The organism is Dongia sp. P2_B8, assembly GCF_056404715.1.
In genome coordinates, this window is record NZ_JBFUDM010000006.1 from 1 (window position 1) to 230,686 (window position 230,686).

The window sequence follows — 230,686 nt, forward strand, 5'->3', positions numbered from 1 at the left end:
TGCTTCAGCTCATCGCGCGAGAAGATGATCAGCCGCTTCGGCTTCCAATCCTGCAAAACCCGCCGGATGAACGCCTTGCCGAACGAGCCAGTCCCACCCGTCACCAGGATCGATTTCCCGTTCAGATCGGGAAGTGCCGTCTCAAACATGTTCAAATGCCCCAATGACATCGGGCCGGGTTTTGGCTCGGCCAGAAATTATTATGATAAATCAAAAGCTTGCCGGCAGGCAGATTGGCCGCTCGGACGCCCTGGATCGCTGCACGGGGTTAACAGCAGCCAAGTCGCCCTGTCAACCTGCCGTTGCGAGGGCCGGCGGACAGCTTTCTTGCGGACAGCAGCCGCCTTTCAGCCGGCAAAGCGGATCAAAAGCCCCCTGGTCAACCACCGCCAAAGACAGGCTCCAGCAGCCCCTTATGGCCGGTCTTGACGGCAAACAGGCTGCCGGCAAGCGGCGCCTTGGCCAGAGCGGCAGCGTCGAGGCCGACAGTCGCCGTGGTGATGTAAAGCGTATCCAATGCATCGCCGACAAAGGCGCAAGAGGTCACCAGCGGCACCGGCAGTTTGACTTCAAGGTCGAGCTTCCCGTTGGGCAGGAAGCGGCTGACCCGCCAGCCTTCCCAATGGCAGATCCAGACACCACCTTCCGCATCCACCGTCATGCCGTCCGGCATGCCCTGCTCCTCGGAGAATTCAGTGAACAGTCGCTGGTTGGCGAGGGCACCGGTCTTGGTATCGAGGTCATAGGCATAGACTTTGCGCACCATCGTGTCGGAAAAATAGAAGATGCGACCGTCCGGACTGAAGCCCGGGCCATTGCCGCAGGCAAAGCCGCGATCATGAATCTCGCTCTTGCCGTCGGCGGTCATGCTGTAGATGCCGCCGATCGGGTCGGTCTCCTTATTGTCGGACGTGCACAGCCAGAGGCGCCCCTGGCGGTCGACCTTGCCGTCATTGAACATGGTGAGTTCGCCGCGGTCGTTTGGATTGACCCATTTGGTCAATTTGCGCGCTGCCACATCGACCTTGAACGTCCCCTCGCGTCCGGTCAGAACAAAGCCTTCCTTAGCGCGGACCAGGGTGCCCATCGGCACATCGAGCTGCAGATGCCAGACATCGGCGGCCTTGGTCGCCGGATCATAGATATGCAGCGCCGGCCCCTTGAGATCGAGCCAATAGACCTTCTTGTCAACCGGGTGCCACAGCACCGACTCCCCCAGGATTGCAGGGGTTTTAACGACACAGGTCGGTTCTGGCAGTTGGGCGGACATCGCGGCTCCTTGAGTGACGGCTGGAGGGGAAGATTGTCCCCATCCCAGCGTCCTTGGCAAGCACGCTCCGCGGCGATCGCCGGTGATCGCCCAGCAAAAGAAAGCCCCGCCCACCGGTCAATCGAGTCCGGCGGGCGGGGCGACAGTGGAACAGTTGGAGGTCAATGGTATCGGGGCAGACGACGGGATCAGCTCGCGGCGCGCAGCGCCTCATATTGATGATAGAGCTCCCGACGCGGCTGCTGGCCGCGGCGGACAGTGCGGGCAGCACCATCATCGGGCACCGGCATCGCCACTTCGCCGGAGAGCATGCGTTCAAGCTCGCGGCGTGCCCGCGCCAGGCGCGAGCGCACGGTGCCGATCGGACAGCCGCAAATCTGCGCGGCCTCCTCGTAGGACAGATCCTGACCAACCACCAACAGCAGGACTTCGCGCTGATCGGCATTGAGGCCGTCGATGGCCCGGAACAATTCCTTCAGCACCAGGCTGTGCTCCTGGCTGGGCGCAACGCTTGCCAGATTGGGCAGGAGATCGTCATCGACCTCAACCAGGCGCGAGCGCTGACCGGCACGAATGTTGTTGATGTGGATATTGCGCATGATGGTGAACAGCCAGGCTTTGAGATTCGTGCCCATGGCATAGAGGTCTTCCTTACGCAGGGCGCGCAGGACGGTGTCGTTCACCAGATCGTCCGCCGACTGGCGATTGCGGGTCAGCATGACCGCAAAAGCCTTCATGGCCGGCAGCAATGCGACGAGTTGGTTTTGGAAAGTATCGGCCATCGGTTGTCCTTTCGGTCGATTCAGTCGGATCCCAAATGCGTCAGTATTGGGTACGTCGGGTTCAGCGCAGCGAGGCGCTCCAACCAAGATGGGGATGGATGGGTGACATGCCGAGCGACAAGGCGGGGCACAAACTGTGACCGAAAAACCCGCTTTTAGGAATAAACGGCCATTCTGGGACTATTCCGTGACCTTGCCATCGCGCTTGGCGAATTCCTGGCGGATGAGGTCGACCAGGGCCTGATCCGGCTCATCATCGCAGGCGGCAAACAGGGTCTTGATCTGCCGTTCAAGCCAGATGTCAAAGGCGGGAGCTGTTGTCATCGGCAGAACCTTGCGCGAATCTGAAGCGATTGCAGGATCTTGGCGTATATCGGCCAAACTGATGCCCTCGTCATTGGCGGCGCCATCCCTCGGTCCGGTCGTACCCGGGCCAGTCGTTCCCGGGCCAGTCGGTTTACGTGACATGTCTCAGGGATGCTCCTCGCCGCCCGTGAAATTGTCCCCATCATGTCGCTAACGCCCGCCGAGGATGGCTAGTTCCGCGATAGATAAGAGAAAACCGGGCTCACCCTGGATATCCGGCCCTGGAGGCCACGCCGCCTCAGCGCATGAACTGCCGCAATACCTGCTGCACCAGCGCATGATCGAGGTCGGGACGGCTCTCCAGGATGAAGCCGATCGCGCCAGCCCCCAGCATGGCACCCAGCGGATCAGCCTTGACCGCGGCACTCGCGGCGTCCGAGGCGAGTGCTGCCAAGGCCGGAATGCCGCCGGCTGCGTCGCTGTGCGCGGCCCTTGCTGCACCAGCCCGCCTGCTGCTGCTTTGTGCCGCCAGTGCCAGGATGAGGGCCACCATCAGCAGGACCAGCGCCACCAGCCCGAGAGCCTGCGGCTGCGTCATCCAATCAAGGAGCCAATAGTAAAGTGCTGCCGCTGCGAAGCCGATCGCAGCCAGGACCAAACAGGCACACACTGCCAGCAAGATCACCTGGCGCACAATCCGGTCGGTCAGGCGATCGAGTGATGCCAACATCTATCTGGTCCCGCTGTTGAGATCGCCCATTTGAAATCGCCCTGTTGATATCTCTGTTTGATATCTCTGGGCGTCAACGCTGCGTGATTTTGCCCAGCATGATGCCGACGCCAAAGGCCAGCAGCAGGCTGGTAAGCGGCCGTGCCGTCACCTGCTCTTCCAGCACACCGACGCCGGCTTCCACGCGCGCCCGGCCACTGTCGACGACATCGTTGAACTGCGCTGTGCCCTTCTTGGCCAGCAGCTTTGCGATGTTGGCAACGTCTTCCTTGAGTGTGCCAAGGTCGTTCTTGAGCACGTCGAATTCTTTGTCCAAGCTGCGATCAGCCATGGTTGCGGTTCCTTCCTTCATGATTTCTTCTCCTGTGATGTCAGACATAAGTAGCGACAAGCGAGACCAGGAACAGCACCAGGAAGATCAAAAACAGGATCTTGGCGATGCCCGTGGCGGCCTGCGAAATGCCACCAAAACCAAAGACGCCGGCAATAATGGCGACCACGAGAAAGATGACTGCCCAATAGAGCATATTGTTTCATTCCTTCTGCCGATTGACCTGGATCAACGCGCACCAAGCATGTGGCGGGGACGTCTTGCTGGCGGCACGAATGCTGCGCCATCCCCGGTTTGACTTGGCCCGGGATGACTTGGCCCGGTATGACTAGCCCCGCGCACCGCAATGCCTGCGCCATACAACAGGGAGAAGCATGGCATCGACGTCACGACAACGCGGGGCCGTCACTGGTGGCCGCGTAACCGAAGCCGTGATCACCTGGGGTCGTTTTGGTGAGCGCATTGGATCTGATGCGCTCACCATAACAGTCACCATTTGGGGGAATGGTCACTGCGGGTGATCGTGGGGGCGCTTCGGTCACGGCCTGGCCACGCTAGACAAACCCACCATGCGCGATTTAGTTCCGCGCTGGTTTGCGGCCAATTTCTTCTGCCCGTTCAAGCTCTTCGCCTTCCGGGCTGTCGACCGCGCGCTTGGCCTCATTGGCCTGGCGCTCGGTGCGGCCGGGATTCTGCGCGGATTGCTGAGCACCCTGATTGTAGTGGCGGGCGGCTGTCTTGTTGCCCTCGCCCTCGTTACTCTGGCCGCCCTGCTGGCGCTGCTTGCCGCCGGAACCCTGGTTCTGCTGGCCCTGATTCTGTTGCTTGGGATCGGCAATCGTATGGCCCTGCTCATGCTTTTCGCCCGGTACTTCGACCGGCGTGCTGCCGGGTTCGGTTTTGCTGTCTTTATTGCTGGTCATGATGAACCTCCTTAAGTGGAAAAGGCATTAAACGCTGGAAAGGGCGTTCAGCATCGTCAGGGCGCGACGACGCGGTTCTCCCAATCGGTCACTTCCTTGTTCGCATCCTCGACACTGATGCCGTAGAGCTTCTGGATGCGACCGACCAATTGGTCGCGCTGGCCCTGGATCTGGGTCAAATCGTCATCGGTGAGCTTGCCCCATTGCTCCTTGACCTTGCCCTTGAACACGATCCAATTGCCTTCGATCTGGTTCCAGGCGGAACCGGCTTCCGTGTTGATTTCTGTGGCCGTGCTGTTCTCGGCCATTGCCAGGGGGGCTGCGGCCAGCAACAAGGCGCACCCACCCATCACCGCAAATATCTTGCGCATGTTTTGTCTCCTTCACATGTCGGAGCCCCGGACCAAAGGCGGGGCGTCTTCAAGCGCCAATCAGCTGGCGCCGATTGCCAAGCGCCGATTGCCAAGCATTGGGCCGCCGGCGCTAGTTGCGCTTGCTGTAACTGTGCTCAAAGTTCTTGAGCTGCGCCTCGACCTCGTCCTTGGCAATGCCATAGCGTTGCTGGAGCTTGCCGGCGAGCTGTTCGCGCTTGCCGCTGATCGTCGACAGATCGTCGTCGGTCAACTTGCCCCACTGCTCTTTCACCTTGCCCTTGGCCTGGTTCCAATTGCCTTCGATGATGTCCCAGTTCATGGCGTTCTCCTCAGATGATCTTAACCACTGAGAGACAAACGGGAACACGCGCAGAAGGTTCCTGCGCGTGTTGGCTTTATCCGGCTATGTATTTGATTTTCGGAGACTATCCGACCTGTTAGCGAACTGGGTTAACCACCCTGCATACGCGGCAGGAGGAAGACTTCGCTATCGGGCTTCAGCGGCTCCAACCAGCCTTCGCGGTAGATGAGCCCGTCGATCGAGACGGAAACACCGCGTTTGATCTGGGTTTGCAGGCCCGGATAGGTTTCCCCTAACCGGGCCAGCAATTCCTGAACGTTCCTGGCTTCGACCTCCACGGAGATCTTGCCACCGGTATGTGGCTTCAACGATCCCCAAAGGATGACGGTGGCCATGAACTTACCTCCGTGTGCTGTCCTCAGGCCGCCTTCTTGGCCTTGGCAGCCTTGGCGTCTTCCATGCCCTTCAAGACACGCGGCGGCGAGAGCGGCAGCTGCGTGAAGCGGACACCGGTCGCAGCCGCCACGGCGTTGGCGATGGCAGCCAGCGGCGGCACGATCGAGGTTTCGCCGACACCCCGCACCCCGTAGGGGTGGCCTGGATTCGGAATCTCGAGGATCATCGTGTCGATCATCGGCAGATCCGAGCAGACCGGGATGCGGTAGTCGAGGAAGCCGGCGTTCTGCAGACGCCCGTCCTTGCCATAGATGTATTCCTCGTTCAAAGCCCAGCCGATGCCCTGGACGGCGCCGCCCTGGAACTGGCCTTCGACGTAAGAAGGATGCACCGCCTTGCCGGCATCCTGGATGACCGTATAGCGCACGATCTTCGAGGCACCGGTTTCCGGGTCGATCTCGACATCGCAAATATGCGTGGCGAAGCTGACACCGGCACCGTCGGCCGAATATTCATGGTGGCCGGCGATCGGACCGCCGGTGCCCGGCGAGGCTGCGGCGATTTCCTTCAACGAAAGCGGCGGGAAACTGCCGGCATTGGGGCCGGCGGGCTTGGCATAGCCCTTCTCCCAGGTGACCGCGTCTTCAGGGATCCCCCAGGTCGCTGCCGCGCGGGCGCACAGCTTCTTGATGGCATCGCGGGCGGCAAGGATGCAGGCCATGCCGGTCGCAAACGTGGTGCGGCTGCCGTCGGTGACGTCGTTATGACCCAAGGAACTGGTATCGGCGATGATCGCCCGCACCTGCTCATAGGGGATGCCGAGTTCCTCGGCGGTCATCATGCACATTGAGGCACGCGAACCGCCAATATCCGGCGAGCCCACCGACAAGGTGATGGTGCCATCAATCGGAATGTTGAGGCTGACGCAGGACTGGCCACCGAAATTGAACCAGAAGCCAGCCGCCATGCCACGGCCCTGGTTGGGGCCAAGCGGTGCCTTGAAATGGGCGTGATTCTTGGCGGCTTCCAAGGTCGGCCCAAGGCCGATCGGACCGTAGACCGGGCCATAGGACGATTTGGTGCCTTCCCGCGCCGCATTCTTGATGCGGAAGTCGATGGGCGCCATGCCGAGCTTATGGGCCAGTTCCTCGACCACACTCTCGACCGCGAAATTCGCCATCGGTGCGCCAGGCGCACGATAGGAAATCGTCTTCGGCCGATTACAGAGAACGTCATAGCCAATGGCGCGGACGTTATCGAGATGGAACTGGGCAAAGGCGCTCATCGCGCCGAACTCCGCCGGCGAACAGCCCGCGAACGGGCCACCCTGATAGCGGAAGGTGCCATCGGCCGCCGTGATCAAGCCATCCTTGGTCACGCCGATCTTGATATCCATCGACGTGCTGGAGGTGGGGCCGGATGCCTTGAAGACCTCGTCGCGGGTCATCACGACCTTCACCGGACGGTTGGCCTTGCGCGAGAGTGCCAGCGCCACCGGCTCGATGAAGACGGTCGTCTTGCCACCGAAACCGCCGCCGATTTCCGACTGCGTCACCCGCAGGCGCGAGATGTCGATGCCAAGGATGCGCGCACAAACGTCACGCACCATGTAATGGCCCTGGGTGCAGCACCACAGTTCGGCACTGCCATCTGGCGACATGCTGGCCAGCGCCGCATGGGGTTCGATATAGCCCTGGTGGGTGGCTTCGGTCTTGAAGCTCCGCTCGACGATGATGTCAGCCTTTTTGAAACCTTCCTCGACATCGCCATGACCGAATTCAAAGCGGCGGGCGATGTTGGAGGGCTTCTGCGGCTTCGGATCGACGCCGTCGGTGAACATCTTGCGGTTCAGCACCGGGGCGTTCGGCTTCATCGCCTCATCGACATCGGTGACGTGTGGCAGAATTTCGTAATCGATCTTGATCAGCTTCAGGGCCTGGCGCGCGATGGCTGCCGTGGTGGCAGCGACCGCGGCCACGGCATGCCCTTCATAGAGCGCCTTTTCGCGCGCCATGATGTTGTACATCGTGTCATAGAGCGCCGAATCGCCGTCGGTATGATCCGGGAAATCCTCGCGGGTGATGACCGCCTTCACGCCGGCGAGCTTCTCCGCCTTGCTGGTGTCGATGCTCTTGATCTTGGCATGAGCATGGGGCGAACGCAGGATGCGGCCCACGAGCTGGCCCGGCGCGGTGGCATCGGCACCGAACTTGGCGCGGCCGGTCACCTTGTCGATGCCGTCCGGGCGCAATGGCCGCGTGCCGACGGTGTCGAACTTACGTTTTGAATCGGGTGCGTTGTCGAGCGGCATGATCAGGCCCCCTTACGATTGGTTTTGCGCATGTCTTTGGCGGCATCCTGGACGGCGCGCACGATCTTGTCGTAGCCGGTGCAGCGGCATAGATTGCCGGCAAGGCCAAAGCGGATTTCCGTTTCCGACGGGTCCGGGTTCTTGTCGAGCAGCGATTTCGCCGCGATCAGGAACCCCGGCGTGCAGACACCACACTGCAGGGCAGCATGTTCGATGAACTTCTTCTGCAGCGGGTGCAGCTCTTCGCCATGCGCCATGCCTTCGATGGTGCCGATATTGTGGCCCTCGATTTCGGCACCGAGCACCAGGCAGGAGCAGGTCAGGCGGCCATCGACGGTCACCGAACAGGCGCCGCAGTCGCCGGTGCTGCAGCCTTCCTTGGCACCCGTGAGGCCAAGACGGTTCCTGAGCACGTCGAGCAAAGTCTCATCCGCCTCGCAAATGAATTCAACCGGGTCGCCATTGATCTTGGCGTTGACTGTAATGCCAGACATTTACTTACCTCCAGCGCGCTTGCGCGCGATAACTGCGGCGCGGCGCGCGAGCACGCCAGCAACCTTGATGCGGAAATCGCGCGTACCGCGCTTGTCGTCGATCGGGCTGCAGGCAGCCGAGCAGGCCGCTGCCAGCGCATCCAACGCCGCCTTGTCCATCTTCGTGCCGATGAGCGCCTTGGCGGCGGCCGGCACCAGCCGCACGGTCGGCGCCACGGCACCCAGAGCGACACGTGCCTTGGTGACGACACCCTTGCCGTCCAGCGTCAGGCTGACGCCGACGCCGACCACGGCGATGTCCATTTCCGTGCGCGGAATGAAACGCAGATAGGCATCGCCCGATTTCGGCGGGCGCTTGGGCAGCACGATGCTTTCGATGATCTCGCCCTTCTTCAGGGACGTCTTGCCGGGCGAAACCGGGATTTCTTCGACGGCGACGGTGCGCTTGCCCTTGGGGCCGACGATGACGGCCTTCGCAGCTGCAGCGACCAGGGCCGGAACACTGTCGGCGGCCGGCGAGGCATTGCACAGATTGCCGGTCATGGTGCAGCGGCCCTGGACCTGCTTCGAGCCAATGAGATTGGCGGCTTCCACCACCCCCGGCCAAGCCTTCTTCAGCGCGGCATTCTCGCCAAGCTCGGCGCCTGAGACAGCGGCACCGATCTTGAAGCCGGTCGCGGTCTTCTGGATCGTTTTGCCGCCGTTGATGCTTTTGATGTCGACGATCAGATCCGGTTCGATGAACCCGGTGCGGAGGCGGACCAGCAGGTCGGTGCCGCCGGCGAGGATAAAGGCCTGGCCTTTTTCCTTAGCCAGCATTTGCGCCGCTGCCTTGAGGGTTGTCGGACGCTCGTATCTCATTCCTGGCTTCCTTTGGCTTGGAGGGCTGTTCGATTTACTCCGGCGGCACCCCTTTGCACAATACCCCTGCTGGTGGATAAGGCATCGGAAAGCCCCCTTGGCGGCCCAGGATATGTCGTAGAAATCAGCTGTTTTCGGCACTAAGTCGCTGGTACAGCCCTAACACTTTGGATAATCTCAAAAATGCGCTGCAGCGTGCATTTGGGGCGGTAATGGGCGGAATGATCGTTCTGGTGATGGGCGTCAGCGGCGCTGGCAAGAGCACCATCGGCCAAGCACTGGCCGATGCGCTGGGCGCCGACTTTCTGGAAGCTGATACGTTTCATTCCGATGCCAATATCGCCAAGATGAGCAGCGGAACCCCCCTCACCGATTCGGACCGCTGGCCTTGGCTGGATGCCATCGGTACTGCCCTTGACCAAGCGGTCATGAAGGGCGGGAGGGTCGTTCTGGCCTGCTCCGCCTTGAAGCAGGCCTATCGCGACCGGCTGCTGAAGGATGGCGGCCGCGCAGGATTTACAGTCTTTCTGAAAGGCGATAGCGCCCTTATTGCCAGCCGGCTGTCCGGCCGCAGCGGCCATTATATGCCGCCTGCCCTGCTCCCCAGCCAATTCGCGGCCCTGGAACCCCCAGAGGACGCGATCGTGGTCGATATCGACCAGCCGCCGGAGACGATCCTGCGGCAGATCCTGGCCTCGATCCCCGTCTAAATTCAGCTTTTTCCGCCGCCATCCGCCGGTCCGACTGCCGTTGTGAAGCTCTTCACAGCGACCGTGAACCTGCCGCGCCATCTTCATGCTGAGGCCAGACCCGGGCTCGTTTAGCCAGATCGGCCTCTGGATTTCCGATCAAAACAGCAGGACGGCAACGGCAACATCATATTCAACCGCAGGAGAGCGAGATGGCGACCGAGGGGACGACGACAGGGATGAATGGTGGAGCGCAGGCACTAAGTGCCCCCCCGATTCCCACCGCGCCACCCTTCTCGCCGCCGGTAGCCCATGACGACCTCGACCGGACGATAGACGGTATTGCCACCGGCAACGTGCTCACCAGCGTCGGCACGAATTCGCCCGACCAGGGCAAGGACATCGCCGGCACAAACGGCCTCACTGTTGAGAGCGCTTCCGGCAATACGCTCGTGCCAGTCAATCCGACCGCCGTGCTGCAGGGTGTCTTTGGCCAGCTCACGCTCGCCGCCAATGGCGACTACACATATGTGCTCAATCCGGATTTGACGGCGTCCGTCTTCGGACAGCACGACATATTCAGCTACACCCTGGTCGATCCGACCGGCCAGTCGCAATCGGCGGAGCTGCGCATTCTGATTGCCCCGGATTCGATGGCGACGTTCAACAGTGCCACTGGGACTTTCCAGGGCACCGCAGCGGATGAGTCGATCAGTCAGGCCAATCTCGCCTCAGGTGACGCGCCAGTCACAATCAATGGCGGCGGCGGTGCAGATTTTCTGATCGGTGGCCTTGGCAATGATGTGCTGATCGGCGGTGCCGGCGACGATGTCCTCAGGTCCAATCTCGGCGGTGCCGACAAAATGTCCGGTGGGCTCGGCAATGACAGCCTGATCGCCCTCGGCGCATTCAGCGAAATGGAAGGCGGCGCCGGCGCCGATACGCTCGAGGACCGAACCTCCGGCACGGCCGCCGTCAGCTACCGCAACGCCGCGGCCGGAATCGTTGCCGACCTCACCAACCCCTCGTCCAATGTCGGCGATGCGGCCGGCGACACATATGTCGGCGTTTTCAATCTGATCGGCTCGGCTTTCAACGATTTCCTGACCGGCGACAAGAACGACAACACGCTGGACGGCCTGGCAGGCGCCGATGTTCTGGATGGTGGCGACGGCAACGACAAATTGCTGGGCGGCGCCGGCAACGACACGCTCCTCGGCGGCAAGGACAATGATTCGCTGCAGGGTGGCGCCGGGGCAGACATATTGCGCGGCGATGACGGGATCGACCGCGCCGACTATCGCAACGCGACGGCGGCCGTCACCATCAATCTGCTCGATACGACGAAGAACAAGGGCGACGCGGCAGGCGACGTCTATATCTCGATCGAGCGTATCGACGGCAGCGATTTTGCCGACCAGATCTTCGGCAGTAACGGCGATGACATTTTGAGCGGCCGCGGCGGCAAAAACCTGCTGGACGGCGGCGCCGGCAACGACGAGCTGAACGGTGGCAACGACGCCGAAATCCTGCGCGGCGGCGCCGGCGATGACGACATCGAGGGTGAAGGCGGCGACGACAAGATGTTTGGCGGCGACGGTAACGATGAGATCTCGGGCGAAGGTGGCGCCGAGACATTCCATGGCGATGCAGGTGACGACACCCTGGAAGGTGGCAGCAACAACGATTCGATGTTCGGCGATGTGGGCGATGACAAGATCGATGGCGACGCCGGCGACGACCTGCTGGACGGTGGTGCCGGCGCCGATATCCTGACCGGCGGTGAGGACAATGATCGCCTGTTTGGCGGCCTCGACATCGACGATCTTGATGGCGGCCAAGGCAACGACATTCTGGAAGGTGGTGCCGGTGGCGACCGGTTGACCGGCAATGTCGGTACCGATTTCGCGAGCTACGCCAATGCCACGGCTGGCACCACTGCCAACCTCGGGAATCCCCTGGTCAACACCGGCGATGCCCTGGGCGACAGCTATGTCACGATCGAAGGCCTGATCGGCAGCAGGTTCGACGATGTCCTTCAGGGCGACACTGAGAAGAACGAGCTGCAAGGTGGTGCCGGCAACGATTTCCTGGACGGTGACGGCAATAACGATGTGTTGCTGGGTGGCGCCGGCACCGACCAGCTGTTCGGTGGGCTCGGCAATGACCAGCTCGAGGGCGGCGCCGGCAGGGACCAGCTGAATGGCGGCGACAATAATGACGCCGCCAGCTATCGCAATGCCGCAGCCGGCGTGACCGTGAACCTGGCGGCGCCGAACCTCAACACCGGCGACGCCACCGGCGACACCTATGTCAGCATCGAAACCCTCCTTGGCAGCACCTTTGCCGACAAGCTGACCGGCGATGCCCTCGGCAATCTGATCATCGGCGCCGGTGGTAACGATACGCTGGATGGCGGCGATGGCGACGATATCGTCATCGGTGGCAGCGGCAACGATATCCTGAAAGGCGGCAAGGGTGACGACCAGATGGGCGGGATCCTCGATTTCGGTACCGACACCATGTTCGGCGGCGACGGCAATGACCAACTCTTCGCCAATGGCAACGACAAAGATATCCTGCATGGCGAGGCCGGCGACGACGAACTGCGGGGCGATTCTGGCGACGACATTCTGGACGGCGGCGCCGGAGATGACGAACTGACGGGCAGAGCCGGAATTGATCTGCTGTCAGGCGGCACCGGCAACGATCTTCTGGATGGCAAAGACGCCAACATCGCCGACGAATTGGAAGGTGGTGCCGGTGCCGACACCATGGTTGGTGACATAGCTGATTTCGTGACCTATCGCACCGCCCTCCCCGGCCTCATCGTCAATATGCTCGACACATCCCTGAACACCGGCGACGCAGTCGGCGACACTTATGGCACCGTCGACCGGTTGATCGGCAGCAAGTTTGCCGACTCCCTCACCGGTGACACCGACAACAACGAATTGCGCGGCGACCTCGGTGACGACAGTCTCTTCGGCGGCAAAGGCCAGGACACATTGCTGGGTGGCGCCGGCAAGGACAAACTGGACGGCGGCGAGAACAATGATTTCGCCAGCTATGCCCTCTCCACCGTCGGCCTCACGGTAAACCTTGAAAATTCCAAGCTCAATAGCGGTGAGGCTATCGGCGATACCTACACCAGCATCGAAGGCCTGATCGGCTCGAGATTCAATGACAAGCTGACCGGTGATTTCAGCGACAATTCGATCCAGTCCGGCCTTGGCGACGATACTGTGAATGGTGGCGACGGGATCGATATCATCGACGGTAATGACGGCAACGACACGCTCAAAGGCGATGGCGGCAACGATACGATGCTGGGCGGCACCGGCAATGACAAGCTGTTCGGCGGCCTTGGCATCGACACCCTGAACGGCAATGACAATGACGACCAGCTGTTTGGGGAAGACGATGACGACAAATTGTTCGGCGACAGCGGCAATGATATTCTCGAGGGCGGGCTCGGCAACGACACACTGGATGGGGGTAGCGACAACGATATATTACGCGGTGGTGCCGGCAACGATGTCCTCGATGGCGGCGCCGGCGATGATGAGCTGGAAGGTGGCGCGGGCGCTGACAAGCTGACTGGCAGCGCCAACGACTTTGCCAGCTACCGAAATGCGGCACTGGGCGTCACCGTCGACCTGATATTTTCCGTCCTAAATAGCAACGATGCTGCCGGCGACACCTATGTCGGCATCGCCAATGTGCTGGGCAGCGCCTTTGCCGATACGCTCAAGGGCAGCGATGCCGACAACAGGCTGGAAGGCGGTGCCGGCAACGACCTGCTCTTCGGCAATGGCGGTATCGACACGCTGATCGGTGGTCTCGGCAACGATACGCTGATCGGCGGCACGTTTGCCGACGTCCTCATCGGCGGCGCAGGCGCCGACACTCTCCTCGGTGGCGACGATATCGATGCAGCGAGCTACGGCACGGCGACGGCCGCGGTCATTGTCAACCTGATATCGCCCAACCTCAATACCGGCGACGCCAAGGGCGACCTCTTCGACAGTATTGAGCAGTTCATCGGCAGCAATTTCAACGATACGTTCTCCGGTAACGGCGGCGACAACCATTTCTCGGGCAATGCCGGCAATGACGCGCTGAAGGGCGGCGACGGCAATGATACGCTGGAAGGCGATGATGGCAACGACATCTTGGATGGCGGCGCCGGTTTCGACACCCTCAATGGCGGCGACGGCAACGATACATTGAATGGTGGCCTCAATGCCGACACGCTGCATGGAAATGACGGCAACGACACGCTGAACGGAAATGAGGAAACGGATTTTCTCTTCGGCGACGACGGCAACGACATATTGCGGGGCGGCGTCGGCCAGGACACGCTGGATGGCGGGGCAAACAACGACCAATTGTTCGGCGAAGCGGACGGCGACATCCTGTCCGGCGGCGCCGGTAATGACACCCTCGACGGCAGCATCGGTCTCGACATCCTCAACGGCGGTGCCGGCGATGACAAGCTGACCGGCGGGGCCGACGGTGATGTGTTCGAATTCAACATGGACGATCTCGGCCGGGACACCATCATCGATTTCAAGATCGGCGAAGACAGCTTGAGATTCACGGATCTATTGAACGATACGGCGAACGATCTCCAGGATCTTCTGGGCGAGCAGTTTACCGCCTTGACCTCCGGCGCCGGCAACTCGACGCTGACCTTGAGCTGGCACGACGGCGAGAGCAGCCTGGTCATCACCGGCTGGAAAGGTGGCGCTGTCAGCGATCTGGAAACACTCAGCTACGTGTTGGGCGACAAGTTGCTGGTCGAGAACTGACCGTGCCGGTGCCCGTCAGTTCGCTTTCTTCTGCCGTCCATAGACCAGCAGCATGCCGATGATCACGGCACCATAAATAAGCTGACGGCCGGCTTCATCGATCTGCATGACCGAGAGGATCGACTGCAGCAGGGTAATGAGGATGACGCCGGCGATGGTCCCGATATAGGAGCCGCGCCCCCCTAAGATGTTGGTACCGCCCAGCACCACCGCCGCCACGGCCGGCAGCAGATAGGGATCGCCCATGCTCTGATAGGCCTTGGTCGAATAGCCGGCGAGCAGCACGCCGGCAAAGGCCGACAATCCGCCCGAAGCCATGAAGGCCAGCATGATCACCCGCTGGGTCGGCAGGCCGGAAAGATAGGCAGCACGTTCCTTGTTGCCGATGGCATAGACCGTGCGGCCGAACGTCGTCCGGCCGAGCAGGAAGATGGCCGCAGCGCCCACGGCGATCCAGACGAAGAGCGCGTTGGGGATATTGAGAATGCTGCGCCCCGTGGCCAGGAAATGCATCATCTCGGTGGAATGGTCCTGCGGCGCAAAGCCACCCGTGCGCAGGACCATCAGCCCCTGCGCCACCGCGTTCATGCCCAGCGTGAAGATCATCGAAGGCACGCGCAGATAGGCGACGCCAAAGCCGCTGATCAACCCCATGACCATGCCGCACAGGATACCAAAGGGAATGGCCATCGCCTCGCCCATCGGTCCCCAGCCGGCAGCAGCCGTCGACATCATGCCGCCCACCGTCACCACCCATGGCACCGAAAGATCGATCTGGCCGAGGAGCACCACCAGCATCATGCCGGTGGCGATGAGGCCGAGGAACGACGCCACCTGCAATTGCTGCAGCAGATATTCCGGCGAGAGAAAGCTCGACGAATAGAGGCTGCCCACCAGCAGCAGCACGATGATGCAGCCGAAGGCTGCCAGCACCGGCTTGTCGAGACGCTTGAAGAAGGATGGCAGGGTCGTGGTCATGGTGCTTTAGCCGAACAGATCTAAGCGGTTCTTGATGCGCAGCAGCCGGAGCGATCCCAAGGTCACGGCGCCCAGCAGAATGACACCCTGGAACAAAGGCTGCCACAGCGGATCGAGGTCGAAGACGAAGAGGAGATCACCGATGGTCCGCAGCACAAAGGCACCGAAAATGGCGCCCACGGCACTGCCTGCCCCGCCGAACAGCGAGACACCGCCGATCACCACCGCAGCAATCGCGTTCAAGGTGTAGGAGCCGCCGATCGTGGCCGAGGCTTCGCCGGAATAGGTGATGAAGGTCAGCATCAAGCCACCGCAGGCCGACAACAGCCCAGAGACGGTATAGGCCGCCATGCGCGCCCGGTCGATATTGACGCCGGACATATAGGCCGCCGGTTCCGAGGAGCCGATCGCATAGATGGCGCGGCCGATTTCGGAGCGGCGGAGCGGGACCCAGATCACCAGCACGATGCCCAGCAGCACGACCAGGCTGGTCGGGATGCCAAAGGGCCATTGTTCGGTGAGAGCATCGGCGAGATCCGAATTGACGTCGCCGCCCGGTACCGGGCGCAGCCACAGGGCGATGCCATAGAACATGGCGCCGGTCGCCAGCGTGGTGACGATCGGCTGCAGGCGGCCATAGATGACGATGATGCCGTTGATGGCGCCGCAGGCAAGGCCCGCAGCCAGGACGGCGAGTACGCCAAAACTCGTCTCGAGCGCCGAGCCCACCACCAGCTGCGAGGCCAGGCAATTGGCCAGTACGAACACCATGCCGACGGAAAGATCGATGCCGGCGGTCAGTACCACCAGGGTCTGCGCCATGGCAACGAGCGCCAGCAGCACACCCTTGTTCGCCGCGGTGGTCACCACCATGCCGCTGAAGCCGGCACTGTGGTTGCCGGTATAGATGCCGAACATGATGATGAACACGAGGACGGCGAGGAGCGTGCCCTTGTTCTCAGCCAGCCAATAGCGAAAATCACCCAATTTGCCGTTCCCCCGGTTCATGGATGCTGAAGGCGCTGCTGACCAGCGCGTGCTCGGTGATCTCGGCCCCCTGGAGCTCGCGTACGACAGCCCCATCATACATCACCAGGACCCGGTCGCAGCAGCCGATCAGCTCGTCATAATCGGTCGAATAGAACAGGATCGTGGCGCCATCGTCGGCGAGCTTGCGCAGCAACTGGTAGATTTCCTGCTTGGTGCCGACATCGATGCCACGGGTGGGATCATTGAGCAGGATGATGCGCGGAGCGATCATCAGCCATTTGGCAATCACCACCTTCTGCTGGTTACCACCCGATAGCGCGCCCACGGGGATGTCGAGATTGGCAGCCTTGATGGCCAGCAGCTTCACCATCATGTCGACGGCATTCTGCTCGCGGTCGCGGTCGATGATGCCGAAGCGCGCCAGGGAATCGAGCGCCGGCAATGTGAGATTGTCACGCACCGACATGGGCAGCATCAGGCCTTCCGTCTTGCGGTCCTCCGGGATCAGCGCCATGGCCGATGGCGCCGCCTTGGCCGTGCGCGGCCCGCGCGCTTGCCTTACCACCCCATGCACGGCAACGTCGCCCGATACTCCGCGCAACACGCCGAAGAGCGCCAGCAGCAATTCGCGCTGCCCCTGCCCGTCAAGACCGCCAAGGCCCACGATCTCGCCCGGCCGCGCTGCAAAAGAGATGTCGTTGAGCCGGTGACTCCAGCTCAGATTCGCCACTTCCAGCGCCGGTGCTTTCAAGGTCTGGGTGCCTTGCTTGGCCGCATCCGGTTTGGGCGGGAAGACATGGCTGTATTCGCGGCCGATCATCAGCTCGACCACTTCGTTGCGGGTCTTGGTGCCGGCCTGATAGCTCGCGACATGGCGCCCGTTGCGGAACACCGAGCAATCGTCGGCGAGTTCGTCGATTTCCTGCATCCGGTGCGAGATATAGAGGAGCGCCAAGCCTTCATTGCGCAGGCGTTTGAGGACCTCGAACACCTTGGCGACATCGCCTGAGGTGAGCGCCGACGTGGCTTCATCCAGGATGAGAATGCGAGGCTTTCGCGCCAAGGCCTTGGCGATTTCGACCATCTGCCGGCGCGACAAGGGCAGGTCTTTGACCGGGGCCAGCGGGTGGATATCCTCGGCCCCTGCCCGCGCCAAAGCCTCTTCAGCAAAGCGGCGCTGCGCCTTGCGATCGATGAGGCCGAAACGCCGCGGCGGATTGCTGATGGCGATATTGTCGGCCACCGACAGATCCGGGATCAGCGACAGTTCCTGGAAGATGCAGGCGATGCCCGCGGCATTGGCGGCTTTGGGCGTCGGGAACAGAACCTTGCCGCCATCGAGCGCCATGTCGCCGGCATCCGCCTGCACGACGCCCGACATGATCTTGATCAGGGTCGATTTGCCAGCGCCGTTTTCACCCAGCACCGCATGGATACGACCGGTTTCGACACGCAGATGCGCCTCTTCGAGCGCGCGGACGCCGCCATAGCTTTTGGCGACCCCCTGCATTTCGAACAATGGCATGCGAACGTCCATCAGAGCTTTTCCCGGAAAGCCGCGCCGCTACCTTCGCTGAAGGTAGCGGCGCGTGTCATGTGGTTATCCGTCAGAGCCGAAGATTATTGATCGGTTTCCGACTGGCCCATGATTTCCTGGGCGGTAAAGTTGATGCCGCAGGTCGGGAAGGAATTGCCGACGAAGAAGTTGTCGGACTGGTCCTTGTAGAAGTTCTCGCCGTCCTTGAAGTCCGGGTCGTTGACCTTTGCCAAGGGCAGCTTCACGGATTGCGGGACGACTTCGCCTTCAAGGGCCGCGATCGCGGTCTTGATAGCAACAGCCACCTGCGCCGGGCCGGTACCGCCGGAGGCGCATTTCAGCCCTTCGCCGGCATGTTCCGCACAGAGCTTGCGGAAGCCGTTTTCAGTTTCGCCGCCGACCGGCACGAAGGGATGGCCGGCATCCATGAGCGCCCGGACCGTCCCGGTCGAGCCGCCCTGGACAGTGACGCCGACAAAGCTTTTATGCACGGCGACCGCGTCCGCGGTCACCTTCTGCGCAGTGCCGTCATCCCATTTGCCAACGACTTCGACAGTTTCCCAGGGCTTGCCGGAGGCAGCCAGTGTTTCCTTGATGCCGTCATGGCGGTCACGGTCGACCGAGGTGCCCTCGACGCCGCGCACTTCCAGCACCTTGCCGCCGCCGGGAATATTGTCGATGAGCCATTGCGCCCAATAGACGCCAAGGCCCTTTTGATCGACGTTCACGTTGATGGCTTCGTCGGTATCGAGCGTGTTGTCGAAGGCGACCAGCACGATCCCGGCTTTCTTCGCCCGCTTGATCACGGGCGTGAATGCCGCCGGGTTCTGGGCATTGACGACGATGGCGTCATAGCCGGAGGCAATGAAGTTATCGACGGCCGCGAGCTGTGCTGCGAGATCTTCACCGGTCGAGACGACCTTGAATTCCTTCAGCTTCGCCTTGACGTCCGGCTGTTCGGCATAGGCCTTGGCCGTCTTGATCATCTGGATGCGCCAGGTATTGCCGATGAAACCATTGGCAAGCGCGATCCGATACGGACCTTCCTTCTTGGGGAACTTGAAATATTTGGTGTCGGCCGACCAGGGTGCGAAGCATTCCGGCTCGGCGCCTGGACCGGAAACAACTTCCTGGGCCAGCGTGGCGGTCGCAAAAGACGTGGCAATGGCAGTGGCTGCCAGCAGCTTCAGCACGGGCCGAAGGCTGGACCGCCGGATTTTCGGCGTGAACATGGTGATCCTCCCAATGGTCATTCTTTGTTTTGAATTCCCAACCCCGGGCGGATGGTGGCGATCAAGTCGCCGAATTTTCCTGGTCCGCCGCGGCAATTCATGGATAAGGCTAAATGACAGCGCTGTCAATTAGGCCATTTGCCTGCTAAATAGGCAAAGGGGTAGTTTGCCGGGCCGTGAGGACGGACCGAGTCGGCACCTGACCCGCAACCGTCCCGCCCCGCAATTCGGGGAATGGCTTTATTTGGGAGGTTACCATTCGTAGGAAGCGCAGCACGCTCGCCGATGTCGCCAGCTTGGCCGGCGTCAGTGCCGTCACCGTCTCCCGGGCATTGCGACGCCCGGACATGGTGTCGGCCAAACTCCATGACCGCATCCAGGCAGCCGTTCGCGAACTGGCTTATGTGCCGGACGTCGCGGCGAGCCGCCTCGCCTCCAATCGCACGCATACGATCGGCGTCATCGTCTCCTCGCTCACCAACGGCGTGTTCGCCGACTACATCAATGCGCTCCACGACACGCTGCTGCCGGCGGGCTATCAGGTGCTGATCCTCTCCACCCGCTATTCGGAGGAGGAAGAGGAGAAGGCTATTGCGACGCTCCTCGGCCAGCATCCTGAAGCGATCATCATCGTCGGCGTCGATCAATCGGCCCATGCGCGCCATCTGCTGGAACGCTCCGGCGTGCCGATCGTTCAGACCTTCCAACTGACCGACAATCCCATCGACATCAATGTCGGGCTGGACCAGCGGCAGGCAGCATTCGAAGCCACCCGTGCCTTGCTCCAGCAAGGTCACAGCAAGATCGGTGTCATCGCCTCGCGCCTCGATGCGCGTGCGCGTGCGCGTCTCGATGGCTATGAGCGCGCCATGCGCGAGGCTGGCCGCTATGATGAAAAATGGGTGGCGACGACGCCGCTCCAGACCGCCGTCATTGCGGGCGGCGAATTGCTGGGAAAGATGATCGAGCGCGGAGAGCAGCCTGAAGCCGTGTTCTGCTGCGACGATCTACTGGCACTTGGTGTGCTGTTCGAATGCCAGCGCCGCAACATTGCCGTGCCGGATGAAATGTCGATCATCGGCTTCAACAATCTGGAATTCGCCGCCTGCGCGCACCCGTCGCTGGCCACCGTGGTGACGCCACGCTATGAAATGGGGCGTCTCTCGGCCGATATCGTGCGCAAGATCATCGAAACCGGCGAGCGGCCGGCACAGAACCGCATCGATGTGGGTTTCTCGCTGGAACTGCGCGGCAGCGTCAGGAAGCGCAGCTAGAAGCCGTCCAGAAGTCGCCTAGAATCCGATGGTCAGATTGATGTTGGCAAACTTCGCGGCGTCATCCTGGCCTTCAAATTCCTGGGTGCGGTAGGTGAAGCCGGCATCGAGCTTGATCGCATTCGACCAAAACAAAGCGACGCCGCCGGTGATGTCGCCGACGAAGATCTCCTTGTCGACGGAGCGGCTGTCACGAAATGTGTTGCCGTCGAGAAATATATTCCGCGCGACCGCACGGCCCTGCGTGCCGGCATAGATGTAAAAGCCGAACGGGTCTTCGAGATAGTCACTGTTGAAATAGCTGGTGCCGGAGAGCGAAGGCCGAATGCGGTTGGGACCGTAATCGGCCTCGAGATTGCGGCCGAAGCGCAGCATGCCGCCCACTTCGGCATAGGTCATGACATTGCCGAGGGTGACGCCCGCTTCCGGAATGGCATCGACCGCGAAGCCGCCGACCAAGGGCTGGATGAAACGATATTTCCGCTCGTAGCTCAGCATCAGGCCGGGCTCATTGTGGATCTGATGGTCCCAGCCATTGGCGGAATCGACGCCGATGAACTGGTGCCAGTCATTCTGTGCCGGCCTGGCCTGTGCGGCGGGGCCGACGATGCCGATCAGCAATTCGAGATTGTCGAGCCGCCGGCGATCGGTGTCCTGCACCCAGCCGATGCCGCCATAGGTCCATCCCGCATAGGGCCGGTCGTCGGGATCGGGGTCCTCGACACTGGTATCTTCGGGAGTGAAGATGCTCTGCCCGAAGATGACCTGGTAGCGCCGCGAGACTTCGGCGCCCGTATCGAACAGGCCGATATTGGCGAGCCCGTCAAAGGGTGCCGCCCAGCCGCTCTCCGCTGCGACATCGGGGCCGAGATAGGCGAATTCAAAACCCTGCGTGTAAGCCTGGTCGTCGTCGAAATAGATCGAATCGTTTTCCTCGGTCAGCGTTACGCGCCCATAGTCATCGGCGAGCGCAGCGTGGCCCATGAAGAGCGCCGCCGTCACAGCCACAGGGCGCAGCAAGCGGAAGGAAAATTGATGCATGTTCTCTCGACGGATTGATCGGACTGAGGGGAAGCTCACACCTAAACCTTCAGGTGACGCAAAAGTTCCGGCAGCTTGTCAGCATTCTGTCAGATAGCCTGAACGATCCGAAATTGGCAATTCACATCAATGTGTTGTGCCGCCCTAGGCATGCGGCGAAGACGCCAGTGGGGCGGCCGGCAGGATATTCTTGGGCTTCTTGGCGAAACGCCGGACCACGACATAGAAGGCCGGTGTGAACATGAGGCCGAAGAACGTAACGCCGATCATGCCATAGAATACGGCCGTTCCCAGCGATTGGCGCATTTCGGCGCCGGCACCCTTGGCCAGCACCAGGGGCAACACGCCCAGGATGAAGGCAAAGGAGGTCATGAGGATGGGGCGCAAGCGGGATTGGGCCGCTTGCGTCGCTGCCGCAAAGCGATCGATGCCCTCATCCTCGGCCTGCTTGGCGAACTCGACGATCAGAATGGCGTTCTTGGCGGCGAGACCGATGAGCACGACAAAGCCGACCTGTGCCAGGATATTGACCTCGATATGTCGGAACAGCAGGCCACTCACCGCCGCCAGCAGGCACATCGGCACGATGAGCACGACCGAGAGCGGCAACGACCAGCTTTCATATTGTGCCGCCAGCACCAGGAACACGAACACCACGGCAGCGCCGAAGACCAGCAGCCCGGTATTGCCGGCAAGCTTCTGCTGATAGGCAAGCTCAGTCCATTCGAAGCCGAACCCGTCGGGCAAATTCGCAGCTGCCAATTTTTCCATCTCCTCCAGCCCGTAGCTGGCCGAATAACCGGGTGCAGTGCTGCCCTGGATTTCGACCGCCGGATAGAGATTGTAGCGTGGGACGCGGTAAGGCCCCGTCATGTCGTTGAAGGCGGCCACGGAACCCAACGGTACCATGTCGCCTGCAGCATTGCGGGTCTTCAGATTGGCAATGTCATGGAGACTCTGCCGGAAGGATCCGTCAGCCTGCGCAGTCACCCGGTAGGTACGACCGAGATAGTTGAACTCGTTGACGAAGCTGGACCCGACATAGACTTCCAGCGTCTTGAAAACGTCGTCCGCCGAGACGCCCAGCATCTCTGCCCGGGCGCGGTCGATATCGGCATAGATCTTCGGCGTCTTGGTGTTGAACAGCGAAAAGACACCCATAAGACCCGGCGTCTGATTGGCCGGCCCGATGATGCTGTGCATGGCGTCTTCCAACGCCTGCAGGCCACGGCCACGGCGATCCTGCACCATCATCTTGAACCCACCGGCATTGCCGATGCCGCGTACGGGCGGCGGAGCGATGACGATGATAAAGGCGCCCTGCACCGCGCCCAGGTTCTTCTGCAGCCTTTGCGTCATGACATCGGCACTGAGGCCTCTGGCGGCGCGTTCCGCGAACGGCAGCATTGGCACGAAGATAGCGCCGGCATTGGGCGCGTTGGTGAACGTGGCGCCATCGAAGCCAGCGAACTGCACGGCATGTGCGACGCCCTCGGTCTCCTGAATGATTTTCGCGGCCTGCCGCACCACCGCATCGGTACGCGCCAGCGACGATCCCGGCGGCAATTGGAGGACGGTGATGAGATAGCCCTGGTCCTGTTGCGGGATGAAACCGGTCGGCGCCCGGTTGAACTGCCAGCCGGTCAAGGCGATAAGGCCGGCATAAACCACCAGCATCAGGATCGAGAGTCGCACCAATCGACGAGTGAGGTTGCCGTACCCGCCCGACAAGCGATCGAAGACCGCGTTGAAGCCGCCGAAAAAGCCGCGGACACCTCGGGTGAGAATATTGCCGCTCGGTGGATGATGGTCATGCGGCTTGAACAGTACAGCGCACAGCGCTGGGCTGAGGGTCAGCGACACGAAGCAGGAAATGAGTGTCGCAGCGGCGATGGTGACCGCGAACTGCCGAAAGAACTGGCCTGAGATACCGGTGATGAAGGCGGCCGGCACGAACACAGCGGTCAGCACAAGGGCGATGGCGACAAGCGCGCCACCCACCTCGTCCATCGTACGCTTGGTCGCCTCCCGGGGCTTGAGGCCGAGGCGCAGATTGCGTTCCACATTCTCGACCACGACGATGGCATCGTCGACGACGATACCGACCGCCAGCACCAGCCCGAACAAAGAAAGATTGTTCAACGAATAGCCGAGAGCGGCGAGCACGCTGAACGTGCCGACCAATGAAACCGGAATGGCCATGATCGGGATGAGCGAGGCGCGCCAGCTCTGCAGGAAGAGGATGACGACGATCACGACGAGGATGACCGCTTCATAAATCGTCTTGATCACCTCATGCACCGATTCGGCGATGAATTCGGTGGGGTTGTAGACGATGCTGTGCTTGAGGCCGACCGGGAAGCTCTTGGAGAGTTCCGTCATTGTCTTCAGCACGGTTTCCGCGGTCGCCAGCGCGTTCGAACCGGGCCGCTGGAAGATCAGCAAGGCAACCGCCTGGCGGTCGTCGAGATAGCTGTTCGTGCTGTAATCCAACGCCCCGATTTCCACGCTGCCCAGATCACGCACGCGCGTGATGCTGCCATTGGGTTCGGCCTTCACGACGATATTGCCGAACTGGCGCGCATCGGTGAGCCGTCCCAGCGTTTCGATATTGAGCTGGAAGGCACCAGGTGTCGGCACCGGCGGCTGGTTGAGGACGCCGGCAGCCACCTGCACATTCTGCGCCTGCAGAGCGCTGACCACTTCACTGGCGGTGAGGTTGCGCGCCGCGATCTTTTCCGGGTCGAGCCAGACACGCATCGAATAGTCACGCGCGCCGAAAATGCGCACGTCGCCCACGCCGTCCAGGCGGGCCAGGACGTCCTTGATCTGCAGGGTGGCGTAGTTCGACATGTAAAGCTGATCGCGCGATTCGTCCGGCGAGGTGAGATGGATCACCATCATCAGATCCGGCGAGTTCTTGCGCACCGTGACGCCGATGCGGCGCACCTCTTCCGGCAGGCGCGGTTCCGCCGCCGAGACGCGGTTCTGCACCAGCACCTGGGCGATATCGAGATTGGTGCCGAGCTTGAAGGTCGCTGTCACCACCAGATTGCCGTCGCCGGTGGCCTGCGACGTCAAATACAGCATGTTCTCGACGCCGTTGATTTCCTGCTCAAGCGGCGTCGCCACCGTGTTGCTGACCACTTCGGCCGAGGCGCCGGGATAGCTCGCCCGGATCTCGATCGTGGGCGGGGCGATTTCCGGATACTGCGCGACCGGCAGGGTGAAATAGGCGGCGGCACCCACCAGGGTGATGAACACCGAAAGAACCGTCGCGAAGATCGGCCGGTCGATGAAAAAATGTGAGAAGCGCATGTGCTGGGCGCCGTCAGTTCGCGGTCACGGCTTCGATTTTGCCTGGCGTCGGTGCGACCTTGGCACCTGGTCGCGCCCGCAATAGCCCATCGATGATGATCGTGTCATCACCGGTCAGCCCTTCGCGCACGACACGCAGCCCGTCGATCAACGGACCCGGCCGGATGACACGCGGCTCAACCACACCATCATCCTTTACCACCATGACGATCTTCTGCGATTGATCGGACAGGATGGCGCCATCGGGGATGAGCACCGCATCGTAAGGATCGGATCCCGGGATACGGATGCGGCCGAACTGGCCTGGCGTGATCAGCAGGTCATGATTGGGGAAGGTGGCACGGGCGCGGATCGTGCCCGTCGTCCGATCGACCTGGTTGTTGACGAAATCCAGCGTACCTTGCAGCGGCCAATCCTTCTCGTCCGTCAGATGGGCAGAAACCTTCAGCCCCGTGTCGCGGGTCGAGGCCAGCTTGCCCGCGGCCGCGGCGCGCTGATAGGCAAGGTAATCTGCCTCGCTCATATCAAAGACCAAATGGATGGGATCCAGCGACACGATCGATGTCAGCCGCGCCCCACTACTGCTTGCGTCGCCCTGAATAAGATTGCCAACGCTGACTTCATGCGTGCCGATGCGGCCCGACATCGGTGCGGTCACCCGCGTAAAGCTGAGATTGAGCTTGTCGGACGCGATGGCCGCGGTTGCGACTTCCGCATCCGAAGATGCGCTCAGCATTTCCTGCAGGCGTTGATCCAGCGTGCTCTGCGAGACAAAATCGTCTTTCTTGAGCTTGCCGGCACGTGCCAGCTGCTGCTTGGCGAGATCAACCCGCGCCTTGGCGGAATTCAGCGCCGCTTGCGACGAGGTCAATGAAATCTCAAAAGGCCGCGGGTCGATCACGAACAGCAGATCGCCCTCCTTGACCATCTGGCCATCGGTGAAATGGATCGATTCAAGATAGCCACTGACCCGTGCCCTGATGTCGACCTCGTCCACCGCGGCGAACTGCCCGGTGAATTCGTCCCATTCCACGATTTCCTTGACCAAGGGCTTGGCGGTCGTCACGGGCAAGGGTGCCGCAGGTGCAGCCGCCGCGGTCTGGACCGCGGCGCCCTCGTAATGCCGGAAGTACCAATAGCCGCCACCAAAGACGACGGCACCGATCAACAGAGTGGTGAGAAGCCAGCGCGGATTGCGGGGCGGATGCGGCGGTATCGGCGGCAACGCCTCCGGCGTCATGGTTGGATTTGGCCCACCCGTCGGATCCGACATACTTCCCCCACATCCACGCCTGATCCGCCATCTTCTCAGGCAAGCATCGAGGGAGTCAATCCGACCTTGGGCCTGGGAGCCAGCATCCTTTTGTGACAAGCGTCGGCGTTCGACCCATCGGTCGCCGCCCCATCATCCACAAAATATTTAGGGTGTTTTCCCCGCTTAAAACTTGCCGAGATAGTCGAGCTTGCCGATCGCAACACCGTTATGGCGGAGAATGTCGTAGGCCGTGGTGATATGAAAAAAGAAGTTCGGCAGCGCGAAGCCTAAAAGATAGGCAGTGCCGGTGAAGTCAACCGCGCGCGGTCCCAAATTGAGGGTGATGGTACGGTCCTCTGCACCGGAGAGTTGCCCTTCCGTGACGCCCCGCAGAAACTCCACCGTCCTGGCGATGCGCGCGCGCAAATCCGGGAACGTGATCTCGGTATCGGCAAAGCTTGGATTCTCGATGCCGGCGAGGCGCGCGGCACAACCTTTGGCCGTGTCCGAGGCGCGCTGGATCTGCTGTCCCAGCGTATACATATCCGGTGCGAGCCGCGCATTCACAAAGACCGAGAGATCGATTTTCTTCTCGGCGGCATGGGCTTCAGCCTTGTCGAGCACGGCCGTGAGATTGTCGAAGGCACGGATGAGAACGGGGATCGAGGCCTGGTAGACGGTGATGGGCATGAAAAAGGCTCGCCAATAAGTTAGGATTCGTAGGATCAGGCCATTATTGGAGAGGATCGGGCATGATCTCCGCCGGGGCCGCCCTATATCTTGATCACCACACGGCCGAGTGAGGGGAAAGCCTCGATATGGTGATGCGCCTCGACGAATTCGTCGAACGTGAAGCTGCGGTCGATGATCGGCTGTAGCATACCTTTGGCCGTCATCCGGTTGATCTCTTCCAGGGCGGCCTTGACTGCCGCATCGTCGGCCTTGATGCCAAGTTCGGCATGGCCGGTGAAATCCAGCAAAGAGAAGCGATGAAATTGCAGATGTTTGCGGAACGCCGTCCAGGCCGGAAAGGCCGCTTCGTTGCCGCCATCGAGTCCGTAGAGGATGAGCTTGCCGCACGGCGCCGTGACATCACCCAGCATCGCCATCTGATGCCCGCCGCAGCCGTCGACCACGACCTCGACGCCCTTGGTATGGGTGAAATTCCCGACCGCGAGGCTGAGATCCTGCTCTTCCGTCAACACGACCTTGTCGGCACCCAGCCGGAGCAGGGCGTCATGGGGTTCGGCATTGCGCGTCGCCGCCACCACGTGGGCGCCAAGCGCCTTGGCCATCTGTACCATGGCACCACCCATGCAGCGCGCCGCCTCCGTCACCAGAACGGTCTGGCCGGATTTCAGCCGGGCAAGATTGGCGAGGGCAAAATAGGCGCTGAGCGCCGGGGTATAGTGGATCGCGGCCTCGACCGCCGTGAACTGATTGGAAGCCGGATAGCGCGTCAGCGCCTCGCGCGGCATGAGGATATGATCACCATAGGCCGGGTAGCGGTTCGGCGTATGCGCCTTGAAGCTCGCGACCTTGGCACCTATCTCGAGATCAAGGACACCTTCGCCAACGCCCTCTACCTCGCCCGCCATTTCCGACCCGATACCCGCCGGCAGATTTGCCTGCTCCGACGCCAGATTCTGACGCCACAGGACGTCTTCCCAACTGACGCCGATAGCCTCAACGCGCACAAGGACTTCACCGGCACCCGGTTTGGGGGTCGGCACCTCTTCACATTGCAGGACATCTGCCCCACCAAAACGGTGGAAGCGGATCATTCGGGACATTGCTACCTCGGCCTATCGCGCATCGCACACTATGACGCAGTTCATATCTAATGCCGACAGAGAGCCATAACTATTCACCGCGGTCGATAGTCGTCATGCCCCAAGCTGATACAGGAACTGACAAGACAGTTGGAATAAGCCCCGTATCCGGGCATTATTTTGCAGTGCAACGACGGATAGGCTGATGAACAGAAACGATTTGCGGCGCGTCGACTTCAATCTGCTGATCGTGTTCGAGACGCTGATGCATGAGCGCAGCGTCACCAAGACGGCTGAGAAGTTGTTCCTGGGGCAGCCGGCCATCAGTGCCGCCCTGGTGCGCCTGCGCGCCCTGTTCAATGACGAACTGTTCGTGCGCACTGGCCGTACCATGGAACCCACCACGCGGGCGCTGGAGATTTTCAGCTTTCTGACGCCGGCCCTCGATTCCATCTCGACGGCACTCAGCACCTCGCAGGCCTTCGACCCGGCGACCGCCACCAACGTGTTCCGCGTCGGCCTCTCGGATGATGTCGAATTCAGCCTGCTGCCCCTATTGCTGCGGCGCCTGCGCACTGAGGCGCCAGGCGTCATCCTGGTCGTCCGGCGCGTCAATTACCTGCTGGCACCAGGCATGCTGGCATCCGGCGAAATTTCGGTGGCGGTCAGCTACCTGGATGATTTGCCGGCCAACGCCAAAAAGAAGGCCGTGCGGCGCATCCGGGCCAAGATGCTGCGCGCCGACACGGCGCCCGGCAAGCTGACCCTGGATGAATATTGCGCACGACCCCACGCCATCGTCTCCTTCGCCGGTGACCTTAATGGCTATGTGGACAATGAGCTGGCCAAGATCGGCCGCAGCCGCAAGGTGGTCCTGGCGGTGCCGCAATTCAACGGTCTGGGCTCCCTGCTCGCCGGCACCGACATCCTCACCACCGTGCCGGATTACACGGCGCAATATCTGGCGGCGAGCGGTGGATTGCGCATTGAGGAACATCCGCTGAACCTGCCGCCTGGCACCCTCTCCATGGCTTGGCGCGGCGCCCAAGACAATGATCCGGCAGAGAAATGGCTGCGTTCGCGCATCACCATGTTTGTCGGCGACGAGGATATATCGGCAGAAGGTTAAGTTTTCCTCGTCCTATCATCGGCAGTGATAATCATCTTCACGCCGTTCTATTCGCCCCTGGCGCAGTCCTTGCGCATGTTCCCTCAATCTCAGAATCAGTGAATCAGATTGTTGGAGCCGGGTATGAATTTCCCCTCGAAGCTTGGGTATATTGCTGTGGGCATGATTGCATTGCTGGCGCTCAACGCCTGCGACAAGCCCCAGGCAGCACAGCAGGAACGGCCGCCGACCAAGGTCAGCGTCGCCGAGGTCATCCAGCACCCGGTCAATGAATGGGACGAGCTCACCGGCCGCCTGGAAGCCCCCCAATCGGTGGTGATTCGCGCCCGGGTCTCCGGCTACATCGACAAGATCACCTTTGAAGAAGGCGCCATCGTGAAAAAGGGCGATTTGCTGGTGCAGATCGACCCGCGGCCCTTCTCGGCCGAAGTCAAAAGGCTGGAGGCGCAATTGGCCCGCGCCCGCGCCACTGCCAAGCGTGCGGACAGCGAAGCCAAGCGTGGCGAAGCGCTCCGTGCCGGCAAGATCATCGGTGGCGAAGAAGCGGACGCCCGCGAAAGCACCGCGGCGGAAGCCAAGGCGGCCGTTGCCGCTACCCAGGCGCAGCTCGACATTGCCTATCTCAATCTCAGCTTCACGGAAGTCCGCGCGCCCATTGATGGCCGCGTCAGCCGCGCCGAACTGACCGAAGGCAACCTGGTGCAGGCCGATGAAAGCCGCCTCACCAGTGTCGTCTCGACCGACAAGGTCTATGCCTATTTCGACATCGATGAAGGCGTCTATCTGAAATATGAGGCCTTGACCCGGACAGGAGACCTCGGTGCCGCAGCACCGGTTTATCTCGGCCTCTCCAACGAGGAAGGCCATCCCCATCAGGGCCAGATGGATTTCGTCGACAACCAGGTCAATCCCAAGACCGGTACCATCCGCGGCCGCGCCGTTTTCGACAATAAGGATGGCGCCTTTACGCCTGGCCTCTACGTCCGCGTGAAGCTGGTCGGCAGCGCCAATTACGACGCAGCCCTTATCAGCGACGCCGCCATCGGCACGGATCTTGGTAAAAAGTTCGTCCTGGTGCTCGACAAGGACAGCAAGGTCGCCTACCGCGCGATCGAATTGGGGCCGAAGCTCAACGGCCTGCGCATTGTGCGGTCCGGCCTCAACAAGGGTGAGAAGATCGTCGTCAACGGCCTGCAGCGCGTGCGTTCCGGCATGCCGGTCGACGCCCAACTGGTCCCCATGGCCGATGACGAAACCCTGGCCAGCTTTACCACCGCCGCCGGTGACAATCAGGTTGCCGCGAAACAGGCTGCCGAGCCTGCCGCGAACTGAGGATCGACGTCATGAATTTCTCACAATTCTTCATCCAGCGGCCGATCTTTGCGGCAGTGCTGTCGCTGATCATCCTGATCGGCGGCGGTATCTCGCTGTTCCAATTGCCGATCAGCGAATATCCCGAGGTCGTCCCCCCCACCGTCGTCGTGCGCGCCAACTTCCCCGGCGCCAACCCGAAGGTCATCGGCGAGACGGTGGCGGCCCCGCTCGAACAGGCGATCAACGGCGTCGAGAACATGCTCTATATGTCCTCGCAATCGACCTCCGACGGCAAGATGACCCTCACGGTGACACTGGCGCTGGGCACCGATCTCGACACAGCCCAGGTGCAGGTGCAGAACCGCGTCAACCGCACCCTGCCCAAGCTGCCGGAAGAAGTGCAGCGCCTGGGGATCACGGTCGACAAGGCCTCACCCGACCTCACCATGGTGGTGCATCTGACCTCGCCGGATGAACGCTATGACATGCTGTATCTCTCGAACTACGCCCTTCTCAACGTGAAGGACGAGCTCGCCCGCCTTGATGGTGTGGGTGATGTGCAGCTGTTCGGTCTTGGCGATTATTCGCTGCGCGTCTGGCTTGATCCCAACAAGGTGGCATCGCGCGGCCTCACGGCGACCGATGTCGTGCAGGCGATCCGCGAACAGAACCGCCAGGTGGCGGCCGGTGCCTTGGGCGCCCCGCCCTCGCCCGGCGAGAATTCCTTTCAGCTTTCGATCAACACCCAAGGCCGCCTGATCACGGAAGAAGAATTCCAGAACGTCATTGTCCATGTCGGCGACAATGGCGAGATCACCCGTCTCCGCGACATCGCGCGCGTCGAGCTGGGCTCCAGCCAGTACGCGCTCCGCTCGCTCCTGAACAACCAGCCGGCCGTGGCAATTCCGATCTTCCAACGCCCGGGCTCCAACGCCATCGCCATTTCCGACCTGGTCCGGGCGAAGATGGCCGAGCTGAAGCAGAACTTCCCCGAGGGCATCGACTATTCCATCGTCTATGATCCGACCGTGTTCGTGCGCGGGTCGATCGAAGCGGTGGTCCACACGCTTCTTGAAGCCATCGCCCTGGTCGTGCTCGTCGTCGTGCTGTTCCTGCAGACTTGGCGCGCCTCGATCATCCCGCTGGTAGCCGTTCCGGTCTCCCTGATCGGCACTTTCGCGGTGATGCATTTCTTCGGCTTCTCGCTGAATGCCTTGTCGCTCTTCGGCCTGGTGCTGGCGATCGGCATCGTGGTCGACGACGCCATCGTCGTCGTCGAGAACGTGGAACGCAACATCGAGCTTGGCCTGAAACCGGTCGATGCCACCAAGCGCGCCATGCGCGAGGTGACCGGACCGATCGTCGCCACAGCCCTGGTGCTGTGCGCCGTGTTCGTGCCGACGGCCTTCATTTCCGGCCTGACCGGCCAGTTCTACCGCCAGTTCGCGCTCACCATCGCCATTTCGACGGTGATCTCGGCCTTCAACTCGCTGACCTTGTCGCCGGCACTGGCGGCCTTCCTGCTCAAGGGTCATGACGAGCCCAAGGATGGCTTCTCCCGCCTGCTCGATGCGATCTTCGGGCGCTGGCTGTTCAAGCCGTTCAACCGTGTCTTCGTGAAGGCGAGCCACGGCTATGTCGGCACCGTGCGGCGCGTGTTGCGTGGGTCGGCAGTGGCACTCTTCGTCTATGTCGGTCTGGTGGCACTGGGTTGGACCGGCTTTGCCAGCACACCGACCGGTTTTGTGCCGCCGCAGGACAAGCAATATCTGGTGGCCTTCGCACAGCTGCCGGACGCGGCAACGCTCGATCGCACCGAAGACGTGATCAAGAAGATGTCGGACATCGCCATGAAGAACCCGGCGGTGGAGAATACCGTTTCTTTCCCAGGCCTCTCGATCAACGGCTTCACCAACAGCCCCAATAGCGGCATCGTCTTCGTGCCCTTGAAGCCGTTCGAGGAACGCAAGGACCCGAGCCAATCGGCCGGTGCCGTCGCCGGTGCCTTGAATGCCCAGTTTGCGGGCATCCAGGACGCCTTCATCGCGATCTTCCCACCACCCCCGGTGCAGGGTCTGGGCACGATCGGCGGTTTCCGCCTGCAGATCGAGGATCGCGGTCAGCTCGGCTATGAGGAGCTCTACAAGCAGACGCAGAACATCCTGGCCAAAAGCCAGCAGGTGCCGGAGCTTGCCGGTCTGTTCTCGAGCTACCAGATCAACGTGCCCCAGGTGGACGCCGATATCGACCGCGAGAAGGCGAAGACCCATGGTGTCGCCATCAGCGATATCTTCGACACGCTGCAGGCCTATCTCGGCTCGCTCTATGTCAACGACTTCAACCGCTTTGGCCGCACGTTCCAGGTCAATGTCCAGGCCGACCAGCAATACCGGCTGGAGCCGGAGCAGATCGGCCAGTTGAAAGTACGTAACGACCAGGGCGAGATGGTGCCGCTCTCCACCTTTGTGAAGGTGAAGGACAGTGCCGGCCCGGACCGGGTCAGCCATTACAACGGCTTTGCCACGGCGGAGATCAATGGCGGTGCGGCGCCCGGCTATTCGTCCGGCCAGGCCCAGGCGGCCATCGAAAAGCTGCTCGCCCAGGAACTGCCCAACGGCATGACCTATGAGTGGACGGAGATCACCTACCAGCAGATCCTGGCGGGCAACACGGCACTCTTTGTTTTCCCGTTGTGCGTTCTGCTAGCCTTCCTGGTACTGGCGGCACAGTATGAAAGCTGGGGTTTGCCGCTGGCGGTCATCCTGATCGTGCCGATGACACTGCTCTCCGCCATCACGGGCGTTATCCTGACCGGCGGCGACAACAACATCTTTACCCAGATCGGGTTGATCGTGCTGGTGGGCCTAGCCTGCAAGAACGCGATTCTGATCGTCGAGTTCGCCAAGGACAAGCAGCTGGAAGGCATGGACCGGGTTGCAGCCGTGCTGGAAGCCTGCCGTTTGCGCCTGCGACCGATCCTCATGACGTCCTTCGCGTTCGTCATGGGCGTCGTGCCGCTGGTGACCTCGACGGGTGCAGGTGCCGAGATGCGGCATGCCATGGGTGTGGCGGTGTTCTCCGGCATGCTTGGCGTCACCTTCTTCGGCTTGCTGCTGACACCGGTCTTCTACGTGCTGATCAAGGCCATCTCTGAGCGCCGCCGCAAGACACCGGCCGCCGTGGCGCAGCCAGCGGAGTGACGAAAGGCGCCCTCATGGGCGGAGAATTATCCGCCCATGACGGCGCGTGCATCGCGGTCAAGCTGCTGCAGCAGACCATGAACGCGCCGCTTGACCTGGTGGAAATCAGCAATGCTGGTCCGCGCCGGTTCCGTGACTTGGCCGATTGCCGACATCGATTCCATGGCGGCACTGACGGACGGATAGGACTTTCCTGCGACCGCCCCCAGCATCGCAGCGCCGAGGAGCACAGGCTCGGTCGTGACCGGTAGGGCCACCGACAGGCCCGTGGTGTCCGCCATGATCTGCCGGACCAAGGCAGAGCGGCTGGCGCCACCGCTCATCACCATCATCGCCGCCGTGATGGATTGGCGGCGCATGGCATCAACGACGTCGGCCAACCCATAAGCGAGGCCGCACAGACCCGCCACGAACAAGGTTTCGAGGCTAGCCTGGTCATGATCGAGGTTGAGCCCCGCCAGCACCGCGCGGGCGTCAGGATCGGCGTAAGGTGAGCGGTTGCCGAGAAATTCCGGCAGGACATGAACGTGGCGTGCGAGCAAGGCGGCATCGGCGAGATTGCCGGCCCGCGCCACAATCCGCTGCTCCAGGAAATCGAGGAGGCCCAGACCATCCGCGGCCGCCGTGGCTTCGGCCGCCGGACAGGCCGGATGGCCGCGCACGAGATGATCGATGCCGGCACCCGCGGCCGACTGCCCGCCCTCATTGACCCACAGGCCCGGCACCATGGCGGAGAAATATGGCCCCCAGATGCCCGGCACGAAGCGCGCTTCCGCGGTCGAGGCCATGATGCAGGCCGAGGTCCCCATGATATAGGCGAGGCGCTCCTGGATATTGACGCCGCCCTCGCCCGCGAGGCGGCCGCCGATGGTGCCGACGCCGCCGGCATGGGCGTCGATCAGTGCCGCACCGACAGGCGTGCCGAGCGGCAGGCCGAACTCGGCCGCGGCCGTTGCTGCGAGACCTTGCCCGACAGGCATGCCCGGCTCGACGATCTCGCGGCCGATGCGGGCGTAATTGTCCTCGCAGAGTTCCGGCAAGTCGATCCGTTGAAAATAATCGTCGCTCCAGCGCTGTTCATGGGCGAGATAGGTCCATTTGCAGGTCACCGTGCAGATGGAGCGCGCCGGGCTACCCGTCGCCCGGAAAGTGAGATAGTCGGCCAGATCGAAGAAATGCCCGGCGGCGTGGAAACTCGCCGGCAGATGCTTCTTCAACCACAGCAGCTTGGGCGTCTGCATTTCCGGTGAGATGACGCCACCCACATAGCGCAGCACATCATGGCCGCTCTCGCTGATCCAGCGCGCCTCGGCCGTCGCTCGGTGATCCATCCACACGATGACGTTGCGCACCGCATCTCCCGACGGGCTGACCGTCAAGGGTTGCGCTGATTTGTCGAGCACCACCAGGGAACAAGTGGCGTCAAAGCCGATCCCCCTGATGGCTTCGGGCTTCAGCTTGGCGGCCTGCATCGCCGACCGTACGCTGGCCACACAAGCGCGCCAGATATCCTCCGCCGATTGCTCGACGATATCGCCGGCTTCATGCCAGATCGCAATGGGATGCCGCGCGGTTGCGAGAAGCGTACCGCGCTCGTCGAAAATGCCGGCGCGAGCGCTGCCCGTGCCGACATCGATACCGATAAACCCCTGCTGCATGCGCCCGCCGTCCTTAGGATCGGCGGCAGCTTACCAGCAAGTATATCCGCCGTCAGCGAGAACAATGCTGCCGGTCATCAGGCTGGCGGCATCCGAGGCCAGGAACAGGACGACCGAGGCGATCTCCTCCACCTCGCCCAGGCGCGCCATCGGCGTGCCACCGATCCAGGCGTCGTACATGGCCGGGTTCGACTTCACGAAGGCATTGAGCGGCGTGTTGATATAGGTCGGCGCCACGGCGTTGACGCGGACGCCGCGGGTACCCCATTCCGCCGCCAGCGACTTGGTCAGATGGTGCACCGCCGCCTTCGAGGCATTGTAATAGCTCTGTTCCTGCGGCTTGTTGACGATGAAGCCGGACATCGAGCCGATATTGACGATGGCACCGGATTTGGCCTTCAGCATGTGATTGCCGAACGCACGGCAGCACCAGAAGGTGCCGTTGAGGTTGACATCGATGACATTGAGCCAATGCTCGTCGGCCACCGCCTCGGCCGGGGTCTCGCTACGCGCAATGCCGGCATTGTTCACTAGGATGTCGATCTTGCCATGGCGCACCACGACGTCGTCGGCGACCTTGTTCACCTGGGCGGTATCGGTGACGTCCAGCGCCACCACTTCGACCGCATAGCCCTTGGCCTTCATCTCGGCCTGGCCCTCGGCCGCCACCTTGGCATCGTGATCGGCGATGATCACCTTCGCACCGGCTTCGGCCAGCGCCTCGACACAGGCAAGGCCGATGGCGCGGCCACCGCCGGTCACCAAGGCGACACGGTCGTTAAGCTTGAACTTGTTCAAATACATGCTGCTTCTCTCTCATACACACGAAAGCCGTCCGGCCCAAAGCGCCGGTCAGCTCATCCAATTTCCGCCGTCGACATTGAGTGTCTGGGCGACGATATAATCTGCATCGGCCGAAGCCAGGAACACGGCCGCACCGGTATGATCTTCCGGCGTTCCCATCCGGCCCAACGGCACGGCTTCCCCGACCAGCCGCTTCTTTTCTCCCAGGGGTCGTTTTTCATATTTGGCGAACAGCGCATCGACCTCGGCCCACATTGGCGTGTCGACCACGCCGGGCGCGATGCCGTTCACATTGATCTTGTGCTTGATGAGGTCGAGTCCGGCCGATTGCGTAAGGCTGATCACCGATGCCTTGGTCGCGCAATAGACCGAGACCAGCGCTTCACCGCGCCGGCCCGCCTGGCTTGCCATATTGATGATCTTGCCGCCGCGATTTTGGGCGATCATCTGCCTGGCCACCGACTGCAGGGTGAAGAACAGGCCCTTCACGTTGACGGCAAACTGGATATCCCAGCTCTTTTCCGTCACCTCGACAATCGGGGCCATGTCGAAGACCGCTGCATTGTTGACCAGGATGTCGATGCCGCCGGCCTTGGCGACGACCTCGCCGACCATGGCCTTGATCGAGTCCGGCTTGGTGACGTCGAGCGAGACGGCAAAGGCCTTCCCGCCCAGACGCTTCGCAAGGGCCTCGCCCTCCACCATGGCCAGATCGGCGATGGCAACCGTGGCACCTTCGGCAACATAGCGTTCGACGATCGCCGCCCCGATGCCCCGGGCACCGCCCGTGACGACGGCGACTTTGCCCGCCAGTTTCATGGTCGAATAGCCTTTCCGTCATCGCCGAAGCGGTGCAGGCGCGCCGCATCCGGGGCAAGACTGATATTTTCGCCGACCTGCACATGCATTTCGCCGGAGCAGCGTGCGGTCAATGTGCCCACCTCCGGCACGTCGACATAGAGAAACGTATCGCTGCCCAGATGTTCGGCCACCGCAACGCGGCCGGTCCAGCCCTGGCCGCCGCGGTTGACGAGAACATGCTCCGGCCGGATGCCGATGGTGGTGGCTCCCTGCTCCTGCGCCAGCTTGCCGGTGATGAGGTTCATCTTCGGCGAACCGATGAAGCCGGCAACGAACAGATTGTTGGGGCGTTCATAGAGCTCGAGGGGCGAACCATACTGCTCGATTTTGCCGGCATTCAGCACCACGATCTGGTCGGCCATGGTCATGGCTTCCACCTGATCATGGGTCACATAGATGGCGGTCGTCGCCAATTGCCGCTGCAGCCTGGTCACTTCGAGACGCATCTGCACGCGCAGGGCAGCGTCGAGGTTGGAGAGCGGTTCGTCGAACAGAAAGGCCTTGGGCTCGCGGACGATGGCGCGACCGATGGCGACACGCTGCCGCTGCCCACCGGAAAGTTCGCGCGGCTTGCGCTCCAGATAGTTGGTGAGATTGAGGATGCCCGCCGCACTCTCGACCTTCTTGTCGATCTCAGCCTTCGGCAGCCCAGCCATTTTGAGGCCGAAAGCGATGTTGCCCCGCACACTCATATGCGGATAGAGCGCATAGGATTGGAACACCATGGAGAGGCCGCGCTTGGCCGGGGGCACACCCACGACATTCACGCCGTCGATGAGGATGCGGCCGTCGCTCACATCTTCGAGCCCCGCGATCATGCGCAGCAAGGTCGTCTTGCCGCAGCCCGAGGGCCCCACGAAGACCACGAACGAGCCATCCGCGATCTCCAGATTGGCGCCCTGGATGATTTCATGCGCGCCGAAGGATTTTCGCACGCCGTCGAGGGTGATGCTGCCCATGCTGTGATACCCCTGTTTGCGTGGTTACTTGACCGCCCCGAAGGTCAGGCCGCGGACGAGTTGCCGTTGACTGAACCAGCCGAGAACGAGGATGGGTGCGATGGCCAAGGTCGATGCCGCCGACAATTTGGCCCAGAACAACCCTTCCGGACTGGAATAGGAGGCGATGAAGGTCGTCAGCGGTGCTGCTTCCGAGGTGGTGAGGTTGAGCGTCCAGAAAGCTTCGTTCCAGGCCAGGATGAAGTTAAGGAGCAAGGTCGAGGCGATCCCCGGCACCGCCATCGGCGTCAGCACATAGATGAGCTCCTTGACCGTGGTGGCGCCGTCCATGCGCGCCGCTTCCAATATGTCCTTGGGGATTTCCTTGAAATAGCTGAACAGCATCCAAATCACGATCGGCAGGTTGCCGAGGCACAGGATGAAAATGAGGCCGCTCCGGCTATCCAGCAGGCCGAAATCGCGGAAAATAAGATAGACCGGCACCAGCACACCGACCGAGGGCATCATCTTGGTGGAGAGCATCCACAGCAGGATATCCTTGGTGCGATGACTTGGTGCGAAGGCCATCGACCAGGCCGCCGGAATGGCGATCAGCATCGCAATCAGGGTCGATCCGCCGGCGATGATGATCGAGTTCATCGCATGGTGCAGATAGTCGCTACGCTCCTGCACGGTGACATAGTTTTCCGTGGTCCAATCGAAAAACAGGAAGCTGGGCGGAATGGAAAAGGCGTCGAGCTCGGTCTTGAAACTTGTCAGCACCATCCACAGGATCGGGAAGAAGATGATGAAGCCGACGACCCAGGCCGCGGCGGTATTGAAGATCTTTCGTTGCGTCGTGACTTGCTGTGCCATGGCTCAGGCCTCCAGATTCCGGCCGACGATACGAACCAGGAAGAAGGCGACGATATTGGCAATGACGACGGCAATGAGCCCCCCGGCCGAGGCGCCGCCGACATCGTATTGCAGCAGCGCCTTGGAATAGATCAGGAAAGCCAGGTTGGTCGTCTGCGTGCCCGGGCCGCCGCCGGTCGTGACAAAGATCTCGGCAAAGACGGTCAGCAGGAAAATGGTTTCGATGAGGATCACCACCGTCACCGGTCGTGCCAGATGCGGCAGCGTGATGTAGAAGAAGATCGAGAAGCTGCCGGCACCATCCATGACGGCCGCCTCTTTCTGCTCCTCATCGAGAGATTGCAGCGCGGTGAGCAGAATGAGCGCCGCAAAGGGCAGCCACTGCCAGGCGACAATGAGGATGATGGAAAAGAGCGGCATGTCGGTGAACCAGTCGATCGGCGTCATGCCGATGAGACCCGCCAGCCAGGCAAACAGCCCGGACACCGGATGCATCAGCAAATTCTTCCAGACCAGCGCACTCACCGTCGGCATGACGAAGAAGGGGGCGATCACCATCAAGCGCACGATGCCTTGGCCGAACATCGGCTGGTCGAGCAGCAGGGCTACCAGCACACCAAGCACAACAGTAATGCCAAGGACCGACCCCACCAGAATGAGCGTGTTCTTCACGGAAGCCAGGAAAGCGGGCTCGGTCAGGAAATAGTAATAGTTCTCGAACCAGACAAAGGTCTCCATGCCTGGATTCAAGAGATTGTAATTGAGGGTCGAGAAATAGACCGTCATCGCCAACGGGACGATCATCCAGAACAGCAGCAACGCCACTGCCGGCGTAAGCAGGACGCGGCCGACGACTTTAGTTTGTTGTGTGGCCATCATATCCTCCGGCCCATCGGCCTTGGGAAGCGCGTTCCGGGAAGGAAGGCGGCCATCGGAACCATTTTGGGGGCGCCGATGGCCGAGTTACCGGGACATTCGTCACTCAGAAGATTGCGCGATCGGGAGAGATCACACATCGCCACCAAGGGGTGGAACTGGAACCGGGGAAAGTTCTAGCCCACCCGCCGATGGGTATTGCCTACTTAATATAGCCGGCGCGGGTCATTTCACGCTCGACCGCGGCTTGTGCAGCGGCCAAGGCGTCGTCCACGGACATATTGCCCGAGAGTGCTGCCGAGAATTGCTGACCCACTGTCGTGCCGAGCCCCTGGAATTCCGGGATGGCGGCGTATTGGACGCCGACATAGGGCACCGGCTTCACTGTCGGATGATCGGGATCCGCCGAGTTAATGGAATCGATCGTCGGCTTGGCGAAGGGGGCGGCCTTCAGATATTCCGGGTTGCTGTAGAGCGAGGTACGGGTGCCCGGCGGCACGTTGGCCCAGCCTTCCTTGGCGGCGACGAGTTCGGTGTAGCCCTTGCTGGTTGCCCAGGCGACGAACTTCTCGGCCGCTTCCACCTTCTGCGAGCCGGCCGGGATGGCAAGGCTCCACGCCCACAGCCAGTTGGCGTTCTTGCCGAGGCCCTTGTTGGGGGCGAGAGCAAAGCCGACCTTGTCGGCGACCTTGGAATCCTTCGGGTTGGTCACGAACGAGGCCGCCACCGTCGCATCGATCCACATGCCGCATTTGCCGGCATTGAAGAGCGCGAGATTTTCATTGAACCCATTCGAGCTGGCGCCCGGAGGGCCGGCATCTTTCATGAGGTTCACATAGGTGGTGAGCGTGTCTTTCCATTCGGGGCTATCGAACTGCGGGTGCCACTTCTCGTCGAACCAGCGGGCACCGAAGGAATTCGACATGGCGGTCAGGAACGCCATGTTCTCGCCCCAGCCGGCCTTGCCGCGCAGGCAGATGCCATAAGTCTCTGTCGACTTGTCGGTCATCTTCTTCGCCGCATCGATGATGAAGTCCCAGGTCGGCTGTTCCGGCATCTTCAAGCCGGCCTTCTCCATGAGGTCGGTGCGGTACATGACCATGGAGCTTTCGCCGTAGAAGGGGGCGGCGTAGAGCTTGCCGTCGACCGAAAGGGCGGCGCGGATCTTGGGTAGCAGATCGTCGACGTCGTAATCAGCACCGAGATTGTCGAGCGGTACCAACCATTCCTTGCCGGCCCAGATCGGCACTTCATAGGTGCCGATGGTGAGCACGTCGAACTGCCCGCCTTTGGTCGCGATGTCGGTCGTCACCTTCTGGCGGAGGACATTCTCTTCCAGCGTCACCCATTTCACGGAAATGTCGGGATTGGCCTTGGTGAATTCGTCGGTCAGACCCTGCATGCGGATCATGTCGCCATTGTTGACCGTGGCGATGGTGAGGGTGGTGTCGGCAAAGGCAGTGCTGGTGGCCAGCAGCGACGCAGCACCCAAAAGGGCGCCCATCATGATCTTGTTCATTATTTATCCTCCCAGATACTATCGTGAGCATATGCTCCGATATTGGGCATATGCTCACGCCAACTCGTGCCGCTGTCAATGGCGAATCGTTTTTGCGACGCAACAAGGCGGCGCCGGTCAACGGGTCAGCAAAGCTGCCAGAGATGGCCGGGAATATTAGAGAATGAGGAGCTGTTTGGCCGTCGCCTCATCGGTGATGAGGCCGTTGAGAATGCACCCTTTGAGCGCCGCCTTGATGGCTGCAACCTTGGCTAGGCCCGAGGCTGCGCCCACGGTCAGGGTTTCCGCGGGAATGCGATGCGGCACCGAAGTAACGCGGGTATTGCTGCCGCCCTCAATGACATGGCCTGCTGCATCGAAGGCCCAAGCCGTCACCTCGCCGATGGCACCAAGGCGCATCAATTCGAGGAGTTCCTCCCGCGAGAGAAATCCGTCGATATGGAGCTGCGCACCCTGGTCGAGCTGGCCGATGCCGACCAGCCGCAGATCGGCATTCTCAGCGATGGTCCGCACCCGCGTCACCGCGGCAATGCGCAGCAGCTGGTCGCGCTCGGTCTCGGATGACACAAAGACCGGCAGCGGCATCGGATAGTGTCGTGCCTTGGTGAGATCTGCCAATCGCGCCACGGTGTCGAAGAAGCTCGCCGACCCGTCGGGCGAGATGTTGCCGACCAGCGAGACCACCTGATGATTGGGGCAATCCATGGGAGCGATCTGCTCGACAGCGGCACGCATGACGCGACCGGTGCCGATGGCGATGATGGTTGGCTTCTCGGCCCGCAGGGTCTGTTCAAGCAAGGCTGCCGCACGCTCAGCAAGGCCCGCCACATTGTTGGGCAGCGCCGGATCGGTCGGCGCCACCTCGCAATAACGCAGGCCGTACATGTCTTTCAGACGCTTGGCGAGTTCCATGCAGGCAGCGATGGGATGTTCAAGGCGGAAGGTAATCAGTCTTTCCGACAGGCACAGCGATACCAGACGTTGTGCGGTCGCCCGCGAGACACTGAGCCGCTTGGCGATTTCATCCTGCGTATGGCCGGCAATGTAATAGAGCCATCCGGCGCGGGCGGCATCGTCAAGGCGCGATTTCTCGCTGTCGGAGACGGCCATATTCCTAGCCGGCCGGATGATGAACAAGACCAAGGGCGCGTTCGAGGTCCGGCATCTGGTCGAAGACGCGGTCGGCACCAGCGGCCTGCAACAGGCCGTGCCCATCGCGACCGGCATAATGACTGCCACCCACAAATCCCCAGACCGTCATGCCGGCAGCCTTTCCTGCTTCTACACCGCTGATACTGTCTTCAATCACCAGGCTACGCCCAGGGTCTGCCCGCATGCTGCCGGCTGCCAGCAGAAAGAGATCCGGCGCCGGCTTGCCATGGCTGACCATGCTGGCGGTGAACACACGGCCCTCGAAGTAGGGGGAAAGCCCGGCGAGATTCAAGGAGAAATTCACCCGGTCGAGGTCGCTCGACGACGCCAGACAGAAGCTGCCGCGCAGATTCTGCAGCAAGGTCTCGACGTGGGGGGTGGCAAGCAGGCTCAGTGCAAAGGCATCGCGTATCTGATGGCGAAGTTCCGCAACAAAGGCCCCCGGCATCTGCCGCCCCAACCTCGTCTCGTAATAGAGCCCGACCTCGGCCAGGCTGCGCCCAAGGAACCGCTGCAGCACCTCCGCGAGGTCGAGTGCTATCCCATGACGCTGGAACTGGTCCCGCAGCACCGTGCAGCTCAACATTTCGCTGTCGATCAACACCCCGTCGCAGTCGAAAATGATGAGGTCGAAATCTGCCATCGCGAAAGAGGACCTGAAGGTGGGCGTCGGTCGCGATTAGATCATATACTCACTAGGCGAGCAATCGCTCGACATAGTAATGTCAGGGCGCCAGTGGGAGCGTGCGCAGCTCGCGGGCCGATCGGGCCGCCGCGAGGGCAATCCTCAAGGTCGCCAAACCGTCGGCGAGAGAAGCCAATGGCTGATCGCCCGTACGCCGGCAGGTGAGAAGATCCTCGATCTCGGCCAGATAGAGGTCGTTGATGGCAAAGCCCTGCGGCACGGTCTCGACCTTGGTGTCACCGCCGAGGCCATACACCGTGAGTGTCGCCATACCGATATCGAGCTCGATTGTGCCGCCGGCACCGTCGATGGTGAGGCAACGCCGCGGGATCCGCCGAAAAAGATCTAGATGGATGCTCGAGATAATATCAACTCCGTCGTGACGGTGCTGCAGGATGATCTCGGCGACATCCTCGACATCGATCTCCAGCTCGCTGAGCTTGGCCGTCACTGCCGTCACGGCGCTTGGCATGCCGATCAGGCTGCGGACCAGATCGATCTCATGGCTGAGCTCCAGCAGCGCACCGCCGCCCGTCACTTTCTGTGCGCTGACACTCTTGCGATAGTCCGCGTCAGGCCGCCATCCCGGCAGATACTGTCCGACCTCGGCACGGATATTGTAGATCCGCCCGATAGCACCGGTTGATATGAGGCGCTGCATCTCCATGACCAGCGGGTGATAGCGGAGGCAATAACCGACCAGGACGGTCACGGATTTTTGCTGGCTTAGCGCCAGAAGCTGATCGCAGGCATCGATCGAGGCAGAAAGCGGCTTTTCGATCAGCGTTGCAATCCCGTGCTCGATCATCTGCTGCGCCTGCGCCGCATGGGCAGGCGCCGGGGTGGCAATGATCGCTAGGTCGGCGGGATGTGCGAGGGCTGCGCCGAGATCGGTGTAATGCTCCGTGACCAGCGACTTGACCGCTGCCGGGACACCCGAACCATTTGGGCGCGTGACCACCGCGATCGTCGCCTTGGGAAACAGATGGCGCAGATTGCGAATGTGCCGCGTGGCGATACTGCCGTTCCCCGTGACGATGGCCCGCATGCTGTCTAACCTCGGTATCCGGCGTTTGTCTCGATAAGCGATCGCACGAATGTCTCGAACCTGGCTGATGCCGTGCGGTCCGCCTCGACCATGGAATGCCGGCTGAAGCGCGCCAGTCTTTCCTGTTGCGTGCCTTTGGGATTGAGCCGGCCGGCCACCGCATCTTCCAACAAGGCATCGAATTCGGCGATCGAGCGCGGAAAATAGCAGACCCGCGCATCGTCCGGCTTGTCCGGATGCAGCAAGCTGGCCGACGCGTCACGGTCGGCATCGCTCCAGAACGGGACCACGACGGCACACTCGGCCAGCAAGCCTTCAAGCACGGCCAGCGTATTGAAGCCGATAACAAGGCGCGATCGGGTGGCGAGTTCGGGAATGGGCACATCGGCTACGATCTCGATGCCCAGCGCCGCAAGGTTGGGCAGAATGGCGTGGATGTAATCGTCCTCGTTGCTCTTTTTCATCTTGATGACAAAGCGCAAGCGCTCTGACGCTGGCAGGGACAGCTGGCGTTCCGCGGCCTTGGCCAGCACCAGCAACACGTCACGGAAGTTCGCCGCGGCATATTGCAGCTGGCGCGGATCGCCATAGGCCATCAGCGTCACCAGCTTGCGCTCGGCCAGCGGCGGCATGGGGTAGTCGCGCCAGGCATCGTAGCGCGGCCAGCCGGTCGCCTGCACCACGGCGTCGCGCATCGCCGGCTGCCCCTTCATGAAACTGACGCAGGTCTCGGACGCCATCGCGCACCCGGCGCCATTGAAATAGAAATTGCCGCTCTGATAATTGTTGGCGACGAAGTCCCGCCCGCGGCCGATGCCGTAGCTTTCGCGCGAGAGGGCGATAAAGGGAATGCCGAGCTTCTTGCAACCGAGCCGCAAGGCTTCATCCTGCCAGTAATCGGTATTGGCGGCAGCGACGGCATCTATCTTGTGGACGGCGCCGGCGGCTTTCAGGAAGGCCACGGCGAACGTCTCTAGATCGTCCCGCAAGAATGCCAGATCATGGTTGATGTCATGCCACAGATGCGCCTGACGCCGCCAACGCGGGGGCACCCAGCGGGTCTGCGGAGTCTTGACCGCGACGACATGGAGGCAAGGCAAATTGAGATGGCTGCGCTTTTTGAGCTCGGCGATGTCCTTGGCGAACAAGGCCCGCTCCAGGCACAGGATCGTTGGACGACCGGCCTGGTAGTCACCCCAGGAGATGCGCCCGGCCAGCCTGCGCCCGGCCCGCGCAAACCCGCCCGTCGCCCGGTCGAAGAGCACGCGCGCATCGTAGGGCAGGTCCTGCATCGTCATGGAAAGCGATTTCCTGCTCATCAAACGGCCACGGGCACCAGGGTCGCGAGGGCGCGGGCCAAATCTAGATCGTCCGGCGTATCGATGTCGATGCCGGCCCGCCACTCCATCGGCCAGAAGATATGGCCTGGGCCATAGAAGGTCTGGGCCGCCTGCAAGGCCGCGACATCGGCAATCCAAATGGCGCCCGACGGACAGAAGACCGGCGCAAGATCCTGCGATCTCTTCGTCATGGCTTCGGGAAAGAGTGCGCGCGGCTTGCCGTCCGGACCGATCTCGATCGCCCACCAGGGCGTCGTCGGACCGTAATCCGTGCAACTGAGCTGGAACTTGCTGCCGCTCGCGGCAAAGCTCCTGACACTGCTGCGCACATGATCGGCGGTACGCAACGGGCAGGTGGGCAGCAGCTGCGTTACCGTTTTGGCCGGCCGGCCGCGCCAGGCCGCATATTGTCCGAGGGTCGCGATCGTCGCCAGGGAAACCGGCGAATGATCATCGCCGGCCGTCTGCCGCAGGAAGGGTGCGATGGCGCCGAATTTGGTGGCGACCTCGGCAATCTCCGGATCGTCGGTGCTGATCAGCACATGCTCGAAGCAGCCGCTCTTGACGGCTGCCTCGATGCTCCAGGCAATCAGCGGCTTGCCGTGGAAGTCGACGATGTTCTTCCGCGGGATGCGGCGCGACCCACCGCGGGCCGGGATGATGGCAACATGATCTGATATCGACATCTCGCTCACTTGCCGGCCGCCCTTCCCCGCTCGATGATTTCGGTGACCGCCAGCGTGCGCTTGAGGTTGAACCGGCGCTCCTTCGTTACGACGCCCTGGCAGAATTGGCGCAAGGCCGTGCGGAACGCCGTGAAGGAATCGGCGAAGGTCAGCGTCGCATGGCCGCTCTCGCCAAAGACCGTGAGCGCAATGGGTCCGGACAAATTGCCCAGCGCCACGAATTCCGCGCTGACACCATCCGCCCAGCTGGCATTCAACATGGTGCGGTCTTGGCAGCGCGTGGCCGCCATCTCGGCCGGCGCGGTTTCCACGCCCATGATCTGCAAGGCCGGCTCGATGACATGGACGGCATATGTCTCCCAATATTTCGGCGTGACGCCGATGATGTGACGCACGGTGCCGATCCGCGCCGCCTCCGCCGGCGAGAGCGCCATCTCGGCCGCCCATACCACCGCCGTGCCGGTGAAGATCTGCCCGGTATAGCGTTCCTCGGCCAGAATCCTGTCGGCGCCGGCCCGGCTCAGGGCCAACGGTTTGTCGATATAGACCGGCAGACCCGCCTGCAGGAAGGGGATGGCGAAGCCGGCATGATTCTCGGCATCGTCGCGCGCCAGCAGCAGCCCGTCGACTTCACCAATCATCTCGGCCGGCGCCGAGACCACATGGGGGATCAGGCTGGCAGCCGCAATGCGCTGGGACTCGGACCGGTCCTGCGTCCAGATATGCGTGACGATCGCCTCGTTCAGCCGATCTTCCGGAAAGCGCCGCTGCGCCAGATAAGCTGGGATGCCGGGATAGGGACAGTCCGCCATGAGGGCGGCATTGTAGCCGTTGCAGATCGCAGCCCACGAATAAGGATGCCCGTTCCCCGGGCTGCTGCCGATGATGCCCAGTCTGAGCGGTGACGTGAGGGAAGAAATCCGATCTGTCATCGTCACCGCGATCCGCGCGCTTTCGTGATGGGGCGCTGCCAGCAACCTATTGCTAACAGTGGCAAATTCCTGCCAAAATGAATTCTGATAATCCAGTCGGATCAGAGCCATTCAGATCAGAGTTTGTCAATGCGGATCGTTGCCCCGGCCGAAACATCGTCGACCCCTGCCGGTACACCGGCAAAATCCCGCGCCAGCACGCCGGCAAAATTCGTGCTGGGCACGGTCCAGCTGGGCCTTGCCTATGGCAAGCTGCGCAAATTCGCCTTCCCCTCAGCCTCGGAGGCGACCGCCATCTTGCACAAGGCCGCAGAGATCGGCGTCCATGATTTCGATACCGCACGCAATTACGGCGTTGCCGAGATACGCCTCGGCGATGCGCTGACCAGCGCGCCTGATCCCGCGCGCATCATCGTCACCAAGCTCGACCCCCTCTTCCATGTGCCTGCGGATGCGCCGGAATGGGCGGTGCGCGAGGCCGTGAAGGCCAGCGTCTACGCCTCCTGCCGCGCGCTCTGCACAAGGCATCTGCCGGTCCTGATGCTGCATATCGCCGACAACCGCTTTGCCTGGAACGGTGCTGCCTGGCGCTGCCTTCTTGAGATGCGCGAACAGGGCATCATCGGCAGGCTGGGGGCGTCACTGCAGAATCCCGAGGAGGCCTTGAAGCTGATCGGCGACCCGGATATCGAGCATCTGCAGGTGCCGACGAATATTCTGGACACGCGCTGGCAGCGCCTCGGCATTCCAGCCATGCTCGCCGACCGGCCCGACATCCTCATCCATGCCCGCAGCGTCTTTCTGCAAGGCGTCCTGCTGGGCGATGATCCCGCCAGCTGGCCGCCCAAGGCAGGCGAGCCCGCAAAGACGTTGATTGCGTGGCTGCAGCAGATGGCGCGCGAACTGGGGCAAGCCAGCGTCGCCCAATTGGCCGTCAACTATCTGCGCTCCCTGGGCTGGGTGCACGGTCTGGTGATCGGCGTCGAGAACGAAGATCAGATGATCAGCAATTTCCGCCTGTTCGAGACGCCGCTGCTAAGTGCAGAAGCCGTGGCGCGGATCGAAACCACGCGCCCGCCTGTCGAAGATTGGATGCTCGATCCCTCGAAATGGTGATGGACTGAAGAGCGTTCAGGCTTTCTTCAGCATCCATTCATGCTGCGGATCGTTCTTGAAGATCCAGCGGCGCTTCGGTCCCGCCATGACATTGAGATAATAGAGATCATAGCCGTGCGCAGCGCCGACCGGGTGATAGCCGCGCGGCACCATCACGCAATCGCCATCCTCCACCGCCATCGTCTCGTCGATGGTGCGGTCGTCAGTATAGACCCGCTGGAAGGCAAAGCCCTGCGGCGGGTTGAGCCGGTGGTAATAGGTTTCCTCAAGGAAAGTTTCCTCCGGCACCGCATCGCGGTCATGCTTGTGCGGCGGATAAGACGACCAATGGCCGCCGGGTGTTACCACCTCGACGACCAGCAGTGACTCCGCCGGCTCCGTATCGGGCAATATGTTGCGCACGAAGCGCGTATTCGTCCCCTGTCCGCGCTGTTCCTCGCCGACATCCGAGGGTGCAATCAGCCGCACGGGGAATTTTTGCGTGCCGGGCGCCGAGCAGATGGCGAATTCGAGATCGGTCTCCGCTGTCAATTCCATCTTGGTATCCGCCGGCGCATAGACCGACGCCGCATTGCCCTCGAACACGCTCTTGCGCGTGCCGATCTTCTCAAACAGCTGGTCCGGCGCCTTGACGGTTGCCGTGCCGGACAGGATGACGAGGCAGCTCTCGCGGTCCTTGAAATGCCATTTGGCCGTCTCGCCCGCTTTGCGGCGATAGGCGGCAAAGCCGACATGCTTCCATCCGGCACTCTCCGGCGTCACCGACAAGGTGCAGCCGGTCATGTCCGGGGCGTGGCGTTTGACCAACAGATTGGGCATGTATCTCTCCTAGGCGAGGCCGGCCGCAGCAGCAAAGCGCTTCAGATTGGCAGCCCCCATGGTGGCATATTTAAGCGGATTTGCCTTCTCCGGATCCTGTTCTGCTTCCACCACCAGCCAGCCCTGATAACCCGGCAGTTGCTTCAGCACGGCCGCAAAATCAACCCCGCCATCGCCAGGCACGGTGAAGCAGCCATCGACCACGGCACCGAGGAAGCTCTTATCCTTGGTGCGCACGTCGGCAAGCACATCGAGGCGCACATCCTTGCAATGCACATGGTGGATGCGTGCGGCATATTTCTTGGCGAGCGCCACCGGATCGGCCCCGGCAAAGGTTGCGTGCCCCGTATCCAGCAGCAGATCAACCTCCGGCCCCGTCGCCGCCATGAAGGCGTGAATATCGTCGGCGCTCTGCACGATCGTCCCCATATGATGGTGATAGACGAGGCGCAACCCCTCCGCCTTGACGCCCTTGGCCACCTCGGTCATGCGCCGGCCGAACTCCGCCCATTGCCCCGCGGCAAGAATCGGCCGTTGCGACACTGGCTTGTCGAGATCGCCATGAATGGCGTTCGATGTCTCGGCAATAATCAGCACGTTTGACCCCATCGCCTTCAGGAGATCGAGATGGGCACGGATATGCTTCAATTCTTCTTTGGCATCACGCAGCAGCAGCTCGCAGGAATACCAGCCGGACACCAAGTCGAGGCCGGAGGGCGCCAGCACTTGCTTGAGGAGCGCGGCCTCGCGTGGGAATTTGTGGCCAAGCTCGATACCTTCGAAACCGGCCTGGCGGGCCTCCTTGAGGCAGGTTTCCAGCGGCGTGGCGCCGCCCAGCGTGCGCAGATCGTCATTCGACCAGGCGATAGGATTGGTGCCGAAACGGACGGCCATGGTGATCAGTCTCCGATGATTTGGCGTTTTGTCGCTTTGACGTAATTCTGTCGTGCCGCCCGCACCTTGGGGCGGGCGGAAACTTCCGGCACCGGCACATCCCACCAGGCACCGCCGGCCTGCGTCGTGATGAGCGGGTCGGTCTCGATGACGATAACGGCGGTACGATCCGCCTTGCGCGCACGCCCCATCGCGGCTTCCAAGTCGGCGGTGGTGGCGACGGTCTCGCTCGCGGCCCCCAGGCTCGCCGCATGTTGCGCGAAGTCGATCGCCGGCAATGTCTCGTGCCGCGTATCGCACAGCAGATTGTTGAAACTTTCACCACCCGTCGCCCGCTGCAGCCGGTTGATGCAGCCATAGCCGCGATTGTCGAGCACGACGATGATGAGCTTCTGCCCCAGCATGATTGAGGTGGCGATCTCAGAGTTCATCATGAGATAGGAGCCATCGCCGACCATGACAATGACCTCGCGCGCCGGCTGCGCCATCTTCACGCCAACGGCACCGGCGATCTCGTACCCCATGCAGGAAAAGCCATATTCCAGATGATATCCGCCGGCCGCACCTGACTGCCACAGCTTGTGCAACTCACCCGGCAGGCCACCCGAAGCGCCGACCACGATGTCGCTGGGTCGCCCCGCGCGCTGGACAGCGCCGATCACTTGGCCATCGCTCGGTTTCAATTTCTTATTTGTGGGCGCGGCAACAGCTTCGGCATGTTCCGCAAGCCAGACCTTGTGCAAGGACCGCGCCCGTTTTTGCCATACGCCAGGCGTTGCCCAATCGCTTAAGCCCCGATCGAGGGCGGCAAGTCCCGCCTTGGCATCGGCCACCAGCGACAGCGCGCCATGCTTCGCTGCATCGAAGGGCTGCGTGTTGAGCCCGATGATGATGCGACCCTTCTGCTTGAAGAGCGCCCGCGATCCCGTTGTGAAATCCTGCAACCTGGTACCGACCGCCAAGATCACATCTGCGTCGGCTGCCAGTGCATTCGCGGCACTCGACCCGGTGACGCCGATGGCCCCCATGTTCATCCGGTGATCGATACCGATGGCCGACTTGCCAGCCTGGGTCTCTGCGAGCGGAATGCCGTGACGATCGGCAAATTTGGCAAGGACGCTTTCCGCTTCTGAATAAAGGACACCGCCGCCCACCACCAGCAGCGGTTTCTTGGCACCCATCAAGGCTGCCAGTGCCGCCGCGAGCTCGTCGCGATCCGGCTCCGGCCGCCGCGTCTGCCACAGCTTGGGGGCAAAGAACGTCTCGGGATAGTCATAGGCTTCCGCCTGCACATCCTGGCAGAGTGCCAGTGTGACAGGCCCGCATTCCGCCGGGTCGGTTAGCACCGACATGGCGCGGGGGAGGGCTGACAGAATCTGCTCCGGCCGCGTGATGCGGTCGAAATAGCGCGAGACGGGGCGGAAACAATCATTGGCTGACACGGTCCCGTCGCCCCAATCCTCGACCTGCTGCAGGACCGGATCTGGACGGCGGTTGGCAAAGACGTCGCCGGGCAGGAACAGGACCGGCAGCCGGTTGACATGGGCAAGGGCCGCCGCGGTCACCATATTGGTGGCACCCGGCCCGATCGACGTCGTGCAGGCCATCACCTGGCGCCGCCGGGCCGCCTTGGCGAAGGCGATGGCCGCATGCGCCATCCCCTGTTCGTTATGGGCCCGGTATGTCGGCAGATGGCCGCGCTGCTGATAGAGCGCCTCGCCGAAGCCCGACACATTGCCATGGCCGAAGATGGCCCAGATGCCGGCAAAGAGCGGCACCTCTTTCCCGGCACGCAGAGTGCGCTGCGCAGCCAGATAGCGCGCCAGCGCTTGCGCCATCGTCAGGCGGATGGTCTTTGTCATCGTTTCCTGCCCAGTCCTTGTCGGTGCCTCTTGCTGAGGCACCTTGCTTTATTGTCTCACACGACGCCCAATCTCGATTGTGCGCCATCTCTCTCACTTGTCATCCTCCGCGAAGGCGGAGGATCCACGAGTTTCTCACCACCCCCCCCTCACGCCGCGCGTGAATGCTGCGCCAGCGCACGGCCCCAGGCCTGGATCAGCCGCGCAAAACGGTCGGCCATATCGGTGATGGCCGCCGTATCGTCGATCCTGCCGGCAAGCCAGGCTTCTGCGGCATCGGCGAAGATCGTCCGGCCAACGGCGAAACCTTTGACGATGGGCTCACTGGCTGCAAGGGCAAAACCTTCATTGAGCGCCTCTTCGCTCGCCTCCAGTCCCAGCAGCACGACACCCCGGCAGTGTGGATCACGCCGGCGAATCACCTCGCCGATATTGTGCCAGGCGGTCTTGGTCGCGTGCGGCTCCAGCTTCCACCAATCCGGCCGCAGGCCAAGATCATAAAGGCGGGAAATGATACCGGCGACCGTGTCGTCGCCAAGGACACCGTTCTTGCCGGCGATGATCTCGACCAGCAATTCCCGCCCCGCGGTGGTGGCAGCATCCTGGAGGATCAGCAGCCGCTCTTCCTGTTCGGCGCGGAGTTCGGCCGAATCGTCCGGATGATAGAAGCACAGGCATTTGATGGTGTGGCTCAACGGCCATTCGGCGAAATGACTGCCGAGATCATGGGTCTCGAACCGCAAGGGGCGCGAGCCCGGCTTTTCCACCGGCCGTCCCAGCCAGAATCCGTGATCGGCAGCGCGGAACAAAGCCTCGCGGCCGTAACTGCCGTCGATCAGCATGCCGAAACCCGGCCGGCCAGCCGCGACCTTGGCTGCGGCCTGCACGGCCAGCACCTTAAAATCGGAAATCCGGTGGCGGGGTGCGCCGACCCGGTCGGCAATCACCTCGAACTGGGCACGATGGTCGATGGCAAAGGCCATCAGGCTCGGCCATTCGCTTCGCCGCGTGGTCGCCCAATGCAGATGATTGAGCTTGGGATCATGGCGCAAGGACCGATAGGTGCTGCCGTTTTCCAGGAAGAATTGCAACTCCGGCCAGGTCGGTATTTCCGGCGAACAGAGCAGGCGCGACACGGTGAGCGCGCCGCTGGCATTGGCCCAGGTGGCGCTGGTGGCATGCGGCTCGTCGCGCAGCCAACCGCGCAGGAAACCGGACATGAAGGCGTCGCCCGCCCCCAGCACGTTATAGACCTCGATCGGGAAACCGGCACCGACGATCCCGTCTTCGACCTTCTCTGGAATGGCGCCAGGGAAGACGACGCAGCCCATCGGTCCGCGCTTCAAGACGATCGTGCCCGCGCTCAGCGTGCGAATGCGCCGCAGGGCAGCCAGTTCATCCTCGCAACCGCTGGCGATGCGGATTTCCTCCAGCGTGCCGACGATGAGATCGCACAGCGGCAAGATCTTCTGCAAACGCTCGGTCACCGCCGCCGACGACACATAGCGCGATTCACCGGCGCCGTGCCCGGCCAGGCCCCAGAGATTCGGCCGGTAATCGATATCGAACACCACCTTGCCGCCGTTGGCACGGGCAAGCTCGATGGCCTTGTTCTGCGCCGCGGCGGTATTCTCGCGCGAGAAATGCGTGCCCGTCACCACGATGGCCCGCGCCCGCTTGATCAGCGCCGGGTCGATGTCGGCTGGCTCCAACGCCATGTCGGCGCAATTCTCACGGTAGAAGATGAGCGGGAAACTGTCGCTGTCACGGACGCCCAATATGACCAGAGCCGTGAGGCGGGCCGGATCGGTCTTGATTCCGGCGACCTCGACTCCCTCCCGCGCCGATTGTTCGCGGATGAAGCGTCCCATATGCTCATCGCCCACCCGGGTGATGAGGGCGGATTTGAGACCAAGCCTCGCGGTCCCGATGGCGATGTTGGTGGGGCAGCCGCCGACGGATTTGGCCAGTGTCGCCATGTCCTCGAGCCGGCCGCCGATCTGCTGGCCGTAAAGATCCACCGAGGAACGGCCGATGGTGATGACGTCGAGATCTTTCGTCTTATGATCCGTTGTCATCCATGCCCTCCAAATGCCAGCCCTGTACGGGCTGGAACGCGCATTTTTTGCGCCTCAGCCTTACTTGCGATAATGAAACACCTGTTCTATGTTGTGTCAATAACGGAATGTTTATTCCCTTTCTCGAATTGAGGAGACTTGCGAATGATTAGCGTTGGCGTGCTTGGTGCCGGGCGAATCGGACAGATTCATGCCCGCAATGTAGCGGCGCATCCCAAGGCCCGGCTGGTGGCAGTGACCGACGTCAGTGCCGACGCTGCCAACGGATTGGCCGCTGCAACCGGCGCCAAGGTTTTCGACAGCAACGAGGCTGTCATCGCCGACAATTCGGTGGGCGCCGTCCTCATCTGCACGCCGACCGACACCCATGCCGATCTCATCGAACTGGCGATCAAGGCGGGCAAGGCCGTGTTCTGCGAAAAACCGGTCGACCTGTCGGCTGCCCGGGTGCGGCAATGTCTCGATGTCGTGACTGCCGCCGGCGGCAAACTGATGATCGGCTTCAATCGCCGCTTCGATCCCAATTTCAATGCCCTCAAGCAGCGCCTACTGGAAGGTGAGATCGGGGCACCCGAGATCGTCAGCATCATCTCCAAGGATCCCTCGCCGCCGCCGGTTTCCTATATCGCCCGCTCGGGCGGCATCTTCCGCGACATGATGATCCACGACCTCGACCTCGCCCGCTATCTGCTGGGCGAGGAGCCGGTCGAGGTCTCGGCGATGGCGGCTGCCCTGGTCGATCCGGCAATTGGTGTCGCGGGCGATTTCGACAGTGCCGTGGTCAATCTCAAGACCGCAAGCGGCAAGCTGTGCCAGATCTCCAATTCGCGTCGCGCCACCTTCGGCTATGACCAGCGCATCGAGGTGCACGGTGCCTTGGGGATGCTGCGCGCCCATAACGTGCCGCTCACTACCGTGGAAAAGGCCGGCGCCCATGGCTTCACCACGGAACCGGCTCTGCCCTTCTTCCTGGAACGCTATGCCGCCGCCTACCGGGCGGAGATCGACACGTTCATCCAGGGCGTCCTGACGGGGGCCATGCTGCAGCCGACCGGCCTTGATGGGCTGAAGGCGCTGGAGCTTGCCGATGCTGCAACAGAGTCAGCAAAATCAGGCAAAACTGTGCGTCTCGCCTGAGGTATCGGCTGGCCTAGCTGGCGTCGCGGCGCTCACCCACCGCGACCGCCAGCGTCATGGCAAGGCAGGTCGTGGCGGACATCGCGCGGAAGGCTGCGTAATCCGTCTCGACGATCTCGAACAGCACCTTGGACAAGGGCGCCAAGGGACTGAATGGTGAATCGGTCATGGCGATCACCGGCACCTGCCGCTCCTGCAGCGTGGCGGCGAGGCCGATCGTCACCGGCGTATAGGGCGTGAAGCTGATGGCGATCGCCGCATCTCGCGGCCCGGCAAAGGCCGCCTCCTCGTTCCCGAGGCTCGCGATGTTGGTGATGAGGCCCGTGCGGATGTGCAGCTTCGAGAAGGCATAGGCGAGGTAAGAGGCGATCGGATAGGCGCGGCGCTGCCCGATGAGATAGATCGTCTCGGCCTTGGCCAGCAGATCCGCCGCCTGGTCGATCAGCGTCGGATCCATGGTCTTGTGGAGGCGCTGCAGCGAGGCCGCGGCGGCGCCGACGAACCCGTCCAGCAAGGCGCCCGACCCGCTCCTTGGATCATGGCTTTGCCGCAATGCAGCAAGGCGCTCCTGATAATTCGGCCAGCGATCCTTGAGGCGCGAGCGGAACACGTCCTGCAGATCTGAAAAACCGGCATAGCCCAGCGTCTTGGCAAACCGCACCAGGGTCGATGGCTGGACCGCCGCCTTGGCCGCGATCTCCGTCGTGGTGCCAAAGGCGATTTCATCGGGATGCGTCAGGGCGTATTCCGCCACCTGCACCAGGCGCTTTGGCATGCTCTCGCGCCGGGCCAGCGTCAGCGTGCGCAGTGCCTCAAAATCCTGCGGCAAATGCGCCGCGGCTCCCGTCGCCGATTCCGCCATCCCAACCCCGCCAGTTCACGACCCGAAGAAATGCCTGGGCACCATAGAGCGTGAAATCAGTATTGACATAGTCTGCAAAAAATGGAACATCCATTCCATAAGAAAAGAAAAATAAACTAAACATTCCTGATCGGGCGACAGCCAGGCGGGATGTGACTTGGGAGGATATTCCGGATGGGCGCGCCTGCCACGTCGCTGTGGCCCTGTCGCGCCGACCCACCCTCCCGCCACAGTTTCAAACTTGCAGCGCATCGCTTCTGCGCTGTGTCGGCACATCAAAAGAAGCATCTCGCGGGAGGAAACGCACAATGAAGACCCTTCTTAAATCAACCCTGGTTGCCGTCGCCGCTCTGTTTGCGGTCGGTGTCGCGGCCGGGCCGGCTGCGGCCGAGGGCGAACGTTTCGTGTTCGTCAGCCATGCACCGGATTCGGATTCCTGGTGGAACACCATCAAGACGGCGCTGAAGAACGCCGAGAGCGACATGAAGGTTAAGGTCGAGTACCGCAACCCGCCCTCTGGCGATCTTGCCGACATGGCGCGCATCATCCAGCAGGCCGCTGCCTCGAACCCCAACGGCATCATCACCACGATCGCCGATTTCGACGTGCTGCAAGGACCGATCAAGGACGCCATCGCCAAGGGCATCCCGGTGATCACGGTCAATTCGGGCACCATCAAGCAAAGCGAAGAACTGGGCGCCCTGCTCCATGTCGGCCAGCCAGAATATGATGCCGGCTTCGGTGCCGGCAAGCGCGCCAAGGCCGCCGGTGTCAAATCCTTCCTGTGCGTCAACCACTACATCACCAACCCGGCCTCGGTCGAACGCTGCCAGGGTTATGCTGATGCCCTGGGTGTGCCGCTCGGCGACCAGATGCTGGATTCCGGCATGGACCCGACCGACGTCTATAACAAGGTGAAGGCCTATCTCACCAAACACCCCGATACCAACGGCATCCTGGCTCTGGGGCCGAACTCGGCGGAACCCACCATCAAGTTGCTGAAGGATGGCGGCAGCGCCAGCAAATACAACTTCATCACCTTCGATCTGTCGCCCGACATCGCCCAGGCGATCAAGGACGGGATGATCGAATCCGCCATCGACCAGCAGCCCTATCTGCAGGGCTACCTGCCGGTGGTGTTCCTCACTCTCTATAGCCGCTATGGCATCATGCCCGGCAACAGCGTCAATTCCGGCCCCGGCTTTGTCACCAAGGACAATGTCGCCACGGTCGAGAAGCTCGCCGGCGAATATCGCTAATCATCTCAACCTGTCCAACTGGGTCCGGGAGCAACGCTCCCGGACCTCACTTCTTTTGATTAAGACGAGTTAGCCATGACGGAGTTGTCCATGAACGCTGAAGCAAAGGCCGACGAGAGGGTCGGGCGGGAATCGCGCCTGCGCCATTTGCTGTCGAAGCCGGAATTCGGCGCGCTGGCCGGCACCGTGCTGGTGTTCCTGTTCTTCGGCCTGACCGCGCAAGGCTCCGGCATGTTTGCAGCCGACGGTATCCTGAACTGGACCACCGTCTCGGCGCAGCTGATGATCCTGGCGGTAGGTGCCGCCCTCCTGATGATTTCCGGCGAGTTCGACCTGTCCCTTGGCTCCATGATCGGCTTTGCCGGCATGATGATCGCCATTCCCACCATCTATTTCGGCGTACCCATCTGGCTGTCCGTGGTCCTCGCCTTCGCCGGGGCCTTTGGTATCGGGTTCCTCAATGGCCTCATCGTGGTCCGGACCGGCCTGCCATCCTTCATCGTGACGCTGGCGTCCCTGTTCATCCTGCGCGGCCTTACCATCGCGCTCTCCATTCTGTTCGCCAACCGCACCATCGTCGGCGGCGTGCGCGAAGCGGCCGAAGGTACCTTTGTCGGTTGGCTGTTTGGCGCCAAGGTCGGCAACGGTTTCTTTGTCTTCCTGGCGGATCACGACATCATCAGCAAGCTGCCCAATGGCGCGCCCTCAGTGCCCGGCATTCCCATGGTCGTGGTCTGGGCATTGGTCATCGCCATCCTGGCCGGCATCATCCTGTCGCGCACCCACTACGGCAATTGGATCTTTGCCAGTGGCGGTGATGCGAAGGCCGCGCGCAATGTCGGCGTGCCCGTGAATGCCGTGAAGATCTCGATGTTCATGCTGACCGCCTTCTGCGCCACCGTCTATGCCGCCTGCCAGGTGTTCGAGTTCGGCTCGGCCGCCGCCGACCGTGGCCTTCTCAAAGAGTTCGAGGCAATCATCGCGGCCGTCATCGGCGGGTGCCTGCTGACTGGCGGATACGGGTCGGTGATCGGGGCGTGTCTCGGCGCCCTCATCTTCGGCGTGGTCCAGATCGGCATCCTGTTCACCGGCATCAACAACGATTGGTTCCGTGTCTTCCTCGGCGTCATGCTGCTGATTGCCGTGCTGTTCAACAATTTCGTCCGCCGCCGCGTTACAGGGGAGCGCTGACATGTCCCAAACAACCGCCCCCCTCATCGAAGTCCGCGACCTGATCAAAACCTTCGGCCCGGTCATTGCGCTCAACGGCGTCTCGCTCTCGGTCAATGCCGGTGAAGTGCTGTGCCTGCTGGGCGATAACGGCGCCGGCAAGTCGACCTTGATCAAGACATTGTCCGGTGTCCACAAACCCAGCCAGGGCGATTTCCTGGTCGATGGCGAGAAAGTCAATTTCGACAGTCCGCGCGATGCCTTGAATGCCGGCATCGCCACGGTCTATCAGGATCTCGCCATGATCCCCCTGATGTCGATCACGCGCAATTTCTTCATGGGCCGCGAGCCTTTGAAGCGCGTCGGCCCGATGAAATTCATGGATATGGGTTTTGCCGACAAGGTGGCGCGCGAGGAAATGGTGCGCATCGGCATCGATATCCGCAACCCACAGCAGGCGGTGGGGACGCTGTCCGGCGGCGAGCGGCAATGCGTCGCGATCGCGCGCGCCGTCTATTTCGGCGCCAAGGTGCTGATCCTCGACGAACCTACCTCGGCACTGGGTGTCCGGCAGACCTCCATGGTCCTGAAATACATCTTCCAGGTCCGCCAGAAGGGCCTCGGCGTCATCTTCATCACCCACAATGTGCGCCACGCCCATGCCGTCGGCGACCGTTTCACGGTCCTCAACCGCGGCAAGACGCTGGGCACCTATGCCAAGAGCGAGATCGAACTCGACGATCTCCAAAACCTCATGGCCGGCGGGCGCGAACTGCAGGATTTGTCGGCGGCACTCGGCGGCACCGTATAAGTTTTCTTTCGGGAACCTTCATGAACACCATCGGTATCGGTCTTATCGGCACAGGCTTCATGGGCAAGTGCCATGCCTTGGCCTGGCATGCGGTCAAGGGCACCTTCGGCGATGTGCCGCAGCCGACGCTCGAAATCCTCTGCGATCTCGATCCCGAGATGGCCAGGCAACGCGCTGCGCAGTTCGGCTTTGCCCGTGCAACAGCCCATTGGCGGGACGTGATCGCAGACCCGAAGGTCGATGTGGTCTCAATCACCTCGCCTAATTCGGATCATCGTGAGATGGCGCTGGCGGCGCTCGCCGCCGGCAAGCATGTCTGGTGCGAAAAGCCGATGGCACTGACCCTGGCCGACGCCGAGGCGATGGCAGCGGCGGCGGCATCAGCCAAAGGCCGTACGCTGCTTGGCTATAACTATGCGCAAAATCCCGCGATCGGCCATGCCAAGCGCCTCATCGAGGGTGGCGAGATCGGCCGCGTGCTGCATTTCCGCGGCAAGGTCGACGAGGATTACATGGCCGACGGCGACCTGCCCTGGTCCTGGCGCTGCCGGCTGGAAACCGCTGGCCTGGGTGTCCTTGGCGACATCATGTGCCATCTCGTTTCGATCGCCCTCCATCTCGTCGGCCCGATCGAGTCCGTCTCTGCCGATATCGACACGGCTTATAGAACCCGTCCGGTGCCGAACGAGCCCGGCAAGGTGGGCGATGTCGAGAATGAGGATATCGCCCAGGCCCTGGTGCGCTTCAAATCGGGCTTCACCGGGGTTCTGTCCGCAAGCCGCGTTGCCTGGGGCCGCAAGAACCATCTCGCCTGGGAAGTGCATGGCAGCCGCGGCAATCTCATCTGCGACCAGGAACGGATGAACGAGCTGCAGCTGTTCACCGCTGACGGGGTTGAGGCCACGCGCGGCTTCCGCACCATCCTCACCGGCCCGCTGCATCAACCCTATGATCGCTTTTGCCCGGCACCGGGACACGGTCTCGGCTTCAACGATCTGAAGGTGATGGAAGCGGCGCATTTCCTGCGCGTGATCACCGCCCAGGGTGAGCCGGGGGGCGAAACGCCGCTCATCGATTTTGCCCGCGGGCTCTATATCGAGCGTGTCATCCATGGCATCGCGGCGTCGGCGGCCAGCAGGAATTGGGTCAAGATCGCAGGTTAAAAATCTGGCTGACCATACCTGCGATCATCGCTTCCGTTCGCGCCAGGCATCCATGGCCTGATAGGCCCAATAGGTCAGCTGCACGGCAGCACGGCCGAACGGGCCGCCATTCCAATCGAGCCCGAAGGGGGCGAAGAGCCGGTAGCGATCGCTCTCGCCGGTGATGGCCTGAGCGATCACCCGGCCACCGATCGCGGTCGTGTTCATGCCGTGGCCGCCAAAGCCCGTGCAGTACCACAGCCCCTCTGCCTGCCGGCCGATCTGTGGCATCAGATGGCGGGCATAGGACATGAGGCCCGACCAGGCCGCATCGATTTTAACATCGTTCAGCTGCGGATAAGTGCCAACCATCTGCCGCCGCAGCACAGACGCGAGGTCCAGCGGATCCTGGGTGCGCGTCGTGATACGGCCACCCCATAGCAACCGGCCACCCTCGACAATCCGGTAATAATCGCCAGCGCGGCGATCGTCGGCGATCGCAGCTTTCGTGCGAATGCTTTGCGGCAACAGATCGCCCAAAGGTTCCGTCAACAGCACATAGGTCGCGATGGGCAGATAGCTGCGCACCAATTGGGATGCCACGCCATCGGTATAGCCACCGCCGGCAAAGACCACATGCTGCGCGGCGATCTTGCCGGCGGCGGTGGTCACGACATGTCCGGCGCTTTGACGGGCTACGGCAATCGCCGCGGTATCTTCGAAAATCTCGCCGCCCAGGCGCTGGACCTCCGCCGCCACGGCACGGGCATAGTTCAATGGATGGAAATGGAAGCCGTCGGGTTCATAGAGACCTTGGTAATAGACTTCGGAGGCCAGCATTTCGCGTACCTGCGCCCGGTCGCGGAACTCAAGCTTCTCGCCAAAGCGCGCATTCATCTCGGCCTGGTGCTTTTTCAGCTCGTCGGCGCCGTCATGGCGCAGGACGCGCAGGATGCCCGGCGTCACGTCGGCACCGGAAATGCCAAGGGCCGCGATATTCTCGCGCACCATCTCGACACCCTCCATCGAGAGGCGATAGAGACTGTCGGCATCTGCCGGGCTGCAGCGACGCTGGATGTTTTCAAGGCCCGTCGAATAGCCGGCGACGACGAAGCCGCCATTGCGCCCGGAGGCACCCCAGGCAATTCGGTGCCGTTCAACAAGTGCAACCTTGCGGCCACGCCGCGCCAGTTCCAGCGCCGTGGTGAGGCCGGCGAGACCGCCGCCGATGATGCAAACATCAACGGCCACGTCGCGCGACAAGGCCGGATAGGGCGTATCGTTGCTGACGGTGCGCCGGTAATAAGTATCGATATAGGAAGTGGTCATGATCTCTCGTGCCAGAATTTCTGTCAGGATGCCGTAACACCCAGGCTATATCAGGGCGTCGTCACGCCACGGCTATATCAGGGCGTCGTCACGCCCAGGCGATGGGCACGATAGCCGCCCGTGAGGATGTCGCGCCACCAGGTTTCGTGCTCCAGATACCATTCAACGGTGCGCGCCAGTCCCGCGTCGAAATCGACCTCGCCGCGCCAGCCGAGCTCGCGCTCCGCCTTGGCGGGATCGATCGCATAACGGAAATCATGGCCCGGCCGGTCGGTGACATAGGCGATACGGTCGGCGTAATGGCCCGACGTCAGCGGGCGCAACCGGTCGAGCTCCCGGCAGATCGCCTTGACCACATCGATGTTGCGCCGCTCATTATGGCCGCCGATATTGTATTTCTCTCCCACGCGCCCTTTTTCGGCAACAGCCATCAGCGCGCTGACATGGTCCTCGACAAACAGCCAGTCACGGATGTTTTCACCCTTGCCATAGACCGGCAGGCTCTCACCGGAAAGTGCCCGGATGATGCAATGGGGAATGAGTTTTTCGGGAAACTGATAGGGGCCATAATTGTTCGAGCAATTGCTGATCAAAACCGGCAGGCCATAGGTCTTGTACCAGGCCAGGGCCAGATGGTCGGAAGCTGCCTTGCTGGCCGAGTAAGGTGAATTCGGCCGATAGGCTGTTTCCTCGGTAAAGAAACCCTCCGCCTTCAGCGAACCATAGACCTCGTCCGTCGACACATGGACGAAGCGGAAATTGTCCGCAGCAGCACCCGTGAGTCCGCGCCAGAAGCCAAGCGCCGCGGAGAGCAGGCGCTGCGTGCCGATCACATTCGTCTGCAGAAAGACTTCCGGCCCGTCGATGGATCGGTCGACATGGGATTCCGCGGCAAGATGGAAGACAATCTCCGGCTGGAACGCCGCGAACAGCTGCCGCAGGGCATCAGCGTCGCAGATATCTGTTTCCGACAGTCGGTAATTGCCGGCAGTACTCACACTCTCGAGTGAATTGAGATTGGCGGCGTAGGTGAGCTTGTCGACATTGAGGACATGATGGCCGGCAGGACCGGCCAAATGACGGCACAGCGCCGAGCCGATGAAACCCGCCCCGCCGGTGACCAGAATGCGTTTCTTGTTCATGCTGATATTCTTTGCCCCATGGTCTTCCAGCGGTCCCCAATCACATCATCAGGGCGGGGAGAATCTCCCGCAAGGCCTGATCCCACGGTCGTGGCTGCGTCGCAAAGCGCCTTTCGTAAAGCGCCGTATCCAGCACCGAATAAGCCGGCCGCCGCGCCGGCAAATTGAGATCGCCGGCAGAAATGGGCGTCAGGGTGATGGCGCTCCGGTCATGGGCATTGACGGCATCGATCACGATCCGGGCGACGTCGTGCCAGCTGGCGATACCGCTATTGGCAAAGTTGACGACGCCACTGCCGTCCGGATGCCGCGCAAGGGCGCGCGCCGCGACCTGCAGCACCACCTGCGCCAGATCGCCGGCAAAGGTCGGGCGGCCGATCTGGTCATTGACCACCTTCACGGCCTGGTTCTTGCGCCCCGCCGCGATGATCTTCTGCGGAAAGCTGGCACCGGCCAGGCCAAAGACCCAGGACGTCCGGACGATCGCTGCCGCCGGCATGATGGTCATGACCCCTTCATCCGCCGCGGCCTTCGACCGGCCATAGGCATTGATCGGTAAGAGCGGGTCGGATTCGAGATAGGGTGCGCCCTTGCCGCCGTCGAAAACATAGTCGCTCGACACATGGATGAAGGGGATCCGGCTCTCCTGGCAATAGGCCGCCAGCAGCATGGGCAACGCCGTGTTGAGTGCCGCCGCCGCATATGGCTGCTGCTCAGCGAGATCGACCGCGGAGAAGGCCGCCGCATTGATCACGATGTCGGGGCGATGGTGGGCAAGGGTTTCCCGCAACGCCTGCGGATCCTGCGATGGCAGGTCAGCACGGCCCAGGAATGTCAAGCTGAGACCGGTCATGGCCGCCTCAGCTGGCGGCACGGCGGCAGCCAGGGCCTGCGCCCCCAGCAGAGCCTGTGCCAATTGTCCCGACTTGCCGATGATGATGACCCGCGCGGTCATTGATCGCTCTTCACGCCTGCCGATGATGCCCCCGCATCACATAGCATCTTTCAGGGCTGCCACGGAACGCCGATCCGACCGGCCCGACATTGGCACGCCGGCACATAACACGCCGGCATATGACACGCCGGGGGATCGCCGCGACAGATATATAGTGGGGCAACTGCGGCAGCCTGCGCGCAATGCGCCTGGCAAAGCTTGGCGTCCCCAACGGGAGTCGAACCCGTGTCTTCACCGTGAAAGGGTGGTGTCCTAGGCCTCTAGACGATGGGGACGTATGGAGGCGGTTGCGGGGGCCTTTTAGCCGCTGAAGGCCGGGAATGCAACAGGGGGAATGGCCCGCCCCGCACATTAGGGCCACATTATCTGCTGCCCCCTTTGCGCCAAACCGCCCTATCTGCATAATGCGCCGCCCGGGCCAGCCGGCTGGGCGTCGGAAATCCGGCTTACGGCCCATCATTTTCCATCTTTTTCAATATATTAGAGGTCAACATGTCACTGAAGCGTCTGGGCGATCCGTCGGTCATCTCTGATGCCGTCATCCACAACAATATCGTCTATCTGGCCGGCCAGGTGGCGGAAGACCCGGTGTCGGCCTCGGTTTACGAGCAGACCAAGAATATCCTGGGCCAGATCGATGCCCTGCTGAAGGAAGCCGGCACCGACAAGACCAAGATCATCAAGACCAACATCTGGCTCTCGGACATTTCGACCTTCCAGGACATGAACAAGGCCTGGAAGGAATGGGTCGTGAAGGGCGAAGCCCCGGCCCGCGCCACCGTCGAAGCCAAGCTCGCCGACCCGAAATGGAAGGTCGAGATCATGATGACCGCCGCGATCTAAGCTGCGGTTCGCCGTTTGCAGCAACGCCCGCACCTTCACCGGTGCGGGCGTTTTGTTTTTGGACGAGAGAGTCGGGCCCAAGGCCCATCAGACGGCTGTGATCAAATGGCTCGGGTCGGCGAGATCATCCAGACTGTTGATGGTCCCCGTGCCGACACCGGCGAGGGTCAGTTGATCGCCATCGTTGAAGGTGATGACCACATCCTTCCCGAGCCCATGATCGACCGTGCTTTTCACCGTCGCCAGCAGATCGGCAAGATCGGTGTCGCCGTCGCCGTCACTGTCGAACAGATCGAGGAAGTCCAAGAAATCGGTCGTGCGATCGAAATCCTTGATAACGTCGCGCCCCTGAAGACCGCCGGTCAGGGCAAAGATGTCGGAACCGGTGCCGCCGGTCATCGTGTCATTGCCGAGCCCGCCGAACAGGAAATCGTCGCCAGCACCACCGATCAGAATATCGTTGCCGCTTTCACCGACCAGCTGATCGATACCGCCACCGCCATCCAGGGTATTGTTGAGATTGTTGCCGAGGATGGTGTTGGCAAGATCGTTGCCGGTGCCCTTCAGCGCTGACCCCTGCAACAGCACGTCCTCGACATTGAGGAGATCCTTCAGCGAGAAATCGACCGTCGTCACCACGCGGTCCACGCCGTCGTTGAAAGCCTCCACGATCACATCGCCTTTATTGTCGACAAAATAGGTGTCGCTACCGTCATTGCCCGTCATCTTGTCGGCGCCACTCCCGCCATTGAGAATGTCGTCGCCAAAGCCGCCTGCCAGGCTGTCGTTGCCCGCATTGCCGTTCAATGTGTCGTTGCCATCCTTGCCGTCGATGATGTTGGCGGCGGCGTTGCCGGTGAGTACGTTTTCTTCATTCGTGCCCGTCAGCAGCTTCGCCGTCGCACCGGTCAGCGTGGCATTCTCGACATGCAGATAGTTGACATTGTTGAGGTCGATGTCGATCGAGCTTGTCAATGAATCGATGCCCTGATCGGCACCCTCGATGATGGCATCCAGCTTGCTGTCGATGACATAGAAATCGCCCGCAAACCCGCCGACCATGAGATCGGCGCCGGTGCCCCCATCGAGAATATCGTTCTGGTCGCCGCCGATCAGCACGTCGTTGCCGGTGCCGCCACTGATCCTGTAGGAGGTGCCGCCTTGACCCCTGATGGAATTGTCGGCCGCATTGCCGACAAGTTCAACAATACCGCTGGCAGTCGTCGTAAACTCGAGATCCTCGACATTTGCCGCCAGCGTGTACTTGCCGGTGAAGCCGGCGATGGTCGCGACGATCTTGTCATGGTTTCCCTGGTTGACAAGTTCCGTCACGATATCCTTGGCATCGTCGACGACGTAGAGATCGACACCCTTGCCACCCGACATGTGATCGGCGCCTGCCAATCCGTTCAGCCGGTTGTCGAGATCATTGCCGATGATGATATTGGCGAGCTCGTTGCCGAGGCCGACGACAGCCTTGTCGCCGGTCAGCGTCAGATTCTCGATATTGCTGCTCAGCGTGAAGTTGGCTGACGACTTGACCAGATCGATACCGCGCGCGGCGCCCTCGATAACGAAGTCATCCTGATCATCGACAAGATAGATATCGTTGCCGAACCCGCCCAACATCGTATCGGCACCGGCGCCGCCATCGATGATATTGGCCTTGTCATTGCCATAGATGAGATTGGCACTGGCATTGCCCGTTGCCTTGACGGCGCTGCCGGTGATTTCCAGATTCTCAATTCCGCTATAGTCCAGCAGCGAGACATCGAACGAGGCAATGATATCGTCGATATCGCCGGGGTTCTTGCTGATTTCCTCGACGATGTCGCCCTTATTGTCGAGCACATAGGTATCGCTGCCCGACCCGCCGATCAGTTTGTCGATTCCGCCCTTGCCATCGAGATAATCATCGCCATTCCCGCCCGACAGCACGTTTTTGCCGCTATTGCCGATGAACCCGTTATCCAGATCGTCGCCAAACAGATCGAAATTCCGGCTGCCGGTCAGCGTGATATTCTCCACCTCGGTCTTGAACAGATCGATGAGAATGCCCGTGACGATCTTGTTGAACATATTCAGGTCCAGGACGACCGTGTCACTGCCGCCGCCACCGGTTTCCTTGATGACGTCCTGGAGGCTGTTGACGAAATAGGTGTCGTTGCCAGCGCCACCCTCCATCACATCATTGCCCAAGCCACCGTCGATGATGTTGTTGCCCTCGTCGCCGGTAATGTCGTTATCCGCCGCATTGCCGGTGGCGTTGTGATTGCCGCCGCCGAACAAAGTGAGATTTTCCAGATTGGCGCCGAGCTTGTAGTCGATACCCTGGGCCAGCACCGTATCCTCGGTGCCTTCAAGCAATCCGGCCTTCTCGGTGACGATATCCAGCTTGTCGTCGACAAAATAGGCATCGTTCCCCTTGCCGCCGATCAGCGTGTCGGCACCGCCTTTGCCATCGAGGAAATTATCGGAATCGCTGCCGGTAATGACGTTCTTGCCTGCATTGCCGTTGCCGAACGCAGCCCCGTCCTTCAGCACCAGGTTTTCGACATTGTCGGCAAGTGTATAGGCGAGCGTGCTTGAGATGACGGTATCTATGCCGCCCTTACTATCCTCAATCACCGTGTCAGCCGTCTTGTCGACGAAGTAGGTGTCATTGCCGAGGCCACCCTTCATCGTATCGACGCCCTCGGCGCCATCGATGATATTGGCGGCGTTGTTGCCTTCGATGAAATTGTTGGCGCTGTTACCGGTCGCCTTGATGGCGCTCCCGGTGATGGTCAGATTCTCGATGCCGACGAAATTCGCCAGCGACACCTCGAAGCTGGCAACAATCTTGTCACCGCTATCCGTATTCGTCCCTTCGTCGACAGTGTCGAACTTGTCGATGATGTAGGTATCGTTGCCGGCGCCGCCACGCAAAATGTCCGCGCCGGCGCCACCGTCGATGATATCGTCGCCGCCAAGACCTTCGATGAAGTTTTTCCCGGCATTGCCGGTAAGTTTATTGGCGACACTCGAACCGACGATCTCGGCGGCCCGCGTACCCGTTAGAACCAAATTTTCGAGGTTGAGTGATTCGGACAGTGTGAAGCCGAAGCTCTCGACCGCATTTGCATTGATGATGACGGTGTCGTTGCCGCCGTTGAAGGCTTCGACGATTACGTCGTCGGCATCGTCGAGGAAATAGGTGTCGTCGCCATCGCCGCCGGTCATGCCGTCGGCGCCGAGGCCGCCGTTCAGGATGTCATTACCCTGGCCGCCGAACAGGCCGTCGATGCCGGCGCCGCCATTCAGCTTGTCGTCGCCGCCATTGCCGAAAATCGTGTCATCGAGACCCGTGCCGGTGAGAGTGTCGTTGCCGGCGCCACCGTTAAGGAATTTACCGAAGGGCATTTCATCTATCTCCTGGACGTTGCTTGAGGTCGAAACAAAAGATCGATGTGATCTGCATGTTTCTTCTGAAGAGGAGATAGCCGGCACTGGATCCGGGGGCTGTGAACGGCTTCACAGATCAGGAAAGGTCGCGGAAAAACCCCGGCAGGAGCGCGCCTTCGGTGCGCGGGTACCTGGTTAAAATATTAAAATACCTAAGAAATATTCGCTCTAGGCGCTCAATTCGCTGCGCCGTTCCTCTAGCTCCAGCCAGCGCAGTTCCGCCGTTTCCAGATCGGCCTGCTTCTGGGCCAGCAGGGCACTGGCCTTTTCAAACTTGGCCGGGTCGCGGGCATAGAGATTGGGATCGGCCAAGGCTGCCTCGATGGTCTTCACCTCGGCTTCCAAGGTCGTCATGCGGTCGGCCACTTGGTCGAGCGCCCGCTGGTCCTTCGACGACCAGCGCGGCGTCTCCGCCGTCACCGCTACCCGAGGTGCCGCCGCTTTTGCTACCGGTTTCGCCTGCACCGCATGGCGCTCGGCATCCTTGCGCTGGTCGAGATAGTCGGAATAGCCGCCGGGATATTCCTCGACCACGCCATCGCCTTCGACAGCGACGATCGAGGTGGCGAGCCGGTCGAGGAAATCGCGGTCATGGCTCACCACGATCACGGTCCCGTCGAAATCACCCAGCACATCCTGCAGCAGATCCAGCGTATCCATGTCGAGATCGTTGGTCGGCTCATCGAGGATGATGAGATTGGCGGGCTGGGCGAACAGTTTGGCGAGCAGCAACCGTGCTCGCTCGCCGCCCGACAAGGCGCGTACCGGCATGGTCGCCTGCTTCTCGTCGAACAGGAAGTCGCGCAGGTAAGCCACCACATGGCGCGAGCGGCCTTGCGCCACGATGGAATCGCCGCCCCCTGACGCCAGCGTTTGCCACAAGGTCTTGTCGAGATCGAAGCTTTCCCGCCGCTGGTCGAGATAAAGCGGCGTCACATTGGTGCCGAGCTTCAACTTGCCGCCATCGGGGGCGAGGTTGCCGGTGAGTATCTTGATGAGCGTCGTCTTGCCGGCACCATTTGGGCCGATAACGCCGATACGGTCGCCGCGCTGAATGCGCGTCGAGAAGCTGTTGACGATGGGCCGCACCGTACCGTCCGGCCGCGTGAAGGTCTTCGAGATCTTCTCGGCCTCGATCACCACCTGGCCGCCCTGCACCGCCTCGCCCAGTTCCAGCTTGGCGCGGCCAATGGCACGCAAGGCCTCGGCACGCTCCTTGCGCAAGGCCATCAGTCCACGGCGGCGGCCTTCATTGCGCGATCGCCGTGCGGTGACGCCGCGCGCCATCCAATATTCTTCCTGCTCGATCTTCTTTTCCAGCCGCCGCGATTCTGCCGCCTCTTGTGCTGCGATATTGCCGGACCATTCCTCGAAACCGGCGAAATTGCCGTCCATCTCGAACATGCGGCCGCGGTCCAGCCACAGCACGCGCTTGGAAAGAGCATTCAAGAATGTTCGGTCATGGCTGATCATCAGGATGCCGCCGGGAAAGGCCGCCAGCTCCTGTTCCAGCCATTCGATCGTGGGAAGATCGAGATGGTTGGTGGGCTCGTCCAGCAACAGGATTTCCGGCTCTGCCACCAAGGCGCGCGCCATGGCAGCCCTTCGCCCCTCGCCACCCGACAGGGTCGCAATATCGCGCGCCGGGTCGAGGTCGAGATGATCCAGCACCCGGGCGATGCGGTAATCGTCTTCATCCGCCCCGGGCAGGGCCGCAGTCACGAATTTCGCGACGCTGCCACCGGCCGAGAGCTCCGGGCTTTGTGACAAATAGCCGATGCGCGTCCCCGGCTGCAGGAAGCGGGTACCGCCATCGAGGTCGATCGTCCCCGCCAAGGCCTTGAGAATGGTCGATTTACCCGACCCATTGGCGCCAACCAGCGCCACCCGCTCGCCTTTTCCCAGGGTGAGCGTGATGCCGGAAAAGAGCGGCTTGCCGCCAAAAGTGATGGCGGCGTCACGCAAGGCGATAAGGGGCGGTGCGGGGGGCATTTCTGGCCAATTCAAAAGGTCACGACAATAGAGGGCTGACCTACTTGATGCCGCGTTCCTTGGCAATCCTGTCATAGGCGGCGTTGAGGGTGGCCACCTTCTCATTGGCCAGCGCCACGAACTCGGCGGGCAGGCCCTGGGCCATCAATTTGTCGGGGTGGTTTTCCCGCATCAGGCGCCGCCAGCTGGTGCGGATCTCCTCGTCGGTCTGCTCGCGCCGCACGCCGAGAATGGTATAGGGGTCGGCGTGATCGGGCCCGACATTGACCTCGCGCATCCGGACGAAATCGGCATCCGAAAAGCCGAAAATCCGGGCCACATCGTGAATGAAGGCGATTTCCGCCTCATGCACCTCGCCATCGGCCCGGGCGATGTGAAAGAGACCGTCGATCAATTCCTCAAGCACCGGGTGGCGTTCGTCGAACATGCTGGCCAATTGCCGTGCATAGGCATCGAATCCAGCGACATCGCGCTTTGCCTGGTCGAACACCCGCGCCACATTGTTGATCTCGTCGGCCGGAATCTTGAAGACCTGCTTGAAGGCCGCGACCTCGGCCCGGCTGACCGTGCCGTCGGCCTTGGCCATCTTGGCGCCCAAGGCAATGACCGCGATGGTGAAGGCGATCTCGCGCGTCGCCCGCCGGTCATCGGGTGTTGCCGGCAGCGCCTCTTCTTCCAGCTGCTTGTCGATGGCATGGCCGGCCAACGCGCCCAAGAGCGCGCCCAAAGGCCCGCCCAGCGCGAAGAAGCCAGCCGCTCCGCCGATGATTTTTCCCCAAACGCTCATGGTGTCAGAAGGTGCCCGCCTGCGATGACAAGGCCTAAACCATAACCAGCCCCCGCCACGATTGCCAGCTTCGGCGCAGCCATCACCGCGACGGATCAGCGCAGAAGGCCGCCCTGTTTTTATTTCCCTCCCCCCTTGAGGGGGAGGGCCAGGGAGGGGGGTATCTCACCACCATTTGGTAACCGCGAGACTGAAATGAACCAACACCCCCCTCCCGCGCTGCCGCGCGACCTCCCCCTCAAGGGGGGAGGTAAATTTATTCAAAGGCGCTAGCCGGTATTCTCCTCCCCCAAAATAAACGCCGCCCCCTTCTCTGCCACCATCATGGCCGGGGCATTCGTGTTGGCCGAGGGGATGGTGGGGAAGATCGAGGCATCAATGACACGCAGGCCGCTCACGCCATGAACGCGGAGCCGTAGGTCAACCACGGAATCCTGCGCGCCCGGCCCCATGCGGCAGGTGCCGGAAGGATGAAAGATCGAGTAGGCCGATTCCCGCACATAGGCGGCGAGCTCATCCACCGATTGCGTCGCTGGGCCTGGCTTGGTCTCGCTGCGGATGATCCCGCCCAGCGCCTTTGTGGTGGCATAGCGGCGCATCAATTGTGCCGCTTCCACGATCTCCGCCATGTCTTCCGCCGTGCTCAGCAGATTGGGCTGGATTTCCGGCGCCACATGGGCATCCGCCGCCCGCAGACGCAGAAAGCCACGGCTTGATGGCCGGCATGGCGAGGCACTCAAGGAGAAGGAAGGGGTGGACCGAACCTTGATGAGTGCGCGGCTGTCAGGTGATGCTTTTTCATAGGCGAGCGGGCAGAAATAAAGCTGGATGTTGGGCCGCGCCCGGTCCTTGGACGAACGGACGAAACCGCCTGCCTGGTTGAGGCTCATCGACAACGGTCCGCGCCGCAGCAGCGCATATTGCGCCCCGGCCTTGATGCGCCCGATCCAATTCCCCAACTCGCTGTTGAGCGTCGGCACCCGTGCCTCGAAGAAATGATCATAGCAGATATGATCCTGCAGGTTGCGGCCGACCGCGGGGGCATCGTGCTTGACCTCGATCCCGAGTGCCCGCAATTCCTCCGCAGGCCCGATGCCGGAGAGCAGCAACAGCTGCGGCGACCCGATGGCGCCAGCGCTCAAGATCACCTCGCGCCTGGCACGGATCTCCACCTCGGCACCCTCGCGGCGACAACGCAACCCCACGACACGGCTGCCCTCGATCGTCAGCTTCAGCACATGGGCACCGGTCAGCACGGTGAGATTAGATCGCTTCAGCGCCGGCCGCAGATAGGCCTTGGCCGAGGAATGGCGCTGGCCGCTCTTGGTGTTGATCTGGTAGTGGCCGACACCTTCTGCCTGGGCACCGTTGAGATCAGAGAGATGCCGGAAGCCCAGTTCTTCCGACGCCCTGAAGAAGGTCTCGCAGATCGGATGCGCATCGCGCCCCATCTGCGTCACATGCATCGGGCCGCCAGCGCCATGGAGGTCGCTGTTGCCCAGATCATGATCTTCCATCGCGCGGTAGAAGGGCAGCACGTCGGACCAGCCCCAGCCCTTGTTGCCGGCGGCTTCCCAATCGTTGAAATCTGCGGCCTGCCCGCGCGCAAAGACCATGGCGTTGATCGAACCAGACCCGCCCAGCACCTTGCCGCGCGGGTAATAGATCACGCGGTCATTCAGCGACGGCACCGGCGCGCTGTCGAACATCCAATTGACCCGTGGGTCGAAAAAGGTACGCGCATAGCCCACCGGCACATCGATATCAAAGCGCCGGTCGCTTGGCCCCGCCTCGATCAGCAATACCTTGTGGCGGCCATCCGCCGTCAGCCGGTTGGCGAGGACACAGCCGGCCGACCCGCCGCCGATGATGATGAAATCCGTTTCCATGAGAGCTCCGCATGCAAGCCGCCTATTTAGACCGCGCCCAGGGACGCTCGGCTATGAATATTCGGCATTGGCGCGGTTCTTTTTTGGCAAATCGTCAACGCTGCACTGCCACAATCCATGGCGCAGATTGACAGTCGATACTGCTCTCAGCTTCTAATGGGTAAGCCATAACCCCTACCCCCTGGGCATCATGAAAATCGCTGGTCTCAAGACATTCGTCGTCGGCAATCCGCCGCCCTCTTTCGGTGGCCAATATTTCATCTTCGTGAAGCTGGTCACCGATGACGGGATCGAAGGTGTGGGCGAAGTCTATGGCACCGCCTTCGGGCCGAAGGTGATGGTGGCGGCGATCGAGGATATCTATCAGCGCTATGTCGAGGGCATGGACCCGTTCCATATCGAGAAGCTGTGGCGGCTGGTCTATGGCTCCGGCTACACGCTGCGCCCCGACGTCACCGCGATGAGCGTCTTGTCCGCGATCGAAATCGCGTTGTGGGACATCAAGGGCAAGGCAACGGGGAAGCCGGTCTATGAACTCCTGGGCGGCAAGGTGCATGAGCGCCTGCGCTCCTACACCTATATCTATCCCGATACCGCGAAGGGCCAGGACAGCAGCATCTATTGGAATGCGGAAGCCTCGGCGGAACGTGCCGCACATTATGTGAAGATGGGCTTCACCGGCATCAAATTCGATCCGGCCGCCCCCTATTCGCCTTTCGATCCACGTCAGCCCTCGCTGGAATCCATGGATCTCTGCGAGAAGTTCTGCCGGCTCATCCGCGAGGCTGTGGGCTCGAAGGCCGATCTTCTTTTCGGCACCCACGGACAGTTCACCACGGCAGGCGCCATCCGTTTTGCCCAGCGGCTGGAGAAATACCAGCCGCTCTGGTTCGAGGAACCGACCCCGCCGGAAAAGCCCGAGGACATGGCACTCGTTGCCCGCGGCACCACCATTCCCATCGCCACCGGCGAGCGGCTGGTGACCAAATACGAATTCGCGCGCGTGCTGGAAAACCGCGCGGCCTCGATCCTGCAGATGCAGGTCGGGCGCGTGGGCGGCCTTTTGGAAGCCAAGAAGATCACCAGCATGGCGGAAAGCTATTACGCCCAGATCGCCCCGCATCTTTACGCCGGACCGGTCATCGGCATGGCCAACGTGCATCTTGCCGCCTGCAGCCCGAATTTCCTGATCCTGGAAAGCATCGAAACCTGGGGCGGTTTCCATGGGAAAATCATCAAGAAGCCGGTGCAGTGGGAGGCAGGCTATGTCATCCCGCCGACCGAGCCGGGATTGGGCGTCGAACTCGATGAGGACGTGGCCCGCGCCCACCCTTATACTGGCAGCAATCTGCATCTGGAGATGACCAACAAGGTTATCCAATAGAAACCAACCGGGGAGGCATCATGCGTTACGGGTTCATCGGTCTCGGCCATATCGGCACGCACCTTGCCGCCTGTTTGCAGCGCGGCGGCTTCCCCCTCATCGTCCACGATCTGCGGCGCGAATCGGCCAAGCCCCTCCTCGACCTCGGTGCCACATGGGCCGATTGCCCGCGTAGTGTGGCCGAACAGGTGGATACCGTCATCACCTGCCTGCCCAGCCCCGGCGCCACGCAGGAAGTCCTGGCCGACAAGGACGGCATCCTCTCCGGCATGGAAGAAGGTTCCCATTGGATCGAGATGGGGACGTTGGGTCGCGACGAAATCCTGCGCTTTTCCGAGCTCGCCGCCCAACAAGGTGTCCGCACGATGGAATCGCCGGTGACCGGCGGCGTGCATTTGGCGGCAGCCGGCGACGTCACCATCCTTGCCGGCGGCGACAAGGATCTGTTCGACACCCACCAGCCCGCCTTGAAGGCCATGGGCAGTAAGATCTTCCATATGGGCCCGTTGGGCTCGGCGGCGGTGATCAAGGTGATCACCAATATGCTGGCCTTCATCCATCTGAAAGCCGTCGGCGAGGCTCTGATGCTGGCCAAGCGCGGCGGCCTGGATCTGGCACAAGCCTATCACGCCATCGCGGCCAGTTCCGGCAATTCCTTCGTTCATGAAACCGAAGGCCAGCTCATCCTGAACGGCAGCTACGATATCGGCTTTTCGATGGATCTCGCCTTGAAGGATCTTGGCTTTGCCCTCGGTTTCGGCCGTGAATTCGGCGTACCCCTGGACCTTGCCTCGATCACCAACCAGACCTATGTCCAGGCCAAGGCGGTCTATGGCGGCAAGGCGGAATCGCCGATGATCGTGAAGCTGCTGGAAGACGCCTTGAAGACCGAACTCCGCGCACCCGGATTCCCGGCGAAGCTTCTCTAAAGCAACAGCTTCTCAATCCGCCGCGCCTCGTTTTGCAGGGCCTGCAGCAAGGCAGGCTTGCGGGTCGCACTGATCCGTTGCGATGGACCATGCACGCTTAACGTTGCCTGGATGCGGTACATGGAATCCTGGATCGGAACGGCGATCGCCACCGTATCCGGCGTGAACTCATCTTCCTCTGTCGCATAGCCCTGGGCGCGGATCCGAGTGAGATCCTTCTCCAGCCGCTTCAAATCGCTGATCGTGCGGCTGGTCATCTTGGTGAGGTTGAGCGTCTCGAAAATCGCCGCCCGCACATCGATGGTCGAGAAGGCGAGAAAGCACTTGCCCGAGGCTGTGCCATGCATGGGGAGGTCACGCCCTTTGAGGGCGGTCGCCTTCAGCACGACATTGCCCTTCATGCTTTCGGCCACAATCATCGAGGTGATCGAGGGGACCAGCAGGTTGACCATCTCCCCGGTCTGCTGGCAGAGACGGATGAGCGAGGGGCGCGCGAGGGTGATGACGTCGAGCCTGGCCTCGACCTTGCGGCCAAGCTGCAGGAGCCGGGTCCCCAGCCGGTAACGGCCGCGAGGCTCCACCTGCTCGGCCAGGCGCAAGGCGACCAGGGTCTGGAGCAGGGTCAGGGTGGTCACCGGATGAAGGCCGGTGCTGTCGGCGACAGCTTGTAAAGACAACCCTTCGATGGGACCCTGGAAAAGGGCCTCCAATATGGCATCTGCCCGTCCCACGGACTGGATTTTGACCCGTTTCATGACCTCTTTATTCTACAATGTAGAATAAATGTCACTTCTCCTTTGTGGCCGGGGGTGGACCATGCTCTCCTCGGCCCCTCACCTTTTCCAGCCGGAGATATCCATGCCCCTCCACTTCACCCGCGACGAATTTGCCGCCCGCCGCAAGGTCACCCTGGCCGCCCTGGCATCGCGCGGCCTCGACGGCATCCTGATCTTCCGGCAGGAGAGCATGTTCTACCTCACCGGCTACGACACCTTCGGCTACGTGTTCTTCCAATGCTATTACCTGGGCGCCGACGGGCGGCAGTTCCTGCTGACCCGCGCACCGGATCTCCGGCAGGCGCAGCTTACCTCCGACATCGCCGATATCCGCATCTGGGTCGATGGACCGGAGGCAAGCCCCGCGACCGAGCTCAGGAACATGCTGAAAGACTGGGGTCTTGCGGGCAAGAAGCTCGGCGTCGAATGGGAATCCTACGGCCTCACGGCGCGCAATGGCATGCGGTTGCAGGCGGCCTTCGACGGCTTTGCGACCCTGGTCGATGCCAGCGATCTCATCTCGCAGCAACGGCTGGTGAAGTCGGCAAGCGAGATCGCCTATGTCGAGAAGGCGGCACATCTCGCCGACCTCGCCCTCGATGAAGCGCACCGCCTGACCGCGCCGGGCGTGTCGGAGGCGGAGATCCTCGCCGCCATGCAAAGCATCATCATCCGCAACGATGGCGACGATCCGGCCAACGAATTCATCATCGGCTCCGGCCCCGAGGCGCTGCTGTGCCGCTATCACTCCGGGCGCCGCGTGCTCGATGCCGACGACCAGCTGACTCTCGAATTCGCCGGCGTGTTCCGGCACTACCACTCCGCACTCATGCGCACGATCCCGGTGGGCAAGGTGCCGCCGCGCCAGGTTGAGATGCACAAGGTCGCGGTGGATGCGCTGGAGGCCAGCAAGGCTGCGCTGAAGCCCGGCCGGCCGGTTGGCGAGGCGTTCGATGCCCATGCCCGCGTGCTCGACGCGGCTGGCTACGAGAAGCACCGCATGAACGCGACTGGCTATAGCCTCGGCACCACCTATGCGCCTAACTGGATGGATTGGCCGATGCTCTATCACGGCAATCCGGTGCTGGCGGCACCCAACCAAGTGTTCTTCATCCATCTCATCATTTTCGATTCGGAGCGGGGTCTCGCCATGACGTCAGGGCAGACGGTGGTGGTGACGGAGACGGGCTGCCGCGTGCTATCAAAGCGATCGACGGAGTTGGTAACTCGGTAGTTTTTTTGTGTCATGGTCCGCGAAGGCGGACCATCCACGAGTTTCTCTCAGGCTGAAGGAAGAAACTCGTGGATCCCCCGCCTTCGCGGGGGATGACAAAATGAGGAATAGGCAAAGAGTGTTATGAACACCTGGCAATTCTGGATCGATCGCGGCGGCACCTTCACCGACATCGTGGCGAAGGCACCGGATGGCAAACTCATCACCCATAAGCTGCTCTCCGAAAATCCGGAACGCTACCGCGATGCCGCCATGGCCGGCATCCGCGCCATATTGAGCCTTGGCGCCGACGATGCGCTGCCGGTGAGTGTGGGCGCCATCAAGATGGGGACGACGGTGGCCACCAACGCGCTCCTTGAGCGCAAGGGCGAAGCGGTGGTGCTGGCGGTTACGAAAGGCTTCAAGGACGCGCTCCGCATCGCCTATCAGAACCGGCCCAAGATCTTTGCGCGCAAGATCGAGTTGCCCGAACTGCTGCACCGGGATGTGATCGAGATCGACGAACGCGTCGACACGCATGGCGCGGTGCTGGCGCCACTCGATCTTGCCAAGGCGCGCACCGACTTCCAGGCGTCCTATGACAAAGGCTACCGCGCCATCGCCATCCTGCTGATGCATGGGTTCCGCTATCAGGCCCATGAAGCGGCTCTGCGCGATCTGGCGCGCGAGATCGGCTTCACCCAGATCTCGGTTAGCCACGAGGTTTCGCCGCTGATGAAGCTGGTGAGCCGGGGCGATACCACGGTGGTCGATGCCTATCTCTCACCGATCCTGCGGCGCTATGTCGACCAAGTGGCGCGCGAGATCGGCAACAAGAGCACACGCCTCATGTTCATGCAGTCGAATGGCGGCCTGACCGATGCGGGCAATTTCCAGGGCAAGGACAGCATCCTCTCTGGGCCGGCGGGCGGCATCGTGGGCGCGGTCGAAACCGCGCGGCAGGCGGGGTTCGACAAGATCATCGGCTTCGACATGGGTGGCACGTCGACCGACGTCTCCCACTATAACGGCCAGTTCGAGCGGACCTATGAGGCGCAGGTGGCCGGTGTCCGCATGCGCGCACCCATGATGCTGATCCATACGGTGGCGGCAGGCGGTGGATCGATCCTGCATTTCGACGGGAGCCGCTTTCGCGTCGGCCCCGATTCCGCCGGCGCCAATCCTGGCCCCGCGAGCTATCGCCGCAATGGGCCGCTCGCCGTCACCGATTGCAATGTGATGATGGGGAGGCTCAATCCGGACTTCTTCCCGAAAGTGTTCGGACCGAAGGGCGACGCACCACTCGACCGCGACATCGTGGTGGCGAAATTCACCGCCCTCGCCGATGAAATTTCCAAAGCGATTGGCAAGGAGCGCCGGGCGGAAGATGTCGCCGAAGGCTTCCTCGACATCGCCATCGCCAACATGGCCAATGCGATCAAGGAAATCTCGATCCAGCGTGGCTATGATGTCAGCAAATATGCGTTGGCCTGTTTCGGCGGCGCCGGCGGGCAGCATGCCTGCCGGGTGGCGGACGCGCTGGGCATGACGCGCATCTTCCTGCATCCGCTGGCCGGCGTGCTTTCCGCTTATGGCATGGGATTGGCCGACATGCGCGCCATCCGCCACAAGACGATCGAGGCGCCGCTGGATCAGGAGATGACCGCAGCACTCGCCAAAGAACTCGATGTCATGCTGGACACGGCCAGCAAGGAGATCGCGGCCCAGGGTATCGCTGCCGACAAGATCCAGATCCTGCGCCAGGTGCATCTCAAATATGCCGGCACCGACGCCTCGCTCATCACCGATTTCGGGACGGCGGCGGAGATCCAGGCCGGCTTCGAGGAATCGCATCGCCAGCGCTATGGCTTCATCGTGCCGCACAAGAAGCTGATCGTCGATTCGATCTCGGTCGAGGCCATCGGCAAGACCGAGCAGGTCGAGGATCCGCTGCTGCCGGCGAGTGACAGGGAAGCCGAGCCGCTGGCCAACGTGCCGTTCTGGGCGCAAGGCAAGCAGCTGACAGCACCCGTCTATGATCGCGCGGCCTTACGCCCCGGCCAACAGATCGACGGACCGGCCATCATCCTGGAGCCGATCTCGACCAATGTCGTCGAGCCCGGCTGGCGCGCCATCCTCAACGATCGCGGCCATCTCGTCATGGAGCGCTACATCGTCGCGGTGCGGACCCATGCCGTCGGCACCTCGGTCGATCCGGTGATGCTGGAGATCTTCAACAATCTGTTCATGTCGATCGCCGAACAGATGGGTTCGACCTTGGAAAAGACCAGCCATTCGGTGAACATCAAGGAACGCCTCGATTTCTCCTGCGCGCTTTTCGACGGGCAAGGCCATCTCATCGCCAACGCGCCACATATGCCGGTGCATCTGGGATCAATGGGCGAGAGTGTCGAGAGCGTCATCCGCGCCCACAAGACAGCGACCGGCACCGACATGCGACCAGGTGACGTCTATGTGCTGAACGCGCCCTACAATGGCGGCACGCATCTGCCCGACATCACGGTGGTGACGCCCGTGTTCGACGAGACCGGGAAGAACATCATCTTCTACGTGGCCTCCCGCGGCCATCATGCCGATATCGGTGGCCTGACGCCGGGCTCCATGCCACCCTATAGCCGCACGGTCGAGGAGGAAGGTGTCCTCATCGACAATGTGAAACTGGTCGATCGCGGCATCCTGCTGGAAGCCGAGATGCGCCGGCTGCTGGCGTCCGGCAAATATCCGGCACGCAACCCGGACCAGAATATCGCCGATCTCGGTGCCCAGATCGCCGCCAATGAAAAGGGCGTGCAGGAGCTCCACCGCATGGTGGGGCAGTTCACGCTGCCCGTGGTGCAAGCCTATATGGGGCATGTGAAGGCCAATGCCGCCGAGCAGGTGCGCCGTGTGCTCGATCGCCTGTCCGATGGCAGCTTTGCCTATGACATGGATGATGGCGCGGTGATCAAGGTTTCGGTCACAGTCGATCGTGCGGCGCGCCGCGCGAAGATCGACTTCACCGGCACCTCGGCGCAGTTGCCGACCAATTTCAATGCCCCTTCGGCGGTTGCGAAGGCAGCCGTGCTCTATGTCTTCCGCACGCTCATCGATGACGAGATCCCGATGAACCAAGGCTGCCTGGAGCCGCTCGACATCGTCATCCCGGACGGGTCGATGCTGAAGCCCAAATATCCGGCGGCGGTGGTCGCCGGCAATGTCGAGACCTCGCAATGCATCACCGATGCGCTCTATGGCGCCATGGGTGTCATGGCGGCGGCGCAGGGCACGATGAACAATTTCACCTTCGGCAATGACCGCCATCAATATTACGAGACCATCGCAGGCGGGTCCGGTGCCGGACCGGATTTCGATGGGACCGATGCCGTCCAAACCCATATGACCAATTCGCGCCTCACGGATCCCGAGGTGCTGGAATTCCGCTTTCCGGTACTCCTTGAGGATTTCCACATCCGCCGGGGGAGTGGCGGCAAAGGCCAGCATCGTGGCGGCGACGGGGTGGTGCGCCGGGTGCGGTTCCTGGAACAGATGACCGCCGGCATGCTGTCCGGCCACCGCGTGGTGGCGCCCTATGGCTTGAAGGGTGGCGGTGAAGGCCAATTGGGGCGCAATTCGGTCATCCGCACGGATGGTAGGGTCGAGTTGCTGAAAGGCACCGATGGCGCCGAAATGTCACCGGGCGATGTCTTTCTTGTCGAGACGCCGGGCGGTGGGGGCTATGGTAGGGTTTAGATAGTTAGTCGGCGATCCGAAGGCCCCTCACCCCAACCCCTCTCCCCAGAGGGGCGAGGGGCTACGCAGCAAACTCGCTCGGAACTCCCTCGCCCCGCTTGCGGGGAGAGGGTCGGGGTGAGGGGTCGCCAGAATAGCCGCTGAACCGACCGCGATGTTAGGAACCGACCCATGAGTGCTGCCCTGCCTGCCCGACCGCAACGCAACCTCAATGTGCCGGGGCTGGTCGAAGCCTTGCAGGCCATCCTGCAGCCCGACCAGGTCAGCACCAATGCCGGCATCCGCGAGCGCCACGGGCATGACGAATCCTATCACGAGGCACATGCGCCCGATGTCGTGGTGTTCCCGCACACGACCGAGGAAGTCTCCGCCATCGCCAAGGTCGCAGCCGAATATGGCGCGCCGGTCATTCCCTTCGGTGTCGGCACGTCGCTGGAAGGCCATGTCGCGGCCCTGGACGGTGGCATCAGCATCGATATGGGCCGCATGAACAAGGTGCTCGAGGTCAATTCCGACGATCTCGACGTCAAGGTCCAGGCTGGCGTCACCAGGAAGCAACTCAACGCCTATATCAAGGATCAGGGCCTGTTCTTCCCGATCGATCCAGGCGCCGACGCCACCATCGGCGGCATGACGGCGACGCGGGCGTCTGGCACCAATGCGGTGCGCTATGGCACCATGCGCGAGAATGTGCTCGGCCTCACCGTGGTGCTGGCCGATGGCCGCATCATCCAGACCGGTGGCCGGTCGCGGAAGTCGGCAGCGGGCTATGATCTCACCCGGTTGTTCGTGGGTTCCGAAGGCACGCTCGGCATCATCACCGAGATTCGCCTGCGTCTTTACGGCGTCCCGGAAGCGATGGCGGCAGCGGTCGCCAACTTCCCCGATATCGGATCGGCGGTGAACACGGTCATCCGCATCATCCAGAGCGGTATCCCGGTGGCGCGCATCGAGCTCCTCGATGAGGTGCAGATCGACGCCATCAACAAATATTCGAAGCTCGACTTCCCGGTGCGGCCGACCCTGTTCTTTGAATTTCACGGCACCGAGGCCGGTGTCGCCGAACAATCGGCCATGGCCAAGGAGATCGGTGCCGATTTCGGCATGAGCGATTTCAGCTGGACCTCGAAAGCCGAGGACCGCAGCAAGATGTGGCAGGCGCGGCACGATGCCTTCTACGCCGGTCTCGCCCTTCGCCCCGGCGCCAAAGGCTGGCCGACCGACGTCTGCGTGCCGATCTCGCGCCTCGCCGATTGCATCCTGGAAACCAAGGCCGATGTCGCCGCCTCCGGCCTGCTGACACCGCTCGTGGGCCATGTCGGCGACGGCAATTTTCATCTCTGTATCATCCTCAACCCGGATGACCCGGAAGAAGCAGCACGCGCCCAGGCGCTGACCGACCGGTTGGCGCACCGTGCGATCAGCATGGGCGGCACCTGCACCGGTGAACACGGTATCGGGTTCGGCAAGATCGGGTTCCTGGAAGCTGAGCATGGCTCGGCGGTCGCGGTGATGCGCCAGCTGAAGGCGACGCTGGATCCCGATAACCGGATGAACCCGGGGAAGATTTTCCGGGCGTAGGTTTAGAGAGGCCCATCATCCCCGGGCTCACTTTTTGAATCGAGATTGGCCGGGGATCAAGTGCGGCTGGACTCAGCTCTTCAGTTACAAACTGATGCCCGGGTCAAGCCCGGGCATGACGGAGAGCGGGCGGTCTTCTCCAACTCGCCTCCCCCCTTGAGGGGGAGGTCGCGCGGAACGCGCGGGCGGGGGGTGTGGTGCGTTTCAGTCGCCGCTCCATCGAGTAGGCGGATAGATACCCCCCTCCCTGACCCTCCCCCTCAAGGGGGGAGGGGATGTGATTTAGTGGGCAATATCAGGAAGACTATGCCCGAGCGAACTCATCTCCCTCTCCCCTTGCGGGAGAGGGTCGGGGTGAGGGGGTGGATAGAGCGGTCTCGTTGAAAGATCCCCCTCACCCGCTCGCTTTGCTCGCCACCCTCTCCCGCGAGGGGAGAGGGTTCAAACACGCGGAGTGAGAGTCGAGCCTTATTTAGATCGCCCTGGTCGCTTGACTTCTATGCCAACATCCATGGCCTCGCATCGACTAAAATCTACGGGACCTTTAGGTCCAGCAGCAGATTCTCGACGTCAGATGATGGCGTGCCGTTTTGGATACGGGAATCATAAAACGCTTGTAGCAAAGGAAACAGCCAGTCTGCGAAGAGCTGCCTCTTGCTGACACTCTCAACTTTACATTTCAAGTATCTGAGCTGTGGTGCGGCTGTAAACGCCAGCATGTCAGTAATCGCACCCCTTAGATCCGCAGCCGAAAACTTGTCGACAGATGTAAGCCTGTCGACAGCGATAAAATGGAAAGCGCCGCGCATTTCAGCGGTCAGCTTGATCGCGAAGTTGGAATAGACGGCGCTTGGCGATTGATAGAGCATGTTAATTGCTCGACGCGGACTGGATGGACTCTCGGGCAGGAGTTCCGAGAAGAATTTCTGCGTCTGCTCAATTTGATCTGATGACGTTCCGCGATCCACGAAAGTCAGTAGGACGTTCTGCTCTTCAGAATCGTAACCGCCGATGGGAGCGGCATTGATACGGATCGACAGATTTTCGATCGGAAGGAGTTCATGCACTGCCGCGTCCAAGACATCGAGCAATGCACGATCCGGATATGAAGAAAAATTATTAACCCCAATCAAGATTGGGCCAGTCCATTTCACGGCACCCGCAGCAGCCAGCGGGTTGTCGTTCTCAAGCGCCTCGCGATAACAATCGAGGGCCTTGGCCAATATCGGATTCAATGATTCCGCCTGCCCAGAACTAACGCTCGCCAAAAGGATGGCGCCTGATACAGGCGCTATCCAGAGCCAGTGCAGGAACATTAGATCGCCCGCGTCGCCTGTTCCAACCACGCGAGATCAGCACCCGACAGCTGCGGCGCCAGTGCATCGCGCACCCGCACGTGATAGGCGTTGAGCCAGGCTATTTCATCTTCGGTGAGCAAGCTCTTCTCGATCGCGTTCAAATCGATCGGCGCGAGGGTCAGCGTTTCGAATTCGAGCATGTCGGGGAAGGTTTTGCTTTCCTGCACCACGACCAAATTCTCGATGCGGATGCCGAATTCGCCTTCCTTGTAATAGCCGGGCTCGTTCGAGATGATCATGCCGGGTTCCAGGGCCGTGCGGTTCGGCACCTTGGAGATGCGTTGCGGACCTTCATGGACCGAGAGATACGAGCCGACACCGTGACCGGTGCCATGATCGTAATCGAGCCCCACTTCCCAAAGCGGCCGGCGTGCCAGTGCATCGAGCGCTGAGCCCGTGGTGCCGCGCGGGAAGCGTGCAGTGCCGAGCGCGATATGGCCCTTGAGGACGCGGGTGAAGCAATCCTTCATCTCCTGCGTGGGTTGGCCGACCGCCACCGTGCGCGTGATGTCGGTGGTGCCGTCGAGATATTGCCCGCCGGAATCGATGAGGTAGAGCGAATTCACTGGGATCTCGCGCTGCGTTTCCGGCATCGCATGATAGTGGCAGATGGCGCCATTGGGGCCGGCCGCCGAAATGCTGTCGAAGGAGAGGTTGCGGAAATATTCGTTGGGATGGCGGAAGCTTGCCAGCTTGTCGGAGGCCTCGATCTCCTTCAAGCCACCCTTGGGGGCGGCATTGCTGAGCCAGGCGAGATAGCGGGCGACGGCGGCGCCGTCGCGGGTATGGGCGTTGCGCGAGCCCTGCACTTCCGTCTCGTTCTTCGCGGCCTTGGGCAGCGCGCAGATGCATTCGGCGACCGTGACCTTGGCGCCGGATTTGGCCAAGCGGTCATAGACCCACTCAGAGGCGGTCGCGGCGTCGATGGCGACGGAGGCTTGGCTGGCCCCCAGAGAGGTAAGCCCGTCAGCGAAGGAATCCGGTGCCGCCACCGCAACCTCATTGCCGAGATGCGCCAAGGTCTGCGGCGTCAGCTTGCGGCGGTCCATGAAGAGATCGACGCGGGCATCGTCATGGAGAATGGCAAAGCCCAGCGCAAACGGGGTGCGCGGCACGTCGGCACCGCGGATGTTGAGAAGCCAGCAGAGAGAGTCGGGGCCGGAGATCACAGAGGCCGCCTTCCCCTCCGCCTTCAGCTTGGCGGCAAGTGCCCTGCGCTTGTCGGCTGTCCCTTGGCCGGCGAATTTGAGGTCGTGGGGCAGGACCGGCGAAATCGGGTCCGCCGGCCGGCCGGCCCAGATCTCATCCACCGGGTTGCTGTCGACGGCGACCAGTTCGGCGCCGGCGCGGGCGGCGGCACTGCGGAAGCGCTGTGCGGCATCCGGGGTGAAGAGTTTCGGGTCGAAACCGATCTTCTGGCCCTTCTTGAGTTCGGCAGCGATATAGGCGTCCGCCGGCTCGGCGATCAGGTGACGATATATATAGAGAGTGGGATCGACCTGATCCTTCACCTGGATGGTGTAGCGGCCGTCGACGAAGATCGCAGCCTTATCGGCCAGCACCACGGCCATGCCGGCCGAGCCGGTAAAGCCGCTCACATAATTGAGGCGCTCGGCGTTCTTGGGAACATATTCCCCTTGATGATCGTCGGCCCGGCCAATGATGAAGCCGGCAAGCCCCCGGCGGGCCAAAGCCGCCCGGAGCAGGGACAGGCGCGCTGCAATGGGCGGGGTCTGGATCTGGGGTTCGCGGGAATCGCGATCGCGGCGGAATGCCTGGAGCTGGGCAATGAGGGCGGGACTGGGGTTTTCGGCCACCAGATCGATCCAGGCGTCGGGCCGTTCGCCGGCAGGTGCGGCGCCGATCCCCGGCAAAAGTTCAGTAAGCGTGTTTAGATTTACGTGGGATTGGTGTTTTTTAAGGAGCCCAATCAGGGCCTCATCCCCTTGATAAGTCTCACGGCAGGCGGAATCGGGCGAGGTGACCATCATAATCTCCAAATTAACCATACCAATTGTGACCGCTAAGTCACTATCCTGTCTTAATTAGTTCTTAGTGATATGCATCACACTGCCATCTTGACCGTTTTGCATGCGCCAGACGCAATGCTGCGCCGCCGCGAAAGCACTACTAAACGGGTCGTGTTAAGACTACATATCTGCTGTCCGCGAAACAAAGCGATGGCAACGGTGCCATCTGAATTTAGAGCCGGATTGGAAGGTTACTATGAATCGGATCGTGATCAATCAGAACGTGACGTCGCACGGGGCGCAAATGCCCGCCGTCGCTTCTCGTGAAATTGGTTTTGCCGCGTTTGCACGCTTCGGCAAGGCCCTCACCGACACGGCGCGCCGCATCTATGCGCGCACCCAGTTGGAAAACGAACTCTATGCGCTCGATGACCGGTCGCTGAACGACATCGGCGTCAGCCGTGGTTCGATCCCGGCCCTGGCCCGTGATGCCCTGCCGGCTGGCGAAGAAGGCGATCTGTTCGCCGAATTCAGCCGCCTGGTGGTCAACGGCCTTATCCGTCCGGCGATCGATTGGAACCGCCGCCGCAAGGCGCGCGCGACCCTCTCGGCGCTTGACGATCGTTTGCTGGCTGACATCGGTCTCGCCCGTTATGAGATCGACGCCCATGTGGCCCGTCTCTCCGGCGCCATCAACGGCCCACTCCCCGCGGCTGTTGCGGCAATGGAAGAAGATTTCACCGCCCCGCTGAAGGCCTGGTCGGCTGCACGCGCGACGGCGAAGGAATTGTCGCGCCTGACCGACCGTCAGCTGCTCGACATCGGCGTCATCCGTGGCGACATCGGCGACCTCGCCAGCGATTTGGCTGAGCGTGGCCTTGCTGCCAACACCAATATGCAGGCTTCCGCCCCGAAGGCTGCGTAACGACTAGACCAAGTTTCCCCTAAGTAGTGCGCCGAAACGGCGGTCCGGGTAACCGGGCCGCCGTTTTGCGTTTGGGCTATTTCTTCGCCCGGGTTTTGCGCTTCAGCACCAGCACCGACCAATCGTTCTGGCGCAGGCGGAAGTCGAGCTCGAGGCCGACGGCTTCATGGGCCGCCAGCACATCCTTCTCCTGCGTCTTCAGAAGACCGGAGAGTATGGCGCGGCCATTGCGAGCGAGGCACTTCGAGAGATCCGGCGCCAGCGAGATCAGCGGATTGGCCAGGATGTTGGCCGTCACCAGATCATAGGGCCCGCCGTTGCGGATCGCAGCCGCCCGGTAGCCATCCGAGGTCACGATCTTGACGGCCTTTTTGAGGCCGTTGATGGCGGCATTCTCGCGCGCGACGCGGACTGCGTCCTTGTCATTGTCGCCGGCCAGCACCGGCACGTCGAAGAGATGATGCGTGGCAAAGGCCAGAATGCCGGTACCGGTACCGATATCGAGCGGCTTCTTCACCTTCGTGGTCTTGGCAAGACGGAGCAGCGCCTTGACGCAGCCGCTGGTCGTCTCGTGCCGCCCGGTGCCGAACGCCATGCCGGCATCGATCTCCAGCGGAATGGTACCCTTGGGTGCGCGCCCACGATCATGCTCGCCATGGACATAGAACGGCCCCATGCGCAGGGGGGCAAGACCCTTGCGGCTTTCGGCGAGCCAATCCTTGTCTGGCACCGGGCCGATGGTGGCCGCGAGTTTGCCGAACGGTTTCAGCGCCGCCTTGACCGCGGCGGCAGCGGGCTTCTCCTGGCCGATCACCTCGATATGCCAGCCCTTGCCGCCATCGGTTTCGAAACTGACCAGCGCCTCGCCGAACGACTCCAGTGCCTCTTCCAAGGCCAGGCGCCAGGATGGTTCCGGCTTGAAGTCGAAATCGACATTGACCGCGTAGAGCTTGACCTTGGTTTTCATACTCAATCCCCTAGAAAATTCGTCATGCCCGGGCTTGACCCGGGCATCAGGTCCGACCGGGCCCTGTTCATCAGTTTCTAACTGATCCCTGGGTCAAGCCCGGGGACGACGTGAGTAAAAAATCTCATCCAGCCTTCTCGGCCGGGACGACGAAGCCGGCCATGACTTTCTTGACGCCGGCTTTGTCGAAGGCGATTTCGAGCTTGTCGCCGTCGGCGGTCAAGACCTTGCCATAGCCGAATTTCTGATGGAACACGCGCTTGCCGGACGGATAGCTGCCGCTGGATGACGGTAGGGTCTCGGCATCGAGATCGATCGTGGGTGGCTTCGGGCGTGCTGCGAAAGAACGGCCGTTTCCTGCCCAGGCATTGGCATTGCCGCCATAGGTCATGCTGCCGAAACCGCTCTGCCGGGGTGCCGAAAAGCCGGCATGATCCTGCCGGTCGATATTGGCGCTCGGCAATTCGGCAAGGAAACGCGAGGGCAGCGCATTCTGCCATTGGTTATGAATGCGCCGGCTGCCGGCATAGGCGACGATGGCAAGCTTGCGCGCCCGGGTGAGGCCGACATAGGCGAGGCGCCGCTCTTCTTCCAGGCCCTTGATGCCGTTCTCGTCCAGCGCACGGGGATGCGGGAACAGTCCCTCCTCCCAGCCCGGCAGAAATACGACATCGAATTCCAGGCCCTTGGCACCATGGAGCGTCATGATGGAGAGCTGGTCGCGCGGTCCCGCTTCCGAATTTTCCATCACCAGCGAGACGTGATCGAGGAAACCTTCGAGGCTTTCGAAATCCTCGAGCGCCCGCACCAATTCTTTCAGGTTTTCAAGACGTCCCGGCGCTTCGATGGATTTGTCCTGTTGCCACATGGCGGTGTAGCCGCTCTCATCCAAGACGATCTGGGCGAGTTCCGCATGCGGCGTCACCTCGGCCATCTGCCGCCAGCGGGCAAGATCGTTCATGAAACTGGTGAGCGCGCGGCGGGCCGCCGGCTTCAACTCGTCGGTGCCGATGATCTGGCGCGCCACCTCCGGGACCGAGAGCGACTGCACGCGGGAGATTTCATTGAGCTGCTTCAGCGTCGTGTCGCCGAGACCGCGTCGCGGCGTGTTGACGATGCGCTCGAACGCCAGGCCATCGTCCGGCTGATGGATGAGGCGAAGATAGGCCAAGGCATCGCGGATCTCGAGCCGCTCATAGAAGCGCGGGCCGCCGATAACCCGGTAGGGAATGCCCAGCGTGATGAAGCGCTCTTCGAATTCGCGGGTCTGGAAACCGGCACGTACCAGGATGGCGATATCCTTCAGCTCGGTGCCGCGGCGCTGCAGTGTCTCGACCTCATCACCGATCTGCCGCGCCTCCTCGGTGCCGTCCCAAGCACCGATGATGCGGACCTTCTCGCCTTCGCTCTCCTCGGTCCAGAGCGTCTTCCCCAGACGCCCTTCATTATGGGCGATGAGGCCGGAGGCTGCGGCCAGGATATGCGGCGTCGAGCGGTAGTTCTGCTCAAGACGGATGACCTTGGCGCCGGGGAAATCCTTTTCGAATTTCAGGATGTTCTCGACCTCGGCCCCGCGCCAGCCATAGACCGACTGATCATCATCGCCGACACAGCAAATGTTCTTGTGCGCCTGGGCAAGTGCGCGCAGCCACAGATACTGCGCCACATTGGTGTCCTGATATTCATCGACCAGGATGTAGCGAAACTGCTGCTGATAGCGCTCCAGCTGATCGGGCGCGGTCCGGAAGATGGTGAGGTTGTGGAGCAGCAGGTCGCCGAAATCGCAGGCGTTCAAGGTGAGGAGCCGCTGCTGATAGGCGTGATAGAGATCGAGGATGCGCCCAGACGCCACCTCGGCCAATTCCGCGCGGCTGACCTTGTCGGGTGTGAGGCCACGATCCTTCCAGCGTTCAATGAGCCCCAGCACCACCCGCGACGGCCAGCGCTGGGAATCAAGCCCCTCGGCTTCAATGAGCTGCTTCACCAGGCGCAGCTGATCATCCGTGCTGACGATGGTGAAATTGGGCTTCAAGCCCACCAGTTCCGCCTGGCTACGCAGGATGCGTGCAGCCAGCGAGTGAAAGGTGCCGAGCCACCAGCCTTCGACCGGCCGGCCGATGAGATGGCCGATCCGTTCCTTCATCTCGTTGGCGGCCTTGTTGGTGAAGGTCACGGCAAGAAGCTGCGACGGCCAAGCCAAGCCAGTGGTGAGAATGTGGGCAAGACGCGTGGTGAGGACACGGGTCTTACCCGTGCCCGCACCGGCCAGCACCAGCACAGGCCCATCCAGCGCCAGCACGGCCTCGGTCTGCCGATCGTTAAGGCCGCCCAGATAGGGCGCCTGCAAAACGGAGATATCGCTCGAATCAGTCATGCGTCCTTATAGCATTCCAGCGGCAATGTAAGAGCCCCGGAAGCGTATCCTGCAGCGTGTCCCCTGGCTTGACAGATGGGAACCGGATCGGCCCAATGCCGCCCGAAAGATTGGGAGAATTTCAGGATCATGACCAAGACGATCGAGCGTATTTCACTGGGGCAGATGAGCCCGGGCACGGAACGCTTCCTTACCGTCCACCGCTATGGCCAGAAGGGGGCGAGACCCAAGGCCTATCTGCAGGCTTCGCTGCATTCGGATGAAATTCCCGGCATGATGGCGGCGCATCATCTCCTCCGGCTGCTGGACGAGGCAGATGCGCGCGGCGAGATCAAGGGCGAGATCCTGGTTGTCCCGGTCGCCAATCCGATCGGCCTCGGCCAGATCGTCAATGGCAGCCATAGCGGCCGCTATGAATTGCGCGGCGGCGGCAATTTCAACCGCCAATGGCCTGACCTTTACGACGGACTCCTGGATGTGGTGCGCCCGAAGCTGGGTCCGGACAAGAGCGCCAATGTGAAGGCGATCCGCGCCGCCCTTGCCGCCAAGATCAACCAGATGGCGCCGGACACGGAGCTTGCCCGCCTCAAGGTGGAACTGGCGCGCCTCGCTTACGATTCCGACATGGTGCTGGACCTCCATTGCGACGACGAAGCCTTGATGCATGTCTACATGCAGCCGGTGCACTGGCCGACCTTCGGCGATCTCGCCGCCGAAACCGGTTCTTATGCCAGCCTGCTATGCAGCGATTCCAAGGCCAACAGCTTCGACGAGACTTTCTCGCTGCCCTGGACCAAGCTCCACGACGCTATCGGCGACATGTTTCCGATTCCGCCGGCTTGTTTCGCGACCACGGTCGAATTCCGCGGCCAGGCCGATGTGTTCGACGAATTGGGCGCCCAGGATGGCAAGGCGCTCTATCGTTTCCTGCAGCGCCATGGTGCTCTGGCAGGCGATCCCGGCCAGCCGCCGGCAGCAAAATGCGAGGGCACGGACCTGGAAGCGACCGACATCGCGCGCGCACCCAAGGCCGGCATCATCGCCTACCGGGCGGCACTGGGTGCCCATGTGAAGAAGGGCGACCTTATCGGCGAGATCATCGACCCCCTCGCCGACAATCCGGCGAAGTCCCGCACCGAAATCCGCGCCAGCACCGATGGCCTTATCCTGTCACGCTGCCTGAAGAAGCTGGTGGCCCCCGGCGACGGCGTCGCCATGATCGTCGGCACGAGCAAGCTCTCCCACCGCAAGCCAGGGGCACTGCTGGGGGATTAGAGGAGCAACGAATTCGACCCGCCCGGACAAACTCTCCCCCCTCTCCCCCTCTCCCCTCGCGGGAGAGGATTGGGGTGAGGGGGTGGAACGACGGGACTCGCTGAGAGATCCCCCTCACCGCTCGCTGGCGCTCGCCGCCTCTCCCGCGAGGGGAGAGGCTAAGTTCTCTTGTGCAATACTCCGCTTTGAACGATCGATTGCCCCCTCCCCCACGTTGGGGGGAGGGTTTCTTACCCAGCGATCTTCGCCGCAACCGCCCACCAATCTGGATACTGTGCCTTCACCTGCTGCCGTGCGGCTTCCGCCGTTGCGGCGGTTTCGAACACGCCGAAGCAGGTGGCGCCGCTGCCGGACAAGCGTGACAGCAGGCAGTCTTTCGTCGCGGCGATGGCCGAGAGCACGTCGGCCACGATTGGCGCCACGATGATCGCCGGTGCGGTGAGGTCGTTCTTGCGCGTCATCAGGAACGCGGCGAGATCTTGCGCGGATGCAGGCGGCTCATGCCAACGCGCGACCGGTGAGAAATCGCCGCGCCGTGCCTTGAACACGGCCGGCGTCGGCGTTTCGACGAGCGGATTGACCAGCAGTAGATGGGCTGGCGGCAAGGCACCAGCCAGTTGGATGTCCTCGCCGATGCCGCCCACGAAACTGGAACGGCCGTCGAGACAGACCGGCACATCGGCGCCCAATTTTTCAGCCAGCGCATAGAGTACCGCGCGGTCGGGTTTTACCTGCCAAAGCCCGATGAGGCTTTGCAAGGTCGCCGCCGCATCCGCCGAACCGCCGCCGATGCCGGACGCGATCGGCAAGTTTTTCTGCAGGCGAATGGCAGCGCCCTGTTTGACGCCCGTGAGATCGCGCAAACCAAGTGCTGCGCGCATGACAAGATTGTTCGGACCGGCATCAAGGCCCGCCCCGAACGGCCCATCGATGGCGAGCGTCACATCAGCCGCCGCCGTTACCGCGATGTCATCACCGGTTTCGGCAAAGACGATCAGCGAATCCAGCAGATGATAGCCATCGGCCCGCTTGCCGGTGACATGGAGATAGAGATTGACCTTGGCCCTGGCTAACATCGGCTTGGCCAGCATGGTTTTGTTGAGCATGATATCAGCAGACGCGAAGGATCAGCCGCCGGACGGCGCACTCGTTTCCGCCTTGGCAGCACCGAGGCCGGTCTTCAGCTTTTCCTGGATGATGCTGATCTGGTCTTCCTCCGGCTTGAAGGAGAGCGAGCGGTGCCATTGGAAACGCGCCTCGGCCTTGCGGCCGACGCGCCAATAGGCGTCACCCAGATGGTCGTTCAACACCGGATCGGTCGGCTGCAATTCGACGGCGCGTTCGAGATAGGTGACGGCCTTGTCGAACTGGCCCAGCTGGAAATAAGCCCAACCCAGGCTGTCGACGATGAAGCCTTCCTCCGGCCGCTGCTCGACGGCGTTGTTGAGCATCTTCAGGGCCTGGTCGAGATTCTCGCGGCGCTCGACCCAGGTATAGGCGAGATAATTGAGGACGTAGGGCTGGTCGGGTGAAAGCTCCAGCGCCTTCTTGAAATCCGGTTCGGCCTTGTCCCACTGCTTGCTGCGCTCGTAGGCGACACCGCGTGAATAGAACAGGGTCCAATCGTTGGCGGTCGGGTCCTTGATGGTGCCGATGACCTGCGTATAGGCATCGGCTGCTTCGACAAAGCGCTTCTCACGGCGATAGAGATCGCCCAGTTCCACCACAGCTTCAATCCGGTGCGGCCGCGATTTCACCAGGCCCTGGAGGGTGGCGATGGCGCCTTCGAGATCATCGAGCTTCTGCTGGCAGTCAGCCACGGAGATATCGGCCGACCAGCGATAGATCGAGTCAGCGCGGATCGTGCGGTACATGTCGATGGCTTCAGCACAGCGCTCGCGCTGCTGCATCAGATTGCCGAGCAGCAACCGCGCGATGTCGAGATTGGGATCAAGCTCGAGCGCGAGGCGGCCGAACACCTTGGCCTGGTCCTCGACATTTTCCGATTGCAGGATCGAGCCCAGATCGAAGAAGGCTTCCGCAAGGCCAGCGGCCGGTGTCGCGATGATCGGTCCCTTGGGGGCGGGCTTGGCCAGGCGCTCGGTCAGGGGATCGGCGATGGCGCCGGCAACGCCGGAATTGGCGGTGCGAAACAGGTCGATAAAGGCGGCCGCATCGTCCTTGTCGCCGTCGCGGTGCAGGAACTCGACATAGAGCTCGATGAAGCGCGCACTGGCGGCACCCGCATCGGCGGCACCCTTCATGCGGTCGAGCGCCTGCTTCGACTGGCCGACCTGGTCTTCCATGAGGGCAGTATGTTGCGTCACGACCGCGCCCAGGCCGTTGAAGTCGCTGAGCGGGGCGAGGGCTGCCACGGCCGGCTCCAGCTTGCCGTCGATGCCCAAGGAGATCCACGCGGCGAAGAAGGGTTTGGCGATGCGGCCGATCCCATCATCTGCAAAACCGTCGACGGCAACCTTGGCAGCCTTGAAGTCGCCGGCCTTGACCCGGTCGACGATTTCGACGAGGCCGATCAAGGGGGTCTTTGCCCCCTGCTCCTTGATCTCGGCCGCAAGCTTCACGGCGCCGGCAAAATCGCCGCTGCTGATGAGGGCCGACAAGGTCCGGGCCGCCAACACCTGATCGCCGGGTGCAGCCTCCCGCGCCAACCCTAAGAGCTTTGCCGCCATGACATCGTCGCCTTCGTCGAAGGCGAGGCGGCCAGCCAGCAGGGCGCCTGCCAGCGACCAGTCCGGGGTCGTCGCCTGGTCGGCCGCCACCTGATTGGTGCTGGAATCGGCCCGCGCCGTCCCGTTGCCATCTTCCTTCCCCGCACAGGCGATCATGGCCGGCAGCAAGGCGAGGGCGAGGAGAGCCGGTCGGAAACGAGGCGCGCGGAATCGGGTTGTCATGGGCGGAAATGGCCTCGGAATGAGTGATTGTTGAAATCTAACAACAGTCTTAGCAGGAAGTGCCCCAACCAGAAAGGGGCCGCCATCACAGCGGATGGCGGCCCCTTTAGTTCCCAATTCGGGCATTTTGGCGGCGGCCAGGCCTCCAAATGCGTCACTCGCCAGCTTCGGCCAATTTGTCTGTGGGTTTTAGAGAACGCGCTCATACGCCTGTATGTCTCGTTCGACTTCAGCCTCCAAATCTGGATACATAGAATAGAGGCGATCAATCAGCTCCATCGTTATGCCTGCTGACGCCTTAGCAATAGCGATTGCGAGAGGACGATACTCTTCTTCGGTGCAGTGTTGCTTAAGTACCGGCATGAGAGAAGAAATTTGGCTCGCCGACCGAAAAGCCGTCGCGACGATATGTTTGGCCAGAGCTCTGTCCATTTTTTGCCATCCCGTCTTTGTCGATCGTGTTGTTATTTTATACACTTTATAGAAGATAAAATAACTGACAGCACCCTTGCGTCAAGTGATCGTGCAAAACGGGGCGCAGATGAATATTGCGCCCCGTTTTTTGGCAATCAGGCTTGGTCCGTGAAACCGCCCTACATATTCGGATAGTTCGGGCCGCCGCCGCCTTCCGGGGTGACCCAGTTGATGTTCTGGGTGGGGTCCTTGATGTCGCAGGTTTTGCAGTGGACGCAGTTCTGGGCGTTGATCTGCAGGCGCGGTTTGCTGCCATCGGCTTCGCGCACGATTTCGTAGACGCCGGCCGGGCAGTAGCGCTGTTCCGGGGCGTCATAGAGCGGCAGGTTGATCTCGATCGGGACCTTGGGGTCCTTCAAGGTCAAATGGCAAGGCTGGTCTTCCTCATGGTTGGTCGAGGAAACGAACACCGAGGACAGCCGGTCGAAGGACAGTTTGCCATCCGGCTTCGGATAGGCGATCGGCTTGAAATTATCCTTCTTCTTGATCTTGGCATTATCGGGCGTCTTGTTGTGGAGCGTCCAGGGCGCCTTGCCGCCGAACAGCTTCTGATCGATGCCGGCCATCACCGTGCCGATGAGCAGGCCCTTGCTCATCCACGGTTTGAAATTGCGGGCCTTGTAGAGCTCCTCGTGCAGCCAGGATTTTTCGAACGCGGCAGGGTAAGCGGCGAGCTCGTCATGAGAGCGTTCGGCGCCTAAGGCTTCGAACGCGGCTTCGGCGGCCATCATGCCGGTCTTGATCGCGGCGTGGCTGCCCTTGATGCGCGGCACATTGAGGAAGCCGGCATTGTCGCCGACCAGGGCACCGCCCGGGAAGGTGAGCTTCGGCAAGGCCTGCAGGCCGCCGGTGACGATCGCACGCGCCCCGTAGGCGACGCGGCGGCCACCTTCCAATTGTTCAGCGATTGCCGGATGGTGCTTGTAGCGCTGGAATTCCTCGAACGGATAGAGATAGGGGTTGTCGTAGCCGAGGCCGATGACGAAGCCCACCATCACCTGGTTGTTGTCGCCGTGATAGAGGAACGAGCCGCCATAGGTGCTGGTATCCATCGGCCAGCCGGCCGTGTGCATGACCAGGCCCGGCTTGTGCTTTGCTGGATCGATATCCCAGAGTTCCTTGATGCCGATCGAATAGCTCTGCGCATCGCGGCCTTCATCGAGCTTGTAATGCGCAATAAGGCGCTTGCCCAACGACCCGCGGCAGCCTTCGGCAAAGAGCGTGTACTTGCCCGTGAGCGCCATGCCCGGCGTGAACTCGGCCTTCTCAGTTCCATCCTTGGCGCGGCCCATATCGCCGGTGACGATGCCCAGCACCTTCTTCTTGTCGTCGTCGAACAGGATGTCGGCAGCGGCAAAGCCCGGGAAGATCTCGACGCCCAAGGCCTCAGCCTGCGTCGCCAGCCAGCGGCAGACATTGCCGAGGCTCACAATATAATTGCCTTCGTTATGGAGCGTGTCCGGCAGCAAAGCGTTGGGGAAGCGGACCGAGTTCTTGTCGTTGGTCAGGAACAGGAAACGGTCCTCGGTCACCGGGCAGGTGAGCGGGGCCTCCTTCTCCTTCCAATCAGGAATGAGTTCGGTGAGCGCCTTGGGGTCCATGATGGCGCCGGAGAGAATATGGGCGCCGATCTCGGAGCCTTTCTCAATGACGACGACCGAGACTTCCTTGCCCGCTTCCGCGGCCAACTGTTTGAGACGGATGGCGGCACTGAGGCCGGCGGGACCGCCGCCGACGACGACCACATCATATTCCATCACTTCCCGGTCCATAGGCCCCTCCCCCTCGGTCTTCATGCGGCTGGGCCGGACGCTCTAAAGGCGCCGCCCTGGCGAACTGTGCTTACAACGGCGGGCAACCGGGACGCAACCGGCCGACCACACTATATATATGAGTGAGGTTAACTGGACCTTCACCCGGGCCCGATGCTAGCCTCGGGCCATGAGTCCAACCGGCCCCGTTTCCGACAATCTCGCGTCATTTTCCGACGAAACCCAGCTCGTGGCGCTGCTGCGCTTCTATCTGGACTCCGGCGCCGATGCCGCCATTGAGGACCTGCCCCGCAGCCGGTTCGGCGTCGCTGGGCCGCCCGCGGAAACCGCCGCCCAGGCGCGGCCCGCCATGATGCCTCCCATGATTCCGGCAGCGGCCAATCCGCCCGCCGCGCCGCGCGCCACCCCACCCAGGGCGACTGTCACCAGTTCTGCGGCAATCCTCGCCGCCGGCGATTTGGCTGTGGCGGAATCGGCGCGGGCCGCGGCGGCGGGCGCCAACAGCCTTGAGGAGCTGAAGGCGATCCTCGGCCGCTTCGAGGGTGTCGAGAGTTTGCGGGCGCGCGCCACCAACATGGTCTTTGCCGATGGCAATCCGGCGGCATCCGTGATGCTGGTGGGCGAAGCGCCCGGTGCGGACGAAGACCGTATCGGCAAGCCCTTTGTCGGGGTTTCCGGGCAATTGCTCGACCGGATGCTGGGATCGATCGGCCTCGACCGCACCAGCTTCTACATTACCAATGTCTGTTTCTGGCGGCCGCCGGGGAACCGCAAGCCGACCGAGGCCGAACTGGTCGCCCAGCAACCCTTCGTGCAGCGGCATATCGAGCTGGTGAATCCCAAGGTGCTGGTGCTGGTGGGTGCTGCCTCGGCGCACGCGCTTCTCAACACCAATGACGGCATCACGCGGCTGCGCGGGCGCTGGTTCGAGTACCAGTCCGCGGGGCTGGCCGGCCCGATCCCGACACTGCCGATCTTCCATCCTGCCTATCTGCTGCGCCAGCCGGCCCAGAAGCGCGAGACCTGGGCGGATCTTCTGAAGCTCAAAAGCCGCATTGCCGAAATCACTCGTTAACCATAGTCGGAGCAATTCCGCACACCCGGCGAATCGTCGGTATTTTAGCTATCGGCAGCGTTAACCAATTTGGCGATCCTGTGACATAGCCGCGACCATTTGTCGGCTCACGTAAAATTTTACCGATCAAATCAATATATAGTAGTTAATATTGCCTGCGACACCATATCTGTAGATCGAGACGGGCTTTTTTTCTGGACGGGGCTGGTTCGAATCGGTAACGCTGGGAACCAGAAAAGAAGCACTTCGTTAATGACGGGTCACTCAGGAAGGTCCTGAGCTTCGCTCTAAGGGGGGCGACAGATTGCAAATTAGGTTTCAACAACACGGCTGGCGCCGGTTCCTGGCGTCGACCGCGGTAGCGGCGCTGCTGTCCCCGGTGATTGTCCTGGGGGCGAGCTTTGCCAAGGCCGATGAACTCAGTGCCGCCACTTTGGGTAATGGCACGAGCACGGCTTCGCTGCAGACCGGTCCGGAAGTTTTCGGTGCGACGCTCCCGCAGCCGCTCGATGCCGTCAACGCCGACCGTTATCGCGAAATTTTCCGCCGCCAGGCGCAGGGCGACTTCACCGGCTCCGACCGGCTGATCAGCGACCTCACCGATCCGGCACTCATGGGCCATGTGCTTGCCGATCGTTATCTGGCGCCGGGCTACAAGGCGAAGGCCAAGGAACTCAGCGACTGGCTGAAATCCTATTCGAACCTGCCGGAAGCCAACGCCATCTACACCCTCGCCTCGAAGAAGGGGGTGAAGAAGGCAGCGCTCACCGCGCCGAAATTCGACATTACCCGCGTCGGCTCGCCGGATGAAAATTCCAGCGACAATGACGCGAATTGGCTGGCCGGTCTCAATTCCTGGCGCGCCAAGAATTACGAAACGGCCGCGACGCAGTTTGAGAAAGCCGCCGTCCGCACCTCGTCTTCAGCCTGGGACCGTTCGGCTGCCGCCTATTGGGCGAGCCGCGCCCATGTCCGCGCCAAGCATCCGGACAAGGTCAGTCATTGGCTGAAGGTGGCGTCCGAATTTCCGCGCACCTTCTATGGCCAGCTGGCCACCCGTGCCTTGGGGCTCGAGCCGCAATTCGATTGGCGCGTGCCGACGCTCACCAACGGCCATGGCGCCCAGTTGATGACCTCGCGTATCGGCAAGCGCGCGCTGGGCCTGCTGCAGATCGGCCAGATCGATTTGGCTGAAAAGGAACTCCTCATCCTGCAGAGCGAAGCTGGTCCCGAGATCAGCGATGCCCTCATCGCCATCTCCCAGGCCTATCGCCTGCCCTCGCTCTCCTTGAAGATTGGTGCCTGGCACCAGCTCAAGGGCGGCGACCGCATGGATGCAGCCCTCTATCCGCTGCCGTCCTGGAAGCCGGGCAATGGCTTCACCGTCGATCAGGCCTTGCTGTTTGCCGTCATGCGGCAGGAATCCGGCTTCAACCCCAACGCCGTGTCGGGCGCTGGCGCGGTTGGCCTGATGCAGCTGATGCCGGGGACCGCGAAGGCCATTGGCGCGCCCACCGGCATCCGTCTCAAGGACCCGCTGACCTCGCTCGCCTATGGGCAGAAATATATCCAGCGCCTGCTCGAAGATCCGGCGGTGAAGGGCGATCTGTTCATGATGGCCGCTGCCTACAACGCCGGCCCCGGCAATCTCGCCAAGTGGAAGAAGAGCATCCGCGGGTCGGAAGATCCGTTGCTGTTCATCGAAAGCATGCCGTCGCGCGAGACACGTAATTTCGTCGAACGCGTGATCGGCGCCTACTGGGTCTATCAGGCGCGCCTCGGCCAGCCGCAACGCTCGCTTGAATCGGTTGCCAACGGTGCGTGGCCGACCTATCAGCGTGGCGACAATATCGCGGCTGCGTCAAACTAACAGGACGCCCCCGGGCCATGTCGCGCATCGACGAACAGCGCCCGTTCCTCGCCGTCAACATCGCCATCCTCACTGTCTCGGACACGCGCACGGCGGCCGATGACCGTTCCGGCGACACGCTGGTGGAACTCCTGCAACGCGACGGCCACGTTCTTGCCGCCCGCGCCATCGTCAAGGACGAGGTGGCCGCCATCGCCGGCCAGCTTTACGACTGGATCGAGAATCCGAACGTCGACGTGGTGATCTCGACCGGCGGCACAGGCGTCACCGGCCGCGACGTGACCCCGGAAGCCTTCGAGAGCGTGTTCGAGAAAAAGATCGACGGCTTTGGCGAACTCTTCCGTTGGATTTCCTATCAGAAGATCAAGACCTCGACGATCCAGTCCCGCGCCGTGGGTGGGGTCGCCGGCGGTACCTATCTCTTCGCCCTCCCAGGCTCGCCCAGCGCCTGCAGGGATGGCTGGGAGGAGATCCTCAAATGGCAGCTCGACTACCGCCACCTGCCCTGCAATCTCGTTGAGCTGATGCCCCGCCTGACAGAGCATTTGAAATAGCCGCAGAGGGCCATTTGTTCTTGTAATGTTCTCATCGCCATGGCACGATTTGGCCATGCGATACGAACGTGACCCCATCGATCCTTTTGAAGATGCCGCCCTGCCCGATACGGCGCGCAAGGGACGCGGCGCCGTCACCAACCGCGCCGGCCGCTTCGAACCTGGCCTGCGCCCGCTGGAAGATGATGGCTGGCAATCTGGCGAAGCCTTCTCGGGCCTCACCTTCAACGGCGCCCCCATCAATCTCACGGGCACGTCGGCCAAGAAGACAACGGCCCCCACGGACGATGATGTGCTGCCACCCTTGAAGACGCACGTCGCCCTCGACAATGCCCGCTCGATCATCGCCCATAACAAATCGCCGGATATTCCGTTCGATCAATCGATCAACCCCTATCGCGGCTGCGAGCATGGCTGCATCTATTGTTATGCGCGGCCGACCCATGCCTATCTCGGCCATTCGCCGGGGCTCGATTTCGAAACCAAGCTTTACATGAAGGCCGACGCGGCGAAGCTCCTGGAAAAGGAACTGCGCAAGCCAGGCTACCGGCCCAGCGTCATTGCCTTGGGGGCCAACACCGATTGCTATCAGCCGATCGAAAAGCGCTATGGCATCACACGCGAAGTGCTGCATGTGCTCTCGGCCTACAATCATCCGCTCGGCATCACGACCAAGTCGGCCAATGTCCTGCGCGACATCGACATATTGGCGCCGATGGCGGCGAAGAAGCTGGCCAAGGTCTATATCTCGATCACAACGCTGGACCGCGACCTCGCACGCGTGATGGAACCGCGCGCAACCACGCCGCAGAAGCGCCTTGATGCGATCCGCAAATTGTCCGAGGCGGGCATCCCTGTGGGCGTCTCCGTGGCACCCATCATCCCGGCCCTCACCGACCATGGAATCGAACAGATCGTCGAAGCAGCGCATGAAGCTGGCGCCACCAGCGTCAACTGGACGCTGCTGCGCTTGCCCCTTGAGATCAAGGATCTGTTCACCGAGTGGCTTGAGGCGCATCATCCTTTACGTGCCAAGCGCGTCCTCGACATGGTGCGCGAATGCCGCGACGGCGCGCTCTACAAAGCCGATTTCGGCGAGCGCATGCGCGGTAGCGGTCCCTATGCCACGCTCATCCGCCAGCGCGTCCAGGCAGCTGCCAAACGTTTTGGCATGAATGGCTATCGCTGGGACGTCGATACCACCCTGTTCAAGGTACCGGCCGATCGCATGACCGGCCCTGAGAAGCCGGTGGATACGAAGCAGTTGAGTTTGTTCGGCTAAAACCCATTCTCGGACATTTCTGTGGCAATCCGGAATGATGGACCGGAACGATTGGCCCAAAGGCCGGTTGTTGCCGTATCTGAATTTTGAAACGAAACTCATTATGACCAATTTATTGAAACCGATGATCATATCCGGCTGCGTGTTTTCGGTGTTTGCGATCGTGCCGGCTATTGCGCCGGCACGCGCCGACAACGTCGTTGCCACGGAGCCTGCGGACTTCGTCACGGCCGGCGGTACCAATTGCCCCAATGGCGAGATCATGGATGGCTCGACCGCCGAACAAACCCGGCAGAGAATTGAGGCGGTCGGTTATACCGACGTCACAATTCTCGAAAAGGGGTGCGACAATGTCTGGCACGCGACCGGTATCAAAGGCGGAGAGAGTCGCAACCTCATCGTCTCGCCGGATGGTGGCGTCCTGCCAGGCAAGTATTAGGCCAGGTAGATGTTAGGCCGCGATCCCGCGCTCGGAACAACCAGCCTTCCCGCCGGTTATTGCCATAGCCGAATTTTAGCACGAGGTTCATTATGACTATGAAATTATGCACAATCGTCATTTCTGCCGGCTTCTTGTCGGCGCTCAGCATGTTGCCAATTGTTACCCCTGCCAGCGCCGAAAATGCCGTCACCACAGCACCTGCCGATCTCAGTCCCGCCAGCGGCAACAACTGCACCAATGGCGAGATCATTGATGGCTCGACCGCCGAGCAGGCCATCACCCAGTTCCAGGCCGCCGGCTACAGCGACGTCAAGATACTGGAAAAGGGCTGCGACAATTACTGGCACGCGACCGGCACCAAGGGCGGCCAGGGCGGCAACATCGTCATGGCCCCCGACGGTACGGTGATGCCGGAAGGCAATTAGTCATACCCTGACTGCATCCACGCCGGTTTCGACCCGACATGGATGTGGTGACGGTCATATGCCATAATCCCGCAAGGTTCCTTGAAACTTGCGGGATTTTGCTGCCTGGCGTGCAAAACCCTCGTCTACGTCAAGTTCACGGTTCATAAAAATCGGGCGGCGGTCACGTCGGGCGGGGGCGATGAAGATCGGTGTGGGACTGAAGATCGCGGCCGTTGTCCTGGTGCTTCTCGGCCTTGTCGGGTCGGTCGCCTGGATCAACGCCCGCAGCGCCAAGCGCGTCCAGTCGTTGATCGAGAATGTGCACGATACCTACGTGCCGGCTTACGGCGCCCTGGCGCGGGCCAATATCAGGTCCGTTGAGGAAGGGCTCTATGTCCGCCGCTGGTTGTTCGCACAGGTGCAGGATTTGTCGCGTGACTCTGCAGCGCCGGAACTTGGGCAAGGCATCACCGAGAAAGCCAAGCAAACCGATGTCGAACTGCAGATTGCACGCGAGCTCATCCAGCATGAGATTGCCGACCCCGTGGGGAGTGGTGACAAACTCGCTCTGGCCCGCCTCGATACGGAGGTCGAGTTTCTGCTGCGCCGGCATGCCGAATATGAAAGTGCGCTCGCAGGCGTGATGGCAGCTGCCGACCGGGGCGATGGCGAGGACGTCAATCGCCGCCTGCCGGAACTCGACCGGCTGCGCGAGGCCTTCAACAACGAGGCCGAAGCGGCCCGCCAAGCGATGCGGGAGCTTCTTGACGATGCCGGCAGGCAGGCGGTGGCGACGCAGGATGTGTCGGTGAGGATCGGCCTGGTGCTCCTCGGCCTCGCGCTGGCGCTGGGCGTTGCCGCTGCCTCGCTGATCACGATCAACCTCGTCCGTCCCTTGCGGCGCCTGCTCGCCGGCACACTTCTCATTCAGCAAGGCCAGCTCGACGTCGAGGTGCCCATCACCTCGCGCGACGAGGTGGGCGAGCTCACGGCGGGCTTCAACACCATGGTGCGCGAGCTGCGCGCCAAGGACCGCATCCGCGAAACGTTCGGGCGCTATATGGACCCACGCATCGTCGAGGGCCTGATCGATGCGCCGGACCGCCTCGGCGGGACGGGCGAGCGGCGCGAAATGACGATGTTCTTTTGCGACATGCGCGGCTTCACCAGCCTCAGCGAGGGCATGACACCGGCCGGCATGGTGCGGGTCGTCAATCGCTATCTGGCGCTGATGTCGGTGCCCGTGCGGCACAATCAAGGCGTCATCGACAAATATATCGGCGACGGCATCATGGCCTTCTGGGGCCCGCCTTTCTCGGCACCGGAGGATCATGCACGGCTGGCTTGCCTCGCGGCACTCGAGCAGCTCGCCGCCTTGGAGATCTTCCGCGCAGAACTTCCTGAGCTCACGGGTATCCGGCGCGGGTTCCCGTCCATCGACATGCGCATCGGAATCGCGACCGGCGACGTCGTCGTGGGGAACATCGGCTCCGACGTTTCCATGAGCTATACCGTCATGGGCGATCCGGTCAATTTCGCCTCGCGCCTGGAAGGTGCCAGCAAGGCCTATGGCACGCGCATCCTGATCAGCGCACGGACCGCCATGCTGGCCGGCGAGACGATCGAATGCCGCGAGGTGGACCAGCTTCTGGTCGAGGGCAAACAGGAGCCGGAGCACATCTTCGAGGTACTGGGGCGCCGGGGCGAAGTACCGGCCGCGGTGCGCGAGATGGCGGCACGCTATGCCGAAGGGCTCGCTTGCTATCGGCAGATGTCTTGGGCTGCCGCAACCGCTGCCTTTACCGCCGCCCTGCAGGCCGTGCCCGAGGACGGGCCCAGCCGCGAATTCCTGCGGCGCGTGGCGCGGCTGGAGGCCGATCCGCCGCCCGCCAGCTGGGACGGTATCTGGACGCTGCACGAGAAATAGCTGCGCCGGCCTGCTCCCGCGGCATCGCTCCAGCCTTACGGCCACCGTCGCCTTTCGCTACCATGGCCCTCTTGCTGTGAGTCGCTGGGGATAGCAGACGTGCCGGATTGGTCTTATGAAATCGCTGCGGGACTGGAGGACGGCGTCCTCATCTGCGGCGTCGATGAAGTGGGGCGCGGACCGCTCGCCGGGCCCGTGCTGGCTTGTGCGGCGATCCTCGACCCGGCATGCGTGCCGCAGGCGCTGCTGCGGCGCCTTGATGATTCCAAGAAGTTGAGTGCCGCCGCGCGCGAGGACATTGCCGGCGCCCTGCGCGAGATCGCCGTCTTTGCCATCGCCGAGGCGAGTGCCGCCGAGATCGACGAGATCAATATCCTGCGCGCCAGTCACCTCGCCATGCGCCGCGCCGTCGAGGCCCTCACCCAAAAACCGGCCCATGCTCTGGTCGACGGCAATCTGGCGCCGGGTCTTGCCTGTGCCACCACCTGCATCGTCAAAGGGGATGCCAAATCCCTCTCCATCGCGGCCGCCTCGATTCTCGCGAAGGTGGAGCGGGACAAGATCATGAGTCAGCTGGCGCTCACCCATACCGTATATGGTTGGGAGCGCAATGCCGGCTACCCGACAGCCCACCATCTGGCAGCCATCAGGACCCACGGCATCACCCCACATCATCGCCGGTCATTTCGACCTGTATCTGAGAACATTACGATAACTAACTGACTCATAACACTTTCTCGTTGACACGCGGAGTCGCGTGACTCAGGATCGGCGCCATGACAAAGAAAGCGCCGAAGCCAAACCTCACCGCTCTCCCCCTCGATTCCATCATCGGCGGGGACAGTATCGAAGCCCTGAACTCGCTCCCGGAGCGGTCGATCGACATGATATTTGCCGATCCACCCTACAATCTTCAGTTGAGCGGAGACCTGCATCGGCCCAATAACAGCCGTGTCGACGGGGTCGACAATGACTGGGACAAGTTCGCCGATTTCGCCACCTACGATAAATTTACCGAAGGCTGGCTGAAGGCTGCGCGCCGGGTTTTGAAGGATGACGGCTCGCTCTGGGTGATCGGCTCCTACCACAACATCTTCCGTGTGGGTGCCAAGCTCCAGGATCTCGGCTATTGGATGCTCAACGACGTGATCTGGCGCAAAACCAACCCGATGCCGAATTTCCGCGGCCGCCGCTTCACCAACGCCCACGAGACCATGATCTGGTGCGCAAAATCGGCTGAGAGCCGCTACCAGTTCAATTACGAGGCGATGAAGACGCTCAACGACGATCTGCAGATGCGCTCCGACTGGCTCATGCCGATCTGCAGCGGCTCGGAACGCCTGAAAGGCGAGGACGGCGTCAAAAGCCACCCGACGCAAAAGCCCGAAGCCTTGCTCTACCGCATCATGATGGCAGCGACCAAGCCCGGCGACGTGGTCTTGGATCCCTTCTTCGGCAGCGGCACGACGGGTGCTGTCGCCAAGAAACTTGGCCGCCGCTATATCGGCATCGAACGCGATCCCGGCTACATCAAGGTGGCCCGCGCCCGTATTGCCAAAGTGCAACAAGTCCCCGAAAGCGAAATGCTGCAGATCATCTCCAAGCGCGAGGAACCGCGCATTCCCTTCGGCTGGCTCATTGAACGCGGCCTGCTCGAACCCGGCACCGTGCTCACCAGCAACAATGGCCGCTTCACGGCAAAGGTCCGCGCCGACGGCACGCTCATCTCCTCCGATCACCGCGGCTCGATCCACCAGGTGGGTGCGGCCGTGCAAGGAGCGCCTGCCTGCAACGGCTGGCAATTCTGGTGCGTGCCGAGGGAAGGGCAACTGATCCCGATCGATTACTATCGCCAGCAGCTCAGGGCGGAGCTGCACTAAGTCGGTCAGCGTTCCCGCCATCAGTTGAAGGCGCTCCGCAGCGCGGCCGACAAGTGCCCTGGAGAAGGATATGAAACGGGCGCTTGGCGGCATTGGGGTAGCCTTCGCGGACCGGAATTTCCGCATCTATTCCATCGGCGCCATCGTCTCCTGGCAGAGCTTTTTCATCCAGCTCGTCGCCGTCTCCTGGACCACCTGGGAGCTCACGCATTCGACGACATGGCTGGCGATCGTGGCCGTTCTCGATATCGCCCCAAACATCATTTTCCTGCCCTTGGGCGGTGTCCTTGCTGACCGGTACGATCGCTACCGCATTGTGATCGTCACTCATGTCCTGGGACTTCTTCAGGCTCTGGCCCTGGCCTTGTTGGCGTTCTCAGGGCATCTGACGATCACGGCACTTGCCATCCTCGCCTTCCTGCATGGCCTCATCCACAGCTTCAGCGTGCCGGGACTGTTCGGCATGCTGCCACGCTTCGTCGCCCGCGACCGCCTGTCTTCGGCGATCGCGGTCAGCTCGGCCTACACGCAGCTGGCCATCTTTGCCGGGCCTGCGCTGGCCGGCTGGATCATCCTGCATCATGGCGTGGCGACAGCCTTCGCCGTCAATGCATGGGGCTATGCCGTCTATCTCGGCTCGATCGCCTTCCTGCGGACGCCGTCGGATTTCGTGGCCCCGGCGCCGACCGGCAAGAGCATCCGTGGCGATCTCGGTGACGGCTTGCGCTACATCGCCAGCCATCACGGCATCAGCGCCCTCCTTATCCTGATGCTGATGGGTGATGCGCTTTCGGCCGCCATGTATCAAATGCTGCCGGCCTATGCCGACGGCATCCTGGGCATGGGTGTCGACGGCATGTCGGCCTTGCTCGCCGCGGCTGGATTGGGTGCCACCCTGTCAGCGTTGTGGCTGGCGCAAGGCGGCACCGCGCGCGCGACACCCTTGCGGGTCCTCTGGGCTTTTCTTGCCTTCGCTATTGTCGTCGCGGTGCTGATGATGACGCAGAGTCTCATGCTTGCCCTGGCCGCGATGGTCGCCTATGGCATCGCCGGCGAGATCAGGCGGACCGCCACCGTTTCGCTGCTGCAGATCACCGTTGACGACACGCAACGCGGCCGCGTGATGAGCACCCAATTCCTCCTGCAGCGGATCGCCGGCGGCATCGGCACCATCCTCATTGGCCTTGCGGCAGAAAGCGACGGATTGCGCAGGCCGATGTTCATCGCCGCCTGCCTCACCATCATCGCCTGGGCCATCGCCTTCAAGGGACGACACCGCATCATCGCTGCGTTCAAGGCATAAGGATTCTGCTGAAGGGCAAGACCAGCTTCGCCAACGAAATCAACGTCTCTAAGATTTCACAAACACGCGCAACTCGACAGGCAGACGCTCAAGCGCCGTCGCCAAGGCGCGCTCTTCCAATGCAAGCGCGCGTGCTTCCGCCGCATCGACCCCCGCAGATTCGGTGTGAGATTCAATTAGGGGCAGCCAGGCCCGCAGTGCCTCGATAACTGCGCGCAAATCCAGACCTGCGTCTGTAATGGCGTCATACCATTGCTCAATCCAGGCCGAGTGAGCGCTATCGGTTCCATTCATATTCTGGCTCAGGACGACTTCAGTCTTGCCGGTTATCTGTGCAGCGACCGGCGCAAGTTGTAATGGCGGAAGCCCTTCGTTCAGCAAGTCATATTGGAGTTGGCGTAGTCGATTGGCGATACGTTGTGCTGGGTCTCCGAACAGATCTTGGAACTGATCCCAGTCTATCTTTGCGCTGGGCTGCATTATCTTGCCGGCAACCGTGGCCATGACAATGGTTGCATTTATCACTTCGTCGGCAGTTCTGCTGTCCAGCACCGCCGCTGCATCCCGCATGATGTCACGACCGTGCTTTGCGGCAGTCTTGGCAGCTTTGTGCGGCGCATTGACAATTTCAACATCGGCTTCCCGCTTGATCGCCGCGTAAACATACCAGGGTGAGTTTCTGGCTTCTTCCTGATAAGCCATCAGAAGCGTATCGACGGCCATCTTCAGGGAAGAAGTAAGCCGCTTGAGTTCGGGATCGGACGAGACATCTGGATTGCCTCGCAAACGCTGCAGCGTCGCGTTCCGCCTCTGCGCCAGGTGAAGCGCCCGCGCCAACAATTGGTTATCTGACGACAAGCTATCCATCCTGCTTGCAATGTTGAAGCATGCTGCACGTTATCTAGGTGTCTAGGCAAGTTTCGACAACCCGTGCTCGACCACTTTCCGCATGACCGTTGGCAGCGCCACGTTGCCGAGATTGTCGAGTTCGGTCCATTGGTAGCGCGCATCCGGCTTCACACCGGTCGCGGCGAACACCACGAGAAGCAGCGCGAAATGGGTGAAGACGTGGGTAACGCCCCCATCGAGGCGGCGCCACTTGGTCTCCAATGGCGCCAGCTCGTCGGCCATGCCTTCGTCGAAGGCTGCACCCAGCCAGTCGCTGGTCGGCACCTGCACCACGCCGCCCAAGAGGCCTTTCTCTGAAAATCGGGATCAAACTCCCATTTTCTTTGGCGTCATATCAGTTTTCCTTGCCTTTGGTCGTCTGGCAGGCGCCGGGTTAGCTTTTGCCAGACCTCTTTGCGTGCCATGCGGCAAGCACTTGTCTTTCCTCGTCGGCGGTCAGGCCGCTGATCGGACCATTGGCACTACGCAACCAGCCTAGCGTGTCGCGCGCAGTCTCGGAAAGCGACCGCACGCTAAGCCCGGCACTGAGCGCAGGGGTCGTGTCGCGGGTCATGAAACCAGCATAGTCCGGCAATGGCAGCCATAGCGGGAGGGATCTGGGCCCCGACCACATTCTCACGTCCTGCTCTTCGAGAAACATGCGATCTGCCCAGGTAAAGCTGCACGATGCGCCCAGCGCCGCCGCACATTCCAAAAGAAACTCGCCGCGCGTGCGCGTCGGTCCCGTTCCGTCATAGATGCCGATCAGGCGACATTGTGCGGCATGAACAATCCATTGCGCGAGATCACGCACGTCTATGAACTGAACGGGATCTTCGGGAGATCCCGGGGCCAGCACTTCCCCGCCGCGTGCAAGCCGAGCCGGCCAGTAACTGAACCGGCCCGTCGGATCTTCCGGTCCAACGATAAGGCCGGCGCGGCAAATGAAGGCGTCTTCCCCGACGGCCCGTTCGCATGCGACCTTGGCAGCGCCGTAGGTTTCGTCGGTACTGTGTTCGATCTCGGGGGCGGTGGGCGCCAAAAGGGTGGCCATGTCCGCTCGCTGCCCAGGGGTGTGATTGTCCGCATATACACTCACCGTCGAGACGAAGGTCCAATGCCCCGCCTGCCGCTTGAGTTCGGCCACCGCGCGGCGTACCTGACCCGGTTGACGTGAAACGTCCACGACGGCATCGAACTCTTCACGCTTTAAGGGCTCGAGACCATACGGCACATCGCGATCGATCGAAACAAAGCGCGTGCCGGGTGCTGCCGGACCCGCGAGTCCGCGTGACGCGCACGTCACCTCATGCCCTTCCGCGCATGCATAGGCAGCAATCGCGCGCCCAAGAAACTGGGTCCCCCCAAGAATCAACAAACGCATGGGATTGCCCGCCCTGTTGCTATTTTGAAATATGCGTCACGCTACATAAGTATCTAAGCAAGTTTCGACAACCCATGCTCGACCACTTTCCGCATGACCGTTGGCAGCGCCACGTTGCCGAGATTGTCGAGGTCGGTCCATTGGTAGCGCGCATCCGGCTTCACGCCGGTCGCGGCGAACACCACGAGATGCAGCGCGAAATGGGTGAAGACGTGGGTGACGCTGCCATCGAGGCGGCGCCACTTGGCCTTCAATGGCGCCAGATCGTCGGCCATGCCTTCGTCGAAGGCTGCACCCAGCCAATCGCTGGTCGGCACCTGCACCATCCCACCAAGCAAGCCCTTCTCCGGGCGCTTCTCAAGGGCGATGCGGCCGGCTTTGTCGATCATCACATAGCAGAGGCCGTAGCGCTGCGGGCGCGCGGCCTTGGGCGATTTCTTGGGGTACGCTTCCATGTCGCCGGCCGCGTGTGCCGCACAGATCTCGCGCCATGGGCAGAGGAAGCATTTCGGCTTGGTCGGCGTGCAGATGGTGGCGCCGAGATCCATGATCGCCTGCGCATAATCCCCCGGCCGCCTCTGCGGCGTGAAGCGCGACGCCAATTCGCGCAGCTCCTCCTTGGCCTTGGGCAAGGGAGTCGCGACCCGGTGGAGCCGCGCCATCACCCGTTCGACATTGCCATCAAGGATCGTCGTGGATCGGTCAAAGGCGATGGCCGCCACGGCTGCGGCCGTATAGGGGCCGATGCCGGGCAGGCTGCGCAACCCCTCTTCCGTATCGGGAAAGACGCCACCATGATCGCGCACCACAGCTTCAGCGCATTTCTTGAGATTGCGGGCGCGGGCGTAATAGCCAAGGCCGGCCCAGGCGGTGAGCACATCGTCAAGCGGCGCCGCGGCCAGATCGTCAACCCGCGGCCAGCGCTTGAGGAAATCCTGGTAATAGGGGCCGACGGTCACGACCGTGGTCTGCTGCAGCATGATCTCGGACAGCCAGACATGATAGGGATCGGCATGCTCGCCCGGGCCTGAGCGCCAAGGCAGGTGCCGACGATGGCGGTCATACCAGGCGAGGATTTGCTGGGCGGCTGAGTCTGGCTGTTTGCGCGGCATGGCGGGCGACCTTAGACTGACGCCCATGAGCGCCCAAGAAGAAAAACCGAAGACCAAAACCGAACCGGCCCCAAAGGAAGCCCCAAGGGAATCGGCCGAGCGCCACAACCGGCTCTCGGCCCTGGCCAGCAGCGTGCCCAACCTCACCAAGCTCGCCTTGGGCCGCAAGGGCTTTGCCGAAGCCAGCCTCATCGGCGCCTGGTCCACCATCGTCGGCGAGGACATCGCCGGCCTCGCCATCCCGGTGAAGATGCGCCTGCCACGCCCGGCAAAAGACCCGGCGAAAGAGGAGAATGCCGGGCGCCCCACCGGCCTGGTCCCGGCAAACATAGCCGGCGGCACCCTTACCCTGCGCGCAAGCCCCGCTGCCAGCCTCGAGGTGCAGCATTTGAAGCCCCGCATCCTGGAGCGCATCACGCGCTATTTCGGCTACCCCGCCATCAAAGAGATCAAGATCGAGATCGGCGACCGCAAAAAGGCTGCGCCAAAGGCAAAGCGACCTGCCGGTACGCCGCCCAGCCAGCCAGACCTTTCCAAAGTGACGGACCCGGAGATCCGGGAGGCCCTGCGGCGACTCGGCGCCGCCCGGGCACGGCGGCCCTGAGGCTCCGAAAACCCCAGGAAACCCTGGAAAACATTGAGCGGATTTGAGATTCCGGCTGGACATCGGGCGACTCGCCCGAATCCAACGGCTTATCCGGGAACCCTCAGGCGATGGCCGCACCCGCGCCGGACGGTCACGGACGCCTCGCTTGCATGGGCCCCTGAATCCTGCCAAATAGCGGCCAAATCGGGCCTCATTTTCCGGGCCCCGACCCAGGGACCAATTGGAGGCAATGTTGAACGCGCGCAATCTCGTAATCGGTGTCGTGGTTCTGGCGCTGGTGGGTGTCGGTGGCTTCTATGCCTGGACCCATTATGGCCCCAATGCGGCGGCCAACGCTGCCGCCAACAACCCGGCTTTGGCCGGCCTGCCGGCCCCGGTCGACAGCCCCCTCGCCCAGGCCCAGGAAGGCGACATGGTGCTGGGCGATGCCAAGGCGCCGATCACCTTCATCGAATATTCCTCCCTCTCCTGCCCGCATTGCGCCCGCCACCACATGACGGTGCTGCCGGAGATCAAGAAGCAGTATATCGATACCGGCAAGGTGAAGCTGGTGGTGCGCGACTTCCCGCTGAATGGTCCGGCCGTGCAGGCAGCCCTCCTCGCCCATTGCGTTTCGCCGTTGGCTTACTGGGGCATGATCGACCAGTTGTTCTCGACGCAGCCGGCCTGGGTCAATGACCAGTCCGCCCCGGCCCTGGCCAGCATTGCGGCTGCCGCCGGCATCAACGGCACGGATTTCCAGGCCTGCCTCAACAACAAGGACGCCAAGGACAAGATCATTGCCTCGGCCGAGAACGCCGATAAGGCCTTCAAGGTCAAGTCGACGCCGACCTTCGTGGTCAACGGCATCGTCATCGAGGGCGAAAAATCCTTTGAAGACTTCAAGAAGATCTTCGACGCCCTGGCTTCGAAATGACCCTGGCGCCTCAATAACTGCGCACCGCTGCGCATTGCGTTACGTCCAGACCAGTTTTAAGGAACCTGCCGCGTGGTCCAGTTCAACAAAGTCCGCCTGACCGGCTTCAAATCCTTCGTCGAATCCACTGAACTGTCGATTCAGGCGGGCATGACCGGGATCGTCGGCCCCAATGGCTGCGGCAAGTCGAACCTGGTCGAAGCACTGCGCTGGGTCATGGGCGAAACCTCCGCCAAGCGCATGCGCGGCGGTGAAATGGACGATGTCATCTTCGGTGGCAGCGGCAACCGCCCGGCGCGCAACGTCGCTGAAGTGGTGCTGACCCTCGACAATGCCGACCGCCGCGCCTCGGCCCAATTCAACGACAGCGACGATCTGGAAATTTCGCGCCGCATCGATCGCGGCGAAGGCTCGACCTACAAGGTCAACGGCAAAGAAGCCCGCGCCCGCGACGTGCAGCTGCTGTTCGCCGATATCTCGGCCGGTGCCCATTCCACGGCGCTGGTGAGCCAGGGCCGTGTCGGTGCCATCGTCAATGCGAAACCGACCGACCGGCGCTCGCTTCTCGAAGAAGCGGCCGGCATCACCGGCCTCCACACCCGCCGGCACGAAGCTGAACTGCGCCTCAAAGCCGCGGAAGCCAATCTCGCCCGCCTCGACGATGTCATCATCACGCTGGAAAGCCAGCTTGGCCAGTTGAAGAAGCAGGCGCGTCAGGCATCGCGCTATCGCAATCTGCAGGATCATATCCGCCGCGCCGAGGCGATCCTGTTCCATATCCAGTGGCAGGATGCGCGCCAGCGCCTGGACTATTCTGAAAAGACCCTGATGGCCGCCGAAACGGCCGTCGTGTCGCTGACCTCGGCCGCGGCTATTGCAGCTACACGCCAGACGGAGGCCGCCACCATCCTGCCCAGCCTGCGTCAGGCGGAAGCGGAGGCTGCGGCGGAGCTGCAGCGCCTCACCATCGCCCGCGGCGCGCTCGACAAGGAAGAAGAGCGCATCCAACAGGCGCGGTCCGATGCCGATCGCCAGCTGCGCGAGAACGAGGCCGATCACGGCCGCGAACTGGCGCTCACCACCGACGCCGTCGCCGCAGCTGAACGCCTGGCCGAAGAACGCACCGTCATCACCGAGACCGCCGGCGAAGAAGCCGCGATCTCCGAAGAGACCCAGCGCCGCGTCGAAGGCGCGCAAGCCGAGGTCGATGAGAGCGAGGCCGAGCTTGGCCGTCTCACGCAGGATCTCGCTGCCGCCGAAGCCCGTGCCCATGCGCTGACCCGGCGCCTCGATGAATTGCAGCAGCGCCGCCAGCGCCTCTCCAACCGCGCGCAGGAAGTGGATGCCGAGCGCCAGCGTCTCTCCGCCGAAATCGAGAACGATGCCGAGACGCAGGCAGCCCGCAATGCCGTGGCAGAAGCCGAGGCCGCCCTCGAAGAAGCACAGGCGGTGCTTGCCGAGATCGAAGCCCAGCGCGGCCTTGCCGGCGAAGCCGAGACCAACGCCCGCGCCCAGCTGCAGCAGGCGCAGGATGCCCGCCAGCGCCTGAAGGCCGAAGCCGACGCCCTCTCCTCGATCTTCGCCACCTCCGATTCAGAGATGTGGCCGCCGCTCATCGACAGCCTCACCGTGGCGCCCGGTTACGAAATCGCCATCGCCGCGGCCTTGGGCGACGATCTCCAAGCTTCGACCGATCTCGGCGCCCCCTCGCATTGGCGCGAAGGCGACACCAACGGCACGGCTCCGGGCCTCCCCGGCAATGCCGAACCCCTGTCGCGTTTCGTGACCGGCTCGGTGGCGCTCGGCCGGCGCCTGGCACAGATCGGTGTTGTGGAAGACGAAGCGACCTGTCGCGCGTTGGGACCGCAATTGCAACAGGGCCAGCGCCTCGTCTCCAAGGACGGCGCCATGTGGCGCTGGGACGGCTTTACCATCGCCGCCGGGACGGAAACCGCTGCCGCCACGCGCCTCAAGCAACGCAATCGCTTGCGCCAGCTGGATGACGAGTTGAACGTCGCCGAAGCGACGCTGGCCGAGGTCGAAGCGCAGTTCGGCGCCGCGCGCGACGAAGCGCAGAGCCTCATCGACCGCGAGCGCAGCCAGCGCCAGACCTTGCAGGCTGCCTATAACGCGGCCCGCCAGGCGCGCGATGCCGCCGCCCGTGTCGAGCAGCGCGCGACGCAAATGCAATCCCGTCTCGCCGCCGTCGGCGAACAGGCCGAAGCGGTGGCCGGCGATATCGCCGAACTCGAAGGTCAGCTGGAAGCCGCCGCCACGGAACGCGCGGAACTTCCTGATCTGGATGCGGCCCGCCATCGCATCAACGAACTCCGTCCGGAAGTGGCCGAGCGCCGCACACGCCTCGTCGAAGCGCGCTCTGCCCTCGATCGCCTGCAACGCGAAGCGCAGCAGCGCCAGACGCGCCTCCTCGCCATCGCTGACGAGCTTCGTTCCTGGGAACAGCGCGGCCAGCGCGCCCAGCAGCATCTCAATGAGCTGGTCGAACGCCGCGCCCATATCGAACAGGAAATCGAGCGCCTTGCCGCCTTGCCGGGCGAGATCGCACAGCAACGCAGCGACCTCATGGACCTTCTGGAAGTGTCCGAGGAAAAGCGCCGCAACGCTGCTGATACCCTGGCGTCCGCTGAGACGGCCCTCAACGAAGCCGATCGCGGCCTCAAAGGCGAAGAACACAAGCTCATCGAAGCGCGCGAGCAGCGCGTCCGGGCCGAAGCCGCCATCGAGCAGGCCAAGGAAGCCGCCGCCACCTTGACCGAGCGCATCCGCGAAAAGCTGGAATGCTCGCCGGAAGAAGTGCTGACGCTGGCCGAGCTTGATCCCGGTGAAGGTCTGCCGGCCCGCGAGGAGACCGAGCAGCGCCTCAACAAATTGTTGCGCGAGCGCGAGAATATCGGTCCGGTCAATTTGCGCGCCGAGACGGAATCGAATGAGCTCGACCAGCAGCTGGCTGGCATGCAGACCGAACGCTCCGACCTCATCAACGCCATTTCACGCCTGCGCCAAGGCATTGCCAGCCTCAACCGCGAGGGCCGCGAACGGTTGCTCGCTGCCTTCGAACTGGTCAACGGCCATTTCACCTCGCTGTTCACCCGCCTCTTCGGCGGCGGCAAGGCACATCTGCAATTGACCGAAGCCGAAGACCCGCTTGATGCCGGCCTCGAGATTTTCGCAAGCCCGCCAGGCAAGAAGCTGCAAGTTCTCTCGCTGCTTTCGGGCGGCGAGCAGGCCCTCACGGCCTTGGCTCTGCTCTTTGCGGTGTTCCTCGTCAACCCGGCACCGATCTGCGTGCTGGACGAGGTCGACGCACCACTGGATGACGCGAACGTCGAGCGCTTCTGCAATCTCGTGCAGGAACTGGCCGAAGCCTCGGGCACCCGCTTCCTGGTCATCACCCACCACCGCCTGACCATGGCCCGCATGGATCGCCTCTACGGCGTCACCATGGCCGAACGCGGCGTCTCGCAGTTGGTCTCGGTCGACCTCCAGGAAATCGGCCATCTCAAGGCTGCATCGTAACAGCACCAACACAAAATTCCGTCCTGGTCCGCTAAGGTGGACCAGGACGACATGAGATAGGCGACGCGCCTCTATCCCATCACCTTGCTCATATGCACGAGGTGCCCACCCTTGAACGCCTCCTCGCCGTCGATGGCATAGCCAAGCTTCAGGTAGAGCGCGATGTTTTCGGCGAACAGCTTGTTGGTATAGAGCCGGATCACCTTCATCCCGGCCGCCCGCGTGAGGGCTTCGGCATGGGCAACCAGGTGGCGGCCGTGGCCCCTGCCCTGCTCGGCCGGATCGACCACGACATTTTCAATAAGCCAGTGATCCGGGTGCGGGATCAGCTCGACCAGCCCGACAATCGTCCCGGCATCGTCGCTCAGCAGCTCGATCACATGGGCCCGGACGGCCGCGCGGTAATCCGCCGTCATCGGCTTGGGCATGCGTCCCAGCACCGGCACCCACTTCTCATAGGCCCGGTGGGTCAGCGCCTCGACCAGCCCCGCATCGACGATCCCGGCACGCCTGAACTTCATGAATTATGTCCTGTTCCCAGCCATCTGAGATGGCGCGGCCGACCTGCCTGGACGAAACCATCGCGTTTCCGCCGTGGTGCAGCGTAACACGCGATTCCGAGGGGTCGCCCGCAGCCCTGTCACAGCCCCTGGCATGTTCCAATTTTACCAATATAAATCAATCGGTTAATATAGCTCAAATCACCTTGACAGCCTATCCCCCCTTGCCTATGTTGCGCGCGCTTCCGCCGATCCTCCGATTGGCGGGGGTAGCGGCTTGTTGCTCGGGGGATACCTTGAGGATCGGCGACAATGACCGAACAGCAACCAGGTAACCTGGACCAGTTCGACGCGAAGCTCAAAGCAGCGCGGGAGCGGATCGGGGAATCGGATACCGGGGACCTTGCCCGCGAGGGTACGTCACTGGGATATGGCTTCCGCCTCAGCATCGAATTGCTGGCGGGCCTGCTGGTCGGTCTGGGGATGGGCTATGTCATCGATGGATGGCTGGGAACGCGCCCCTGGTTGATGCTGATTTTCATGATCCTGGGTCTCGGCGGGGGCATCCTCAATGTGATGCGCGTGTCGAAACAGATGGAGCAATTGGAAGCTTCCAAGAAGGATCAACGTTAAGCGTCGACCCTTCGGGCCCAACAGGGACGTATGTCCCAATGGGGGTTCGCGGGCGGCAACAACCGGGGATGACATCGTGGCCGACGCCCATTCACCACTCGCCCAGTTCGAGATCAAGACGCTGGCGGAATTGCATCCGTTCGGCATCGACGCCTCCTTCACCAATGCCTCGCTGATCATGGCGGTGGTGGTTGGGCTCGTGACCATCTTCATCGTCGCCGGCATGAACAAGGCCTCCATCGTCCCGGGCCGCTTCCAGGGCATGGTCGAATTCTTCTACGAATTCATCGCCAATCTTCTGAAAGAGAATACCGGCCCCAAGGGCAAAGCATTCTTCCCGCTGGTCTTCTCGCTATTCATGTTCATCCTGGGCTGCAACCTCATCGGCCTCTTTGGCGCGATCACCGTCACCAGCCACATCGTCGTCACCTTCGCCCTGGCCTTCATGGTCATCACCGTCGTTACCGTGGTGGGCTTCGTGCGCCACGGCACACATTACTTCAGCTATTTCGCTCCGGCCGGCGCGCCGATGTGGCTGATGCCGCTGATGATCCCCTTGGAAATCATCTCCTATCTCATCCGTCCGATCAGCCTCTCGGTCCGACTTTTTGCCAACATGGTGGCCGGCCACGTCATGCTGGGTGTCCTTGGCACCTTCGTCGTCGGCCTTGGTGGCTTGTTCTTCGCGCTGGGCGCCATTCCGCTGGCCGCAATCCCGCTGATCTTCGCCCTCGAGGTGCTGGTTGCCCTCCTGCAGGCCTATGTGTTCGCCATCCTCACCTGCATCTATCTCAACGACGCCATTCACCTGGCGCATTGAGGGCAGCAGGCGAAAACTTTTCCATCAACACCAAGCAACGTTTTAATCCCAAGAAAGGACATCCATCATGGAACTCGAAGCCGCGAAAATGATCGGCGCCGGTATTGCGGCACTCGCCCTCGGTGGCGCTGGTATCGGTCTCGGTACCCTGTTCGGCAGCTACATGGAGGGTGCGTTCCGCAACCCGGAAGCCCAGAGCAAGCTGAAGGTCAACCCGATGCTTGCCTTCGCGCTGATCGAAGCCACCGGTCTCTTCGGCTTCGTCATCGCCATGATCATCCTGTTCGGCTAAGGCCAGCCGGGACGATCTCTAAGAACGTTGCGATAGCGACCGGCCGGCTCACCTTCTGAAGCCGGCCGGTTCGCCACTTAAAGCTTGTAGTTTGGGAGGGGACCAATGCCCCAATTCGATCCCGCCATTTTCTCGCCGCTGCTGGTCTGGCTGGTCGTGACCTTCGTGGCGCTTTACGTGCTGATGTCGAAGCTGGCGCTGCCCAAGGTGGCGGCGATCATCGACCAGCGCGCTGAACGCATCGAAGGCAATCTTGCCAAGGCGGAACAGCTGCGCGCTGAAGCCGCTGGCGTGCTGGCGGCCTATGAAAAGGCGATTGCCGATGCCAAGGGTGCGGCACAGGCCGAGCTTGCCAAGGCCGCGGCCGAGATTGCCGCCGAGACCACCAAGCGCGAAGCCGAATTTGGTGCCCGTCTTGCCGAGCAGACCCGCACCGCCGAAGGCCGCATCAAGGCAGCCAAGATCGAGGCCCTGGCCCAGGTCAAGGCGATCGCCACGGATCTCGCGGCCGGTATTTCAGCCAAGCTCACCGGGACCAATGTCGATCAGGCTGCGGCCGGTGCTGCCGTCGAAGCCGCCGTCAAGGAGCGTGCCTGATGGAACATGAAGTCGGTTTCCTGGCCAATCCGCATACCTGGGTCAATCTTGGGGGCCTGATCTTCCTTGCCTTCGCCGGACCGAAGCTGTGGAAGGCCATCACCCAGATGCTCGACCAGCGCGCCATCAAGATCAAAGCCGATCTCGATGAAGCACAGAAGCTGAAGGACGAGGCACAAGCCCTCCTCGGCGAGTACCAGCGCAAGCAGAAGGACGCCTTGCGCGAAGCTGCCGAGATCATCGAGACCGCCAAGGCTGTGGCCCAGCGCCAGGCCAAGGAAGCAGCGGCCAATCTGGACCTGGCCTTCACCCGCCGCGAAAAGCTGGCGCTGGAGAAGATTGCCCAAGCCGAAGCCGCCGCCATCGCCGAAGTCCGCCGCGAGGCGGTCGACGTTGCGACTGCCGCGGCCCGGAAGCTGATCACCGCCAGCCTCACCGACGCCCGTGCCACGGCACTCGTCGATGCGGCGATCAAGGATGTGGATACGCGCCTGCATTAACGGGCTGACATCCAAGAAGCCAGAAAGCCCGGATCAATCCCTGATCCGGGCTTTTTTTATTCCCTGTGGTCGCATACTCACACCCAGGTGATATTCCGAAAATTTGTGCAAATTCTCCGAAAAAGCGCTACGCTCTTTCGGATGTCCCGTTATGGACCATTCCTTAACCGCTTGCAGCGAAGATGGGGCAAGCGAGTCAAACGACTCGTTGGCAATTCGATGCAGGCAGCATGGGCCCAGCGCCCGCCGCCCATGCGAGGTCTGAGATGATGACAGTGCCATTTGACGAGCGGAATGGAGCAGGCTTCGGGAACATCCCGCCGATCAAGGAATTGATCGCCCCCTCCGCGTGCAATCCTCATATCATGCAGCGCGTATACCGGGCGCTTTATCGGCAGCGGCTGGAGCAGGAACTGCGCCGGGTTGGCAAGCTGAACGATGCCGACCACCGCTGGCATACCATCGGCATCATCACCTTTTGCGGCTTTGTGGCCTTCCTCGCCATCAATCTGCTGCTGGGTCCGGCCGCCATTTCTTGGACTGCGCATCTTCTCATCGCCGGCGGTGCCGCGCTGGGCCTCGGTGCGGCGACATTGCTGATCCTGGCGGTGCGCGAGCGCAACTCAAAGCACCACCAGCCTGCTACTAAGCCGACGCCGGGTGGCGCTTCATCGCTGGGCGACAAGAAGGCGCTGCGCCAAGCCTCCCTATGAGCGACAGGTTTGTGGGCGAAGCTCACGGGCCGCCAAATTGTGAGCGACTTTATGGGCGTGGCTGGCGTTTCCAATGAGACCAACAGCTCTCGTGGTCCGATCATGGACGACGCGCTGAAGCTCTATCGCGACATGCTCGACAACGCCCCTTGGGGCGTCTTCCATTCAAGCGCCGACGGCCGGTACATCAGCGTCAACCGAGCGCTCGCAAAGCTTTGCGGCTATGCCTCCCAGGCTGAAATGATGGGTGCCGTCACCGACATCGCTCGGCAGATTTATGTCGACCCCGGCACGCGGGCGGAATTCCTGCGTCGGATGCAGGCCGACGGGATCGTCACATCCTTTGAATCGCGCATGTACCGTGCGGACGGATCGATCATCTGGGTGTCCGAGAGCACACGCCCGGTTCATGATGCGGCCGGCAATTTCCTCTATTTCGAGGGCACCGTCGAAGACATCTCGCGCATCAAGAATGCCGAGGAAGAATACCGCCAGCGCGAAGCGGGACTGCGCCAGCTCATCAACACCGTCGGTGTCGGCGTCAGCTATTGGGACCGCGATCTCATCTGTCGCTTCGCCAATGACGCACATGGCGATTGGGCCGGCGTCATGCCGGAAGAGATGCTGGGGTGCCATCTCGAAAAGCTCATGGGGCCGGAACGGTTCGCCGCCCAGCAAGCCTATCGGGACGCCGTCTTTCGCGGCGAGGTCACCTCGTTCCATCTGCCGCTGACCACGCAATCGGGCAAGGATGCCGTCCTGCAGATTGTCTTGACGCCGGAAATTCGCGCTGGCGACGTGGTGGGCTACTACGCCGTCGGCATGGATGTGACGGCGCTGGTGCGGGCGGAATCCGAACTCGCAGCACGCGAGCAGGAGTTGCGGCTGCTGGTCAACAGCATCCCGGCCACGGTCTCCTACTGGGACCGCGACCTCATCTGCCGTTTCGCCAATGATCGCTTCAGCCATTGGTATCCGTCACAGAACCCCATCGGTTGCCATGCGCGCGACTTCTTCGGCGAAACGCAATTCATACGTTACGGGCACCATCATGCTGCGGCGCTTCGCGGCGAGCGGTCGTCCTTCATGACCACCATGGTCGGCGGCGATGGCATCTGCCGGCATCTCCAGGTGGATTTCGTGCCGAAATTCGTGGGCGATGAGGCCATGGGCTTTTATGCCATCGCCGTCGATCTCACCAATCTCACGAATGCCGAGATCGCGCTCCGGGAAAACGAAGCCCGTTACCGGGAAGTGTTCAACAACATCGCCGATGCGATCTTCCTCACGGAGGTGACGCCGGACAACCGCTTCCGGACCCTGGAGGTCAACCCGGCGGCTGAACGCCAGATGGGCATGCTGGCCAATGAACTTGTTGGTCTCTGTGTCGAGGAATACCTGCCGGCTGAAAAGGCCGTCCTGGTCAATGCCCATTTCCGGCACTGCGTTGCGAGCGGACAGATCGAGCGCTTCGAAATCGGCCTCGACATCGCCCGGGGCCATCGCATCATTGATGTCACCTTCGTCCCAATCCGCGGCGACGATGGCGTGGTACGGCGCATCCTGGGCCTTGGCCGCGACATGACCGAGGCACGCGAGCTGGAACAAGCGATCTTGGCCAGCGAGGATCGCGAACGTCTTGCCCATGACCGTCTGCTGGATGCGATCGAAAGCCTGCATGACGGGTTTGTGCTGTGGGGGCCGGACGGCACCATCCGCATGCTCAACCGTGCGGTCACGGAAACCTTTTTCCCGCCCGGCCAGGGTTTTGCCATCGGCATGTCATATCGGGAATCCTACCATCAGTTCGTGACGGCCTGGCGCACGGCGGGCGTCGATCCCAATCAGGCGCTCCATTTGGCCGAAGCCATCCAGGGCCCGGGTGGTATCCATCCTGACGATGACGATGCCCTCGCCAGATCTGCCATCCACTGGCTTGAGACCTTCACGGGCACGAGCCCGGAATTGCCGGGGGCCAGCGGCCGCTGGCTGGTAATCCATCGCCAGCGCACGCGCGAAGGCGGGTTCGTCGAATTCTGGTTCGACGTCACCGAACGCCGCAACCGGGAGCGCGAATTGCGTGCTGCCTTGCATGAAGCGGATGCCGCCAACCGCGCCAAGTCGCGCTTTCTGGCACAGATGAGCCACGAGTTGCGGACACCCCTCAACGCCGTCATCGGCTTTTCCGATCTGATGCTGCGGGGCATTGCCGGGACGATGAGTGCGATCCAGGCGGAATATTGCAGCTATGTCCACAATAGCGGCGAACATCTGCTGCAGCTGGTACAAGGTGTCCTCGACTATGCCGCGATCGAGGCCGACGATGTCAAAGTGACACTGGAAACGGTCGATGCCACGCAGGTTCTCAGCCAGGCCCGCGAACTGATGCTGCCTATCGCGCAGAAAGCCGGGGTCGACCTCTTCATCGTGGAGGCGGAGGCCGCCTGGGTCACGTCCGATACCTTGCGGCTGCGCCAGATCCTCATCAACCTCATCGCCAACGCGGTGAAATATAACCGGCCGAGCGGCGAAGTCCGCGTCGACGTCGTCGTTCTCTCACCTTCCACCCTGCGGATCTCCGTTGCCGATACCGGCATCGGCATTCCAAAAGAGCGGCTGGGTGAATTGTTCAAGCCGTTTGAACGGCTGGGGCAGGAAGGTGGCGCCGTGGAAGGCACCGGCCTCGGCCTCGTGCTGGTCCGGCGCCTGGCAGAACGTATCGGCGCATCTATCGGTGTTGAAAGTGACACAGGTTGCGGCAGCACCTTCTGGATCGATCTGCCGATGGCGACAATGCCGAACAGCCCGGATCCGGGCATGATTGCGGCTGATCTCTAAGACAGGACCGCAGAAACAGGCAGCCAAAACAAAACCGCCCGGCATCTTTGCAGACACCGGGCGGTCGTCGCGCGCGGCCTAGTGGGGCCGGCGCGCGTATCGCGTAGCGAAGATTACTTCTTCGCGACCTTGGCGATCGCGGCCTTCACTTCGTCGATCTGGGCAGCGAAACGGCCCTGGATCAGCTCGGCGACCTGCGCGTTCGACTTCTGCACGAGATCGGTGATCTCGCGGACATTGGCAACGGCCTGCTCGAAACCGGCCTTCGCAACTTCAGCCTGCTTCACGAGCTTCTCTTCCGGGCTGGTCGGCTCGACCAGTTCCTTGGCGACCTTGCCGAACTCTTCAACCGCCTGGCGGGCGATTTCAGCCTGGCGCTGCGCAACGGCCTTGACGCCTTCGAGGGCGGCCTGGTTGGCGGCGGTCAGAACTTCAAAGTTCTTCTTCTGGGCAGCAACGACGCCGTCGAAATCGAACATGGCGTTTTTGCCGTTGGCGAAGGTCTTCGTGTAGTCACCGAACCACTTGCCGAAATCAGCCTGGATCTTGGTGAAGTCGATCTTGGTGAAATCCGGGAAAGCCGGGGTCGGGGTGGTGGTTTCGAAAGTGCTCTGGGTCTTGGCCATGGTGGCGTCTCCTCAGTAAAACGGTTCTGTATGAAATTGGTTCGTTGTGCACTGCACAATCTGAAGGTCTATATGAGGCAGAAGCGGCAGGAAATCAAGAGCTTTTTTGCTGCAGCGCAACAACATAGAACAATTTCGTTACAATACAATGACTTGCAAGATAATTTTTTGCTTAAAAAAGTAGCACGGGAGCCCAATAACCCGGCACCCCGTGTGCCATGCAATATAGATGGTTCGCCAAGGCGCCGATTCCAGGGCAAATGTCAGAGCCTGCTGGGGCCCTCTCGCCTGGCAATCCCACGCCCATAGTCGCCGGCCTTGCCGGTGGAACTGGCGCCAACCTCGCCCTCGAGTGCGGCAGCGTTGGAATTGCCCAGATCAAGACTCTCACGGACATAGCACCCGGCGGCGCCGCAACCTCTGCACTCTACCGCACATATCTATCGCGGCGGCACCAGAGTCGGTGGAGCCCTTTTTCAAAGTCGCTGCCTCTCGCCGCATCTCCCTGTCAAGGAGATGCGCATGCCAAGTGTGATCCAGTTCACAATTTGCGGGTCGCGCGCAAAAAATAGGGAGTTCTCCCGATGCTCCCGCTATTGCCGGCAACTACCTTCCCCATCATCAGCGATCCCGATCGACGGTACTCGGCGCACCTCCCCCTAGCTGCCTGCGCGCCGAAACATCACCGCATCCATTCACCCTGAGGCGACATCGGGCGCATGACGCCTGTTGCCTCAAGCGACAGAGGCATAGAAATGGCGATACTGACCGGTTCCGTCGGCAACGACACGATCCAAGGCACTGATGATGCTGACGTCATTTCGGGCCTCGGCGGCAATGACATCCTGAAGGGCTTGGCTGGCGACGACACCCTGCTGGGTGGCGCCGGGGATGACATTCTGGCTGGCAATGCCGGCGTCAACGAAATGAATGGCGGCACGGGTAACGACATCTATCAAGCTGTCAATTCTGACGACATCATCGTGGAACTGCCAGGCCAGGGCATCGATACGGCGCGGTGCCTTTTCTCATTCGATATGTCCACGCATGCAGCGGGCGTGGAGAATCTCGTCTTGATCGACAATGCCATCGGCAGCGCCGTGGATGCAGTCGGCAACACGCTCAGCAACGTCATGATGGGTAATGAGGGCGACAACGTCTTGCGTGGCGGTGCCGGCAACGACACCCTCATCGGCGCGGGTGGCGACGATACCCTGCAAGGCGAAGACGGCAATGACGTTCTGGATGGCGGCAACGGCAATGACACGATGTCCGGTGGCGCCGGCAATGATACCTACATCGCCGACAACCGGGACGATGCAGTTGTGGAAGCCACAGGTGGCGGCAAGGACCTCGTCCTCACCAGGGGCGATTACTTCCTGGCCGCCGGCCAGGAGATCGAGGCACTGACGCTCACCGGGTCCCGGGGCGCCATCCTCTTCGGCAACGAATTTGCCAATATCATCACCGGGGGCATTGGCAACGATTTCATCGATGGCGATGGCGGCAATGACACGCTCATCGGCGGCGCCGGCGACGACACCTATGCCATCGGTCGCGTGCCCACTGACCTCGGCAACAGCAAGATCGTCGAGACGGCCAATGGCGGCCATGACACGGTCATTTCCGCCCTCCATGACTACACCCTTGCTGCCAATGTCGAGAATCTGGCGCTGGACTCGCCGGAAGCCAATCTCAAAGAAGTCACGGTCACCGCCGTGAACGGCACAGGCAACGCGCTCAACAACGAGATCCAGGGCAACGAAATCGCCAATCGACTGGACGGTGGCGCCGGCAATGATGCCCTGGATGGCGGCAAGGGCGACGACACGCTCATCGGCGGCACCGGCAATGATGCCTATTTCATCACGGCAGGCCAAGGAAGCGACACGATCGTCGAAAAAGCCGGCGGCGGTGACGATATCGTCTTCACCGACCTTGCCAGCTATACCCTCGATGCGAATGTCGAGTTCCTGGTTCTTACGGCGGCCGGCAGTCAGACCGGGATCGGCAACGTGCTCAACAATGCCATTGCAGCGGGCAACGACGACGACACGCTGCGGGGGCTCGATGGCAACGATGCCCTGTTCGGCAATGGCGGCAACGACACGCTCGAGGGCGGTGCCGGCATCGATGAGCTGGTGGGTGGCGAGGGCAATGACCAGATGTCCGGCGGCGCTGGCAACGACACATACCATGTCGATTCCGAAGATGATGGGATTGTCGAGGCCGTGGGTGGCGGCAAGGATCTGGTGGTGACCACGACTTCCTACATCCTGGCGGCTGGCCAGGAGATCGAGGCGATCACCATGGAGGGCACCGACGGCATCGGTGTCCTCGGCAACGAATTCAACAATGTCATCACCGGCAACGCCAGTGACAACTTCCTGTTAGGCGGTGGCGGCAGCGATACGCTGATCGGCGGCGACGGTGACGATACCTACATCATCGGCCGCGACACCGCGGACAAGGGCAATGACAAGGTGGTCGAGGCGGCGAATGGTGGTGACCATGACTTCGTCATCTCCAATCTTCACGACTATACGCTGGGCGCCAATGTCGAGGATCTGCTGCTCGATTCCCCCAACGCGTCGTTGGCAGCCGTCGTCACTGCCATCAACGGCACCGGCAACGCGCTCAACAATGACATCCGCGGCAACGAAATCGCCAACCGGTTGGATGGCGCCGCCGGCAATGACACTCTCGACGGCGGCTTCGGCGACGACACGCTGGTGGGCGGCACCGGCGATGACACCTACCTCATCAATCGCGACGATGGGGCGGACACCATTCTGGAAAATGCCGGCGGTGGCACGGATACGGTTGTGACGGACCTGATCTCCTTCACCCTGGCCGCCAATGTCGAGAACCTGATCCTGGAAAACGATGGAAACGCCACCGGCACGGGCAACAACCTGGGTAACCGCATCACCGGCGCCGACGGCAACGACACCCTCAAGGGGCTCGACGGCAACGACATCCTGGACGGCGGACTCCACGGGGACGACCGGCTCGAGGGCGGCGCCGGCAACGACACCTACATCCTGCATCTTAGCAACGCGGCGATCATCGTCGAGACCGACGACAAGACCAGTGGCATCGACACCGTGCGTTCGGCGGACATCCCCCTCGAGCTCCTCGATTTCGGCGGCGAGAATGTCGAGAACATCATCCTCGATGACTTCGCCAGCAAGCAGGGCCGGGACCTCGATGCATTCGGCAATGATCTTGCCAACATCATCATCGGCAATTCCGGTGCCAATCATCTGGCGGGCGGTGCCGGCAACGACACCCTGGCCGGCGGCTTGGGCGACGACACCTATTTCCTCGATACCGGCGACGACAAGGACAAGGTGATCGAGGCGCTGAATGCCGGCCATGACACGGTCATCTCCAACCTCCATGACTACACGCTGGCAGCCAATGTCGAGGATCTGTTCCTCGATGCCGCGGCGGCACTCACGGCGGATGCCGGTGGCGTCAACGGCACCGGCAACACCCTCGACAACCGCATCGTCGGCAGCAGCGACGCAAACCGTCTGGATGGAGGCGCCGGCGACGACCTCCTCAGTGGCCGCGGTGGCGACGATGTGATTCTGGGCGGCACCGGCAATGACTTTCTCGACGGCGAACAGGGTGCCGACCAGATGGCCGGCGGCACCGGCAACGACATCTATCTGGTGCGGGACACGACCGACAGCATCGTCGAACTGGCCGGGCAGGGCATCGACACCGTTCAGACCCAGCTCGGCAGCCACACGCTGGCTGGCAAGATGGGCGAGAATGTCGAGAACCTCACCTATATCGGCACTGGCAACTTCACCGGCATCGGCAACAAACTCAACAACATCATCCATGGAAATGTTGGCGACGACGTGCTCCAGGGCCTGGAGGGCAATGACACGCTGGACGGCAGTATCGAAGGTCATGACCGGCTGGAGGGTGGCGCCGGCAACGACATCTACATTCTGCGCACCGGCGGCGATTACGAGATCGTCGAGGCGGCAGGCAAGGCCGGCGGCATCGATACAATCGAGACCAGGGATCTCGACATCGATCTCGACAGTGATCCGAACATCGTCAACGTCGAAAACGTGACTCTGCAAGATTTCAATCCAGGCCAAGGCAAGAATCTCCATCTGTTCGGCAATTTCCTCGACAACATCCTCACCGGCAACTCCGGCGAAAACACACTCTATGGGGGCGGTGGCAACGATACGCTGATCGGCGGCGCCGGCAACGACACCTATATCCTTGACGACAAGAACGAAAAGATCGTCGAAACCGCGACCGGTGGACACGATACAGTGGAGTCGCATCTACTCGACTATACCCTGGCGGCCAATGTCGAGGATCTCGTCCTTGCGGATATTAACAGCCCGATGAAGGGCACTGGCAACGCCCTCGACAACGGCCTGTTCGGCAGCCATTTTGCCGACACGTTCGACGGTGCCGCCGGCAATGACGCGATATCCGGCGGCAGTGGCGACGATATTCTGATCGGCGGCAGCGGCGACGATTTCCTGGGCGGTGGCGTCGACAAGGATACATTGACCGGTGGCACCGGCAACGACACCTATCTCCTCGATGGCGGTGACGATGTTGATGTCATCGTCGAAGCCGCCAATGGTGGTGTCGATACGGTCCTTACCTTCCTCACCGAATACACGCTCGGCGCCAATATCGAGAACCTCATCTATGACAGCGGGCAGAAATTCACCGGCACCGGCAATTCCCTGAACAACACGATTCTCGGTGGCTTTGGCGAAGACATCCTCAAGGGCCTGGACGGCAATGATACGCTCGATGGTGGTGACGGGACCAACCGCCTGGAAGGTGGCGCCGGCAACGATGTCTATATTCTTCACACCACCGACATAAGTCAGATTGTCGAAGATGCCGGAAAGGGCATCGACACGGTCCGCTCGTCCGAGCGCAGCATCGATCTTAATGTCCTCCTTCTCGACAATATCGAGAACGTGACATTGGATGATTTCGCGTTCCATGCCGGCCGCAACTTCAGCGCCTTTGGCAATGCGCTCGCCAATGTCATCACCGGCAATTCCGGCAACAATGTGCTCGATGGCAATGACGGCAACGACACCCTGATCGGCGGCCTCGGCGATGACGAATACTTCATCGATGTCGGCGACGAGAAGGACAAGGTGGTCGAGGCGGCAGGTGGCGGCCATGACTTTGTCGTGTCGGCCCTCCATGACTATACGCTGACCGCCAATGTCGAAGATCTGGTGCTCAACGGCAGAAGCGCTGCCGCCAATGGCACCGGCAACATTCTGGACAATGACATTCTTGGCAACGGGGAGGACAACCGGCTCGACGGTGCCGCCGGCAACGACATCCTCAACGGCCAGTCCGGAATCGACACATTGTTGGGGGGTGCCGGCAGTGACAGACTAGAGGGTGGGCTTGACGCCGATATCCTGACGGGCGGAGCCGGGAGCGATGTCTTCGTCTATCGTCACGAAAACAATGACGCGCTGAGCCTCTTGGGTGGCGATACGATCACCGATTTCCAGAGCGGCAACGACAAGATCGACGTCCGTGACCTGTTCGACGATTTCGGCCTCGACCATGGCAGCGATCCATTCGCTGACGGTCACTTAGTTCTACAGGCTGATGGCTTAGGCAATACGCTGGTGCAGTTCGAGCCGATACTGGGCGGCAGCGCCGTCGTTCTTGCCACCGTACTCCATGCCACCGTCGTGGAAACCGATATTGTCTTCTAGCGGCCGTCGGCAGGTAGGGTTGGAGACCAAACGAAAGATATTCAGCTGGAAGGCTTCTTCGCCTAGTAGTCCCACTCCCAATAGACACCGGCCTTGCCGGTGGAATTGGCGCCGACCTCGCCCTCGACCTTGACGTTGGGCGTCACCTCGACCTCGACCGTAGCCGCACTCGAATTGCCGGCCGTTCCCTGCTTCACACCGACATAGACGCCTTCACGCACATAGCGCCCGGCGCCGAGGCTGGGTCCGGTGGTGCCGTCGCCGGCATCGACACTGAGGCGATCTAGTCCGGTCTGTTTGCGAATCTTGTCGAGAAGATCGGTACCACCGCCGACACCGGCAAGTTCCGCCGTGGCTTGCGCGAGCTGGATCGCCTCCAGTGCCGAGAGCGAGCCGGATGCCTTGCCGAACAGCAGGCGGGAGAGGATCTCATCTTCCGGCAAGGGCGGGGTCGAACTGAGGCTGATCCGCACCAGGCTGACATGGCCGCCGACCGTAACGGCGACGTCATAACCTTCGGCCCGTGCATTGGCGACGAAATCGAGCACCGGGTCGATCTTGGGGGCACCATCGAAGATCACCTGACCGCGGCTGAACGACAGCTGTCGGCCGACCAGATCGAGTGTGCCGCGCCGCATCTTGATGGCGCCATTGATGATGGGCTGGTCCGCTGTCCCGCTGATCTTGAGCGCACCGCCCATCTCGGCATCCAGGCCTCGGCCACGGATCGATAGTTGCTGCGGGATGTCGACCGCAATGTCGAGGGCGATACCCAGAGATTTCGCAGGCGGCTTGGCGGCTGCTGCGATCTCGGCCGCGCGTGCCGGTGGGGCGTTGATCTCGACCGTCTCGATTTCCTGAATGCTGGGCGGCAGATTATCGGGGATGCGGATCTCGGCCTTGCGCAGCGTGATGTTGCCTTTGAGCGTCACCTGCTCGGTCAGATCGCCGCCAGCTTGCAGCTTGGCATCGGCGACCGCGAACGCGTCGGGCATGTTGAGCAATTGCGCCTGGTCGAGATTGAGGGCGATCTCGACCGGCATGTCGGCGCCCAGCCCGACCTTGCCCTGGCCCGAAATGCGGCCACCACCGGGCGTATTCGCCGACAGGCTCACAAGATCTATCTGCTGGCCGTTGCCGCGCAGCTCGGCCATCAGCTTCCGCAGCTTGATGCCATAACGCACATTGTCATAGCGGCCATCATTGATGCGGATACTGCCGGAGAGACCAGGATCATTGGGCGTGCCACTGGCCAGCAAATCGACATCCGCCTTGCCCGACACACGGTCTGCGCCGCCCGCCAGCACGATATCAAGGATGGAGAGATCGAGGGCGCCTTTGGCACTGGCCTGCAGCGGTGCTGCGGGATTGAACAGCGGAAACCCCGTGGCCGGATCGGCCGGTAATCCCAGCGACGCCGCAAGATCGAGCCCGCCGCCGCTCGAGAAACTGAAGTGCCCATCGGTGGCGATGCGACCACCACGCCAATCGCCCTTGAGATCGATCCCGGCGGAAAGGCCGCGCTGACCGCGCAGGCCCATATCCTTGGCAGCTACGTTGAACTGCGCCACCGGGTCAGCGCGCGATCCAGAGATATTCAGCGCCGCATCCACCGAGCCCATCGCCTCGATCGTGGGATCGGCAACCTTCAACAGCGCCAGCGGGAATTGCGTGATGTTGAGGTCGATATCGTTGCCGGCCGGACTCATCGCCGCATCGAGTGTAATCCGCCCATCGCGGGCGCGAAGATCGAGACCGGCAACGCGCATCGTCTCGCCCTGGCGCGTGAGGCGCATCGGCTTGGCAAGCGTCACTGTCTCCGCGCGATAGCTGGCGGTCAATGTTTTCAACGTCACCGTCTGCGTATCCGGCGTGTTCGCAAGATCGGCGGCGAGATCGAGGCCGATGTCTGGGCCGCTCGCCTTTGCCGTGATTGCCATGCCGGTGGCGCCGCCCTTTGCCGTCAGCGCCACCTTGTCCAACTTCTGCCCGCTGGCCGTCAAATCCTGGAGATCGATGCGACCATAAACGACCGGTACGCCGGTCGCGTCACTAAATCGCAGCGCAACCTTGCCCGCACCGATCGTCGCGGCCTGCCCATAGGCCAGGTCCTGCAGCGTGGCAGCCAGCGTCCCATTCTGCTTGCCATCGGCCTGGGCAAGCTTGATGTCTGCCTTGACTGCGCCGGCGAGATCGAGACCGGTCAAGCGCTGCAATTCGGCCAGCGCCGGAATGTCCACGGCCACATTGCCAGCGACCAGCGCGCCATTCACATCCGCTTCACCGCTCACGCTGCTGCGGCCCAAGCCGATCCTGGCATCTCGAATGGCGATGGTTCCGCTCTCCTTCTGCTGCGTGGCGCGGAGGGCAAGGCTGGCCTTGAGGCCGTCTAGAAGCGCCGTGCCGCTCAGCGCCATCTGAGGCGCGTTGATGAGATCCCGGCCATCGACTTTCAGCCCCAGCGCCGTCACGCTGCGCGGGCCGTAGCTGATCTCGCGCGATCCCAGATCGGCGACGATCTGTGGCGCCGCCACTGTCCCACCCAGCTTGGCCTGCAGCGACATGGCACCCTTGGCAGCCGGATCGAGCGCGGAGAGATCGCTGAGCGCGGCATCCAGCTCCATATCAAGCTGCGTATCCTTGAGCGTGCCGGATGCTGTCAGCTTGGCGGCGGCACCTTCAAAGACGGCGTCGGTGAGATCGATATTGCCGGCCGCATCCTGCGTGACATGGAGCGACAGAGTCGGAGCCGGGCCGATCAGCCCGTCGACCGCCGCCACCCCCAGCGACAGCGCCTCCCCCGCCCCGGAAAGATCGACGCGCGCACCTTGTGCATCCTTGTCGGCCAGAATCTTCAGACTGACATTGCCGTTGAGCTTCGTCTGATCCGGGCCAACCCAGGCACCGAGATCCGTGGCCTTGGCCTCGATCTCGGTATGCAGCGATGTGGCCCCCCATCCCACCGTCTGTGCCGTTCCAAACAATGTGAGCGGGCCGGCGGTGAGGTCGATGTTCTTGATGTCCGCCGTACCGGTGAGATCGATGCGGCCCTGCACGCCAAGCCGGACACCCTCGGCGAGCAAAGGCTGCCATCTCGGGTCGGCCAGTGTGATCTCGCTCGCATTGACCAGTGCGTCGAGATCGATCCCGTTCTTGAAGCTGCCGACCGGATCGGCCGTAAGGCTGATATCAGTGAAGCCGATTCTCTGCCCACCCGCGACCAGATCCGTGACAGTGCCGGTCGCGGCCACCTGGGCTGCCGCGATCTCGCCCTTGATCTCCCCCTGCAGCTCGGTCCCGCTCCAGCTGATGTCCGGCAGGAAGGCGGCGTAGGGCGTCGAACTGCCCGTGCGCACGGTGAAACTGAGCTTGCCCGGCGCCTCCAGACCAATCGACCCCTTGGCCGCGATGGTGGCCGAGGCGCCACTGGCCTGGAAATCCTGCACCATTATGAGGCCGGCCGGTTGGTCGATGGTCACCTGGCCGCGTGCCTTGAGGCCATCGTTGAGCAACAGCTTCACATCGTCCGGCAGCAGCCGGCGCGGATCGGCATCAAGGTTGAAGGCGATGCTGCGCTGGCGGCGCTCACCTGTACTGGTCAGGCCAAGCTTCGCCAACTTAGCGCCGTCGAGCGTGGCCGCAATACCGCCCTGCCAGGATGTGAGCGGGCCGTCTCCGGTAGCCGTGATCTGCAAATCCGGCGCACCCGGCAGACCGAGCATATGCGTCAGCAACCCACCCTGCGGTTCACGCACATTGAGCGCCAGCTTCAAGGCATCGTCGCCGGGGCGATAAGCGATATCGGCGTTGATCACATCGTCGCCACCATCGAGACGCTGCAGACTGAGCTTGGCGGCAAGCCCATCGGCGATATCGCCCAGCGACGCGCTGGCCTGCGCGCTGAAGATTGCCGTCTCTCCCAGGATCGGCGCACCCAGCGCGAGACGGTCAATGGTGAACGATTGCAGGGCAATGTCGATCGGCAGCGACGGCAGCAAAGGCTCCGCTACCTCGCCTTCGGCCGGATTCTTGTCCGCCGATGTGTCAGTGGGCGTTTCGGGCGGGCGTGCAAAATCGACCGCGCCGAGATGGAGGTCGGTCACGTCCAATGTTCCGACCAGCAGCCGTAGCGGCGACCAGTCGAGCGCCACGCGATCGACGGTGAGCCAGACACCCTTCGCATCGGAGAGCACAATTCCATGGAGCTCCATGTCGAACGGCACCACGCCGCTGATCTCAGCGGCCTGCAGGGTGATCGGTCCCTCCGCCATCGCTGCCTCGATTTGCGACAGGATGAGGTTGCGGCCCATCGACGTCTGCAGGACACCGAACAGAATCGCTATCAGCAGCAGCAGGGCCGCGAGCGCGATGCCGGCATATTTGCCGACATATTTGCCGACACCTTTGAATGTGCGGCGCATCAGAAGGCCTGCCCGATGCTGATATAGAATTGGAATGCATCGTCATCGCTGCGCGGGTTGAGCGGGACGGCAAAATCGGCGCGGATCGGACCGATCGAGGTGTAATAGCGCAGACCGATGCCGGCCGCGTACTGGATATCCTCGTCGAAGCTCGGAAACACATCGTCGGAGACGGTGCCGGCGTCGAAGAACGGCACGATGCCGTAATCGTCGAGAAAGCGGTAGCGCAGCTCGACGCTGGCAATCACTGAGCTGCGGCCGCCGACAGGATCGCCATCATCGTCGAGCGGACTGATCGAGCGGAATTCATAGCCGCGCACCGACCCGCCGCCACCGGCATAAAGCCGCCGGTCGGCCGGCAGGTCCTCTGTATCGCCACCAAACACATTGGCGGCCGCGACACGGCCGGCCAGCACCAGATTGCCATCGCCCGTGAGGTCAAAATACTTGCTGTAATCCGCGTTGGTACCGATGACATCCTGGCTGGAGCCAAGAAATTCCGGAAAGGCAAAGGTCGCAAGGATAAGCCGAGATCCGGAAACGGGGTTGAGAAGATCGGTCGTGGTATCGCGCTTGAACGACAGGGTTGGACCGAACAGCAGGAAGTCGTCGGTCTCGCCATCCTCGGTGATGCGCGAACGCTCGGCTTCCAGGCCGAAGCCCCAGCTCATATTCTCGTTGATGCGCCGCTCGATGCCAATGGTGGCGGTCACCGATTGCTTGTCGAACGTATCTTCGTCATGTGTGTCGGCAAGAATCAGGGATGCCGCCAGGTCCTGGTGCCGCATCAGATAGTCCGGTTTCTGGAATGCGGCCGACAGATTGTAGTCGGTATCGGCAAGACTGTTCTCGCCGAAGCCGGAAATCTCGGCATCCAGCCGCAGCTTCTCGGCCCCACCGAACAGATTCCGATCGCCCCAATAGGCCTTCACGCCAGCGCCCCTGTCGGTCGCATAATTGGCGCCGAGCCCGATGAAATGCCGCTTGCGCTCGGCGACCAGCACATCGACCGGCAGGCTGCCATCGGGCGCCAGCTGCTCGGCCGGCGTCACCTTGACGGAATCGAACACATCCAGTGACCGGAGATCGTCGCGCATCGCGCTGATGTCGCTGGGCTGGAAGCTTTTATTTGCCGGGAACTGTGTCCGCTGCTGCATGAAGGCGGGATCGATCCGCTCCAACCCCGCGACCTTGACGACCCCCATCGTCGCCGGCGGGCCCGGCTCCACCACATAGGTGACGGAAACCGTCCCGGTCGCATGATCGACCAGGGCCGGCTGCAGGGCCACCTTGGCAAAGGGATAGCCTTGATCCAGCACCGCATTCAGCAGCCGCTCGCGCTCAGCCAGAATATCGGCAGCACGCGCCGATTGATGCGCCTGGAGTTGTGGCTGCAATGGCTTGGGCAATGTCGGCGGCGCCGTCACGGTGACGGATTGCAGCGCAAAGATCTTGCCCGGCGTCACCAGGATCTCGACCGGCAGGATCGCACCCGCGGCCGGCTCGTCCGCATCAGCCAGCGCCGCCTCGTCGGTCACATCCATGCCGGCGACCTTAATGGCGACGCTGCCCCCGTAATAGCCGGCCGAGCGCAGGGCCTTCTCGATGCGAGGAATGTCTTCTTCCGCCCGCCGCGTCAGGCCGAAGAGGGAATCCGGTGGCGATTCCTTCAGCTCAATCAGGGTCGAGCTTGCCGCGACCGCCGTACCCAGCGCCGGATCATCGAGCTTGGCAATGGTGACTTCATAGTCGAGCGCCCACGCGCCCCGGGCGGCGCTGGCAAGCGCCGCGAGCGAAAGCAAGGCAACAATGGTCCGCTGCGCCCGCCACCGGAAATACGTCACGTCTGCCTGTCGGTCACAATCCTTGGAAACCCATACATGACCAAAACAGCCACGCACCCGCCCGGTTCCGCCCGAGCGGCCAAAGACCCTGCCGGCTCAGCATATAGCTGAAATATTGCCGCGATAAAGCGCCTAAACGGCGCCCCGATTAAACCGGAATGACGGCGCCGGTCAGCTTGAGGAAGACGTGCATCTTCTCGGCATCGATCGGCACCAGGGCGGTGTCGTCGGCCGCGGCCTTGGTGTGCGCTGCCACCTGGGCGGTGAAGGGTGCGCCGCCGACCGTGCCGATGAGGAGCGTGTGCGGCCCCAAGGGTTCCACGTCACGCACCTTGAGCTCGATCATGGGCAGCATACGGCCAGCGCCGACTGTGTGCTCCGGGCGGATGCCGGCCACGACCTTGGCGCCGACATGCGGACCGTAGGCTGCGGCGCGGGCGGCCGGCAGCGGAATGTCGATGCCGCCCTCGGCCCGGAAATGAATGCCACCATCGCCCTGCACAAGCTCGCCTTCGATGAAATTCATCGAGGGTGCACCGATGAAGGCCGCCACGAACAGGTTGCGCGGTTTTTCGTAAAGCGTGATTGGATCGGCCGCCTGCTCGATGCGGCCGCCATTCATGACGACGACACGGTCGGCCATGGTCATGGCCTCGACCTGGTCATGGGTCACATAGACCACGGTGGTCTGCAGGCGGCGATGCAGCGATTTGATCTCGGTGCGCATTTCAATGCGCAGCTTGGCATCGAGATTGGAGAGCGGCTCGTCGAACAGGAACACATCCGGGTTGCGCACGATGGCGCGGCCGATGGCGACGCGCTGGCGCTGACCGCCGGACAATTGCTTCGGGCGCCGGTCGAGATAGGGGTCGAGGTTGAGGATACGGGCGGCATTCTTGACGGCGATGTCGATCTCATCCTTCGACGTGCCACGCACCTTCATGCCATAGCCGATATTCTCACCGACCGTCATGTGCGGATAGAGCGCGTAATTCTGGAACACCATCGAGCAGTTGCGCAAGCCCGGACGCAGATCCGTCACATCCCGGTCGCCGATCTTGATGGTGCCCGTGCTGGCCGTTTCCAGTCCCGCGATCATGCGCAAGGTCGTGGTCTTGCCGCAGCCCGAGGGGCCGACCAGGACGACGAATTCGCGCGAGGCGATTTCCAGATCGAGCGGCGGAATGACGGTGACATCGCCGAAGGATTTGGTGATGCGTTCGAGGCTTACGCGGGACATGGCATGCTTCTTCTATAGGGCGAAAATTGATCCCGCCCCGGCGGCGCCAAACAACGCATCCAGGGCGGGACCTCGTCTGGTCTAGCTTATTTCGGCGGCAGACCCATCGCGGCGCGATAGGCGGCCAACTGCTTGTCGCGGCCGAATTCGTCGGTCAGACGATTCCATTCCGCGGCCACCGTATCAAGAGCCTGCTGGGCAGTCTCTTCGCCGGCCAAGGCCTTGGAGAGTTCGATCTCCACGACTTCGGTGTAGGAGAAGTAGCCCGGCAGACGCATGTCGAGCACCACGTTCTCGGCTGCGAGCGAATCCGCCTGCGCGCCCAAATATTCCTTGGCTTCACGCGGGCTGAACAGCTTCGACCACAGGTCGAGATTGGTGGTGTGCGAGATGCGGTAGGGGTTCACACCGGTACCGCCGGTGATCGCCGCCTGGCCCGAAATCTCGGGGCTGGAGAGGAATTCGATATAGTTCCAGGCCGCTTCCTGATGCTTCGACGAAGCCGGAACCGCTGCCTGCCAGCCGCCGAACGCCATGAACGGCGATTTGACAACATGGTCGAACTTCTTCCATTCCTTGGTCTTGTAGTCCCAGATCTCGTTCGAGCCCGGCAGCACGGCCGAACCGACCTTGCCAGAAATCTTCGATTGCTTCGGATCCGCGGCGATGACGCCGGTATCGCCCCAGCCGATCGATTCCGCAACCTGGCCACCGGCCACGGCCGCGTTCACTTCACCGAACGAGAAGTTGAGCGCGTTGGGCGGCGCCAGCTTCGAGGATTTCACATATTCCTCAAGGCCACGCACCCAGCCCGGGTTGTTGATTTCGGCATCCATGGTCTCCGGATTGAAGAACATGGCGCCCTTCTGCCCCGGAATGTTGGTGTAGGACGCGGCATGGCTGAAGAAGAACCAGAATTGCTGGCCACCGCGGCGATAGGCTTCGGCGGTGCCCCACAGGCCCTTGTCCGGGCGCGTGAAGAATTCAGCGATGTCGAGATACTGCTTCCAATCCTGCGGGACGGCGAGATCGTAGCCATACTTCGCCTTGAAAGCCTCTTTCTCCTTCGGATCTTCAAAGAGATCGATGCGGTAGGTATAGGTATGAACGTCGCCGTCGATGGTCTGCGACAGGGTCTTGCCGTTCCACACCATCAGCTGTTCGCGGTAGATGGGCGCGATATCGTCCCAGGCGGCACCCTTGCGCATCGCTTCGGGCACTTCGGCGAGGTAATCGGTGAAGTCCGGCGACCAGGCGGGAGCGAAGCTGATGACGTCGAAGGTTTCTTCACCCGAGGAGAGCGAGGTCACGATCTTCGGATAGAGTTCCGACCAGGGAAACTCGACCACATTGACCTTGCCGCAGGTCTTCTTGGCCCAGGCTTCGCCGGCACTCTGCAGCGCCGAGGCGATGTAGGGGCCGGTCTGCGAGGCGGCCGTCAAGGTCACGCCGGTATAGTCTGGATCGCACGCCAGTGCGGCCCCGGTGGTCAACGACAGCGCTGCCATCGCCGATGCACCCAGTAGCAGTTTTCTCATGTTGTCACTCCCGTTTTCTCTTTGTTGATTAGCGCGTTTGGTAAACTTAGGTAGTTGGTAAAATCGTATGGCCTATTTGATGGCTCCCAGCAGCAGGCCTGACCGCATGAGCCTGCTCAAGAGCGCCGCCATGATCATCATCGGAATGATGGCAACCAGAGCAGCGGCGGAAATCGACCACCATTCGTCGCCGCGCTGGCTGTTCTGGCCGGCCACGAGAATGGGCAGCGTCTGCCATTTGGCATTGGTGAGGAAAAGCGCGAACAGGAACTCGTTCCACACGAAGGCCAAGGTGATCATGAAGGTGGCGATGAGGCCCGGGACCGACATCGGCAACACGATGCCGGTGAAGATACGCCAGCTCGGCACATTGTCGACCATCGCAGCCTCCTCCACCTCGAGCGGCAAAGCGGCGAAGAAATCGCGCATCAGCCACACCACGATCGGCAAGCTGAAGGCGATGTAGGCCAGCACCATGCCGACATAGGTGTCGACCAGCTTGAAGCCCATGCGGCCGACTTCGGTATACATGAGGAACAGTGCAAAGGCGGTGACGATGGGCGGGAACATGCGCTGGCTGACGAACCAGAAGATGATGTCCTCATTGCCCATCACCGGCCCCGGCACCCTGAGGCGGTTGGTCAGCAGCGACGCGACGAGGGCCACGATGAAGGCGATCAGCATCGAGGCGGCGCGGCCGAAGCCAAGCCCATAGGAGCCCAGCAGATAGCCGCCCAGCGCCACCACGAAGAAGGCGAGACCCGAGGCCAGCTTCACCTTGAACGGGAAGCGCACCAGCGCATAGGCCGCCATGGCACCAATGGCTGTGGCCAGAACGGCCGATGAAAGACCGATAACCGTCGAGGCGATGACATTGTTGAAGAACTCGCCGCGCTCACCGGACAGCAATTCGCTCCAGGCCTGCAACGATGGCTCGAAATCGACGAACGGGATGAACGTGGCATGCCCCACCACCGAGAGCGAGGTCTTGAACGAGGTCACCGCCACCCAATAGAGCGGGAACAGCGTGAACAGCGCCCAGAACACGATGCCAAGCAGGGCGAAATAGCGCGGCGCGCCTTTGAGAGTGCGGGTGCTCATCGATGTTTCGCCAGATAGGGTTTGAGGATCGCGAGATAGACCACGCCAATGACCGTGATCACGATCAGGAACAGGAAGCTCAATGCCGAGGTATAGCCAAGATTGAACTTCTTGAAGCCCTCCTGATAGGCAAAGAGGGTCAGCGTCTCCGTGGAAACACCTGGTCCGCCACCGGTCAGCACGAAGACGGTGTCGATGATCTTGTAGCTCTCGATGAGGCGGATGAAGACCACCGCCACCGAAATGGGCAGCATCATCGGAAAGGTAATGTCCCAGAACTGCCGCCAGGAACCGGCATTTTCCAGCGAGGCCGCTTCATAGACATCGTCCGGCAAGGTGGCGAGGCCCGCCAGCAGCATCAGAATGATGAAGGGTGTCCACTGCCAGACTTCGACCGTAATGAGGGCGCCGATTGACCAATGCGTCTCGGTGAGGAACGGCAGGTTGGGGAAGCCCAGGAAGGTCATGAACTGATTGAGCGGACCCTGCGTCGGATTGAAGATCTGGCGCGCGATGAGGGCCACCGCCACCGGGGCGATCAGCATGGGGAGCAGGAAACCGACCCGGAACAGTTTTTCGCCCGGCACCTTGGCATGGAGCGCCAGTGCCACGGCAAAGCCGATCACATATTGGATGGCGACCGAGATGAAGGCGATGATGCTGGTCGTCAGCGTCACATGCCAGAAACGCGGATTGGCAAGCAGGCTGGTGTAATTGTCCAGGCCGACGAAGCGCGGTGGGATCGGCGGCACCAGGCGGAAGCTCATGAAGCTGGTGGTCAGCGAATAGATCAGCGGAAAGATCGAGATCGCCAGCACCACGAAGAGTGCCGGCCAGATGAAGAAATATTTGATCGGATCGTTGCGCATCCCACTACCTAATCATACTTTGACGGCCAGCAAGGCATCGACCGCCGCCCGCTGTGGCATCGAGGGCGCCGTGCCGCGCTTGGTGACCGAGAGCCCCGCCACCGTGCAGCCGAAGCGGACGGCTTCTGCCGGTGCCATTCCGCTGGCGATCGCTGCCGAAAAGCCGCCGACAAACGCGTCGCCGGCACCGGCGGTGTCGATCACGCTGCCTGCCGACACAGCAGGTACATGAATTGAATTGCCCTTCGAATGCAACAGCGCGCCGCGCTCGCCGAGGGTGATGAGCGCATTTTTTGCGCCGTTAGCTAACAAGACATCGCCGGCACGGCGCGCATCGTCCAAACTGTCGAGCGGAAAGCCGACCAGCGCCGCCGCCTCGCTTTCATTGGGGGCGATGTAGTCGCACAGCGGATAGATCGCCTGCGGGAATTTTTCGGCCGGGGCCGGATTGAACACGGTAATGACGCCGGCTGCCCTGGCGATCTCCAGCGCCCGTTGCGCCGCGGCCACAGGCTGTTCCAATTGGGTCACAAAAACCTTGGCGCCGCGGATCTGGTCGGCAGCCGCCTCGACATCGGCCGGCGACAAGGTGCCGGCGGCACCGGGATAGACGATGATCGCGTTCTCGCCGGTCTTGTCGTTTACATAGATGAAGGCGACGCCGGTCGGGTCCACGTCGGACAGGCCGACCTGGGCATGAATGCCTTCTTCCTTCCAGGTCTTCTGCGCAATCTCGCCGAACGTATCGCGGCCGATCTTGGAAATGAACGTCACCTTGGCACCGAGCCGGGCTGCCGCCACGGATTGGTTCGAGCCCTTGCCGCCCGGCCCCATCTTGAAGCCCGACCCGGCAATGGTTTCGCCGATCTTCGGCATCCGGTCGCCCATGAAGGCGAGATCGGCGACGAAAATCCCCAGAATGGCAACGCCTTCTTGGCTGGACACGTGCGTGGCCCCTTACTTACTTCGTCTCGGGCGGGATGACGCCCTTGGTGAACATGAAACAGCCATAGAAACGGCGTTCGCCGGTGGCGATGACGCAATAGGATTTCTTGGCGACCTCGTAGAAGGCCATGCGTTCGACCGACACCATCGGCCAGGACTTGCCCTCGGCGCGGTCGATCTCGGCCTGCACTTCCTTCTGGACGGCCGGAATCTCGGTCGGATTGCCGACGATCTCCATGCGCATGGCCGCATCGGGAATGAAACTGTCGAGCGGCATCGCGGAAAGAATGGCGGCTGTGGCCTGGGCGGTCGTCACATTGTCGATCCGCAGCAATTTGCCAAGGCGCGTCTGGCGCGCGATCGAATCCGCCGGAAAATTGGTGTCGCACAGGACCAGGCGATCGCCATGGCCCATGGCGCGCAATGCATAGAGGACATCCGCATTCAACAGCGGATTGATGTTCTTCAGCACGGTCTCTTCCTCCCCATCACTTTTGTTTCTACGGCTTTGAACAACCGCTTTGCCCCACTACTTCAAACAGGGGTCACTCTATTCACTCGCCATAGGGAATCCAGATATTCTTTACCTGTACCGCATGCCTCAGCAAAATTTGACCTTCCGCGGCCGCCGGATCCGACCAATCGGTCACCAATCCGTGATCCGCAAGGACACGCTTCAAATTGCCGATCGACAGTTTCTCGGCCAGCGTCGACAGCTCCTTGGCGCCGAACACCCAGACCGCATCGACATCGTCGTGATCGGCCAGGGTCTTGGTCAGGTCCTTGGCGGCACCGGTCACGATATTGATGACGCCGGCCGGAACGTCGGATGTCTCGATGATCTGGTAGAAATCGGTGACCGCCAGCGGATGGCGCTCCGAGGGCACCACCACCACACGGTTGCCCATGCTGATCAAGGGTGCCACCAATGAGATAAAGGCCAGCAACGGTGCCTCAATCGGGCACACCACACCGACAACACCGATGGGCTCGTTCATCGCCAGGGCGACACCGCGCAAAGGTGGCGTGTGCACGGTGCCTTCGAACTTGTCGGCCCAGGCACCATAGCTGAACAGGCGTGAAATGCTGGCCTCGACCTCGGCTTCCGCCTTGGCCTTGGAGACACCAGTCATAGCCGTGATGCGGCCGGCGAATTCGGCGGCGCGGGCCGAGAGATTCTCGGCCAGGTAATAGAGGATCTGCGCGCGGTTATGCGCCGTGGCCTTGCCCCAACTCTCGGCGCCGCGGGCGGCTGCGACCGCATTGCGGATGTCCTTGCGGTTGCCCTCGCCCACCTCACCAACCTTGGCACCCTTCGGTGACAGGATGGCGCGGGAGTAGTTGCCATCGGGACGCGCCTGCTTGCCACCGACGAACAGTTTCGCTGTCCGGTCGAGGCTCGGATGACCAAAGCTGCCGGTTTCTTCCAGCGCCTTCGGTTCGTCGCTGATCATGCGCGCCTTGCGCCCCGCCCAGGCCTTGGGCTTCAGATATTCATAGGCGCCTTCCTTGCCACCCTCGCGGCCATAGCCGGATTCGCGGTAACCGCCGAAACCGACGGCGGCATCGAACAGATTGGTGGCATTGATCCAGACCACCCCGGCTTGCAGCTTCGGGGCGATGTCGAGGGCAAGACCGATGGTCTCGCTCCACACGCTGGCCGACAAGCCATAGCGCGTATTGTTGGCCAGCATCACCGCTTCGTCCGGCGTGCGGAAGGTCATGCTGACCAGGACGGGCCCGAAGATTTCTTCCCGTGCCACGGTGGCAGCGGTGTGGACGTTGGAAAGCAAGGTCGGCGGATAGAAGGACCCACCCTTGGGCAGGTCGATATCCGGCTGGAACAGTTCGGCGCCTTCAGCAACACCGGTTGCGACCAGCGATTTGATGCGCTCCAACTGCACCGGCGCCACAATCGCACCCATGTCGATCGCCTTGTCGAGCGGATGGCCCACACGCAGATTCTGCATGCGGCGCTTCAGGCGATTGAGGAACGTCTCACTGATGCCTTCCTGCACGAGAAGGCGCGACCCGGCACAGCAGACCTGGCCCTGATTGAACCAGATGGCGTCGACCACACCTTCCACGGCGCCATCGATATCGGCATCATCGAACACGATGAAGGGCGACTTGCCGCCAAGCTCCAAGGTCAGCGATTTGCCGGAACCCGCGGTCTTTTCGCGGATGAGCTTGCCCACTTCGGATGAGCCGGTGAAGGCGATCTTGTCGATGCCGGCATGATCGACGACAGCGCCACCCGTGCTGCCGTCACCTGTTACGACATTGAGGACACCAGCCGGCAGACCGGCTTCCGCGGCAATCTCGGCAAACAGCAAAGCGGCGAGCGAGGTGAACTCGGCCGGTTTCAAAACCACCGTATTTCCCAGCGCCAGGGCCGGCGCCACTTTCCAGGCCAGCATGAGGAGCGGGAAGTTCCAGGGGATGATCTGGCCGACCACACCTACCGGCACCTGATCTGCAAACTCGCTCGCCTGCAATTGCGCCCAGCCGGCATGGTAATAGAAATGCCGTGCCACCAGCGGAATGTCGATGTCGCGCGTTTCGCGGATGGGCTTCCCGTTGTCGATCGCCTCGACCACCGACAGCAGGCGGCCATTGCGCTGGACAGCGCGCGCCAGGGCATAAAGATGCCGCGCCCGCGCATGGCCGGAAAGTTTCGCCCACGGACCCTGCGCCTTCCGCGCGGCGGCAACCGCCGCATCGACATCGGCCGCATTGCCCAGCGCCACGCGCGCGATCTTGGCATCGGTCGCCGGTTCGAAGGCGTCGAAATATTTGCCGTCGCTGGGCTTCTGAAATGCGCCGCCGATGAAATGGCCGAAACCGCCCTCGTGCTTCTTCAGCCAGGCGCGTGCCTCACCATCGGCTTCCGGCGCCGGGCCATAGGACATTTCGTCGAAGTAACGGGCGACACTCATAATCTTATCCTGCCGCATGGCGGTTATAGGCCGAGTACCGGCCGGTCACATGATGTTCGAGCTGCCGTTCGATATCGGCAAGAAGGCTTGAAGCGCCGATGCGGAACAGATTGGGTTCCAGCCACGGACGCCCCAGCTCTTCCTTCATCAGGAACTGGTAGTTGAGCACATCCTTGGCCGCCGAAATGCCGCCGGCGGGCTTGTAGCCGACCTTGAAGCCGGTGCGCTCCTGATATTCGCGGATCATGCGGATCATGATGAGCGTCACCAGCAAGGTCGCGTTGACGCCTTCCTTGCCGGTCGAGGTCTTGATGAAATCGGCACCCGCCATCATGCACACCAGCGAGGCGCGGGCGACGTTGCGCATGGTCTTGATATCACCGGTGGCCAGGATCGCCTTGACATGCGCGTCCCCGCAGGCGGCGCGGAAGTCGCGCATCTCGTCATAGAGCGCCTGCCAATTGCCGGTCAGCACATGTTCGCGGGTGATGACGATGTCGATCTCCTGCGCACCGTCTTTGACCGAAGCTTCGATTTCCTTGAGCTTGATGTCATGGGGCACCAGGCCTGCCGGAAAGCCTGTCGAGACGGCCGCCACCGGAATGCCCGACCCAGCCAAGGCTTCAACAGCGGTCGCCACAAACCGGTGATAGACGCAGACCGCCCCCGTGGTGAGATGACGGTCCGCCATGCCGAGTGCTTCGAGGATATCCTGGCGCACCGGCGATTTTGCCTTGGCGCACAGGCGCTGCACGCGTGCTGCCGTATCGTCGCCATTCAATGTCGTGAGATCGATGCAGGTGATGGCCTTCAGGAGCCAGGCTGCTTGCGCATCCTTCTTGACCGTGCGCCGCCCGGGCAGTGTGGCAACGCGCCGTTCAGCGGCCGACAGATTGACGCGCACATCCCGCACCCAGCCCAGATCGAGCGGCCGTGCCACATTGCGCGGGACATCATTATGCCCGGCGGTGGGATGCACCACTTGACCCTGGATAGGCGCGATCTTCAGATCAGCCATGCCGACACCGTTCCAAAATTAATTTAAGGGTGCATACGCAGCTCACAGGGCTGGTATGCATCTCCCTCCCGCCCCGTGCCATTTGCTGGCACATGTTATTATTCTACCAAATTCTGATCACTTTATGACATCTTGACCGAAACACGTCAAGCTTTCGTCCCGGCTTCCGCGACACCGGCCTCTGTGATGATGGCCTTGAATTCGGCGAGGCGCGCGAAATAGGCCGGCTTGACGATGCCGAACTTGCTGGAATCGACCACCAGATGGCTTTCCAAGGCGCTGGCGATCGCCTTCTGCTTGATCGGCACTTCGTGAAAATGCGAGCAGCTGGCGCCCCGTTCCACATCGACCCCACCGGCTGAAATGAACGCCTTGTTAATGCCGAATCGACCCAACGGTTCCAGCCATTCGCCGCTGGAAAAGGTGGCCGAGGCCGGGTGATAGATGCCGCCCAGCATGACCATCCGCAGATGCGGCTTCTGGGCGAGCTTTTCCGCCACGTTCAAGGAATAGCAGATCACCGTGATGCTGAGATCCACCGGTATTTGCTGGGCCAGATGTTCGAGTGTCGAGCCGCAATCAATGAACACCGTATCGTCGGGCGCGATCAGTTTCAGGGCATGCTGGCAGGCGCGTTCCTTGGCGGTGGCGTGGCTGTCCGCCTCGCGCCCCAGTTCATAGCCGCCGGCAATGTCGTCGGCGCTGACAATGTGGCCGCCGAGATAGGCAAAGCGGTCCGGCATGGCACTGACATCGCGCCGCACGGTCATTTCCGAGACACCCAGCAAGGCGGCGGCATCGCGCAGATGCAGCACACCGCGCTTGGCAAGGGCGTCGGCCAGCTGGTTGGCACGCTCGGTCTTACGGCTGGACATTGAAGCAACTCTCCCTGGCGGCGCCGTCTGCCGCTTTGGCCGGGCGGTTCTTGGGGCACGCAATTGTTAGCATGCGCTGGGCTGACATCACTCGTCAACCAAAAATGTTATATTTTTAACATTCACGATAGTGATCAAAAAATGGAACCGACCCCCTTTGATTCGGTTGGTTTTTTTAGAGCACCTCGCGTGCAAATTAACCACTTGTCTAGACAAGTGACCGGAAAGGAGAGCAGCCATGCCCCGCGGCGACAAATCCAGATACACCGACAAGCAGAAACGCCAGGCCGAGCATATCGAGGAGGGCTATGAGGAACGCGGCATCGGCAAGGACGAGGCCGAAGCCCGCGCCTGGGCCACGGTCAACAAGATGACCGGCGGTGGCAAGAAGCCCGGCGGCTCGGGTGTCGGCAAGAAGATGAACAAGGCGCCGGCCCGGAAGGGTGGCCGCAAGGGCGGTGCCGCCGCCGCGGCAAGACCCAAGGCCGCCCGCAAGGCATCGGCCAAGAAGGCCGCTGCCACCCGCAAGCGCAACGCTGGTTGATGGAGAAGAGAGGACACTTTCGTTCAGGTGGACAATAGCCCAGTATGCGGCCTTCCGCCGGTGCCGGCCGCAGTTCTGAGCAATGCATGTCCACCCAACACAATATGATCTCTGTGCTGCGCAACAGGGATTTCCTGTTCCTCGAAACCAACGCCTTCTTCTCCAGCCTCGCTGCGGAAATCGTCTCGGTGGCGATGCTCTGGCGCTTGTATGAGATTGCCGGCGCGCCGTCGGTCATCGGCTGGATCGGCCTGGTGCAATTCATCCCGACGCCGCTCCTGCTGCTTCTGACCGGCACCTTCGCCGACCGTTACTCTCGTAAGCATATCGTCGGCATCTGCATGGCGGTTGAGTTCTGCGCGGTCCTCGGGATCGCTTTGACATCCGGCGGCGAGGCGGCACGGATCTGGCCGATCCTCATATTCCTGGCCATCCTCGGCGCCGGCCGCGCATTCCTCGCCCCTGCTTCGCGCGCGCTTGCCCCCACGCTGGTGAAACGTGAGGATATCGGTGCTGCCATTTCCTGTTCCACCGCCATCTGGCAGTTCTGTTCCATCGCCGGACCCGCCTTGGGCGGCGTTCTGTACGGGTTTTCGCCGAACCTTGCCTATGGCACGGCCCTCACCATGATCGTTCTGGCCGGCCTTGCCACACTCTTCATCCGCGCCGTTCCGCAAACCCCGATGCAAGAGGAAGGCATCATCGATTCGCTGCTCGGCGGCGTGCGCTACATGAAGGCGGAGAAGATCGTCCTCGGCGCCACCACGCTCGATCTCTTTGCCGTTCTGCTCGGCACCACGATCGGCCTCCTCCCCATCTTCGTGAAAGATATCCTGTTCGCCAATGCACAGGAACTTGGCATACTGCGCGCGGCAATGGGTGTGGGCGCCCTCTGCATGGCGCTCTATCTCGGCGTGCGGCCGGTGCGCCGCCGGGGTGGACCGATCATGTTCGCGACCGTCGCCGTGTTCGGCGTGGCGACCATCGTCTTTGCGCTGTCGAGCTCCTTCATCCTCTCGGTCGCGGCACTCTTTGTCATGGGCGCCAGCGACATGATCAGCGTCTATATCCGCGAAGTCCTGTTGCAGCTCTGGACGCCCAATGCATTGCGCGGCCGCGTCAATGCCGTCAATTCCGTCCTCATTTCCGCTTCCAACGAACTGGGCATGAGCCGGGCAGGGTTTGTGGCGCAGAATATCGGCCCCGTACCGGCGGCGGTCATCGGTGGCGCGTGCACGCTGGTTGTCACCCTGCTGTGGATGTGGTGGTTCCCGAAACTACGCCAGGCCGATGATCTTTCCGGCGCCGATTCCGCGGAGACGACAGAAGGTTGAAAAGGGATGATTGCGGTGGGGTGATCCGGCCGATCGCGCGCTGTGCGATCGGCTTGAAGCTGAGAAAGCTTGACCCGCCGCCGGCATCGCCTAGCATGGCGCGTTCACAGATCAGCGAGCCATCATGCCTGCAAGCCCCATTTCCACCGACATCGACTTCACCCGCGACGGCAAGCAATTGGGTTATCTGCGGCTGCCGCATTCGGTGCATCGGTCGGCCTATGGTTGGCTGCCCTTCCCCATCGCCTGCATCAAGAATGGCACAGGCCCGGTGATATTTCTCTCCGCCGGCGTGCATGGCGACGAGTATGAGGGGCAGATTGCGATGTCGCGCCTCATCCAGGATATCGACGTCAAGGACGTCAAAGGCCGCATCATCATCCTGCCGATGGCAAACTTTCCGGCGGGACAAGCTGGCCTGCGTGTCTCGCCGATCGACGATGTCAATCTCAACCGCGCCTTCCCGGGCGATCCCGCCGGGACACCGACACAGATCATCGCGCATTACATCGAGACGGTGCTGATGCCGGGGTCGGATCTTCATATCGACATTCATTCCGGCGGCTCGTCATTGTTCTATCTGCCCTGTGCGATGCCGGATTGGTCGGCCAATTGCGCGATGCCGCATGCGCGCATGATGGAATTGTGCCGGCTGTTCGGCGCCCCTTATCAGATCACCTTCGATGAAGACCAGGAGGGTCGCTATATTTCCGCAGCGGCGACGCGCCAGGGCATCGTCTCGATCGGCGCGGAGCTGGGCGGCGGCGGCAGGCTCACCAGCGCCTATATCGACATCGCCTATTGGGGCATCCTGCGTATCCTCAAGGACATGGGGGCCTATACCGGCAGCCTCGCCCAGGCGCCAAAGCCCGCCGAGACCCTGGTGCTGCCGGTGAAGGCAGCGCAGTTCGTCTATGCGATGGAAGCCGGCATCGTCGAGCATGTGGTAGCACTTGGCGATCGCATCGCCGATGGGGCAAAGATCGCCCTCATCCATCATCCCGAGACGCCGGGCCAAACCCCAACACCGGTCTTCGCCCGCCAAGGCGGCCTCGTCATCTGCCAACGCGCCATGGGCCGCGTCGAACGCGGCGATTGCATCGGGCATTGGGGTGGGGAGAGTGCCCGTTAGTTGGTGGAGGTCGGCGAAAGCCATCGCTTACCCCCTCACCCTGACCCTCTCCCGCGAGGGGAGAGGGAATGAGATTTGCCGGCAGGATTCAGCTTGTCAGAAGGTCTCGATAAATATGTGTGGCGAGAGCCCCTCTCCCCTCGCGGGAGAGGGGTTGGGGTGAGGGGGCTTTCGACGCGTTGCTGTCGCCCACCTATTACGCCGCACGCGAACGCGGTGTCAGCATTTCGGTGATCTTCACGGCCTGGGCGAGGCGTTTGTCCACTTCGGCCATCGTCTTCGCGAGATCGTCGCTGTCGTCGCGCTTCCAGGCGTGGAGGCCGGCGAGATAGATCGCCATCAGGCCCTGCACGCGCAGCAGGCCCTTGAGGCCGGAGGCGCTGATGCCGGCGGTTTCCAGCATCAATGCCATGGAGCGGCGCACCTGGCGGCTGAGGCATGCGGCTTCGAACGGTGTCTGCGGCAATTCGCGCAGCAGGGTGAGATAGGCGTCGCGCTGTTGCTGCAGATGATCGAAGCGCCGCATGACAAGGTCGAAGAGGCGGTCCTTGGCATCGCCATCGAGGGGATCGTCCTTCAAGGAGGTGAGGATATCGTTATCCGTCTGCCGCGCCAGCGCCAGCAGGATCGCGGCCTTGGTCGGATAGATGGCGTGGGCTGCCGCCATGTCGAGCCCGGCTTCCTCGGCAATCGCCGCCAGCGACAGATCGCGCCAGCCCTGCGTCGCGATGAGGTGGAGAAGCGCTGTCCGCAAGGCGGTGGCGGGATCGCCGATTGGCTTCCTGGCCGCTGGTTTCTTCGTGGCCGGCTTTTTGGCTTTGGTCGATTTCTTGGCTGCGCGCGCGGTCTTGGCCATGGGTGCCTCCCTCTGTCGCAGGATTTTATATGCTGATGATATAGGCTTCGCCGTGATCGCGGCAAGCGGGGTGGGCGGCTGACATATGCGACCCAGTTCTTCACACCTCATCCCCGGGCTTGACCCGGGGATCTGCTTGCAGCTTCTCGGCCGCGGAACCTGATCCCCGGGTCAAGCCCGGGGATGACGATTTAAATCGGGACAAAGGCCACAGTCCAACCGGCCCGCCCTCAATCCCCCAGCGCTACCGGGCCGATCTGGTGATAGACGTCGCCAGGGCCGGGATTGTCCTTGAAGGTCTTGCCGCCGAAATGGGTCATGACGCCCCAGACGGCGTTGAGGGCGGTCTGTACGGCGCCTTCGACCCAGGCCGGAATCCAGGCGACATCGTCGCCGGCCATGAAGATGCCCCGCTCGGCGGGCGGCATGTCCTTTTGCATGAAATGGCCGAACATGCGGTGATTGTAGCGGTAATGGCCCGGTAGTGCCCCTTTGAAGGCGCCGAGGAAATGCGGGTCGGCTTCCCAGCTTACCGTGATGGGATCGCCGATGACATGTTCGGCGATATTGACCTTGGGGTAGATCTTGGCGAGGGCCGACAAGGCAAGTGCCACGCGGCGGTCGACGGGGAGCGGCAGCATCTTCAGGGCGTCAGACATCCAGGTATAGGTGAGGCAGATGACACCGGGCTTGTCCGGCCCATTGTCGAAGAGATAGGTGCCGCGCGTCAGGCGGTCGGTCAGCGTCATGCTCATGACGTCGCGCCCCGTGACCGGGTCCTTGTCCTTCCAGAACGGACGGTCGACCATGACGAAAGTCTTCGAGGATTGCATGTAGCGCGTGCGGTCGAGCGCCATCCAGATCTTCTGCGAGAAGATGGATTCGTCGGTATCGATGCTGGTGGTGAGCAGCCAGCTCTGGCAGGTCGAGACCACCGCATCATAGGCCTTGGTACGGCCCCAGCGGTCGGTGACGTCGAAGCGCTGATCCGCACGGCGCTTGATGCGTGTCACACCCGGCAGGGGTGCGCCGCCATGAAGGCTGCTGAGTGAGGTGCCGGCCGGCCAATGTTTCAAGCGCACCGGTGCGCGGCGCCAGATGCCCTGCGGCACCTGCTCGACGCCGCCCTCGATGAAGCGCTGGTGATCGTCGCATTCGGTGACGTTGACGCGCAGGATCTCCAGCATCGAATTGGGGAAGTCGGAATCCCAGCCGCCGGTGCCAAAACCCACCTGCCCGAACACTTCGCGGTGGCGATAGCTCAATTTGGTAAAGGCCGAGGATTTGGTGACGAAATCATAGAAGGTACGCTCGTCCCATTCGCGCACCAGGGGATCCCAGATCGCCTTGATGGCCTTCACATCGCGGTTGCGGATCGCGCGCTGCAGTTCCGAATAATGGGCATGTTCTTCGAGGGCCACATGATAGGCATCCGCCACCTCGCGGAACATCGGCGGCAAATCGGCAAGGGTGCGGGCGTAATAGGTCTCGCCCTCAAGGTTGATCACCGTGCTGCCGGCGGCCTCGGTCAGCGGATTGGGAAAAGGCTGCGAGGCAAGGCCGAGGCGATCGACATAATGATAGAACGAGGTCGAAGAAACGGGAAAGCGCATGCCACCCAGTTCGGCGATGATGCCTGGAGGCGCCCCTTCGAAAGGCTGCGAGCGCAGGCGGCCACCCAGTTGCGAGGCTTCATAGACGACGGGCTTCAGGCCCAGCTTCATCAGCTCATAGGCCGAGACCAGGCCGGAAATGCCGGCACCGATGACAGCCACTTCGGCCCCGTGCTGGTCGGCCGGAATTTCGCCGATGCCCGCCGGATGCTTGATCCAATCGTCATAGGGGAAGGGGAAATCGGGCCCGAAGATGGTGACGGGCTTTTGCGTGCTATCGACGGTCACGGCAGGATCTCGATTGAATCGACTTTGTTCGGATAGAAGGCGAGGTAGCCGCTGATCTGGGCCACGGCGGGATAAGGCTGCTCATAGGTCCACACCGCATTGTCGCCGCTGCCCGGCAGCGCGTAATAGGCAGCGTCGCCCTTATAGGGACAGTGTGTCTGATGCGAACTGCGCGTGAGCTTCTCCATGCGCGCATCGGCCCGCGGGATGTACTGGACCGGCGGGTAGCTCGCCTCGGTCAAGGTCAGCGCGTTCCTGGTATCGGCGACGATCTCGCCAGCGACTTTAATGAGGACGCGCCCCTGGGTCGCTGCGATGGCGATGGGATGATCGGGTCCGGGCAATTTCACGTGGGGGTTCCCCTGTGTTGGAAGAATGTATGTCGGAAGAATGCTTGGCAGGGAGTCTAGGAAAGGCAGCTGTCCCTGTCGAGCCATGACTTCATGCGCCCAGATGCTCATGAAGGGTCGGCAGCATTGCCGGCGCGGGAGGTGCCCTGATAGGCTGCGTTCCTTGCAACGCCAGCTGGAGCAACCCATGCTGAAACTGTATTTTTCCCCGCAATCCTGCGCGCTTGCCTCGCATATCGCCCTTGAGGAAGCGGGGGCCGACTATCAGGCGGTGCGGCTGGACTTCGCACGCGGTGAGCAGCGTGAGCCCGAATATCTCAAGATCAACCCCAAGGGGCGGGTGCCGGCGCTCATCACCGACCGGGGGGTGCTGACCGAAACGCCGGCCATTCTGTTCTACGTTGCCCAGACACACCCCAAAGCCCAGCTGGGTGCCGACGACCCATTCGACATCGGCCGCCTGCAGGCCTTCACCAGCTATCTCTGTTCGACCGTGCATGTGGCGCATGCCCACCGGATCCGCGGCTATCGCTGGGCCGATGATGAGGCGAGCTTTGCAGACATGAAACGCAAGGTGCCGCAGACTGTGGGCGCCTGTTTCGAGCTCATCGAACAGGAGATGTTCGCGGGGCCCTGGGTGATGGGGGAGAGATTCAGCATTGCCGATCCCTATCTCTACACGCTGGCCACCTGGCTGGAGAGCGACGGGGTCGATCCCGCCAATTTCCCGAAGATCGCCGACCACCGGCAGCGCATGTCGGCACGCCCGGCCGTGGCGAAGGTGCTGAGCGCCCACAGCTGATCCGGCCTCTGCGATTTGGCCCTTGTGAGGCGATCGGGCAGGGCGATGGGAAAGTTTGCCGCAACGCCGCCGCGGCATGCTCTTCTAGTAGTTAAAAATTTGTTAATAGTTGCGATAACTTGTTGATTTAATATCTTGGCTTGCAATTGCATGACGTGAAGCAGCACACTTCGGGGAGGTGCCCACGATAGCCATTGTTGCAAGGCCATAACGGCCTGATCGTTTGCAGAATCGGACCGCAGGAGACCTGGCATTGGCTATCGCCCACCGCCCACCCGCCGGCCCACCCACCAATCCATCCGCCAATCCAGCCGCGGGCCTGGGCGACATACGCAGCGATGGCGATTCGCGCTTCCAGCGCGTGGTGGAAGCGTCACCCAGCGCCATGGTCATGATCAACGATGCCGGGCGCATCGAGATGGTCAATCTGCAGGCCGAGCGTGTCTTCGGCTATGCCCGCGACGAGATGGTGGGCCAGCCGGTCGAGATGCTCCTCCCACCGCGTTTTCGAGGCCATCATCCGGGCCTGCGCCACGCTTATTTCGCCGAGCCGCGATCGCGGCCGATGGGTGCCGGGCGCGACCTCTTTGGCATGCGCAAGGATGGGCGCGAGTTCCCGATCGAGATCGGTCTCAATCCGATCGAGACGGAAGAAGGGATGATGGTGCTCTCGGCCATCGTCGACATTTCCGAACGCAAGCACCTGGAAGAACGCTTCCGCCGCGTGGTCGAGGCCGCCCCCAATGCCATGGTCATGATCAACAGCGGCGGCCGCATCGAGATGGTGAACGCCCAGGCGGAGCGCGTCTTCGGCTATGCCCGCGCCGAATTGCTGGGCCAGCCGGTCGAGCTGCTGGTCCCCGACCGGTTCCGCGGCCATCATCCAGGCCTGCGGCAGGCTTTCCACAATGATCCGAATGCGCGCCCCATGGGGGCGGGCCGCGACCTCTTTGCCAAGCGCAAGGATGGCAGCGAGTTTCCCGTCGAGATCGGTCTCAATCCGATTGAAACGGAAGACGGCACCATGGTGCTTTCCGCCATCGTCGACATTTCCGACCGCAAGCAGAAGGAGCGCAGCATCGAGCAGGCGCTCCTGGAAAAGGATGTGCTGCTGGGCGAAATCCACCACCGGGTGAAGAACAACCTGCAGATCGTCCACAGCCTTCTCGACCTGCAATCGGCGCAGATCAGCGATCCGGTGGCGCTTGCCATGCTGCGTGACAGCCAGAACCGCATCCGCTCGATGGCGCTCATTCACCAGACGCTCTATCAGTCGAAGGATTTCGCCAAGGTGGATTTCGGCAATTTCCTCGACTCCTTCGCCCCCATCCTGGTCTCGTCCTATGCCGTCAACACCAGCGAGGTCGTGCTCGCCATCGAGGCTGACGGCATGGCGCTGCCCATCAATTGCGCCATTCCCTGTGGGCTGATCGTCAACGAGCTGATCTCCAACGCCCTCAAGCATGCTTTCCCGGATCAAGGCGGCGGCGAGATTCGCGTCGAATTGCGGCAGGATGGCGCGGACCATTTCCTGCTGGCGGTCAGCGACGATGGCGTCGGCTTGCCGCCGGGCCTCAACATCGAGACAGCACCCACGCTCGGCCTGCAATTGGTGACGTTGCTCACCGACCAATTGCGCGGCAAGCTGGCGATCGAGGCCAAGCAGCCAACCCGGTTCGCCATCCGATTTCCAACTCCGGCGTGAAGAGGCATCCCGTGAATGCACCGACGGTCATGGTGGTGGAAGACGAACGGATCGTGGCACTCAATCTGTGCCGGACGCTGACGCGGCTTGGCTACGAGGCATCGACCATCATTTCCAACGGCATCGACGCCTTGCGGCACATCGCCGAAAAGAAGCCCGATATCGTGCTGATGGATATCCATATCGAAGGCGATATGGATGGGATCGAGACGGCGGCCCGCATTCCTGAGAACCTGATGCTGCCGGTCATCTATCTCACGGCCTATTCCGAAGATGCCACCCTGGAGCGCGCGCGCGTCACCAGGCCCTATGGCTATCTGGTGAAGCCGTTCTCGGAACGCGAGCTGCACGCCACCATCACCATGGCCTTGCAACGGCGCGTGAGCGACGTCGCCGTCCGCGAGAGCGAAGAACGCCTGCGCCTGGCGCTGGCGGCAGCCGAACTCGGCTCCTGGGAGGTCGATCCCGATACCGGGCAGATTCTGTGCAAGGATCATGAGGGCTGGCTGTCGGATGCGACGCCGCGGCTGGTGGCCGAAAGCTTTCGCGACTTCCTGCCGACGGTTCACGAGGCCGACCGGGATCTGGTCCGCGCCGCCTTCGACATGGTCACGACGCAGAGCGATTTATGCGAGGTCGAGTTCCGCAAACCCGCGGCCGATGGCAGCGAGCGCTGGTTCCGCGTCATCGGCAAGACTTTTACCAGCGACACTGATCGGCGCCGGCGCCTGCTGGGTGTCGTGCGCGATATAACGGCCCTGAAGCAAAGGGATCAGGAACAGCACGCCTCGGAACAGAACTACCGCGCGCTCATTTCCAGCATCGATGGGATTGTCTGGGAGGCGGATATCAGCCGCAACCGGATCACCTATGTGAGCGACAGCGCCGAGCGCCTGCTGGGATATTCGCCCGAGCAATGGATGACCGAGCCCCTGTTCTGGGAGCGGCGGCTCCACGCCGACGATGCCGCCCAGGCGATCGCCGAATACACCGTGGCAGTTGCCGCCGGACAATCCTATGCGTCGACCTATCGCATGATCGACGGCAAGGGCGATATCGTCTGGATACATGAGGCCGTCTCAGCCATATCGCGGGATGGCCAGTCCAATTTGATGCGCGGCGTCATCGTCGACATCACCGGCCTCAAGGCGGCCGAGCAGGAAAGCGCTCGCACGGCAGTGCGCCTGGCGGAAAGCGAAAGCCGGCTCACCGCCATCCTGGACACCGCCGCCATCGGCATCGTGTCGGTCGACACCAAGTTCCGCATCATCTCCTTCAACCGCGAGGCGGAAAAGATCTTCGGTTACAGCGCCGCCGAGATGATTGGCAAGCCGCTGGATCGCCTGATCCCGCGCGATCTCCGGGATCTGCACCATGCTCATATAAGCGGTTTTCTGTCTGGCGGGACCCAGAGCGGCGCGATGGGCGATTGGCGCAATGTGAGCGGCCTGGCCGCCGATGGGCGCATCATCCCGCTGGCGACGATCATTTCGAGAGTCACAGTCGCCGGCAACTCGACCTTGACCGCCATCATGCGCGACATGACGGAGACGCTGCGGGCGGAGATAGAGTTGCGCCAGCTGCTGCGCGAGCGCGAGCGCGCCCTTGCGAAGGCCGAGGCGGCCAATCTCGCCAAATCCAGCTTCCTTGCCGTGATGAGCCACGAATTGCGCACGCCGCTCAATGCCATCATCGGCTTTTCGGAATTGATGGGCCGCGAGATCATGGGCCCGGTCGGCAATGAATCGTACCGGCAATATATCGCCGATATCCATCAAAGCGGCCGATTGCTGCTGACCCATGTCAACGGCATCCTCGATCTGTCACGCATCGAATCCGGCAAGCACGACCTCAATATCGGCAGTCTTACTTTGTCGGAAACGTGGGAACAGATCGCCAGCACGATCGCCGCAAACGCCACCAGCAAAGACATTGCCATCGAGGTGCCGGAAGATGGCGCATTCACCGTCGACAGATTCCTCGGCGATCGTCACGCCGTATCGCAGATTCTGCTGAACCTCGTCTCCAACGCGATCAAGTTCACGGCCACCGGCGGCAGGATCGAGATCGGCGTGGAAGACACTGGCACTGCGCGCGAACTGGCATTCTACGTCCGCGACAATGGCCGCGGCATCCCGGCCGACCGGCTCACCGACGTGCTGCAGCCCTTCGTGCAGATCTCGGATGCCCATACCCGCGATACCGGCGGCGTGGGCCTCGGGCTTGCCATCTGCAAATCGCTGGCCGAGGCCATGTCCGGCCATATCTCTATCGATAGCGAACTTGGCCGCGGCACCACGGTTCGCGTGTTCCTGCCGCGCCAGCCGGACGCCTAGCGCGGCACGGCAACGCCAACCTCACATGGCAATACCTGAAACTCAGTGCTCAGACCGGGCGCGCCGCAATTCGTGGGCGAGGCGGATCTTGGCGGCGACCGTAAAGAGCGGACCGCTGGGGATCCAGGTCGGTTTTTCCTGCCGCAGGGCATTGTCGATAAGGGCGGAACCGCCGCCGCCGGCATGCTCGGCCATCAATTTTCCAAGCAGGGTGCCGCGGGCGAGCCCCGCGCCATTGTAGCAGCCGGCCGCAAAGAGGCCCGGCGCCAGCGCCTCGAATACGAAGCGGCCATTGCGGCTGGCGCACATATGCCCGGACCAGGTGAATTCGATGGCATCTTCCCTCAGGAAAGGGAAACGGTGCTTGAGGCCCATCTCGTGCCAGGCGCGGCGCTGGCCCAGCATGCTCTCGGAGATGCCGCCCGGCTCATATTCGGCAGTGTTGCGCATGAGAATGCGGCGATCGTTGGTGAGGCGCACGGTGGCGCCACCTTCGATCGGGCACAATGTTCCCCAGGGCAACGCCCGTCCCATTTCCGCCTCTTCGCTGTCGGTCAAGGGCCGCGTCAGGCTGGCGGTGAGCGAGATCGGAAACACCTGGTTCCGCTTCAAGCCCAGCCGCGGCATGAAGGCATTGAGGCCGACGATCACCTTTGACGCGGTGATGCTGCCGTCGCGCAACTCGATCACGGCACCGCCGGCCGGGCGTGCTGTGAGCTTTGCAGCTTCGGTATTCTCATAGACCTCGACCTGCGGCGGCAATGTATCGATGAGGCCCTTGGCGAAGCGCGCCGGCTGCATCAGCGCGTTGCCGCTGCCGATCCACAATCCATGCTGATAGAAGGAGATGCCAAGGCGCGCCTTCAGCTCATCGGCTTCCAGCAGCTTGGCCTCGCCGCCCAGCTCCAGGATATCCTGTGCGATCTTACCGCGCTTCTTGAACTTGTCCGCCTCGCGTACGGCAAAGATATAGCCGCTCTGCACATAGTCGCAGTCGATCTCGAGCGTCTCCACCAGCCGCTTCACTTCCGCCCCGGCGGCACGGTGGATGTCCCATTGCGCCTGGTAAGCGGCACGGCTGGCGACGCTGGCAAGATCACCGGGCTGCGGCATTTCCATCGACACGGCAAAACCGGAATTGCGCCCGGTCGCCCCCTGCCCCAACCGCTTGCGGTCGATAAGCATGATCCGTTCGTTGGGATGCAGCTCGGCAAGCCGCCGCGCCGCAGCAAGGCCGGTGAAGCCACCGCCGATGACCAGCCAGTCGGTCTGATGCTCGCCAGTGAGCGCCGGGAATTCCCGGTAGCTGCCAGCAAGAGCAATCCAGCCGCTGCGGTCGGTGACTGCTGTCATCATCACGCCTTCACATCCACGATCTGCCCGCCCGTCACCTGAACCAGTTCGGCCGGGGTCAGGCGGAAGACGGCATTGGGGGCGCCGGCGGCGGCCCAGATTTCCTGATAGTGTAGCAGATCGGCATCGATGAAGAGGACGACCTTGCCGGTATGGCCGAGTGGGGCCACACCGCCGATGGCAAAGCCGGTCTCGGTCCGGACGAAGTCGGCATCCGCCTTGCCGATCTTTTCGCCTATGAGGGCGCTCAGTTTCTTTTCATCGACGCGGTTGATGCCCGACGCAATCACCAGGACCGCGCGACCGGATTCCCTGCCGCGGAAGACGAGGGATTTGGCGATCTGCGCCACCTCGCAGCCGATGGCGGCTGCGGCATCGGCTGCAGTACGGGTCGAGGCGTCGAACTCCCGGATTTCAGCAGCGACGCCCGCCGCAATCAGCGCGGCGCGAACGCGTGCAACGCTGCCGGTGTCGGTCAATTCGCAAGCTCGCGCGAGCGTTTGGTGGCGGCGGCGATGGCGCGGTTCATCAGCGGCTGGATGCCGTCATCGGCCATCAGCACATTGACCGCCTCAAGCGTGGTGCCCTTGGGGCTCATCACTGCCTGCCGCAGCGCCGTTGCGGATTCGCTGGATTGAAAAGCAAGCTCGCCGGAGCCGCACACGGTGGAGCGCGCGAGCTGCATGGCGAGGTCGGCCGGTAATCCGTTGACACGGCCGGCCTCGGCCAGCGCCTCGATGAGCAGGAAGACATAGGCCGGGCCACCGCCGGAGACCGCGGTCACCTGGTTGAGGAGCGCCTCGTCATCGACCCAGGCCACCTCGCCCACCGCCGATAACAATTGGCCGCAAAGGTCGAGAATGTTGGCCGGCACATTGGGGTCGCGGCAGATCACGGTCATGCCGCGGCTGACCGCAGCCGGTGTGTTCGGCATCGAGCGCACGATGAGCGCGTCCTGCCCAAGCATTTTTTTGAAATAGGCCACCGTCTTGCCGGCGGCGATGGAGAGGAAGGTCGTGCCAGGCCCAGCTAAGTGTTTCCCAGCCATTTTTTTGTAATGGCCGAGCGCTTCGTCCATGAATTGCGGCTTCACGGCGAGGAGCACGATCGCGGGCTTGAGATCCTGGGGCAATTGATCGGGGCTGGTCAGGATATGAACGCCGGCCGCCGCCACGTCGTCGAGGTCCTTGGGGGCGAGGTCGACCACAAAGACCTGGGCCGGATCGACACCCTGTTTCAGCCATCCACGCAGGAGCGCGCCACCCATCTTGCCGCAGCCGACGAGCAGCAGCGCGCCCGGTAGTGTCAATTTGCCAGCCATGTCATCCCCGCCCTTGTTACTCTGGGCGGTTGATGAATGTCAGGCGTTGCCCACCGTATCGAGCAAGGCCGCTTCGACCGCCTCCTGCGGCTTCTTACCGCCCCAGAGCAGGAATTGGAAGGCGGGGTAGAAACGCTCGCATTCGTGGATCGCAGCTTCCATCAGATCTTCGAGCTGTTCGGAGCTCACCCCCGCGGTGCCACGCAGCAGGATGGTGTGGCGGAACATGGGCGACGATTCCTCGGAGCACAGGTCGAAATGACCGAGCCACAGGCGTTCGTTGATATGCGCCAGCAATTCGGAAACCCCAGCACGCTTGCCCGCCGGCACCTTGGTATCGAACAGGCAGGAGAAGTAAAGGGCCCCCAAATCCTCCTGCCAGACAAAGAACATGCGGTATTCGCACCACTGGCCGGTGAATTCGACAATCATCTCCTCATCGGTCGAGCGGTCGTAGCGCCATTCGTTGGCGTTGACCAATTCTTCCATCATATCGAGGGGATTAGCGGTCGGGGCCAGGGTCGATTCGTGGTTCAGCTGCATCGAAAGCGCCCTCCATGCGGGTGGCAGCCGGCGAACCGGCCGCCAGTGATCGACCAGACTCTAGGCCTTTCGGAGCCGCCACGGCTGGGGCGCGCGACCCCTAAGGATTGACGGGATTGGTTAATTTCCCACCACATTTAGAGTCGCAAATTTGCGGGTGCAGTGCAAGAGACATTTACGAAGTTTAATGAGGCGGGGTCGGGCCAGGGTCGAGATTGAGGGCGGATCGGCCTATTTGGCCAGTTTCGCCTCGATCTCCTGGAGGCGGCGCTCGAGCTTGATCTGCTCGGCGCGGGCTTCCTGGGCCACCGACTTCATGGTCTCGAATTCCTCGCGGCTGACCAGGTTCATGCGGGAGAGCAGGCGTTCCAACTGCTGCTGCACCTTGGCCTCGATTTCCTGGCGCAGACCCGTAAGCGACCCCAGGGCGCCGGTCGCCACCTTGGCCATATCGTCGAGAATCCGGTTGTCGCTCTGCATGGTGTCATGTCCCTAAGCTTGTCGGCACGTTCCTGGGCCTTATATAACCGAGCCGCGCCCCGCTGACGAGGGCGGCTTTGCAAGGCCCCAGCATGACCCCGGACACCAGCTATTTCATCTTCCCGGAATTCGATCCGGTTGCCCTTTCCCTCGGCCCCATCGTGATCCGTTGGTATGCACTGGCTTACATCGCCGGCATTCTCCTGGGCTGGCGCTACATGCTGCACCTCGCCAAGAAGCCGCCAGCCATCGTCAAGCCCGGCCATTGCGAGGACATGATCACCTGGGCGACGCTGGGGACCATCATCGGCGGGCGCCTGGGACACGTATTGCTGTGGGATCCCGGCTACTACTTCGCCCATCCGCTGGAGATCCTGATGGTGTGGAAGGGCGGCATGGCGTTCCATGGCGGCCTGCTCGGCGTCATCATCGCCATGGTGATCTATGCGCGCCGTGCCAAGATTCCCTTCTTCGCTTTGGCTGATCTTGCCGCCGCTGCGACACCAATCGGTCTTGGCCTCGGGCGCCTTGCCAATTTCATCAATGGCGAACTCGTGGGCCGGCCGACGGACGTGCCCTGGGCGGTGATCTTTCCGCATATCGACAATCTGCCCCGGCATCCCAGCCAGATCTATGAGGCCTTGACCGAAGGCCTGCTGCTGTTCGTGGTCCTGGCGATCCTCGCCCACCAGCGGAAGATTCGCGAGCGCCTGGGGACGCTCAGCGGCGTGTTCCTGATCGGCTATGCTTTGTCGCGCATGCTCTCGGAGATGTTCCGCGAGCCGGAGACGCTGACCGGCACCTTGGTCGAGACCACGTGGGGGCAATGGCTGAGCGTCCCCATGCTGGTCTATGGCCTCTATCTGGTGTGGCGTGGACGCCGGCTAGATCTGAAGTGACCGGCCATGCACCCGGCTGAGCGCAGCATCCGCCACCGCATCGCCCTTGAGGGACCGCTGACGGTAGCAGCCGTGATGGAACAGGCGCTGGCCGGACAGAGCGGCTATTACCGTGACACTGATCCGCTTGGGCCCGAGGGCGATTTCATCACCGCGCCCGAGGTCAGCCAGATGTTCGGCGAGCTCATTGGCCTGTGGTGCGTCGATACCTGGCAGCGCTTGGGGTCGCCGGCATCGTTCCAACTTGTGGAGATCGGCCCCGGCCGCGGCACGCTGATGGCGGATGCGTTGCGCGCAGCCCGCGTGGCGCCGGACTTTCTCGGCGCCAAGCACGTCAATCTCATTGAGATCAGCACCGCGCTGAAGGAGAAGCAGGCGGAAAAGCTCGGCGATCATGCACCGGCATGGCGCGACAGTCTCACCGACGTGCCGGCCGGGCCGATGATCCTCATCGCCAACGAACTTTTCGATGCGCTGCCGATCCATCAATTCGAGATGACGGCGCAGGGCTGGCGCGAGCGGGTGGTGGGCCTTGCCGGTGATGATTTGCAGTTCGGCCATGCCCCGCCCTCTTCAGCATTGGCGCTGCTGCGGGCGGCGCATGCACGAGCAGAACCCGGCGCCATTGCCGAAGTATCGCCGGCATCGATTGCGCTGATGGACGGGATCGCCCGGCGCCTGGTGAAGCAGGGTGGTGCCGCCCTCGTCATCGACTACGGGCCGGCAGACAGCGGGCTGGGTGATTCGTTCCAGGCGCTCAAGAACCATCGCTATCACATGCCGCTGCAGGAACTGGGATCTGCCGACCTCACCGCCCATGTGGATTTCGCATCCCTTGTTGAAACAGCGCAGCAGGCGGGTGCCCTGGCGTTCGGCCCGGTCACCCAGGGTGATTTCCTGCGGGCGTTGGGCATCGAGCTTCGCGCCGACATGCTGGCCAAAAAATCGGATCTCGCCACGGCCGGGATCCTGCGGCGGCAGGTGCACCGCTTGATTGCACCCGAACAAATGGGCAGGCTGTTCAAGGTGATCGGGGTCGCTGGCCCGGAACTCGAGCAGAACGCATTGGGAGGATTGGCGGGATTATGATCGTACGTGTCGATGCGCTGCAGAGGCTGCCCAATATCCGCCACGGCTTTCTGACACGGCGCGGTGGGGTGAGCGACGGTATCTATGATTCCCTGAATTGCGGCCTCGGCACCACCGACGACCGCGCGCATGTGTTCGAGAACCGCGCCCGCGCCATCAAGGCGGCGGGCCTGCCCGAAGGGCCGCTCAACACCGCCTATCAGGTACATTCCGCCAAGGTGCTGGTGGTCGATGAGCCCCTCGACCAGGACAATCGCCCGCAGGTGGATGGTCTGGTGACCAAAGTGCGCGGCATCAATCTCGGTGTGCTGACTGCCGATTGCGGACCGGTGCTGTTTGCGGATGCGGAAGCCGGCATTGTGGGGGCGGCCCATGCCGGCTGGAAGGGTGCATTGACCGGCGTGCTGCAGGAGACCGTGCGGGTGATGGAGAGCCTGGGCGCCCGGCGCCAGAATATCGTGGCTGCCGTCGGCCCTTGCATCGGGCAGGATTCTTATGAGGTCGGTACAGAATTCCCGACACCCTTCATCGCCCAGGATGCGGACAATGCGCGCTTCTTCGGACCCGCCGATGCCTGCCGCAAGTTCCACTTCGATCTCGCGGGCTATTGTGCGGCGCAGCTCAGGCAATTGGGTCTGGCCGAAATCGTGGTGAGCGGCCATGATACCTGCGCACTGGAAGAAGATTTCTTCAGCTACCGCCGCAAGACCAAGAGAGGCGAGCCGGATTACGGCCGCCAGGTTTCCGTGATCGGGCTCGTCTAACGGATTGGGAGAACATCGTGTCGCAGGCGCAGGAAGAGGTGAAGCCCCATGAGGAGCTGAAACCAGGACGGCGGATCGTCCGCACCAAGACGAAACCTTTTGCCGCCTATGACCTGGAAGGGCCGCTGCAGCATGACATGTCGATCATAGAATTGTCCTATGACCGCCATAACAAGCAGGGCGCCTATCTCATCCGCATGGAAGCCGGCGCCGAGACCATCGCCCATGAGCATCCCTTCCGCGAGGAATTCCTGATCCTGGAAGGCGAGCTCATCGAGAGCGACGGCACCCTGCTGAAGGCCGGCGATTTCGTCATGTACGATCCGGGGACTGTCCATAACAGCCGGACCGAGAAGGGCTGCCTGCTGCTGGGGATCGATTGGTCGCGGCGGGAGTGAGCTTCCTTATCTAGCCTAGGTAGATCACGTCATCTCCGGGCTTGACCCGGGGATCTGCTAACAGCTGATGGATATCGCGCCCGATCGCACCTGATCCCCGGGTCAAGCCCGGGGATGACGTAGAGATGGACGGAGAGAATGAGGGCCCTATGACCAGCAATTTCCTCTCTTATGTCGGCTGGACGGTGGCGACGCTGGTGCCGATCATCAATCCGATTTCGGCGGCCGGCATGCTGATCGGTATCACCGGGCAGCTGACCAACGAGGAGCGCAACCGCCAGATCACCATGGCGTGCATCTACATGACCGGCATCCTGCTCGCCTTTCTGCTGGCGGGTGTCCTCATCATGGATCTGTTCGGCATCTCGATCCCGGGCCTGCGCATCGCCGGCGGCATGATCGTGGCGTTCCTGGGCTTCCGCATGCTGTTCCCGCATGAATCGGAACTCGACCAGAGTTCCGATATCGAAGCCCGGCAGAAGGTGGATATTTCCTTCACGCCTTTGGCCATGCCGGGCCTCTCCGGCCCGGGTTCCATCGCCTTGGTCATCACCATGTCGACCACGGTGCAGCAATCGGGCGCGCTCTCGACACCCATGACCTATCTGGTCATTTCGATCGGCATCATCCTCACGGCCATCATCATCTGGCTGTGCCTGCGCGCGGCGGGCCTCCTCAACCGCCTGCTCGGCGCCAACGGCATCGCCGCCATTTCGCGCATCATGGGGTTCCTGATGGTGTGCATCGGCGTGCAGTTCGCCATCAACGGCGTCAAGGATTTGCTGCACGATCCGGAATTCTGGCCGCAGAGCTTTCCCCCAGCCCAGGTCGGCACGCCTTAGCCCTCAGGCTACGACGCGTGAATGCTGGCCAGGAATTTCTCCACCTCGCTGCGCAAGGTACCCACTTCGCCACCGATCTTGGTCGAAGCGCCGTCGATGCGGGTGGCGGTCTCGCCGGTGTCGCTCGCCGCTTCGCTGATGCTGGCGACGTTGGTCGAAACCTCCGCCGTGCCGGCCGAGGCTTGTTGGACGTTGCGGGCGATTTCCTGGGTCGCCGCACCCTGCTGTTCCACGGCCGTGGCGATGCCCGTCGAGATTTCGCTGATCTGGCGGATGGTTTCGCTGATGTTCTGGACCGCCTGAACGGATTCGGTCGTGGCTCCCTGCATTTCGGAAATCTTGGTATTGATTTCCTCGGTCGCCTGGGCGGTCTGGTTGGCGAGGCTTTTCACCTCCTGCGCCACCACCGCAAAGCCCTTCCCGGCTTCGCCGGCGCGTGCTGCTTCAATGGTCGCGTTCAAGGCCAGCAAATTGGTCTGGCTGGCGATCTCGCTGATCAGCTTGGTCACGTCACCGATCCGCTGGCCAGCCTCCGCCAGGCTGCGGATCTGCATGTTGGTGCGGTCGGCGGCAGTCACCGCCTGATGGGTGATGCGGTTTGATTCGCCGACCTGCCGGCTGATCTCGGCAATCGAGGCGGAGAGTTCCTCGGCGGCACTGGCCACCGTCTGGACATTGACCGAGGCCTGGGCCGAGGCGGCTGCCACAGCCGTCGCCTGGCGACTGGTATCGTTGGCGGTGCCAGCCATGCTCCTGGCATCCGCTCCAAGGTCGGTGGCGGCACTGGACAGGGTCTTGGCAACCGCGTCCATGCTGCTGCCAAAGCTTTCGGCGACGCGGGCGAGATCACGTACCTTGCCATCCATCCGTTCGGTACCGGCATTGATCACCTGGGCCCCATTGCGGTAGGCGCCGGGCAGGCCGCGCAGCAGCACCTTGCGGAAACGCTTGCCGCGGCTGAGATAGTCGACCGAAGCGGACGCTTCGCGCACGAAGGCATCGACAATATCGAGCATGTCGTTGACGGCCGTCTGCAACTGGCCGAGATCTCCGCGGTCGCGGGCAACCGGGATGCGCGCTTCGAGATTGCCACGGAACGCCTGCACGCAGACCTCGGCTGCCGTCTTGATGTACCGCGCCGTCTGGCGCAAGGACCAAAGGCCGAATCCAAGGCAGGCAATGAGGATCACGAGTTCAAGCGCACTGTCCCAGGGTGCCAGCGACGGCCCGAACGCAAAGCGCGCCAGATTAACGAGGATGAGACCCGCCAGGGCCGTCCAGATCGACAGGCCGGCCTTAGACAGAGAAGATAAATTCGTCATATTCCAGTCCCTTGTCGCGGAGCAGGTTCAAGAGCAGCTCGTAACTGCGCAGCATGCCGTCCTTGCGGCTGTCATGACGGTTCTCTTCGGCAAGCAATGTCGCATAGAGCGGTTTGATCTTGGCGATCTGCGCCGCATCCGGTTTGCGCCGGTTCGAGTGATAGCCGAGGATGTTCTGCTTGGCATCGAACGTCGGCGTCACATGGGCGAACACCCAGTAATGGTCGCCGTCCTTGGCCATGTTCAACACATAGGCGAAGATTTCCTGCTTGGCCTGGATGGTGTCCCACAGCAGCTTGAAAACGCAGCGCGGCATGTCGGGATGGCGGATCAGGCTGTGCGGTGCGCCGATTAGTTCCGGCAGCGGAAATTTCGACAGCCGCGCGAACACGCTGTTGGCATAGGTGATGCGGCCCTTAAGATCGGTCTTGCTGACGATCAGTTCGTCTTCGCTATAAGGACATTCCACGCCGGTGGGCCTGACCGCCCGGCGCGTTGATGCTTCTGTCATGTTCGAAACCTGTTTCCGAGCCATCTGAGTTTCCGGATTGAGTCGCCAACCCGGGATATCTACCCACCCCGAACGGCGTGGCGATTTTCACTCATGGCCGAAAATGATTGCTAAAAGGCTAACAGGTCTCCAGTGGTCGATCACAGTCCGTAATTGTACGTAGTGTCGCGGCAAAAAGGCTCCCGGGAACTCTCCTCGATGAGCGCCCCGGAAGCCTCCCGCACGACCTCGCCGGTTGGTTATATTCGGTCAGATTTCATATCCGATTAGGCAGATCGCACGCCTTCAAGGAATTGAGTCACGGACTGGCGCAAAGTGTCCGCTTGCCGCGACAATGTGCCGGCGGTGCCCAATACCTGGGTCGAGGCCGTCCCGGTCTCACCGGCGGCTTGGGTGACGCCACCGATGTTGGATGACACGTCCTGGGTACCCTGCGCCGCCTGCTGCACATTGCGGGCGATTTCCTGGGTCGCGGCACCTTGCTCTTCGACTGCCGAGGCGATGGTGGTGGTGATCTCGCTCATCTGCCCGATGATCGTGGTGATACCCTTGATCGCCAGCACAGCTTCTTCGGTGCTGCTCTGCATGCCGGAGATCTGGACGCCGATATCCTCGGTCGCCTTCGCCGTTTGCGTGGCGAGATTTTTCACCTCCGACGCCACCACGGCGAAGCCCTTGCCAGCCTCGCCCGCCCGCGCCGCCTCGATCGTGGCGTTGAGGGCGAGAAGATTGGTCTGGCTGGCAATGTCATTGATGAGGCCCACCACGGCGCCGATTTTTTGGGCCGCCTCAGCCAGGATGCGGACAGCACCGTCGGTGCGTTCAGCATCGGCCACGGCCTGCCCGGCGATCTGGCTGGACTGCGATACCTGGCGGCTGATCTCGGAAACCGAGGCGGAAAGCTCGTCGGCGGCGGCAGCCACCGTCTGCACATTTGCCGAGGCCTGCTCCGAGGCGGCAGCCACCGCCGTCGCCTGGCGGCTGGTTTCTTCCGCCGTCGAGGACATGCTCTGTGCCGTTGCCTGCAATTCGCTTGAGGCAGAGGTCAGCTGCGCCAATTCGCTGGTCATCGTATCGTCGAACGTCTTGATGAGGCCGTCGATCACTGCCTGGCGGCGTTCCTTGGCCCTCTGCTCCTCAGCCTGCTGGGCGCGCATCTCTTCGGCAGCGCTGGCCGTGTCCTTGAACACCTGCAGCGCCCGGGCAATATCACCGATTTCGTCGCCGCGGGCACCGCCGCTGATGTCGATGGTGAGGTCGCCGCGCGACAGGCGGTTGAGATTGTCGATCGAGCCAGCCATCGGCTTGCTGATACCCAGCGTCGCCAGCAAATAGCCGAAAGCGAGGCCACCGACGACGCCCGCGATCGAGACCACGACCATCAGCATCTGCGCAAAGGCAGCGTCGGATGCCGCGGTGGCGGACACTTCGGCCCCCTGCTGGTTGACGAAGTCCGAATAGGCCCGAACCGTCTTCTGCAGGACATCGGCCTTGGGACGGCTCTTGGCAACGGCATCGAGCAAGCTCTGCTGCGCCTCGCCCAGTTGCACGCTGGCACCCACGGCACGTGCCGTCGCAAAGGTATTTTCCAGTTCGGCGTTGTATTCCTGGTAACTTTTCTCGACCTCCTCGAGCAGCTTGGTGCGCGTTTCGCCAGCCGTGATGCGCAGTTGAGCCAAGCGCTCCTCGAACAGCTTGCGGTCTTCACCCAGGCGCACCGTGCGCGCTTCCAGGCCGGCGGCCGACGGATCGAGCGCCAGATAATATTCGGTGCGGTTGAGGCCGATGACGTTCTGATTGAGGCGGGCACTGGTAACACCTTCGACGCCGCTGATGGTGACCTTGCCAAGATCGGTTGCGGCACTGCGCAGATAGAGGACACCCACGCTGGCCACGGTGGCGATGATCACCGCCATCACGCCGACCAGCAGCACCAGTTTCGAGCGGATCTTCCAATTGCTTAGCTTCATCATGACGGCGCCTCCTGGATCGCCGGTTGCCTCGCGTGAGGCGGACGACATGTGGGAACAGGTCAAAAAGACGTGGATTGGCGGATCTCTGCGCGGTGGAGATCGTCTCTCGTTCGACGGATCACCGTCTGTTGCAGGGCGAGGAGCGAGCTGGCCACCTCGCGGCCGATCGCTTCCAGCTTGAACAGAAGCGGCGGCAGATTGGCGCCGGCGCGGATGCCGGCCCGTACCTCGTCGATGGCCATGCAATAGGATCCAGTCAGGGTCGCGAGCTCGGCCGATTGCTGGGTGTCGGCCAGATGGAGCAATTCGTCGACCATGCGCTGGGCGGCATCCGCCAAGATTTGGCTGCGCGCCGCCAGCACCTGATACCGCCGCAGCTTGAACCGCGCGTGCATGTCCCCTCCCCCGTCAAGACGCCCCCATTTGCGAGACACTCCACCTGAGATGCCCAATGAGTGGGTCCTGGGAAAATTGTCCGCTCCGCGAACCTCAGCCGTAACCATTAACGATTGATTGATTCGGGGGCCGCTTCGCCAGCTGGCAGCGCGTTAGTTCCTGTTTGGACAAGTTTTTCTTCCCGCTCCGGCAAACATCACCGACCCCGCTGCCCGACAATGCAATCTCAGGACTGTGGTCTTAGGGATCAGGCAAATGCGAAAATGATCCCATGAACATCGGGCGCGTCCGTCAGCGGGGGCTGGGCGGTATCGATCAGCTGGGGATCGGCCGGGGCGCGAAACGGGGAGGTGGCGGGCCGGATCGGCGCCGCCAAATGCGGGGACGGCGCCTCAATTCACGAAGCGCGGCCCCAAGACTTAGGATCGATTCGATGCCGTCGCGGACTGGGCCGTTGCAGATTGGCAAACCGCAAGGGTCGCTGACGTTCTCGACCGACGACGTCCCGCTTGCGCAGCGGCCGGCCTATTGGGAGGAGTGCGTCGCACGCGTCTATCTGGCGCTGTCGATCCAGCCGCTGGGCGAAGCACCCTTTCGCGCCGCCTTGAAGGCCAATACCGTGCATGACATCACCGTGGCACATAGCACAACGACGGCGCAAAGCGGCCAGCGCTTTGTCCAGCCAGCACAGGATGAGCGGTGCCTGCTGCTGATCAATCTTAGCGGCACCATTCATCTCCGCCACAATGATCGCGATGTGTCGCTGGGGCGCAACGACATGACTGTGATCGACTCACGCCTGCCGTCGCAATATAGCATTCCGGAAGGGGCTGCGACTTTGGCGGTCAACATGCCGCGCCAGGCGCTGGTGGACCGCTTTCCGATGAGCCGCCTGTTCGCCGCAGCAAAGCTGCCGGCCAGCCTGCCGATGCAGCAGATGACCATCGGCTTCTTCACCAATCTCTTTGAGAATTTCGGCGAGATCGCCGCCGGCATCCGTGGCCCGACCTCGCTGCGCCTTGCCGGTCATGCCGTCGACATGCTGGGCATCGCCCTCACCGACGCGCTCGATGCCAGGGTACCGGCCTCGCCCTATCGCGCTGCCTTGCTGTGGCGCATCAAGGGTTTCATCGACGAGCATCTTCATGAACCGATGCTCAGCATTCAGGCGGTCGCCGCCAAGTACCGCATCACGGCGCGCTATGTGGCGATGCTGTTTCGCGAAGATGGCACGACCTTCAGCGATTTTGTGCGCCAGCGGCGGCTGGAACATTGCCGGCGCCAATTGGAAAAAGCCGGCATGGATCAACGGCAGATCGGCGAGATCGCACTTGCAGCGGGCTTTGCGAACCAGGCGCATTTCAGCCGGCTGTTCCGCGCGGCCTATCACACAACGCCACGGCAATATCGCAGCGCCTTTCAACATTCGGCTCTGCTGCCGCAACGCCTGGACGGGACAAGCCATCTCCCCCGGCAGCAGGCTGCCGGGGGAGATCCGCCGGATTTAACCGCGGCTGATCGAAAGACCACCATCGACGAGTGAAGCGGTGCCGGTGACGAAGGACGCGTCGTCAGAGGCCAGATAGAGCACCGAGCGGGCGAGTTCTTCCGGACGGCCAGCGCGCTTCAGGGCGTGGAGGTTGTTGAGGAAGGCCTGGGCCTCCGCGGTGCTGTTCTTCTCGCGGTACATCGGCGTATCGACGGCACCGGGCAGGACCGCATTCACGCGGATGTTCTGTGGGCCGTATTCGGTGGCCAGCGCCTGGGTGAGACCGATGATGCCGGACTTGCTGGCGGAATAGGCCGCCATGCCGGGGAAGGAGCCCGTGTGACCGACGAAGGTCGAGGTGAAGATGATCGACCCGCCACCGCGCTTCTGCATCGCCGGGACCTGGTGCTTGGCAGCGAGGAACGAGGCGGTGAGATTGACGGCAATCGTCTGGTTGAAGTCGGTTTCCGTGACCTCGGTAGTGGGGCCGACCGGGCCCAAGGTGCCGGCATTGTTGAAGGCGATATCGAGGCCGCCATAGGTTTTCTCTGCGGTGGCGACCAATGCCTTGTTGAACGCTTCCGACGCGACATCGCCGGCCACGGCGGTGGCGTCGCCGCCGGCCGCCTTGATTTCACCGACCAGCGCGGCCAGCTCGGCCTCGCGGCGGGCCGCCACGACGACCTTGGCGCCTTCCTTGGCAAACAATTTGGCGGTTTCCCGGCCGATGCCTGAGCTGGCACCGGTCACAATCGCCACTTTTCCAGCTAAACGACCCATGATGACACCCTTTGATTTTGCGGGAGGACCCAATGCCCTGCGCCGATGGACAGAAGCTAGGGCTTCTCTTGACATGAATAAAGGAGCAGGAAATGATCAGATCATTCAGCTTTTATGAATGATATGAGGAAAACATGGACCGGCTGCGGGCGTTCGAGGTGTTTGCCACGGTGGTCGCCAAAGCGAGTTTCACCAAGGCGGCGGATGCGCTGGAAACCTCGCCAGCCAATGTGACGCGCTATGTCAACGAATTGGAGGCGCATCTGGCCACCCGTCTCCTCAATCGCTCGTCACGCAAGCTGTCGCTGACGGAAAGCGGGACGGCGCTCTTCGAGCGCTGCAAATCGATCCTCGACGAGGTGGCGGAAGCGGAGGCGCTGGCAAGTTCCACCACATTGCAGCCCCGGGGCCGCCTGCGCATCAATGCCGGCGTTACCTTCGGCATACGGCATCTGGCGCATCTATGGCCTGCCTTCATGAAGAAGTATCCGGAGATCGATCTCGACATCGATCTCATCGACAGGGTCGTCGACATGGTCGAGGAAGGTTACGACCTCGTCATCCGCGTGTCGGCAGCGGCCAGCCCCACCAATCATGTGGCGCGGAAGCTCGCGACATCGCGCAACATCGTCTGCGCGGCACCCAGCTATCTGGCGCGCCATGCGCCACCGCAGACGCCGGCCGATCTCGCCGCGCACGCCTGTCTCGGTTTCTCCTATGCCGCGACCGGCGATGAATGGCATTTCACCGACAAGGCTGGAAAGCCGCTGCGCGTGAAAGTCAATTGCGCCTTTCATACCAACAATGGCGATACGCTGCGCGAGGTGGCGCTGGCGGGGCAAGGCATCATCCGTCCGGCGGCCTTCCTGGTCGGCGACGATCTGCGTGCCGGCAGGCTGGTGCGGCTGTTGCCCGATTATCCGCTCAATGACACCGATCTGCTGGCGATCTATCCCAGCCGGCGGCATTTAAGCGCCAAGGTGCGCGTGATGATCGATTTCCTGAGTGCTGCCTTCAAAGGCACACCACCCTGGGATCGCTCCACGGCGCCCTACGGCACCTAGCATTCCCTCTCCCTTTAGGAAGAGGGAGAAGAGTCAGGGCGTCTTGTGTCCGCGATCGAGCGTTGTCGCGACCACGCCTGCGACGATGACGAGACCGCCGCCCCAGGTTGCCAGGCCATAATGTTCACCAAGCGCCAAGGTGCCGATGAGCAGGCTGGTCGCTGCGGCGACATAGCCGATCTGACTGAGATAGACCGGACCGCCGACCACCTGCAGTCGGAAGAAGAGGGCGAACATCACTGTGGCGACCGCGATATAGGTGGCGACGATGCCGGGACTAAGGGTCAGCATTGCGAATGGCCAGGCACCGTCCATGACCAAGGCGGCGATGACGAGAAAAACGGCGGCTGCGGCATTGCTGCCCATCGCCAGCGCCAAGGGTTCGCCACCCTCTGGCCAGTCGATCGTACGGTAGACATTGCCGGCAGCAAGACTGACTGGCACGACCAGGGCCGCGAGCGCCCATTTGAGATCCGCCGGCTGATCCACCTGGCCCTTGGAGAAAACGACAATGAGCGCGCCGACGCAGCCGAGCAAGATGCCGCCGATGCCGACCCAGCCTGGGCGCTTGGTCCTGAGCAGGATGGAGAAGGTCAAGGTCACGATCGGCGACAGGGTGAAATAGATCGCGGTCATGCCGGCACCCAGATACGGCACGGCGGCATAGAGGACGAGATTGGGAATGACGTAAGCGAGGAGTGCCGTCAGAACATAGTAGCGCAGATGCGGCGCATCGATGCGAACCTGCTGGCGCCGGATGAGGAGGATCACCGTGAGCACCAGCGCGCTGCCGCCGGCAATGGCGAAGGACCAGGCGGCCGCGGATATCCCCGCCTCCCGCGAGATCTTGCCCAAAGGGGCGCCAAGCCCCAGCAGCACACCGGTCGAAACCAGCAGGCGGAGTGCCAGGAAGCTTTGTGCGTGGTGGGTCTGGGTGGGAGTCGTGTCCGTGGGCATGGCTAGCCAGTTTGTTGCCCACCCCCCTCTCTAACTCTCCCCCTCAAGGGGGGAGAGGATTGGAACGAGTTGGATGAGAGAGTTAGGCTTGTTCCCCCTCCCCCCTTGAGGGGGAGGGCCGGGGCGGGGGGTATAAGTGACGGTTCTTACGCCACCGTGTCCACGTGATCCGGTGCGTCGCCGGCGGGTTTTGGTTCGCCCTTGGCAACGCCGACCAAGGCTGGGCGCAGCAGGCGGTCGTGCATGACGTAGCCGGCCTGCAGGACCTGGACCACGGTGCCGTTGGGCTGGTTGGTGCCGGGCACTTCGAACATCGCCTGATGGAGATTGCTGTCAAACTTCTCGCCTTCCGGCCACAGGCGTTTTATCTGCTGGCGCGTGAAGGCGGCATCCAATTGACGCTCGGTTGCCGAGACACCGTCGTAAAGCGATTTCAGCGCCTCGTCCTTGGCAACGGCGTCGGCCGGAATGGCCGCGAGCGCACGGTGCAGATTGTCGGCGACGTCGAGCATTTCCTTGGCGAAGGTCGACGCAGCATACTTCGCGGTCTCGTCGCGTTCGCGCGTCAGGCGCCGGCGGGTATTTTCGGTTTCGGCGACAGCCCGCAACAGCTGGTCCTTCATGGCGAGATAATCAGCCTGCAAGGCGGCCAGATCGACGGTCTCAGCCGCCGGAATCTCGCCCTCCCCCACAACGGGATTGTCCAAAACCTCTTTTTCCTCAGAACCCATCGTCACGACGACCAACTCCTAAATCAAACTGCTTGAACGTGGTGGATCAGCCGAGAATCCGACTGATGACCTTGGCGGTATAATCCACCATGGGAATAATGCGCGCATAATTAATGCGGCTGGGGCCGATGACCCCGATCGCCCCGATCAGCCGGCGCTGGCTGTCGCGATAGGGCGAGATCACCGCGGAACAACCAGCCAAGCCAAAAAGATCGTTCTCGGCGCCGATATAGATCTGCACGCCATCGGCCACCTCGGCCGCTTCGACCAATTTAAGCAGCTGTTCCTTGGTTTCAAGAGCGGCAAAAAGCGAGCGCAGGCGCTCCAGATCCCCGATTCCGGTGACGTCGTCGAGGAGATGCGCCTGGCCGCGCACGATGAGGGCGCCGCTATTGTCTTCCTTCGACCAGGAGGCAAGGCCAGCTTCGACCACCGTTTTGGTCAGCTGGTCGAGGGCAGCACGCTCGGTTTCAAGCTCCGTCAGAATCTGGTCGCGGCCCATGCCGAGCGTCCGGCCAGCCAAGCGCGTGGTGAGATAGTTGGTGGCCTCGACCAGGGCCGAGGACGGGAGACCCAGCGGCACATCGACGATGCGGTTTTCCACCATGCCGCCTTCGGTTACCATCACCACGAGAGCGCGGCCGGGGGCGAGGTGCACGAATTCGATATGCTTCAAGGGCCGGTCGGTCTTGGGCGCCACCACCATGCCGGCACAACGCGACAGGCCGGACAGCATCAGTGTCGCCTGGTCCAACACTTCCGGCAGAGAGCGGCCGATGGCGGCGCATTGCACGTCGATCGAGGCGCGGTCGTCCTCGGTCAAGCCACCGGTTTCCATCAACCCATCGACGAAAAGGCGCAGGCCCAGGTCGGTCGGCAGGCGGCCGGCAGAGGTGTGCGGGGCAAACAGCAGGCCCAGTTCCTCAAGGTCCGCCATGACGTTGCGAATCGTGGCCGGCGACAATTGTCCGCCCGTGAGCTGGCCAAGCCGGCGCGAGAGAGTCCGCGAACCCACCGGTTCACCAGTTTCCACATAGGCTTCGACGATGGTGCGGAAAATGTCGCGAGAGCGCGCCGAGAGCTCGCTCAACACCGGCCGGTGCTGGGCGCTGGTCAGGCTGCTGCCAGAATTTGGTCGATATTGCATGGCGTTGCTCAAAAGTTCCGACTCAATCTAAGGCGTCGCTCGACAGGGTTCAACACGCGCCTTTCAGATGCCGGCCCCATTATGCCTGACCAGCGCGCGGCGCAGCAAACAATCGGCGCCAGTCCGAAGTTTGGGCCGAAGTTTGGACCGGAAGTTTGGGTGGGCTTTCGAGTCCCACATCTTCGTTAACGAATATTAACCGTCTCTCTTGCGGCACATTGCCGCATAATTGCTGTGGTTTCCTGCCGTGACCGGTTTCTGCGGCTGGTTTGGGGTCCGCAGAGCGCGCGCTTTACCCGCCAAGCCCTTAGCAAAGCTTGAGCTAACGCAAGGTCCCGTGTAGTTTCAGCCTGCTTTCGGACCATTTCCGTCGCTGCGAATACAGCCATGGAATCCGAGGCACGAAATCTTTAGGGGATGCGTGACAGCAGGTGACCGAGGTAGGGCGTCGGCTGTCGCGAGATTGATCATGCCAGGGCGGTTGGGGCCAAATCCATGCATAAGGATTTTTGTCCTATCCCCTAGCCAGAACGGATGGGATCGACATGTTTCTGAACCGCATGCACGACTGGGCTAAGCAAAGCTGGGCCAAGCAAAATTGGGCTGGCCAAAATTGGGCTGGGCTGACCGTCGCCACGGGTTTGGTGGGCGCCGCGCTGCTCGGCAGCAGCGCCGTGGCCCTGGCCCAAGAAGCGGTGATTGGCGCCGCGCAACCCGACCAGATCGGCATGCAGCCGGCCGCAACCTCGATCGCCGAGGACATTCATTTCTTCCACAATGACATCCTGATGCCGATCATCACGATCATCACCGTCTTCGTGATGCTGCTGCTGCTGTGGATCATCTACCGCTACCGCGCCTCGAAGAACCCGGTGCCGTCGAAGACCACGCACCATACCGGCCTCGAGATCGCCTGGACCGTCATCCCGATCCTGATTTTGATCGTCATCTCGATCCCCAGCTTCAAGCTGCTCTACAAGCAGCTCGACCTGCCCAAGACCGACCTCACCATCCGCGCCATCGGGCACCAATGGTATTGGTCATATGAATATCCGGACAACGGCAACTTCACCTTTGACGCCAACATGATCCCGACGGCGGAGTTGAAGCCCGGCCAGCTGCGCCTCCTTGAGACCGACAATGAAGTCGTGGTCCCGGTCGGCAAGAACATCCGCATCCAGATCACCTCGACCGACGTCATCCATGCCTGGACCGTGCCCAGCTTCGGCATCAAGCACGATGCGGTCCCCGGCCGCGTCAACGAAAGCTGGTTCAATGTCGATGCCGACAAGGCCGGCATCTATTACGGCCAGTGCTCGGAACTGTGTGGCACGGCCCACGCGTTCATGCCGATCAAGGTGCGTGCGGTGCCGCAGGCGGAATTCGATGCCTGGCTCGCCGAAGCGCAGAAGAAATTTGCCAAGGTAGACGGGGTTACGGTCCCGGGCAGCAATCCGACAGATGTCGCCGTTGCAGCGCCGGCCGCCACTCAGCCGGCCAATTGAACAAACATAGCTAATCCGAGCCAGGAATACGAGTTAGGACAAGAGCCATGAGCCCCGTCAGCACCACCCATCATCACGAAGAACATCACGATCATCACCCGACCGGTATCGGCCGCTATCTGTTTTCGACGAACCATAAGGACATCGGCACGATGTACCTTATCTTCGCGATCTGCGCCGGCCTCATCGGCGGTGCCTTCTCCGTCTATATGCGCGCCGAGCTGATGCATCCGGGCATCCAGTATTTCGGCACCGATGCGGCCGTCGACGGCCAGCATTGGAACATGGTGATCACCGCGCATGCGCTGATCATGATCTTCTTCACGGTCATGCCGGCGCTCATCGGCGGCTTCGGCAACTGGTTCGTGCCGCTCATGATCGGCGCGCCCGATATGGCCTTCCCGCGCATGAACAATATCAGCTTCTGGCTGCTCATTCCCTCCTTCGCCCTCCTCCTCGGCTCGTCGATGGTCGATGGTGGTGTGGGTGGCGGCTGGACGCTCTATCCGCCGCTGTCTGACGAAGGCCAGCCGGGCATGGCAGTCGACATGGCCATCTTCTCGATGCACCTTGCCGGCGCCTCCTCGATTCTGGGCGCCATCAACTTCATCACCACCATCTTCAACATGCGCGCCCCGGGCATGACGCTGCACCGGATGCCGCTGTTCGTCTGGTCGGTGCTGGTCACGGCCTTCCTGCTGCTGCTCTCGCTGCCGGTCTTCGGTGGTGCGATCACCATGCTGCTCACCGACCGCAATTTCGGCACTGCCTTCTTCAAGCCCGACCAGGGCGGCGATCCGATCCTGTTCCAGCATCTGTTCTGGTTCTTCGGCCATCCGGAAGTCTACATTCTCATTCTCCCGGGCTTCGGCATCATCAGCCAGATCGTCTCGACCTTCTCGAAGAAGCCGGTGTTCGGCTATCTCGGCATGGCCTACGCCATGGTGGCGATCGGCTTCGTTGGCTTCGTCGTCTGGGCGCATCACATGTACACGGTCGGCCTCGACGTCGACACGCGCGCCTATTTCACCGCAGCGACGATGGTCATCGCAGTGCCGACCGGTGTGAAGATCTTCAGCTGGATCGCCACGATGTGGGGCGGCTCGATCGACTTCAAGGTGCCGATGGCCTGGGCGTTCGGCTTCATCTTCCTGTTCACCGTGGGTGGCGTCACCGGCGTGGTGCTGGCCAATGGCGGTCTCGACCAGAGCCTGCACGACACCTATTACGTGGTCGCCCACTTCCACTATGTGCTGAGCCTGGGTGCCGTGTTCTCGATCTTCGGCGCCTATTACTACTGGATCAGCAAGATCACCGGTCGCGAGCATCCGGAATGGGCGGGCTGGATCCACTTCATCACGACCTTCATCGGTGTGAACCTGACCTTCTTCCCGCAGCATTTCCTGGGCTTGGCCGGCATGCCGCGCCGCTATCCGGACTATCCGGATGCCTATGCGCTGTGGAACTACGTCTCGTCGATCGGCTCGTTCATCTCGTTCGGCTCGACCCTGTTCTTCGTGGTGATGGCGCTCTATTCCGTCTTCGCCGGCAAGCGGGCCGCTGCCAATCCCTGGGGCGTGGGCGCCACGACCCTGGAATGGACACTGCCCTCGCCGCCGCCGTTCCACACGTTTGAAGACCTGCCGGTGATTGAACCGGCCAAGCACCACTAAGACCCGACCCGGGGGGGGGAGATATCTCCCCCGCCCCACTACTTCTGGAATGGATAAAGTGCGTCGAAACGCGCTCGATATACCGCTTGAGACCGACGTCCCGAACGCTGCCGACATGATTGCGGCCGGCGCCCGGGTTGGCGATTTCTGGGCTCTGCTGAAACCCCGCGTGATGTCGCTGGTGGTGTTCTCGGGATTCGCCGGTCTTTACGTGGCACCCGGACATATCCATCCGCTCATTGGCGCGGTGGCGGTGCTGTGCATCGCGGTGGCCGCCGGTGCCTCTGGCGCCATGAACATGTGGTATGACGGCGACATCGACAGCGTCATGAGCCGGACCTGCGAACGCCCGATCCCGAAAGGTTATGTCGAGCCGCGCCAGGCGCTGGCCTTCGGCCTCACCCTCTCCGTCTTTGCGGTGATGGTGATGGGCCTTGCGGTCAATCTGGTGGCAGCCGGCCTCCTTGCCTTCACCATCTTCTTTTATGTCGTCGTCTATACGATGTGGCTGAAGCGCCGCACGCCGCAGAACATCGTCATCGGTGGTGCTGCCGGCGCCTTTCCGCCGATGATCGGCTGGGCGGCCGTGACCGGCAGCATCGACTGGGCATCGGTCGCCTTGTTCATGCTGATCTTCATGTGGACACCACCGCATTTCTGGGCGCTGGCTCTGTGGCGCAACCCCGACTACACCAAGGCCGGTGTGCCGATGATGCCGGTCGTGGCCGGCCTGCAATCGACCAAGCGCCAGATGCTGGTCTATACCCTCACCCTGCCGCTCATCGCGCTGGCGCCGGTCTATCTCGGCGTTGCCGGCTGGATCTACGGCGCGGTGTCAATGGCCCTCAATGCCGGTTTCATCTATTACGCCTGGCGGGTCCTGCGGTCGGAAGACATGGTCTGGCCGAAGCGCATGTTCGGCTTTTCGCTTTTGTATCTGTTCCTGCATTTCGCCGTGCTGATGATCGATCGCGCGCCCGGCCTGCTGGTGCGCTTCGGCGGGGTCCTCTGAGATGAGCCAGCAAAGCCAGATCAACGCTGAACGCGCCAAGCGCCTTCGCCAACGCAACTGGGCGCTGGCCGGGGCCCTGCTGCTGTTCGTGGTGCTGGTCTTCGTGATTTCCGTCGTCAAGATGGGGGGTGCCTGATGGCGCAACGCTCCCTCAACCAGCGCAACCGCAATCTGATGATGATCCTGATCGGCCTGGTGGCCGGCATGATCGGCCTCGCCTACGCCTCGGTGCCGCTTTACGATTTGTTCTGCAAGGCGACCGGCTTCGGCGGGACACCGCTACGGGCGGCAGAGAATGACAGCGCGGTCGGCAACCGCATCATGACGGTGACGTTCAATACCGATCTCGGCCAGGGCATGCCGTGGCATTTCCGTCCGGAAGTGCCGAAGATGGAGGTGCGCACGGGCGTCACCTACAAGGCGCTGTTCATCGCCGAGAACCCGACCGACCGCACCATCACGGGATCAGCCACCTTCAATGTCTCGCCCGACGTGTTCGGCGAATATTTCGTCAAGGTGCAGTGCTTCTGCTTCGATAAGCAGGTGCTGAAGCCCCATGAGCGGGTCGAGATGCCGGTGGTCTTTTTCCTGGACCCGAAGCTGGAGCAGGATCCCTATTTGAGCAAATTGCGCGATGTGACCCTGGCCTATACCTTTTTCCAGGTGGCAAACGACCCCGCCGCCGGTCAGGTTGTGGGTGACGGCAGCGCAGGAATCAAGCCGGCGGAAGCTGGCCAAGGCGGCGGCAGTTAAGTAGATTATCGTTGGAACCGGTCGATCGGGGGAAAGCCCGGGGTGATCGACCGTTGTGAAAGAGAGAGTTGAAGCCATGAGCGACGCGGCACATAAGCCAAACCATCCCTATCACCTGGTCAATCCCAGCCCGTGGCCGTTGGTCGGCGCCATCGCCGGCGGCGTGTTCTTCATGGGCATGGTGCTCTACATGCACGAGAAGGCCAGCTTTGGCCTCGCCGTGACACCAGGCATCATCTTGCTGCTGGCCACCGCCTTCTTCTGGTGGCGCGACGTGGTCCGGGAGGCTCAGGTCGATATGGCGCACACCCCGGTCGTACAGATCGGCCTGCGCTACGGCATGGCTCTCTTCATCGCCTCCGAAGTCATGTTCTTCGTCGCCTTCTTCTGGGCCTTCTTCGATTCCTCGCTGTTCCCCAAGGAAGCGATCGGTGGCGTGTGGCCGCCCAAGGGCGTCCTGGTGCTGGATCCCCTCGCCATTCCGCTCCTCAACACGATGATCCTGCTGCTCTCGGGCTGCACCGTCACCTGGGCGCACCATGCGCTGCGCGAAGGCGACCGCAAGAGCTTCATCCAGGGCCTGGCCCTCACCGTGTTGCTCGGCCTGATCTTCACCAGCTTCCAGGCGTTCGAGTACATCCACGCACCGTTCGCCTTCAAGGACGGCATCTACTCGTCGACCTTCTACATGGCGACCGGCTTCCACGGCTTCCACGTGATCGTTGGCACCATTTTCCTGCTGGTCTGCCTGTTCCGTGGGATCAAAGGCGACTTTACGCCGGACCATCATTTCGGCTTTGAAGCCGCCGCCTGGTACTGGCACTTCGTCGACGTGGTGTGGCTGTTCCTGTTCGCCTGGGTCTACATCTGGGGTTCGGGTCCCGGCCCGTACCATGGTTAAGGCGGAAACGCCGATTATCCGGTGAGGGAGCGGTTTTGACCCTTCCCTCGCCTATCCTGACCGGATTGGCCTGCCGTTGTCCGCGCTGCGGACGCGGCAGGCTTTTTCGTGGCCTGCTGGCCATCAACGATACCTGCAGTCAATGCGGCTGCGACCTCAAGGCCGCCGACAGCGGCGACGGCCCGGCCGTCTTCATCATCATGATCCTGGGGGCGATCGTCGCACCTCTGGCGATCTGGACGGAATTCGCTTGGGAACCGCCTATCTGGGTCCATATCCTGCTATGGCCGCCGGTGGTGGTGGGTGGGGCCATCGGCCTGCTGCGGCCGATGAAGGGCGTTCTCATCGCCCTCCAGTTCCATCACCAAGCCAGTGAACATAGAGTCGGCGACGCCGACTGAACATCTGATCGAATAGTTGAGATGAAACTGACTTTTAAGCCCAAATTCTGGCCGACCGTTTTCACCGTTCCCGCGGTGATCTTCATGATCGCCTTGTCCGTCTGGCAGGTGCAGCGGCTCTATTGGAAAGAGGGACTGATCAATGAACGGGTGGAGCGCACCAACGCGGCGCCCATCGACCTGCCGGCATTGGGCAGCGAGATCGAGGCGGTCGATTTCCGCCGCGTGACGCTGCATGGGCATTTTGACCATGCCCATGAATTCTACATGGCGGCACGGTCGCAAAACGGCAATGTCGGCTATTGGATCGTCACCCCGCTGCTGGTCGATGACGGCAAGAGCGCCGTCCTGGTCAATCGCGGCTGGGTCCCGGATGACCGCAAGGATCCCACCCGCCGCGCCGAGGGGCAATTGGCCGGCGCCGTCACCTTCGATGCCATCATTCGCCAGCCGCAAAAACAAAGCTGGTTCCAGCCGCCCAACGAACCGGTCAAGAACCGCTGGTTCTATCTGTCGCCGGCGGAAATGGCGGTGGCGAGCGGCCTGCCGCTGCGGACCGATCTCTATCTCGATGCGGTGAAAGCCGATATCCCGGGCGGCTTTCCGATCGGCGGCCAGACACGCATCAACCTGCCCAACGATCATCTGAGCTATGCCATCACCTGGGCGGCATTGGCGGTGGCACTCCTCGTCATCTATGTGATGTACCACCTCAATCCAGCCGCCAATGGGCCAGCCGCCAATGGGCCAGCCGCCAGCGGGCCCCAGCCGACCAACTTGCCTAAAGAGGACCAGCCATCATGAGTTCCAACGCCTATGGCCAGTTGGAACAGCGCTTTGCCCGCATGGGTGCGCTCAATGAAGCAGCCGGCATGCTGCATTGGGACATGGCGGCGGTGATGCCGGAAGGCGGTCATGAATCCCGCGCCGAGCAGTTGGCAACACTCAACGTCATTGCCCATGAAATGCTGACGTCCGCCGAAACCGCCGACCTGCTGGCGCTGGCCACCGACACCGGCCTCGACGATTGGCAGCGCGCCAATCTTCATGAGATGAAGCGCATCTATGTGCATGCGACCGCCTTGCGCCCCGATCTCGTCGAGGCCATCACGCGCGCCCGCGCCGCCTGCGAAAAGACCTGGCGCGAGGCGCGGCCCAAGGGCGATTTCGCCTTGGTGCAACCGAAGCTGCAGGTGGTGCTGGATCTCTTCCGCGAAAGCGCCAAGGCCAAGGCCGAGAAACTGTCCATCAGCCCCTATGATGCGCTGATGGATGAGTTCGAGCCGGGCGCCCGCGCTGCCGACATCACGCCGGTGTTTGATGAATATGCAGCCTTCCTGCCGGAATTCCTGGGCCGCGTGCTGGAACATCAGGCGCGGCGCGGCGCCGCTGTCGCCCCACTGGGGCCGTTCAGCATCGCCTCGCAGAAGGCGCTTGGCGAAAAGCTGATGGCGACCATCGGCTTCGATTTCAACCATGGCCGCCTGGACACATCGCTGCACCCCTTCTGTGGCGGTACGCCGGACGATGTGCGCATCACCACCCGCTATAACGAAGACCAGTTCGCTGATGCCATGATGGGTGTGGTGCACGAGACCGGGCACGCCATGTATGAGCGCGGCCTGCCCGTGGCCTGGCGCCGGCAGCCGGTCGGCCAGGCCCGCGGCATGGCGCTTCACGAAAGCCAGTCGCTGATCATCGAGATGCAGGCGGCACGCAGCCCGGCCTTCTGCCGCTTCCTGTCGCCGCTTCTCAAGGATACCTATCCCGGCAATGAAGCGGCCTTCGCGCCGGAGAATCTTGCGCGTTTCTACACCCGCGTCGAGCCGGGCTTCATCCGCGTTTCCGCCGACGAGGTGACCTATCCCGCCCATGTCATCCTGCGCTATCGGCTGGAGCAGGCGCTGATTGCCGGCGATCTGACTTTGGGCGACCTGCCCGGTGCCTGGAATGACGGCATGAAGCAGCTCCTTGGCCTCACCGTTATCAATGACCGCGACGGATGCCTGCAGGACATCCACTGGTTCGATGGCCTGTTCGGCTATTTCCCCTGCTACAGCCTCGGTGCCATGACGGCGGCGCAATTCTTCGCCGCTGCGTTGCGCGACGAGCCGGGCATTCCGGCGGCCATCGAAAAAGGCGATTTTGCCCCGCTGATCGGCTGGCTGCGGACCCATGTCCATGGCCGCGGCTCGAGTCTCACCACACCGGAAATCGTTAAGGCCGCCACCGGGCAGCCGCTCAATGCCGGAATCTTCCGCCAGCATCTGGAGCGCCGGTATCTGGGCCAAAATCACGATTTGACGTGATTTGCAGCATTTTCGGGTTAATTTCCCGACTGTCCGCGATCAAATCAGGGCAAAAAGCGCACCTACACCTGTGCGCTGTAGGACAAATGACTTAATCACTTGAGTCGTCCGCCCGCCCTTGGCAGCATGGCCCAAAGCGGGGCTGAATGAACATTCGCAACAGTAAGTCGTGGCAAGTGGTCGATCCGGCGCAGCGTCCCTATGCGGCGCTGCTGGCGCTGATCGGCGCTGCCTGCGCCTATCGGGTTGCCCTGGATATCGCCAATTGGTGGCCAGACGCGGTGCCGATGTTGTGGGGCGCGCCTGCCTTCCTGCTTGGCCCCCTGCTGCTGCTGGGACGGCGCTATCTGCCCGCCATGGCGCTGCTCGCCATCCTGGTACGCATCTTCGTCCATGAAAATTGGAGCGATGCCTTGCTGGGTGCCAGCGGCGATGTCGTTGGCGCGGTGGCCGTTGCCGGCGCCCGACATTACATGCTGCCCATCGATTTGCGGTTCCGCCGCCAGGCCGATCTGTGGCGCCTGGTCGTCCTCGCTTGCCTGGTTGCACCGGCGCTGCTGTTTGGCCTGGCATTGCTGGTTTTCTATGCTGCAGGCGCCATCCCGGCCAGCGGTTTGCTGCCCGCCTGGATCATCATGCTGGCCGCCAATGCGGTCGCGTTGCTGGCCAGCGTGCCCTTCACCCTGGTCTGGGTCACGCAGTCGCAGGCGCGGCGCCCGCATGCAGCTGAACTTCGCTGGGTCGCTTTCATCGTCCTCTTGTTCCTGTGGCTGAATTTCTGGCCGCCCACCGCCTTCATCGGTGAATTGGTCTTCATCAGCATCCTGGCCCTGCCGTTGGCCTTCTATGCGCTGACGCTCTATGGGCGCCGCGGGTCGACGTTGGCCGCCCTTGCTTTCACGCTGATCATGACCGTGGGCGCCAGCCATGGTGCCACCTTGTTCCATGACGTCGCCAGCGAACGCGAACTGCCGGCCCTGATCATCTTCGTGCTGGCGTGTGAGCTGGGATTGATGGCCGTGGCGATTGCCCGGGCCGAGCATGACCGGCAGCAGGACCGCATTGCTGAAAACGAGTCACGGTTGCGCATCCTGATCGACAATACCAAGGTCGCCCCCTATGCCATGCCCGGACCCGAATTCATCACCTACAGCTTCATCAGCGACCGCATCGAGGCGATGACCGGCTATACCGCCGAAGACTGGCAGAAGCCCAAGGCCTGGTTCAGCTTCATGCAGCCAGATGACCGGGTGCGCATGGAACAGATCACCGCCCGCGATTTGAAGCTGGAGCAGGATTACGAGTGGGAATACCGCTTCATTCACCGCGACGGGTCGACAGTCTGGATCCGCGATCTGTTCCGTATCGACCGCAAGGTCGACGGGTCGCTGGAACTCCGAGGCATGATGACCGATGTCACCGTGCTGAAAAGCCGCGAGCTGGCGCTGGCTGAGCGCGAACGCGAACTGAAGGAAGCGCGCGACCATGCCGAGGCGGCCAACCGCGCCAAGTCGAGCTTCCTCGCCACCATGAGCCATGAACTGCGCACGCCGATGAACTCGATCATCGGTTTTGCCGAAGTGCTGAACGCAGAAGCCTTTGGCAGCCTCAGTCCGCGGCAACGCGAATATATCAGCCATATCGCCAGTTCCGGCCAGCATCTCCTCCACCTCATCAACGATATCCTGGATATGTCCAAGATCGAGGCGGGGCGATTCGAGCTCAGCGAAGAATTGGGTGACCTTGTTCCCCTGGTGGCAGGGTCCGTGCGCCTCAACGACCCGGAAGCCGCCAAATACAATGTCAAGATCGAGGTCGACAATCCGGTGACCGGGTTGGGGCTGATGGCGGACCAGCGCGCCATCCGTCAGATCCTCATCAACCTCATCTCCAACGCCGTCAAATTCAGCAAGCCGCAGGGGCTGGTCAGCGTTCGGGTCCGGCGGCTGGAAAGCGACGCCATTGGTGGCGAGGGCGGCATTTCCGTTGCTGTCATCGATCGGGGCATCGGCATGTCGCCGGATACACTGGCGCGCATTTTCGAGCCTTTCTTCCAGGGCTCCGGCGCCGACTTCCACCACAAGCGCGAAGGAACGGGCCTCGGCCTTGCCATCTCGCAGAAGCTGGCCCAGATGCATGGCGGGACAGTCACCATTGAAAGCGAATATGGGGCTGGCACGACTGTGACCCTGATCCTGCCCGAATCCCGATTGCAGGAGATTGGAGCCAGTGCCATCCGGGCCAACGGTTAGCTCCCGGGGCTAGGCTCCGGGGCCGGTTTTCGCCGTCTTCCGTCACTTAACCATGACAATTTCGCAAGCCGCCCGCCCGCTAAAGGGGATCGGCATTGCTTGTCATGACTGCGCAAGCCCCGTAATTTGAGGCGCATTTCCGTCCCGCATCCAGACGAGGTCCCCTTGCGTTACATCAGCACCCGCGGTCAGGCGCCCAAGCTCGATTTTGAAGCCGCGCTGCTCACCGGCCTTGCCCGCGATGGCGGCCTTTACGTGCCGGATGCCTGGCCGCAATGGAGCGCCGGACAGTTCCAGAAGCTGGCGGGCCGGCCCTATGCCGAAGTAGCTGCCGCCGTGATGAAGCCGTTCGTCGGCAACAGCCTGAAGCCGGCACAACTCGACCAGGCGATCAAAGCAGCCTATGGCACGTTCCGCCACCAGGCCGTGGCCCCCCTTGTGCAGATCGACGAGAGCCTGTGGCTGATGGAATTGTTTCATGGCCCGACCCTGGCCTTCAAGGATGTGGCGCTGCAATTGCTGGGGCAGCTTTATGACATGGTCCTCAAGGCGCGCGGCGAACGCATCACCGTGGTCGGCGCCACCTCCGGCGACACCGGATCGGCAGCCCTCGAAGCCTGCAAGGACCGCCAGTCGATCGACATCTTCATCCTGCATCCGAAGGGCCGCGTTTCCGAAGTACAGCGGCGGCAGATGACCACGATCGATGCAGGCAACGTCTATAACATCGCGATCGACGGATCGTTCGACGATTGCCAGGACATGGTCAAGGCGATGTTCAACGATCCGAGGTTCCGCGACCGCGTCAACATGGCGGCGGTGAATTCGATCAACTGGGCGCGCGTGATGGCGCAGATCGTCTATTACGTGACCGGCGCCCTGGCCTTGAGTGCGCCAGGCCGGGCCGTCAACTTTGCGGTGCCATCGGGCAATTTCGGCAATGTGTTCGCCGGTTATGCGGCACGGTCCATGGGCCTGCCCATCGATCAGCTGATCGTGGGCTCGAACCGCAACGACATCCTGACCCGCTTCTTCACCTCGGGTGAGATGAAGATGAGCAAGGTCACGCCCTCGCTCTCTCCCTCCATGGACATCCAGGTTTCCAGCAATCTTGAGCGGCTGCTGTTCGATCTCTTCGACCGCAAGGGCGACAAGCTCGGTGCCGCCATGAATGCGTTCCGCGAGAGCGGCCGTTTTGAAGCACCCAAGAAAGGCTGGCCGAAGCTTGCCAAAACCTTCAAGGCGCATCGCCTTGATGACCGCGAGACACTGTCTGCCATGCGCGACATCTACAAAAGAACCGGCATGCTGGTCGATCCGCACTCAGCGATCGGCATCGCGGCGGCGTTGGAACAGCGCAAAGGCCAGAAGGCCGGCCGCACGCCGACCATCGCGCTTGCTACCGCGCATCCGGCGAAATTCCCCGACGCGGTCGAAAAGGCTACCGGCATCCGCCCGACCCTGCCGGCGCATCTTGCCGATCTGCTCTCCCGCAAGGAGCGGCTTTCGGAGCTACCCAACGACCTCAATAAGGTGCAAGACTATGTGCTGGCCCATACCAGGCTTGGGCATAACAGATAATAGGTTCTGACTTCGTGGATATGATCACCGGCAAAGAGACGGAGGCCAGCGTCGAGATTACGACGCTGGACAATGGATTCCGCATCGCCACCGACCGCATGGCGTCCGTCGAGACCGTCTCGCTCGGTGTCTGGGTCGGCATCGGCACACGCCATGAAGAGGCGGCGGAGAACGGCGTTTCGCACCTGCTCGAACATATGGCGTTCAAAGGCACAAAGCGCCGCTCGGCCCGCGACATCGCTGTCGAGATCGAGAATGTGGGCGGCGTCCTCAATGCCTATACCGGCCGCGAGCAAACCGCCTATTACGCCAAGGTGCTGTCCGGCGATCTGCCGCTTGCCGTCGACATTATTGCCGACATCTTGCAGTATTCGACCTATGACGCTGCCGAGCTGGAGCGCGAGCGTGGCGTCATCCTCCAGGAGATCGGCCAGGCCGAGGACACGCCGGACGACATCGTGTTCGACTACTTCCAGGAAGCGGCCTTTCCGGACCAAAGCATGGGCCGCCCGGTCCTGGGCCGCGCCGAGATCATCGAAGATCTCAAGGCCGACGCCATCGCACGCTATCAGACCAGCCGCTATCGTCCCGGCAACATGGTGCTGGCGGCAGCTGGCCAGCTGGAGCATGCACGGCTCGTCGACATGGCCGTCAAAGCCTTCGACAATCTGCCGCGCGGCAATGCCGCCATCGTTGAGCCGGCGCGCTACCAGGGCGGCGAGACGCGATTCCCACGCGATCTCGAACAGGCGCATATCCTGCTGGGCTTCGAGGGCATCGGCATTCACGATCCTGATTATTATGCCAGCGCTGTGCTGTCGCAATTGTTCGGCGGCGGCATGTCCTCGCGCCTGTTCCAGGAAGTGCGTGAGAAACGCGGACTGGTCTATGGCATCCACAGTTTTGCCAGCGCCTGGAACGATGCCGGCCTCTTTGGCATCTATGCCGGCACCGGCGAGACGGAGGCCAAGGAATTGCTGCCGATCGTGTGCGATGAGCTCTTGAAGCTGCCGCATGACATCAGCCACGAGGAGCTGCGCCGCGCAGCAGCGCAGCTCAAAGCAGGCATCCTGATGGCCCGGGAAAAAACCTCTGCCCGTTGCGAACATCTGGCAGCGCAATTGCTTGTCCATGACCGCGTACTGACCCCGGCCGAGATCGTCGCCAAGGTCGATGCCGTGACGGTGGCGGATCTTGCCCGCGTGGCGGAACGCCTTCTCAAATCGACGCCGACCCTCACCACCATGGGGCCGGTCGATCACGTCATGGATCTTGCATCTTTGCGCGCGCGCCTGCAGGCTTGAGCGGGGTTTCAGGCGTCTGTTCGTGACGCCCGGAAAGTACGCGCTGGCGAGGGTTTCGCATGTTTCTCTTCGAACCGACCTATCGGCCCTTGCCGCCGGTATTGCTCGGTAAATCGGTGTTTCTGCGCCCGCCTTTGATGGCGGATTTCAAGGTCTGGGCGGCCTTGCGCGCGGAAAGCCGCACCTTCCTCGAACCCTGGGAACCGCTCTGGGGTGACCGGGCCTTGGCGCGCAGCACGTTCCACGCCCGGGTCGACCGCGTGGCGCGGGAATGGAACTCGGATCAGGGCTATTCCTTCCACATCTTTGCCACTGGCCGCGACGATATCCCAAAGGGCCAGCTGCTGGGCGGGGTCAACCTCAACAATGTGCGGCGCCTCTCTGCCCAGGCCTGCAATCTCGGCTATTGGATGGGCGCACCCTATGCCGGCAATGGGCTGATGCGCGCGGCCCTGGACGTGCTGCTGCCCCATGCCTTTGCCCCCGAAGACGGCGCGTCGCCGGGCCTCGGCCTTCACCGCATCGACGCCGCTTGCATTCCCGAAAACACGCCCAGCCGCCGCTTGCTGCAACGCTGCGGCTTCCGCGAGATCGGCCTTGCCCCCGCTTATCTCAAGATCAATGGCGATTGGCGCGACCATATCTGCCACCAATTGCTGGCGGAGGATTATGAAAAGAGAAAGACGAGAGTCGATTTATAGCTCGTCATGGTCCGCGCAGGATGACGACTGAGCTGGTCGCTTACGCGTGGCCGATATCACCCGAAAGTGCCGTAAGGTTGACGCCGAGCTTGCCGATGCAGCGTTCCCATTTTTCGTTGAGGTCGTCATCGAAGATCAGCTCTTCGTCGGCTGGCACATTGAGCCAGGCGTTGGCTTGCATCTCGGCATCCAATTGTCCCGGGCCCCAGCCGGCATAGCCTAGCGCCAGGACCGAGCGGCGTGGGCCGGCGCCAGCAGCGATGTCGCGGAGGATGTCGAGTGTCGCGGTGAGGCCGACTCCGCTGCCCACTTTCAAGGTGGCATCTTCCAGATAGTCGGCCGAGTGCAGCACGAAGCCACGGCCGGTTTCGACCGGTCCGCCGGAACGGATGCGGATATGTTCGGCATCCTGCACCGAGTCTATGCCAAGCTGGTGCAAAAGATCCGGAAAACTGAGCGCCCCCACCAAGCGGTTGAGAATCAGGCCCATGGCGCCGTCGCTGGTATGGGCGCACAAATAGATCACGGTCCGGGTAAAGCGGGCGTCGCGCATCTGCGGCATCGCGACGAGCAGTTGCCCCGTCATAAATCCCTGATGTAAAAGCCCTTTATTCATGGCACGCATCCGGTTTCGGCGGCAAAATGACGCGTGGCCGATGAAACAAGGACAGGGGCCAGCGCGTATCGTTCAAGGGTATAATCGGCAAGGAAAGTTGGCAAATAGTGAATCCTTTGGTCCGCATCACATCTTGGCGAGAAAATCCCGGCCGTCAGACGGTGGGCCGCCAGAATATTAGGCGTCGCTGGATCGGTCTGGCGGCATCGATTGTGCTGGTCGCCGCCCTGCCGCTGCCGACGAAGGCGGCCGATTCCGCCAGCACCGACCAGACCATGGTCAAGCTCGTCTCGGCCGTGACCGCCGTGGGCACGCTGAAGCAATTGCCGCTTGGCGTTGCCATGACCCTACAATCCGGTTGGAAGACCTACTGGCGGAGCCCCGGCGATGCGGGCTTTGCACCCACCGTCGATATTGCCGGATCGCAGAATGTGGCCAGCGCCGAGTTGGCCTTCCCGGTACCGCACCGCTTCGAGCTCTTTGGCCTGCAGACCTTCGGCTATGACGAAGAAGTGGTGTATCCGCTCACCGTGACGCCACAGGTGCCGGGACAGCCGATCAGCCTTCGCGCGCATCTCCGCTATCTGGTGTGCGAGCAGGTGTGCATTCCCTATGAACATGATCTGACACTCGATCTGCCGGCAGGGGCGGCCGAGGTCAGCCCTGATGCCGCCAGCATCAGCCGCTATCTGGCACTGGTGCCCGATGACGGCGCCCGCGCGCGCTTCACCCTGGGCGAGGTGCATGCCGCCAACAATGTGCTGCATGTGACGTTGCGCTCGAGCGGCACGGCCCTTGCCCGTCCAGATGCCATCATCGAGGGGCCGAATGGCCTCTATTTCAACAAGCCGCAAGTCAAGATGATCGACAATAGCTTCGGCGCCCAATTCACGATTCCGATCGACCCGGACCCCAACGGCCCGGATCCCGCCACCAGCGACCTCACCATCACCTTGTTCGATGGACAGCGCGCGCTGGAACAGCATGTCGTACCGGCCAAGTTCATCGCGAGCGGCGCCGCGAGCGTGATGGCCGCGGAAGGTGCGCAGCATTTGTGGCCGATGCTGCTGGTAGCCTTGCTCGGCGGCCTCATCCTCAACATCATGCCCTGCGTGCTGCCAGTGCTGATCCTGAAGCTGACCAATGTGCTGGAGCATGCTGGGGCGGCTCAGCGCACCGTGCGCCTCGGCTTCCTCGCCAGCGCCGGTGGCATCGTCTTTGCCTTTGCGGCATTGGCACTGATTCTGATCGGCATCCAGGCCAGTGGGCAGAGTATCGGTTGGGGTATCCAGTTCCAGCATCCGCTCTTCCTCGGCGCTCTTGCCTTGCTGTGCCTGGGCTTTGCCGCCAACGTCTGGGGCTGGTTCCAAATTCCGATACCGGCCGTGGCAGGCCCGCTCGGCAATCTCACCGACCGTCACGAAGTAAAGCAGCCCCTGCTGGGCGCCTTCCTTGGCGGCATTCTGGCAACCATTCTGGCAACACCCTGTTCGGCGCCGTTCGTGGGAACGGCCGTCGGGTTCGCACTGTCGCGCGGTCCGCTGGAGATCGCCATCATCTTCCTGACACTGGGTGTGGGCCTTGCACTCCCCTATCTCCTCGTGGCATTGGCGCCGCAATTGGTGACCTGGCTGCCGCGTCCTGGCCGCTGGATGCAGTGGCTGAAAACATTGCTGGGACTTTCCCTGGCCGCCACTGGCCTGTGGCTGGTCTTCATCCTGGTGCAGCAGACCGGACTCCTGGGGCAGACCGGCATCGCGGCTCTGTCACGAAAGTCCGACAATGTTGCGTGGCAGAAATTCGATGCCGACGCCATTCCCGGCCTCGTCGCCAAGGGCAAAGTCGTGTTCGTCGATGTGACCGCGGAATGGTGCCTGACCTGCAAGGCCAACAAGGAATTCGTCCTGACCCGCGAACCGGTCGCAACGGCCTTGGGCGGCACGGAGGCGATGGTCGCTGACTGGACGCAGCCGGACCCGGCCATCAGCGCCTATCTCGCCAGCTTTGGCCGATTCGGCATTCCGATGAACGTGGTCTATGGCCCGGGCGCACCGGGTGGCATCCTGTTGCCGGAATTGCTGTCCAGCGACACTGTCATGAATGCGTTGCAAACTGCCAAACAACCTCCCAAATAACCCCGTCGCGGCGAGTGACTTTGCCCGCTTGGCAAGGGGGCCAAGCCGGGCCTATATCTAAGCCCACCTGTATTTGCCCACCCTGGAGATTCCGGGGATTGATTAGGCGAAGATGACCCAGCGCAATGCGCTGGGTATCGGAACTCAAGGAAAGGATTCAGTCATGGCGATCAAAGTTGGCGACAAGATTCCCGCGGTCTCGGTGAAGACCATGGACAAGGACGGCATGCAGACCCTCTCCACCGACGACATCTTCAAGGGGAAGAAGGTCGTGCTCTTCGCGCTGCCGGGCGCCTTCACGCCGACCTGCTCCGCCAAGCATCTGCCGGGCTTTGTCAACCAGGCCGCCGCGTTGAAGGCGAAGGGTGTCGACACGATTGCGTGCCTTTCTGTCAACGATGCCTTCGTCATGGATGCCTGGGGCAAGGCGCAGAATGCCGGTGACAAGGTGCTGATGCTGGCCGATGGCAATGCCGATTTCTCGAAAGCTGTCGGTCTCACCATGGACGGCACCGGCTATGGCATGGGCCTGCGCGCCAGCCGCTATGCGATGGTGGTCGATGACGGCACCGTCAAGGCGCTGAACATCGAAGCGCCGGGCGCCTTCGAAGTGTCGAGCGCCGAAGCCGTCTTGAAGGCTCTCTAAGCTTATTCCTTGCCGAAAGCGGGGCGGTAGCCCAGGATTCCTTCCTGGGTTGCCGCCCTCTTTCTTTGTTCCGATGGAATCTCCATGAAGGCCGAGTCGCCGCTGCTTTCCGAACCGCCCCAGGATGAGGGCGAAACATCGGCTCTGGACATCCTGCGCCGCGTCTATGGCCATGAGAAATTCCGTGGCCAGCAGGCCGCGATCATCGATCATGTGGTTCGGGGCGGCGACGCACTGGTCCTGATGCCGACCGGTGGTGGTAAATCGGTCTGCTATCAGATCCCCGCCATGCTGCGCGACGGTGTCGGCATCGTGGTCTCACCCCTGATCGCCCTGATGCAGGATCAGGTTGCGGCCCTGCAGCAAATGGGTGTCGCGGCGGCCGTGCTCAATTCCAGCCTGACGCTCGACGAAATGCGCGAGGTTGAAGGGCAGCTGCGCAAGGGCGCCCTGCAACTCCTCTATGTGGCACCGGAACGGTTGCTGACACCCCGTTTCCTCGATCTGTTGCGCACGCTCAAAGTAGCCCTCTTTGCCATCGACGAGGCGCATTGCGTCTCGCAATGGGGACATGATTTCCGCCCGGAATATATCCAGCTATCCGTGCTGCACGAACAGTTCCCCAGCGTCCCGCGCATCGCGCTCACCGCCACCGCAGATCGCGAAACGCAGGCCGAAATCCGCACGCGCCTCGCCCTCGACGATGCCGAGATCTATCTCAATTCCTTCGACCGGCCGAACATCCGCTACCGCGTGGTCGAACGCACCGACGCCAAGCGGCAGTTGCTGACGATCCTGGAGCGCGACCATGTGGGGTCGGCCGGCATTGTCTATTGCCAGTCCAGGAAGAAAGTCGACGAGACCGCGGCCTGGCTGCGCGACCGCAAGATCCACGCCCTGCCCTACCATGCCGGCATGGATGCGGATGCGAGGCGCAAGAACCAGCAGCGTTTCCTGCGCGAAGACTCGGTCGTGATGGTGGCGACGGTTGCCTTTGGCATGGGTATCGACAAGCCGGACGTGCGCTTCGTCGCCCATCTCGACCTGCCCTCGACCATTGAGGCCTATTACCAGGAAACCGGCCGCGCCGGCCGCGACGGTGCCCCCGCCGACGCCTGGCTCGCCTTCGGTCTTTCAGACGTGGTGCTGTTGCGCCGGCGGATCGAAGAATCGGAACTCTCGGACGCCCGCAAGGTGGTAAGCCGCCGGAAGCTCGATGCGCTGCTATCCTTCTGCGAGGCGACCGCCTGCCGGCGCATGGCACTGCTGGCCTATCTCGGCGAACAATCGCAGCCCTGCGGCAATTGCGATATCTGCCTGGAGCCCGGCGAGACCTGGGATGCCAGCGTTGCGGCACAGAAGCTGCTGTCGGTCTGCTGGCGCACGGGTCAGCGCTTTGGCGTCGGCCATCTCATTGACGTGCTGCGCGGCGAGGCTACCGACAAGGTGACACGCTTCGGTCATGAACAGTTGCCGGTCTTCGGCATCGGCCGCGATATTGACGCCAATGCCTGGAAATCGCTGGCACGGCAGTTGGTCTCCCTGGGCTATCTCGTCGTGCAGAGCGACCAGTTCAACACGCTGGCGGTCAGCGAAACCGCGCGGCCCCTGCTGAAGGGCGAAGAGAAGCTGAATTTGCGCCGCGCCACCGTGAATTTGGGCGGCGGCAAGAAGCCGCGCCGCAACGGCACGGCAGAGGCGACCACCGCAGCAGCTCTCGCCCGTGCCGACGTCGCCCAGGATTTGTGGGATGCCCTGCGCGCACGGCGGCGCGACTTGGCTTCCGTCCAGAACCTGCCGCCCTATGTCATTTTCCATGACGCGACGCTCCTGGAGATCGCGCACCGCAAGCCGCAGACCTTGGAAGATTTCCTCGCTATCCCCGGCATCGGCGAACGCAAGATGAAACGCTACGGCGCCGATTTCCTCGAGGTGCTGGCCGCGTTCAGGTAGCCAAGTCCTTAACCAACTCACCTCCCCTCTTGAGGGGGAGGTCGCGCGAAGCGCGGGCGGGGGGTGTTCTTCGTGGTGAGATACCCCCTCCCCGACCCTCCACCTCAAGGGGGGAGGGGGGAAGAACTAAAATCCCACGTCTGCCGCCTTCTTCACCGTCACCACACATTTCCCGGCGTCGAAGCCATCCAGCAAGGTGTTGTGGTGCGCGATTATCTGGTCGCAGGTGAGCGCACCCCTGTCGCCAGTCATGTGGCCATCGCCCAGCAACGTCACATCGTAGCCCATCGTCACAGCACGGCGCGTCGTCGTGTCGACGCAATATTGGGTCATGCAGCCGCAGATAACGAGATGGGTGATGCCGCGCTTCTGGAGCTGTGCCTCCAGGTCGGTCTCGTAGAAGGAATCGCAGGCGGTCTTGTGCACCAGGGCTTCGCCCGGCAGCGGTGCGATCTCCGGCCTCAATTCCCAGCCGGGCTGGCCTTTTGCCAAGCGATGATCGCCCTGATCATTGTGCTGCACGATGATGACGGGCACGCCAGCCGCGCGAGCGCGTTTTTGCACGGCTTGCAGGCGTGCGACGACCTCATCGAGCGCCTTGTCGAGAACCGGCATCCGATCCGGCGTACCGGCACCGGCCAGGATTGCCTTTTGCACATCGATAATGAGCAAAGCAGTCGTCATCGCATCACCTCCCCTTGTCAGCGGCCAGTTATCAACGACCCGGAATAGCGGCCCTAGCCAGCGCATCGGCGCGTTCGTTTTCGACATGGCCAGCATGGCCCTTTACCCAGATCCAGTCGATCTTATGGTTCTTGAGAGCGGTGTCCAGGCGTTGCCATAGATCGACATTCTTGACGGGTTTTTTGTCGGAGGTCTTCCAGCCGGTACGCTTCCAATTGTGGATCCAAGTGGTGATTCCGTTCTTCACATATTGGCTGTCCGTGTGGAGGCGCACGTGAGTGGCGCTCTTCATCGCTTCGAGGGCTGCGATCGCCGCCATCAATTCCATGCGGTTGTTGGTGGTCGCAGCCTCGCCGCCGGAAAGTTCTTTCTCCACATCGCCATAGCGCAGGAGAGCGCCCCAGCCGCCGGGGCCGGGATTGCCACTGCAAGCACCGTCGGTAAAAACATCGACGATCTTAAGAGCCATTGCCGTGGTCATAGGCCGTACGCCGCGATAGTCTTCGCCTGCTGGTGGAAACGCAGTTTCTTCAGATATTCCAGCGGATCCTTCGGCTGTACGAACGCACCCGGCGGATGGTTGAGCCAGTCATAGAGCCGCGTCAGCAGAAAGCGCAGCGCGCCACCGCGGGCCAGCACCGGCAGTGCTGCCAATTCCTTGTCCGACAGCGAGCGCAATTTGGTGTAGCTGTCGATCATCGACTTCGCCTTGGTGATATTGAATTCGCCCTTGATCTCGAAGCACCACGCGTTGAGACAGATGGCGAGGTCGTAGGTCAGGAAATCGGTGCAGGCAAAATAGAAATCGATGAGGCCGGAGAGCCGGTCGCCGAGGAAGAAGACATTGTCCGGAAAAAGATCGGCATGGATGACGCCGACCTCAAGATCCTGCGGCCAATGAGCCTCGAGAAATTTGAGCTCGTCCTGGATGATCTCGGAGAGGCCCGGCGACACTTCATCGGCACGGTCCTTGGTGTTTGCAACCAACGTCCGCCAGCCACTGAGCGAGAGATTGTTCGGGCGCTTCAAGGCAAAATCACGGCCCTTGATATGGAACTCCGCCATGGCGGTGCCCAGCAATTGGCAATGGCGTTCCGTCGGACGGCGCGGCCACATGCCTTCGAGGAAACTGATGATGGCGGCTGGCCGGCCACAGAGTTCGTGCAACGACGCCCCGTCCTGCGCCTTGATCGGCGTGGGGCAGCTCAGCCCCTTGGCAGCGAGATGTTCCATCAGCCCCAGGAAGAAGGGCAGATCCTCGCGGTGCACGCGCTTTTCATAGAGGGTCAGGATGTAGCTGCCCTTGGTGGTGTGCATCAGGAAATTGGAGTTCTCGACACCCTCGGCAATGCCCTTGCAGGACACCACATCGCCAATGTCATAGGCTTTCACGAAGGCAGCAAGCTCGCCATCGGGCACTTCGGTATAGACAGCCATGGCGAGGATCCGGACAGGTTATGCGGTGAGGGCGCGCGGCAGCTTGAAATGGGTGGTTTCGGTGGTAACCGAGACCTCGTCGGTCACGATATCGAAGCGATCGCGCACGGCACCGATCACTTCCTGCACCAGGATCTCCGGTGCCGAAGCGCCGGCGGTGATGCCAACCGTCTTGATGCCGTCGAACCAGGCCCAGTCGATCTCCGAGGCCTTCTGCACCAGATAGGCGTTGGCACAGCCGGCGACCAGCGCCACTTCCACAAGGCGGCGCGAATTTGACGAATTGGGCGCGCCGATCACCAGCATCAGGTCGCATTTCTCGGCGATCGCCTTCACCGCCTGCTGGCGGTTGGTGGTGGCGTAGCAGATGTCTTCCTTGCGCGGCCCGTGGATATTGGGGAAACGGCGCTTGAGGACGGAAATGATGCCGATCGTGTCGTCGATCGAGAGCGTGGTCTGGGTAATATAGGCCAGCGCCAGCGGATTGCTGACGGTGATCTTCTCGGCATCCTCGGCGGTTTCCACCAACGACACCGCCCCTTCGGGCAATTGGCCGACGGTGCCGATGACTTCCGGATGACCCGCGTGACCGATGAGGATGATGTGCTGACCGGCGGCAAAATGGCCTTCGGCCTCGCGGTGCACTTTGGACACCAGCGGGCAGGTGGCATCGAGATACATGAGTTCGCGCCGCTCGGCCTCGGCCGGGATCGCCTTGGGCACGCCATGGGCGGAAAAGACCACCGGGAACTGGCCAGGAATCTCGTCCAGCTCTTCGACGAAGATGGCGCCCTTCTTCTCCAGCGCTTCAACCACATGGCGATTGTGGACGATTTCGTGGCGCACATATACCGGGGCGCCATAGCGTTCCAGCGCCCGCTCGACGATCTGAATGGCGCGGTCGACACCGGCGCAAAAACCACGCGGGGCGGCCAGATAGACAGTCAGGTTGCTCTTGCTCATCACGGCCTAATTTTGGTCGAAAACTCTTGCCTGGAATATAGGGTTTTCAGGCCCAGTGGCAAGTCAAAGGGGGTGGCAAGTCAAACGGGGTGGCAAGTCAAGCGGGGGCAATGCCAAAGGGATCAATTTGCCATCGTTTTTCCGCAAGTTGGGGGTGGATCGGGCAGATGGCCGCGCTTGTGGAAGCCGGGCCGCTCTACTAAAGTCAAAGAAGCGTTAACGTGGCCGGGGCAGCACCTGGGCCGAGTCCGCGGACGACCAGCTTCGACGAGCGCCTTTGGGGGGCCTGGAGATCATCATGACAAATCCGCAAATCGCGCAGAAATCGCCATTCAAGGTCGATGTCGAGGCGGGGAAATCCTATTTCTGGTGTGCCTGCGGACGCAGCCAGAAGCAGCCCTTTTGCGACGGCTCCCACAAGGGCAGCGAATTCAGCCCGGTCAAGTTCGACGCGACCGAGGCCAAGGCCGTCTTTTTCTGCGGCTGCAAACACACCCACAAATCGCCGCTGTGCGACGGTTCGCATTCGAAACTTTGAGTGCGGCTAAGGCGCGCGCGGAAAGGATTATGATGATCGGCATGACCAAAATCGGGCAGAACCTGCTCTGCGCGTTGGGTGCGGCCTTGCTGCTCTCGGGCTGCACCAATCCAATTGCGGAACAGTCCCGGCCCTGCCCGCCGGTCAAGGTCCTGCAGGATGCCGCCTACCTGACGCGCTTTGCCGGCGAGAGCGAAGATCTGGCCGACACCTCGTTCGAAGCTCGCATCGCCAGGTCGCAGTCGATGTGCACCTACGTCATCGATACCGATACGGGGCTAACCTCGATCCGCACGGAACTCAGCGTCGAGTTCGCAGCCTCCCGCGGACCGCAGAATGCCGACAGCGCCGCCAAGTTCAATTACTGGGTCCGCATCACCGGACCGGGTGGCACGCACATGCCGGGCGACCAGAGTCTTGATGTCGAAATCCCCTTCACCGCGGCCAAGGTGCAGGGCATCGCCCAGGATCAGGTCGAAATTCTGCTGCCCCTGCGCAAGGGCGAGAATGGCGAATTCTATCGCATCAATATCGGCCTGGTGGTGACTGAGAAAGAACTGGCCTTCAACCGGCGCAACCCGCAGTTCTAACCGAGTCGCCAGTCCATGACCGGGCCATGACCGGGCCATGACCGGGCAACGATCGGCGGCTGATCGGACAGCGGCTCCCGCCGCCACGCGTGCCGCGTCTGCACAAAAAAATGCCGCTTGACGGATAGTCGTGCGCCGGCCCATCTTGCGCGCGGCAAAACCCGTTATCGGGAGAGACCTCCCCCCAGCCAGAGTGACTGGGGGCAGGCGCCGAAGGAGCAACCGCCCCCGGAAACTCTCAGGCAAAAGGACCGATACGGGGAAAAACTCTGGAAAGCGGATGGCCTCACAGCTGGGCTTCATCCCACCGAAGGAGTAAACCGCCAGCTTGTTTGCGTGCCTTTTTATGGCACGCGGGTTGTCGGCCAATCTCTCAGGTCCCGAAGACAGAGGGGGGTCGCGCGGGTTTTCCCATGGAGGAATTCCCGGTCGCGGTCGCCATTCGTCGGAGGGTTTCTTTGTGAGTGCCACTGCCAGTACTTCGGGCCCCAATACTTCAGGCCAGGGCGCCGATGCGCCGCTCCTCGTCACACAATTGCATGATCTGCATGTCGAACTCGGTGCCAAGATGGTGCCGTTCGCAGGCTATGACATGCCTGTGCAATACCCGACCGGCATCCTGACCGAACATCTGCACACGCGCACGAGCGCTGGCCTGTTCGATGTCTCGCATATGGGCCAGATCCGCATCACAGGCGAGAATTTTGCCACCGCAGCAGCGGCGCTTGAGCGCCTGTGCCCGGCGGATTTCCAGGCCTTGCAACCGGGCCAGCAGCGCTACAGCTTCTTCACCGACAATGCTGCCGGCATCCTCGATGATCTGATGGTGACCCGCATGGGTCCAGGCGATGCCTCAGATCATCTGTTCATGGTCGTGAATGCCGGCTGCAAGGACGCCGACATCGCGCATTTGAAGGCCAAACTCAACCACCGCTGCGAGATCGAGGTATTGGCCGACCGGGCGCTGGTGGCGCTGCAAGGGCCTAAGGCCGCCGCCGTCTTTGCGCGCCTGGCGCCAGAGAGCGCCAAGCTCAAATTCATGAGCGGTGCCCGGCTGAAAGCCACCGGCTTCGACATCATCGCCACCCGATCGGGCTATACCGGCGAGGACGGGTTCGAGATCTCTGTCGCCAATGCAGACGCCGTGGCCTTGGTCAAAAAGCTGCTAGCGGATCCCGACGTGAAGCCGATCGGCCTTGGGGCCCGCGATTCGCTGCGCCTGGAAGCTGGCCTTTGTCTCTATGGCAACGACATCACCGAAAAGACCAATCCGGTCGAAGCCAACCTTGTCTGGGCCATGCAGAAGCGCCGTCGTGAAGAAGGCGGTTTCCCCGGTGCCGGCATCGTACAGCGGCAATTGGCGGCAGGCCCCGTGCGGAAGCGTGTCGGCATTCTGCCGGAGGGCAAGGCACCGGCGCGGGCGCATACCGAGATCACCGATTTCGGTGGCCGCGTGATCGGGGAGATCACGTCAGGTGGCTTTGGTCCAAGCCTCGGGGCGCCGGTCGCCATGGGCTATGTCGAAACGGCCCATGCCGCCATCGGCACCGAGATCAATCTTATGGTGCGCGGCAAGGCCTTGCCCGCCAAGATCGCCGCCATGCCTTTCGTACCCCATCGTTATCAGCGCTGACCGGCGATGGTCAGCTTCACCGGAGAACGGCGCGACGATCCGTCGAAGCGCCGCAAACAGACAGAGGAGAGTACCCCCATGAGCGGCATCCGCTTCAGCAAAGATCATGAATGGGTGAAGATCGACGGCGATGTCGCCACCATCGGCATCAGCCCCTATGCCCAGGACCAACTGGGCGATGTCGTGTTCGTCGACCTGCCGGCCATCGGCAAGAAGGTCGAGAAGGGCAAGGAGCTGGCGGTCGTCGAATCGGTGAAGGCAGCAAGCGAGGTCTATGCCCCGGTCAGCGGCGAAGTGGTCGACGTGAACGCGGCCCTGGGCGATGCGCCCGGCACGGTCAATGAAGACGCGCTCGGCAAAGGCTGGTTCGCCAAGGTGAAGATCGCCAACAAGGCTGAGCTCGACGGCCTGATGGACGAGGCCGCCTACAAAACCTTCTGCGCCAGTTTGAGCTGAGGGGGCTGCACTGACATGCGCTTTCTGCCGCTGACCGAGCCCGACCGCCGCGCAATGCTGGCGAAAGTCGGGGCACCCTCGGTCGAAAGTCTCTACAACGACGTGCCGAATGGGGCCTTGTTGAAGGCGCCGATCTCCGGCCTCTCCAACCATATGCCGGAAATGGAGGTCGAGCGTTTCATCGGCGCCATGGCCGTCAAGAATCTCGGCACCAATCAGGCGCCGAGTTTCCTCGGTGCCGGCGCCTATCGCCATCACATTCCGGCCGCGGTAGACCACCTCATCCAGCGCGGCGAATTCCTGACCTCCTACACGCCCTATCAGCCCGAGGTGGCGCAAGGGACCCTGCAATATCTGTTCGAGTTCCAGACACAAGTCGCCTTGCTTACCGGCATGGATGTGGCCAACGCCTCGATGTATGACGGTGCCACCGCCACCACCGAAGCTGTCGCCATGGCCAACCGTGTGACGCGGCGGAAGAAGGCCATCCTTTCCGGCGGCCTCCACCCGCATTACCGCGAGGTGGTGGAGACACATGGCCGCCATACCGGGTTTGAGACGGTCTCGGCGCCGTTGGATGCGACCGGCAAGGAAGACCTTGCCAAGCTGCTCGGTCCCGACGTCTCCTGCGTCGTCGTCCAAAACCCAAGTTTCTTCGGTCATATCCACGACCTCAAGGCACTGGCAGATGCCGTGCATGCGGCCGGTGCGCTGTTGATCGTTGCCGTTACGGAGGTGGTATCGCTCGGCCTCATCACGCCGCCCGGCGAGATGGGGGCGGATATCGTTACCGCAGAAGGCCAGTCGATCGGCAACCCGCTTGGTTTCGGCGGTCCCTATGTCGGCTTGTTCGCTGCGCGTGAAAAATTCCTGCGGCAGATGCCGGGTCGCCTCGCCGGCCAGACGGTCGATGTCGATGGGCGGCGCGGCTGGGTACTCACCCTTTCAACCCGTGAGCAGCATATCCGGCGCGAGAAGGCCACCAGCAACATCTGCACCAATTCCGGCCTCTGTGCCCTCGCCTTTACCATCCACATGACCCTGCTCGGCGAAGCTGGCCTGAATCAGTTGGCAGCGCTCAATCATGCGACCGCCAGCAATCTGGCCGATCGCCTCGCCACAATCCCCGGCGTGAAGCTGCTCAATGACAGCTTCTTCAACGAGTTCACCCTGGAACTGTCGAAACCGGCGATCGGCGTGGTCGAGGCTCTGGCCAAGAAGCGCATTCTGTGTGGCGTCCCCGTGGCGCGCCTGGTGCCGGGCAAGGAAGCTGAGAAACTGCTGCTCGTTGCCGCTACCGAACTGACCGCCGAGGCCGAGATGGCTGCCCTTGAAGCCGGCCTCAAAGAGGTGCTCGCATGACCAAGCTCAATCCACCGATCAACACCAGCGCCGGGACAATCTCCGGCAATCGCGGCCTGCAGATCGAAGAGCCCTTGATCTTCGAGATGGATGTGCCCGGCCGCTCAGGTGTTGATCTGCCTGATGTGCCCAAGCACAAGGAACGCCTGGCCGGCATGAAGCGGAAGGGTGCCGTGGGCTTGCCCGGCCTTGCCGAATCGCAGGTCGTGCGGCACTACACGAAGCTCAGCCAGAAGAATTACGCGATCGATATGTCGGTCTATCCGCTGGGATCGTGCACCATGAAGCACAATCCGCGCATCAACGAAAAGATCGCGCGGCTGCCGGGCATCGCCGATCTCCATCCGATGCAGCCGGTCTCGACCGTGCAGGGCGCCCTGGAACTCATCGACACGCTGGCACATTGGCTGAAAACCTTGACCGGCATGCCGGCCATCGCCATGTCACCGGCCGCCGGTGCCCATGGCGAGCTTTGCGGCATGCTGACCATTCGCGCAGCGCACCTCGCCAAGGGCGACGCGCGCAAGCGCATCCTGGTGCCGGAATCCGCCCATGGCACGAACCCTGCCACCGCTGCGTCGCTGGGTTACGAGGTCGATCCCGTGCCAGCCGATGAACGCGGCCGCGTCGATCTTGCCGCCTTCAAGGCGAAGCTCGGTCCCGATGTCGCCGGCACCATGATCACCAACCCCAACACCTGCGGCCTCTTTGAGAACGACATCATCGACATCGCCGATGCGATCCATGGCGCCGGCGGTTACTTCTATTGCGACGGCGCCAATTTCAACGCCATCGTCGGCCGCGTGCGGCCGGGCGATCTCGGCGTCGATGCGATGCATATCAACCTCCACAAGACCTTCTCGACGCCCCATGGCGGCGGTGGCCCGGGTTCGGGGCCGGTCGTGCTCTCGGCCGCTCTCGCGCCCTATGCACCACTGCCTTACGTCGTGCACGGCGCCAACGGTTTCGATCTCGTTGAGCATGATGATGGGAAAGCGTTCGGCCGGTTGAAAGGCTTCCACGGCCAGATGGGCATGTTCACGCGCGCCCTCTCTTACATCCTCAGCCACGGTGCCGACGGATTGCGCCAGGTGTCCGGCGATGCCGTGCTCAATGCCAATTACCTGCAGGCCTCACTGCGCAGCGACCTGTCGGCGGCCTTCCCCGGCACCTGCATGCATGAGGCGCTGTTCAACGACGACTTCCTGGAAGGCACCGGTGTCACCACGCTCGATTTCGCGAAAGCGATGATCGACGAGGGTTATCATCCGATGACCATGTACTTCCCGCTAGTCGTCCACGGCGCTTTGCTGATGGAACCCACCGAGACCGAAAGCAAGATCGGCCTCGATCGCTATATCGAGGTGGTGCAAGGACTGGCGCAACGCGCCAAGGCCGGCGATGCTGCCTATTTCCAAGGCGCCCCCTATCACACACCCCGCCGCCGGCTGGATGAAACGCTGGCCGCCCGGCAGCCAGTGCTGCGCTGGAAGCCTGAGGAAAATAAGAAGGCGGCTGAGTAAAACTTGTTCCTCTTCTCGCCTCCCCCCTTGAGGGGGAGGCCGCGCAAGGCGCGGGAGGGGGGTATGGTGCGTTTCAGTTTCGTTGCAGCGGAGTAGCGGATAGCTCCCCCCACCCGGACCCTCCCCTCAAGGGGGAGGGGTTCCTCCGAGAGAGCTATTCCGTACTTCGCGCACCACGACGATATTCCCTGGGTGAGACACCGAAGGCGTCGCGGAAGGCGCGGCTGAAATGGGCGGCGTCGCTGAAGCCGCGGTCGAAGGCGATTTCCGAGATCCGCGCATGTGGATGCGACAGCAGATCGTCGCGACAACGTTGCAGGCGCTGGCGCCAGATCCAGCGATCGACGGTGAGGCCGCCATCGTGGAACAGGCGGTGCAACTGCCGGGCCGAGATTCCCATGCTGGCAGCTATCCGGTCGGGGTCGAGATCTGGGTCATCGAGATTCCGCAGGATGAAATCCCGGATGCGCGCCCGCAACGCGCGGTGATAGGCGCTGTCTCCATCGCCATCCTGCGGCGCAATCGCCGCCGTGAGAAGATCGAGGGTCGCGCGCAGCACGGGCGTTGCGCGGGCTGGCGCCAGATCACGGCCTTCGCGCGCCAGGGCACGGAGATGAGTGGCAAACAATGCTCCCGGGCCACGCTGGCCACTGATCGGCCGCATGACCAGATCCGGGGCCATCGGCAGCATCTCGGCAACGAGATCCTGCGGCAGGAGGAGCGTGATCTTCTCCAGATCCTGCGGCAGGCCAAATTCAATCGGTCGGGTACTGTCCCAGAGCGTGAAGGAGCCTTGCTCCAATACCGTCTCGCGCCCGGCCTGTTTGAGGCTCTCGCGCCCGCGCAAGATATAAAGGATGCCGTAGACCGGATCCTGCAGCTGCGCGATCTCCGCTTTGCCGCGGCGGCCTTCGCAGGGATCGCAGGCACAGTGGACGATCTGCGACACACCCAGCGCCTGCTGGCGGAAGCGGGCGCGATAGGCACCTTCGCTGCGGCGCGGTAGGTCCCAGGGCAGATGCGTGGCACTCACCGCCTCGCGCCACCAATCATACTGGCGCGGTCCCGGCAGATGGGCGCTGGAATGGGTGGCGGCCGCATTGACCTGCATCGCTGGCACTCACCTTGTTGGCACGCTGGAGCAAGTTCTTCGGCAGTATCGGGCAAGACCCGGACACCACCAGCCTGCATAATTTCCCTCAGAATCCGGGACCAGTCAATTCAACGAGTCCCCGGACAATCTGGAGGAGACAATCCATGGCCGATAGCCAACCCGGCGCGACCGCGCCTGCTGACAGCAATCCTGCCGACATCATGTGCCAGACCGAGAAGATGGCCTGGATCCCCTTCACCGACGCCATTTCCTACAAGGTGCTGCGCTTCAGTGCCGAGACCGGTACCTGGACCGTACTGTTCAAATGCGACAAGGGATCAAGCTTCGCCCCGCATTTCCATTACGGCGCCGGCGAATATCTGATGCTGAAGGGTGTCATGGACTACCGCGCCGGCATCGCCAAGGCCGGCGACTATGGCTATGAGCCGCTCGGCGTCTATCACGAACGCACCGAATTTGTCGAAGACACGGTGCTGTGGTTCTCCAATCACGGACCGGTCGCTTTCGTCAATCCGGACAAGTCGATCCTGATGATGCTGGATTGGAAATTCTTCGCCGACGCCCAGGCAAAGCAGGCCCTCGCTGCCTGAGTCTGAGGCCGCCTGACCTTCATCATCGCGCGGGAGACGTTCATGACACCGACCAAGCCGCAATGGCTGTGGATGTATGAGGCTATGGTCAAGAGCCGCGCTTTCGAAGAGCGCATTGCGACCGCCTATTTCGAAGGCAAGTCGCCGGTCTTCAACATGGCCAACGGCCCGATCCCCGGTGAGATGCATCTCTCGAATGGTCAGGAGCCCTGCGCCGTCGGTGTCTGCGCGCATCTCGATGCCGATGATTTCGTGACGGCCACGCACCGGCCGCATCATATCGCCATCGCCAAGGGCGTCGATTTGGACGCCATGGCGGCGGAGATCTTCGGCAAGAAGACCGGCCTCAGCGGTGGCCGCGGTGGCCACATGCACATCTTCGACGTACGTGTGAATTTTTCCTGTTCGGGCATCATCGCGCAAGGGATGGGCCCGGCGGTGGGGGCTGCCACCGCCTTTAAACTGCGCAGCGAGAAACGCGTGGCTGTTTCCTTCATCGGTGAAGGTGCCGCCAACCAGGGCGCCTTCCACGAATCGCTCAATCTCGCTGCCGTCTGGCAGGTGCCGGTGGTGTTCGTGATCGAGGACAATGCCTGGGGCATTTCGGTCGCGAAGGCACAATCGACCGCGGTAGCGCACAACAACAGCCGTGCCGGCAGCTATGGCATGCCGGGGCACCGCATCGCCGGCAACGACCCTGGCGCCATCTTTGCGGCTGCGGGAGAAGCTATCACGCGGGCGCGGAATGGCGGTGGCCCCAGCTTGATCGAAATCGAGACCTCCCGCCTTGCCGGCCATTTCATCGGCGATGCCGAAGGATATCGCCCGGCTGGCGAGAAGGACGCGCTCCTCGCCCGCGATCCCATCCCGGCCCTGCGCAGCAGATTGCTGGCCGGGAAAATGATGAGCGAAGCAAATGACCTCGCCATCGTCGCCCGTGCCGAGGGTGCCGTCGAGCAAGCCATCGCCAAGGCCCGCGCAGCTCCTTTCCCCACGGCCGAAGAAGCCTATGGCCATGTTTTCGCCTGATCCGGAGTACAACGAATGACCGCGACAGCCACTGTCCTGCCCAACCGCACCAAGCGCAACCTCACCATCGCCAAGGCGATGGCCGAGGCGCTCGCCCAGGAAATGCGCCGCGATCCATCTGTCCTCGTGATGGGCGAAGACATCGCCGCTCTGGGTGGTGTCTTTGGCAATACCCGTGGCCTGCTGGAAGAATTCGGCCCGGCCCGTATCCGCGACACCCCGATTTCGGAAACCGCCTTCATCGGCGCCGCCGTCGGCATGGCAGCTGTCGGCATGCGGCCGGTCGTCGAACTGATGTTCGTCGATTTCTTCGGCGTGTGCATGGATGCGATCTATAATCTCGCCGCCAAGAATTGCTATTTCTCCGGCGGCCAGGCCGGCGTCCCCATGGTGCTGATGACATCGGTCGGCGGCGGTTATGGTGATGCCGGCCAGCACAGCCAGTGCCTCTATGGCACCTTTGCGCATCTCCCCGGCATGAAGGTGGTGGTGCCCAGCAACGCCTATGATGCCAAGGGACTGATGGTGAGTGCCATCCGCGACAACAACCCGGTCATCTTCATGTTCCACAAGGCGCTGCAGGGCATGGGCTGGCTGGGCACGGTGCAGGGCAGCATCAACGACGTGCCGGAGGACGCCTATACAGTACCGTTCGGCCAGGCCGCCATCGCGCGCGCCGGGGCGGATGTCACCCTGGTCGGACTGGGTGCCACCGTGCATCTGGCGCTCGATGCGGCCCTGGAACTGGCGGCGGCCGGCATCAATGCCGAAGTGGTGGATCTCCGCTCCCTGGTGCCGCTCGACCGCAGGACGGTGATCGCATCGGCTGCCAAGACTGGCCGTCTGCTGGTGATCGATGAGGACTATATGAGCTACGGCGTTTCCGGTGAGATCATCGCGTCGGTGGTGGAAACCGGCACGATGCTGAAGGCAGCACCCCGGCGCATCGCCTTTCCCGACATTCCGATCCCCTTCAGCCCGGCCATGGAACGACCGGCCCTGCCCAGCGCCGAAAAAATCGTCCGGGCGGTACATGCTATGATGAAAGGCGATGGCAGATGATCCCGGTCGTCATTCCGCCCGATCTCTGGGAAGGTGATGTCGAGGGTGCCGTGTCCGCCTGGCTGTTCGCTGAGGGCGATGCGGTACGCGAAGGTGACCTCATCGCCGAGGTGATGGTCGAGAAAACCAGCTATGACGTAACGGCACCCGCTGATGGTATGCTGCAGATCCGCATACCGGCGGAAACACCGTTCAAGCGCGGCGCCATCATTGCCGCGATCGGCTGAGGGCTGCGCCTATCTGGCAATTCGAGACGATATCCGACAGCGATATAGAAGGTGACGCAAGGCTGCTCGACCAGGTCAGTGCCGGCGCGCCTCCGCTGGCGCGGTTGTGGCGGACGGCAACTTGCCTCGCCGTACCGTCACGCATTGCCTCCCTCCCCGGTTTTGCGGAAGCTGCCGCCAGATCCGCGGCACGGGACTGGCCCGTCCATGTCCGAGCGACCGGCGGCGCGCCGGTGCCGCAATTTCCCGGCATGCTCAACCTGGCACTCGCCTATCGCCTGGGTGCCGAACAGCCCTGGTCGCTCGACGCCGGCTATCGCCACCTCGCACAGCTACTGACGGGAGCACTTGCACGCCTGGACCTTCAGGCGGAAATCGGCGAGGTCACCGATGCCTTCTGCCCCGGTCGCTATGATCTCAGCCTCATGGGCCGCAAGATCGCCGGCCTCGCGCAGCGCCGCCGCCGTGCCGCGGATGGCGGCCAGGCCATCCTCGCCCATGCCTGCCTGCTGGTGAATGGCGATCTCACCCAGCCCTTCTCCGCCCTCGCCGATTTCGAAGACTCGTTCATGCCAGCGCGGAAATGGCGGATCGGCGCTGCCACAACCCTGGCTGCACATCTGTCGTCGGATGACGTCCTGGCAGACGTGACCCGCACGATCCGCGACAGCTTGCGCGACGACGATTCCCCCGCTTACATCGCGGCAGCAGAAACAAACCGATGAGCTCCTCGCATGTCATCAACATCCGAACCGATCGCCGACGAAATCTCCTATGACGATTTCCGCAAGGTGGATGTGCGGGTCGGCACCATCGTCGCTGCCGAGCCATATCCGGAAGCGAGGCGCCCTGCCTACAAGCTCACCGTGGATTTTGGTGCCGAGATCGGGCAGAAGCGCTCCTCGGCGCAGATCACCAAGCACTACACGCTCGACGAGCTGGTTGGACGCCAGGTGGCCGCGGTGGTGAATTTCCCGAAGAAGCAGATCGGCAAATTCATGTCCGAGGTGCTGGTACTGGGATTTCCCGATGCGGACGGCGAAGTCGTGCTGATTTCACCGACTTTGCCGGTCCCCAACGGCGGACGGCTTTATTAGATTTAATAAGTATTTACTTTTCTAATATCCGGCGCGAGCATTCGATCCTGGCGCAAGGAGAGAAGCATGGCGTGGATCGATGTGGCGGCCGGCGACGAGCTGGCAGCGGCTGGCAAGATGGTCGTCCGGCATGAGGGCAGGCAGATCCTGCTGCTGCAGAACGCGGCCGGCATGTTCGCCTGCGTCAACCGCTGCCCCCATGAAGGCTATCCGCTGCGTGAAGGCACGCTGACAGGCGACGGCCAGGACTGCGTCCTCACCTGCAACTGGCACAATTGGAAATTCGATCTGGTAAGCGGCGAAACCCTGGTGGGTGGCGACAAGCTACGCCGCTTCCCTATTCGCCAGCAGGGCACACGGATCGAGATCGACATCGTTCCCGACAATGCCGAGGAGCGTCGCGGCGCCATACTGGCTGGGCTGGAACGCGCATTACACGACGATGATTCCCAACGCCAGGTTCGCGAAGTCGCGCGGCTGATCCAATTGGAATTGGACCCGCTGGATGCTATCCGGCACGGACTGGCCTGGGCCAGCGATCGGTTTGAATTCGGGACGACCCACGCCATTGGCGCGGCACCCGATTGGCTGTCCCTGGCATGGCAAGCCAGTCCCGAGGATCGCCTGATCGCCTATGGCGAAGTCTTGGGCCATCTGAGCGACGACGCTCGCGATCGCACCCGCTATCCTTTCGCGACGGGGCAAGTGGATTGGCATGAAGGGAAATTCTTCGATGCCATCGAAGCGCAGGATGAAGCGACAGCCATCAAGCTCATGCGCGGCGGCCTGGCACGGCCTTTGTCGACAGATAGCTGGCAGCGCACCCTGACCAAGGCAGCCTTGGCGCACTATGCAGATTTTGGGCATGCACTGATCTACAGCGTGAAGACGATTGATCTCATCGATATGCTGGGGCAGGTCGTCGCGGAACCGCTTCTGGCCATGCTGATACGCGGTTTCTGCTTTGCCCAGCGCGACGACCTGCTGCCGGAATTCCGGACCTATGCCGATCAGCTTGCGCGGTGGGGCAAGATCGATGATGGCGCCAGCACCCTGACAGCACAGGCCTTCCAGCGGGTCTCGGCGAAGACGGCGATGGCGACCACACGCAACTGGTCGGCCCAGGCCGGGCGGCAGGTGATCTGGCCGATCCTTCTGGAGGCTGCTGCCTGGCAATTGCTACACGCCGATGAGGACCATTTCCGGCGCGTCGATCTGCGCCTTGCCGACAGTGCGAACTGGCTCGATCTCACCCACGCACTTACCTTTGCCGATGCCGGCGAAGCAACAGCGTCCCTGTCACCGGAATTGTGGCCAGCAATCCTGCTGCAACTTGCCTGCTTCATTGGCCGCAACAGCGGTTTCGTCGATGTGACGGCCGACACAGAATCGTTCACGGTCCAGGATGCCGCCGCTTTCTGGACAACCGCACGCGCGGGCCTGCTCGATCATGGCAGAGGCCGCTTCATCATTTCGGCACATCTGACCAAGACCTTACTGGCAGCGGAACGTCTGGCTGGGAAGCACCCAGCCCTGGCGCCATTGCTCGCGGCCGCACTCAACCGCTTCCTGCAGGCACCGCTCAAGGAGCGCAATATCCGCCGCAACGCCCGGCAGATGCTGGATTTGGTCGCCCAGGAATAGGTTCACGCCATAATCATGAGGGAGTGACGCGGCGCACTGGACGGTCTTCCGCACCACACCTATCTTCACGGGCAGGGACAACTTCCTGGTCATAAATCCATGCCCTTCGATCCTGCCGTCCTGGCCTTGCTGGCCGGGCCTGTCGCCATCTCTATCGCCGGTCGTGATGCCGCATTGCGGCCGAGCGTCGCCCACGCCTATGGCTGCCGCGTCGTGGCAGACGGTGAGGCGCTGCGCCTCTTCGTCTTGCGCGATGAAGCCCGCCAGGTGCTGGCAGACATTGCCGGCAATGGCGAAGTGGCCACCGTCTACAGCAACGTCCGCAGCTTTCGCTCGCTGCAGATCAAGGGCCATGACGCACGCATTGTGGAGTTCGACGAAGCCGATGCCGTTGAGCGCACCGCGCATTACCGCATCATCTCCGATGAATTGCTGGCCCTCGGCTATCCCAATCCCCTGGCCCACGGCTATTTCAGCATACCGTCGCGCGCCGATTTCGTGACTGTGACCTTCACGCCGCACGAGATCTTTCAGCAGACACCAGGACCAGGTGCCGGTGCCAAGCTGCCAGAAAACGCACAGGCTGGGAACACGCCGGCTGGGAGCGCCCAATGACAGCCATCGCCCTCACCAACCTGCGTGCCAGCCTTGAAGGCGCGATACCGTCGGAGATCGCCACCTGCGATGCCCAAGGGGTGCCCAACGTCAGCGTCATTTCTGACGTTCATTATGTCGACGCCGATCATGTCGCCATCTCCTACCAGTTCTTCAGCAAGACGCGCGCCAACATCCTTGCCAACCCCTTTGCCACGGTGCTGCTGAAGCACCCGGAGACCTGTGCCCAGTACCGGCTGCGCCTCCAATATCTGCGCACCGAATTGGAGGGGCCGCTGTTCGAGACCATGCGCGCGAAACTTGCCGGTATCGCCTCCCATGAAGGCATGTCCGGCATCTTCCGGCTGCTGGGTGCTGACATCTATTTTGTGAACGGTGCCGAAATCGTGCGTGGCGACGTGCTGCCGCTGCCGCCGCAGCCAGTGCCATTGCTCACCGCACTCCGCAACACGCTGCCGCGTCTCAGCGCCTGCCGAGATCTTGACAGCCTGGTGGCGACCTTGCTCAGCAACCTTGGTACTGAGTTCCGCCTACCCCATGTCATGCTGCTGATGGCCGACACGGCCTGTGACCGTCTCTATACCGTGGCAAGCCAGGGCTATCCGGAATCCGGCGTCGGTGCCGAGATCCTGCCCGGGCAAGGCGTCATCGGCGTGGCGGCGCGCGAACGCACGCCCATCCGCATCACCCATGCGACGCGCGAATATCTTTATGGCCGCGCGATCCGCGATGCGCTGCGGGCCAGCCCCATGGCATCGCAGCTGGAAACCGAAATTCCCCTGCCTGGCCTGCCCGACAGCGGCAGCCAGATCGCCGTCCCGATCCTTGATGACAAGGAACTTCTGGGGGTGATCTATGCCGAAAGCCCGGAGGCCGGGCGCTTCGGCTATGACGAGGAAGATACGCTGATGATCCTCGGTACCGCGGTGGCGGCGGTGATCCGGCAACTGCCGGCCGACAGCGAAGAGCTGCCGGCACCAGCGAGCGTCAAGACTCTACCGGAAACAGGGGCGCCCCTCACCATCCGCCATTATCCGGCCGATGACAGCGTCTTCATCGACGATGAATATGTCATCAAGGGCGTTGCTGGCGCCATCCTGTGGTTCCTGCTCGGCGAGCATGCGCGCAGTGGTCGCTGCGAATTCAGCAACAAGGAACTCCGCCTGTCGCCGCAGATCCGCCTGCCGGCATTCTCGGAAAATCTGGAAGCGCGCCTCATTCTGCTGCGGCGGCGCCTTGCCGAGCGCCACAAACATCTGGCACTCGACAAGGCTGGCCGCGGCCGCTTCCGCCTCAACCTCAGCCGTCCCGTGCGATTGGTCGAAGCGGAGGGCTGACGGCCTCACATCAAGCGAGGTCCAACGCCAGGGTCGCACGCTCCTGTTCCGTGAGATGCGGCTTCACCATCTCGAGTACCGCACCGAACAGTTCCGGCGGCATGCCGGCCTGCATGCCCGTCATCATCAGCGCGCGCTGCTGGCGGGTGACGTTCGGCAGGATCCAACGCAACCAGGTCATCATGCGTTCCGGCTTGATATGGGCGTGAATCTGGTGCTCGATCGCCAGAATGTCGGCATCCGAATAATGCGCCCAGAGCAGGTCGGTGTTGGTGCTCTCCTCGATCTCCATATGTTCGAAATTTTCAGCGACGAAGATGGCCAGCAGGCGGTAGAGCACCTTAAGCGCCCGCTCACGAGCGGGGCCTGCCACCTCCCGCGCTTCAGCAAGACGCGCTTGCAGGTCGCCGATCGTCTTCACATGATGCGCATGGTCGCTGGCACAGCGCTGTGCCGACCCCGGCTGGACTTTTTCCATTGCCGTGTGCAGGAAGTTGTTCTCGTGATCCAGATGTTCAGCACACATCTGCAGCAGCTCGGCAACGGCTGCCAAGGCGCTGTCGGGTGCTGCAAGATCAACGCGGCCAAGGCTCACAAGCGCCTCGCTCATCGCAGCGCGCAGGCCCTTATGGACCAGGTGATAGATCTCGCGGCGTTGCGTCTCAGCCTGCGGCGCCGTGTCGTTGGCAACCGCCATGTTGGCGATGAAGTGCCGCGATGGCACGGCCGCTGCGACCGGGCGCGGCTGATAGGGCGGCACATTGGGGAAATTCTTGGCATCGGCAGCGGAACGGCTGGGCATGTCATTGTCCTTGCGTGGTTGCGGGGACCGCATCTCGTGGCATGCGGTCGTGACGCGAACATGCCGCCGCCAAGGCGCGGACACATGCTAATTTCCCGCTAGCGGAATCGTAACTTTTCCCTAAATGCCCGATTCAGCGTGATGCGCATCACTATCGCCGCCAAAGCGGCAACTGCAATCGCCGCTAAAGCGGTAGGCGCAGCACGGCCCGCAGGCCACCGCCAGGTGCCTCCGACAGCACCAGATCGCCGCCATGGCCGCGGATGATGTCGCGGGCGATGGTGAGGCCAAGGCCCGTGCCGCCGGTTTCCTGGTTGCGCGATTGCTCCAGGCGGAAGAACGGCTTGAACACATCCTCGCGGCTGTCGGCCGGGATGCCCGGTCCGTCATCGTCGACCATCACTTCGACATGGCGCGGCCGCAGTGCCATGGTGACGCCAATGGTACCCGCGTAGCGATGCGCATTGCCGATGACATTGTCGAGGGCACGGCGGAAGGCATCGCGCCGCAAAGGCACCACGACGCTGCGATCGGGCAGGGTGAGAGCAATCTGCGCGCCCTGCCGCCTGGCGCCACCGGCGACATCGGCCACCACTTCAGCGAGGTTGGTGGGTGTCGGCTGCTCCATGCCCTCGCCGCGCGCGAAGGCGAGATAGGCGCCGATCATGCGCTCCATGTCAGCGACGTCCTTCTTGAGGTCGCCGATATCGCCACCGTCGCCCATCATGGCGAGCTGCAGCTTCATGCGCGTCAAGGGCGTGCGCAGGTCATGGCTGACACCGGCCAGCATTTCCGTCCGCTGCACGATCTGGCGGCGGATGCGGTTGCGCATCTGGTTGAACGCCTGCCCGGCCAGCGCCACTTCGGTGGCACCCTCGATGCGGAAATCCTCGACCTCGCGCCCCTTGCCGAAATCGTCGGCGGCTTGCGCCAGGCGCTTGATCGGCTTCACCTGGTTGCGCATGAACAGGGTAGCGACCGCCAGCAAGGCCAGCGACGTGCCAACCATCCACAGCAGGAACACATAGGTCGTGGAACTAAAGAGGCGTCGCCGCAGGACAACGACATGGAGTACACCGTCGGCCAGCTGCACATGGATCTCGATGTATTTTTCCAGGCTCCGGCTATCGATGATGAAGGGCCGCTGCACCAGATCCTCGAGCGCCCTGGCAAGCTGCCGGTCGACAAGATTTTGACGCATGATGGTGGGATCGTTGGGCAGGATCTCGCCCGGCTTGAACACCAGGGTCAAACCCATGTCGTTCTTTGCCGTCTCGAACAAGGTGTTGATCGCCACTTCACTGTCCGAAGGCGCCGTCCCGCTGCGCGGCATCAACCGCGTCACCGCACCGATTTCACCCGCCACCGATTGCGCCAGGCGCTTGGTGACCGTGTTCCAATGGCTGTCGTAGAACACCCAGGCGGAAATGACCTGCAACAGCACAATGGGCGTCACGATAATAAGGATCGACCGGCCTAACAGCGACCGCGGCAGCATGCGCTCGATCGCCACCAGCCATTCCTGTAACAGCACTTTCATGAATTAATCCGGCCGCAGGACATAGCCGATGCCGCGCACCGTCTGCAGATAGCGCGGGAAGCGCGGATCATCCTCGATCTTGCGGCGCAGCCGTGTCATCTGCACATCGATGAGGCGCGAGGCGCCGACTTCGATCACATTGTTGTCTGGACCGTCCGTGGCGTCGTCGCTGTCGGCAATGGCGTTGGTGCGCGACAGGAGTTCGTCGCGGCTGACCGGCTGACCGGCGCGACGCGCCAGCAGATGGAGAAGATCGCTCTCCGCCTCGGTCAGATGCACGATGTCACCATCCTTGTAGAGCCGCCGCCGCTCGATCTCGAAGGCAAAGACGCCAAAGCGGACGGTCCCGGCGGCAGGTGCCACGACCGGCGTGCGCGGCTGGGCGCGTTTGAGGATCGCATTGATGCGCAGCACCAGTTCCTTGGGTTCGAACGGCTTGCCGAGATAGTCATCAGCGCCGGTCTCAAGTCCGGCAATACGGTCCTGCACCTCGCCCATGGCGGTGAGCAGCAGGATCGGCACGGTGCTGTCGGTACGGAGCGACCGGGTGAGGTCGAGCCCGCTTTCCCCCGGCATCATGATGTCGAGCACGAGGAGGTCGAAGGCGATGCTTTTGAGCTTCGCCCGCGCCTCCGCCGCATTGGTCGCAACGGTCACCCGGAAACCCTGCTCGCCCAGATAGCGCGCGATGAGATCGCGCAGGCGCTTGTCATCATCGACGACCAGGATGTGAACGGCCGAGACATTGGCAGCGGGCGCAGACATGATCTAGCGTGACCCGGAATTGCCCGGACCAGAATTACCTGAACCAGCATTGCCAGAACTGGATCCGGACCCCGGCAAAGGCCCTGACGACCCGCCGGACGGGCCTTGCCCCAGCGTCTGGGCACGGAAGCGATCGCGGTCTTCCTCGTTGATGAGGCCGAGCAGGACCTTCTTGAACCCCTCGACCGCCTCGGCGCCGGCCGCCTTATAGGCGCGGGCAACCAGGGCACGCTGGTCCTCGGTCAGGCGCCGTTCCAGCTCCGCCCCCTTGTCGGTGAGGCTGAGGAGCCGCTGCCGGCGGTCCGTGGTACCCGGCCGCTGGACGATGAAACCCTCCCGCACCAATTGGGAAAGCACGCGGGAGAGGCTCTGCTTGGTGATCTTGAGGATGTCGAGCAGGTCGGAAACCGTCATGCCCGGATTGCGCCCGACGAAATAGATCACCCGGTGATGCGCACGGCCGAAATCGTAGGCCGCCAGGGTCTGATCGGCCCGCGCTGTAAAGTCGCGGTACCCGAAAAACAACAGCTCGATTCCCTGCCGGAGCTCATCGTCCCGCAGAAACAGGGGGTTAGGTACTGATTTCAGGTCCGCCATGATTTTATGTCAGTCTTGTTGACTTATCTGATTGAATATTTTAAAACGACGTCATTCCGGGTTCCTTTATAACCCGATGAGAAGCCGAATGGAGGAATTCATGAGCCTGGTGCCTTTCGACGATCGTGATGGCGAAATCTGGATGGACGGCAAGTTCATTCCCTGGCGGGAAGCGAAGCTGCATGTCCTGACCCACGCCCTCCATTATGCCTCAGCCGTGTTCGAAGGCGAACGATCCTATAACGGCAAGGTGTTCAAATCCCGGGCCCATACCGAGCGCCTGCATAAATCGGCCGAGATCGTCGGTTATACCATCCCCTTTTCGGTGGATGCGATCGAAGCTGCCAAGACCGAGCTGGTGAAGCGCACCGGATTCCAGAATTGCTATATCCGCGCCATCGCCTGGCGCGGTAGCGAGATGATGGGCGTCTCGGCCCAGAAGAACAGCATCCATCTCGCCATCGCAGCCTGGGAATGGCCGTCCTATTTCTCGCCGGAACTGCTGGCCAACGGCATCCGCCTGAAATGGGCCAAATACAAGCGCCCGGCCCCGGACACGGCGCCCGTCGCCGCCAAGGCGTCCGGCCTCTACCAGATCTGCACCATTTCGAAGCATGAGGCAGAACGCGAAGGCTATCAGGATGCCATGATGCTGGACTATCGCGGCCTGCTGGCCGAGGCCACCGGCGCCAACGTGTTCCTGGTCCAGAATGGCGAGCTGCACACGCCCAAGCCCGATTGCTTCTTGAATGGCCTCACCCGCCAGACCGTGATCGAGCTGGCCCAGCGCCGCCAGATCAAGGTCGTCGAGCGCGCGATCCAGCCGGAGGAACTGGCCAAGACCGACGAAGTCTTCCTGGTCGGCTCCGCCGCCGAAGTGACACCAGTGGGCGAGATCAGCGAATACAAGTTCAAGGTCGGCCCGATCACCCGCCAGATGCGCGAAGACTATCTGAAGGAAGTGGGCGCGTAGGCGTTCAGTTCATCGCATGCGGAAAAAACGCGGGAGCAAAACTCCCGCGTTTTTTTTTATGCAGCAAAAAGCCCCCTCTCCCTAACCCTCCCCCACGTAGGGGGGAGGGGACTCTATCGAGGATATGTCGACGATCGCGTTCAAGCTGGCCGGAATTCCCTCCCCCCAACGTGGGGGAGGGTTAGGGAGAGAGGGCTCTATTCTCACCACCGGCCATGCCGTCTGTTCCACGCAAACAGCTGGTCAGCAAACCGGTCATAGAGCCAGCGCGACGCCGGCCGCAAAGGCCGCCACATCATCAGGCGGCCGAGCCATTTCTGGCCCGGCGTTTCCTGCATCAGCCGGGCGATCGCGTCGGCACCGACATGGACGATCCCGGTTTCGTCGCGCACATGCAGGCTGTGGCGTACCTTGTCGAGATCGGCGCCGATCTCGCATACCAATTCATTGTCGGCCGCGATGTCTTTCCAAGCCGTATCTGCGGGAAGATCCGCCATGCGCTGGCGCTGGCTGTCGATGCCGGCAGCACAAACCGGGCAGGCGCTGTTGTAGAAGATTTCGAGCTTGGCCAAGATCACCTCTCGCCCCAATCACCTGGCGTCGATCCTAGCATGGCGGCAAAAAAATGGGGTGCTACAGCATGTAGCACCCCGCTTCAGTTGGAGGGAACGATAGAGGTGTTCAGGTCGAGGTCATTCAGAAAAGGGGGCGGCCGACGTCGGTGGGGGATGGGATACCAACGTCGGCCAGGCCGGGCGCCGCTGCAGGAGGCAAAATCCTGCGGGGACAGGGGCGGTGACAGCACCCGGCCTTTAACTCTTGGATTCTCTAACTCTTAGGCCTGCTTCAGATTGACGGCGATGAAGTGATCGCGGCCGTCACGGCTGACCTGCATCAACAGGATCGGCTGGTCGCTTTTCTTGGCAGCCTCGGCCAGGCGCGTGATCTGCGCCGGTTCGGTGACGGCACTGTCGCCGATCCGCTCGATCACATCGCCGGGCTTCAGCCCCTGATCGCTCAAGGGCGAGTCGTCCGAGAGATCGACAATGACGACACCTTTGGTCTTGTCATCGAGGTTGAAGGCAGAGCGCGCTTCCGGTGTGAGCGCCGCCAACCGGGCACCCAGCACGCTGCTTTCAACGCCGTTGCCATTGTCGTCACCACCGCTCTGGTCATTGTCGTTGCTGGCGACGGCTTCGGCCTTCAGCTTGCCGATCTCGACGCTAATCTCTTTCTCATGACCGGCGCGCAGCACGTCGAGGGTCGCTTTCGACCCGGGATCGGCGCTGGCGACCAGGCGCGGCAGGTCCCGCATCTCCATCACCTTGGTGCCGTTGAAGCTCAAGACCACGTCGCCGGGCTTCAGATCGGCCTTCGCAGCCGGGCTGGTCGGATCAATGTTGGCGACGAGGGCGCCCTTGGGTTCGTCGAGGCCAAGGCCCTTGGCAAGGTCCGGCGTCACCTGCTGGATTTCGACACCCAGCCAACCGCGTTCGATTGAGCCTTTCTCGCGCAGTTCGGCGACCACCGTCTTGGCAAGATTGCTGGGGATCGCAAAGCCAATGCCGACGGAACCGCCGGACGGCGACACGATCGCTGTGTTGATGCCGACCACATTGCCGCTCATGTCGAAGGTCGGGCCACCGGAATTGCCCTGGTTGATCGCGGCGTCAATCTGCAGGAAATCATCGAACGGGCCTTCATGGATGTCGCGGCTGCGGGCCGAGACGATGCCTGTGGTGACCGAACCGCCGAGGCCGAAGGGATTGCCAACGGCCATGACCCAATCGCCGACCCGTGCCTTGTCGGAATCGCCCCAGGCAACCGCGGTGAGCGGCTTCTTCGGCGCAACCTTGAGCAAGGCAAGATCGGTCTTGGGATCGGTACCGATGAGCTTGGCCGGATATTCGGTGCCGTCAGCAAGCGTCACGGTGATGTCCGTCGATTCCTCGATCACGTGATTGTTGGTCACGACATAGCCGGCCGGATCGATCACAAAACCGGAACCCAGCGACATGGCTTTGTGCATCTGCTTGTGGCCACCCTGGCGTTCCTCGAACTGTTTGAAGAATTGCTCGAACGGCGAACCTTCGGGAAAGGCTGGCATGTCCTGCCCGTCGCTCTCAGCCACCTTGCGCGAGGAGGAAATGTTGACGACAGCCGGGGTGACTTTGGCAGCCAGATCCGCAAAGCTCGCCGGCCGTGCCTGGTCCGACGTCAACTGGTCCGCTTTCGCCTCGGCAACATGGGCAAGGCTCAGGACGGGGGGAATGAAGGCCAGCGCACCCAGCAGCAAGGCGGCACGGCCGACCGTGGCGAACAATCGGCTGCGACCGGTTCCAGATTGAGTTGCGGTGAGGCCCTTCGGGGCATTCTCAGGAACGGTATTGGACATTTCTTTCTCCAAAATGCGGCCGGCCCAGAAGGTTCGTCAGGACAGGCATTGGGCGGCGCGTTGCATTGGATATTGTTCCACCCCTGTCACAGCGCCATGTCCGGCCGCAGGCTATTTGGCAACGAATTGCAACAGGAGCCCCGGCTGTTACAATCCGTTACCAAATAGCTGGGCGATCCTGCTAAGAAGCGGAAAAGAATGGCCTTGCGCCCAACCCGGACGATTGCAATGTCATGGACGATCGCGATCCCAGTACGATTCATCCCAGTGCGATTCATCTATGACCGGTGCGCAGGACCCATCAGCGAGCAACCGTGACCGAATGACCGAGAAAACGCCCCATATCCTGATTGTCGACGATGATCGCGAGATTCGCGACCTGCTGTCCCGCTTCCTCGAAAAGCATGGCTTTCGTTGCAGCCAGGCGGCCGAGGGGCGCGAGATGCGCCGGCAGCTCGGCGATGCCAAGATCGACCTCATCGTCCTTGACCTGATGATGCCCGGCGAGACCGGCTTGCAGCTCTGTGCCCAGCTACGCGCCGAAAAGCAGGCCGGCATCGCCCGCATCCCGATCATCATGCTGACCGCCGCCGGCGAAGAGACCGACCGCATCATCGGCCTGGAAATGGGCGCCGACGATTATCTGCCCAAGCCCTTCAGCCCGCGGGAATTGCTGGCCCGCATCCGTGCCGTCCTGCGGCGGGGCGGCGACCTGCCGGTCGGCGGCGATGGTGGCCAGGCGCTGGTGTTCGACACCTGGCGTATCGACCTCTCGGGCCGGCGGGTGACCGGGCCTACGGGTGATGTCGAGCTGTCGACCGGCGAGTTCGACCTCCTCGTGGCACTCGCCGAACGGCCGCAGCGCGTGCTCTCGCGCGACCAGCTGCTCGACCTCACCAAGGGACGGACGGCACAGCCCTTCGACCGCAGCATCGACGTGCAGATCGGTCGCCTGCGGCGCAAGATCGAGCTTGACCCGGCGCAGCCCAAATTCATCACCACCGTGCGGGGTGGCGGCTATATGTTCGCCACCAAAGTGTCGCGGGAAACCGGCAATGTTTAATAAGATCTGGGCATGACCCGCCGCTTCATTCCCGACAGTATTCTGGCCTGGCTGCTGCTGATCCTGGTGACGGGGATCCTGGCCAGCCAGACCGTCACCATGCTGCTCCACAATCTCAGCCGCAACGAAGTACTCCTCCATCTCGAGGATCAGCGGGCGGCAGAGCGCATCGCTGCCCTGGCGGTCTTCCTCGATCACACCTCGCCGGTCCTGCGCCGGGGTGTCGCCGATGCCATGAGCGGCCCCTCGCTCAATGCCCGGGTCTCCGATCAGCCACTGGTCACCAACATCGCCTCGCCACGCGAACTGACGCCGTTGGGCGGCGCCATTGCCGACCGCCTGAAAGGCATCACCTGGAAGGAGATCCGCATTGGTGCCGGCCAGCCCAGCGAGAAGGAACGGGCAGCCGACCTCATGCCGGTACGGGTCGCCATCAGCCTGATCGACGGTACCTGGCTCAACTTCGAATTCCCGATGGTGGCCAGCCTGCCCTGGGCGTCGCCGGAACTGCTCGGCCTCACGGCGGGCTCCGTGGTGGCTGTGCTGGGCCTGTGCCTTTATGCGCTCCTGCGCCTGATGCGGCCGCTCGAACGCCTGACGCTGGCGGCAGAAGCCCTTGGCCGCTCCGGGGCCGCGCAGCAATTGCCGGAAACAGGTGTCGGTGAGGTCAGGCGCGCCGCCAATGCCTTCAACAAGATGCAGGCCCGGATCGGCAGGCTGATCGAAGACCGGCTGCAGATGATCGCCGCCATTTCCCACGATCTGAAGACGCCCATCACAAGGCTGCGCCTGCGCGCCGAACTGATGGAAGATGACGAAACGCGGGTCAAGATGCTGAAGGATCTGGCCGAGATGGAGGCGATGATCGGCTCCACCCTCGCCTTCGCGCGCGAGGAAGGCAATCCGGAGCCGCGTGAGATGCTCGACCTCCGCGCCCTGGTCAAGGAGGCCGGCGAACATCAATCATTGATGCGCCTCAGCGTCGCCGGCACCGGCCCCTGGGAAATCCGCGCGCAGCCGCTGGCCTTGAAACGTGCCATTGCCAATCTGATCGACAACGCCGTCAAATATGGCGACGAAGCCATTGTCACCGTTGCGCGCCAGAAAGATCCGCAGGGCAATGACCGCTTCGAAATCCGCATCGACGATCGCGGTCCCGGCATCCCGGAGACCGAGATGGAGCGCGTCTATCGTCCCTTCTATCGCATCGAAGCGTCACGCAATCGCGATTCCGGTGGTACGGGCCTTGGCCTTGCCATCGCACGCAGCGCCATTCTTGCCCATGGTGGCGAGATTGAATTGAACAACCGTATAAATAACGAAGGCAAAGTTGCCGGCCTCACTGCACGTGTCACCTTGCCCGAGTAAGATTGGGCCTGAGTAATGTTGGGCAGTGGCGGCAAATTGGCATGTGTTAATACCGGACACACCCGATTTACGTTTTATTCACCATTCACCGCACTTGTTGAGAGCGGCCGCTTGCTTTAGTCAGTTCTGCAACTAGAGAATGGCAAGGCGCGTCGGGTTCGTTGCAAGATCGAACCTGCCACGACGAGGCTATCAAAAAAATAAGAACGGCCCCACCAGCTTCCCGGCCAGTTTCAAATATCCGTATGCCGGGCTCCGTTGGAATGGGTGCAATTGGGACGGCAGGGACATGGCATCGAACAGCGAGCTCATCGAGCTGATGGCGGAGCGCAGGCAGGAAGAAGCGCTCAAGGACGCCGAGCAGCTGATCTTACGCGCAATTGTCGATGGCCAGCCCCTTGGGGACATTCTCGATCTGGCCTGCCACACCATGGAGCAGGTGCTGGATGGCGCATTGTGTTCGGTCCTGTTGCTGTCATCCGATGGCAAGCATTTGGCCCACGGGGCGGCATCGTCCCTGCCCAAGGATTATTCCGAAGCAATCGACGGTGCTGCAATCGGGCCCGCCGTGGGGTCCTGCGGCACGGCGGCCTTCACCGGCGAAGCGGTGATTGTCGAGGATATCGAGACCGACCCGCTCTGGACCGACTATAAGGACCTCGCCGGCGCGCACGGCTTGCGCGCCTGCTGGTCGATCCCCTTGAAATCGAAGGGCGGCGCCATTCTCGGCACCTTCGCCACCTATCGCCGGACCGTCTATCGTCCGACGCAGCGCGAGCTGGACATCGCCTGGCGCCTCGCCGCTTCTGCGGCCATCGCCATCCAGCGCAAGCTGCTCGATGAGGCTCTCATCGCCGAGAAGGAGAAGGCAGAAGCAGCGAGCCGCGCCAAGTCGGAATTCCTGGCCAATATGAGCCATGAGCTGCGCACGCCGCTCAACGCCATCTTAGGTTTTTCCGAGGCCATCGACCGGCTGCAGCTGGATATGGACAAGACCCGCGAATATGCCCGCGACATCAATCGCAGCGGCAAGCAGCTCCTTGATCTCATCAACGATATCCTGGACGTGGCGCGCATTGAATCAGGCACCTCGCGCCTCAACCGCCAGCGCTGCAATGTGCCGGCCCTGGTCGCTGAGCAGGTCGAGATCGTGCGCCACGCCTTTCCGGAGGCGGCGGATATCAACATCGCCCTCAAGCTCGAGTGCCCCGACATCCTGGTCGACATGCGGGCTTTTCGGCAGGTCATCCTCAACATCGTCGGCAATGCTGCAAAGTTCACGCCGCCGGAGGGCCGGATCACCATCACCATGGATTGCACGGCGCCGGGTCTGCGCCTGCAGGTCATCGACACCGGTCCCGGCATCGCTCCCGACATCCTGCGGGACCTCGGCCAACCCTTCCGGTCCGGCGAAACGGCCTATAGCCGGAAATATGGCGGCACCGGCCTTGGCCTCTATATCAGCCGCGAGCTGATCAAGGGGCACAATGGCAGCTTGGAGATCGCAAGCGAACTCGGCCGGGGCACCACGATCACCATCAGCCTGCCTGAAGAAGCCGTGCTGCGCGTTGGCCAGCACGGCCCAGGTTGATCTGGCCGGGTTGATCTGGCCTATTCAGCAGCCTGGCCGTTATCCCAGACGATCTTGGCCTTCGGCCGCGCCGCTTCCACCCGCTCCCAATCGAACATGTAGTCGCGAGTGACCGGCACGGCGTCAATGCCGCGGCTGAGCTGCATCTGGAATACCATGTTGTGGTCGTAGCGGAAGGAGAGCTCGCTGCCGACCAGATAGAACTCCCACATGCGGCAGAAACGCTCGTCATAAAGCTTTGCGATTGCGTCGCGATTGCGGGCAAAATTGACGCGCCAATGCCTGATCGTCTCTGCGTAATGGAGCCGCAGGATCTCGATATCGGTGACCCACAGCCCGGTCTTTTCGACCACCGGCAACACTTCGGACAAGGCCGGGGAATAGCCGCCTGGGAAGATGTACTTCCGCAACCAGGGATTGGTGTGGCCAGGCCCATCCCGCCGGCCGATGGCATGCAGCAAGGCGACACCGCCCGGCACCAGCAATTCCTCGACCTTCTGGAAGAATTCAGGGAAGTGCTTGAGGCCCACATGCTCGAACATGCCCACGGAGACAATGCGATCGAAGCGGCCGGGCTCCAGGCGATAATCCTGCAGCTTGAACTCGACCTCGGCCTCCAGCCCCGCGGCCTTCACCCGCGAGACGGCGATCTCGTGCTGCTCCTTCGAGAGGGTGACGCCAGTGACCTTCACGCCGGCGGTCTTGGCGAGATAGATGCCAAGGCCACCCCAGCCGCAGCCGATATCGAGCAGGCGCTGCCCGGGCTTCAACAAAAGCTTCGAGGCGATGTGGCGCATCTTGGCCTGCTGCGCTTCGGCCAGGCTGGCCTTGGCGTGCGGGAAATAGGCGCAGGAATATTGCATGCTCTCGTCAAGAAAGAGCTCAAACAGTTTGCGGCTGAGATCATAATGATGCGCCACATGCTGTTGCGCGGTGCCAACCGGATTATGCTGGTGCAGCCAGCGCAGCGTGTGATTCAGCACATCGACCAGCTTCTGCGTCTTCGCCCCGAGCAAGGCGTTGGTGTTCTTCATGGCGATGTCGATGAAGTCGTAGAGCGTGCCGTCTTCGACGGTGAGCGTGCCATCCATAAAGGCTTCGCCGACCTTCAGCCATGGATTGACGCCGAGCTGCCATTTCAGCGCCGGGTCATGCATGCGTAACGTCACGGAAGGCTCGCCACTGCCAAAATCCTGGCGGCGGCCTTGATGATCAATGAGCGCGATATGGCCGGACTTGATTCCGGCGCGCAAGAGTCTGGCAAACATCGCCCACCCCCTGTTCCTGTCGGCTTCCCATCCCGGTTCCGACACCGTCATCTTGGTTAAGGATAGGTAAGAAATCTTTGCCTCGTCAATTGCCGACGAAGCTTTCAGCCCTGCTTTATCGGCAAGGCTGATATCGAATGGTTGCGCCGCAACAAAGGGATCACGACTATATTGGAACTACTGTAAATTGCTCAAAGCATTGTAGCAGCATGCCATTCGGCACGGACGACCGGATCGGCCTCGCGTATCACAGCATCGCTGTGCCGCGCCTTTGCTGACGCGGGAGCAAGACGGCAGAGGGCCCACACAGCGGCACCACGTACGACCGGTGCCACGTCCAGTAATAAACCCTCGACGACCTCCAAAAGTTCCCCCCGCCCGCTATTGCCGATGGCGATGAGGACGTTGCGGATGAAGCGGTCGCGGCCGATGCGTTTCACCGGGGAGCCGGAAAAAAGGGCGCGGAAGCCGGTATCGTCCAGCCTGGCAAGGTCAGCCAGACGCGGTGCGGTGAGGTCAGCGCGCGCGATGAGCGGCGCGTGGTCGGTTGCCTGCGCGAACTTGTTCCACGGGCAGACGCTGAGGCAATCGTCGCAGCCATAGATGCGGTTCCCCATGAGCGGCCTGAGCTCGTGCGGAATGGGACCGGCATGTTCGATGGTGAGATAGGAAATGCAGCGCCGCGCATCCAACTGGTAGGGCGCCGGGAAGGCCTTGGTCGGGCAGATGTCGAGGCAGCGCTGGCACTGGCCGCAATGATCTTCTTCCGGCGCATCCGGTGGCAGGTCGAAGGCCACAAAGATCTCGCCCAGGAACAGCCAGGACCCCAGCTCACGCGAGACCAGGTTGGTATGCTTCCCCTGCCAGCCAATCCCGCCCTGCGCCGCCAATGGCTTTTCCATCACGGGGGCCGTGTCGACGAATACCTTGATTTCGACCTGGTAGGTCTCGGCGATCCAGCGGCCAAGTTCCTTCAGCCGCTTCTTCACCACATCATGATAGTCGCGGTGCCGCGCATAGACCGAGATGCCGCCGCGGTCCGGCTGTGCCAGAACAGCCAGCGGATCGAGATCGGGCCCGTAATTCTGGCCAAGGACGATGACGCTTTCAGCACCCGGCCATAATGTCTTGGGATCACCGCGACGGTCGGCCTTCTCGACCATCCAGCCCATATCGCCGTGGCGACCTTGTGCCAGGAAGGTCTGCAGATGCTCCCGCGCCTCCGGAGCAAGGTTCGCCGGGGCAAAGCCGACGGCATCGAAGCCGACCGCCAGCGCCCGGGCGCGGATGGTGGCTTTGATCTCGGCCAAATCGTGGACAGCTGTCATAAGCCCGCTTGCACTCTTTCAGCCATGCCGGTCTCCAGCCTTCTAGTCCTTGTCATGGCCCACTTTCGCGGGCCATGACAAGGAGAAAGAGAGATGTCATCCCCGCGTAAGCGGGGATCCATTCATCCGGCGAACGCGATCAACAACATTCATTTGATCAGCGAATCATAAAGATCGCTCCAATGCGGATTATTCCGCTCGATCAGCTCGATCTTCCAGTCCCGTTGCCATTTCTTGAGCCGCTTCTCTCGCTGGATCGCGGCATTGATATCATCATGTCCCTCAAAGTAGACGAGGCTTTTGACTCCATATCGCCTGGTAAACCCAGGCAGCGCGTCGCTGCGATGCTCCCAGGCGCGACGGACAAGGTCACTCGTGACGCCGACGTAAAGCGTACCGTAAGGCGCGCTGGCCATGATATAGACCCAAGCATAGGACATCTAAGCGCCCCACCGAGTGCTCGGATCCATGGATGGCCCGCTTTCGCGGGCCATGACAAGGAGAAAGAGAGATGTCATCCTCGCACAAGCGGGGATCCATTCATCCGGCGAACCATTTTCGCGGGGCATGACAAGAAAGAAAAAAACGGACTCAGCCGCGGCCGCGGTAGGAGGCGACAGCCTGGTCGGGCAGGAACAGATCTTTCGGCCGCTTGCCCTGTTCGAAGAACACGTCGATGGGAATGCCGCCACGCGGATACCAATAGCCGCCGATGCGCAGCCATATGGGCTTGGCGACCGCGATGAAACGCTTGGCGATATCGATCGTGGTGCCTTCGTGGAAACCGCCATGGTTGCGGAACGAGGTCAGATAGAGTTTCAGCGATTTCGATTCCACCAGCCATTTGTCCGGCACATAGTCGATGACCAGATGGGCAAAATCCGGCTGGCCCGTCACGGGGCAGAGGCAGGTGAATTCCGGTGCCGTATAGCGCGCGACGTAGATTGTGCCGGGATGCGGGTTGGGCACGCGCTCCAGCACCGCAGCTTCCGGGGACGGGGCGGTCTCGACCTTGGCGCCAAGCTGGGTGAGGTCGCGATAGACTGTTTTCTTGGCCATGATGGATGCTCCTTCAAGCTGCCGGGATGTCGCCCAGTTCCTGCTGCCGGCCAAACTCACGGATGAAAGCCTGCAGGCCGCCTTGCTCAATGGCGTTACGCATGCCCTGCATCAGTTCCTGATAATAATGGAGATTGTGCCAGGTGAGCAGCATCGCCCCCAGGATTTCCTTGGTCTTCATCAGATGATGGATATAGCCGCGTACGTACGAACTGCAGGCCGGGCATGTGCACAAGGGGTCGATCGGCCGGTCGTCGGTCGCATGGCGCGCATTGCGCATGTTGAGGTCGCCATAGCGCGTATGCGCAAGACCTGTGCGGCCCGAACGCGTCGGCATCACGCAATCGAACATGTCGATGCCGCGGGCGACAGCCCCCACCAGATCGCTGGGGCGCCCGACGCCCATGAGATAACGTGGCTTGTCGGCGGGCAGGAATTCCGGCGTGTAGTCGAGCACAGAGAACATCTGCTGCTGGCCTTCGCCGATGGCAAGGCCACCAATCGCATAGCCGTCGAAGCCGATATCGACGAGTGCCTTGGCCGATTCCTCCCGCAGATGCGGATAGATGCCACCCTGCACGATGCCGAACAGCAGATAGCCGTCCCGGTCGCGGAACGCGGCACGGCAGCGTTCCGCCCAGCGCATCGAGCGGCGCATGGAGTTGGCAGCCTCGTCCGGTGTCGCCGGGAACGAGGTGCATTCATCCAGCACCATGGTGATGTTGGAATCGAGGAGGTCCTGGATCTCGATCGAGCGTTCTGGCGTCAGCATGTGCTTCGACCCGTCGATATGCGAACGGAACTCGCAGCCCTGCTCGTTGATCTTGCGCAGATCCGACAGGCTCATCGCCTGGAAACCGCCGCTGTCGGTGAGGATCGGGCCCGGCCAGTTCATGAATTTATGGAGACCGCCGAAGCTCGCGACGCGCTCGGCACCCGGCCGCAGCATCAGATGATAGGTATTGCCGAGCACGATCTCGGCCCCCGTCGCCTTCACCGATTCCGGCAGCATCGCCTTCACGGTACCGGCGGTGCCCACGGGCATGAAGGCCGGCGTGTTGACGATGCCATGCGCCGTGTGGATGCGCCCGCGCCGCGCCTTGCCGTCGGTGGTGATGAGATCAAACTTGCCGCTCATGCCGCGCGCTCCAACAGGCTCGCATCGCCATAGGAGAAGAAGCGATAGTCTTTGGCGATGGCATGGTCATAGGCGCTGCGCATGCGGCTCGCACCGGCGAAGGCCGAGACCAGCATGAACAGGGTCGATTTCGGCAGGTGGAAATTGGTCATGAGCAGATCGACAATCTGAAAATTGAATCCGGGCGTGATGAAGATATCGGTGGCTGCCGCAAAGGGCAAAAGCTGGCCCTGTAGTGCCGCACTTTCGAGGAGCCGCAGCGAGGTCGTGCCTACGGCAACGATGCGCCGGCCTTCCGCCTTGGCACGGTTGATGGCATCGGCGGTCGCTGCACCAATCTCGCCATATTCGGCATGCATCTTGTGTTGGCTGACATCGTCGACTTTCACCGGCAGGAAGGTGCCTGCACCCACATGGAGCGTCACGCGCTGCTGCTCGATCCCCTTGGCGCCGAGGGCCGCCAGCAGATCGGCCGTGAAATGGAGGCCCGCCGTGGGTGCGGCCACAGCCCCGTCACGCTCGGCAAAGATCGTCTGGTAGTCCTGGTCGTCCCGGCGTTCGACAGCGCGGCTCTTGCGGATATAAGGCGGGAGCGGCATCCAGCCATGGTGGCTGAGCTTTTCGGTAAAGGCCGCAGGGTCCGGGCCGAAATCGAGCAATACCTGTCCGTCCTCGGCCTTCCTCACCACCACAGCCCCGAAATCGGCGGCAAAATCGACCCGGTCGCCGATTTTGAGCTTCTTCCCCGGCCGGGCGAAGGCCCACCAGCGGACGGTTTCTGACCCGTTTTCGGCGGTCAGCAGCGTCACCTCGATCCTGGCATCCTTGCGTCGTCCCTCGAGCTGGGCCGGGATCACCTTGGTGTCGTTCGAGACCAGGACATCGCCCGGGCGCAGGATTTGGGGAAGATCGCGCACGATCCTGTCGTCAAGGCCGCCGCCCCGGACATGAAGCAACCGTGCGGCATCGCGCGGCTCCACAGGGTGGAGGGCGATCCGGTCCGGGGGGAGGTCGAAGTCGAAATCCGAGAGGCGCATGGCGCCGGTTTTAGCCAGCGATGGCCCCGCCCGCCACCTAAATCACCGCGTCATAACCGCTATACAGTTGAGTGAAATCGCCGCTTGGCGGGGGGCCGGGTGGGGGCTATAACCCCGGAAATTCCCCCTTTTATGCTAGAGTTTGATCATGACCGGATCCGCCCATAACCAGCCGCTCGGCCGCCATTCCACCCTGTTCGTGGTGGTGGTAGCCCTCTTCGTCACCGATTTGCTGATTTCCAACGTCATCGCGGTGAAGGCGATCAACATCTTCGGCTATTCGCTGCAGGCGGCGGATCTCATCTTCCCGATCACCTATATCCTGGGCGACGTGCTCACTGAGGTCTATGGCTACGCGAAGGCACGGCGCGCGATCTGGATCGGCTTTGGCTGCAACCTCTTCGCGGTGGGCGCCATCACGCTGGGCCAGGCTTTGCCGGCCGATCCCAGCTGGGCGGACCAGCCGGCCTATGAAGCGATCCTCGGGTCCCAGTCGCGCATCCTTGCCGCCTCCTTTGCCGCCTATCTCGTGGGCGAGTTCGTCAATTCCTACATCCTCGCCAAGATGAAGATCTGGACCAAGGGCAAATATCTCTGGGCCCGCACCATTGGTTCCACCGTGTTCGGCCAGGCCTGCGACACGGCGATCTTCCTCACCATCGCCTTCTATGGCGATTGGCCGAACGAGCTGCTGTTCGCGATCATCATCAATCAGTGGCTGTTCAAGGTCGGCTACGAAACGCTGGCGACACCCTTCACCTATCTCATCGTGAACAAGCTGAAGCGCGCCGAAGGCATCGACGTCTACGACACCAACACCCATTTCAGCCCGTTCGCTGTCAGGGAGTAGAGGTCGGTCGTCGTCGGTTTGTACGGCGTACTTTCTGCCGACGACCATCCATGCTTCGATGCAGAAATTTCGCGATCTTTCTCCGATCACCCTAACCCAGCCGCTGTAGCGCCATCCCTGCTAGGTGATAGTCGATGCACCATTGTGTAAACGGCACTGCGCGAGCGCGTTCATAAGCGGCGCGTGCGGCAGCGATATTGCCTGCCGCCTCCGCCGCCAGACCGGTGAAGCGATCGAAGATCGCAAGAGTCTCCGCGCGTGTCGTCCAGGTCATGTTCTGAAGGTGATGTTCGAGATCGGCGCGCACCCCATCGCCGCCGAGAATCTTCCAGGCTAGCGCCGCCCAATGACCTGGCTCCGCCGCAAAGGCAGCCGCCGCGCACGGCCTTGATTCCGTCCGACCGAAATGCCGGTCGAGAACGGCCAGCCAGAGCGCCTGTTCCGCATCCAAGGCATCTTGCCGTGCCAGTTCCGCCACCAGTTCCAGCTCCGCCAAGGTGGCAGCACGATTGCCGGCGAGGCGATGTAATTCGGCGCGCGCCAACGCGAGGCGACAGCGATATTCCGTCTGCGCATTGCCAAGATCGGCAGGAGATGTGGCAACGGCCAACGCCTCCTCAAGACCACCGACGGCCAAGGCGAAGATGATCTGGGCCTGGATCACGAAAGCCGGATCTTCTCCTGCCTCCAGCGCCTCCGCCATCTCCTGCCGCGCCGCCGTGAAATCGCCCTGTGCCGCATACGCAAAGGCAAGCCGCCGCAAGGCTTCGTTGCCATAGGTGCAGCCGCCCTCATACCCTGTGCGGAGTTCGGTCGCGGCCG

199 protein-coding genes, 1 tRNA gene and 2 riboswitches (1 of these 202 cut by a window edge) are annotated in these 230,686 nt (G+C 62.1%); of the genes, 90 read left to right on the top strand and 110 right to left on the bottom strand.

Features of this window, described 5'->3' with window-relative positions; translation table 11 throughout:
* From AC1DWZ_RS16850 to AC1DWZ_RS16915, 14 genes are all read right to left on the bottom strand, one after another.
* A partial coding sequence (locus AC1DWZ_RS16850; protein ID WP_477170410.1) for a polysaccharide biosynthesis protein occupies positions 1 to 170 on the bottom strand: 170 nt, incomplete at its 3' end.
* A 209-nt stretch (positions 171 to 379) separates the two neighbouring features.
* The gene (locus AC1DWZ_RS16855; RefSeq protein ID WP_477170091.1) at positions 380 to 1,270 is read right to left on the bottom strand and encodes an SMP-30/gluconolactonase/LRE family protein; all 891 of its coding nucleotides are present in this window, start codon (positions 1,268 to 1,270) and stop codon (positions 380 to 382) included.
* Between the two features lie 188 nt (positions 1,271 to 1,458).
* Entirely contained in the window at positions 1,459 to 2,052 is a 594-nt protein-coding gene (locus AC1DWZ_RS16860; RefSeq protein WP_477170092.1) for a sigma-70 family RNA polymerase sigma factor, read from the bottom strand.
* A 180-nt stretch (positions 2,053 to 2,232) separates the two neighbouring features.
* Positions 2,233 to 2,376 carry a hypothetical protein gene (locus AC1DWZ_RS16865; RefSeq protein WP_477170093.1) on the bottom strand — a complete coding sequence of 48 codons (144 nt, stop codon included), beginning with the start codon at positions 2,374 to 2,376 and terminating at the stop codon, positions 2,233 to 2,235.
* A gap of 280 nt (positions 2,377 to 2,656) precedes the next feature.
* Positions 2,657 to 3,088, bottom strand: coding sequence for a hypothetical protein (locus AC1DWZ_RS16870; RefSeq protein ID WP_477170094.1), 432 nt, complete (start codon positions 3,086 to 3,088; stop codon positions 2,657 to 2,659).
* A 73-nt stretch (positions 3,089 to 3,161) separates the two neighbouring features.
* A complete protein-coding gene (locus tag AC1DWZ_RS16875) occupies positions 3,162 to 3,440 on the bottom strand; it encodes a hypothetical protein (RefSeq protein ID WP_477170095.1) in 279 nt (92 codons plus the stop codon).
* Positions 3,441 to 3,459: 19 nt separating this feature from the next.
* On the bottom strand, positions 3,460 to 3,615 hold the full coding sequence (locus AC1DWZ_RS16880) for a DUF1328 domain-containing protein (RefSeq protein WP_477170096.1): 156 nt from the start codon (positions 3,613 to 3,615) through the stop codon (positions 3,460 to 3,462).
* A gap of 382 nt (positions 3,616 to 3,997) precedes the next feature.
* Positions 3,998 to 4,342, bottom strand: a complete 345-nt coding sequence (locus AC1DWZ_RS16885; protein WP_477170097.1) for a hypothetical protein — start codon at positions 4,340 to 4,342, stop codon at positions 3,998 to 4,000.
* 56 nt (positions 4,343 to 4,398) lie between these two features.
* Positions 4,399 to 4,713, bottom strand: coding sequence for a CsbD family protein (locus tag AC1DWZ_RS16890; RefSeq protein ID WP_477170098.1), 315 nt, complete (start codon positions 4,711 to 4,713; stop codon positions 4,399 to 4,401).
* A 112-nt stretch (positions 4,714 to 4,825) separates the two neighbouring features.
* Positions 4,826 to 5,035 (bottom strand): CsbD family protein, encoded by a 210-nt coding sequence (locus tag AC1DWZ_RS16895; RefSeq protein WP_477170099.1) that lies wholly within the window; start codon positions 5,033 to 5,035, stop codon positions 4,826 to 4,828.
* Positions 5,036 to 5,166: 131 nt separating this feature from the next.
* Positions 5,167 to 5,412, bottom strand: coding sequence for a MoaD/ThiS family protein (locus AC1DWZ_RS16900; protein WP_298689396.1), 246 nt, complete (start codon positions 5,410 to 5,412; stop codon positions 5,167 to 5,169).
* Positions 5,413 to 5,435: 23 nt separating this feature from the next.
* Positions 5,436 to 7,724 carry a xanthine dehydrogenase family protein molybdopterin-binding subunit gene (locus AC1DWZ_RS16905; RefSeq protein WP_477170100.1) on the bottom strand — a complete coding sequence of 763 codons (2,289 nt, stop codon included), beginning with the start codon at positions 7,722 to 7,724 and terminating at the stop codon, positions 5,436 to 5,438.
* 2 nt (positions 7,725 to 7,726) lie between these two features.
* The gene (locus AC1DWZ_RS16910) at positions 7,727 to 8,218 is read right to left on the bottom strand and encodes a (2Fe-2S)-binding protein (RefSeq protein WP_477170101.1); all 492 of its coding nucleotides are present in this window, start codon (positions 8,216 to 8,218) and stop codon (positions 7,727 to 7,729) included.
* Positions 8,219 to 9,079 carry an FAD binding domain-containing protein gene (locus AC1DWZ_RS16915; protein ID WP_477170102.1) on the bottom strand — a complete coding sequence of 287 codons (861 nt, stop codon included), beginning with the start codon at positions 9,077 to 9,079 and terminating at the stop codon, positions 8,219 to 8,221.
* 221 nt (positions 9,080 to 9,300) lie between these two features.
* On the opposite strand from AC1DWZ_RS16915, the gene AC1DWZ_RS16920 reads away from it, so the two are divergent.
* Both AC1DWZ_RS16920 and AC1DWZ_RS16925 read left to right on the top strand, forming a co-directional pair.
* The gene (locus AC1DWZ_RS16920; protein ID WP_477170103.1) at positions 9,301 to 9,789 is read left to right on the top strand and encodes a gluconokinase; all 489 of its coding nucleotides are present in this window, start codon (positions 9,301 to 9,303) and stop codon (positions 9,787 to 9,789) included.
* A gap of 191 nt (positions 9,790 to 9,980) precedes the next feature.
* A complete protein-coding gene (locus AC1DWZ_RS16925) occupies positions 9,981 to 14,582 on the top strand; it encodes a beta strand repeat-containing protein (RefSeq protein ID WP_477170104.1) in 4,602 nt (1,533 codons plus the stop codon).
* Between the two features lie 15 nt (positions 14,583 to 14,597).
* On the opposite strand, the gene AC1DWZ_RS16930 is transcribed toward AC1DWZ_RS16925, so the two are convergent.
* From AC1DWZ_RS16930 to AC1DWZ_RS16945, 4 genes are all read right to left on the bottom strand, one after another.
* Positions 14,598 to 15,560, bottom strand: a complete 963-nt coding sequence (locus AC1DWZ_RS16930; protein ID WP_477170105.1) for an ABC transporter permease — start codon at positions 15,558 to 15,560, stop codon at positions 14,598 to 14,600.
* A gap of 6 nt (positions 15,561 to 15,566) precedes the next feature.
* The gene (locus tag AC1DWZ_RS16935; RefSeq protein ID WP_477170106.1) at positions 15,567 to 16,547 is read right to left on the bottom strand and encodes an ABC transporter permease; all 981 of its coding nucleotides are present in this window, start codon (positions 16,545 to 16,547) and stop codon (positions 15,567 to 15,569) included.
* Positions 16,540 to 18,087: a sugar ABC transporter ATP-binding protein gene (locus AC1DWZ_RS16940; RefSeq protein WP_477170107.1), complete on the bottom strand. Its 1,548-nt coding sequence runs from the start codon at positions 18,085 to 18,087 to the stop codon at positions 16,540 to 16,542. The genes AC1DWZ_RS16935 and AC1DWZ_RS16940 overlap by 8 nt, the downstream gene beginning before the upstream one ends.
* Positions 18,088 to 18,170: 83 nt before the next feature.
* The gene (locus AC1DWZ_RS16945) at positions 18,171 to 19,319 is read right to left on the bottom strand and encodes a sugar ABC transporter substrate-binding protein (RefSeq protein ID WP_477170108.1); all 1,149 of its coding nucleotides are present in this window, start codon (positions 19,317 to 19,319) and stop codon (positions 18,171 to 18,173) included.
* A gap of 257 nt (positions 19,320 to 19,576) precedes the next feature.
* On the opposite strand from AC1DWZ_RS16945, the gene AC1DWZ_RS16950 reads away from it, so the two are divergent.
* A complete protein-coding gene (locus AC1DWZ_RS16950) occupies positions 19,577 to 20,593 on the top strand; it encodes a LacI family DNA-binding transcriptional regulator (protein WP_477170411.1) in 1,017 nt (338 codons plus the stop codon).
* Between the two features lie 18 nt (positions 20,594 to 20,611).
* Here the strand turns inward: AC1DWZ_RS16950 and AC1DWZ_RS16955 are convergent, their stop codons facing one another.
* The 5 genes from AC1DWZ_RS16955 to AC1DWZ_RS16975 form a co-directional block, all read right to left on the bottom strand.
* A complete protein-coding gene (locus AC1DWZ_RS16955) occupies positions 20,612 to 21,634 on the bottom strand; it encodes a lipid A deacylase LpxR family protein (RefSeq protein ID WP_477170109.1) in 1,023 nt (340 codons plus the stop codon).
* Between the two features lie 144 nt (positions 21,635 to 21,778).
* Positions 21,779 to 24,952 carry an efflux RND transporter permease subunit gene (locus tag AC1DWZ_RS16960; protein ID WP_477170110.1) on the bottom strand — a complete coding sequence of 1,058 codons (3,174 nt, stop codon included), beginning with the start codon at positions 24,950 to 24,952 and terminating at the stop codon, positions 21,779 to 21,781.
* Between the two features lie 13 nt (positions 24,953 to 24,965).
* Positions 24,966 to 26,225 carry an efflux RND transporter periplasmic adaptor subunit gene (locus tag AC1DWZ_RS16965; protein WP_477170111.1) on the bottom strand — a complete coding sequence of 420 codons (1,260 nt, stop codon included), beginning with the start codon at positions 26,223 to 26,225 and terminating at the stop codon, positions 24,966 to 24,968.
* Positions 26,226 to 26,390: 165 nt separating this feature from the next.
* The gene (locus tag AC1DWZ_RS16970; RefSeq protein ID WP_477170112.1) at positions 26,391 to 26,897 is read right to left on the bottom strand and encodes a DUF1993 domain-containing protein; all 507 of its coding nucleotides are present in this window, start codon (positions 26,895 to 26,897) and stop codon (positions 26,391 to 26,393) included.
* A gap of 83 nt (positions 26,898 to 26,980) precedes the next feature.
* Positions 26,981 to 28,000 (bottom strand): zinc-dependent alcohol dehydrogenase family protein, encoded by a 1,020-nt coding sequence (locus AC1DWZ_RS16975; RefSeq protein ID WP_477170113.1) that lies wholly within the window; start codon positions 27,998 to 28,000, stop codon positions 26,981 to 26,983.
* Positions 28,001 to 28,184: 184 nt separating this feature from the next.
* On the opposite strand from AC1DWZ_RS16975, the gene AC1DWZ_RS16980 reads away from it, so the two are divergent.
* The 3 genes from AC1DWZ_RS16980 (at position 28,185) to AC1DWZ_RS16990 (ending at position 33,622) form a co-directional block, all read left to right on the top strand.
* Positions 28,185 to 29,108 carry a LysR substrate-binding domain-containing protein gene (locus tag AC1DWZ_RS16980; RefSeq protein WP_477170114.1) on the top strand — a complete coding sequence of 308 codons (924 nt, stop codon included), beginning with the start codon at positions 28,185 to 28,187 and terminating at the stop codon, positions 29,106 to 29,108.
* Positions 29,109 to 29,231: 123 nt separating this feature from the next.
* Positions 29,232 to 30,440 (top strand): efflux RND transporter periplasmic adaptor subunit, encoded by a 1,209-nt coding sequence (locus AC1DWZ_RS16985; RefSeq protein WP_477170115.1) that lies wholly within the window; start codon positions 29,232 to 29,234, stop codon positions 30,438 to 30,440.
* 11 nt (positions 30,441 to 30,451) lie between these two features.
* Positions 30,452 to 33,622, top strand: coding sequence for an efflux RND transporter permease subunit (locus tag AC1DWZ_RS16990; RefSeq protein ID WP_477170116.1), 3,171 nt, complete (start codon positions 30,452 to 30,454; stop codon positions 33,620 to 33,622).
* A 26-nt stretch (positions 33,623 to 33,648) separates the two neighbouring features.
* Here AC1DWZ_RS16990 and AC1DWZ_RS16995 read toward each other — a convergent pair whose 3' ends face one another.
* From AC1DWZ_RS16995 to AC1DWZ_RS17055, 13 genes are all read right to left on the bottom strand, one after another.
* Positions 33,649 to 35,280, bottom strand: a complete 1,632-nt coding sequence (locus tag AC1DWZ_RS16995; protein ID WP_477170117.1) for an FGGY-family carbohydrate kinase — start codon at positions 35,278 to 35,280, stop codon at positions 33,649 to 33,651.
* 30 nt (positions 35,281 to 35,310) lie between these two features.
* Positions 35,311 to 36,084: an SDR family NAD(P)-dependent oxidoreductase gene (locus AC1DWZ_RS17000; protein WP_477170118.1), complete on the bottom strand. Its 774-nt coding sequence runs from the start codon at positions 36,082 to 36,084 to the stop codon at positions 35,311 to 35,313.
* Positions 36,085 to 36,132: 48 nt separating this feature from the next.
* Positions 36,133 to 36,903 (bottom strand): L-iditol 2-dehydrogenase, encoded by a 771-nt coding sequence (locus AC1DWZ_RS17005; protein ID WP_477170119.1) that lies wholly within the window; start codon positions 36,901 to 36,903, stop codon positions 36,133 to 36,135.
* Positions 36,900 to 37,904: an ABC transporter ATP-binding protein gene (locus AC1DWZ_RS17010; RefSeq protein WP_477170120.1), complete on the bottom strand. Its 1,005-nt coding sequence runs from the start codon at positions 37,902 to 37,904 to the stop codon at positions 36,900 to 36,902. Before AC1DWZ_RS17010 ends, AC1DWZ_RS17005 begins: the two co-directional genes overlap by 4 nt.
* 24 nt (positions 37,905 to 37,928) lie before the next feature.
* A complete protein-coding gene (locus AC1DWZ_RS17015) occupies positions 37,929 to 38,759 on the bottom strand; it encodes a carbohydrate ABC transporter permease (protein ID WP_477170121.1) in 831 nt (276 codons plus the stop codon).
* 3 nt (positions 38,760 to 38,762) lie between these two features.
* On the bottom strand, positions 38,763 to 39,635 hold the full coding sequence (locus tag AC1DWZ_RS17020) for a carbohydrate ABC transporter permease (RefSeq protein ID WP_477170122.1): 873 nt from the start codon (positions 39,633 to 39,635) through the stop codon (positions 38,763 to 38,765).
* Between the two features lie 202 nt (positions 39,636 to 39,837).
* Positions 39,838 to 41,154 carry an ABC transporter substrate-binding protein gene (locus tag AC1DWZ_RS17025; protein WP_477170123.1) on the bottom strand — a complete coding sequence of 439 codons (1,317 nt, stop codon included), beginning with the start codon at positions 41,152 to 41,154 and terminating at the stop codon, positions 39,838 to 39,840.
* A gap of 156 nt (positions 41,155 to 41,310) precedes the next feature.
* A complete protein-coding gene (locus AC1DWZ_RS17030; RefSeq protein ID WP_477170124.1) occupies positions 41,311 to 42,264 on the bottom strand; it encodes a sugar-binding transcriptional regulator in 954 nt (317 codons plus the stop codon).
* A 4-nt stretch (positions 42,265 to 42,268) separates the two neighbouring features.
* Positions 42,269 to 42,949, bottom strand: a complete 681-nt coding sequence (locus AC1DWZ_RS17035; RefSeq protein ID WP_477170125.1) for an HAD family hydrolase — start codon at positions 42,947 to 42,949, stop codon at positions 42,269 to 42,271.
* A gap of 82 nt (positions 42,950 to 43,031) precedes the next feature.
* A complete protein-coding gene (locus AC1DWZ_RS17040) occupies positions 43,032 to 44,039 on the bottom strand; it encodes a Gfo/Idh/MocA family protein (protein ID WP_477170126.1) in 1,008 nt (335 codons plus the stop codon).
* 5 nt (positions 44,040 to 44,044) lie between these two features.
* Positions 44,045 to 45,337 carry a hypothetical protein gene (locus AC1DWZ_RS17045; protein WP_477170127.1) on the bottom strand — a complete coding sequence of 431 codons (1,293 nt, stop codon included), beginning with the start codon at positions 45,335 to 45,337 and terminating at the stop codon, positions 44,045 to 44,047.
* A gap of 20 nt (positions 45,338 to 45,357) precedes the next feature.
* Positions 45,358 to 46,065, bottom strand: a complete 708-nt coding sequence (locus AC1DWZ_RS17050; RefSeq protein WP_477170128.1) for an acylneuraminate cytidylyltransferase family protein — start codon at positions 46,063 to 46,065, stop codon at positions 45,358 to 45,360.
* 5 nt (positions 46,066 to 46,070) lie between these two features.
* Positions 46,071 to 46,997 (bottom strand): Gfo/Idh/MocA family oxidoreductase, encoded by a 927-nt coding sequence (locus AC1DWZ_RS17055; protein ID WP_477170129.1) that lies wholly within the window; start codon positions 46,995 to 46,997, stop codon positions 46,071 to 46,073.
* A 129-nt stretch (positions 46,998 to 47,126) separates the two neighbouring features.
* On the opposite strand from AC1DWZ_RS17055, the gene AC1DWZ_RS17060 reads away from it, so the two are divergent.
* Complete coding sequence (locus tag AC1DWZ_RS17060) at positions 47,127 to 48,113, top strand: aldo/keto reductase (RefSeq protein ID WP_477170130.1); 987 nt, start codon at positions 47,127 to 47,129, stop codon at positions 48,111 to 48,113.
* Between the two features lie 15 nt (positions 48,114 to 48,128).
* On the opposite strand, the gene iolB is transcribed toward AC1DWZ_RS17060, so the two are convergent.
* The 4 genes from iolB to AC1DWZ_RS17080 form a co-directional block, all read right to left on the bottom strand.
* The gene (iolB, locus tag AC1DWZ_RS17065) at positions 48,129 to 48,932 is read right to left on the bottom strand and encodes a 5-deoxy-glucuronate isomerase (RefSeq protein ID WP_477170131.1); all 804 of its coding nucleotides are present in this window, start codon (positions 48,930 to 48,932) and stop codon (positions 48,129 to 48,131) included.
* Between the two features lie 9 nt (positions 48,933 to 48,941).
* Positions 48,942 to 49,826 carry a myo-inosose-2 dehydratase gene (iolE, locus tag AC1DWZ_RS17070; RefSeq protein ID WP_477170132.1) on the bottom strand — a complete coding sequence of 295 codons (885 nt, stop codon included), beginning with the start codon at positions 49,824 to 49,826 and terminating at the stop codon, positions 48,942 to 48,944.
* Positions 49,827 to 49,831: 5 nt separating this feature from the next.
* Positions 49,832 to 51,688 carry a 3D-(3,5/4)-trihydroxycyclohexane-1,2-dione acylhydrolase (decyclizing) gene (gene iolD, locus AC1DWZ_RS17075; protein WP_477170133.1) on the bottom strand — a complete coding sequence of 619 codons (1,857 nt, stop codon included), beginning with the start codon at positions 51,686 to 51,688 and terminating at the stop codon, positions 49,832 to 49,834.
* Positions 51,689 to 51,837: 149 nt separating this feature from the next.
* Positions 51,838 to 53,766: a bifunctional 5-dehydro-2-deoxygluconokinase/5-dehydro-2-deoxyphosphogluconate aldolase gene (locus AC1DWZ_RS17080; protein WP_477170134.1), complete on the bottom strand. Its 1,929-nt coding sequence runs from the start codon at positions 53,764 to 53,766 to the stop codon at positions 51,838 to 51,840.
* A 144-nt stretch (positions 53,767 to 53,910) separates the two neighbouring features.
* Here AC1DWZ_RS17080 and iolG point away from each other — a divergent pair, with 144 nt between their 5' ends.
* Entirely contained in the window at positions 53,911 to 54,903 is a 993-nt protein-coding gene (gene iolG / locus AC1DWZ_RS17085; RefSeq protein ID WP_477170135.1) for an inositol 2-dehydrogenase, read from the top strand.
* 13 nt (positions 54,904 to 54,916) lie between these two features.
* On the opposite strand, the gene AC1DWZ_RS17090 is transcribed toward iolG, so the two are convergent.
* A complete protein-coding gene (locus AC1DWZ_RS17090; RefSeq protein WP_477170136.1) occupies positions 54,917 to 55,765 on the bottom strand; it encodes a MurR/RpiR family transcriptional regulator in 849 nt (282 codons plus the stop codon).
* Between the two features lie 308 nt (positions 55,766 to 56,073).
* Here AC1DWZ_RS17090 and AC1DWZ_RS17095 point away from each other — a divergent pair, with 308 nt between their 5' ends.
* The 4 genes from AC1DWZ_RS17095 to AC1DWZ_RS17110 all read left to right on the top strand — a co-directional run bounded on the left by AC1DWZ_RS17095 (position 56,074) and on the right by AC1DWZ_RS17110 (position 60,168).
* Complete coding sequence (locus AC1DWZ_RS17095; protein WP_477170137.1) at positions 56,074 to 57,024, top strand: sugar ABC transporter substrate-binding protein; 951 nt, start codon at positions 56,074 to 56,076, stop codon at positions 57,022 to 57,024.
* Positions 57,025 to 57,114: 90 nt separating this feature from the next.
* Positions 57,115 to 58,215: an ABC transporter permease gene (locus tag AC1DWZ_RS17100; RefSeq protein WP_477170138.1), complete on the top strand. Its 1,101-nt coding sequence runs from the start codon at positions 57,115 to 57,117 to the stop codon at positions 58,213 to 58,215.
* A 1-nt stretch (position 58,216) separates the two neighbouring features.
* A complete protein-coding gene (locus tag AC1DWZ_RS17105) occupies positions 58,217 to 59,005 on the top strand; it encodes an ATP-binding cassette domain-containing protein (protein ID WP_477170139.1) in 789 nt (262 codons plus the stop codon).
* Positions 59,006 to 59,025: 20 nt separating this feature from the next.
* Positions 59,026 to 60,168 (top strand): Gfo/Idh/MocA family protein, encoded by a 1,143-nt coding sequence (locus AC1DWZ_RS17110; protein ID WP_477170140.1) that lies wholly within the window; start codon positions 59,026 to 59,028, stop codon positions 60,166 to 60,168.
* Positions 60,169 to 60,192: 24 nt separating this feature from the next.
* Here the strand turns inward: AC1DWZ_RS17110 and AC1DWZ_RS17115 are convergent, their stop codons facing one another.
* From AC1DWZ_RS17115 to AC1DWZ_RS17130, 4 genes are all read right to left on the bottom strand, one after another.
* A complete protein-coding gene (locus AC1DWZ_RS17115) occupies positions 60,193 to 61,476 on the bottom strand; it encodes an NAD(P)/FAD-dependent oxidoreductase (protein WP_477170141.1) in 1,284 nt (427 codons plus the stop codon).
* A 77-nt stretch (positions 61,477 to 61,553) separates the two neighbouring features.
* A complete protein-coding gene (gene rfbB, locus AC1DWZ_RS17120) occupies positions 61,554 to 62,618 on the bottom strand; it encodes a dTDP-glucose 4,6-dehydratase (RefSeq protein ID WP_477170142.1) in 1,065 nt (354 codons plus the stop codon).
* A gap of 40 nt (positions 62,619 to 62,658) precedes the next feature.
* Positions 62,659 to 63,573: a dTDP-4-dehydrorhamnose reductase gene (rfbD, locus tag AC1DWZ_RS17125; RefSeq protein WP_477170143.1), complete on the bottom strand. Its 915-nt coding sequence runs from the start codon at positions 63,571 to 63,573 to the stop codon at positions 62,659 to 62,661.
* 199 nt (positions 63,574 to 63,772) lie between these two features.
* Positions 63,773 to 63,848: transfer RNA gene (locus AC1DWZ_RS17130), tRNA-Glu, on the bottom strand.
* A gap of 217 nt (positions 63,849 to 64,065) precedes the next feature.
* On the opposite strand from AC1DWZ_RS17130, the gene AC1DWZ_RS17135 reads away from it, so the two are divergent.
* A complete protein-coding gene (locus AC1DWZ_RS17135; RefSeq protein WP_298681968.1) occupies positions 64,066 to 64,416 on the top strand; it encodes a RidA family protein in 351 nt (116 codons plus the stop codon).
* A gap of 87 nt (positions 64,417 to 64,503) precedes the next feature.
* Here AC1DWZ_RS17135 and AC1DWZ_RS17140 read toward each other — a convergent pair whose 3' ends face one another.
* The 4 genes from AC1DWZ_RS17140 to AC1DWZ_RS17155 all read right to left on the bottom strand — a co-directional run bounded on the left by AC1DWZ_RS17140 (position 64,504) and on the right by AC1DWZ_RS17155 (position 72,528).
* On the bottom strand, positions 64,504 to 67,818 hold the full coding sequence (locus tag AC1DWZ_RS17140) for a beta strand repeat-containing protein (RefSeq protein ID WP_477170144.1): 3,315 nt from the start codon (positions 67,816 to 67,818) through the stop codon (positions 64,504 to 64,506).
* 210 nt (positions 67,819 to 68,028) lie between these two features.
* Complete coding sequence (locus tag AC1DWZ_RS17145) at positions 68,029 to 69,852, bottom strand: ABC-F family ATP-binding cassette domain-containing protein (protein WP_477170145.1); 1,824 nt, start codon at positions 69,850 to 69,852, stop codon at positions 68,029 to 68,031.
* 40 nt (positions 69,853 to 69,892) lie between these two features.
* Positions 69,893 to 70,639: a TerB family tellurite resistance protein gene (locus AC1DWZ_RS17150; RefSeq protein ID WP_477170146.1), complete on the bottom strand. Its 747-nt coding sequence runs from the start codon at positions 70,637 to 70,639 to the stop codon at positions 69,893 to 69,895.
* Positions 70,640 to 70,908: 269 nt separating this feature from the next.
* Complete coding sequence (locus tag AC1DWZ_RS17155; protein ID WP_477170147.1) at positions 70,909 to 72,528, bottom strand: GMC family oxidoreductase; 1,620 nt, start codon at positions 72,526 to 72,528, stop codon at positions 70,909 to 70,911.
* Between the two features lie 190 nt (positions 72,529 to 72,718).
* Between AC1DWZ_RS17155 and AC1DWZ_RS17160 the strand changes: the two genes are divergently transcribed.
* Positions 72,719 to 73,912 (top strand): mandelate racemase/muconate lactonizing enzyme family protein, encoded by a 1,194-nt coding sequence (locus AC1DWZ_RS17160; RefSeq protein WP_477170148.1) that lies wholly within the window; start codon positions 72,719 to 72,721, stop codon positions 73,910 to 73,912.
* A 20-nt stretch (positions 73,913 to 73,932) separates the two neighbouring features.
* A complete protein-coding gene (locus AC1DWZ_RS17165; RefSeq protein ID WP_477170149.1) occupies positions 73,933 to 74,841 on the top strand; it encodes an NAD(P)-dependent oxidoreductase in 909 nt (302 codons plus the stop codon).
* Here the strand turns inward: AC1DWZ_RS17165 and AC1DWZ_RS17170 are convergent.
* A complete protein-coding gene (locus AC1DWZ_RS17170; RefSeq protein WP_477170150.1) occupies positions 74,838 to 75,596 on the bottom strand; it encodes an IclR family transcriptional regulator in 759 nt (252 codons plus the stop codon). The two genes, AC1DWZ_RS17165 and AC1DWZ_RS17170, sit on opposite strands and share 4 nt — an antisense overlap.
* A 103-nt stretch (positions 75,597 to 75,699) precedes the next feature.
* Here AC1DWZ_RS17170 and AC1DWZ_RS17175 point away from each other — a divergent pair, with 103 nt between their 5' ends.
* The 3 genes from AC1DWZ_RS17175 to AC1DWZ_RS17185 all read left to right on the top strand — a co-directional run bounded on the left by AC1DWZ_RS17175 (position 75,700) and on the right by AC1DWZ_RS17185 (position 82,161).
* Complete coding sequence (locus AC1DWZ_RS17175; protein ID WP_477170151.1) at positions 75,700 to 76,851, top strand: M24 family metallopeptidase; 1,152 nt, start codon at positions 75,700 to 75,702, stop codon at positions 76,849 to 76,851.
* 123 nt (positions 76,852 to 76,974) lie between these two features.
* The gene (locus AC1DWZ_RS17180; RefSeq protein WP_477170152.1) at positions 76,975 to 80,580 is read left to right on the top strand and encodes a hydantoinase B/oxoprolinase family protein; all 3,606 of its coding nucleotides are present in this window, start codon (positions 76,975 to 76,977) and stop codon (positions 80,578 to 80,580) included.
* Between the two features lie 171 nt (positions 80,581 to 80,751).
* Positions 80,752 to 82,161, top strand: a complete 1,410-nt coding sequence (locus AC1DWZ_RS17185) for an FAD-binding oxidoreductase (protein WP_477170153.1) — start codon at positions 80,752 to 80,754, stop codon at positions 82,159 to 82,161.
* A 533-nt stretch (positions 82,162 to 82,694) separates the two neighbouring features.
* Here AC1DWZ_RS17185 and AC1DWZ_RS17190 read toward each other — a convergent pair.
* Together AC1DWZ_RS17190 and AC1DWZ_RS17195 are read right to left on the bottom strand one after the other, a co-directional pair.
* Entirely contained in the window at positions 82,695 to 83,477 is a 783-nt protein-coding gene (locus tag AC1DWZ_RS17190) for a hypothetical protein (RefSeq protein ID WP_477170154.1), read from the bottom strand.
* Positions 83,477 to 85,393: an aminopeptidase P family protein gene (locus tag AC1DWZ_RS17195; RefSeq protein WP_477170155.1), complete on the bottom strand. Its 1,917-nt coding sequence runs from the start codon at positions 85,391 to 85,393 to the stop codon at positions 83,477 to 83,479. Before AC1DWZ_RS17195 ends, AC1DWZ_RS17190 begins: the two co-directional genes overlap by 1 nt.
* A 352-nt stretch (positions 85,394 to 85,745) precedes the next feature.
* Here AC1DWZ_RS17195 and AC1DWZ_RS17200 point away from each other — a divergent pair, with 352 nt between their 5' ends.
* Positions 85,746 to 86,414 (top strand): DUF1127 domain-containing protein, encoded by a 669-nt coding sequence (locus AC1DWZ_RS17200; RefSeq protein ID WP_477170156.1) that lies wholly within the window; start codon positions 85,746 to 85,748, stop codon positions 86,412 to 86,414.
* Between the two features lie 76 nt (positions 86,415 to 86,490).
* On the opposite strand, the gene AC1DWZ_RS17205 is transcribed toward AC1DWZ_RS17200, so the two are convergent.
* Together AC1DWZ_RS17205 and AC1DWZ_RS17210 are read right to left on the bottom strand one after the other, a co-directional pair.
* A complete protein-coding gene (locus AC1DWZ_RS17205) occupies positions 86,491 to 87,381 on the bottom strand; it encodes a 50S ribosomal protein L11 methyltransferase (RefSeq protein ID WP_477170157.1) in 891 nt (296 codons plus the stop codon).
* 124 nt (positions 87,382 to 87,505) lie between these two features.
* Positions 87,506 to 89,755, bottom strand: a complete 2,250-nt coding sequence (locus tag AC1DWZ_RS17210) for an ATP-dependent helicase (RefSeq protein WP_477170158.1) — start codon at positions 89,753 to 89,755, stop codon at positions 87,506 to 87,508.
* Positions 89,756 to 89,884: 129 nt separating this feature from the next.
* Between AC1DWZ_RS17210 and AC1DWZ_RS17215 the strand changes: the two genes are divergently transcribed.
* Complete coding sequence (locus AC1DWZ_RS17215; RefSeq protein WP_477170159.1) at positions 89,885 to 91,030, top strand: succinylglutamate desuccinylase/aspartoacylase family protein; 1,146 nt, start codon at positions 89,885 to 89,887, stop codon at positions 91,028 to 91,030.
* A 230-nt stretch (positions 91,031 to 91,260) separates the two neighbouring features.
* Here the strand turns inward: AC1DWZ_RS17215 and AC1DWZ_RS17220 are convergent, their stop codons facing one another.
* The 4 genes from AC1DWZ_RS17220 to AC1DWZ_RS17235 form a co-directional block, all read right to left on the bottom strand.
* Positions 91,261 to 92,136 carry a 4-(cytidine 5'-diphospho)-2-C-methyl-D-erythritol kinase gene (locus tag AC1DWZ_RS17220; RefSeq protein ID WP_477170160.1) on the bottom strand — a complete coding sequence of 292 codons (876 nt, stop codon included), beginning with the start codon at positions 92,134 to 92,136 and terminating at the stop codon, positions 91,261 to 91,263.
* A gap of 21 nt (positions 92,137 to 92,157) precedes the next feature.
* The gene (locus tag AC1DWZ_RS17225) at positions 92,158 to 93,942 is read right to left on the bottom strand and encodes a tetratricopeptide repeat protein (RefSeq protein WP_477170161.1); all 1,785 of its coding nucleotides are present in this window, start codon (positions 93,940 to 93,942) and stop codon (positions 92,158 to 92,160) included.
* Between the two features lie 189 nt (positions 93,943 to 94,131).
* On the bottom strand, positions 94,132 to 94,374 hold the full coding sequence (locus AC1DWZ_RS17230; RefSeq protein ID WP_477170162.1) for a hypothetical protein: 243 nt from the start codon (positions 94,372 to 94,374) through the stop codon (positions 94,132 to 94,134).
* 161 nt (positions 94,375 to 94,535) lie between these two features.
* Positions 94,536 to 96,188, bottom strand: a complete 1,653-nt coding sequence (locus AC1DWZ_RS17235) for an electron transfer flavoprotein-ubiquinone oxidoreductase (RefSeq protein ID WP_477170163.1) — start codon at positions 96,186 to 96,188, stop codon at positions 94,536 to 94,538.
* Between the two features lie 169 nt (positions 96,189 to 96,357).
* On the opposite strand from AC1DWZ_RS17235, the gene AC1DWZ_RS17240 reads away from it, so the two are divergent.
* The 10 genes from AC1DWZ_RS17240 to AC1DWZ_RS17285 all read left to right on the top strand — a co-directional run bounded on the left by AC1DWZ_RS17240 (position 96,358) and on the right by AC1DWZ_RS17285 (position 106,928).
* Positions 96,358 to 97,263, top strand: a complete 906-nt coding sequence (locus tag AC1DWZ_RS17240) for a uracil-DNA glycosylase (protein WP_477170164.1) — start codon at positions 96,358 to 96,360, stop codon at positions 97,261 to 97,263.
* A 304-nt stretch (positions 97,264 to 97,567) separates the two neighbouring features.
* The gene (locus AC1DWZ_RS17245; RefSeq protein ID WP_477170165.1) at positions 97,568 to 99,133 is read left to right on the top strand and encodes a lytic transglycosylase domain-containing protein; all 1,566 of its coding nucleotides are present in this window, start codon (positions 97,568 to 97,570) and stop codon (positions 99,131 to 99,133) included.
* Between the two features lie 17 nt (positions 99,134 to 99,150).
* A complete protein-coding gene (gene moaB / locus AC1DWZ_RS17250) occupies positions 99,151 to 99,687 on the top strand; it encodes a molybdenum cofactor biosynthesis protein B (RefSeq protein ID WP_477170166.1) in 537 nt (178 codons plus the stop codon).
* A 55-nt stretch (positions 99,688 to 99,742) separates the two neighbouring features.
* The gene (locus AC1DWZ_RS17255; RefSeq protein WP_477170167.1) at positions 99,743 to 100,969 is read left to right on the top strand and encodes a PA0069 family radical SAM protein; all 1,227 of its coding nucleotides are present in this window, start codon (positions 99,743 to 99,745) and stop codon (positions 100,967 to 100,969) included.
* Positions 100,970 to 101,072: 103 nt separating this feature from the next.
* Positions 101,073 to 101,408, top strand: a complete 336-nt coding sequence (locus AC1DWZ_RS17260; RefSeq protein WP_477170168.1) for a hypothetical protein — start codon at positions 101,073 to 101,075, stop codon at positions 101,406 to 101,408.
* 92 nt (positions 101,409 to 101,500) lie between these two features.
* Positions 101,501 to 101,836, top strand: coding sequence for a hypothetical protein (locus AC1DWZ_RS17265; protein WP_477170169.1), 336 nt, complete (start codon positions 101,501 to 101,503; stop codon positions 101,834 to 101,836).
* A gap of 181 nt (positions 101,837 to 102,017) precedes the next feature.
* Positions 102,018 to 103,745: an adenylate/guanylate cyclase domain-containing protein gene (locus tag AC1DWZ_RS17270; RefSeq protein ID WP_477170170.1), complete on the top strand. Its 1,728-nt coding sequence runs from the start codon at positions 102,018 to 102,020 to the stop codon at positions 103,743 to 103,745.
* Between the two features lie 99 nt (positions 103,746 to 103,844).
* Entirely contained in the window at positions 103,845 to 104,468 is a 624-nt protein-coding gene (locus tag AC1DWZ_RS17275; protein WP_477170171.1) for a ribonuclease HII, read from the top strand.
* 53 nt (positions 104,469 to 104,521) lie between these two features.
* Positions 104,522 to 105,625 (top strand): DNA methyltransferase, encoded by a 1,104-nt coding sequence (locus AC1DWZ_RS17280; protein WP_477170172.1) that lies wholly within the window; start codon positions 104,522 to 104,524, stop codon positions 105,623 to 105,625.
* A gap of 70 nt (positions 105,626 to 105,695) precedes the next feature.
* The gene (locus tag AC1DWZ_RS17285) at positions 105,696 to 106,928 is read left to right on the top strand and encodes an MFS transporter (protein ID WP_477170173.1); all 1,233 of its coding nucleotides are present in this window, start codon (positions 105,696 to 105,698) and stop codon (positions 106,926 to 106,928) included.
* A 48-nt stretch (positions 106,929 to 106,976) separates the two neighbouring features.
* Here AC1DWZ_RS17285 and AC1DWZ_RS17290 read toward each other — a convergent pair whose 3' ends face one another.
* From AC1DWZ_RS17290 to mutY, 4 genes are all read right to left on the bottom strand, one after another.
* Positions 106,977 to 107,786: a hypothetical protein gene (locus AC1DWZ_RS17290; protein WP_477170174.1), complete on the bottom strand. Its 810-nt coding sequence runs from the start codon at positions 107,784 to 107,786 to the stop codon at positions 106,977 to 106,979.
* A 51-nt stretch (positions 107,787 to 107,837) separates the two neighbouring features.
* Positions 107,838 to 108,119 (bottom strand): NUDIX domain-containing protein, encoded by a 282-nt coding sequence (locus AC1DWZ_RS17295; protein WP_477170175.1) that lies wholly within the window; start codon positions 108,117 to 108,119, stop codon positions 107,838 to 107,840.
* Between the two features lie 91 nt (positions 108,120 to 108,210).
* Positions 108,211 to 109,200, bottom strand: a complete 990-nt coding sequence (locus AC1DWZ_RS17300) for an NAD-dependent epimerase/dehydratase family protein (protein ID WP_477170176.1) — start codon at positions 109,198 to 109,200, stop codon at positions 108,211 to 108,213.
* A gap of 53 nt (positions 109,201 to 109,253) precedes the next feature.
* Positions 109,254 to 110,312: an A/G-specific adenine glycosylase gene (gene mutY / locus AC1DWZ_RS17305; protein WP_477170177.1), complete on the bottom strand. Its 1,059-nt coding sequence runs from the start codon at positions 110,310 to 110,312 to the stop codon at positions 109,254 to 109,256.
* A 25-nt stretch (positions 110,313 to 110,337) separates the two neighbouring features.
* Here mutY and AC1DWZ_RS17310 point away from each other — a divergent pair, with 25 nt between their 5' ends.
* The 3 genes from AC1DWZ_RS17310 to smc all read left to right on the top strand — a co-directional run bounded on the left by AC1DWZ_RS17310 (position 110,338) and on the right by smc (position 115,372).
* Entirely contained in the window at positions 110,338 to 110,916 is a 579-nt protein-coding gene (locus AC1DWZ_RS17310; RefSeq protein ID WP_477170178.1) for a DUF721 domain-containing protein, read from the top strand.
* Positions 110,917 to 111,148: 232 nt separating this feature from the next.
* Positions 111,149 to 111,835 (top strand): DsbA family protein, encoded by a 687-nt coding sequence (locus tag AC1DWZ_RS17315; RefSeq protein ID WP_477170179.1) that lies wholly within the window; start codon positions 111,149 to 111,151, stop codon positions 111,833 to 111,835.
* Between the two features lie 72 nt (positions 111,836 to 111,907).
* The gene (smc, locus tag AC1DWZ_RS17320) at positions 111,908 to 115,372 is read left to right on the top strand and encodes a chromosome segregation protein SMC (protein WP_477170180.1); all 3,465 of its coding nucleotides are present in this window, start codon (positions 111,908 to 111,910) and stop codon (positions 115,370 to 115,372) included.
* Between the two features lie 71 nt (positions 115,373 to 115,443).
* Here the strand turns inward: smc and AC1DWZ_RS17325 are convergent, their stop codons facing one another.
* Positions 115,444 to 115,893 carry a GNAT family N-acetyltransferase gene (locus AC1DWZ_RS17325; RefSeq protein ID WP_477170181.1) on the bottom strand — a complete coding sequence of 150 codons (450 nt, stop codon included), beginning with the start codon at positions 115,891 to 115,893 and terminating at the stop codon, positions 115,444 to 115,446.
* 291 nt (positions 115,894 to 116,184) lie between these two features.
* Between AC1DWZ_RS17325 and AC1DWZ_RS17330 the strand changes: the two genes are divergently transcribed.
* The 7 genes from AC1DWZ_RS17330 (at position 116,185) to AC1DWZ_RS17360 (ending at position 122,265) form a co-directional block, all read left to right on the top strand.
* A complete protein-coding gene (locus tag AC1DWZ_RS17330) occupies positions 116,185 to 116,505 on the top strand; it encodes an AtpZ/AtpI family protein (RefSeq protein ID WP_477170182.1) in 321 nt (106 codons plus the stop codon).
* Positions 116,506 to 116,581: 76 nt separating this feature from the next.
* Positions 116,582 to 117,325 (top strand): F0F1 ATP synthase subunit A, encoded by a 744-nt coding sequence (locus tag AC1DWZ_RS17335; protein WP_477170183.1) that lies wholly within the window; start codon positions 116,582 to 116,584, stop codon positions 117,323 to 117,325.
* A gap of 67 nt (positions 117,326 to 117,392) precedes the next feature.
* Positions 117,393 to 117,617 carry an ATP synthase F0 subunit C gene (gene atpE / locus AC1DWZ_RS17340; protein ID WP_298682011.1) on the top strand — a complete coding sequence of 75 codons (225 nt, stop codon included), beginning with the start codon at positions 117,393 to 117,395 and terminating at the stop codon, positions 117,615 to 117,617.
* Between the two features lie 105 nt (positions 117,618 to 117,722).
* A complete protein-coding gene (locus AC1DWZ_RS17345) occupies positions 117,723 to 118,214 on the top strand; it encodes a F0F1 ATP synthase subunit B family protein (RefSeq protein WP_477170184.1) in 492 nt (163 codons plus the stop codon).
* A complete protein-coding gene (locus tag AC1DWZ_RS17350) occupies positions 118,214 to 118,714 on the top strand; it encodes a F0F1 ATP synthase subunit B family protein (protein ID WP_477170185.1) in 501 nt (166 codons plus the stop codon). Before AC1DWZ_RS17345 ends, AC1DWZ_RS17350 begins: the two co-directional genes overlap by 1 nt.
* A gap of 365 nt (positions 118,715 to 119,079) precedes the next feature.
* Entirely contained in the window at positions 119,080 to 119,427 is a 348-nt protein-coding gene (locus AC1DWZ_RS17355) for a hypothetical protein (protein ID WP_477170186.1), read from the top strand.
* A 39-nt stretch (positions 119,428 to 119,466) separates the two neighbouring features.
* A complete protein-coding gene (locus AC1DWZ_RS17360; protein ID WP_477170187.1) occupies positions 119,467 to 122,265 on the top strand; it encodes a PAS domain-containing sensor histidine kinase in 2,799 nt (932 codons plus the stop codon).
* 113 nt (positions 122,266 to 122,378) lie between these two features.
* On the opposite strand, the gene AC1DWZ_RS17365 is transcribed toward AC1DWZ_RS17360, so the two are convergent.
* Positions 122,379 to 122,891, bottom strand: coding sequence for a phasin family protein (locus AC1DWZ_RS17365; RefSeq protein ID WP_477170188.1), 513 nt, complete (start codon positions 122,889 to 122,891; stop codon positions 122,379 to 122,381).
* A 755-nt stretch (positions 122,892 to 123,646) separates the two neighbouring features.
* Between AC1DWZ_RS17365 and AC1DWZ_RS17370 the strand changes: the two genes are divergently transcribed.
* Positions 123,647 to 128,638: a beta strand repeat-containing protein gene (locus AC1DWZ_RS17370; protein WP_477170189.1), complete on the top strand. Its 4,992-nt coding sequence runs from the start codon at positions 123,647 to 123,649 to the stop codon at positions 128,636 to 128,638.
* A 62-nt stretch (positions 128,639 to 128,700) separates the two neighbouring features.
* Here AC1DWZ_RS17370 and AC1DWZ_RS17375 read toward each other — a convergent pair whose 3' ends face one another.
* From AC1DWZ_RS17375 to AC1DWZ_RS17425, 11 genes are all read right to left on the bottom strand, one after another.
* Complete coding sequence (locus AC1DWZ_RS17375) at positions 128,701 to 133,059, bottom strand: translocation/assembly module TamB domain-containing protein (RefSeq protein WP_477170190.1); 4,359 nt, start codon at positions 133,057 to 133,059, stop codon at positions 128,701 to 128,703.
* Positions 133,059 to 134,903 carry an autotransporter assembly complex protein TamA gene (locus AC1DWZ_RS17380; protein ID WP_477170191.1) on the bottom strand — a complete coding sequence of 615 codons (1,845 nt, stop codon included), beginning with the start codon at positions 134,901 to 134,903 and terminating at the stop codon, positions 133,059 to 133,061. The genes AC1DWZ_RS17375 and AC1DWZ_RS17380 overlap by 1 nt, the downstream gene beginning before the upstream one ends.
* A 148-nt stretch (positions 134,904 to 135,051) precedes the next feature.
* Positions 135,052 to 136,143, bottom strand: coding sequence for an ABC transporter ATP-binding protein (locus AC1DWZ_RS17385; protein ID WP_477170192.1), 1,092 nt, complete (start codon positions 136,141 to 136,143; stop codon positions 135,052 to 135,054).
* Between the two features lie 86 nt (positions 136,144 to 136,229).
* Positions 136,230 to 137,681 carry an ABC transporter substrate-binding protein gene (locus AC1DWZ_RS17390; RefSeq protein WP_477170193.1) on the bottom strand — a complete coding sequence of 484 codons (1,452 nt, stop codon included), beginning with the start codon at positions 137,679 to 137,681 and terminating at the stop codon, positions 136,230 to 136,232.
* A 72-nt stretch (positions 137,682 to 137,753) separates the two neighbouring features.
* The gene (locus tag AC1DWZ_RS17395) at positions 137,754 to 138,782 is read right to left on the bottom strand and encodes a carbohydrate ABC transporter permease (protein ID WP_477170194.1); all 1,029 of its coding nucleotides are present in this window, start codon (positions 138,780 to 138,782) and stop codon (positions 137,754 to 137,756) included.
* Positions 138,779 to 139,651, bottom strand: coding sequence for a carbohydrate ABC transporter permease (locus AC1DWZ_RS17400; RefSeq protein ID WP_477170195.1), 873 nt, complete (start codon positions 139,649 to 139,651; stop codon positions 138,779 to 138,781). Before AC1DWZ_RS17400 ends, AC1DWZ_RS17395 begins: the two co-directional genes overlap by 4 nt.
* A 12-nt stretch (positions 139,652 to 139,663) precedes the next feature.
* Positions 139,664 to 140,596 carry a ribokinase gene (gene rbsK, locus AC1DWZ_RS17405; protein WP_477170196.1) on the bottom strand — a complete coding sequence of 311 codons (933 nt, stop codon included), beginning with the start codon at positions 140,594 to 140,596 and terminating at the stop codon, positions 139,664 to 139,666.
* Positions 140,597 to 140,612: 16 nt separating this feature from the next.
* Positions 140,613 to 141,068: an RbsD/FucU family protein gene (locus AC1DWZ_RS17410; protein WP_477170197.1), complete on the bottom strand. Its 456-nt coding sequence runs from the start codon at positions 141,066 to 141,068 to the stop codon at positions 140,613 to 140,615.
* 82 nt (positions 141,069 to 141,150) lie between these two features.
* On the bottom strand, positions 141,151 to 143,535 hold the full coding sequence (locus AC1DWZ_RS17415) for an aldehyde dehydrogenase family protein (RefSeq protein ID WP_477170198.1): 2,385 nt from the start codon (positions 143,533 to 143,535) through the stop codon (positions 141,151 to 141,153).
* A gap of 4 nt (positions 143,536 to 143,539) precedes the next feature.
* Complete coding sequence (gene deoC / locus AC1DWZ_RS17420; protein WP_477170199.1) at positions 143,540 to 144,553, bottom strand: deoxyribose-phosphate aldolase; 1,014 nt, start codon at positions 144,551 to 144,553, stop codon at positions 143,540 to 143,542.
* A 146-nt stretch (positions 144,554 to 144,699) separates the two neighbouring features.
* Positions 144,700 to 145,428 carry a DeoR family transcriptional regulator gene (locus AC1DWZ_RS17425; RefSeq protein ID WP_477170200.1) on the bottom strand — a complete coding sequence of 243 codons (729 nt, stop codon included), beginning with the start codon at positions 145,426 to 145,428 and terminating at the stop codon, positions 144,700 to 144,702.
* Positions 145,429 to 145,666: 238 nt separating this feature from the next.
* Between AC1DWZ_RS17425 and AC1DWZ_RS17430 the strand changes: the two genes are divergently transcribed.
* The 3 genes from AC1DWZ_RS17430 to AC1DWZ_RS17440 all read left to right on the top strand — a co-directional run bounded on the left by AC1DWZ_RS17430 (position 145,667) and on the right by AC1DWZ_RS17440 (position 148,438).
* The gene (locus AC1DWZ_RS17430; RefSeq protein WP_477170201.1) at positions 145,667 to 145,972 is read left to right on the top strand and encodes a hypothetical protein; all 306 of its coding nucleotides are present in this window, start codon (positions 145,667 to 145,669) and stop codon (positions 145,970 to 145,972) included.
* A gap of 86 nt (positions 145,973 to 146,058) precedes the next feature.
* Positions 146,059 to 147,306, top strand: coding sequence for an MFS transporter (locus tag AC1DWZ_RS17435; RefSeq protein WP_477170202.1), 1,248 nt, complete (start codon positions 146,059 to 146,061; stop codon positions 147,304 to 147,306).
* Positions 147,307 to 147,430: 124 nt separating this feature from the next.
* Positions 147,431 to 148,438: a succinylglutamate desuccinylase/aspartoacylase family protein gene (locus AC1DWZ_RS17440; RefSeq protein ID WP_477170203.1), complete on the top strand. Its 1,008-nt coding sequence runs from the start codon at positions 147,431 to 147,433 to the stop codon at positions 148,436 to 148,438.
* A gap of 196 nt (positions 148,439 to 148,634) precedes the next feature.
* Here AC1DWZ_RS17440 and AC1DWZ_RS17445 read toward each other — a convergent pair whose 3' ends face one another.
* From AC1DWZ_RS17445 to AC1DWZ_RS17455, 3 genes are all read right to left on the bottom strand, one after another.
* Positions 148,635 to 149,294 (bottom strand): TetR family transcriptional regulator, encoded by a 660-nt coding sequence (locus AC1DWZ_RS17445; protein ID WP_477170204.1) that lies wholly within the window; start codon positions 149,292 to 149,294, stop codon positions 148,635 to 148,637.
* A 230-nt stretch (positions 149,295 to 149,524) separates the two neighbouring features.
* A complete protein-coding gene (locus AC1DWZ_RS17450; protein WP_477170205.1) occupies positions 149,525 to 151,195 on the bottom strand; it encodes a flavin monoamine oxidase family protein in 1,671 nt (556 codons plus the stop codon).
* Complete coding sequence (locus tag AC1DWZ_RS17455) at positions 151,192 to 151,545, bottom strand: DUF427 domain-containing protein (protein ID WP_477170206.1); 354 nt, start codon at positions 151,543 to 151,545, stop codon at positions 151,192 to 151,194. The genes AC1DWZ_RS17450 and AC1DWZ_RS17455 overlap by 4 nt, the downstream gene beginning before the upstream one ends.
* 187 nt (positions 151,546 to 151,732) lie before the next feature.
* Between AC1DWZ_RS17455 and AC1DWZ_RS17460 the strand changes: the two genes are divergently transcribed.
* From AC1DWZ_RS17460 to AC1DWZ_RS17470, 3 genes are all read left to right on the top strand, one after another.
* Positions 151,733 to 152,347 carry a glutathione S-transferase family protein gene (locus tag AC1DWZ_RS17460; protein WP_477170207.1) on the top strand — a complete coding sequence of 205 codons (615 nt, stop codon included), beginning with the start codon at positions 151,733 to 151,735 and terminating at the stop codon, positions 152,345 to 152,347.
* 253 nt (positions 152,348 to 152,600) lie between these two features.
* Positions 152,601 to 154,052, top strand: a complete 1,452-nt coding sequence (locus AC1DWZ_RS17465; RefSeq protein WP_477170208.1) for a PAS domain S-box protein — start codon at positions 152,601 to 152,603, stop codon at positions 154,050 to 154,052.
* 11 nt (positions 154,053 to 154,063) lie between these two features.
* On the top strand, positions 154,064 to 156,388 hold the full coding sequence (locus AC1DWZ_RS17470; RefSeq protein WP_477170209.1) for a PAS domain S-box protein: 2,325 nt from the start codon (positions 154,064 to 154,066) through the stop codon (positions 156,386 to 156,388).
* 42 nt (positions 156,389 to 156,430) lie between these two features.
* Here the strand turns inward: AC1DWZ_RS17470 and AC1DWZ_RS17475 are convergent, their stop codons facing one another.
* From AC1DWZ_RS17475 to AC1DWZ_RS17495, 5 genes are all read right to left on the bottom strand, one after another.
* Positions 156,431 to 157,744 (bottom strand): NAD(P)/FAD-dependent oxidoreductase, encoded by a 1,314-nt coding sequence (locus tag AC1DWZ_RS17475; protein WP_477170412.1) that lies wholly within the window; start codon positions 157,742 to 157,744, stop codon positions 156,431 to 156,433.
* Positions 157,744 to 158,220 (bottom strand): YbaK/EbsC family protein, encoded by a 477-nt coding sequence (locus tag AC1DWZ_RS17480; protein WP_477170210.1) that lies wholly within the window; start codon positions 158,218 to 158,220, stop codon positions 157,744 to 157,746. Before AC1DWZ_RS17480 ends, AC1DWZ_RS17475 begins: the two co-directional genes overlap by 1 nt.
* On the bottom strand, positions 158,217 to 159,062 hold the full coding sequence (gene proC, locus AC1DWZ_RS17485; RefSeq protein WP_477170211.1) for a pyrroline-5-carboxylate reductase: 846 nt from the start codon (positions 159,060 to 159,062) through the stop codon (positions 158,217 to 158,219). The genes AC1DWZ_RS17480 and proC overlap by 4 nt, the downstream gene beginning before the upstream one ends.
* Positions 159,063 to 159,101: 39 nt before the next feature.
* Positions 159,102 to 159,605, bottom strand: a complete 504-nt coding sequence (locus tag AC1DWZ_RS17490) for a type III secretion system chaperone family protein (protein ID WP_477170212.1) — start codon at positions 159,603 to 159,605, stop codon at positions 159,102 to 159,104.
* Between the two features lie 231 nt (positions 159,606 to 159,836).
* Entirely contained in the window at positions 159,837 to 160,085 is a 249-nt protein-coding gene (locus AC1DWZ_RS17495; protein WP_477170213.1) for an accessory factor UbiK family protein, read from the bottom strand.
* Between the two features lie 92 nt (positions 160,086 to 160,177).
* Here AC1DWZ_RS17495 and lgt point away from each other — a divergent pair, with 92 nt between their 5' ends.
* The 5 genes from lgt to AC1DWZ_RS17520 all read left to right on the top strand — a co-directional run bounded on the left by lgt (position 160,178) and on the right by AC1DWZ_RS17520 (position 164,077).
* A complete protein-coding gene (gene lgt / locus AC1DWZ_RS17500) occupies positions 160,178 to 160,984 on the top strand; it encodes a prolipoprotein diacylglyceryl transferase (RefSeq protein WP_477170214.1) in 807 nt (268 codons plus the stop codon).
* 6 nt (positions 160,985 to 160,990) lie between these two features.
* Positions 160,991 to 162,073, top strand: coding sequence for a class I SAM-dependent methyltransferase (locus AC1DWZ_RS17505; protein WP_477170215.1), 1,083 nt, complete (start codon positions 160,991 to 160,993; stop codon positions 162,071 to 162,073).
* The gene (pgeF, locus tag AC1DWZ_RS17510) at positions 162,070 to 162,837 is read left to right on the top strand and encodes a peptidoglycan editing factor PgeF (protein WP_477170216.1); all 768 of its coding nucleotides are present in this window, start codon (positions 162,070 to 162,072) and stop codon (positions 162,835 to 162,837) included. The genes AC1DWZ_RS17505 and pgeF overlap by 4 nt, the downstream gene beginning before the upstream one ends.
* Positions 162,838 to 162,854: 17 nt before the next feature.
* Positions 162,855 to 163,235: a cupin domain-containing protein gene (locus AC1DWZ_RS17515; protein ID WP_477170217.1), complete on the top strand. Its 381-nt coding sequence runs from the start codon at positions 162,855 to 162,857 to the stop codon at positions 163,233 to 163,235.
* Between the two features lie 149 nt (positions 163,236 to 163,384).
* Entirely contained in the window at positions 163,385 to 164,077 is a 693-nt protein-coding gene (locus tag AC1DWZ_RS17520; RefSeq protein WP_477170218.1) for a MarC family NAAT transporter, read from the top strand.
* A gap of 8 nt (positions 164,078 to 164,085) precedes the next feature.
* Here the strand turns inward: AC1DWZ_RS17520 and AC1DWZ_RS17525 are convergent, their stop codons facing one another.
* From AC1DWZ_RS17525 to AC1DWZ_RS17540, 4 genes are all read right to left on the bottom strand, one after another.
* Entirely contained in the window at positions 164,086 to 165,399 is a 1,314-nt protein-coding gene (locus tag AC1DWZ_RS17525; protein ID WP_477170219.1) for a methyl-accepting chemotaxis protein, read from the bottom strand.
* Positions 165,374 to 165,910: a PAS domain-containing protein gene (locus tag AC1DWZ_RS17530; RefSeq protein ID WP_477170220.1), complete on the bottom strand. Its 537-nt coding sequence runs from the start codon at positions 165,908 to 165,910 to the stop codon at positions 165,374 to 165,376. Before AC1DWZ_RS17530 ends, AC1DWZ_RS17525 begins: the two co-directional genes overlap by 26 nt.
* Before the next feature lie 266 nt (positions 165,911 to 166,176).
* On the bottom strand, positions 166,177 to 167,883 hold the full coding sequence (locus AC1DWZ_RS17535; protein ID WP_477170221.1) for a methyl-accepting chemotaxis protein: 1,707 nt from the start codon (positions 167,881 to 167,883) through the stop codon (positions 166,177 to 166,179).
* A 59-nt stretch (positions 167,884 to 167,942) separates the two neighbouring features.
* Positions 167,943 to 168,278, bottom strand: a complete 336-nt coding sequence (locus tag AC1DWZ_RS17540; protein WP_477170222.1) for a hypothetical protein — start codon at positions 168,276 to 168,278, stop codon at positions 167,943 to 167,945.
* A 434-nt stretch (positions 168,279 to 168,712) separates the two neighbouring features.
* Between AC1DWZ_RS17540 and AC1DWZ_RS17545 the strand changes: the two genes are divergently transcribed.
* Positions 168,713 to 169,822 carry an AraC-like ligand-binding domain-containing protein gene (locus AC1DWZ_RS17545; RefSeq protein WP_477170223.1) on the top strand — a complete coding sequence of 370 codons (1,110 nt, stop codon included), beginning with the start codon at positions 168,713 to 168,715 and terminating at the stop codon, positions 169,820 to 169,822.
* On the opposite strand, the gene AC1DWZ_RS17550 is transcribed toward AC1DWZ_RS17545, so the two are convergent.
* Entirely contained in the window at positions 169,784 to 170,548 is a 765-nt protein-coding gene (locus AC1DWZ_RS17550; protein ID WP_477170224.1) for an SDR family oxidoreductase, read from the bottom strand. The genes AC1DWZ_RS17545 and AC1DWZ_RS17550 overlap by 39 nt on opposite strands.
* 134 nt (positions 170,549 to 170,682) lie before the next feature.
* Between AC1DWZ_RS17550 and AC1DWZ_RS17555 the strand changes: the two genes are divergently transcribed.
* The gene (locus AC1DWZ_RS17555; protein ID WP_477170225.1) at positions 170,683 to 171,612 is read left to right on the top strand and encodes a LysR family transcriptional regulator; all 930 of its coding nucleotides are present in this window, start codon (positions 170,683 to 170,685) and stop codon (positions 171,610 to 171,612) included.
* A gap of 33 nt (positions 171,613 to 171,645) precedes the next feature.
* Here the strand turns inward: AC1DWZ_RS17555 and AC1DWZ_RS17560 are convergent, their stop codons facing one another.
* The 3 genes from AC1DWZ_RS17560 to hrcA all read right to left on the bottom strand — a co-directional run bounded on the left by AC1DWZ_RS17560 (position 171,646) and on the right by hrcA (position 174,447).
* A complete protein-coding gene (locus AC1DWZ_RS17560) occupies positions 171,646 to 172,569 on the bottom strand; it encodes a DMT family transporter (RefSeq protein ID WP_477170226.1) in 924 nt (307 codons plus the stop codon).
* Between the two features lie 146 nt (positions 172,570 to 172,715).
* Positions 172,716 to 173,300, bottom strand: a complete 585-nt coding sequence (gene grpE, locus AC1DWZ_RS17565; RefSeq protein WP_477170413.1) for a nucleotide exchange factor GrpE — start codon at positions 173,298 to 173,300, stop codon at positions 172,716 to 172,718.
* 46 nt (positions 173,301 to 173,346) lie between these two features.
* On the bottom strand, positions 173,347 to 174,447 hold the full coding sequence (gene hrcA, locus AC1DWZ_RS17570; protein ID WP_477170227.1) for a heat-inducible transcriptional repressor HrcA: 1,101 nt from the start codon (positions 174,445 to 174,447) through the stop codon (positions 173,347 to 173,349).
* Between the two features lie 545 nt (positions 174,448 to 174,992).
* Here hrcA and coxB point away from each other — a divergent pair.
* From coxB to AC1DWZ_RS17635, 13 genes are all read left to right on the top strand, one after another.
* The gene (coxB, locus tag AC1DWZ_RS17575; protein WP_477170228.1) at positions 174,993 to 175,952 is read left to right on the top strand and encodes a cytochrome c oxidase subunit II; all 960 of its coding nucleotides are present in this window, start codon (positions 174,993 to 174,995) and stop codon (positions 175,950 to 175,952) included.
* Positions 175,953 to 175,999: 47 nt separating this feature from the next.
* Positions 176,000 to 177,625 carry a cytochrome c oxidase subunit I gene (ctaD, locus tag AC1DWZ_RS17580; protein WP_477170229.1) on the top strand — a complete coding sequence of 542 codons (1,626 nt, stop codon included), beginning with the start codon at positions 176,000 to 176,002 and terminating at the stop codon, positions 177,623 to 177,625.
* A 58-nt stretch (positions 177,626 to 177,683) separates the two neighbouring features.
* On the top strand, positions 177,684 to 178,637 hold the full coding sequence (gene cyoE, locus AC1DWZ_RS17585; RefSeq protein WP_477170230.1) for a heme o synthase: 954 nt from the start codon (positions 177,684 to 177,686) through the stop codon (positions 178,635 to 178,637).
* 1 nt (position 178,638) lies between these two features.
* A complete protein-coding gene (locus AC1DWZ_RS17590; protein ID WP_477170231.1) occupies positions 178,639 to 178,773 on the top strand; it encodes a hypothetical protein in 135 nt (44 codons plus the stop codon).
* Positions 178,773 to 179,390, top strand: coding sequence for a cytochrome c oxidase assembly protein (locus AC1DWZ_RS17595; protein WP_477170232.1), 618 nt, complete (start codon positions 178,773 to 178,775; stop codon positions 179,388 to 179,390). Before AC1DWZ_RS17590 ends, AC1DWZ_RS17595 begins: the two co-directional genes overlap by 1 nt.
* Before the next feature lie 76 nt (positions 179,391 to 179,466).
* Entirely contained in the window at positions 179,467 to 180,291 is an 825-nt protein-coding gene (locus AC1DWZ_RS17600) for a cytochrome c oxidase subunit 3 (protein WP_477170233.1), read from the top strand.
* A 35-nt stretch (positions 180,292 to 180,326) separates the two neighbouring features.
* Positions 180,327 to 180,692, top strand: a complete 366-nt coding sequence (locus AC1DWZ_RS17605) for a DUF983 domain-containing protein (RefSeq protein ID WP_477170234.1) — start codon at positions 180,327 to 180,329, stop codon at positions 180,690 to 180,692.
* A gap of 21 nt (positions 180,693 to 180,713) precedes the next feature.
* Complete coding sequence (locus AC1DWZ_RS17610) at positions 180,714 to 181,496, top strand: SURF1 family protein (protein WP_477170235.1); 783 nt, start codon at positions 180,714 to 180,716, stop codon at positions 181,494 to 181,496.
* Entirely contained in the window at positions 181,493 to 183,001 is a 1,509-nt protein-coding gene (locus AC1DWZ_RS17615) for a carboxypeptidase M32 (RefSeq protein WP_477170236.1), read from the top strand. The genes AC1DWZ_RS17610 and AC1DWZ_RS17615 overlap by 4 nt, the downstream gene beginning before the upstream one ends.
* A gap of 146 nt (positions 183,002 to 183,147) precedes the next feature.
* Positions 183,148 to 185,253: a sensor histidine kinase gene (locus tag AC1DWZ_RS17620; RefSeq protein WP_477170237.1), complete on the top strand. Its 2,106-nt coding sequence runs from the start codon at positions 183,148 to 183,150 to the stop codon at positions 185,251 to 185,253.
* Positions 185,254 to 185,418: 165 nt separating this feature from the next.
* Positions 185,419 to 186,834, top strand: coding sequence for a threonine synthase (gene thrC, locus AC1DWZ_RS17625; protein ID WP_477170238.1), 1,416 nt, complete (start codon positions 185,419 to 185,421; stop codon positions 186,832 to 186,834).
* Positions 186,835 to 186,854: 20 nt separating this feature from the next.
* On the top strand, positions 186,855 to 188,138 hold the full coding sequence (locus AC1DWZ_RS17630) for a M16 family metallopeptidase (RefSeq protein WP_477170414.1): 1,284 nt from the start codon (positions 186,855 to 186,857) through the stop codon (positions 188,136 to 188,138).
* A gap of 59 nt (positions 188,139 to 188,197) precedes the next feature.
* Positions 188,198 to 188,839, top strand: a complete 642-nt coding sequence (locus AC1DWZ_RS17635; protein WP_477170239.1) for a GNAT family N-acetyltransferase — start codon at positions 188,198 to 188,200, stop codon at positions 188,837 to 188,839.
* Between the two features lie 40 nt (positions 188,840 to 188,879).
* On the opposite strand, the gene AC1DWZ_RS17640 is transcribed toward AC1DWZ_RS17635, so the two are convergent.
* Positions 188,880 to 189,455: a YqgE/AlgH family protein gene (locus AC1DWZ_RS17640; RefSeq protein ID WP_477170240.1), complete on the bottom strand. Its 576-nt coding sequence runs from the start codon at positions 189,453 to 189,455 to the stop codon at positions 188,880 to 188,882.
* A gap of 107 nt (positions 189,456 to 189,562) precedes the next feature.
* On the opposite strand from AC1DWZ_RS17640, the gene AC1DWZ_RS17645 reads away from it, so the two are divergent.
* From AC1DWZ_RS17645 to recQ, 3 genes are all read left to right on the top strand, one after another.
* On the top strand, positions 189,563 to 191,590 hold the full coding sequence (locus AC1DWZ_RS17645; protein WP_477170241.1) for a protein-disulfide reductase DsbD family protein: 2,028 nt from the start codon (positions 189,563 to 189,565) through the stop codon (positions 191,588 to 191,590).
* Between the two features lie 163 nt (positions 191,591 to 191,753).
* The gene (locus tag AC1DWZ_RS17650) at positions 191,754 to 192,236 is read left to right on the top strand and encodes a redoxin family protein (protein ID WP_477170242.1); all 483 of its coding nucleotides are present in this window, start codon (positions 191,754 to 191,756) and stop codon (positions 192,234 to 192,236) included.
* Between the two features lie 84 nt (positions 192,237 to 192,320).
* Positions 192,321 to 194,189, top strand: coding sequence for a DNA helicase RecQ (recQ, locus tag AC1DWZ_RS17655; RefSeq protein ID WP_477170243.1), 1,869 nt, complete (start codon positions 192,321 to 192,323; stop codon positions 194,187 to 194,189).
* Positions 194,190 to 194,315: 126 nt separating this feature from the next.
* On the opposite strand, the gene AC1DWZ_RS17660 is transcribed toward recQ, so the two are convergent.
* The 4 genes from AC1DWZ_RS17660 to ispH are packed head-to-tail and all read right to left on the bottom strand — an operon-like array spanning position 194,316 to position 197,273.
* On the bottom strand, positions 194,316 to 194,873 hold the full coding sequence (locus AC1DWZ_RS17660) for a cysteine hydrolase family protein (protein ID WP_477170244.1): 558 nt from the start codon (positions 194,871 to 194,873) through the stop codon (positions 194,316 to 194,318).
* Between the two features lie 31 nt (positions 194,874 to 194,904).
* Complete coding sequence (rnhA, locus tag AC1DWZ_RS17665) at positions 194,905 to 195,354, bottom strand: ribonuclease HI (protein WP_477170245.1); 450 nt, start codon at positions 195,352 to 195,354, stop codon at positions 194,905 to 194,907.
* On the bottom strand, positions 195,351 to 196,310 hold the full coding sequence (locus AC1DWZ_RS17670) for a homoserine kinase (protein WP_477170246.1): 960 nt from the start codon (positions 196,308 to 196,310) through the stop codon (positions 195,351 to 195,353). Before AC1DWZ_RS17670 ends, rnhA begins: the two co-directional genes overlap by 4 nt.
* A gap of 18 nt (positions 196,311 to 196,328) precedes the next feature.
* A complete protein-coding gene (gene ispH / locus AC1DWZ_RS17675; protein ID WP_477170247.1) occupies positions 196,329 to 197,273 on the bottom strand; it encodes a 4-hydroxy-3-methylbut-2-enyl diphosphate reductase in 945 nt (314 codons plus the stop codon).
* Positions 197,274 to 197,571: 298 nt separating this feature from the next.
* Between ispH and AC1DWZ_RS17680 the strand changes: the two genes are divergently transcribed.
* The 6 genes from AC1DWZ_RS17680 to gcvPB all read left to right on the top strand — a co-directional run bounded on the left by AC1DWZ_RS17680 (position 197,572) and on the right by gcvPB (position 203,375).
* Positions 197,572 to 197,811, top strand: coding sequence for a CDGSH iron-sulfur domain-containing protein (locus AC1DWZ_RS17680; protein ID WP_477170248.1), 240 nt, complete (start codon positions 197,572 to 197,574; stop codon positions 197,809 to 197,811).
* A gap of 41 nt (positions 197,812 to 197,852) precedes the next feature.
* The gene (locus AC1DWZ_RS17685) at positions 197,853 to 198,401 is read left to right on the top strand and encodes a hypothetical protein (protein WP_477170249.1); all 549 of its coding nucleotides are present in this window, start codon (positions 197,853 to 197,855) and stop codon (positions 198,399 to 198,401) included.
* 158 nt (positions 198,402 to 198,559) lie between these two features.
* Positions 198,560 to 198,665, top strand: a riboswitch (glycine riboswitch).
* A 3-nt stretch (positions 198,666 to 198,668) separates the two neighbouring features.
* A riboswitch (glycine riboswitch) is annotated at positions 198,669 to 198,793 on the top strand.
* A 68-nt stretch (positions 198,794 to 198,861) separates the two neighbouring features.
* Entirely contained in the window at positions 198,862 to 200,034 is a 1,173-nt protein-coding gene (gene gcvT / locus AC1DWZ_RS17690; protein WP_477170250.1) for a glycine cleavage system aminomethyltransferase GcvT, read from the top strand.
* Between the two features lie 78 nt (positions 200,035 to 200,112).
* Positions 200,113 to 200,490, top strand: coding sequence for a glycine cleavage system protein GcvH (gene gcvH / locus AC1DWZ_RS17695; RefSeq protein ID WP_477170251.1), 378 nt, complete (start codon positions 200,113 to 200,115; stop codon positions 200,488 to 200,490).
* 15 nt (positions 200,491 to 200,505) lie between these two features.
* Positions 200,506 to 201,852 (top strand): aminomethyl-transferring glycine dehydrogenase subunit GcvPA, encoded by a 1,347-nt coding sequence (gene gcvPA / locus AC1DWZ_RS17700; RefSeq protein WP_477170252.1) that lies wholly within the window; start codon positions 200,506 to 200,508, stop codon positions 201,850 to 201,852.
* Positions 201,849 to 203,375, top strand: a complete 1,527-nt coding sequence (gene gcvPB, locus AC1DWZ_RS17705; RefSeq protein ID WP_477170253.1) for an aminomethyl-transferring glycine dehydrogenase subunit GcvPB — start codon at positions 201,849 to 201,851, stop codon at positions 203,373 to 203,375. Before gcvPA ends, gcvPB begins: the two co-directional genes overlap by 4 nt.
* A 154-nt stretch (positions 203,376 to 203,529) precedes the next feature.
* Here gcvPB and AC1DWZ_RS17710 read toward each other — a convergent pair whose 3' ends face one another.
* A complete protein-coding gene (locus AC1DWZ_RS17710; protein WP_477170254.1) occupies positions 203,530 to 204,486 on the bottom strand; it encodes an AraC-like ligand-binding domain-containing protein in 957 nt (318 codons plus the stop codon).
* 146 nt (positions 204,487 to 204,632) lie between these two features.
* Between AC1DWZ_RS17710 and AC1DWZ_RS17715 the strand changes: the two genes are divergently transcribed.
* The 9 genes from AC1DWZ_RS17715 (at position 204,633) to AC1DWZ_RS17755 (ending at position 212,090) form a co-directional block, all read left to right on the top strand.
* Positions 204,633 to 205,079 (top strand): 2,4'-dihydroxyacetophenone dioxygenase family protein, encoded by a 447-nt coding sequence (locus AC1DWZ_RS17715; protein ID WP_477170255.1) that lies wholly within the window; start codon positions 204,633 to 204,635, stop codon positions 205,077 to 205,079.
* A 42-nt stretch (positions 205,080 to 205,121) separates the two neighbouring features.
* Complete coding sequence (locus AC1DWZ_RS17720) at positions 205,122 to 206,108, top strand: thiamine pyrophosphate-dependent dehydrogenase E1 component subunit alpha (protein WP_477170256.1); 987 nt, start codon at positions 205,122 to 205,124, stop codon at positions 206,106 to 206,108.
* A gap of 15 nt (positions 206,109 to 206,123) precedes the next feature.
* Entirely contained in the window at positions 206,124 to 207,170 is a 1,047-nt protein-coding gene (locus AC1DWZ_RS17725; protein WP_477170257.1) for an alpha-ketoacid dehydrogenase subunit beta, read from the top strand.
* Positions 207,167 to 207,397 (top strand): lipoyl domain-containing protein, encoded by a 231-nt coding sequence (locus tag AC1DWZ_RS17730; RefSeq protein ID WP_477170258.1) that lies wholly within the window; start codon positions 207,167 to 207,169, stop codon positions 207,395 to 207,397. The genes AC1DWZ_RS17725 and AC1DWZ_RS17730 overlap by 4 nt, the downstream gene beginning before the upstream one ends.
* A 62-nt stretch (positions 207,398 to 207,459) precedes the next feature.
* Entirely contained in the window at positions 207,460 to 208,122 is a 663-nt protein-coding gene (locus tag AC1DWZ_RS17735) for a lipoate--protein ligase family protein (RefSeq protein WP_477170415.1), read from the top strand.
* Positions 208,123 to 208,131: 9 nt separating this feature from the next.
* Positions 208,132 to 208,494: a tRNA-binding protein gene (locus AC1DWZ_RS17740; RefSeq protein WP_477170259.1), complete on the top strand. Its 363-nt coding sequence runs from the start codon at positions 208,132 to 208,134 to the stop codon at positions 208,492 to 208,494.
* A gap of 66 nt (positions 208,495 to 208,560) precedes the next feature.
* On the top strand, positions 208,561 to 210,138 hold the full coding sequence (locus AC1DWZ_RS17745) for a Rieske (2Fe-2S) protein (protein WP_477170260.1): 1,578 nt from the start codon (positions 208,561 to 208,563) through the stop codon (positions 210,136 to 210,138).
* A 99-nt stretch (positions 210,139 to 210,237) separates the two neighbouring features.
* Positions 210,238 to 210,753 carry a hypothetical protein gene (locus AC1DWZ_RS17750; RefSeq protein WP_477170261.1) on the top strand — a complete coding sequence of 172 codons (516 nt, stop codon included), beginning with the start codon at positions 210,238 to 210,240 and terminating at the stop codon, positions 210,751 to 210,753.
* Positions 210,750 to 212,090 (top strand): GAF domain-containing protein, encoded by a 1,341-nt coding sequence (locus tag AC1DWZ_RS17755; protein ID WP_477170262.1) that lies wholly within the window; start codon positions 210,750 to 210,752, stop codon positions 212,088 to 212,090. The genes AC1DWZ_RS17750 and AC1DWZ_RS17755 overlap by 4 nt, the downstream gene beginning before the upstream one ends.
* A gap of 10 nt (positions 212,091 to 212,100) precedes the next feature.
* Here AC1DWZ_RS17755 and AC1DWZ_RS17760 read toward each other — a convergent pair whose 3' ends face one another.
* The 4 genes from AC1DWZ_RS17760 to AC1DWZ_RS17775 all read right to left on the bottom strand — a co-directional run bounded on the left by AC1DWZ_RS17760 (position 212,101) and on the right by AC1DWZ_RS17775 (position 215,794).
* Positions 212,101 to 212,892, bottom strand: a complete 792-nt coding sequence (locus AC1DWZ_RS17760; RefSeq protein WP_477170263.1) for a hemerythrin domain-containing protein — start codon at positions 212,890 to 212,892, stop codon at positions 212,101 to 212,103.
* Positions 212,893 to 213,076: 184 nt separating this feature from the next.
* Entirely contained in the window at positions 213,077 to 214,432 is a 1,356-nt protein-coding gene (locus AC1DWZ_RS17765; protein WP_477170264.1) for an ATP-binding protein, read from the bottom strand.
* A 3-nt stretch (positions 214,433 to 214,435) separates the two neighbouring features.
* A complete protein-coding gene (locus AC1DWZ_RS17770; protein WP_477170265.1) occupies positions 214,436 to 215,197 on the bottom strand; it encodes a response regulator in 762 nt (253 codons plus the stop codon).
* 3 nt (positions 215,198 to 215,200) lie between these two features.
* Positions 215,201 to 215,794, bottom strand: a complete 594-nt coding sequence (locus AC1DWZ_RS17775) for a MarR family winged helix-turn-helix transcriptional regulator (RefSeq protein ID WP_477170266.1) — start codon at positions 215,792 to 215,794, stop codon at positions 215,201 to 215,203.
* Between the two features lie 100 nt (positions 215,795 to 215,894).
* Between AC1DWZ_RS17775 and AC1DWZ_RS17780 the strand changes: the two genes are divergently transcribed.
* Entirely contained in the window at positions 215,895 to 216,767 is an 873-nt protein-coding gene (locus tag AC1DWZ_RS17780; RefSeq protein WP_477170267.1) for a branched-chain amino acid aminotransferase, read from the top strand.
* A gap of 203 nt (positions 216,768 to 216,970) precedes the next feature.
* Here the strand turns inward: AC1DWZ_RS17780 and AC1DWZ_RS17785 are convergent, their stop codons facing one another.
* Complete coding sequence (locus tag AC1DWZ_RS17785) at positions 216,971 to 217,339, bottom strand: thiol-disulfide oxidoreductase DCC family protein (protein ID WP_477170268.1); 369 nt, start codon at positions 217,337 to 217,339, stop codon at positions 216,971 to 216,973.
* A 263-nt stretch (positions 217,340 to 217,602) separates the two neighbouring features.
* Entirely contained in the window at positions 217,603 to 219,162 is a 1,560-nt protein-coding gene (locus tag AC1DWZ_RS17790) for a DegQ family serine endoprotease (protein ID WP_477170269.1), read from the bottom strand.
* 322 nt (positions 219,163 to 219,484) lie between these two features.
* Between AC1DWZ_RS17790 and AC1DWZ_RS17795 the strand changes: the two genes are divergently transcribed.
* The 3 genes from AC1DWZ_RS17795 to AC1DWZ_RS17805 all read left to right on the top strand — a co-directional run bounded on the left by AC1DWZ_RS17795 (position 219,485) and on the right by AC1DWZ_RS17805 (position 223,184).
* A complete protein-coding gene (locus tag AC1DWZ_RS17795; protein WP_477170270.1) occupies positions 219,485 to 220,225 on the top strand; it encodes a response regulator in 741 nt (246 codons plus the stop codon).
* A gap of 12 nt (positions 220,226 to 220,237) precedes the next feature.
* The gene (locus AC1DWZ_RS17800; RefSeq protein ID WP_477170271.1) at positions 220,238 to 221,593 is read left to right on the top strand and encodes an ATP-binding protein; all 1,356 of its coding nucleotides are present in this window, start codon (positions 220,238 to 220,240) and stop codon (positions 221,591 to 221,593) included.
* 289 nt (positions 221,594 to 221,882) lie between these two features.
* Entirely contained in the window at positions 221,883 to 223,184 is a 1,302-nt protein-coding gene (locus tag AC1DWZ_RS17805) for a GAF domain-containing sensor histidine kinase (RefSeq protein ID WP_477170272.1), read from the top strand.
* A gap of 20 nt (positions 223,185 to 223,204) precedes the next feature.
* On the opposite strand, the gene AC1DWZ_RS17810 is transcribed toward AC1DWZ_RS17805, so the two are convergent.
* From AC1DWZ_RS17810 to queA, 6 genes are all read right to left on the bottom strand, one after another.
* Entirely contained in the window at positions 223,205 to 224,452 is a 1,248-nt protein-coding gene (locus tag AC1DWZ_RS17810; protein ID WP_477170273.1) for a class I SAM-dependent methyltransferase, read from the bottom strand.
* Positions 224,453 to 224,643: 191 nt separating this feature from the next.
* Positions 224,644 to 225,780, bottom strand: a complete 1,137-nt coding sequence (queG, locus tag AC1DWZ_RS17815) for a tRNA epoxyqueuosine(34) reductase QueG (RefSeq protein WP_477170274.1) — start codon at positions 225,778 to 225,780, stop codon at positions 224,644 to 224,646.
* Positions 225,781 to 225,929: 149 nt separating this feature from the next.
* A complete protein-coding gene (locus tag AC1DWZ_RS17820; protein ID WP_477170275.1) occupies positions 225,930 to 226,220 on the bottom strand; it encodes a GIY-YIG nuclease family protein in 291 nt (96 codons plus the stop codon).
* Positions 226,221 to 226,371: 151 nt separating this feature from the next.
* Complete coding sequence (gene queF / locus AC1DWZ_RS17825; protein WP_477170276.1) at positions 226,372 to 226,839, bottom strand: preQ(1) synthase; 468 nt, start codon at positions 226,837 to 226,839, stop codon at positions 226,372 to 226,374.
* 13 nt (positions 226,840 to 226,852) lie between these two features.
* A complete protein-coding gene (gene tgt, locus AC1DWZ_RS17830; protein WP_477170277.1) occupies positions 226,853 to 227,977 on the bottom strand; it encodes a tRNA guanosine(34) transglycosylase Tgt in 1,125 nt (374 codons plus the stop codon).
* On the bottom strand, positions 227,974 to 229,014 hold the full coding sequence (gene queA, locus AC1DWZ_RS17835) for a tRNA preQ1(34) S-adenosylmethionine ribosyltransferase-isomerase QueA (RefSeq protein WP_477170278.1): 1,041 nt from the start codon (positions 229,012 to 229,014) through the stop codon (positions 227,974 to 227,976). Before queA ends, tgt begins: the two co-directional genes overlap by 4 nt.
* Positions 229,015 to 229,162: 148 nt before the next feature.
* On the opposite strand from queA, the gene AC1DWZ_RS17840 reads away from it, so the two are divergent.
* Positions 229,163 to 229,864, top strand: a complete 702-nt coding sequence (locus AC1DWZ_RS17840) for a queuosine precursor transporter (protein WP_477170279.1) — start codon at positions 229,163 to 229,165, stop codon at positions 229,862 to 229,864.
* A gap of 91 nt (positions 229,865 to 229,955) precedes the next feature.
* On the opposite strand, the gene AC1DWZ_RS17845 is transcribed toward AC1DWZ_RS17840, so the two are convergent.
* Positions 229,956 to 230,686: the 3' portion of a tetratricopeptide repeat protein gene (locus tag AC1DWZ_RS17845; protein WP_477170280.1), read on the bottom strand. 274 nt of this gene lie beyond the right edge of the window; 731 of the gene's 1,005 nt are visible here — the last part of the coding sequence; the start codon falls outside the window, past its right edge — the gene reads right to left on this strand; the stop codon is at positions 229,956 to 229,958.

Bases quoted from the DNA above. Each gene is read 5' to 3' on its own strand.
- AC1DWZ_RS17100 (WP_477170138.1), top strand. From the start codon at position 57,115: ATGAACGCTGAAGCAAAGGCCGACGAGAGGGTCGGGCGGGAATCGCGC.
- AC1DWZ_RS17190 (WP_477170154.1), bottom strand. From the start codon at position 83,477: ATGTTCCTGCACTGGCTCTGGATAGCGCCTGTATCAGGCGCCATCCTT.
- AC1DWZ_RS16880 (WP_477170096.1), bottom strand. From the start codon at position 3,615: ATGCTCTATTGGGCAGTCATCTTTCTCGTGGTCGCCATTATTGCCGGC.
- AC1DWZ_RS17050 (WP_477170128.1), bottom strand. From the start codon at position 46,065: ATGTCGATATCAGATCATGTTGCCATCATCCCGGCCCGCGGTGGGTCG.
- AC1DWZ_RS17750 (WP_477170261.1), top strand. From the start codon at position 210,238: ATGCCCTTCGATCCTGCCGTCCTGGCCTTGCTGGCCGGGCCTGTCGCC.
- AC1DWZ_RS16995 (WP_477170117.1), bottom strand. From the start codon at position 35,280: ATGCAGCAGGGGTTTATCGGTATCGATGTCGGCACGGGCAGCGCTCGC.
- AC1DWZ_RS16855 (WP_477170091.1), bottom strand. From the start codon at position 1,270: ATGTCCGCCCAACTGCCAGAACCGACCTGTGTCGTTAAAACCCCTGCA.
- queA (WP_477170278.1), bottom strand. From the start codon at position 229,014: ATGCGCCTCTCGGATTTCGACTTCGACCTCCCCCCGGACCGGATCGCC.
- AC1DWZ_RS17615 (WP_477170236.1), top strand. From the start codon at position 181,493: ATGAGTTCCAACGCCTATGGCCAGTTGGAACAGCGCTTTGCCCGCATG.
- ctaD (WP_477170229.1), top strand. From the start codon at position 176,000: ATGAGCCCCGTCAGCACCACCCATCATCACGAAGAACATCACGATCAT.
- AC1DWZ_RS17820 (WP_477170275.1), bottom strand. From the start codon at position 226,220: ATGTCCTATGCTTGGGTCTATATCATGGCCAGCGCGCCTTACGGTACG.
- AC1DWZ_RS17630 (WP_477170414.1), top strand. From the start codon at position 186,855: ATGATCACCGGCAAAGAGACGGAGGCCAGCGTCGAGATTACGACGCTG.
- AC1DWZ_RS17425 (WP_477170200.1), bottom strand. From the start codon at position 145,428: ATGTCCAGCCGTAAGACCGAGCGTGCCAACCAGCTGGCCGACGCCCTT.
- AC1DWZ_RS16945 (WP_477170108.1), bottom strand. From the start codon at position 19,319: ATGTTCACGCCGAAAATCCGGCGGTCCAGCCTTCGGCCCGTGCTGAAG.
- AC1DWZ_RS16965 (WP_477170111.1), bottom strand. From the start codon at position 26,225: ATGTCGGATCCGACGGGTGGGCCAAATCCAACCATGACGCCGGAGGCG.
- queG (WP_477170274.1), bottom strand. From the start codon at position 225,780: ATGACAGCTGTCCACGATTTGGCCGAGATCAAAGCCACCATCCGCGCC.
- AC1DWZ_RS17395 (WP_477170194.1), bottom strand. From the start codon at position 138,782: ATGAGCACCCGCACTCTCAAAGGCGCGCCGCGCTATTTCGCCCTGCTT.
- AC1DWZ_RS17435 (WP_477170202.1), top strand. From the start codon at position 146,059: ATGTCCACCCAACACAATATGATCTCTGTGCTGCGCAACAGGGATTTC.
- AC1DWZ_RS16890 (WP_477170098.1), bottom strand. From the start codon at position 4,713: ATGCGCAAGATATTTGCGGTGATGGGTGGGTGCGCCTTGTTGCTGGCC.
- iolG (WP_477170135.1), top strand. From the start codon at position 53,911: ATGATTAGCGTTGGCGTGCTTGGTGCCGGGCGAATCGGACAGATTCAT.
- AC1DWZ_RS17475 (WP_477170412.1), bottom strand. From the start codon at position 157,744: ATGATGACAGCAGTCACCGACCGCAGCGGCTGGATTGCTCTTGCTGGC.
- AC1DWZ_RS17710 (WP_477170254.1), bottom strand. From the start codon at position 204,486: ATGCAGGTCAATGCGGCCGCCACCCATTCCAGCGCCCATCTGCCGGGA.
- queF (WP_477170276.1), bottom strand. From the start codon at position 226,839: ATGGCCAAGAAAACAGTCTATCGCGACCTCACCCAGCTTGGCGCCAAG.
- AC1DWZ_RS17520 (WP_477170218.1), top strand. From the start codon at position 163,385: ATGACCAGCAATTTCCTCTCTTATGTCGGCTGGACGGTGGCGACGCTG.
- AC1DWZ_RS17530 (WP_477170220.1), bottom strand. From the start codon at position 165,910: ATGACAGAAGCATCAACGCGCCGGGCGGTCAGGCCCACCGGCGTGGAA.
- AC1DWZ_RS17215 (WP_477170159.1), top strand. From the start codon at position 89,885: ATGACCAAGACGATCGAGCGTATTTCACTGGGGCAGATGAGCCCGGGC.
- AC1DWZ_RS16870 (WP_477170094.1), bottom strand. From the start codon at position 3,088: ATGTTGGCATCACTCGATCGCCTGACCGACCGGATTGTGCGCCAGGTG.
- AC1DWZ_RS17205 (WP_477170157.1), bottom strand. From the start codon at position 87,381: ATGAAAACCAAGGTCAAGCTCTACGCGGTCAATGTCGATTTCGACTTC.
- tgt (WP_477170277.1), bottom strand. From the start codon at position 227,977: ATGAGCGGCAAGTTTGATCTCATCACCACCGACGGCAAGGCGCGGCGC.
- gcvPA (WP_477170252.1), top strand. From the start codon at position 200,506: ATGCGCTTTCTGCCGCTGACCGAGCCCGACCGCCGCGCAATGCTGGCG.
- AC1DWZ_RS17015 (WP_477170121.1), bottom strand. From the start codon at position 38,759: ATGGCACAGCAAGTCACGACGCAACGAAAGATCTTCAATACCGCCGCG.
- AC1DWZ_RS17235 (WP_477170163.1), bottom strand. From the start codon at position 96,188: ATGGACCGGGAAGTGATGGAATATGATGTGGTCGTCGTCGGCGGCGGT.
- AC1DWZ_RS17490 (WP_477170212.1), bottom strand. From the start codon at position 159,605: ATGCAGCTGAACCACGAATCGACCCTGGCCCCGACCGCTAATCCCCTC.
- AC1DWZ_RS17730 (WP_477170258.1), top strand. From the start codon at position 207,167: ATGATCCCGGTCGTCATTCCGCCCGATCTCTGGGAAGGTGATGTCGAG.
- AC1DWZ_RS17270 (WP_477170170.1), top strand. From the start codon at position 102,018: ATGAAGATCGGTGTGGGACTGAAGATCGCGGCCGTTGTCCTGGTGCTT.
- AC1DWZ_RS17810 (WP_477170273.1), bottom strand. From the start codon at position 224,452: ATGTTTGCCAGACTCTTGCGCGCCGGAATCAAGTCCGGCCATATCGCG.
- AC1DWZ_RS17765 (WP_477170264.1), bottom strand. From the start codon at position 214,432: ATGAAAGTGCTGTTACAGGAATGGCTGGTGGCGATCGAGCGCATGCTG.
- atpE (WP_298682011.1), top strand. From the start codon at position 117,393: ATGGAACTCGAAGCCGCGAAAATGATCGGCGCCGGTATTGCGGCACTC.
- AC1DWZ_RS16955 (WP_477170109.1), bottom strand. From the start codon at position 21,634: ATGCATCAATTTTCCTTCCGCTTGCTGCGCCCTGTGGCTGTGACGGCG.
- iolD (WP_477170133.1), bottom strand. From the start codon at position 51,688: ATGACAAAGACCATCCGCCTGACGATGGCGCAAGCGCTGGCGCGCTAT.
- proC (WP_477170211.1), bottom strand. From the start codon at position 159,062: ATGGCTGGCAAATTGACACTACCGGGCGCGCTGCTGCTCGTCGGCTGC.
- AC1DWZ_RS17415 (WP_477170198.1), bottom strand. From the start codon at position 143,535: ATGAGTGTCGCCCGTTACTTCGACGAAATGTCCTATGGCCCGGCGCCG.
- AC1DWZ_RS17315 (WP_477170179.1), top strand. From the start codon at position 111,149: ATGTTGAACGCGCGCAATCTCGTAATCGGTGTCGTGGTTCTGGCGCTG.
- AC1DWZ_RS16990 (WP_477170116.1), top strand. From the start codon at position 30,452: ATGAATTTCTCACAATTCTTCATCCAGCGGCCGATCTTTGCGGCAGTG.
- AC1DWZ_RS17460 (WP_477170207.1), top strand. From the start codon at position 151,733: ATGCTGAAACTGTATTTTTCCCCGCAATCCTGCGCGCTTGCCTCGCAT.
- AC1DWZ_RS17150 (WP_477170146.1), bottom strand. From the start codon at position 70,639: ATGAGCGTTTGGGGAAAAATCATCGGCGGAGCGGCTGGCTTCTTCGCG.
- recQ (WP_477170243.1), top strand. From the start codon at position 192,321: ATGAAGGCCGAGTCGCCGCTGCTTTCCGAACCGCCCCAGGATGAGGGC.
- AC1DWZ_RS17685 (WP_477170249.1), top strand. From the start codon at position 197,853: ATGACCAAAATCGGGCAGAACCTGCTCTGCGCGTTGGGTGCGGCCTTG.
- AC1DWZ_RS17220 (WP_477170160.1), bottom strand. From the start codon at position 92,136: ATGCTCAACAAAACCATGCTGGCCAAGCCGATGTTAGCCAGGGCCAAG.
- AC1DWZ_RS17005 (WP_477170119.1), bottom strand. From the start codon at position 36,903: ATGAAACTGGCGGGCAAAGTCGCCGTCGTCACGGGCGGTGCCCGGGGC.
- moaB (WP_477170166.1), top strand. From the start codon at position 99,151: ATGTCGCGCATCGACGAACAGCGCCCGTTCCTCGCCGTCAACATCGCC.
- AC1DWZ_RS17165 (WP_477170149.1), top strand. From the start codon at position 73,933: ATGCGTTACGGGTTCATCGGTCTCGGCCATATCGGCACGCACCTTGCC.
- AC1DWZ_RS17715 (WP_477170255.1), top strand. From the start codon at position 204,633: ATGGCCGATAGCCAACCCGGCGCGACCGCGCCTGCTGACAGCAATCCT.
- AC1DWZ_RS17445 (WP_477170204.1), bottom strand. From the start codon at position 149,294: ATGGCCAAGACCGCGCGCGCAGCCAAGAAATCGACCAAAGCCAAAAAG.
- AC1DWZ_RS17155 (WP_477170147.1), bottom strand. From the start codon at position 72,528: ATGGAAACGGATTTCATCATCATCGGCGGCGGGTCGGCCGGCTGTGTC.
- AC1DWZ_RS17535 (WP_477170221.1), bottom strand. From the start codon at position 167,883: ATGATGAAGCTAAGCAATTGGAAGATCCGCTCGAAACTGGTGCTGCTG.
- grpE (WP_477170413.1), bottom strand. From the start codon at position 173,300: ATGGGTTCTGAGGAAAAAGAGGTTTTGGACAATCCCGTTGTGGGGGAG.
- AC1DWZ_RS17115 (WP_477170141.1), bottom strand. From the start codon at position 61,476: ATGACCACTTCCTATATCGATACTTATTACCGGCGCACCGTCAGCAAC.
- AC1DWZ_RS17725 (WP_477170257.1), top strand. From the start codon at position 206,124: ATGACCGCGACAGCCACTGTCCTGCCCAACCGCACCAAGCGCAACCTC.
- AC1DWZ_RS17770 (WP_477170265.1), bottom strand. From the start codon at position 215,197: ATGTCTGCGCCCGCTGCCAATGTCTCGGCCGTTCACATCCTGGTCGTC.
- AC1DWZ_RS17505 (WP_477170215.1), top strand. From the start codon at position 160,991: ATGCACCCGGCTGAGCGCAGCATCCGCCACCGCATCGCCCTTGAGGGA.
- AC1DWZ_RS17265 (WP_477170169.1), top strand. From the start codon at position 101,501: ATGACTATGAAATTATGCACAATCGTCATTTCTGCCGGCTTCTTGTCG.
- AC1DWZ_RS17805 (WP_477170272.1), top strand. From the start codon at position 221,883: ATGGCATCGAACAGCGAGCTCATCGAGCTGATGGCGGAGCGCAGGCAG.
- AC1DWZ_RS17545 (WP_477170223.1), top strand. From the start codon at position 168,713: ATGCCGTCGCGGACTGGGCCGTTGCAGATTGGCAAACCGCAAGGGTCG.
- AC1DWZ_RS17310 (WP_477170178.1), top strand. From the start codon at position 110,338: ATGAGCGCCCAAGAAGAAAAACCGAAGACCAAAACCGAACCGGCCCCA.
- AC1DWZ_RS17040 (WP_477170126.1), bottom strand. From the start codon at position 44,039: ATGCGGGCCATCGTCACGGGGAACGGCAGTATCGCCACGCGGCACATT.
- AC1DWZ_RS17300 (WP_477170176.1), bottom strand. From the start codon at position 109,200: ATGCGTTTGTTGATTCTTGGGGGGACCCAGTTTCTTGGGCGCGCGATT.
- iolB (WP_477170131.1), bottom strand. From the start codon at position 48,932: ATGCCCAATCTGTTGGTCAAACGCCACGCCCCGGACATGACCGGCTGC.
- AC1DWZ_RS17240 (WP_477170164.1), top strand. From the start codon at position 96,358: ATGAGTCCAACCGGCCCCGTTTCCGACAATCTCGCGTCATTTTCCGAC.
- AC1DWZ_RS17230 (WP_477170162.1), bottom strand. From the start codon at position 94,374: ATGGACAGAGCTCTGGCCAAACATATCGTCGCGACGGCTTTTCGGTCG.
- AC1DWZ_RS17650 (WP_477170242.1), top strand. From the start codon at position 191,754: ATGGCGATCAAAGTTGGCGACAAGATTCCCGCGGTCTCGGTGAAGACC.
- AC1DWZ_RS17180 (WP_477170152.1), top strand. From the start codon at position 76,975: ATGAACACCTGGCAATTCTGGATCGATCGCGGCGGCACCTTCACCGAC.
- AC1DWZ_RS17720 (WP_477170256.1), top strand. From the start codon at position 205,122: ATGACACCGACCAAGCCGCAATGGCTGTGGATGTATGAGGCTATGGTC.
- AC1DWZ_RS17525 (WP_477170219.1), bottom strand. From the start codon at position 165,399: ATGACGAATTTATCTTCTCTGTCTAAGGCCGGCCTGTCGATCTGGACG.
- AC1DWZ_RS17285 (WP_477170173.1), top strand. From the start codon at position 105,696: ATGAAACGGGCGCTTGGCGGCATTGGGGTAGCCTTCGCGGACCGGAAT.
- gcvPB (WP_477170253.1), top strand. From the start codon at position 201,849: ATGACCAAGCTCAATCCACCGATCAACACCAGCGCCGGGACAATCTCC.
- gcvH (WP_477170251.1), top strand. From the start codon at position 200,113: ATGAGCGGCATCCGCTTCAGCAAAGATCATGAATGGGTGAAGATCGAC.
- AC1DWZ_RS17325 (WP_477170181.1), bottom strand. From the start codon at position 115,893: ATGAAGTTCAGGCGTGCCGGGATCGTCGATGCGGGGCTGGTCGAGGCG.
- rfbD (WP_477170143.1), bottom strand. From the start codon at position 63,573: ATGACCGCGCGGGTCATCATCATCGGCAAGTCGGGACAATTGGCACAG.
- AC1DWZ_RS17780 (WP_477170267.1), top strand. From the start codon at position 215,895: ATGAGCCTGGTGCCTTTCGACGATCGTGATGGCGAAATCTGGATGGAC.
- AC1DWZ_RS17025 (WP_477170123.1), bottom strand. From the start codon at position 41,154: ATGAACAAGATCATGATGGGCGCCCTTTTGGGTGCTGCGTCGCTGCTG.
- AC1DWZ_RS17345 (WP_477170184.1), top strand. From the start codon at position 117,723: ATGCCCCAATTCGATCCCGCCATTTTCTCGCCGCTGCTGGTCTGGCTG.
- AC1DWZ_RS17255 (WP_477170167.1), top strand. From the start codon at position 99,743: ATGCGATACGAACGTGACCCCATCGATCCTTTTGAAGATGCCGCCCTG.
- rnhA (WP_477170245.1), bottom strand. From the start codon at position 195,354: ATGACCACGGCAATGGCTCTTAAGATCGTCGATGTTTTTACCGACGGT.
- AC1DWZ_RS16960 (WP_477170110.1), bottom strand. From the start codon at position 24,952: ATGCGCTTCTCACATTTTTTCATCGACCGGCCGATCTTCGCGACGGTT.
- AC1DWZ_RS17600 (WP_477170233.1), top strand. From the start codon at position 179,467: ATGAGCGACGCGGCACATAAGCCAAACCATCCCTATCACCTGGTCAAT.
- ispH (WP_477170247.1), bottom strand. From the start codon at position 197,273: ATGAGCAAGAGCAACCTGACTGTCTATCTGGCCGCCCCGCGTGGTTTT.
- AC1DWZ_RS17375 (WP_477170190.1), bottom strand. From the start codon at position 133,059: ATGCGCCGCACATTCAAAGGTGTCGGCAAATATGTCGGCAAATATGCC.
- AC1DWZ_RS16920 (WP_477170103.1), top strand. From the start codon at position 9,301: ATGATCGTTCTGGTGATGGGCGTCAGCGGCGCTGGCAAGAGCACCATC.
- AC1DWZ_RS17080 (WP_477170134.1), bottom strand. From the start codon at position 53,766: ATGACAACGGATCATAAGACGAAAGATCTCGACGTCATCACCATCGGC.
- AC1DWZ_RS17260 (WP_477170168.1), top strand. From the start codon at position 101,073: ATGACCAATTTATTGAAACCGATGATCATATCCGGCTGCGTGTTTTCG.
- AC1DWZ_RS17135 (WP_298681968.1), top strand. From the start codon at position 64,066: ATGTCACTGAAGCGTCTGGGCGATCCGTCGGTCATCTCTGATGCCGTC.
- AC1DWZ_RS17610 (WP_477170235.1), top strand. From the start codon at position 180,714: ATGAAACTGACTTTTAAGCCCAAATTCTGGCCGACCGTTTTCACCGTT.
- AC1DWZ_RS17540 (WP_477170222.1), bottom strand. From the start codon at position 168,278: ATGCACGCGCGGTTCAAGCTGCGGCGGTATCAGGTGCTGGCGGCGCGC.
- AC1DWZ_RS16930 (WP_477170105.1), bottom strand. From the start codon at position 15,560: ATGACCACGACCCTGCCATCCTTCTTCAAGCGTCTCGACAAGCCGGTG.
- AC1DWZ_RS17590 (WP_477170231.1), top strand. From the start codon at position 178,639: ATGAGCCAGCAAAGCCAGATCAACGCTGAACGCGCCAAGCGCCTTCGC.
- AC1DWZ_RS17800 (WP_477170271.1), top strand. From the start codon at position 220,238: ATGACCCGCCGCTTCATTCCCGACAGTATTCTGGCCTGGCTGCTGCTG.
- AC1DWZ_RS16865 (WP_477170093.1), bottom strand. From the start codon at position 2,376: ATGACAACAGCTCCCGCCTTTGACATCTGGCTTGAACGGCAGATCAAG.
- AC1DWZ_RS17440 (WP_477170203.1), top strand. From the start codon at position 147,431: ATGCCTGCAAGCCCCATTTCCACCGACATCGACTTCACCCGCGACGGC.
- iolE (WP_477170132.1), bottom strand. From the start codon at position 49,826: ATGGCCGTCCGTTTCGGCACCAATCCTATCGCCTGGTCGAATGACGAT.
- AC1DWZ_RS17030 (WP_477170124.1), bottom strand. From the start codon at position 42,264: ATGGCCGTCTCCGACAGCGAGAAATCGCGCCTTGACGATGCCGCCCGC.
- AC1DWZ_RS17010 (WP_477170120.1), bottom strand. From the start codon at position 37,904: ATGGGCAGCATCACCCTCGACGGCGTGCGAAAATCCTTCGGCGCGCAT.
- pgeF (WP_477170216.1), top strand. From the start codon at position 162,070: ATGATCGTACGTGTCGATGCGCTGCAGAGGCTGCCCAATATCCGCCAC.
- AC1DWZ_RS17595 (WP_477170232.1), top strand. From the start codon at position 178,773: ATGGCGCAACGCTCCCTCAACCAGCGCAACCGCAATCTGATGATGATC.
- hrcA (WP_477170227.1), bottom strand. From the start codon at position 174,447: ATGCAATATCGACCAAATTCTGGCAGCAGCCTGACCAGCGCCCAGCAC.
- AC1DWZ_RS17145 (WP_477170145.1), bottom strand. From the start codon at position 69,852: ATGCCCCCCGCACCGCCCCTTATCGCCTTGCGTGACGCCGCCATCACT.
- AC1DWZ_RS16905 (WP_477170100.1), bottom strand. From the start codon at position 7,724: ATGCCGCTCGACAACGCACCCGATTCAAAACGTAAGTTCGACACCGTC.
- AC1DWZ_RS17495 (WP_477170213.1), bottom strand. From the start codon at position 160,085: ATGCAGAGCGACAACCGGATTCTCGACGATATGGCCAAGGTGGCGACC.
- AC1DWZ_RS17400 (WP_477170195.1), bottom strand. From the start codon at position 139,651: ATGCGCAACGATCCGATCAAATATTTCTTCATCTGGCCGGCACTCTTC.
- AC1DWZ_RS17760 (WP_477170263.1), bottom strand. From the start codon at position 212,892: ATGCCCAGCCGTTCCGCTGCCGATGCCAAGAATTTCCCCAATGTGCCG.
- AC1DWZ_RS17000 (WP_477170118.1), bottom strand. From the start codon at position 36,084: ATGTATTTGAACAAGTTCAAGCTTAACGACCGTGTCGCCTTGGTGACC.
- AC1DWZ_RS17370 (WP_477170189.1), top strand. From the start codon at position 123,647: ATGGCGATACTGACCGGTTCCGTCGGCAACGACACGATCCAAGGCACT.
- AC1DWZ_RS17210 (WP_477170158.1), bottom strand. From the start codon at position 89,755: ATGACTGATTCGAGCGATATCTCCGTTTTGCAGGCGCCCTATCTGGGC.
- AC1DWZ_RS17635 (WP_477170239.1), top strand. From the start codon at position 188,198: ATGTTTCTCTTCGAACCGACCTATCGGCCCTTGCCGCCGGTATTGCTC.
- AC1DWZ_RS17560 (WP_477170226.1), bottom strand. From the start codon at position 172,569: ATGCCCACGGACACGACTCCCACCCAGACCCACCACGCACAAAGCTTC.
- AC1DWZ_RS17330 (WP_477170182.1), top strand. From the start codon at position 116,185: ATGACCGAACAGCAACCAGGTAACCTGGACCAGTTCGACGCGAAGCTC.
- AC1DWZ_RS17280 (WP_477170172.1), top strand. From the start codon at position 104,522: ATGACAAAGAAAGCGCCGAAGCCAAACCTCACCGCTCTCCCCCTCGAT.
- AC1DWZ_RS16885 (WP_477170097.1), bottom strand. From the start codon at position 4,342: ATGACCAGCAATAAAGACAGCAAAACCGAACCCGGCAGCACGCCGGTC.
- AC1DWZ_RS17660 (WP_477170244.1), bottom strand. From the start codon at position 194,873: ATGACGACTGCTTTGCTCATTATCGATGTGCAAAAGGCAATCCTGGCC.
- rfbB (WP_477170142.1), bottom strand. From the start codon at position 62,618: ATGAACAAGAAACGCATTCTGGTCACCGGCGGGGCGGGTTTCATCGGC.
- AC1DWZ_RS17745 (WP_477170260.1), top strand. From the start codon at position 208,561: ATGGCGTGGATCGATGTGGCGGCCGGCGACGAGCTGGCAGCGGCTGGC.
- AC1DWZ_RS16985 (WP_477170115.1), top strand. From the start codon at position 29,232: ATGAATTTCCCCTCGAAGCTTGGGTATATTGCTGTGGGCATGATTGCA.
- AC1DWZ_RS17110 (WP_477170140.1), top strand. From the start codon at position 59,026: ATGAACACCATCGGTATCGGTCTTATCGGCACAGGCTTCATGGGCAAG.
- AC1DWZ_RS16900 (WP_298689396.1), bottom strand. From the start codon at position 5,412: ATGGCCACCGTCATCCTTTGGGGATCGTTGAAGCCACATACCGGTGGC.
- AC1DWZ_RS17430 (WP_477170201.1), top strand. From the start codon at position 145,667: ATGCCCCGCGGCGACAAATCCAGATACACCGACAAGCAGAAACGCCAG.
- AC1DWZ_RS17640 (WP_477170240.1), bottom strand. From the start codon at position 189,455: ATGAATAAAGGGCTTTTACATCAGGGATTTATGACGGGGCAACTGCTC.
- AC1DWZ_RS17355 (WP_477170186.1), top strand. From the start codon at position 119,080: ATGCAGCGCGTATACCGGGCGCTTTATCGGCAGCGGCTGGAGCAGGAA.
- AC1DWZ_RS17390 (WP_477170193.1), bottom strand. From the start codon at position 137,681: ATGAGAAAACTGCTACTGGGTGCATCGGCGATGGCAGCGCTGTCGTTG.
- AC1DWZ_RS17755 (WP_477170262.1), top strand. From the start codon at position 210,750: ATGACAGCCATCGCCCTCACCAACCTGCGTGCCAGCCTTGAAGGCGCG.
- AC1DWZ_RS17680 (WP_477170248.1), top strand. From the start codon at position 197,572: ATGACAAATCCGCAAATCGCGCAGAAATCGCCATTCAAGGTCGATGTC.
- AC1DWZ_RS17060 (WP_477170130.1), top strand. From the start codon at position 47,127: ATGCGGATCGTTGCCCCGGCCGAAACATCGTCGACCCCTGCCGGTACA.
- AC1DWZ_RS17350 (WP_477170185.1), top strand. From the start codon at position 118,214: ATGGAACATGAAGTCGGTTTCCTGGCCAATCCGCATACCTGGGTCAAT.
- AC1DWZ_RS17105 (WP_477170139.1), top strand. From the start codon at position 58,217: ATGTCCCAAACAACCGCCCCCCTCATCGAAGTCCGCGACCTGATCAAA.
- AC1DWZ_RS16895 (WP_477170099.1), bottom strand. From the start codon at position 5,035: ATGAACTGGGACATCATCGAAGGCAATTGGAACCAGGCCAAGGGCAAG.
- AC1DWZ_RS16915 (WP_477170102.1), bottom strand. From the start codon at position 9,079: ATGAGATACGAGCGTCCGACAACCCTCAAGGCAGCGGCGCAAATGCTG.
- AC1DWZ_RS17090 (WP_477170136.1), bottom strand. From the start codon at position 55,765: ATGGCGGAATCGGCGACGGGAGCCGCGGCGCATTTGCCGCAGGATTTT.
- AC1DWZ_RS17550 (WP_477170224.1), bottom strand. From the start codon at position 170,548: ATGGGTCGTTTAGCTGGAAAAGTGGCGATTGTGACCGGTGCCAGCTCA.
- AC1DWZ_RS17670 (WP_477170246.1), bottom strand. From the start codon at position 196,310: ATGGCTGTCTATACCGAAGTGCCCGATGGCGAGCTTGCTGCCTTCGTG.
- AC1DWZ_RS17020 (WP_477170122.1), bottom strand. From the start codon at position 39,635: ATGGCCACACAACAAACTAAAGTCGTCGGCCGCGTCCTGCTTACGCCG.
- mutY (WP_477170177.1), bottom strand. From the start codon at position 110,312: ATGCCGCGCAAACAGCCAGACTCAGCCGCCCAGCAAATCCTCGCCTGG.
- AC1DWZ_RS16980 (WP_477170114.1), top strand. From the start codon at position 28,185: ATGAACAGAAACGATTTGCGGCGCGTCGACTTCAATCTGCTGATCGTG.
- AC1DWZ_RS16940 (WP_477170107.1), bottom strand. From the start codon at position 18,087: ATGGACGTTCGCATGCCATTGTTCGAAATGCAGGGGGTCGCCAAAAGC.
- AC1DWZ_RS17055 (WP_477170129.1), bottom strand. From the start codon at position 46,997: ATGACAGATCGGATTTCTTCCCTCACGTCACCGCTCAGACTGGGCATC.
- AC1DWZ_RS17365 (WP_477170188.1), bottom strand. From the start codon at position 122,891: ATGGCCAAGACCCAGAGCACTTTCGAAACCACCACCCCGACCCCGGCT.
- AC1DWZ_RS17185 (WP_477170153.1), top strand. From the start codon at position 80,752: ATGAGTGCTGCCCTGCCTGCCCGACCGCAACGCAACCTCAATGTGCCG.
- AC1DWZ_RS17160 (WP_477170148.1), top strand. From the start codon at position 72,719: ATGAAAATCGCTGGTCTCAAGACATTCGTCGTCGGCAATCCGCCGCCC.
- AC1DWZ_RS17795 (WP_477170270.1), top strand. From the start codon at position 219,485: ATGACCGAGAAAACGCCCCATATCCTGATTGTCGACGATGATCGCGAG.
- AC1DWZ_RS17200 (WP_477170156.1), top strand. From the start codon at position 85,746: ATGAATCGGATCGTGATCAATCAGAACGTGACGTCGCACGGGGCGCAA.
- AC1DWZ_RS16860 (WP_477170092.1), bottom strand. From the start codon at position 2,052: ATGGCCGATACTTTCCAAAACCAACTCGTCGCATTGCTGCCGGCCATG.
- AC1DWZ_RS17620 (WP_477170237.1), top strand. From the start codon at position 183,148: ATGAACATTCGCAACAGTAAGTCGTGGCAAGTGGTCGATCCGGCGCAG.
- AC1DWZ_RS17775 (WP_477170266.1), bottom strand. From the start codon at position 215,794: ATGGCGGACCTGAAATCAGTACCTAACCCCCTGTTTCTGCGGGACGAT.
- AC1DWZ_RS17170 (WP_477170150.1), bottom strand. From the start codon at position 75,596: ATGAAACGGGTCAAAATCCAGTCCGTGGGACGGGCAGATGCCATATTG.
- deoC (WP_477170199.1), bottom strand. From the start codon at position 144,553: ATGGCTGATCTGAAGATCGCGCCTATCCAGGGTCAAGTGGTGCATCCC.
- AC1DWZ_RS16875 (WP_477170095.1), bottom strand. From the start codon at position 3,440: ATGAAGGAAGGAACCGCAACCATGGCTGATCGCAGCTTGGACAAAGAA.
- AC1DWZ_RS17035 (WP_477170125.1), bottom strand. From the start codon at position 42,949: ATGGCAGATTTCGACCTCATCATTTTCGACTGCGACGGGGTGTTGATC.
- AC1DWZ_RS16975 (WP_477170113.1), bottom strand. From the start codon at position 28,000: ATGTCCCGAATGATCCGCTTCCACCGTTTTGGTGGGGCAGATGTCCTG.
- AC1DWZ_RS17555 (WP_477170225.1), top strand. From the start codon at position 170,683: ATGGACCGGCTGCGGGCGTTCGAGGTGTTTGCCACGGTGGTCGCCAAA.
- AC1DWZ_RS16910 (WP_477170101.1), bottom strand. From the start codon at position 8,218: ATGTCTGGCATTACAGTCAACGCCAAGATCAATGGCGACCCGGTTGAA.
- AC1DWZ_RS17840 (WP_477170279.1), top strand. From the start codon at position 229,163: ATGACCGGATCCGCCCATAACCAGCCGCTCGGCCGCCATTCCACCCTG.
- AC1DWZ_RS17045 (WP_477170127.1), bottom strand. From the start codon at position 45,337: ATGACGATGCAGGACCTGCCCTACGATGCGCGCGTGCTCTTCGACCGG.
- AC1DWZ_RS17385 (WP_477170192.1), bottom strand. From the start codon at position 136,143: ATGTCCCGCGTAAGCCTCGAACGCATCACCAAATCCTTCGGCGATGTC.
- AC1DWZ_RS17140 (WP_477170144.1), bottom strand. From the start codon at position 67,818: ATGCCCTTCGGTAAATTCCTTAACGGTGGCGCCGGCAACGACACTCTC.
- AC1DWZ_RS17095 (WP_477170137.1), top strand. From the start codon at position 56,074: ATGAAGACCCTTCTTAAATCAACCCTGGTTGCCGTCGCCGCTCTGTTT.
- coxB (WP_477170228.1), top strand. From the start codon at position 174,993: ATGTTTCTGAACCGCATGCACGACTGGGCTAAGCAAAGCTGGGCCAAG.
- AC1DWZ_RS17740 (WP_477170259.1), top strand. From the start codon at position 208,132: ATGTCATCAACATCCGAACCGATCGCCGACGAAATCTCCTATGACGAT.
- AC1DWZ_RS17225 (WP_477170161.1), bottom strand. From the start codon at position 93,942: ATGACAACCCGATTCCGCGCGCCTCGTTTCCGACCGGCTCTCCTCGCC.
- AC1DWZ_RS17175 (WP_477170151.1), top strand. From the start codon at position 75,700: ATGCCCCTCCACTTCACCCGCGACGAATTTGCCGCCCGCCGCAAGGTC.
- AC1DWZ_RS17790 (WP_477170269.1), bottom strand. From the start codon at position 219,162: ATGTCCAATACCGTTCCTGAGAATGCCCCGAAGGGCCTCACCGCAACT.
- lgt (WP_477170214.1), top strand. From the start codon at position 160,178: ATGACCCCGGACACCAGCTATTTCATCTTCCCGGAATTCGATCCGGTT.
- AC1DWZ_RS16925 (WP_477170104.1), top strand. From the start codon at position 9,981: ATGGCGACCGAGGGGACGACGACAGGGATGAATGGTGGAGCGCAGGCA.
- AC1DWZ_RS16970 (WP_477170112.1), bottom strand. From the start codon at position 26,897: ATGCCCATCACCGTCTACCAGGCCTCGATCCCCGTTCTCATCCGTGCC.